Origin of the sequence: Petrimonas mucosa, assembly GCF_900095795.1 — a bacterium.
GTDB lineage: Bacteria > Bacteroidota > Bacteroidia > Bacteroidales > Dysgonomonadaceae > Petrimonas > Petrimonas mucosa.
The window spans coordinates 1,597,741-1,828,426 of record NZ_LT608328.1 but is presented as its reverse complement, the minus strand read 5'-3'; the positions used below and the strand labels follow the sequence as shown (position 1 = coordinate 1,828,426).

General features: G+C 48.4%; 185 protein-coding genes, 3 tRNA genes and 4 pseudogenes (1 of these 192 cut by a window edge). 77 read left to right on the top strand and 115 right to left on the bottom strand.

Annotation, left to right across the window (positions count from 1 at the left end):
* Positions 1-145: 145 nt before the first annotated feature.
* The 5 genes from ING2E5A_RS07305 to ING2E5A_RS07285 all read left to right on the top strand — a co-directional run bounded on the left by ING2E5A_RS07305 (position 146) and on the right by ING2E5A_RS07285 (position 6,388).
* Positions 146-1,114, top strand: a complete 969-nt coding sequence (locus tag ING2E5A_RS07305; protein WP_071136849.1) for an IS110 family RNA-guided transposase — start codon at positions 146-148, stop codon at positions 1,112-1,114.
* Between the two features lie 95 nt (positions 1,115-1,209).
* Positions 1,210-1,407 (top strand): hypothetical protein, encoded by a 198-nt coding sequence (locus ING2E5A_RS15310; RefSeq protein WP_154670055.1) that lies wholly within the window; start codon positions 1,210-1,212, stop codon positions 1,405-1,407.
* Between the two features lie 302 nt (positions 1,408-1,709).
* On the top strand, positions 1,710-4,514 hold the full coding sequence (locus tag ING2E5A_RS07295; RefSeq protein WP_071136847.1) for a TonB-dependent receptor: 2,805 nt from the start codon (positions 1,710-1,712) through the stop codon (positions 4,512-4,514).
* Positions 4,515-4,552: 38 nt separating this feature from the next.
* Positions 4,553-5,671, top strand: coding sequence for a sensor histidine kinase (locus tag ING2E5A_RS07290; protein ID WP_071136846.1), 1,119 nt, complete (start codon positions 4,553-4,555; stop codon positions 5,669-5,671).
* Between the two features lie 6 nt (positions 5,672-5,677).
* A complete protein-coding gene (locus tag ING2E5A_RS07285; RefSeq protein ID WP_071136845.1) occupies positions 5,678-6,388 on the top strand; it encodes a LytR/AlgR family response regulator transcription factor in 711 nt (236 codons plus the stop codon).
* On the opposite strand, the gene ING2E5A_RS07280 is transcribed toward ING2E5A_RS07285, so the two are convergent.
* From ING2E5A_RS07280 to ING2E5A_RS07180, 22 genes are all read right to left on the bottom strand, one after another.
* Positions 6,375-6,872: an O-acetyl-ADP-ribose deacetylase gene (locus ING2E5A_RS07280; RefSeq protein ID WP_071136844.1), complete on the bottom strand. Its 498-nt coding sequence runs from the start codon at positions 6,870-6,872 to the stop codon at positions 6,375-6,377. The genes ING2E5A_RS07285 and ING2E5A_RS07280 overlap by 14 nt on opposite strands.
* Positions 6,873-6,883: 11 nt before the next feature.
* A complete protein-coding gene (corA, locus tag ING2E5A_RS07275) occupies positions 6,884-7,948 on the bottom strand; it encodes a magnesium/cobalt transporter CorA (RefSeq protein ID WP_071136843.1) in 1,065 nt (354 codons plus the stop codon).
* A 138-nt stretch (positions 7,949-8,086) separates the two neighbouring features.
* Positions 8,087-10,237 carry a methylmalonyl-CoA mutase gene (scpA, locus tag ING2E5A_RS07270; RefSeq protein WP_071138253.1) on the bottom strand — a complete coding sequence of 717 codons (2,151 nt, stop codon included), beginning with the start codon at positions 10,235-10,237 and terminating at the stop codon, positions 8,087-8,089.
* A gap of 93 nt (positions 10,238-10,330) precedes the next feature.
* The gene (locus ING2E5A_RS07265; protein ID WP_071136842.1) at positions 10,331-10,966 is read right to left on the bottom strand and encodes a UbiA prenyltransferase family protein; all 636 of its coding nucleotides are present in this window, start codon (positions 10,964-10,966) and stop codon (positions 10,331-10,333) included.
* 2 nt (positions 10,967-10,968) lie between these two features.
* A complete protein-coding gene (gene mutA, locus ING2E5A_RS07260) occupies positions 10,969-12,867 on the bottom strand; it encodes a methylmalonyl-CoA mutase small subunit (protein ID WP_071136841.1) in 1,899 nt (632 codons plus the stop codon).
* Between the two features lie 164 nt (positions 12,868-13,031).
* Complete coding sequence (gene ltrA, locus ING2E5A_RS07255) at positions 13,032-14,444, bottom strand: group II intron reverse transcriptase/maturase (protein WP_197678527.1); 1,413 nt, start codon at positions 14,442-14,444, stop codon at positions 13,032-13,034.
* Between the two features lie 563 nt (positions 14,445-15,007).
* Complete coding sequence (locus ING2E5A_RS07250) at positions 15,008-15,754, bottom strand: creatininase family protein (protein WP_071136840.1); 747 nt, start codon at positions 15,752-15,754, stop codon at positions 15,008-15,010.
* A gap of 42 nt (positions 15,755-15,796) precedes the next feature.
* On the bottom strand, positions 15,797-16,675 hold the full coding sequence (locus ING2E5A_RS07245; RefSeq protein WP_071138252.1) for a LuxR C-terminal-related transcriptional regulator: 879 nt from the start codon (positions 16,673-16,675) through the stop codon (positions 15,797-15,799).
* A complete protein-coding gene (locus tag ING2E5A_RS15020; protein ID WP_083373240.1) occupies positions 16,662-17,012 on the bottom strand; it encodes a nitrous oxide-stimulated promoter family protein in 351 nt (116 codons plus the stop codon). Before ING2E5A_RS15020 ends, ING2E5A_RS07245 begins: the two co-directional genes overlap by 14 nt.
* A 100-nt stretch (positions 17,013-17,112) precedes the next feature.
* A complete protein-coding gene (mtgA, locus tag ING2E5A_RS07240; protein WP_071136839.1) occupies positions 17,113-17,802 on the bottom strand; it encodes a monofunctional biosynthetic peptidoglycan transglycosylase in 690 nt (229 codons plus the stop codon).
* A 12-nt stretch (positions 17,803-17,814) separates the two neighbouring features.
* A complete protein-coding gene (locus ING2E5A_RS07235) occupies positions 17,815-18,270 on the bottom strand; it encodes an alanyl-tRNA editing protein (protein ID WP_071136838.1) in 456 nt (151 codons plus the stop codon).
* Between the two features lie 31 nt (positions 18,271-18,301).
* Positions 18,302-19,606 (bottom strand): hypothetical protein, encoded by a 1,305-nt coding sequence (locus ING2E5A_RS07230; protein ID WP_071136837.1) that lies wholly within the window; start codon positions 19,604-19,606, stop codon positions 18,302-18,304.
* A gap of 114 nt (positions 19,607-19,720) precedes the next feature.
* Complete coding sequence (locus ING2E5A_RS07225; protein ID WP_071136836.1) at positions 19,721-20,482, bottom strand: tRNA threonylcarbamoyladenosine dehydratase; 762 nt, start codon at positions 20,480-20,482, stop codon at positions 19,721-19,723.
* Positions 20,476-21,255, bottom strand: a complete 780-nt coding sequence (locus ING2E5A_RS07220; protein ID WP_071138251.1) for an SDR family NAD(P)-dependent oxidoreductase — start codon at positions 21,253-21,255, stop codon at positions 20,476-20,478. Before ING2E5A_RS07220 ends, ING2E5A_RS07225 begins: the two co-directional genes overlap by 7 nt.
* A 156-nt stretch (positions 21,256-21,411) precedes the next feature.
* Positions 21,412-22,869, bottom strand: a complete 1,458-nt coding sequence (gene rodA / locus ING2E5A_RS07215) for a rod shape-determining protein RodA (protein WP_071136835.1) — start codon at positions 22,867-22,869, stop codon at positions 21,412-21,414.
* Entirely contained in the window at positions 22,853-24,772 is a 1,920-nt protein-coding gene (gene mrdA / locus ING2E5A_RS07210; RefSeq protein ID WP_071136834.1) for a penicillin-binding protein 2, read from the bottom strand. The genes rodA and mrdA overlap by 17 nt, the downstream gene beginning before the upstream one ends.
* Positions 24,765-25,280 (bottom strand): rod shape-determining protein MreD, encoded by a 516-nt coding sequence (mreD, locus tag ING2E5A_RS07205; RefSeq protein WP_071136833.1) that lies wholly within the window; start codon positions 25,278-25,280, stop codon positions 24,765-24,767. The genes mrdA and mreD overlap by 8 nt, the downstream gene beginning before the upstream one ends.
* On the bottom strand, positions 25,280-26,122 hold the full coding sequence (mreC, locus tag ING2E5A_RS07200) for a rod shape-determining protein MreC (protein ID WP_071136832.1): 843 nt from the start codon (positions 26,120-26,122) through the stop codon (positions 25,280-25,282). Before mreC ends, mreD begins: the two co-directional genes overlap by 1 nt.
* A 1-nt stretch (position 26,123) precedes the next feature.
* On the bottom strand, positions 26,124-27,149 hold the full coding sequence (locus tag ING2E5A_RS07195; protein WP_071136831.1) for a rod shape-determining protein: 1,026 nt from the start codon (positions 27,147-27,149) through the stop codon (positions 26,124-26,126).
* A 43-nt stretch (positions 27,150-27,192) separates the two neighbouring features.
* A complete protein-coding gene (locus ING2E5A_RS07190) occupies positions 27,193-28,146 on the bottom strand; it encodes an IS1595 family transposase (protein WP_071136336.1) in 954 nt (317 codons plus the stop codon).
* A 161-nt stretch (positions 28,147-28,307) separates the two neighbouring features.
* On the bottom strand, positions 28,308-29,831 hold the full coding sequence (gene purH, locus ING2E5A_RS07185; protein ID WP_071136830.1) for a bifunctional phosphoribosylaminoimidazolecarboxamide formyltransferase/IMP cyclohydrolase: 1,524 nt from the start codon (positions 29,829-29,831) through the stop codon (positions 28,308-28,310).
* 181 nt (positions 29,832-30,012) lie between these two features.
* On the bottom strand, positions 30,013-30,975 hold the full coding sequence (locus ING2E5A_RS07180) for an ROK family protein (protein WP_071136829.1): 963 nt from the start codon (positions 30,973-30,975) through the stop codon (positions 30,013-30,015).
* Between the two features lie 254 nt (positions 30,976-31,229).
* Between ING2E5A_RS07180 and ING2E5A_RS07175 the strand changes: the two genes are divergently transcribed.
* Positions 31,230-32,678, top strand: coding sequence for a tryptophanase (locus tag ING2E5A_RS07175; RefSeq protein ID WP_071136828.1), 1,449 nt, complete (start codon positions 31,230-31,232; stop codon positions 32,676-32,678).
* 99 nt (positions 32,679-32,777) lie between these two features.
* On the opposite strand, the gene ltrA (ING2E5A_RS07170) is transcribed toward ING2E5A_RS07175, so the two are convergent.
* The 5 genes from ltrA (ING2E5A_RS07170) to ING2E5A_RS07150 form a co-directional block, all read right to left on the bottom strand.
* Entirely contained in the window at positions 32,778-34,172 is a 1,395-nt protein-coding gene (gene ltrA, locus ING2E5A_RS07170; RefSeq protein WP_154669989.1) for a group II intron reverse transcriptase/maturase, read from the bottom strand.
* Between the two features lie 460 nt (positions 34,173-34,632).
* On the bottom strand, positions 34,633-36,336 hold the full coding sequence (gene lpdA, locus ING2E5A_RS07165; protein ID WP_071136827.1) for a dihydrolipoyl dehydrogenase: 1,704 nt from the start codon (positions 36,334-36,336) through the stop codon (positions 34,633-34,635).
* 41 nt (positions 36,337-36,377) lie between these two features.
* A complete protein-coding gene (locus ING2E5A_RS07160; RefSeq protein ID WP_071136826.1) occupies positions 36,378-37,487 on the bottom strand; it encodes a dihydrolipoamide acetyltransferase in 1,110 nt (369 codons plus the stop codon).
* A gap of 45 nt (positions 37,488-37,532) precedes the next feature.
* The gene (locus ING2E5A_RS07155) at positions 37,533-38,534 is read right to left on the bottom strand and encodes an alpha-ketoacid dehydrogenase subunit beta (protein WP_071136825.1); all 1,002 of its coding nucleotides are present in this window, start codon (positions 38,532-38,534) and stop codon (positions 37,533-37,535) included.
* A 107-nt stretch (positions 38,535-38,641) separates the two neighbouring features.
* Positions 38,642-39,637, bottom strand: a complete 996-nt coding sequence (locus ING2E5A_RS07150; RefSeq protein WP_071138250.1) for a thiamine pyrophosphate-dependent dehydrogenase E1 component subunit alpha — start codon at positions 39,635-39,637, stop codon at positions 38,642-38,644.
* Positions 39,638-40,355: 718 nt separating this feature from the next.
* Here ING2E5A_RS07150 and ING2E5A_RS07145 point away from each other — a divergent pair.
* Positions 40,356-41,018, top strand: coding sequence for a YiiX/YebB-like N1pC/P60 family cysteine hydrolase (locus tag ING2E5A_RS07145; protein WP_143102503.1), 663 nt, complete (start codon positions 40,356-40,358; stop codon positions 41,016-41,018).
* Between the two features lie 88 nt (positions 41,019-41,106).
* Positions 41,107-42,039 carry a DUF368 domain-containing protein gene (locus tag ING2E5A_RS07140; RefSeq protein ID WP_231960458.1) on the top strand — a complete coding sequence of 311 codons (933 nt, stop codon included), beginning with the start codon at positions 41,107-41,109 and terminating at the stop codon, positions 42,037-42,039.
* 10 nt (positions 42,040-42,049) lie between these two features.
* Here ING2E5A_RS07140 and ING2E5A_RS07135 read toward each other — a convergent pair whose 3' ends face one another.
* A complete protein-coding gene (locus ING2E5A_RS07135) occupies positions 42,050-43,027 on the bottom strand; it encodes a glycoside hydrolase family 43 protein (protein ID WP_083373238.1) in 978 nt (325 codons plus the stop codon).
* Positions 43,028-43,355: 328 nt separating this feature from the next.
* Between ING2E5A_RS07135 and ING2E5A_RS07130 the strand changes: the two genes are divergently transcribed.
* Positions 43,356-43,790: a hypothetical protein gene (locus tag ING2E5A_RS07130; protein WP_071136824.1), complete on the top strand. Its 435-nt coding sequence runs from the start codon at positions 43,356-43,358 to the stop codon at positions 43,788-43,790.
* A gap of 74 nt (positions 43,791-43,864) precedes the next feature.
* Here ING2E5A_RS07130 and ING2E5A_RS07125 read toward each other — a convergent pair whose 3' ends face one another.
* A complete protein-coding gene (locus tag ING2E5A_RS07125) occupies positions 43,865-45,046 on the bottom strand; it encodes a lactonase family protein (protein WP_071136823.1) in 1,182 nt (393 codons plus the stop codon).
* A 217-nt stretch (positions 45,047-45,263) separates the two neighbouring features.
* Between ING2E5A_RS07125 and ING2E5A_RS07120 the strand changes: the two genes are divergently transcribed.
* The 3 genes from ING2E5A_RS07120 (at position 45,264) to ING2E5A_RS07110 (ending at position 46,844) form a co-directional block, all read left to right on the top strand.
* Entirely contained in the window at positions 45,264-45,704 is a 441-nt protein-coding gene (locus ING2E5A_RS07120; protein ID WP_071136822.1) for a DUF5606 family protein, read from the top strand.
* Positions 45,705-45,710: 6 nt separating this feature from the next.
* Complete coding sequence (locus ING2E5A_RS07115) at positions 45,711-46,544, top strand: phosphatidate cytidylyltransferase (protein ID WP_071136821.1); 834 nt, start codon at positions 45,711-45,713, stop codon at positions 46,542-46,544.
* 81 nt (positions 46,545-46,625) lie between these two features.
* Positions 46,626-46,844: a winged helix-turn-helix domain-containing protein gene (locus ING2E5A_RS07110; protein WP_071136820.1), complete on the top strand. Its 219-nt coding sequence runs from the start codon at positions 46,626-46,628 to the stop codon at positions 46,842-46,844.
* A 99-nt stretch (positions 46,845-46,943) separates the two neighbouring features.
* Here ING2E5A_RS07110 and galE read toward each other — a convergent pair whose 3' ends face one another.
* A complete protein-coding gene (gene galE / locus ING2E5A_RS07105) occupies positions 46,944-47,978 on the bottom strand; it encodes a UDP-glucose 4-epimerase GalE (RefSeq protein WP_071136819.1) in 1,035 nt (344 codons plus the stop codon).
* A 222-nt stretch (positions 47,979-48,200) separates the two neighbouring features.
* Here galE and ING2E5A_RS07100 point away from each other — a divergent pair, with 222 nt between their 5' ends.
* Positions 48,201-49,184 (top strand): GNAT family N-acetyltransferase, encoded by a 984-nt coding sequence (locus ING2E5A_RS07100; protein ID WP_071136818.1) that lies wholly within the window; start codon positions 48,201-48,203, stop codon positions 49,182-49,184.
* Between the two features lie 227 nt (positions 49,185-49,411).
* On the opposite strand, the gene ING2E5A_RS07095 is transcribed toward ING2E5A_RS07100, so the two are convergent.
* On the bottom strand, positions 49,412-50,152 hold the full coding sequence (locus ING2E5A_RS07095; RefSeq protein WP_071136817.1) for a lysophospholipid acyltransferase family protein: 741 nt from the start codon (positions 50,150-50,152) through the stop codon (positions 49,412-49,414).
* Positions 50,153-50,341: 189 nt separating this feature from the next.
* Here ING2E5A_RS07095 and ING2E5A_RS07090 point away from each other — a divergent pair, with 189 nt between their 5' ends.
* Positions 50,342-50,626, top strand: a complete 285-nt coding sequence (locus ING2E5A_RS07090; protein ID WP_071136816.1) for a hypothetical protein — start codon at positions 50,342-50,344, stop codon at positions 50,624-50,626.
* Positions 50,627-50,695: 69 nt separating this feature from the next.
* Here ING2E5A_RS07090 and ING2E5A_RS07085 read toward each other — a convergent pair whose 3' ends face one another.
* From ING2E5A_RS07085 to ING2E5A_RS07060, 6 genes are all read right to left on the bottom strand, one after another.
* The gene (locus tag ING2E5A_RS07085) at positions 50,696-51,778 is read right to left on the bottom strand and encodes a 3-oxoacyl-ACP synthase III family protein (RefSeq protein WP_071136815.1); all 1,083 of its coding nucleotides are present in this window, start codon (positions 51,776-51,778) and stop codon (positions 50,696-50,698) included.
* A gap of 144 nt (positions 51,779-51,922) precedes the next feature.
* On the bottom strand, positions 51,923-52,657 hold the full coding sequence (locus tag ING2E5A_RS07080; protein WP_071136814.1) for a DUF3307 domain-containing protein: 735 nt from the start codon (positions 52,655-52,657) through the stop codon (positions 51,923-51,925).
* A complete protein-coding gene (locus ING2E5A_RS07075; RefSeq protein ID WP_071136813.1) occupies positions 52,654-53,289 on the bottom strand; it encodes a hypothetical protein in 636 nt (211 codons plus the stop codon). Before ING2E5A_RS07075 ends, ING2E5A_RS07080 begins: the two co-directional genes overlap by 4 nt.
* A 121-nt stretch (positions 53,290-53,410) precedes the next feature.
* Entirely contained in the window at positions 53,411-55,075 is a 1,665-nt protein-coding gene (locus ING2E5A_RS07070; RefSeq protein ID WP_071136812.1) for a formate--tetrahydrofolate ligase, read from the bottom strand.
* Positions 55,076-55,089: 14 nt separating this feature from the next.
* On the bottom strand, positions 55,090-57,114 hold the full coding sequence (gene uvrB, locus ING2E5A_RS07065; protein ID WP_071136811.1) for an excinuclease ABC subunit UvrB: 2,025 nt from the start codon (positions 57,112-57,114) through the stop codon (positions 55,090-55,092).
* Positions 57,115-57,184: 70 nt separating this feature from the next.
* A complete protein-coding gene (locus ING2E5A_RS07060) occupies positions 57,185-58,597 on the bottom strand; it encodes an MFS transporter (protein ID WP_071136810.1) in 1,413 nt (470 codons plus the stop codon).
* Positions 58,598-58,848: 251 nt separating this feature from the next.
* On the opposite strand from ING2E5A_RS07060, the gene ING2E5A_RS07055 reads away from it, so the two are divergent.
* Both ING2E5A_RS07055 and ING2E5A_RS07050 read left to right on the top strand, forming a co-directional pair.
* Complete coding sequence (locus ING2E5A_RS07055) at positions 58,849-59,604, top strand: copper homeostasis protein CutC (protein WP_071136809.1); 756 nt, start codon at positions 58,849-58,851, stop codon at positions 59,602-59,604.
* A gap of 11 nt (positions 59,605-59,615) precedes the next feature.
* The gene (locus ING2E5A_RS07050) at positions 59,616-61,952 is read left to right on the top strand and encodes a glycoside hydrolase family 20 protein (RefSeq protein WP_071136808.1); all 2,337 of its coding nucleotides are present in this window, start codon (positions 59,616-59,618) and stop codon (positions 61,950-61,952) included.
* Between the two features lie 6 nt (positions 61,953-61,958).
* Here ING2E5A_RS07050 and nhaD (ING2E5A_RS07045) read toward each other — a convergent pair whose 3' ends face one another.
* Complete coding sequence (gene nhaD / locus ING2E5A_RS07045) at positions 61,959-63,365, bottom strand: sodium:proton antiporter NhaD (RefSeq protein ID WP_071136807.1); 1,407 nt, start codon at positions 63,363-63,365, stop codon at positions 61,959-61,961.
* A 14-nt stretch (positions 63,366-63,379) separates the two neighbouring features.
* Positions 63,380-64,231, bottom strand: coding sequence for a deoxyribonuclease IV (gene nfo, locus ING2E5A_RS07040; RefSeq protein WP_071136806.1), 852 nt, complete (start codon positions 64,229-64,231; stop codon positions 63,380-63,382).
* A 163-nt stretch (positions 64,232-64,394) separates the two neighbouring features.
* On the opposite strand from nfo, the gene ING2E5A_RS07035 reads away from it, so the two are divergent.
* The 8 genes and pseudogenes from ING2E5A_RS07035 to ING2E5A_RS07000 form a co-directional block, all read left to right on the top strand.
* Positions 64,395-64,715: a heavy metal-binding domain-containing protein gene (locus ING2E5A_RS07035; RefSeq protein WP_071136805.1), complete on the top strand. Its 321-nt coding sequence runs from the start codon at positions 64,395-64,397 to the stop codon at positions 64,713-64,715.
* Between the two features lie 137 nt (positions 64,716-64,852).
* On the top strand, positions 64,853-65,569 hold the full coding sequence (locus tag ING2E5A_RS07030) for an SGNH/GDSL hydrolase family protein (RefSeq protein WP_071136804.1): 717 nt from the start codon (positions 64,853-64,855) through the stop codon (positions 65,567-65,569).
* Between the two features lie 31 nt (positions 65,570-65,600).
* On the top strand, positions 65,601-66,746 hold the full coding sequence (gene pdxB / locus ING2E5A_RS07025) for a 4-phosphoerythronate dehydrogenase PdxB (RefSeq protein WP_071136803.1): 1,146 nt from the start codon (positions 65,601-65,603) through the stop codon (positions 66,744-66,746).
* Positions 66,747-66,903: 157 nt separating this feature from the next.
* The gene (locus ING2E5A_RS07020) at positions 66,904-68,595 is read left to right on the top strand and encodes a tetratricopeptide repeat protein (RefSeq protein ID WP_071136802.1); all 1,692 of its coding nucleotides are present in this window, start codon (positions 66,904-66,906) and stop codon (positions 68,593-68,595) included.
* A 311-nt stretch (positions 68,596-68,906) separates the two neighbouring features.
* Entirely contained in the window at positions 68,907-70,199 is a 1,293-nt protein-coding gene (tyrS, locus tag ING2E5A_RS07015; protein WP_071138246.1) for a tyrosine--tRNA ligase, read from the top strand.
* Between the two features lie 6 nt (positions 70,200-70,205).
* Positions 70,206-70,952: an acyl-[acyl-carrier-protein] thioesterase gene (locus tag ING2E5A_RS07010; RefSeq protein WP_071136801.1), complete on the top strand. Its 747-nt coding sequence runs from the start codon at positions 70,206-70,208 to the stop codon at positions 70,950-70,952.
* A gap of 89 nt (positions 70,953-71,041) precedes the next feature.
* Positions 71,042-71,112, top strand: a tRNA-Gln gene (locus ING2E5A_RS07005).
* Between the two features lie 430 nt (positions 71,113-71,542).
* Positions 71,543-72,868 (top strand): annotated as a pseudogene (locus tag ING2E5A_RS07000) (IS1634 family transposase); the annotation flags it as partial.
* A gap of 6 nt (positions 72,869-72,874) precedes the next feature.
* Here ING2E5A_RS07000 and ING2E5A_RS15015 read toward each other — a convergent pair.
* The 9 genes from ING2E5A_RS15015 to ING2E5A_RS06960 form a co-directional block, all read right to left on the bottom strand.
* Positions 72,875-74,431, bottom strand: a complete 1,557-nt coding sequence (locus tag ING2E5A_RS15015) for an IS1634 family transposase (RefSeq protein ID WP_083373236.1) — start codon at positions 74,429-74,431, stop codon at positions 72,875-72,877.
* Between the two features lie 89 nt (positions 74,432-74,520).
* On the bottom strand, positions 74,521-75,735 hold the full coding sequence (locus ING2E5A_RS06990; protein WP_071136798.1) for an IS4 family transposase: 1,215 nt from the start codon (positions 75,733-75,735) through the stop codon (positions 74,521-74,523).
* A gap of 471 nt (positions 75,736-76,206) precedes the next feature.
* Positions 76,207-77,964, bottom strand: coding sequence for an AIPR family protein (locus ING2E5A_RS06985; protein ID WP_071136797.1), 1,758 nt, complete (start codon positions 77,962-77,964; stop codon positions 76,207-76,209).
* A 127-nt stretch (positions 77,965-78,091) separates the two neighbouring features.
* Positions 78,092-78,721 (bottom strand): hypothetical protein, encoded by a 630-nt coding sequence (locus ING2E5A_RS06980; RefSeq protein WP_071136796.1) that lies wholly within the window; start codon positions 78,719-78,721, stop codon positions 78,092-78,094.
* A gap of 451 nt (positions 78,722-79,172) precedes the next feature.
* Positions 79,173-79,868, bottom strand: a complete 696-nt coding sequence (locus ING2E5A_RS06975) for a M48 family metallopeptidase (RefSeq protein WP_071136795.1) — start codon at positions 79,866-79,868, stop codon at positions 79,173-79,175.
* The gene (locus tag ING2E5A_RS06970) at positions 79,868-83,095 is read right to left on the bottom strand and encodes a type I restriction endonuclease subunit R (RefSeq protein ID WP_071136794.1); all 3,228 of its coding nucleotides are present in this window, start codon (positions 83,093-83,095) and stop codon (positions 79,868-79,870) included. The genes ING2E5A_RS06975 and ING2E5A_RS06970 overlap by 1 nt, the downstream gene beginning before the upstream one ends.
* 116 nt (positions 83,096-83,211) lie before the next feature.
* On the bottom strand, positions 83,212-83,340 hold the full coding sequence (locus ING2E5A_RS15830; protein WP_256469212.1) for a hypothetical protein: 129 nt from the start codon (positions 83,338-83,340) through the stop codon (positions 83,212-83,214).
* Positions 83,341-83,399: 59 nt separating this feature from the next.
* Entirely contained in the window at positions 83,400-83,639 is a 240-nt protein-coding gene (locus ING2E5A_RS06965; protein WP_071138245.1) for a DUF2188 domain-containing protein, read from the bottom strand.
* Positions 83,640-83,658: 19 nt separating this feature from the next.
* Positions 83,659-85,353, bottom strand: coding sequence for an ATP-dependent nuclease (locus ING2E5A_RS06960; RefSeq protein WP_071136793.1), 1,695 nt, complete (start codon positions 85,351-85,353; stop codon positions 83,659-83,661).
* Positions 85,354-85,412: 59 nt separating this feature from the next.
* Here ING2E5A_RS06960 and ING2E5A_RS06955 point away from each other — a divergent pair, with 59 nt between their 5' ends.
* On the top strand, positions 85,413-86,741 hold the full coding sequence (locus ING2E5A_RS06955) for an IS1380 family transposase (protein WP_071136792.1): 1,329 nt from the start codon (positions 85,413-85,415) through the stop codon (positions 86,739-86,741).
* Between the two features lie 216 nt (positions 86,742-86,957).
* Here the strand turns inward: ING2E5A_RS06955 and ING2E5A_RS06950 are convergent, their stop codons facing one another.
* From ING2E5A_RS06950 to ING2E5A_RS15950, 9 genes and pseudogenes are all read right to left on the bottom strand, one after another.
* On the bottom strand, positions 86,958-87,479 hold the full coding sequence (locus tag ING2E5A_RS06950) for an AAA family ATPase (protein ID WP_071136791.1): 522 nt from the start codon (positions 87,477-87,479) through the stop codon (positions 86,958-86,960).
* 153 nt (positions 87,480-87,632) lie between these two features.
* On the bottom strand, positions 87,633-88,484 hold the full coding sequence (locus ING2E5A_RS06945) for an HAD family hydrolase (protein ID WP_071136790.1): 852 nt from the start codon (positions 88,482-88,484) through the stop codon (positions 87,633-87,635).
* Positions 88,485-88,503: 19 nt separating this feature from the next.
* A complete protein-coding gene (locus ING2E5A_RS06940) occupies positions 88,504-89,736 on the bottom strand; it encodes a restriction endonuclease subunit S (protein WP_083373234.1) in 1,233 nt (410 codons plus the stop codon).
* Positions 89,737-89,743: 7 nt separating this feature from the next.
* Positions 89,744-90,733, bottom strand: a pseudogene (gene rhuM, locus ING2E5A_RS06935) (RhuM family protein); the annotation flags it as partial.
* 13 nt (positions 90,734-90,746) lie between these two features.
* Complete coding sequence (locus ING2E5A_RS06930; RefSeq protein WP_071136788.1) at positions 90,747-92,306, bottom strand: type I restriction-modification system subunit M; 1,560 nt, start codon at positions 92,304-92,306, stop codon at positions 90,747-90,749.
* Positions 92,307-92,311: 5 nt separating this feature from the next.
* A complete protein-coding gene (locus tag ING2E5A_RS06925; protein WP_161941964.1) occupies positions 92,312-92,869 on the bottom strand; it encodes a restriction endonuclease subunit S in 558 nt (185 codons plus the stop codon).
* A gap of 748 nt (positions 92,870-93,617) precedes the next feature.
* Positions 93,618-94,724: a RelA/SpoT domain-containing protein gene (locus ING2E5A_RS06920; RefSeq protein ID WP_071136787.1), complete on the bottom strand. Its 1,107-nt coding sequence runs from the start codon at positions 94,722-94,724 to the stop codon at positions 93,618-93,620.
* 540 nt (positions 94,725-95,264) lie between these two features.
* On the bottom strand, positions 95,265-95,834 hold the full coding sequence (locus ING2E5A_RS06915; protein WP_071136786.1) for a hypothetical protein: 570 nt from the start codon (positions 95,832-95,834) through the stop codon (positions 95,265-95,267).
* Positions 95,835-96,005: 171 nt separating this feature from the next.
* Positions 96,006-96,077 (bottom strand): annotated as a pseudogene (locus ING2E5A_RS15950) (competence protein CoiA family protein); the annotation flags it as partial.
* A gap of 174 nt (positions 96,078-96,251) precedes the next feature.
* Here ING2E5A_RS15950 and ING2E5A_RS06910 point away from each other — a divergent pair.
* Positions 96,252-97,205, top strand: a complete 954-nt coding sequence (locus ING2E5A_RS06910; protein ID WP_071135936.1) for an IS1595 family transposase — start codon at positions 96,252-96,254, stop codon at positions 97,203-97,205.
* Positions 97,206-97,316: 111 nt separating this feature from the next.
* Here ING2E5A_RS06910 and ING2E5A_RS06905 read toward each other — a convergent pair whose 3' ends face one another.
* The 3 genes from ING2E5A_RS06905 to ING2E5A_RS06895 form a co-directional block, all read right to left on the bottom strand.
* Positions 97,317-97,718, bottom strand: coding sequence for a hypothetical protein (locus ING2E5A_RS06905; RefSeq protein WP_154670053.1), 402 nt, complete (start codon positions 97,716-97,718; stop codon positions 97,317-97,319).
* 640 nt (positions 97,719-98,358) lie between these two features.
* The gene (locus tag ING2E5A_RS06900) at positions 98,359-99,402 is read right to left on the bottom strand and encodes a DUF3871 family protein (RefSeq protein WP_071138242.1); all 1,044 of its coding nucleotides are present in this window, start codon (positions 99,400-99,402) and stop codon (positions 98,359-98,361) included.
* 29 nt (positions 99,403-99,431) lie between these two features.
* Positions 99,432-101,039, bottom strand: a complete 1,608-nt coding sequence (locus ING2E5A_RS06895) for an IS1634 family transposase (RefSeq protein WP_071136568.1) — start codon at positions 101,037-101,039, stop codon at positions 99,432-99,434.
* A 246-nt stretch (positions 101,040-101,285) separates the two neighbouring features.
* Between ING2E5A_RS06895 and ING2E5A_RS06890 the strand changes: the two genes are divergently transcribed.
* Entirely contained in the window at positions 101,286-101,594 is a 309-nt protein-coding gene (locus ING2E5A_RS06890) for a glycosylhydrolase-like jelly roll fold domain-containing protein (RefSeq protein WP_071136784.1), read from the top strand.
* A gap of 101 nt (positions 101,595-101,695) precedes the next feature.
* Here ING2E5A_RS06890 and ING2E5A_RS06885 read toward each other — a convergent pair whose 3' ends face one another.
* Together ING2E5A_RS06885 and ING2E5A_RS06880 are read right to left on the bottom strand one after the other, a co-directional pair.
* Positions 101,696-103,213 carry a BACON domain-containing protein gene (locus ING2E5A_RS06885; RefSeq protein WP_071136783.1) on the bottom strand — a complete coding sequence of 506 codons (1,518 nt, stop codon included), beginning with the start codon at positions 103,211-103,213 and terminating at the stop codon, positions 101,696-101,698.
* Between the two features lie 18 nt (positions 103,214-103,231).
* Complete coding sequence (locus tag ING2E5A_RS06880) at positions 103,232-106,540, bottom strand: TonB-dependent receptor (protein WP_071136782.1); 3,309 nt, start codon at positions 106,538-106,540, stop codon at positions 103,232-103,234.
* Positions 106,541-106,915: 375 nt separating this feature from the next.
* Here ING2E5A_RS06880 and ING2E5A_RS06875 point away from each other — a divergent pair, with 375 nt between their 5' ends.
* On the top strand, positions 106,916-107,131 hold the full coding sequence (locus tag ING2E5A_RS06875) for a hypothetical protein (protein ID WP_071136781.1): 216 nt from the start codon (positions 106,916-106,918) through the stop codon (positions 107,129-107,131).
* Positions 107,132-107,141: 10 nt separating this feature from the next.
* Here the strand turns inward: ING2E5A_RS06875 and ING2E5A_RS06870 are convergent, their stop codons facing one another.
* The 9 genes from ING2E5A_RS06870 to ettA form a co-directional block, all read right to left on the bottom strand.
* On the bottom strand, positions 107,142-108,035 hold the full coding sequence (locus ING2E5A_RS06870; RefSeq protein WP_071136780.1) for a sugar phosphate isomerase/epimerase family protein: 894 nt from the start codon (positions 108,033-108,035) through the stop codon (positions 107,142-107,144).
* 88 nt (positions 108,036-108,123) lie between these two features.
* Complete coding sequence (locus ING2E5A_RS06865) at positions 108,124-108,996, bottom strand: 3-keto-disaccharide hydrolase (protein WP_071136779.1); 873 nt, start codon at positions 108,994-108,996, stop codon at positions 108,124-108,126.
* A 118-nt stretch (positions 108,997-109,114) separates the two neighbouring features.
* Positions 109,115-110,584 carry a Gfo/Idh/MocA family protein gene (locus ING2E5A_RS06860; RefSeq protein WP_173652380.1) on the bottom strand — a complete coding sequence of 490 codons (1,470 nt, stop codon included), beginning with the start codon at positions 110,582-110,584 and terminating at the stop codon, positions 109,115-109,117.
* Positions 110,585-110,777: 193 nt separating this feature from the next.
* Entirely contained in the window at positions 110,778-111,914 is a 1,137-nt protein-coding gene (locus tag ING2E5A_RS06855; protein ID WP_071136777.1) for an acyltransferase family protein, read from the bottom strand.
* A 4-nt stretch (positions 111,915-111,918) separates the two neighbouring features.
* On the bottom strand, positions 111,919-113,349 hold the full coding sequence (locus ING2E5A_RS06850; protein ID WP_071136776.1) for a tetratricopeptide repeat protein: 1,431 nt from the start codon (positions 113,347-113,349) through the stop codon (positions 111,919-111,921).
* A 36-nt stretch (positions 113,350-113,385) separates the two neighbouring features.
* On the bottom strand, positions 113,386-115,083 hold the full coding sequence (locus ING2E5A_RS06845; protein WP_071136775.1) for a glutamine--tRNA ligase/YqeY domain fusion protein: 1,698 nt from the start codon (positions 115,081-115,083) through the stop codon (positions 113,386-113,388).
* A gap of 32 nt (positions 115,084-115,115) precedes the next feature.
* Positions 115,116-116,132: a tRNA (adenosine(37)-N6)-threonylcarbamoyltransferase complex transferase subunit TsaD gene (tsaD, locus tag ING2E5A_RS06840; protein WP_071136774.1), complete on the bottom strand. Its 1,017-nt coding sequence runs from the start codon at positions 116,130-116,132 to the stop codon at positions 115,116-115,118.
* A gap of 156 nt (positions 116,133-116,288) precedes the next feature.
* Complete coding sequence (locus tag ING2E5A_RS06835; RefSeq protein ID WP_071136773.1) at positions 116,289-117,881, bottom strand: DUF5686 family protein; 1,593 nt, start codon at positions 117,879-117,881, stop codon at positions 116,289-116,291.
* 24 nt (positions 117,882-117,905) lie between these two features.
* The gene (gene ettA, locus ING2E5A_RS06830; RefSeq protein ID WP_071136772.1) at positions 117,906-119,585 is read right to left on the bottom strand and encodes an energy-dependent translational throttle protein EttA; all 1,680 of its coding nucleotides are present in this window, start codon (positions 119,583-119,585) and stop codon (positions 117,906-117,908) included.
* 220 nt (positions 119,586-119,805) lie between these two features.
* Here ettA and gap point away from each other — a divergent pair, with 220 nt between their 5' ends.
* Positions 119,806-120,810, top strand: a complete 1,005-nt coding sequence (gap, locus tag ING2E5A_RS06825) for a type I glyceraldehyde-3-phosphate dehydrogenase (protein WP_071136771.1) — start codon at positions 119,806-119,808, stop codon at positions 120,808-120,810.
* Positions 120,811-120,947: 137 nt separating this feature from the next.
* On the opposite strand, the gene ING2E5A_RS06820 is transcribed toward gap, so the two are convergent.
* The 15 genes and pseudogenes from ING2E5A_RS06820 to ING2E5A_RS06750 form a co-directional block, all read right to left on the bottom strand.
* On the bottom strand, positions 120,948-122,165 hold the full coding sequence (locus ING2E5A_RS06820; protein ID WP_071136770.1) for an MFS transporter: 1,218 nt from the start codon (positions 122,163-122,165) through the stop codon (positions 120,948-120,950).
* A 59-nt stretch (positions 122,166-122,224) separates the two neighbouring features.
* Entirely contained in the window at positions 122,225-123,298 is a 1,074-nt protein-coding gene (locus ING2E5A_RS06815; protein WP_161941963.1) for an FN3 domain-containing metallophosphoesterase family protein, read from the bottom strand.
* 264 nt (positions 123,299-123,562) lie between these two features.
* Positions 123,563-124,411, bottom strand: a complete 849-nt coding sequence (locus tag ING2E5A_RS06810) for an endonuclease/exonuclease/phosphatase family protein (RefSeq protein ID WP_071136768.1) — start codon at positions 124,409-124,411, stop codon at positions 123,563-123,565.
* An 11-nt stretch (positions 124,412-124,422) separates the two neighbouring features.
* Complete coding sequence (locus tag ING2E5A_RS06805; RefSeq protein WP_083373231.1) at positions 124,423-125,682, bottom strand: DUF4998 domain-containing protein; 1,260 nt, start codon at positions 125,680-125,682, stop codon at positions 124,423-124,425.
* Positions 125,683-125,724: 42 nt separating this feature from the next.
* Positions 125,725-126,924 carry a DUF5000 domain-containing lipoprotein gene (locus ING2E5A_RS06800; RefSeq protein ID WP_071138241.1) on the bottom strand — a complete coding sequence of 400 codons (1,200 nt, stop codon included), beginning with the start codon at positions 126,922-126,924 and terminating at the stop codon, positions 125,725-125,727.
* Positions 126,925-126,984: 60 nt separating this feature from the next.
* Positions 126,985-128,898, bottom strand: coding sequence for a RagB/SusD family nutrient uptake outer membrane protein (locus ING2E5A_RS06795; RefSeq protein WP_231960457.1), 1,914 nt, complete (start codon positions 128,896-128,898; stop codon positions 126,985-126,987).
* A gap of 77 nt (positions 128,899-128,975) precedes the next feature.
* Entirely contained in the window at positions 128,976-132,449 is a 3,474-nt protein-coding gene (locus ING2E5A_RS06790) for a SusC/RagA family TonB-linked outer membrane protein (protein WP_071136766.1), read from the bottom strand.
* A gap of 145 nt (positions 132,450-132,594) precedes the next feature.
* Positions 132,595-133,635 carry a FecR family protein gene (locus ING2E5A_RS06785; protein WP_161941962.1) on the bottom strand — a complete coding sequence of 347 codons (1,041 nt, stop codon included), beginning with the start codon at positions 133,633-133,635 and terminating at the stop codon, positions 132,595-132,597.
* Positions 133,636-133,962: 327 nt separating this feature from the next.
* Positions 133,963-134,517 carry an RNA polymerase sigma factor gene (locus ING2E5A_RS06780; RefSeq protein WP_071136765.1) on the bottom strand — a complete coding sequence of 185 codons (555 nt, stop codon included), beginning with the start codon at positions 134,515-134,517 and terminating at the stop codon, positions 133,963-133,965.
* Between the two features lie 137 nt (positions 134,518-134,654).
* The gene (locus ING2E5A_RS06775) at positions 134,655-135,704 is read right to left on the bottom strand and encodes an integrase core domain-containing protein (protein ID WP_071136395.1); all 1,050 of its coding nucleotides are present in this window, start codon (positions 135,702-135,704) and stop codon (positions 134,655-134,657) included.
* 5 nt (positions 135,705-135,709) lie between these two features.
* A complete protein-coding gene (locus ING2E5A_RS06770) occupies positions 135,710-135,934 on the bottom strand; it encodes a hypothetical protein (protein ID WP_154670030.1) in 225 nt (74 codons plus the stop codon).
* A gap of 187 nt (positions 135,935-136,121) precedes the next feature.
* A pseudogene (locus ING2E5A_RS06765) lies at positions 136,122-136,535 on the bottom strand (IS30 family transposase); the annotation flags it as partial.
* 386 nt (positions 136,536-136,921) lie between these two features.
* A complete protein-coding gene (locus ING2E5A_RS06760) occupies positions 136,922-137,173 on the bottom strand; it encodes a GlsB/YeaQ/YmgE family stress response membrane protein (RefSeq protein ID WP_071136763.1) in 252 nt (83 codons plus the stop codon).
* Between the two features lie 132 nt (positions 137,174-137,305).
* Positions 137,306-138,808: a succinate CoA transferase gene (locus ING2E5A_RS06755; protein ID WP_071136762.1), complete on the bottom strand. Its 1,503-nt coding sequence runs from the start codon at positions 138,806-138,808 to the stop codon at positions 137,306-137,308.
* A 98-nt stretch (positions 138,809-138,906) separates the two neighbouring features.
* Positions 138,907-139,380 carry a hypothetical protein gene (locus tag ING2E5A_RS06750; protein WP_071136761.1) on the bottom strand — a complete coding sequence of 158 codons (474 nt, stop codon included), beginning with the start codon at positions 139,378-139,380 and terminating at the stop codon, positions 138,907-138,909.
* A gap of 251 nt (positions 139,381-139,631) precedes the next feature.
* Here ING2E5A_RS06750 and miaB point away from each other — a divergent pair, with 251 nt between their 5' ends.
* From miaB to ING2E5A_RS06730, 4 genes are all read left to right on the top strand, one after another.
* Positions 139,632-140,987: a tRNA (N6-isopentenyl adenosine(37)-C2)-methylthiotransferase MiaB gene (miaB, locus tag ING2E5A_RS06745; RefSeq protein WP_071136760.1), complete on the top strand. Its 1,356-nt coding sequence runs from the start codon at positions 139,632-139,634 to the stop codon at positions 140,985-140,987.
* 122 nt (positions 140,988-141,109) lie between these two features.
* The gene (locus tag ING2E5A_RS06740; protein ID WP_071136759.1) at positions 141,110-141,352 is read left to right on the top strand and encodes a YtxH domain-containing protein; all 243 of its coding nucleotides are present in this window, start codon (positions 141,110-141,112) and stop codon (positions 141,350-141,352) included.
* Between the two features lie 43 nt (positions 141,353-141,395).
* Complete coding sequence (locus ING2E5A_RS06735; protein WP_071136758.1) at positions 141,396-141,776, top strand: phage holin family protein; 381 nt, start codon at positions 141,396-141,398, stop codon at positions 141,774-141,776.
* A complete protein-coding gene (locus ING2E5A_RS06730; RefSeq protein ID WP_071136757.1) occupies positions 141,776-142,156 on the top strand; it encodes a hypothetical protein in 381 nt (126 codons plus the stop codon). Before ING2E5A_RS06735 ends, ING2E5A_RS06730 begins: the two co-directional genes overlap by 1 nt.
* 16 nt (positions 142,157-142,172) lie before the next feature.
* Here ING2E5A_RS06730 and ING2E5A_RS06725 read toward each other — a convergent pair whose 3' ends face one another.
* On the bottom strand, positions 142,173-144,449 hold the full coding sequence (locus ING2E5A_RS06725) for a RelA/SpoT family protein (protein ID WP_071136756.1): 2,277 nt from the start codon (positions 144,447-144,449) through the stop codon (positions 142,173-142,175).
* Between the two features lie 432 nt (positions 144,450-144,881).
* On the opposite strand from ING2E5A_RS06725, the gene ING2E5A_RS06720 reads away from it, so the two are divergent.
* Together ING2E5A_RS06720 and pnuC are read left to right on the top strand one after the other, a co-directional pair.
* On the top strand, positions 144,882-147,134 hold the full coding sequence (locus ING2E5A_RS06720) for a TonB-dependent receptor (protein ID WP_071136755.1): 2,253 nt from the start codon (positions 144,882-144,884) through the stop codon (positions 147,132-147,134).
* Between the two features lies 1 nt (position 147,135).
* A complete protein-coding gene (gene pnuC / locus ING2E5A_RS06715) occupies positions 147,136-147,702 on the top strand; it encodes a nicotinamide riboside transporter PnuC (RefSeq protein ID WP_071136754.1) in 567 nt (188 codons plus the stop codon).
* Between the two features lie 16 nt (positions 147,703-147,718).
* On the opposite strand, the gene ING2E5A_RS15000 is transcribed toward pnuC, so the two are convergent.
* Positions 147,719-147,883, bottom strand: a complete 165-nt coding sequence (locus ING2E5A_RS15000; protein ID WP_083373229.1) for a 2-oxo acid dehydrogenase subunit E2 — start codon at positions 147,881-147,883, stop codon at positions 147,719-147,721.
* A 265-nt stretch (positions 147,884-148,148) separates the two neighbouring features.
* Positions 148,149-148,222 (bottom strand) — tRNA-Met (locus ING2E5A_RS06710).
* Between the two features lie 242 nt (positions 148,223-148,464).
* Here ING2E5A_RS06710 and ING2E5A_RS06705 point away from each other — a divergent pair.
* From ING2E5A_RS06705 to ING2E5A_RS06695, 3 genes are all read left to right on the top strand, one after another.
* Complete coding sequence (locus tag ING2E5A_RS06705) at positions 148,465-150,897, top strand: endonuclease MutS2 (RefSeq protein ID WP_071136753.1); 2,433 nt, start codon at positions 148,465-148,467, stop codon at positions 150,895-150,897.
* 64 nt (positions 150,898-150,961) lie between these two features.
* Complete coding sequence (locus ING2E5A_RS06700; RefSeq protein ID WP_071136752.1) at positions 150,962-152,344, top strand: MFS transporter; 1,383 nt, start codon at positions 150,962-150,964, stop codon at positions 152,342-152,344.
* Positions 152,345-152,449: 105 nt separating this feature from the next.
* Positions 152,450-154,450 (top strand): glucosamine-6-phosphate deaminase, encoded by a 2,001-nt coding sequence (locus ING2E5A_RS06695; RefSeq protein ID WP_071136751.1) that lies wholly within the window; start codon positions 152,450-152,452, stop codon positions 154,448-154,450.
* An 8-nt stretch (positions 154,451-154,458) separates the two neighbouring features.
* On the opposite strand, the gene ING2E5A_RS06690 is transcribed toward ING2E5A_RS06695, so the two are convergent.
* Both ING2E5A_RS06690 and ING2E5A_RS06685 read right to left on the bottom strand, forming a co-directional pair.
* Positions 154,459-155,070: a response regulator gene (locus ING2E5A_RS06690; RefSeq protein WP_045089132.1), complete on the bottom strand. Its 612-nt coding sequence runs from the start codon at positions 155,068-155,070 to the stop codon at positions 154,459-154,461.
* A 1-nt stretch (position 155,071) separates the two neighbouring features.
* Entirely contained in the window at positions 155,072-156,997 is a 1,926-nt protein-coding gene (locus ING2E5A_RS06685) for a tetratricopeptide repeat-containing sensor histidine kinase (RefSeq protein ID WP_161941960.1), read from the bottom strand.
* Positions 156,998-157,213: 216 nt separating this feature from the next.
* On the opposite strand from ING2E5A_RS06685, the gene ING2E5A_RS06680 reads away from it, so the two are divergent.
* The 10 genes from ING2E5A_RS06680 to tdh all read left to right on the top strand — a co-directional run bounded on the left by ING2E5A_RS06680 (position 157,214) and on the right by tdh (position 168,244).
* Positions 157,214-157,798, top strand: a complete 585-nt coding sequence (locus tag ING2E5A_RS06680; RefSeq protein WP_071136749.1) for a Yip1 family protein — start codon at positions 157,214-157,216, stop codon at positions 157,796-157,798.
* A gap of 14 nt (positions 157,799-157,812) precedes the next feature.
* On the top strand, positions 157,813-159,090 hold the full coding sequence (locus ING2E5A_RS15685) for an OmpA family protein (RefSeq protein ID WP_071136748.1): 1,278 nt from the start codon (positions 157,813-157,815) through the stop codon (positions 159,088-159,090).
* Positions 159,091-159,101: 11 nt separating this feature from the next.
* The gene (locus tag ING2E5A_RS06670) at positions 159,102-159,866 is read left to right on the top strand and encodes a hypothetical protein (RefSeq protein ID WP_071136747.1); all 765 of its coding nucleotides are present in this window, start codon (positions 159,102-159,104) and stop codon (positions 159,864-159,866) included.
* Positions 159,867-159,871: 5 nt separating this feature from the next.
* Positions 159,872-160,531: a hypothetical protein gene (locus ING2E5A_RS06665; protein WP_071136746.1), complete on the top strand. Its 660-nt coding sequence runs from the start codon at positions 159,872-159,874 to the stop codon at positions 160,529-160,531.
* Positions 160,532-160,688: 157 nt separating this feature from the next.
* The gene (locus tag ING2E5A_RS06660) at positions 160,689-161,126 is read left to right on the top strand and encodes an START-like domain-containing protein (protein ID WP_231960456.1); all 438 of its coding nucleotides are present in this window, start codon (positions 160,689-160,691) and stop codon (positions 161,124-161,126) included.
* Between the two features lie 146 nt (positions 161,127-161,272).
* Positions 161,273-163,213, top strand: a complete 1,941-nt coding sequence (locus ING2E5A_RS06655; RefSeq protein ID WP_071136744.1) for an LptF/LptG family permease — start codon at positions 161,273-161,275, stop codon at positions 163,211-163,213.
* A gap of 10 nt (positions 163,214-163,223) precedes the next feature.
* Positions 163,224-164,444 carry a bifunctional 3,4-dihydroxy-2-butanone-4-phosphate synthase/GTP cyclohydrolase II gene (locus tag ING2E5A_RS06650; protein WP_071136743.1) on the top strand — a complete coding sequence of 407 codons (1,221 nt, stop codon included), beginning with the start codon at positions 163,224-163,226 and terminating at the stop codon, positions 164,442-164,444.
* Between the two features lie 6 nt (positions 164,445-164,450).
* Positions 164,451-165,947, top strand: coding sequence for a DNA recombination protein RmuC (rmuC, locus tag ING2E5A_RS06645; RefSeq protein WP_071136742.1), 1,497 nt, complete (start codon positions 164,451-164,453; stop codon positions 165,945-165,947).
* Between the two features lie 41 nt (positions 165,948-165,988).
* The gene (gene kbl, locus ING2E5A_RS06640) at positions 165,989-167,179 is read left to right on the top strand and encodes a glycine C-acetyltransferase (RefSeq protein ID WP_071136741.1); all 1,191 of its coding nucleotides are present in this window, start codon (positions 165,989-165,991) and stop codon (positions 167,177-167,179) included.
* 39 nt (positions 167,180-167,218) lie between these two features.
* Positions 167,219-168,244: an L-threonine 3-dehydrogenase gene (gene tdh, locus ING2E5A_RS06635; protein ID WP_071136740.1), complete on the top strand. Its 1,026-nt coding sequence runs from the start codon at positions 167,219-167,221 to the stop codon at positions 168,242-168,244.
* A gap of 5 nt (positions 168,245-168,249) precedes the next feature.
* Here the strand turns inward: tdh and ING2E5A_RS06630 are convergent, their stop codons facing one another.
* A complete protein-coding gene (locus ING2E5A_RS06630; RefSeq protein WP_071136739.1) occupies positions 168,250-169,377 on the bottom strand; it encodes a hypothetical protein in 1,128 nt (375 codons plus the stop codon).
* Between the two features lie 150 nt (positions 169,378-169,527).
* On the opposite strand from ING2E5A_RS06630, the gene ING2E5A_RS06625 reads away from it, so the two are divergent.
* From ING2E5A_RS06625 to ING2E5A_RS06605, 5 genes are all read left to right on the top strand, one after another.
* Positions 169,528-169,902 (top strand): diacylglycerol kinase family protein, encoded by a 375-nt coding sequence (locus tag ING2E5A_RS06625; RefSeq protein WP_071136738.1) that lies wholly within the window; start codon positions 169,528-169,530, stop codon positions 169,900-169,902.
* Positions 169,902-173,222: an AAA domain-containing protein gene (locus ING2E5A_RS06620; protein WP_071138238.1), complete on the top strand. Its 3,321-nt coding sequence runs from the start codon at positions 169,902-169,904 to the stop codon at positions 173,220-173,222. Before ING2E5A_RS06625 ends, ING2E5A_RS06620 begins: the two co-directional genes overlap by 1 nt.
* 188 nt (positions 173,223-173,410) lie before the next feature.
* The gene (locus tag ING2E5A_RS06615; RefSeq protein ID WP_071136737.1) at positions 173,411-174,361 is read left to right on the top strand and encodes an IS30 family transposase; all 951 of its coding nucleotides are present in this window, start codon (positions 173,411-173,413) and stop codon (positions 174,359-174,361) included.
* A 91-nt stretch (positions 174,362-174,452) separates the two neighbouring features.
* Positions 174,453-174,523, top strand: a tRNA-Gln gene (locus ING2E5A_RS06610).
* A 49-nt stretch (positions 174,524-174,572) separates the two neighbouring features.
* A complete protein-coding gene (locus ING2E5A_RS06605) occupies positions 174,573-175,796 on the top strand; it encodes an HD domain-containing protein (RefSeq protein WP_071136736.1) in 1,224 nt (407 codons plus the stop codon).
* Here the strand turns inward: ING2E5A_RS06605 and ING2E5A_RS06600 are convergent.
* Entirely contained in the window at positions 175,793-176,260 is a 468-nt protein-coding gene (locus tag ING2E5A_RS06600) for a YbaN family protein (protein WP_083373227.1), read from the bottom strand. The genes ING2E5A_RS06605 and ING2E5A_RS06600 overlap by 4 nt on opposite strands.
* Before the next feature lie 87 nt (positions 176,261-176,347).
* Here ING2E5A_RS06600 and ING2E5A_RS06595 point away from each other — a divergent pair, with 87 nt between their 5' ends.
* From ING2E5A_RS06595 to ING2E5A_RS06580, 4 genes are all read left to right on the top strand, one after another.
* Positions 176,348-176,851, top strand: a complete 504-nt coding sequence (locus ING2E5A_RS06595) for a low molecular weight protein-tyrosine-phosphatase (RefSeq protein ID WP_071136735.1) — start codon at positions 176,348-176,350, stop codon at positions 176,849-176,851.
* A gap of 102 nt (positions 176,852-176,953) precedes the next feature.
* Positions 176,954-178,435, top strand: a complete 1,482-nt coding sequence (gene proS, locus ING2E5A_RS06590; RefSeq protein WP_071136734.1) for a proline--tRNA ligase — start codon at positions 176,954-176,956, stop codon at positions 178,433-178,435.
* A gap of 42 nt (positions 178,436-178,477) precedes the next feature.
* Entirely contained in the window at positions 178,478-179,383 is a 906-nt protein-coding gene (menA, locus tag ING2E5A_RS06585) for a 1,4-dihydroxy-2-naphthoate octaprenyltransferase (RefSeq protein WP_071136733.1), read from the top strand.
* A gap of 21 nt (positions 179,384-179,404) precedes the next feature.
* Positions 179,405-179,905, top strand: a complete 501-nt coding sequence (locus ING2E5A_RS06580) for a GtrA family protein (RefSeq protein ID WP_071136732.1) — start codon at positions 179,405-179,407, stop codon at positions 179,903-179,905.
* Between the two features lies 1 nt (position 179,906).
* On the opposite strand, the gene ING2E5A_RS06575 is transcribed toward ING2E5A_RS06580, so the two are convergent.
* From ING2E5A_RS06575 to ING2E5A_RS06560, 4 genes are all read right to left on the bottom strand, one after another.
* Positions 179,907-180,506, bottom strand: coding sequence for a thioredoxin family protein (locus ING2E5A_RS06575; RefSeq protein ID WP_071136731.1), 600 nt, complete (start codon positions 180,504-180,506; stop codon positions 179,907-179,909).
* A gap of 25 nt (positions 180,507-180,531) precedes the next feature.
* Positions 180,532-181,041: a TlpA disulfide reductase family protein gene (locus ING2E5A_RS06570; protein WP_071136730.1), complete on the bottom strand. Its 510-nt coding sequence runs from the start codon at positions 181,039-181,041 to the stop codon at positions 180,532-180,534.
* Positions 181,042-181,140: 99 nt separating this feature from the next.
* Positions 181,141-182,442 carry an alpha-L-fucosidase gene (locus ING2E5A_RS06565; protein WP_071136729.1) on the bottom strand — a complete coding sequence of 434 codons (1,302 nt, stop codon included), beginning with the start codon at positions 182,440-182,442 and terminating at the stop codon, positions 181,141-181,143.
* 15 nt (positions 182,443-182,457) lie between these two features.
* The gene (locus ING2E5A_RS06560; RefSeq protein WP_071136728.1) at positions 182,458-183,111 is read right to left on the bottom strand and encodes a hypothetical protein; all 654 of its coding nucleotides are present in this window, start codon (positions 183,109-183,111) and stop codon (positions 182,458-182,460) included.
* Positions 183,112-183,345: 234 nt separating this feature from the next.
* Here ING2E5A_RS06560 and ING2E5A_RS06555 point away from each other — a divergent pair, with 234 nt between their 5' ends.
* The 4 genes from ING2E5A_RS06555 to ING2E5A_RS15295 all read left to right on the top strand — a co-directional run bounded on the left by ING2E5A_RS06555 (position 183,346) and on the right by ING2E5A_RS15295 (position 187,129).
* Positions 183,346-185,658, top strand: a complete 2,313-nt coding sequence (locus ING2E5A_RS06555) for an outer membrane beta-barrel family protein (RefSeq protein WP_071136727.1) — start codon at positions 183,346-183,348, stop codon at positions 185,656-185,658.
* A 347-nt stretch (positions 185,659-186,005) separates the two neighbouring features.
* Complete coding sequence (locus tag ING2E5A_RS06550; protein ID WP_071136726.1) at positions 186,006-186,506, top strand: hypothetical protein; 501 nt, start codon at positions 186,006-186,008, stop codon at positions 186,504-186,506.
* A 141-nt stretch (positions 186,507-186,647) separates the two neighbouring features.
* A complete protein-coding gene (locus ING2E5A_RS15300) occupies positions 186,648-186,818 on the top strand; it encodes a hypothetical protein (RefSeq protein ID WP_154670051.1) in 171 nt (56 codons plus the stop codon).
* Between the two features lie 137 nt (positions 186,819-186,955).
* Positions 186,956-187,129, top strand: a complete 174-nt coding sequence (locus ING2E5A_RS15295; RefSeq protein WP_154670050.1) for a hypothetical protein — start codon at positions 186,956-186,958, stop codon at positions 187,127-187,129.
* A gap of 94 nt (positions 187,130-187,223) precedes the next feature.
* Here the strand turns inward: ING2E5A_RS15295 and ING2E5A_RS06540 are convergent, their stop codons facing one another.
* The 7 genes from ING2E5A_RS06540 to ING2E5A_RS06510 form a co-directional block, all read right to left on the bottom strand.
* The gene (locus ING2E5A_RS06540) at positions 187,224-188,963 is read right to left on the bottom strand and encodes a RagB/SusD family nutrient uptake outer membrane protein (RefSeq protein ID WP_071138236.1); all 1,740 of its coding nucleotides are present in this window, start codon (positions 188,961-188,963) and stop codon (positions 187,224-187,226) included.
* 38 nt (positions 188,964-189,001) lie between these two features.
* The gene (locus tag ING2E5A_RS06535; protein ID WP_071136724.1) at positions 189,002-192,538 is read right to left on the bottom strand and encodes a TonB-dependent receptor; all 3,537 of its coding nucleotides are present in this window, start codon (positions 192,536-192,538) and stop codon (positions 189,002-189,004) included.
* 17 nt (positions 192,539-192,555) lie between these two features.
* Complete coding sequence (locus tag ING2E5A_RS06530; protein WP_071136723.1) at positions 192,556-193,542, bottom strand: FecR family protein; 987 nt, start codon at positions 193,540-193,542, stop codon at positions 192,556-192,558.
* A gap of 141 nt (positions 193,543-193,683) precedes the next feature.
* A complete protein-coding gene (locus ING2E5A_RS06525; RefSeq protein WP_071136722.1) occupies positions 193,684-194,616 on the bottom strand; it encodes a glycerophosphodiester phosphodiesterase family protein in 933 nt (310 codons plus the stop codon).
* Between the two features lie 10 nt (positions 194,617-194,626).
* Positions 194,627-195,502 carry a PL29 family lyase N-terminal domain-containing protein gene (locus tag ING2E5A_RS06520; RefSeq protein WP_071136721.1) on the bottom strand — a complete coding sequence of 292 codons (876 nt, stop codon included), beginning with the start codon at positions 195,500-195,502 and terminating at the stop codon, positions 194,627-194,629.
* Between the two features lie 12 nt (positions 195,503-195,514).
* Positions 195,515-197,938, bottom strand: a complete 2,424-nt coding sequence (locus ING2E5A_RS06515; RefSeq protein ID WP_071136720.1) for a PL29 family lyase N-terminal domain-containing protein — start codon at positions 197,936-197,938, stop codon at positions 195,515-195,517.
* A 24-nt stretch (positions 197,939-197,962) separates the two neighbouring features.
* Complete coding sequence (locus ING2E5A_RS06510) at positions 197,963-201,283, bottom strand: PL29 family lyase N-terminal domain-containing protein (protein WP_231960455.1); 3,321 nt, start codon at positions 201,281-201,283, stop codon at positions 197,963-197,965.
* Positions 201,284-201,651: 368 nt separating this feature from the next.
* On the opposite strand from ING2E5A_RS06510, the gene ING2E5A_RS06505 reads away from it, so the two are divergent.
* From ING2E5A_RS06505 to ING2E5A_RS06485, 5 genes are all read left to right on the top strand, one after another.
* Positions 201,652-202,251, top strand: coding sequence for an RNA polymerase sigma-70 factor (locus ING2E5A_RS06505; RefSeq protein WP_071136718.1), 600 nt, complete (start codon positions 201,652-201,654; stop codon positions 202,249-202,251).
* Between the two features lie 172 nt (positions 202,252-202,423).
* Entirely contained in the window at positions 202,424-203,224 is an 801-nt protein-coding gene (locus tag ING2E5A_RS06500; RefSeq protein ID WP_197678529.1) for a class I SAM-dependent methyltransferase, read from the top strand.
* Between the two features lie 89 nt (positions 203,225-203,313).
* Positions 203,314-204,849, top strand: coding sequence for a helicase HerA-like domain-containing protein (locus ING2E5A_RS06495; RefSeq protein ID WP_071136717.1), 1,536 nt, complete (start codon positions 203,314-203,316; stop codon positions 204,847-204,849).
* A gap of 19 nt (positions 204,850-204,868) precedes the next feature.
* Positions 204,869-206,353, top strand: coding sequence for a DUF5687 family protein (locus ING2E5A_RS06490; protein ID WP_071136716.1), 1,485 nt, complete (start codon positions 204,869-204,871; stop codon positions 206,351-206,353).
* 11 nt (positions 206,354-206,364) lie between these two features.
* Positions 206,365-207,060: an ABC transporter ATP-binding protein gene (locus ING2E5A_RS06485; RefSeq protein ID WP_071136715.1), complete on the top strand. Its 696-nt coding sequence runs from the start codon at positions 206,365-206,367 to the stop codon at positions 207,058-207,060.
* A 51-nt stretch (positions 207,061-207,111) separates the two neighbouring features.
* Here the strand turns inward: ING2E5A_RS06485 and ING2E5A_RS06480 are convergent, their stop codons facing one another.
* Entirely contained in the window at positions 207,112-207,852 is a 741-nt protein-coding gene (locus ING2E5A_RS06480) for a 3-keto-disaccharide hydrolase (RefSeq protein ID WP_071136714.1), read from the bottom strand.
* Between the two features lie 78 nt (positions 207,853-207,930).
* A complete protein-coding gene (locus tag ING2E5A_RS06475) occupies positions 207,931-208,761 on the bottom strand; it encodes a tetratricopeptide repeat protein (RefSeq protein ID WP_071136713.1) in 831 nt (276 codons plus the stop codon).
* An 82-nt stretch (positions 208,762-208,843) separates the two neighbouring features.
* Here ING2E5A_RS06475 and ING2E5A_RS06470 point away from each other — a divergent pair, with 82 nt between their 5' ends.
* Together ING2E5A_RS06470 and ING2E5A_RS06465 are read left to right on the top strand one after the other, a co-directional pair.
* Positions 208,844-209,752 carry a mechanosensitive ion channel family protein gene (locus tag ING2E5A_RS06470; protein ID WP_071136712.1) on the top strand — a complete coding sequence of 303 codons (909 nt, stop codon included), beginning with the start codon at positions 208,844-208,846 and terminating at the stop codon, positions 209,750-209,752.
* Entirely contained in the window at positions 209,752-211,551 is a 1,800-nt protein-coding gene (locus ING2E5A_RS06465; protein ID WP_071136711.1) for a MutS-related protein, read from the top strand. The genes ING2E5A_RS06470 and ING2E5A_RS06465 overlap by 1 nt, the downstream gene beginning before the upstream one ends.
* A 19-nt stretch (positions 211,552-211,570) precedes the next feature.
* On the opposite strand, the gene ING2E5A_RS06460 is transcribed toward ING2E5A_RS06465, so the two are convergent.
* Entirely contained in the window at positions 211,571-213,145 is a 1,575-nt protein-coding gene (locus ING2E5A_RS06460) for a peptide chain release factor 3 (RefSeq protein WP_071138233.1), read from the bottom strand.
* On the bottom strand, positions 213,142-214,080 hold the full coding sequence (gene rfbD / locus ING2E5A_RS06455) for a dTDP-4-dehydrorhamnose reductase (protein WP_083373225.1): 939 nt from the start codon (positions 214,078-214,080) through the stop codon (positions 213,142-213,144). The genes ING2E5A_RS06460 and rfbD overlap by 4 nt, the downstream gene beginning before the upstream one ends.
* 87 nt (positions 214,081-214,167) lie before the next feature.
* Here rfbD and ING2E5A_RS06450 point away from each other — a divergent pair, with 87 nt between their 5' ends.
* Positions 214,168-214,956: an MBL fold metallo-hydrolase gene (locus tag ING2E5A_RS06450; RefSeq protein ID WP_071136710.1), complete on the top strand. Its 789-nt coding sequence runs from the start codon at positions 214,168-214,170 to the stop codon at positions 214,954-214,956.
* Here the strand turns inward: ING2E5A_RS06450 and ING2E5A_RS06445 are convergent.
* Positions 214,907-215,770 carry an alpha/beta hydrolase gene (locus tag ING2E5A_RS06445; RefSeq protein WP_071136709.1) on the bottom strand — a complete coding sequence of 288 codons (864 nt, stop codon included), beginning with the start codon at positions 215,768-215,770 and terminating at the stop codon, positions 214,907-214,909. The two genes, ING2E5A_RS06450 and ING2E5A_RS06445, sit on opposite strands and share 50 nt — an antisense overlap.
* A gap of 124 nt (positions 215,771-215,894) precedes the next feature.
* Here ING2E5A_RS06445 and ING2E5A_RS06440 point away from each other — a divergent pair, with 124 nt between their 5' ends.
* Together ING2E5A_RS06440 and ING2E5A_RS06435 are read left to right on the top strand one after the other, a co-directional pair.
* Positions 215,895-216,233 (top strand): GNAT family N-acetyltransferase, encoded by a 339-nt coding sequence (locus ING2E5A_RS06440; RefSeq protein WP_071136708.1) that lies wholly within the window; start codon positions 215,895-215,897, stop codon positions 216,231-216,233.
* Positions 216,230-216,772: a DUF4126 domain-containing protein gene (locus ING2E5A_RS06435; RefSeq protein ID WP_071136707.1), complete on the top strand. Its 543-nt coding sequence runs from the start codon at positions 216,230-216,232 to the stop codon at positions 216,770-216,772. Before ING2E5A_RS06440 ends, ING2E5A_RS06435 begins: the two co-directional genes overlap by 4 nt.
* Before the next feature lie 4 nt (positions 216,773-216,776).
* On the opposite strand, the gene ING2E5A_RS06430 is transcribed toward ING2E5A_RS06435, so the two are convergent.
* From ING2E5A_RS06430 to ING2E5A_RS06410, 5 genes are read right to left on the bottom strand one after another with little or no spacing between them, the layout of a single operon-like run.
* On the bottom strand, positions 216,777-217,928 hold the full coding sequence (locus ING2E5A_RS06430; RefSeq protein WP_071136706.1) for an alkaline phosphatase: 1,152 nt from the start codon (positions 217,926-217,928) through the stop codon (positions 216,777-216,779).
* 11 nt (positions 217,929-217,939) lie between these two features.
* Positions 217,940-218,749 carry a glucosamine-6-phosphate deaminase gene (nagB, locus tag ING2E5A_RS06425; protein ID WP_071136705.1) on the bottom strand — a complete coding sequence of 270 codons (810 nt, stop codon included), beginning with the start codon at positions 218,747-218,749 and terminating at the stop codon, positions 217,940-217,942.
* A gap of 53 nt (positions 218,750-218,802) precedes the next feature.
* Positions 218,803-220,035, bottom strand: coding sequence for an FprA family A-type flavoprotein (locus ING2E5A_RS06420; RefSeq protein WP_071136704.1), 1,233 nt, complete (start codon positions 220,033-220,035; stop codon positions 218,803-218,805).
* A 33-nt stretch (positions 220,036-220,068) separates the two neighbouring features.
* Positions 220,069-220,962 carry a prolipoprotein diacylglyceryl transferase gene (gene lgt, locus ING2E5A_RS06415; protein ID WP_071136703.1) on the bottom strand — a complete coding sequence of 298 codons (894 nt, stop codon included), beginning with the start codon at positions 220,960-220,962 and terminating at the stop codon, positions 220,069-220,071.
* Between the two features lie 31 nt (positions 220,963-220,993).
* Positions 220,994-221,890, bottom strand: coding sequence for a diaminopimelate dehydrogenase (locus ING2E5A_RS06410; protein WP_071136702.1), 897 nt, complete (start codon positions 221,888-221,890; stop codon positions 220,994-220,996).
* 251 nt (positions 221,891-222,141) lie between these two features.
* Here ING2E5A_RS06410 and ING2E5A_RS06405 point away from each other — a divergent pair, with 251 nt between their 5' ends.
* A complete protein-coding gene (locus ING2E5A_RS06405) occupies positions 222,142-223,155 on the top strand; it encodes a nucleoside hydrolase (RefSeq protein WP_071136701.1) in 1,014 nt (337 codons plus the stop codon).
* Here ING2E5A_RS06405 and ING2E5A_RS06400 read toward each other — a convergent pair.
* Positions 223,147-223,833 carry a rhomboid family intramembrane serine protease gene (locus tag ING2E5A_RS06400; RefSeq protein ID WP_231960454.1) on the bottom strand — a complete coding sequence of 229 codons (687 nt, stop codon included), beginning with the start codon at positions 223,831-223,833 and terminating at the stop codon, positions 223,147-223,149. The genes ING2E5A_RS06405 and ING2E5A_RS06400 overlap by 9 nt on opposite strands.
* Before the next feature lie 134 nt (positions 223,834-223,967).
* Between ING2E5A_RS06400 and ING2E5A_RS06395 the strand changes: the two genes are divergently transcribed.
* The 5 genes from ING2E5A_RS06395 to ING2E5A_RS06375 form a co-directional block, all read left to right on the top strand.
* Positions 223,968-225,908 carry a glycogen debranching enzyme N-terminal domain-containing protein gene (locus ING2E5A_RS06395; RefSeq protein WP_071136700.1) on the top strand — a complete coding sequence of 647 codons (1,941 nt, stop codon included), beginning with the start codon at positions 223,968-223,970 and terminating at the stop codon, positions 225,906-225,908.
* Positions 225,909-225,982: 74 nt separating this feature from the next.
* Positions 225,983-227,239, top strand: coding sequence for a glycosyltransferase (locus tag ING2E5A_RS06390; RefSeq protein ID WP_071138231.1), 1,257 nt, complete (start codon positions 225,983-225,985; stop codon positions 227,237-227,239).
* Between the two features lie 34 nt (positions 227,240-227,273).
* Positions 227,274-228,608 carry a glycoside hydrolase family 57 protein gene (locus ING2E5A_RS06385; protein WP_071136699.1) on the top strand — a complete coding sequence of 445 codons (1,335 nt, stop codon included), beginning with the start codon at positions 227,274-227,276 and terminating at the stop codon, positions 228,606-228,608.
* Between the two features lie 129 nt (positions 228,609-228,737).
* A complete protein-coding gene (gene nhaD / locus ING2E5A_RS06380) occupies positions 228,738-230,168 on the top strand; it encodes a sodium:proton antiporter NhaD (RefSeq protein WP_071136698.1) in 1,431 nt (476 codons plus the stop codon).
* Positions 230,169-230,274: 106 nt separating this feature from the next.
* On the top strand, positions 230,275-230,686 hold the 5' portion of the coding sequence (locus ING2E5A_RS06375; RefSeq protein ID WP_071136697.1) for an RrF2 family transcriptional regulator. It continues 20 nt past the right edge of the window; 412 of the gene's 432 nt are visible here — the first part of the coding sequence; the start codon lies at positions 230,275-230,277; its stop codon lies off the right edge, out of view.

The window sequence follows — 230,686 nt, the reverse complement described above, 5'->3', positions numbered from 1 at the left end:
GGGGCAACTGTTTCAATGCCTGCTAACCAAAACAGTATTATTGCAATTTATATATGAAACATCCATGTTGAGAATTTAAAACATCCAAGGGAATGAAAATGGAAGATTTCCGTACATTTGCCGTACTCATTGAACGGAATAATTTATGGAATCACAAGTGTCATTCAACCAGGTCGTCTCCCGGGGATGCGGGATTGACGTCCACAAGAAGATGTTAGTGGCCACCATAAGTGGCGAAGGACTTAATACGGAAACCCGTGAATTCGGGACCGTGACGCGCTCTTTGACAGAATTGAAAGACTGGTTATTGGAAAACAGGGTAACCCACGTTGTAATGGAGAGTACGGGAGTCTACTGGAAGCCTGTCTATCATGTCCTCGAGCCCTCGGGATTGACGGTCTGGATAGTCAATGCCCGCCACGTGAAGAACGTCCCGGGGCATAAGACGGACAAGCAGGACAGCAGGTGGCTGTGCAAGTTATTGCTTGCCGGCTTGCTAAAACCCAGTTATATTCCCCCTCGTGAACAACGGGAGTTACGGGATTTGACGCGTTACCGGAGCAAACTGGTACAGGATATCTCCTCGAACAAGAACCGTATCATCCGCATCCTGGAAGACTGCAATGTGAAACTTTCGAGCGTGTTAAGCGATACCTCGGGAGTAACGGCAACCAGACTGATCGACAAGTTGTGTCAGGGGAAAGAAGTTACCATGGGCGATATTGAAGAGGTATACCACAAAAAGATAGAAGCCACCAAAGAGGAGCTTTTTGAAGCCTGTAACGGTTACATCACCGACCACCACATCTACCTGCTGGGCACTATCCGGGGGGACAACCACCACCTGGAGTCTCTCATACGGGATTTGGATGAAAAGATCAAACATGCCCTTGCCCCTTATGAGAATGCCCTGGAACGCCTGCGGGAGATCCCGGGATTGAACCGCAAGAGCGTGGAGGATCTTATCGCCGAGATCGGGCTGGATATGGATGTCTTCCCCAATGAGAATCATCTAAGCAGTTGGGTGGGCGTTTCACCGGGTAACAACGAGAGTGCCGGTAAAAAAAAAACGGACGCACCACCCACGGGAACAAGCAGGCCAAATCCATCCTGAGCCAATCGGCATGGGCGGCGTCGCGGACAAAAGGCACGTTCTACCACGCCCGGTACCATCGCCTGGCAGCCCGACGCGGCAAGAAAAGGGCCATTGTGGCCGTGGCCCACTCCATCCTCAAATCGGTGTATCATGTCTTGAAAGACGAGGTCCCTTACGATGAACTGGGAGCCGATTATTTGAACAGCCGGGTGGAAGCAAGGCGCAAAAGGTATCTGAAGGCAGAGCTGGAAAAGATGGGATATTGCGTCGAGCTTGTCCCGCATAATCCCGTCAGTCCTGCCGGAAGTTGAAAGTCTCCAACCCTGACATAAACGGGAAACAAGAGCCAAAGGTCGATTTTTACTGGCGCACGGCGCGACAAAGCGTCCAAGTCGAATATGAAACTGACCTCAACAGGTAAGCACCCAAGGTTGTTGCCCAAGAGCACGCATATGAAATTTTAAACCCTTCTTACCTGTTTGTCTTTCCGATAACCGGTGCATTTGTCCAAAAGATGAGTGCTGTCTTTTGTTTTGTCAAAACGAAGAAATATAATTTTTAAAATGAATTAAATCATTAATTAATAGATATTTATATATCGAACAATTTATATATGAAAAGATCTGTTTTTTTTATCGGTTTACTGCTTATCGGTTTCAATATTTTCGCTCAAAACAACGGAAGAATTACTGGAAAAATTGTCGAACAGGATACAAAGGAACCTGTTCCACAGGCTAATATTCGCATTTTACAACAGAAAGACAGTCTCTATGTCAACGGAGTAGCCAGTGGCCTGGAGGGCGATTTCGCCATTTCGGTCCCCTTTGGAAGCTATATTGTACAGATCACCTACGTGGGGCACCACGACTTGTTCCGCAATGTAACTGTAAACAATGCAAACCGGACGGCCAACTTAGGCACCGTTGAACTTGCAACGGACAACATCCTGCTTGACGCGGCAGTGGTCACAGCCAAAGCTGCCGAGATAGTTGTAAAGGGAGATACGGTAGAATATAATGCCGATTCGTATAAGGTGACCGAAAGTGCTGTTCTGGAAGAGCTGCTGAAAAAGATGCCGGGGGTTGAAGTTGATTCCGATGGTAAGATTACCGTGAACGGAAGGGAGATCAAGAAGATCATGGTGGATGGTGAGGAGTTCTTCAGCACCGATCCGAAAGTGGCATCGAAAAACCTCCCCGCCAAGATGGTTGAGAAACTGCAGGTGCTCGACCGGAAAACCGATATGGCGCGAATGACCGGCTTTGACGATGGTGAGGAAGAGACGATCATCAACCTGATGGTGAGACCCGGAATGAAAGAGGGTCTGTTCGGGAACGCTTTCCTTGGGTACGGTACAAAAGAGCGGTACGAAGGCAATGCGATGGTCAACTACATGAAAGATAAAAACCAGTATACAGCCATCGGCGGATTTAACAACACCAACAACGCCGGTTTTTCAGATCTGGCCTCCTCGATGTTCGGTGGCGGCGGTGGCGGAAGAAGAATGTTCTTTGGCGGTCAAAGCGGTATCACCACGTCGGGAAATGCAGGTTTCAACTTCAGTCAGCAGTTCACCCAAAAACTGAAACTTGGAGGAAATCTCCGTTATGGAAGTACAGACAACAATACGATCTCGAAGACACATACCCAGAACATCCTCAGCAGCGGGAACACCATCGAGGATGAGAGCAACTCGAACAACAACTACAGCCAGAATTTCAATATGGACATGAGGCTGGAGTGGACGCCAGACACGCTGACGAAGATCATTTTCAATCCGGAGGGATCGGTCTACAACAATCGTAGAACGGAGCTTAGCGACTTTCTGACGACCACCGAGAACATGGAGGATTCCATCAATTACGGGGACTCAAGGTATCATTCCGAAGGAGATGGAAAGAATCTCGCCGCCCGCCTGGATGTGAGCCGCACACTTGGCAAGCCTGGCCGTACAGTGAGTGTACAATTGCGGGGAGGAATCTCCGATTCGGAAAACAGGGGTACAAACCTCTCCAGTACATTCTACAACATTACCCAGCAAGATAGCCTGATCGATCAGCGGTTTGTCAATACCAGCGATTCCAGAAACTGGCAGACCTATCTCTCCTATGTTGAACCGCTGGGTAACAATTACGCCATCCAGTTTGCCTACCAGTACCGGCAAAACATATCGGAGTCGGACAAGGATACCCGCAAAAAGGATGAGGCAGGAAACTACACCATATTGGACGAACAGTACAGCAAGCGGCTGGAGAATAACTTCACCAATCAGGAGATCGAGCTCAATTTCCAGTCGGTCCGCCAACAGTACGACTATACGGTAGGGTTCTCCATTCAGCCGTCAAGCTCACAGAGCAAGACCTTTGTGGGTGAAAACATGATCAGCGATATCACTCGCGACGTGGTCAATTACGCCCCCACCGCACAGTTTAACTATAGATGGTCGCGCCAGCACAACTTGAGGCTCCGCTATTTCGGCAATACCGAACAGCCTTCGGTTACGCAACTCTCACCGGTTGTAGATGTTTCAAATCCGCTTAACATAACATACGGTAATCCCGATCTGAAGCCCTCTTTCACGCACAGGCTCAACCTGCGCTACCAGAACTTTATTCCCGAGAAGAACAGTTCAATGGGTTTCTTCGGTGATTTCCGATACCTGACCAACGATATCGTTTCATCCACCTTTACGGACAGGGAAACCGGACGCAGGGAGACTACCTACGAGAATGTTGCAGGCAACTGGAACGCCAACGGCCGTATGATGTTGAATGTGCCGCTGAAGAATATCCGATTCTCGATCTTCTCCATGACGTTTGCCAGCTACAACCATGCAAACGGATTCTCAAACCTGGAGAAAAACCTGAGCCGCAGGCTCAATTTGGGCGAAACGCTCGGATTGAACTACCGGTCGGACCTGATCGACTTCGGAATCCGTGGCAATATCAACCACAATAAGGTGAAGAACAGCCTGGAGGGGCAACGCGACCAGGAATATCTCAATTATGGTGGAAATGCCAATACCACCCTCTATCTCCCCTGGGATATCTCCATCGAGAGCGACATCAACTACAGCACCAATTCCGGTTACTCCGATGGTTTTACGCAGGATGAATGGTTGTGGAACGCCTCCATCCAGAAACAGCTCTTCAGTCAGAAGAACGGCACCATCCGCCTCAAGATATACGATATCCTGCAGCAGCGCAGCAATATCAGCAGATCGGTCACCTCCAACTATATTCGTGACACGACCACCAACACGTTGACGACATATTTCATGGTACATTTTGTCTACCGTTTCAATATCTTTAAAAATGGTGCAACGCAGGAAGACATGATGCCGATGCGCGGACCAGGAAATCCTCAGGGCAGAGGTTTCGGCCCCGGTTCCGGTCGTGGCCGAGGTCCCTCTGAATGATGAGAAAACAATTCATTCTAACATAAAAACCGAAAGAGATGGAAGATCGGATCAGGAATAATTCAACCAACACGTATGCCGTAGTTCTCGTACATATCTTGTTGTGGAGCATGATTGTGGTGGCCCCCTACTTTTTTATCGACCGGGTAAGGATTTTCAGGTGGGATCTCTTTATCCGCTCCACTCCCGACACATTGGGATTATTGCTGGTCTTCTATGTCAACTATTTCCTGCTGATAAAACAGTTTCTGTTCAAGGGAAAAACCAGGGAATTCATCATTTACAATCTGCTATTGATTATAGGAGCTGCAGTACTTATGCATTTTGGGAACGATCTGCTGAGGCTGATCGATCCCGTACGTGCCATGCGTCGCGGAAGCCGCCGTTTCAGGCCTTCGCCATGGCTTTTCGTTATCAGGAACCTCACCACACTGGCAACCATGATGGGGTTAAGCGTTGCCCTGAAAATGACATTCCGCTGGTTTGAAGTCGAGAGCGAACGGAAGGAGCTGGAAAAGGCAAAATCGGAAGCTGAACTGCAAAACATGAAAAATCAGATCAGTCCCCACTTTCTGCTGAACACCCTCAACAACATCTATGCCCTGGTAGTGTTCAACCCGTCCAAGGCGCAGCAGGCGATACTCGACTTGAGCAAACTGCTTCGCCACATTCTCTACGATAACGACAAGACGCTTGTACCATTACGTCAGGAGGTAGATTTTATCCGGAATTATGTCGACCTGATGCGGATCAGATTGGCCGATAACGTAAAACTGAATACCCGGCTCTCCATAAAAACGGCAAGCGATACGCCCATAGCTCCATTAATTTTTATATCTTTGATTGAAAATGCATTTAAGCATGGGATCAGCGGCAATAAACCTTCCTTCATCGACATCTCGCTGTCTGAGACTCCTGACGGGAAAGTTGAATTTGTCTCCCGAAACAGCTACTATCCAAAATCGGTAGCAGACAAGAGCGGAAGCGGGATCGGACTGGAACTGGTCAAAAAAAGGCTGGAGATGGCATACCCGGGAAGGTATAAATGGAATTCCGAAATAACCGACGACACCTATTCCACCACCTTGATCATCGACACAAAAGAGGGAGGCCGGGCTGCGATCCCCGACAACGGTGAGAAGTCTAAAGAGAAATAAATAACGATGAAACTGACTTGCTGGATAGTCGATGATGAACCGCTGGCGCTTGAACTGCTCGACTCCTACGTGCAGAAGACTCCGTTCTTAAAGTTGACCGGCAAGTTCTCCAGTGCCATACAGGCGATGAACAACATGAGCGGCGAACGCGTAGATGTGATCTTTCTCGATATCCAGATGCCCGAAGTGAGCGGCATGGAGTTTGCCCGTTTTATCGACAAGGATACGCGGATCATTTTCACAACCGCATTCAGCGAGTATGCCCTGGACGGATATAGGGTAAACGCCCTGGATTACCTGTTGAAACCTTTCTCCTACACCGAATTTCTAAGTGCCTCGAAAAGGGCGCTGGAGTGGTTTGAAATAAAAGCGGCTTCAGTTGAAAAAGGCGAAGCCGGAGTTACCGGAATCTTCGTCCGCTCGGACTACAAGCTGGTGCATGTCCTCTTCGATGAGATCCTGTTGATTGAGGGACTGAAGGATTATGTAAAGATTTATACCAACAAGGATCAGAGACCGATCCTGACGTTGATGAGCATGAAATCGATGGAGGACGAACTGCCTCAATCCCGTTTCATACGCGTGCACCGGTCGTTCATCGTACACCGCAACAAGATCGACCGGGTGGAGAAAAACCGAATCATCATCGGCAAGCACGAGATTCCCATCGGGGAGACCTACCGCAAATCATTCATGGAGGAGATCAACGGGAGATGATCCGTTCGTAGATGGCACAATTCTCTTCGTCAAAACAGACAAAGATCACCTCTTCCACCGATACGGCCGGAAAATGTTTCACTGCATCCACCGCAATTTCGGCCGCCCGCTCTTTTGGAAACCGATATACTCCTGTGCTGATGTTGGGAAAGGCTACCGTTTTTAAACCGCGCTCCTCGGCAAGTCTGAGCGAATTGAGATAACAATCCCTCAACAGACTCTCCTCGTTCCGGTTTCCACCGTACCAGACCGGACCCACCGTATGGATGACATACTTTGCCGGCAACCGGTATCCCCGCGTTATTTTGGCTTTACCGGTCTCGCAACCGTTCAGTTTCCGGCACTCCTCGAGCAATGCGGGACCTGCCGCCCGGTGAATGGCTCCGTCAACACCGCCTCCGCCCAATAGCGAATTGTTTGCAGCATTTACAATTGCATCTGTATCAAGCCGTGTAATATCGGCTTTTATCCAACTGATCTTCATATCTTGTCACCTTAAAACCATCTTTTTCTCCTGAAATAGACGATCATCACCACCACAATGAGCACCATTATTCCCCAGACAATGAAATAACCGTAATGCCAATGCAGTTCGGGAAGGTTATCGAAGTTCATCCCGTAAACACCCACAATAAAGGTGAGCGGGATAAAAATGACCGAGAAGATGGTGAGCAGGGTCATGGTATCGTTTAACTTTGTACTCATCGATGAGTGGTAGATGTTCAGGTCGTCATAGAGAACCTCGCGATAGTAGTCCAGCAGATCCACCGCCTGATTGATATTGTCCAGCAGCTCCTTGTAATGCCTCCTGTTCTCCTCCTGGATAAAGTCGGTATCGAGCTTCACCAGTCCCATCACCATCTCTTTTGCCGGTTTTATATCCACACGCAGATTACTGAGTTCACGCCTGAACTTGTCAATGATCCGAAGCATCTCCCTGTTGGTTTCCAATATCAGCCTCTCTTCCAGGGATTCCACTTTTTCGCCATATGCATCCAAGATGTAGATATAATTATCGATAACTACATCCATCAGGGTAAATGCCAGATAATCTGATCCGGAAATGCGGATCTTTGTTTTATGATTGCGGATCCTCTCCCTGACAGGATCAAACAGGTCGCCTTTCTCCTCCTGAAAAGAGATAAGCAGCCTGTTCATCACGACAAGGCTCAGGTTATTTACCGACACCGTCCTCTTATTCTCGCTGACTCTCATCATTTTCATTGAGACGAAGAATCCATTGTTGAATACCTCCACCTGGGGACGGGACGACGGATCCATCACGTCGGAGAGAATGTCGCCGGGGATGGCAAAGATTTCCGACAGATCACGGATGAGTTGACTGTTATGCAGCCCGTCAACGTTTATCCAGGTGATGGAGTCGGAGTTGAGATATCGCCTCAGCTCCTCCGTCTCTTTCACCTCGGTTTCGCGCACCGACTCCAGGTCGAAATCGATAACCCGGATACGGACAGCTTCCGCCTTTCTCTTCCCCCTGAACTTCAATTCATACGGGGAGAGACCGATATCTTCTCTCTTTTTGTGTGTAATGTAAGCCATAGTAAATGCCCACTTCCGGTTTTAAAGATTATTCGGGCTTCAGGCCCACGGCAAAGATAACCATTTCTCTGAAACAGTCGCGGGCTACGAAATATTTCGTAACCCGCAACAGAAAGAAGAGGTTTTAAGCGAATCGTATTACTCCTCGCCCAACAGGATCTTTACAATCAGGATGGCCGATTTCGCAACGGGGGAACCCGGTCCGAAAATGGCGGCAACTCCCGCTTTGTAGAGGAAATCGTAATCCTGGGCCGGTATTACACCCCCGGCGATTACAACAATGTCGGGACGGCCCAATTTGGCCAGCTCCTCAATAACCTGGGGAATCAGGGTCTTGTGACCGGCAGCCAGCGACGACACACCCAATACGTGAACGTCGTTCTCCACTGCCTGACGGGCAGCCTCGGCCGGTGTCTGGAACAGCGGCCCCATATCCACGTCGAAACCACAATCGGCATACCCCGTGGCCACCACCTTGGCACCACGATCGTGTCCGTCCTGTCCCATCTTCGCAATCATGATTCTCGGCTGACGGCCCTCTTTCTTAGCAAACTTTTCGGTCATTGCACGCGCTTCCTCGAGCGTGGCATCCGATTTAGATTCTGATGAATACACTCCTGAAATTGTTCTGATTACTGCATTATAACGTCCTACAACTTTTTCGCAGGCATCGGAAATTTCGCCAAGCGTGGCGCGAACCCGGGCTGCTTCGATCGACAGTTCCAACAGATTTCCCTCTTTTGTCTCCACACATCTGGTGATGGCATCAAGCGCCTTGCGTACCGCCTCATTGTCGCGGTTAGCCTTGAGTTGCTCCAGGCGGGCAATCTGCTGCTTGCGAACCTCGGTGTTATCCACTTCAAGAATATCAATAGGATCTTCTTTTTCGAGACGGCAGACATTTACACCGATGATCTTCTGAATTCCTGAATCGATGCGGGCCTGTGTACGTGCAGCAGCCTCTTCGATACGCATCTTCGGAACTCCCGTCTCGATGGCTTTTGCCATTCCGCCCAGTTTTTCAATCTCCTGAATAAGATTCCAGGCTTTGTCCACCAGCTCCTGCGTAAGCGATTCCACGTAATAGGAACCGGCCCATGGATCTACATGTCTGGTGATTTGCGTCTCTTCCTGAATGTAGATCTGCGTATTGCGCGCAATACGTGCAGAGAAGTCGGTCGGCAAGGCAATGGCTTCATCCAGTGCGTTGGTGTGCAACGACTGCGTATGACCCAGCGCAGCAGCCATCGCTTCAATACAGGTACGTCCCACATTGTTGAACGGATCCTGTTCGGTTAACGACCAGCCCGACGTCTGCGAGTGGGTTCTGAGTGCCATCGACTTCGGATTCTTTGCCCCCATGCTTTTTACGATCTTAGCCCAAAGCAGTCGCGCCGCCCGCATCTTGGCAATCTCCATGAAGTGATTCATGCCGATGGCCCAGAAGAAGGACAAACGGGGAGCAAAAGCATCGATATCGATACCGGCATTGATTCCGGCCCGCAGATATTCGATACCGTCGGCCAGGGTATAGGCCAGTTCGATATCGGCAGTGGCTCCCGCCTCCTGCATGTGGTATCCAGAAATGGAGATGGAGTTGAACTTCGGCATCTTCTGCGAGGTGAACTCAAAGATGTCGGCAATGATCTTCATTGAGAATTCGGGTGGATAGATGTAGGTATTCCGCACCATGAACTCCTTCAGGATGTCGTTCTGAATGGTTCCTGCCATCTCCTCAAGCTTGGCACCCTGCTCCTGGGCAGCCACGATATAGAAGGCCATGATTGGCAATACGGCTCCGTTCATGGTCATGGAGACAGACATCTTGTTGAGGGGAATACCGTCGAAGAGCACTTTCATGTCCTCAACCGAGCAGATCGAAACCCCTGCCTTTCCAACATCACCAACCACACGCTCGTTATCGGCATCGTATCCGCGGTGCGTGGGCAGGTCGAATGCCACCGACAATCCCTTCTGGCCAGAAGCCAGGTTACGGCGATAGAAGGCATTTGACTCTTCGGCAGTGGAAAATCCGGCATACTGGCGGATGGTCCACGGACGCATTACATACATGGTTGAGTAGGGTCCTCTCAGGAAAGGGGGCACACCGGCTGCATATCCCAGATGTTCCATTCCTTCAAGGTCTTCCTTCGTATATACAGGTTTCACCGGAATCTGCTCCGGCGTAAGCCAGTCGGCTTTTATCTCATTCTTTTCGGCCCACTCGGCAACATTTGTCGCTTCGAAGCCGGCAGATTTAATATCGATACTTTTGAAATCTGGTTTCATATTTTGTTTGTTTTGAGTCAGGACTTCCGAATCTGGAGTCAAGACTTACAGGTTTAATTTTTCTTTGCGTTAAATATAAGCGTACTGAATCGTCTATAGAAACGGTGAGATGAAATTTGCCGCTGAGAGCAGGAGATTGAACATCAACACCAGTTTTGCAGTGCGGGCAACCAGTGACGGGTCACCTTCGGTAGAAGCTTTCATCAGCCGGATGCTTGTTATGGCCGATGGAAAGGCAACCAACACCAGGAAAACCAGCGGGTGCAAAAGATGCAACGTCACGGCAATAGCTACCAGAAGATAGGCTGCCAGCAACATTGTCTGATAGTGAAGTTGTGCGCCCTCATCCTGAACCACATATGCGGTATCGGATGCATGAAGAAGGGCAGCCAACAACAACCCCGAAGGGGCACCTACCAGCAATACCGGCCAGACGAGCCGACCTGTCATGACATAAACAACGCCCCATCCGATAGACAATCCATAGCAGAGAAATAGCAACACTCCACTCAGACCGACATGCCTGAACTTTTGGTACAACATGCAACCGGCAGCATAAAGCGAAAGCGCGCCGATTATGGCAACCATGCCATTGGAACAGTACAATTCGGCAACAACACCGGTTCTATAGAGATAAAACAGGTAAGAGAAGACCACCAGCACTGTTGATCCGGAGATGGACCAGAGCCAGGGGGAATTAACTGTCAACCGGTGTCTGAGTGTGGACATGGCTATAGAAGTTTCCCGTTGAACGCCTTCAACGTCTCATATACGTTGCTGCGAACGTGAATGAAATGTTCAATTCCATGAGCTTTCAACTCATCCATACAAGCGGGAGCCCCTGCAACGACAAAGATCTCTTTTCCTCCTTTCAGCAGATCGAAAGCCTTGGGAGCATACTCCACATACTCATCATCGCTCGAACAGAGTACAACCACATCGGCACCGGCATTACGGGCAGCGGCAACACCCTCCTCCACAGTCGGGAAACCGTTGTTGTCGATAATCCGGTATCCGGCACACGCGAAGAAGTTGCTCGAGAATTGAGAACGGGCCAGACGCATCGCCAGGTTTCCGATAGTGAGCATAAAGACCTTAGGAGTCTTGCCACTTTTTTCGGTAGCCAGTCTGAGCGCATCGAACTGCTCCGACAATCTCCTTATCACCAATGGTTTGAGTTCGGTTTTATCTACGCTGCCACAACCGCATGAGTGATCTTTTGGATCAGTAATCTTCTCAGCCATGGTTTCCGTAAAGTTTGGATACTGGTTGGTGCCCAGCAGTATCTCTTTTCTGTTGGCAACTGCATTGAAACGGGCTTGCGACGAAGCTGCAACGGCATCCTGCACAAAACCGGCCTTGAGGGCTTCATAGAACCCTTTCTCCTCTGTCTCCAGGAAGAGTTTCCAGGCCTGTTCGGCGAGTGAAACCGTCAGCGTCTCGATGTAATATGAACCCGAAGCCGGATCGGTCACCTTATCGAAATGGGCCTCCTCTTTCAGCAACAGCTGCTGGTTTACGGCAATCCGTTCCGCAAACTCGGTAGGTGTCTCGAATGCTTCGTCGAAAGGACGTACCGTGAGCGAATCTACTGCACCGATAGTGGCAGACATAGCTTCGGTCTGTGTACGGAGCATGTTGACATACGGGTCGTAAAGCGACTGGTTAAAGCGCGATGTAGAGGCATGAATATTCATTTTGGCAGCGCAGCGGCAAGTACCGTCTTCCGCTGTATTGTCGCATGTGATATGGGGAGGGCATGGTGGATTGTATGCATTCACGATCTCGGCCCATAACCACCGTGCAGCACGGAACTTGGCAATCTCCATGAAATAGTTTGAGCCTACGCCAAACTCAAATTTAATTTTCTTTGCAGCCAGCGACGGGGCAACTCCCTTTTCGATAAGCGCACCCAACAGCTGATTTCCGTAGGAGAGGCTGAAACCCAGCTCCTGATAACTGTATGCACCGGCATCGTTCAGCAGGTTACCTGTTACGGAGAGACTTCTGTAACGGGGAAGCGGAGCCGTGATTTTAACCATTTCAACAGCATCGTCAATCCAGTTGGGCACATCCACCCCCTTCTTCAGTATCTTCCTGAAAGGATCATATTCGATGGAGCCGTAACAATTAAGGAGATCGAGGTTTTGTGATGTAAGGTAGGCTACTACCAGCCGTGCCAGTTCGTCGGTTTTGGAGATGCAGGTCCTGAAATTCAACTCCACCTTTTCTGGAGCAATACCGTTGAGAAGGAGTGCGAGGTTTTCTGCCGAAAGGTTATTCTTCGGAAGATGGAAACCAAGCGACGTAACCCCCTTTTCCAACAGCATCAGTGCTTTCTTGTTGGCCTCGGCATAGTCTTTCACGTCGATATCCTGACGTACATACCAGACATTCTCCTTTCTCGTGCTTCGTACATAAGGGAATTGTCCCGGCAGGTTTGTGACCTGTGCGAGTCCTTCGATATTTTCTGCCCTGTAGAAAGGATTCACATTAAAACCTTCGTTTGTTTTCCACACCAGTTTTTTTTGGAAGTCAGCCCCTTTCAGGTCTTTGGTAATGACTTCCATCCACTCTTCGGTGGAAACCGGAGGGAAATCTGTAAAAAGTTTTTCTTTCTGATTACTCATAATTTATTCATATTAAATATATTGGTTTTTCCAAATTTCAGATTTTTCAACTGTTGATATCGCTTAAATTCTTATCGTCAACAAGTTCGCAATCGAGTAGGTAGGGGGATTACTCCCCCGCCCTCTCACACCACCGTGCATGCTTTCGCACACGGCGGTTTCTTTTAATTGTTTAACCTGTCGTAATTTAATGTGAGGTTGTAAAGACCTGCTGCATCAAACCATTTGTTGTTGAGAGCCTGGTGGGCTTGTGGGCATCCTGACTTGCGCCAGTGTCCTTTACCGGAGAGGGCTAATATCCAGCTTTGCCAGCTTTCAACGCCCTGTCTTTCAAGAAAACGTTGCAAGGTAATGACCCTCTTGCACTGCTTTAATCTATAGCACCGAAGTTTCCTGCGTATCCATGAATCAAGATTCTTTAATACTCTTTTACATCGGGCGTAGCGAAAGTAGTTAAGCCAACCGCGCATCACGGGTACGAGTTCTGCAATTACTTGTTCGAACTTCACTCCCCTGTTTCGCTTGGTTATACTGCGTACTTTCTCCTTGAAGCGTTCAATGCTCTTCTCTGCTATGGTCAGGTTCCCATCCTTTTGGATGGTGTAGCCTAAGAATTTGGTTTGATTTACCTCGCAAACCTGACTTTTGTCTTTGTTGACAAGTAGTTTCAGTTTGCTTTCAATAAAGCCTGTTATCGATTCCATTACTCTCTCGCCTGCCGTTTGGCTGCGTACGTAGATGTTGCAATCGTCCGCATATCGAACAAATTTGTGTCCCCTGCGTTCTAACTCCTTGTCCAGTTCGTCTAAAACTATGTTGGATAAGAGTGGGGACAGGGGGCTCCCCTGGGGGGTGCCTTCGGTACGTTGACTTACAACGCCATCAACCAGTATTCCACTTTGAAGGTATTTGCGTATCAGTCTCAATAGCGTTTTATCGCCAATGGTCTCTGACAGCCGATACATTAACCGGTCATGATTGACGACATCGAAGAACGTTTTCAAGTCCATGTCTACAACGATATTTCTTCCTTCCTCCACATATTCGCTCCCTTTCTTTAACGCTTGATGGGCGCTCCGGTTGGGACGAAATCCGTAGCTGTTTTCGGAAAATTTCTGCTCGTAAATTGGACTTAGTACCTGTGCTATCGCCTGCTGGATGATCCTGTCGGTTACCGTGGGGATACCCAGTTTGCGTTTACCTCCGCCCGGCTTGGGTATTTCGACCTGCTTGACCCCTTGGGGTTGGTAAGTGCCGTTGTATAGTTTGTCCAGTAGACTTTTTCCATCTCCTGCGTACCATACGGCAAATCCTCCTACCGCCATTTGATCGATTCCCGCTACTCCTTTGTTCTGCCTTACCTGTTTGTAGGCTTGTTTGATATTGCTGTGACACAATATCGCTCCCATTAAATCCGGGGCTAAGGCTCGTCCCTGTTCGCCTGCTTCTTTTACTTGCAACGCCTTTGCTGACTGAGCTCCACGTACGGCTTCACTCTTGTCATAAGGGCGATCAACCTCCTGACCCGTTTCAGAAAACAGATCGTACTGGTAAGTTTTTGCTTGCTGTTGCGCCATAAAACAAATTTTGAACTGACTGCTCCTTAAATTAAAAGATTCAGACCTTCTTCCGTGCTGTTCCTGCTCCGGAATACTATGTCCTCTGCTGACTTCTTGTAAGACATGAACTTGCATCACTGCCCGTCCTGCACTGTTGGTGCATCCTACAAGATCTCTCGGGATAAGATATTAAACTTTCTCTGCGTTCTGCCTGATTTACTCCACTTGAGTTACGGTTGAATTTTGGGCGTTCCCAATCCATTGCTCGGTTGCCCTCTCTTGTGAGCCTTATATCAGGTTTCTGTGCGTCAGAACTTCAGATTTGCTGATGGCTTCTTTCAGATTTGCAGTTACCCGCAACACCCTTGCCAGTCGCTAATGTTTCCTATCAACTCGGCACATACAGGAACTTGCATCCTGTCAGCTTAATACCATGCCCGACATACAAATTACGCTTTTTTGCTTAGTTAAAAAAGCGTTTTACCCATTTGTTTTATAAGATGTCAACGGGAGATCGAGCCCCTTTCAGGCTGCTGCAGGGGGGCTAAATGGCTGAAGGTTTCGGAAGCAGTGTTCTTGGCTCAGAACGTTTTCAACTCCGACAACAGGCCGGCTATCTTTTCCACGACGGCTCGGGAATATCTTTTACCCTTTTCTGCTGTCGATTTTTTGGGATTACCGATTCCAGTATCGCTGGTAACCTGTTGCCAGTGACGGGGCATCCATCCCACTTTCTGGTTGATCGACTCCATCGGAAGTGGCGCAGGCTTACCATCGCCAGCCTGTTCCAGCTTCACCAGATCTGGTCGGTAATGGAGCAACACCGAGGTCTCCTGTTCTCCACCGTGCTCATCGACCCTCTCCTCAAAGTAGTCGCCAGTAGGCACGATCGTCCACCAGTCCACCGCAATGATGGTAAAACCGGGCTGTCGTTTTGCCAGATCACGGATATATGGCTTGAAGGTGTTGCCACCGTGTCCGTTCAGAATAACCAGTTTTGAGAACCCCTGAACCTGTAACGACTCCACCACATCACTCAGGATCGCTTTCTGTGTTTCACTGTTCGTGTGGATACAGAGCGGCAGATCCCACTGTCCCGGGTTTTGTGATCCAAAATAGACCGGTGGCAGGACAGCGCAAAGCACACCCGATCTTTCATAGGCAAGCGATGCGCTCTCCAGGGCGATATGGTGCGACAAAAAACAGTCGGTAAGGTAGGGCAGGTGGTAATTGTGCGGCTCACATGCGCCCCAGGGCAGTATCACCGCATCGTATCGCGTCTCTTTTACATCTTTCCAGTTGGCGGAGCTGATATCAATTGCATTCATAATCACTTGTTGATTTATTGTTCATCTCAATCAATAAAACGGCTAGATAATCTCGTCGCCTGGCGAGACCAGTCCATTCGATATGGAGTAGAAGGTCAACCCTGAAACAGTCTTGATACCGGTTTTTGCCATGATGTTTTTCCGGTGTGAAAGAACGGTATTCAGGCTGATGTTCAGTTTTTCCGCAATCTCCTTGTTTAACCGTCCCTGAACGATAAGTTTCAGCACCTCGATCTCCCGGTTAGTCAACTGCCTGTCTCCGGCCGGCGACTTGGAATCATCTGAAAATGTGTGGCTCAGGTGTTCGATATGACCCGAATCGAGCTCTCTCAGTTTGGGACGCAGCACTTTTTCCAGTAACCGGTTATGAATATGCAGCTCCCTCTCGAGGGCAGTAATGGAAAAGATCACTGCATAAGCCAGGTTCTGGTTATAGTTTCCGGAAATATGCCTGATTATGATGTTCTTCAGGTCATGCAGCAACTCGTTCGGGTAGTCGCCCGGCTGATCGAGACCCTGTTGAAGGTGGTCGGCAAGTTCCGACTTGAACTGGTAGAATATCTTGTGCAGCAGCTTCAACTCTTCATTCTCCCCGTTATTCATCGCGACAAAAGGGGTGAAGTGCTTCTCCAGGTTAGGTACGGATGCCTGCAGGTAATTCTCGACGGTACGTTTGAGGTAGTCCACAATGAGGGAGACATCAAATTTATCCAGATCCTTTCCCGGATCGTAGCTCTCGTCCATGTAGACATTCAGGATAGCCAGTATGAAGTCGGGATTCAACTCATTCTCCTGGCAGATTTTCTCGATTGTCTTCTCTCCCACCCCAAGCTTGATGCCGAACCTGTTCACGACCGGAATCAGCTCGCTGTGCTCGGTCAGCAGGTCAGATAGAATCACGTTCTTGTTAATGTCTGCCATTTCTACGGGAAGTTCCTTCAGCAACCGATCGGGGTTGATTCCGCCTCAGTTTTTTGAAAAAATGGATGATTGCATCAATGGGATTATGGTATATCATCCTTGGGCCTGAAAACCGCATGACCTCTTTAATTTTCAACCGCATCTCATTCTTGTAACAGTGGATGGAACATGCAGCGCAAGTAGGTTTATCTTCGCCGAAAGGACAGTTCTCAAGCCGCCTGCTCGCATAATCTCTAAGGTTGATGCACTCTTCGCACAACTGCGAAGCCTGATTGTGATTCGCCCTGCAATAGATAGCGATCATTCTGCTCACCACTTTTTTTTCGCTTTCGTTCATACCAAGTAAAAGAAGTCACGGTTTTTTTACAGTGCCGTAAAAGTAACCTTTTTATTCCTCTTCTCAAAATCGGGAGAACCAGAATTGAAAAAAAGTCCACTCACCCTTTTTCCGCGACAGGAGGCAACTTCACGGTCCGCATCTGTTTAAGTATCTGCGATTGCCGCCGCTTCATATATGAGGATGGATTTTTTGAGCTGTATTTCAACGGATTGGGCAGCGTTGCGGCGATCAGGGCCGACTGTGAAGCCGTAAGCTTGTCGGCTGTCGTATCGAAATGTTCCCGGGCTACCGCCTCAACGCCATAGATGCCGTCACCTGTCTCAATACAGTTCAGATAAACCGTCAAGATCCGTTCTTTCGACCAGAAGAGCTCGATCAGAACGGTGAAATAGGCCTCCAACCCCTTTCTCAGCCAAGACGACCTGGGCCAGAGGAAGAGATTTTTGGCCGTCTGCTGGCTGATGGTGCTTGCTCCACGGGGACGCTTACGGGTCTTGTTCTCCTTGAGTGCCTTTTTAATCTCAACCATGTCAAAACCGTTGTGATTGAAGAAACGCTGATCCTCCGAAGCAAGCACCGCACGCTTCATGTTGTCGGAGATCTGCGAGTAAGGGACCCACCTGTGGCTTACCTTCGGCTTTTCACCATCAACGAGCTGTTCCATCACCCTTATACCCATCAACGGGGTGAAATGGACTGGAAGAAACCGGTATCCCAATACCGACGCAATGCTCCACAGAACAAAATAGAGCACAATCTTACCAATAAACCGGGATATCTTTCTCATGATGCTACTTCACTACCTCAATTTGAACCTTACCCGCCACCTTCCGTCGGCAAAATCGTGGCTGATAATCTCAAAATGACCGATTTCCGACGTATTCTCTACGTGTGAACCGATACAGGCACAGACATCGTAGTCGCCCACCCTCACTATGCGCAATGTTTCCGACACATTTTCAGGCAGTTTAGACAGGTCGACAATTTCAGCCGCCTCTTTCATCGGCATGAACTCTTCCAAAACCGGAAGATGACGGCCAATCACTTCGTTAACTTTTGCTTCGATGGCCTTTACCTCTTCATCGGTAGGCGGATTGGGGAGCAAATAATCGGCTTTGCTCTTCTTGCGCTCGATATGTGTATTTTTTGAGCGTTCACAACCGAACATCCTCACCATGGTCTGGTTGAGAATATGCTCAGCTGTATGCATTGGCGGGTACTCCTGTTTGTTGTGTTCGTTGAGTTGAAATTCCATAACCTGTTTTGATATGCAAAGATAAGAAAAATCACCTCTCCTTTTTCTTTGTCATCAAATAATTCCCCTGGCTGTTCTTCTCGAGGTGATACCCCTCGTTCAACTCGATATGCCACCCCTCGCCGATGATTTCGGTCTCCCCGATCTCGATCGGTTCGGAGAGCACCACCCAGATATGGCCGGGAGAGAGCAGTGCCCCACCACCGTTCACGGTCAGTATTCCCCAGTTGTCGCTGATACGGAGTGTGGGATAAACCATCCCTTCATCAACGTCAAGGGCGATCGGATTGGTGAGGTCGAACGACATGTTCATCTTTTCCAGTTTGATCTCCAGACGGGCCCTTTCCATGAATTTTTCGCGCAACTCCTCCAACCGCAACCTCTGTTTTTCCTCTCTCAAAACCTCCTGATCGAGGATCTCCCTGCCGTGATACTCTTCGGCAAGCTGACTGATATAGGAGGGTAAGACGATTCGCATCTCCAACTCAAAAGCCTCCTCAAACAGATCTGTAAGATCGGTTGAGGAACTGATTCCCTTGTTCCAGTCGCTATTTTTCTGGTAGAGGAAGAAAGCATATACCGGAACCGTCTCATAGGCGAATGAGCGGACAAAAGAGGGGATCCTGGCATAATTTTCCAACCTTTCGATAAGATACTGCCGCAGTTGCAACTTGCTACGCCCACTCATCATCTGTCCCGTATAGGTAGCAAGCCCTTCGAGCAGCTCAAGCCTGTTTTCGGAGGTTTGCGAACCGCTGTATACCAGGTGCCTGTACCTCCTGAAGAGAAGCGCATTCCTCAAATGCTCCTCTGCCTGATAGAGCCTGCGGGCCTTCAGTGCTTTCTTGAGCGCTTCAATCTCGAGCCGGAGCAACACCCTGCCATCCTTCTCATCCAGGTGATGGTTGTCCGATACACGCATGTCGAATCCCAGTGATGGTTGTGCGCAGTGAAACAGCTCATGAGTAATGAGATCGAGCCGCGGATGCTTGTCGGAAGAGAGCGGCAGAACAACAGTCGCCCATGTTTTTCCGTTCCATTCGAGTGAGGTGTTGTGAAAACTGATCGTCTTGGGCAGAACCCCCGTATAGTAGCCGTCCGTTTCCACCAGCTGATTGCCGTTGTCCGGTTCATTTGCAAATACCGTACGGGTATGCTCATCGATCAACATGATGGGACCGTAAATATCCTTCTCCCATATCCTCACATTCTCACGCGTAGCCTGTCTTACCTGCCCGAAATAGTGCAGTATGCTATCCCTGTCGATCACGGGGTTTTGTCCTGCCGCCACAGGGATAAAGAGGGAGATCAAAACCACACAGACAATGCTCTTCATTCCTTTCAGTCATCTGATGGCGAAAGATACAAAAAAGATTCTCTTTTAGGGAGAAGCGGCTAAAATCTTTTCATTCTGCCCCTTAAAAATTGAAGATAAGGGTTATGAGGGAGGCTATTGCGAGCGGGCATCAATCTCCTTCACCACCAGTGAGGCTAGCGTCATACCGAAGATTGCAGGGAGGTACGACATTGTACCGTTAATTCGTGCTTTTTTTGTATCCCACTGGGAAACAGCCCTGTTCTCTCCTTCAAGAAATGATTTCTCTCCTCTGTTTTCACGCACCTCATTGCTATAGACGCAAAGTACCTTCTTCTCCAATCCGCCCAGTTTCTTTATCCTCGAACGGAGTGCAGCTCCCAACGGACAACCCTTCACTTTCCAGAACTCATCAACCCTGATTGCCGATGGGTCGATCTTCAATGCAGCTCCCATAGAGGAAAAGAGGGTTCCCGGCATCTTTGACGCAGTACGCAGCAGGTGCACTTTATTGGAAAGGCTGTCGATGGCATCAATGATGAAATCGTAGCTATCCAGTTCAAAGGAGTCGGCCGTATCGGGACTGTACACCGCCTGCATGGGACGTATCCGGGCATTGGGATTTATCTCCAGCAGTCGCTCTCTCAATAGGTCCACTTTTACCTCTCCAATGGTCTTCACCGTAGCCATCAGCTGCCGGTTGATATTGGAGAGAGCCACCCGGTCTGAATCGACTAGCGTAAGATTGCCGATTCCGCTTCTGATCAACATCTCGGCGCACCAGCTGCCTACTCCGCCCACACCGAAGATGATTACCCGCTGTTGTGCCGCAAGCTCCATATAGCGGTCCCCCATCAGGAGTGCGGTTCGTTGGAAGATCTCTTTCTCGTTTACCATGATATCACTTTTGCAGAAAGATAGAGTTGCCAGCTGCGGGGAATAAACCTGACGATATTGGCCACAATCCGGTTCAATCTCCCGTGAATGGCCAACGTGCGACCCTTCATCATCGCACGGTATCCGAAAGCTACCACCTCAGCGGGCGAGGGAGTATTCATCCCTTTCACAAAACCATTGGGATGCTTCATGCGGGCCGCCTTGCCGAAGTTGGTCTTGACGGGACCGGGACAGAGGGCAGTAACTGTAATGCCATGTTTCCGGCATTCGTAGGCGATCGCCTGCGAGAAACTGGCCACATATGCCTTGGAGGCAAAATAGACCGACATTCCGGGTCCCGGCTGGAAGGCTGCCGTGGAGGCCACGTTCAGAATCTTTCCCCGGCCGCGCGAAATCCAATCCTGAAGAAAAAGATAACAAAACTGGGTTAATGCAGTCATATTCAGATTTATCATCTGCTCATGTCTCTCCCATTCGGTATCTGAAAAATCACCAAAATCGCCAAATCCGGCGTTGTTCACCAGATAATCCACTTCGATCCGGTCCGCCTTTATCTCGTCGTAAACCGACCGGACATTTTCCGGCAGGCTAAGATCACTTACAATCGTCCGAACCGATATGTTAAATCGATTTTCCAACTCACTCTTTATCTCCTTCAACTCGTTTTCGCTGCGGGCAACGAGGATCAGGTCTACCTGCTTCGAAGCGAACAAGCGGGCAAATTCGGCACCCAACCCCTTCGATGCACCTGTTATTAATGCGGTACTCTTCATATCTATTGTTTTGGCAACACAATTAAACTTTTTTTCCTCTACTGCGGTCAAAGCATCTGAATCAAACAATCAGCGCGAAAAGAGCTGTGAATGATTTATAATTGGGTTCTAATTGATATGGTGCACGCCGGTTGTGAAACTGGCGTGCATTCAATTTCAGGCTTTTTTCCGCCCTTTATCTATCCGGAGGAAGATAAAAAGCAGGATGGTGAACCCCCACAACGACGACCCGCCGTAACTGAAAAAGGGTAACGGGATACCGATTACCGGCATGATGCCGATCACCATCCCGATATTCACCAGCAGATGGAACAGGAAGATACTTACCACCCCATAGCCGTATACGCGTCCGAAGGTTGTGGTCTGACGCTCCGCCAGGTAGATCAGTCTCAGGATAAAAAGGCCGAACAGCATCAGGATAACTGTCGAACCGATAAATCCCCACTCCTCACCGATGGTGCAGAAAATAAAGTCGGTGTCCTGTTCGGGAACATACTTCAGCTTGGTCTGTGTACCGTTCAGAAAGCCTTTCCCCGACAAACCGCCCGATCCGATGGCAATCTTCGATTGACCCACATGATACCCCGATCCGCGCAGATCCTGCTCAATCCCCAGTGTAACTTTGATCCGCATCTGCTGGTGCGGCTGCAGCACATCGCTGAATACATATTCGCTGGACTCGACAAATGCAAAGGAGCCTATCACAAAGAGGAAGATATAGAGATAGACCCTCTTCCAGAAACGGAGTGAGAGAAAGATCAGATAGAGCAACACTAACCCTGAGGCGATTAGAGCCAGCAGACCGGGATCGACCGGGAGATGAAGGAGGTGCAAGACCCATCCTGCAATTAGCGCCAGAAGGCCAAACCCGATAATCATAAAGGCGGCACCCATTTTTTTCGCATAACTCCAGACAAGACCTGCCGTAAAGAGAATAATCAGCACCAGCGAAATGAACTCGCCGACTGACAACATGCCGAGCTGGCTTTCGGAGAAACGGATGGTCAGTACAAAGTAGAGAATTGCAGCTACCCCCATGAAAAGGATGCCACCGGGCAACCCTTCACGATACAAGACGAATATCAGACTCAGATAGACCAGCGCCGTACCTGTTTCACTCTGCAGGATCACCAGTATCAACGGAAGGAGCAGGATTGCAGAGACCACAAGCAGGTTCTTCCTTTCCATCAGCTGGAAATTATAGACATTAAATATCTTCGCCAAGGTGAGTGCCAGGATAAATTTCATGAACTCGGCAGGCTGCAAGCGGACCGGACCGATCACCAGCCAGGAGCGTGATCCCTTGATCTCTGGTGCAACTGCAAAAGTGATTACCAGGAGTGCGATCCCGGCAATATAAGCTACGAAGGCATATGTCTCATAAAAGGAGGTATCGATCTTGAGCAGGGCAAAAGCAAGCAACAAGGATGTTCCCATCCATACCAGCTGCATGCCGGCACGGCCAGAAAGGTCGAAAAGGCCGACCGCGTTCTCTAGGTCGAAGCTGGCTGCATAGATATTGAGCCAGCCCAGCACGATACAGATCAGGTAGATGATTACCATGAACCAGTCCACCCGTCCATTCTCCTCAATATCGTTAATCCCTTTGTACATCTCTCTCTTTTATTGCAGTTGTATCCACACGTTGTACGGGAGTAGTCTTCCTATAGGCAAAAGGCAATATTACCCGGTTCGCAATGGTCTCTTCCAACACTTTATCCTGCGGCATGATTTCACCCATCAGGTACTTCTGCATCATCAATCTTCCGATGGGGACGGCATTTGTAGCCCCGAATCCCCCGTTCTCCACAATGACGGCGATGGCCACCTGCGGATCATCCTTCGGGGCGAAACCGATAAAAAGCGAGTGATCTTCGCCGTGCGGGTTTTCAGCGGTACCGGTTTTGCCACAAACGGTAAAGTAGGGTTCCATGTTTGCCCTGCGGCAAGTTCCGTGTCTGACGGCATCCGCCATTCCCTCTATTGTCAGTTCAAAATGTTCGGGGAGGATGTTCGACTCCCTCCTCTTGCTGTAAAGCGTGTCCGGGGGTGCACCTTTCCGTGCTTTTACCACGTGTGGCTTGTAGTAGTACCCCCGATTGGCTATGATGGCCGTATAATTGGCAAGCTGAAGGGGAGTAGCCAGTATCTCTCCCTGACCGATGGCAATGGAGATGATGTTGTGCGCCACCCACCTGTCGGTCTTGAACGCGTTTGAATAGTATTTGCTGTTTGGAATAAAGCCCCTCTTCTCCGATGGCAGATCTACATCTGTCTTGTAGCCAAAACCCAAATCAACCATATGCTCTTTCCACACTTCGAAAGCTTCAATGGTACTGCCGTACTTGGTCCGGTCATTCAGCATGGCGTTAAGGCCATAGCAGAAAAAGGAGTTACAGGAGGTGGCCAGTGCGGGCTGCAGGTTGAGCGGTGATGCGTGACCGTGACAGGCAGGTCGCCCGCCCAAGGGCGGATACCCGCCGAAGCAGCTGTACCTGGTGTCGGCGGTAATTATCCCCTCTTGCAGAAAAACCAATCCCTGTGAGGGCTTGAAGGTTGACCCGGGTGGGTATAGTCCCGAAATGGCCCGGTTGATAAGCGGCTTATAGGGATCCCGTTCAAGTTTGAGGTAGTTCTGACTGAAATTCTTTCCGGTAAGTATGGAGGGATCGTATGAGGGTGCAGCCACCATGCAGAGAATCTCGCCCGTTTTGGGTTCGATCATGATGATGGAGCCGATCTTGTTTTGCATCAGATATTCTCCGTATGCCTGCAGATTGACGTCGATGGAGAGCGTCAGATCACGCCCTGAAACAGGCATTTTGTCGAACTCCCCGTCGCGGTATTTTCCCTGCACGCGACCATGCGCATCGCGCAGAAGCACCTCCACTCCCTTTTCCCCTCGCAAATCCTCCTCGTGCGAGAGTTCCACGCCAGATTTACCGACATAGTCACCACGCACGTAGTAGGGGTCGGCAGCCATCTTGTTTTTATCCACCTCGGCCACATAGCCCAGGATCAACCCCATGTAGGGATACTTGTATTGTCGTTCCGTCCGGTTCTGGATGTAAATGCCGGGAAATTTGTACAACTTTTCCTGCAGCAGTCCATACTCCTCCACGTCGAGCTGCGACATGAAGAGTTGAGGGGTATATGAAGAGTATCCGGGATTCTTGCGTGGATCCTTCATATCGGCTTCCAACTGCTTGAAAGTTGCCTTGTCGATATTCAACGTATTGCAAAAATCGAGCGTGTCGAAGGCTTTCATTTCACGCACAACCATCATGACATCGTAGGTTGGCTGATTGTAGACCAGCAATTCGCCATTCCGGTCGTAAATCGCTCCGCGGGCAGGATAGAGTGTTCTTCTGAAAAAGGCGTTGCTGTCGGCAAAATTACGGTATTCTGGACTCAATATCTGCAGGTTAAACAGCTGGGCAATATATACCAGCAATGTTATGACGACAACAGATGCGATGACATACCGTCTCCCCTCGTATTTCTTTTTGTTAACCACCTTTCTCCCTCCTGATTGATAAGGAATCCAGCGCCAGTATCAGAAAGATTGTCAATATCGAAGAGGTGGCTATCCTGATAAGGGTACTGGTGAGATTAAACAACGTAAAGGCTTCGATGAAAAAGAGCAACGTTTGATGCAGCAGCACCATGGTAACCGTATACTTTACAAAGGCCGCCGCAGAAGTATGGATACCGGGAATCAGTTCCTCATACTCGTTTTTGGGATAATAGAGGTTCAGCACAACCCCTCTCATCGCAGCAACCATCGTGGTCGCTGCAGCATTCATTCCGGGAGTGTTTAAAAAGATATCAATAATCAGCCCCAGCAGGAAGCCCGATATGATGACGTAAAAGGGGCTTCTTCCATAGGGCAGCTTGATGAGAAAATAGATATAGAGAATGGGCACAGCCAGTCCGAAAACAGCGATACGGTTAAGCAGCAATACCTGCAGCAATACCAGTATCAGAAACCATAGAAACTCATAGAACAAGGAAACTGCTTTCATTACTGAATCGAGTTTTCTAATTGCTTTTGCTCATCATAACTTTTGTCATCTATAATGAGAATATCCCTTACGGAGTGGAAATCCGTGGCTATTCGCACGTCTAATGTATTGAAACTGTCATCTTTAGATGGAATCTGTCCAATGACATATCCGATGACGATATCTCTCGGAAAGATACGCGAGAAACTGGTCAACACCGTATCGCCCGGTTGAAAGACTTCATGTTTGGGCAACTCTCCAAGCTGAGCCACTCCCAACTCCTTGCCGTTCCATGAAACCGAACCGGTATTGCTGGAGTTCTTCAGCCTGGCACTTAGCCTGAATTTAGGATTCACGATGGGGATAATCACCGAGAAAGATGAAGAGCTCTTCAACACCACCCCTACCACGCCGTTTTGTGATACTACCCCCATGTCGGGCCTGACTCCATGATCAGAACCCTTGTTCACCGTTATGAAATTATTGGGACCCGAGAAACTGACGTTAATCACCTCCGCCGGAATAAACGAAAAGCGTGATGCCGGTACGGAGTCCCCCTGAAAAGCATTCGTTGTCAACGAATCCATCTGCAGATCTGCAAGATGGGTTTTCAATGCATGCAATTCGGCAGCAAGTTGTGCATTCCGTTCCAACAGGAGCTTGTTGCTCTTGTTGAGATGAATAAAAGCGGTCGTCTTACCGGACAGATCATAGATCCAGCCGGTTACCCGATTTGCCGATGTAAGAAAGACACTTCTCTGGTATGAATTATAAGAAAAAACCAAGTAGAAGCTGATAACAACCAAGACAATTGCTACCAGCCACGAGCTATTTCTGATAATAAACGCGAGAAGGTTCTTCATCCTATCTCATCAGGAATGTAAACTTGTCGATATTCCTCAAGGCAATAGCAGTTCCTTTGGCTACCACATGCAACGGATCATCCACTACTTTGAACGGGATACCGATCTTGTCGGTCAACCGCTTATCCAGACCGCGCAGCAAGGCACCACCACCTGTCAGATAGATTCCGTTCCGCACGATATCTGCATACAACTCAGGAGGAGTCTGTTCCAAGGCACTCAATACTGCCGAATCAACTTTGGAAATAGATTTTTCCAGACAGTGAGCAATCTCCTGGTAAGAGACTGGCACATCCATGGGCAGGAAGGTCATGCGGTTGGGACCGTGAACAATAAAATCTTCTGGTGGATCCTGCAGTTCGGTCAGCACGGAACCTACATTAATCTTGATCTGCTCTGCCGTTCTCTCCCCTACCTTCATGTTATGCTGGCGACCCATATAATCCATGATATCTTCGGTCAGATCGTCACCTGCAATCTTGATCGATTTGTTCGATACGATTCCGCCGAGCGAGATAACGGCAATCTCCGTCGTTCCACCGCCGATATCCACAATCATGTTTCCCTCCGGCAGTTCCACATCAAGTCCAATACCCAGTGCCGCCGCCATCGGTTCGAAAATCATATAGACATCCCGGCCCCCGGCATGTTCGGCAGAGTCGCGTACGGCACGGATCTCCACTTCGGTACTTCCGGATGGGATACAAATGACCACGCGGAGCGAAGGGGAGAAGAGGCCACCCTTGTTTTTCGTAGCCATTTTTATCATGCCGCGAATCATCTGTTCGGCAGCGTTGAAGTCGGCGATCACCCCATCTCTTAAAGGTCTTACTGTATGTATGTTCTCGTGCGTTTTTCCGTGCATTTGGCGGGCTTTCTCACCCAGCGCAATCATCCTGTCGGTCTTGCGGTCCAAAGCAACGATGGAGGGCTCGTCCAGCAGAATTTTCCCGGCGTTGTTTACAATAATGGAATTGGCCGTTCCCAGGTCCATTGCCAACTCCTGTGTGAATGAAAATAATCCCATATTAATTATGCTTGTTTTAAGTTTGCTTCAATTTATTTAATGATTATCCGCAATAGTTCCTATTGTAAATTCTTGACTTGAAATCAGGAGCATACGTTACAGCGGCTATCAACAGTCTTTCAAACTGGTTTTCCCCGAAGTAACGCCTGTTGAATTTATAACAGAACTGGTTGAGGTAATATTGCAAGTATTCTGGTTTTATCTTGTAATACACGCCCAGGAGCTGTCGTTTGGCATTGCTGATCGCGGTATGCACCCAGGGCAGCACCTTGGAAAGATCCTGGTGTGGAATAACAGATGCCGTATGTGAATGAACATGCTCTTTCAATTTAGTGTAAGATGTTGAGTCATCGGTGGTCAGATCCGCCGTGCTTTCAACGTGCTCTTTGACATTCCTTGTAATTGTACCGGACTTCAAGTCACTGATCACTTTCATTTTCAGGTATCTAACCTTCTTGGGTTTCTTACCCGGCTTGGGGTTTTCAACCGTTTTGCTTTCAGCCATTACCAGCACTTTGGTCTTTTTTTGGCTCCCGCGGCCGCGCTTCAACGGTTTGTCCCTCTCTTCAAGGGATATTTCGGTGGAAAAGAAGGCGTCGTCCAACTCGATGGCTCCCTCGAGGGTGTACTCATCATCGCGTTTGCCCATCACGTCACGCAGTTTATTGACCATTTCCCATATGGGCTGGTAACGCTTGTGCCCCAGCTGGCGCTGCAGCTCCGCCGCGGAAAAGGAGCCCTTGGTCGCCGTGAGCAGGTGCATGGCCACGAACCAGTAACGGTAAGGCAGGTTGGAGTGCTGCATGACGGTGCCTGAACGCAAGGTTTGGCGTGCGCGACAACGCTTGCATTCATAGGCCTGCTTGTTTTCCAGCCAATAATGTTCTTTACAATTACAATGACGACAGGTTACTCCCATTTGGTCTCTTTGTTCTTTGAATTTTTTCCGACAGGATTCCTCATCGGGGTAATTTATAGCAAAATCCAGGATATTCATAGTTTGAATCTTTATATCGTTAGCGATGTAAATATAATGAATATCAGTGAATTGTGCAAGTGTTTTTGAAACTTATTTATAACTTTTTCCCGTTAAATTCTTTAGGAATAACTGCGGATAATCATTATTTATTTTAAGGAGGTCTACGTGCATGGACCCAGTTAATGTTTGAAATGTCTGATTCCAGTCGTCACCATCGCCAGGCCATGCTTGTTGCAGTATGCAACCGACTCGGCATCCTTGATGGAACCCCCAGGCTGAATCACAGCTGTTATCCCTGCCTTATGCGCAATCTCCACACAGTCGGGAAATGGGAAGAAAGCATCCGATGCCATAACGGCTCCCTGAAGGTCGAACTTGAATGTTCTGGCCTTCTCGATAGCCTGGTTCAATGCATCCACCCGTGATGTCTGTCCGGTTCCGCTGGCAATCAACTGTTTGTTTTTTGCCAGCACGATGGCATTCGACTTGGTATGTTTCACCAGTATATTGGCAAAGAGCAGATCTTCCGTCTCCTTTTCAGTGGGAAATTTCTCGGTTACAACCGTCAGGTCCTGCCTGGTCTGTACAGCCGTATCCCTGTCCTGTACCAGAAAACCATTCAGTGCCGAACGGATCATGAGGTTGTTTACCTCTCCGGCAATCAATTTCTGTTTCAGAATGATCCTGTTCTTCTTCTGTGAGAGTATGGCAAGTGCGTCAGGCAGGAAGTCGGGTGCGATGATCACCTCAAAGAAAATTTCGTTGATAGCCTTTGCCGCCTCTGCATCTACCGGCCGGTTGGTAACCACGATCCCACCGAAAGCAGAGATCGGATCGGCGGCCAATGCTGCCTCCCAAGCCTCTTTGACCGTATCTCGGCATGCCATGCCGCAGGCGTTGTTGTGCTTCAGGATGGCCAGGGCAGTCTCGTCAAAATCGGCAATCAATGAAACAGCAGCATCAATGTCGAGCAAGTTGTTGTAGGAGATCTCCTTGCCGTGCAACTGCTCAAATGCCTCACTGAAATTTCCATAGAAGATTCCCTTCTGGTGCGGGTTCTCACCATATCTCAGTGTTTTACCGCTACCTGCAGTCACCCTTAGTGCCGAATTCACGCCGGTATCGAAATAGCTGAAGATGGCGGAATCATATGCCGACGAAACTGCAAAAGCCTCTTTGGCAAACCAGCGGCGATCTTCAATATCGCTGTTGCCGTTCTTCTCCTTCAACAGATCGAGCAGAGGTTTATACTGCTGCTTCGATGCCACCACAATCACATCTTTATAATTCTTGGCTGCACCGCGGATCAGGGAGATACCTCCGATATCAATTTTCTCGATGATTTCTTCTTCGGTTGCATTGGCTGCAACTGTTTTCTCAAACGGATAGAGATCAACAATCACCAGGTCGATAGATGGAATATCGTATGACTTGATAATCTTCCGGTCCTGTTCCTCGTCACGCCGATAAAGGATTCCACCAAAAATCTTGGGATGCAGCGTCTTTACACGTCCGCCCAGAATTGACGGATAGCCGGTAATATCTTCCACAGATTCGCACTCATATCCCAACGACTGGATAAAATCACGGGTTCCTCCCGTGGATATGAACTTCACATTTAGGCTGTTCAGCAGTTTCAATATTTCTTCCAAACCATCTTTATGAAACACTGAAATCAGCGCTGAATTGATCTTCTTTGACATTAGTGATTCCTTTTTTTAAAGAGTACAAAGGTATAAAATCTATCGTAATTTTAATAAATAAAAAATGTTAGATTCAACAAGGTACGAAAAAATTCTTATCCCGGTGACAGACAACAATCCTTAAACAGAAAAACCGCCCCGGATACGAGGCGGTTTTTGTCTTTTCTAGTCAACTGGATGGTTATCTCACCTCCCAACCGAGTGCACTTGCTCCGAGTACGGCTGCATCGCTCTCCTTGAGTTCGGAGAAGAGCAGTTTTACCTTGTTCTTGAAAATGGGCAACAGGTTCCGTTCCATCGATTCGCGGACTGGATTCATGATGAGATCACCCGCTTTGGCCAATCCTCCGAAAAGGATGATGGCTTCGGGACTCGAGAACGCCACGAAGTCGGCAAAAGCTTCACCCAGCATCTCGCCTGTGAAACGGAATATCTCCTTTGCCATCTCATCGCCGGCCATAGCTGCATCGAAAACATCCTTCGAGGTAATCTCGTCGATGGGAATATTGCGCAACTGGCTCTTTGCGTCGTGCTGAAGCTCGAGGTATTCGCGTGCAGTACGTGCCACACCCGTTGCCGAAGTGTAAGCCTCCAAACATCCCGATCTTCCGCAACCGCACACCCGTCCGTTTGAACGACGCATAATGACATGGCCAAGTTCACCGGCAAAGCCGTCATGACCGTACACCAGCTGGCCGTTGACCACAATTCCGCTTCCGACACCAGTACCGAGCGTGATCACAATGAAGTCTTTCATACCACGGGCTGCTCCGTAAGTCATCTCCCCGATTGCCGCCGCATTGGCGTCGTTGGTCAGTGCTACGGGAATACCCACCCTCTCTTCCAGCATTTGAGCAAACGGAATAATACCCTTCCAGCGGAGGTTGGGCGCAAACTCAATGCTACCGGTGAAATAGTTGCCGTTTGGCGTTCCGGCTCCGATTCCCTTGATCTGTTCTTTGGTGGCGATGTCCTTGATCACATCTTCAATCACCTCAGCCAACTCATCGAGATAGTCTTCCACATTGGCATGTTTGGCAGTTTTAAGGCTTCCGCTACGCAAAATCTGTCCTCTCTTGTCGACGATACCAACTACTGTATTTGTACCGCCCACGTCAATACCTATTACATAAGGTTTATCCATGAGTTTATTTTTAAATGTTATTCAATGAGATTAATTCTTCTCGCAAATATACGATTTATTTGTCATCATGCCTTTATATTGTTAAAAAAAATGGTTGATGCTCATTTTTTCAATTTAAACTTGAATTTAGGTTTGAAATGTTATATTTTGACATATCTTTGCAAATCGTCATAACAAAACGACATGTTTTTCTCTAATATTTTGACCGAATAAAGCAATAGAGACTTTTAACTTTACAAACAATAACAAGAATTATGCAGGAGATTAAATTTTACAGCGGTGAAGAGATACCGTTGGAATTGCACAAAGTACGTGTTGTACAAAAACTACATTTAGTACCTATCGAGCGCCGGTTGGAAGCATTGCAGGAGGGAGGATTTAACACATTCAGACTAAACACGAAAGATGTATTTCTGGACATGCTTACCGACAGCGGAACCAATGCCATGAGCGACAACCAGATGGCTGCCATGATGCAGGCCGACGATGCATATGCCGGTTCTCAGAGTTTTTACCGGCTGCAGAAAGCCGTAGAGGAGGTGTTGGGTAAAAAGTACTACCTGCCGGTCCATCAGGGACGTGCAGCCGAGAATATCCTGTCGAAAGCCTATATCAAGCAGGGCAGCCTGGTTCCGATGAACTACCATTTCACTACCACACTGGCACATATCACCGAGTGCGGGGGGCGTATCGTGGAACTGCTTTACGATGAGGGGTATGTGATGAATTCAGATCATCCGTTCAAGGGCAATATGAACATCGAGAAGCTGGAAGAGAACATCAAGCGTCACGGTGCAAAAAACATCCCCTTTATCCGGATGGAGGCATCCACCAACCTGATTGGCGGACAACCCTTCTCGATCCAGAATCTGCGCGATGTGCGAGCCATTGCCGACAAATACAATATCCGCCTGGTGCTCGATGCCAGCCTGTTGGGTGAAAATGCTTATCTGGTGAAATTACGCGAAAAGGAGTTCAACGACTCCTCCATGGAGACCATCATCAAAACAATGACCGACATGGCTGATATCGTTTACTTTTCGGCCCGGAAACTCAGCTCTTCCCGAGGTGGAGGTATCTGCACCAACAACGAGGCGATTTACAAGGAGCTGGAAGCACTCGTTCCGCTCTATGAGGGATTCTTGACCTATGGAGGCATTTCGGTCCGCGAGATCGAGTCGATGGCGGTGGGACTCTATGAGACACTCGACGAGACCATGATCTGCCAAAGTCCCGAATTTATCCGCTACCTCGTAAATGAGCTGGACAAAAACGGGGTTCCAATGCTGAAGCCGGCCGGTGTACTCGGCGCCCATCTGGATGCCATGGACATCTGTTCACATATCCCCCAAACCCAATATCCTGCCGGGGCACTTGCTGCAGCCCTCTTCCTGATTTCCGGTATCCGGGGTATGGAGCGTGGCTCGGTCTCCAATCAGCGCGACGAGTATGGAAACGAGACCTATGCCGACATGGAGCTGGTACGGCTGGCCGTTCCACGGCGCGTCTTCACCCTCTCGCAGATCAAATATGTGATCGACCGTGTCAGCTGGCTCAATCAGAATCGCACCCTTATCGGCGGGCTGAAATTTGTCTATGAGCCTCCTGTACTCCGTTTCTTCATGGGAGGACTGGAACCGGTTGACGACTGGCCACAGAAGCTGATAGCCAAGTTCAAGGAAGATTTCGGTGAGAGCCTGTAGCAATCGAGTAGGATGCAAAGATAGGTAATTACTCCTAACTCTGCTATCCTCTCACACCACCCAACGTACGTCTCTCGTATTAGGCGGTTTCTTCAATGTTTAACCGTAATTGGCCGTTAAACTGTAAAGTCCCGTTTTCTTGAACCATTCAAGGTTCATTCCCTCGTGTGCAGCGTGGGTCATTGACAGTCTAAACCATCCCTTAGAACTTCCCGCCGTTGTCCAGCTCCGGTTCCAAGGAACGCCCAACTTGGTCAAGAACCTGGCTATGCCCAACGCCCGTTTGCATTGTTTTAAACGATAGCATCTTAATCTACGACGAAGCCAAGCTTCAAGGTTGCGAAGACGACTTTTCATCTTTGCGTGCTTGAAGTAGTTTAGCCAGCCTCGTAGAACGGGATTTAGCTCGCTTATTAACTGATCGAAGCTAATGCCCCTGTTGCGTTTGGTAAGCGATTTTAGTTTCGCCTTGAAGCGTTGTTCGCTCTTTCGGCTTAATCCTAAACTCCCGCCTTTTAAGATAGTATGACCGAGATAATTGAGTTGATGAGGACGGACGATATGGCTCTTTTCCTTGTTTATTCTTAATCGCATCCGATTTTCGATAAACTTGGAGAGGCTTTGCATCGATCGCTCCGCGGCTGGTTCGCTTCCGACCATTATGATAATATCATCGGCGTAGCGTACAAAGCAGTGTCCTCTCCGCTCTAACTCCTTGTCCAGTTCGTCTAAGACGATATTCGACAACAGGGGTGATAGTGGGCTGCCTTGCGGTGTCCCTTTCACCCGTTGATTGGCCATCCCCCCGATTAGCATTCCTGCTCGAAGAAATTTACCTATCAACTTAAGTACGCGCTTGTCACCAACGCGAGTACTTAACTGCCAAAGCAATCGGTCGTGATTCACCTCGTCAAAGAATTTTGCCAAGTCTATGTCGATAACCCAATCCTTTCCTTCGGCCACGTATTCGCCCGCTTTACGTAATGCTTGATGAGCGTTACGCCGTGGACGAAAACCGTAGCTGTATTCGGAGAATATAGGGTCATAACGTTTCGACAGTACTTGGCTTATCGCTTGTTGTACCAAGCGATCTTTGACCGTGGGAATACCCAGTTGGCGTTTCCCGCCATCAGGCTTCGGGATTAATACCTCTTTAACTGCCGTAACTTGGTATGTGCCTGTCATTAACTGGCGTTGAAGTTCTCGGTGGTGGCTGTTAAGCCAATCTCTAAGTTCGTCAACGGTCATCCCGTCAATGCCCGCACTTCCCCTGTTACTGATTACTTGCCGCAATGCGGCATCAAGATTCTTTAAGTCCGTTATATCACTCATTAAATCTTGGGTTAAGGCTCGTTCCTCTTTGCAACCTGACAACCACTCGTCCCGTACCAAACCGCTTCCTGAACTGAATACGTCAGTCCCCTTCACCTTTTGGCCACGCTCCCATTCGTCAAAAAGACTCATCTGTAAGTTCCCGTGTTTACCTGGGTTCATAATGGTCGTTACAATTTACAAAATAACTGCTCCTTAATTGAAAATTCAGCCCTTCCCTGTATTGACGTTACTCAATATTTATAGCGGTACTATGGCCTCTGCTGACTTCTCTGCCCCTTTCGGGTTAGAGACCTCCTACGTTAAGTGCATTATCTTCCTGTTAATACTACTGCATTTACTACCCCGGGTTACGGACGGCTTTAGGGCGTCTGTGTTTATTGCCACATTACCCCCCGGGTAAGCCTTAGTATGCAGTTTCTGTTCGTTAGTACCAACTTTTGTTTTAGGCTTCTTTCAGGTTATACCTCGCGGTAACACCCTTGCCATCAACTAACGGTTCTCGCCAAAATAAGCCCGCTCGGGACTTTAACCCTATAGATAATGAACATGCATAGCAAACAAAAAAAGGAGTTCCGATTTTACCGGAACTCCTTTTCATTTATGCCGTTAACGGCACAATCTATTTCTGCTTCTTTACATTGTGTATGGCTTCACCCAATACATCGGCGCAAGCTTCGAAGAGTGCTTCGGAATAGGTGGGGTGACCGTAAATGGTTTTGACCACTTCATCCACGGTAATCTCCATCTCCATCAGCAACGATGCCTGGTTGATGATTTCGGCTGCTGCCGGACCCACGATGTGAATGCCAAGGATCTCACCATACTTGTTGTCGGCAATCACCTTTACAAACCCAACGTTATCGCCGGAGGCCATAGCCCGTCCGTTAGCTGCAAAGTCGAACCGGCCTACACGGATATCGTACCGTTCTCGGGCCTCCTCTTCAGTCAGACCAACCATAGCCACTTCGGGATGGGTGTAGACAACTGATGGAGCTGAATGCAATTTCAATTCACGGTGATTCCCTTTTACAGCGTTATCGGCAGCCACCTCGCCCATACGGAAAGCTACGTGAGCCAACATCTTGATGGCGTTGATATCGCCCGGCGCGTAAATTCCCTTCACGCTGGTCTCCATATATTTGTCGACCTTGATCCGGCCCCGCTCCATTTCGAACTGGATTTCACCCATTCCTTCGATATCGGGCAGACGTCCGATGGAAACCAGCGCCTTCTCAGCTACTACCGATTCGCCACCTTCGGTCCGGACCTCCACCTTGCCTTTCTTGTCGACAATCTCCGTAATCTTGGTAGAGGTCATGATCTTCACATTCCTCTTCTTCAGCAGTTTGGTAAGCAGAGCCGAAGCTTCTACATCTACCGACGGGATGATCCGGTCCATCATCTCGATGACGGTTACCTTCGTTCCCAGTGCACTGAAGGCCTGTGCCATCTCGATCCCGATCACGCCACCACCAATCACCGCCAGGCTTTCGGGCAGCTCCTCCAGGGAGAGCAGATCATCGCTGGAGAGCACACCGGGATGATCCACACCCGGGATGTTGATTCTTGAAACCTTGGATCCACCTGCCAGAATGATCTTGTCACCCTTTATCACGGTAGAACCGTTCACTACCACATCCTTGTTTTTGTTGATCCGGGCAACACCCTTGAAGATCTCCACCTTGTTGCTTCTGAGCAGTGCCTCCACACCGCTGGTCAATTTCTTCACCACCGAGTTCTTGTGTTGCACTACCTTCTTCATATCTACCTTGTAGTGGGTGCTGTCGAAGAGGATTCCCCGCGAAGCGGCCATCTCTACCTCCTCGATGATCTCTCCGCTCTTCAGGTATGCTTTCGTCGGAATACAGCCCTGGTTGAGACAGGTTCCGCCAAACTCCTTCTTTTCCACGATGGCCACCTTTGCGCCGAGCTGGGCTGCACGGATTGCCGCCACATAGCCGGCCGGGCCACCGCCGATAACGATCACGTTGTAGGAATCCTCAAGCCGGGTCAGCGATCCGTCTGTGGTCTCTTCCTCCACTGCCGGTTTCTCTTCCTCCTGGTCGCTCGTGACAATCTCCTCGCCCTCTTGGCCGATATAACCGATAACTTCGGTTACCGGAACCGTTTCGCCATCGTGACGAAGAATCTTGAGGAGCACGCCCGAAGCCTCCGCTTCGAGTTCCATGCTGGTTTTATCGGTCATGATCTCGAGGATAATCTCTCCCTCTGTTACGGGATCACCTTCTTTCTTCAACCATTTTACAATTTGCCCCTCGGTCATGTCGATCCCGGCTTTGGGCATTATAATTTCGTATGCCATGTTCTGAGTTGTGAGTTATAAGTTTTGAGTAGACATCAACTTTATATTAATAGTGAGAGCGGATTCTCAAGCAATTGCTTCAGATCGGTCATGAATTTGGCTGCCGTCAGTCCGTCGATGATCCGGTGATCGCTTGTGAGGCTTACCTTCATTATCGGGCGGATTACCGCTTCCCCGTTACGTACCACTAGCGTCTCCTTTGTAGATGAAACACTCAAGATAGCAGCATTGGGCTGATTGATGATCGCCGTGAAATGCTCCACACCATACATGCCCAGATTACTGATGGTAAAGGTGCTGCCGGTCTGCTCGTCGGGCAACAGTTTCTTGTTGAGAGTCCGTTCGGTGAGATCCTTCAGCGAGACGACCAGTTCACTGAGCGACATTTTGTCGGCATTCTTCACTACCGGTACCAGCAATCCCTCATCCATCCCTACGGCCATTCCCAGGTTCACGTAGTTGTGGAAAGTGATTTCCGTAACCTCGCTATTCAAACTCGCATTGATATACTTGTGCTTCATCAGTGTCTTCACCACGGCAAACGAGATCAGATCGGTGACGGTCAGTTTCTTGCCGGTTTTCTCCTTTATCGGTTCCAATAGCCGTTTGCGCAGATCAAGCAGTTCGGTCATATCGATTTCCCAAGTCTGGATAAACGAAGGGATCGAGAAATAGCTTTCCGACATCCGCTTGGCTATCACTTTACGCATCATGGTCAAGGGAACGGTCTCCGAGGCTGTGGCCTCTTCAACCCTGGCCGGCTGACCAGGCTTCGGTTCGGTCTGTACTATCTGTAGCTGCTTGCTGATTCCAGTCTGGATTTTCGGCGCTGCCGTAGCCTCGGCAAAAGAATCACGCGTAAGCCGTGCTTTCAGTACGGGATCGGAGATCAGTAACAGCACATCATCCTTCATGATTTTACCGTTGTGTCCGGTGCCCCTGACACCCTTCAGGTCGATGTTGTGTTCCTCGGCAATTCTACGTGCAAGCGGCGAAACATGAGTCTTGCCCTGGAAATTCCATCCGGCAACATCCTCTTTATGAATCCGTCCCTTGTAACCTGTCCCGGTCACATTCGTCAGCAACACATTCATCCGTCTGGCCAGCAATCTCGCCGCAGGGGTTGCCCTTACTAATTGTCTTTCTTCCATAAACTTAAGCAGTAGTTCGTTGGCAATTCGAAACGCAACGCCGAACTACCTTTTATTAACCAATTTGAGGATGTATTTTTTAATCCTTTCAACACTGGGCAGCATAGCTGCTTCGAGTTTAGCGTTGTAAGGAACAGGAACGTCTTCTGCCGCCAATCGCAGAATGCGGTTGTCCAGAAAGTCAAAGGCATCGCTTTCAGCAATCATGGCGGCAATTTCACCGATGAATCCACCGGTCTTGTGTGCATCGTTGACGAGCAGCACGCGACCGGTTTTCTTCACCGAATTAAGAATGGCCTCTTTGTCAAGTGGCATCAATGTTCTCAAATCAACCACTTCAACGCTTACGCCTTCAGCCTCCAGCACTTCATCGGCTGCCTGCAATACGCGTTCGAGCATTCTTCCATACGTAACAACAGTTACGTCTTTTCCCTCCCGTTTAAGGTCAGCCTTACCCAACGGAATGGTAAATTCCGGGTCGAGAGGTACTTCTCCTTTCATGTTGAATTGCGCTTTATACTCAAGGAAAATAACAGTGTTATTGTCCCTGATAGCGGATTTAAGTATTCCCTTAACATCGGCAGGTGTACCCGGAGCAACAACCTTTAGCCCCGGAATATGAGTAAACCAGGCCTCGAGCGACTGCGAGTGCTGCGCAGCGGCGCCCACACCCGATCCTGCCGCACAGCGGAACACGACAGGAACCTGTCCTTTTCCGCCAAACATATATCGGGCTTTAGCCGCCTGATTCACTATATTGTCCATCATATAAACAATAAAGTCCATAAAAGTCACGTCAACGATAGGTCGCAGGCCCGTCATCGCTGCACCGATGGCGCAACCGGAGATAGCATTTTCAGAGATCGGTGTGTCGCGAACACGCTCCTTGCCGAACTCCTCAAGCATTCCAACCGATGTTCCAAAATCGCCACCGAAAATACCCACGTCTTCGCCCATAAGAAACACGTTTTCGTCTCGTCGCATCTCTTCGGACATTGCCAAAATAATGGCGTCTCTTACAGACATTACTTTTGTTTCGCTACTCATTGTATGTTGTATTGTATGTTTTCTGTTTGTAATAGGATTTGCACCGGGCTTTGTGTCGGCAACACGAGGTCTGGTATGATACCACGGCAGTTGCCCGCTGCCTTTAATTAATCTGCAAAAATATCTTCAAATGCCGATTCCAGGGTTGGTTCAGGGCTCTCCAGCGCAAATTTCACTGAAGCCTCAACCGACTCAAGCGATTTGCGGTCGATCTCGTTGAGTTCCTCTTCGGTTGCCAGGTTGTTATCGATCAGATACCTCTTCTGTTTCAGTATCGGATCCTTTTTCTTCCACTCGTCAACTTCCTGTTTGGTACGGTATTTACCTGGATCGGAGGTAGAGTGTCCGTACCAGCGATAGGTAAGTGATTCAACCAGAACCGGTCCGTTTCCATTACGTACATAATCCACCAACTCAACAAATTTGTTATAGACAGCCATCAGGTCGTTCCCATCTTCGATAAAATGACCAGGTACGCCGTAGGCAGAAGCGCGCTGATAATTGTAATCGACGTTGATTACACTCGAGATCGGGGTACTGATCCCATAGAAGTTATTGATGGAATAGAAGATTACCGGCAACTTCCAGATAGAAGCCATATTCATTGTTTCGTGGAAAGTGCCTTCGTTCACGGCGCCGTCACCGAAACAGCACATCACGATCTTTCCGGTCTTCTTCATCTGTTGTGTAAGGGCCGCGCCAATCGCCATGCCCATTCCGCCACCCACGATTCCGTTGGCTCCCAGATTCCCCTTGTCCAAGTCAGCAATATGCATCGAACCACCTTTACCTTTGCAGGTACCTGTAGCCTTGCCCATAATTTCTGCCATCATCTCGTTCAGGTCTATCTCCATGGCGATGGCCTGTCCATGTCCGCGATGATTTGAAGTAATCAGATCACCCTCCGTCAGGGCCGCAATAGCTCCCACGTTGGCAGCTTCCTCCCCCACCGAAAAATGGGTCATCCCGGGAACCATGCCCCGCTTGACCATGTAATTGACCTTCTCATCGAAGTTACGGATATCGCACATCAACTTGTACATGTGCAGCAATTTCTCCTTGGGAATCTCTTGTTTAGCTGTTGATTTTTTTGTTTTTGCCATAATATATATGTTCTGTTGTGTTGTTGGATCAACCCACACTGTAAAACCAATACAGATCAGTTACAATAACATCTCTTGATTGACAATTGTTTATCATATCTCTTTTTTTTATCGTCAATAAAGCGAGTTGATCGTAAACAGGAAGCTGTGATTTTGCCGCAAAGTTATTTAGAATTGGTTTAAATTACAAAACAGTTTTGTTTATTTAACTTTTGCAGCCCGTCTGAAGAGATAGAGACAAGAGCGCCTCTTCCGCCGAATTGGCAAGATCCACCTCACACCCCTCATTCTCCAGATTGAACTGCAATATGTCGCAAATATCCTTTTCGTCGTCAACAACCAGAATTCTGCCCCTTTATATTGCCGGTCAGTCCGTATATTTTGCGGTTTGAGTCACAAAGTTACGATTCTAAAACCAAGAAAGTGATCATTCCAGGTTACAAAAAAATTAAGATTTATAAAGTTGATGAAAGTTCTTTTTTGCAAAAACAACAAAAAAAGAGAATACTAATAAACTAATGTTCAACATTTTAATCGGTTGACCCCTTCCGTCTTTTTGAAATATTTGCTTTAATCCCAGCCATCTGTTTTGTGTAAAGACGACATTCCCCTATATTTGCACCCTGATTTTTTCATCTCTCGCAACCATCCCTTGTCGCAGTCGCACCGTGTACTGCAACAACAAGATATCATTGCGAGACTTAATTCATTCATAAAGATGCTTTCAACGAGATCAATTATTCTATTTTTCTGCTCTCTGGCTCTACTGTCCCACTCATGTAATACCTCAAGCAACTTCTCGGAACTGAAAGAGGGTGATCTGCTTTTTGTAGTTGGTAAAAGCCAATCGGAGCAGACCAAGGCCATCAAGGGCAGCACATCGAAAAAAGGCGACATACCCTACTCTCACGTTGGGATTGTAAGATTTGTAGAAAAAGATGTTTACGTTATTGAGGCTACCCCTTCGGGAGGAGTTATCCAGACACTTTTATACGAATTTATGCAGAAGGCAGAAAAAGTGGAAGGGAAACCACTGATCGCAGTGGGGAGGTTAAAGCCCGAATATCAATACCTTGTACCTCGCGCCGTTGAGCGGGCCGCAAATCAACTGGGCAGACCATATGACTATGCATTTGATGAGGAAAACGATGACTATTACTGCTCGGAACTTGTGCGCTTTTCATATCTCGATTCCCTTGAGAATCCGATTTTCCCCCCAATTGCAATGACATTCAAAAACAGGGAGACCGGAGAGACGGAGGCATACTGGAAACGACATTTTGCCGGGTTGCAACTGGAGATTCCTGAGGGAAAACCCGGGACCAATCCCGCGGACTTGTCTAAATCGCCGGCAATCGATATCGTTCACCGCTATTATTAGTATCCGAATGCTGTTGCAATGTCTGAAAGTCTACTGTAACCGACAATTCTCATAAAAAATAGTTGTAATTTTGCCCTTCAGAAAAAAGATGAATATGGAGAATAACAGGAACAAGGAGATGAAATCAGGGGATATGGAGACCCGCCGACTGAACCCATTAACCGATTGGCTTATAAGGCTAATCAAAGGAATCATAGTGGGGATAGGGTTTATCCTGCCCGGGTTATCGGGCGGCGTGTTGGCTGTTATTGTCGGCATGTACGATCCGCTGATCAGGTTCCTTGCCAACCTGAAGGAGAGGTTCCTGAAAAATCTGCTTTTTTTCCTCCCGTTTGCAATCGGAGCCGCGATTGGTATCGTACTTTTTGCGGTAGTGGTGGAAAAGGCATTCGGGAAATATGCTGCACAGTTTGTCTGCCTCTTTGTGGGATTTGTAGCAGGAACATTTCCGTCACTCTATAGAACCGCCGGAAAAGAGGGTCGCAAGAGTCGCGATTTTATCGTACTGATACTCTCTGCAGTTGGAATCTTTGCCCTAATGCTCGCCGGAGGCAAACAGTTGACTGAGGTCGATCCCAACATTCTCTCCTGGCTTGCATCGGGATTGCTGATGGGACTGGGGTTGATTGTTCCCGGACTAAGCCCCTCCAATTTCCTGATCTACTTCGGGATGTACGACAAAATGGCCACCGGGATCAAAGATTTCGATTTTGCGGTAATCATTCCCCTGATAGTTGGATTTGCTCTCTGCGTGATTCTCTTCTCGAAACTGGCGGCACACCTTTTCAAGAAATACTACTCGGGGATGTATCACTTTATCCTCGGCCTGGTTATCGGCTCATCATTGGCAATCTTTCCCACCGTTGTCATGCCCGCATTTCAGCCCGACCAGCTGAGTGTGGCAGGGTTAAGCACAGCAGGTGCATTGCTCTTCTGCCTGGTACTCTTTGTTGCAGGAACCATCGCCTCTTACCTTTTCAGCAAACTCGAAGAGAAGTATCCGAGAGAGGAGATCTTTTAACGCTGTATGTTCACCGTTTTAAAGGTCGTGCCTCCACACCCTCGTGTGTCATTACAACAGGTACGATTTTTCCCTCATCGTCGAACTCCAGTTTCTCGATGCAGGTCATGCGGGAATTCCCATCTCTTTCGGTCAACGGGCGACGATGGTATACAATGTACCACTCGTCGGTACCCGGTACATTTATAACCGAATTGTGGCCGGCTCCGTTTGCAATACGGCCGTCCTGCTGCAATACGGTACCCAGCCGCTCGAATGGTCCCAGTGGTGAGTCGGCTATACCATAGGCCACCCGGTAATCGGGTCCGGTCCATCCCCCTTCCGACCACATAAAATAGTATTTCCCGTTGCGGATAAACATTACGGAACCCTCAACATACCCTTCCGGGGTTATCTCCTTGAAGAGGGTACCGTCGTCAAACGGGACGAATCCGGTAAAGTCATCATTGAGTTTCACTACGTTACAGTGACGCCATCCGCCATAATACATATAATATTGTCCATCAATATCCCTGAATACAAATTGATCGATCGGCTGTGCCCCGTTATGAAACTTATCGATCAACGGCTTTCCCAAATAATCGCGGAAAGGACCTTCGGGCCGATCAGATACGGCCACTCCAATACCACCGGTAGTTTCGTTGTTCTGAATATCGTTGGCTGCGAAAAAGAGGTAATATGATCCCTCCTTCTCCACGATGGCGGGTGCCCACATGGCCATTTTTGCCCACTTGACTGCAGTTGTATCTACAACACGGGGATGTTTGGTCCAGTTTACCAGGTCGGGCGAGGAGAATGCGTCCAGAAAGACCTGTTGGTTGTAGGGAGCCGAATAGGTAGGATAGATCCAGTATCTGTCGCCAAAAACCGTTGCCTCAGGATCGGCATACCACCCCGGGAAAAGAGGATTACCCGATTTTTGTGCATTGATTGTTATACAAAAGATCAACGACAGAGAAAAGAACAGCGTAAATTTTCTGATTTGCATGAATACTATTTTGATTAATTATTGACTGGTTCCGTTTTTTGCCGCTAAATTAAAGCGGTTGATTCCATATAGCAACTCTATATTGCAAAAAAAACTTAAATTCGCAAAATTGTCGAGTGTGTAGACAAATCGGTAGATTTTATCGACGAACATCCGAATGGATCGCACAAACAACCTATTTTTTTGATAATATATTGATATAATACCGATTATCACAGTAAAATTATCGTTAATCGACAATTTTCCTATTAAACATTTTACTATCTTTAAGCGTCAAACCGGCGAAGGATATACAAATTTATTACACTTTTTAAAAATAGTTTGAAGTATGAAAAAGTATGCGATGATTATGTTGGTTGCCATGTTGGCGATCGGGTTACAGGCTTCGGCACAGAACAGACCCAGAAATCAGAGGAGTAACGACAATGGCCGTCAACGGCAGGAGATGAGAATGAGTGCCAAGGAACGGGCCGATCAGATGGCCAAGCAGTTGGAGCTGACAGCCGATCAAACGGCAAAGGTGAAAGCATTACTGGAGAAACAGGATGCAAAACGGGCCGAACAGATGGCCAAATTCCGCGAGCAGCGTAGCCAAGTGGCTCAAAACAGGGAGAAACAGCGTGAAGAGATGCGTGCCCTGCGTGAGAAGGAGATGAAGGAGCAACGTGCAGAGCTGGAACGGATCATAGGGAAGGAGAAGATGAAAAAGCTCGACTCTTTACGTGAACAGCAGCAACGGCAGAGACCACGCCGCAACAACTAGGCTGGAAAAACTTGCAATGATAAACCCTGAAAGTCGCTACTGAACTTTCAGGGTTTATCTCTTTAACACAGCCGTTACCTGGCAGCAAATTTCAGACAGACCGGCCGGCCCACATATATATCCTGCCGGGTATCTGAGAGCAGTCCGGTCTCTGGGTCGATGGCAAAGACCTGAATCCTGTTTTCATCACGGCTGGCGGCCAGCAGAAATTTTCCATTCGGAGTAATTACAAAATTCCTGGGGTGTTTACCGGTTAATTGATAACCGATGCGGGTAAGTGTTCCGTTCTCCCGGTCAATCGAAAAGATGGCAATACCGTCCGCCATGAGCCGGTTGGAAGCATAGAGGAATCTCCCGTCCGGCGAAACATGTATATCGGCACTTCCCCGGGGCCCTTCCACCGAATCGGTTGCAATGACCTGCTTCTCATTGAGCTCACCACCATCGTAATCGTAAACAACCACATCGCCAGACATCTCGCCCAGTAGATAAAGATAGTTGCCGGAAGGATGAAAATCAAAATGTCTCGGTCCCGATCCGGCGGGAGCAGAAAACTCTTTCAGGCTCGACTGCGAGATCACCGGCTGACCTTCGAAAACCGAACCGATGGCGTTATAGCGATAAATCTTATCGGTACCCAGATCCGTTGCGAACAGGAATCTTCCATCAGGCGAATAGCGGACGCTATGCAGGTGAGGGGCCTTCTGGCGAACCGTATCGGGCCCGGAGCCCTTAAACTGGATTACCGCATCGGCAGCCGATAGTGATCCGTCCTCATTTACCCGGAACAAGGAGATGCTCCCACCGGTGTAATTTGCTGTCAGTACGCTTTTACCTGCCTCGTCAATCTCAATGTAGCAGGGGCCGGGACTTCCCGTTTGGCTCGCATTCAGGTAGCGGAGTACCCCACTCCTCTTGTCAAGGGCAAATGCAACCGCAGCGCTGTTACTCTCCTCATTCTCCCCGACAGCATAAACAAACTTCTCGTCAGGACTCAATGTGAGGTAGGATGGATTATCTGTACCGGCAACGCTCAGTGAATCTGATTTCCCGGTAGCTGCATCAAAACTGTAGAGATAGATTCCCTTACTGCTTCCATCGGAGGTGTAGGTACCCACCAGCAATAACAGGTCGGTTGTTAATGGCGATAAAACTGTACCTTCAACACCATCCGTTTTCTCTGCTCTACTCTTTCCGCCGTTACAGGCCACAAAAGAAAGAGCGCAGAGGCATGCAACAACTATTTTACTCTTCATTTGTATCGCGTTTGTTTGTCAGTTAAATCGGGTCAATCACCTCCCCACACAGCAAATTACATTCTGCCGCTTGCCTGAGTGAAGAGCCGGCCAATTGCGAAATTACATCTTTTTTTGTGAATATGACCACCCCTTCTATAAAACAATTGCAGGTATCTGTTGTAAAATTGATGGAGACTCTGTATTTTTGCATACTGTTTGAACAAAAATATTACGTATGCTAACAAAGGTATTATCGATTTCCGGAAAACCGGGTTTATATAAACTAATCTCCACCACTAAAAATCTTAACATTGTTGAGTCGCTACTCGACGGAAAAAGGGTTCCAGTCTATCTTACCGAAAAGGTAGTTGCTCTCAGCGATGTCTCCATCTACACCACCGAAGAGGATGTACCTTTGCGCGAAGTTTTCCGTAAGATCAAGGAAAAAGAGAACGGGGAAAAAACGACGCTTGGCTCAAAATCATCCAACGCAGAGGTCTTCCGTTATTTTGGGGAGGTTTTGCCCAACTACGATACGGAGAAGGTCTACGCTTCAGATATAAAGAAGATACTCAGCTGGTACAATATCCTTATCGGCAACGGAATCGATTTCGAGAAAGTGGAAGCAAAAACCGAAGAACCGGCCGGGAACGAACCGGAAAACAACGAAAAATAGAGTACATTGAACCCAAAAAACCTGTTCACTCGAATAATAGCGGGAATTATCTATATTACCGTTATTTTGATGGGTATCCTGGGAGGTAAATATTCCTTTATTGCTGTATTTGGTCTATTTCTGGTTATCGGTCTGTATGAGTTTTACCGGATGACCGAAAAAAATACGTCTCATGCCATCAGTAAAGCAATCAATATTGCCTCCGGCTTCTCTATTTTTCTCTCTGCCTATCTTTATCTGGAAAATATTTGCAGAATTGCCCTGCCCCTAAGCTCCATCATATATCTGCTTATCCTTTTTGTGTCGGCAATATTTATAAACCGGAAGGATATACTTCATGCCATAATCTACTCCTTTTTCGGACAGATATACATCACACTGCCTCTTTCCATCCTGATGCTCCTGTCGTACCAGCATCAATCCCTCTCCAACGATTACCATTTTGCTTTTGTACTAGCTATCTTCATCTTTATCTGGGTCAATGATACTGCAGCCTTTGTGGTAGGTTCACTCCTCGGGAAACATAAGTTTATCGAAAGGATTTCACCCCGGAAAACAGTGGAAGGCTTTATTGGCGGGATACTGTTTTCGGTCCTGGCCTCCTTTGCCCTATCTACTTTCTTCACCAACTATACCCTGCTGTTCTGGATCGGGTTCGGTATTGTTTCGGCACTTTTCGGCAGCCTGGGCGACCTGTTCGAATCACTTATCAAACGGACCTACGAGGTAAAGGATTCCGGCACCCTCATTCCCGGACACGGCGGAATTCTCGACCGTATCGACAGCCTGCTTATTGCCATTCCCGCAGTCTATATCTACCTGGCTGTCGTATTTGCCTGATCGCCTTTTTTGAAAAGTGGTTGTTCCCGTTGAACATTTGCGGCCTGTTACTGTTTCAATTGAAATGGGTGATATCGCAATATGAACAAGAGATCAATCGGAACAAATGCCGGAATCATCTGGAACCTATTAAACAACAATGAGAAATGGGATCTGTCTCAACTGATGAAAAGATCTGGACTGACTGAGATGGAAGTGTACACGGCTATAGGCTGGCTGGCCCGTGAGAACAAGATAGAGATTGAAGAGAGGCCCGACAGGCAACACTACTATTACCTCATTACAGATTACTATTTCTAGGTAGATGCATGATCTAACGGCAGAAATGCCGCATACTCCTCCCGAAACGGGAAGAATATGCGGAGTTGATCCATTGCGTTCGCAGGTTGCGCACAGAGACTACATCACACCTCTTTCACGCAACCGTTGTTGCCATCTCCATGCCGAAGCCACTGTATCCTCGATTGTCTCCTTGGCTGTCCAGCCCAGTACCTTGTTCGCTTTTTCCGGATTGGCCCATATCTGTTCTATATCGCCTTCTCTACGGCCGACAATCTTGTAGTTCAATTTCTGTCCGGACACTCTCTCGAATACCTCGATCAGTTCCAGGACAGAGACTCCTCTTCCGGTACCCAGATTGAAAATCTCAACCTTCTCTTCAGATTTACCGGCAAGCATACGCTCCACGGCCGTCACGTGTGCCTTTGCCAGATCCACCACGTTGATAAAATCACGGATACAGGAACCGTCGGGGGTATTGTAGTCGTTGCCAAAAACACTCAATTGTTGGCGGATACCTATACCGGTCTGGGTAATATAGGGTACCAGGTTCTGTGGCACACCGATGGGCAGTTCGCCGATCTCTGCCGACGGATGGGCTCCGATCGGGTTGAAATAGCGCAGGATAATACTTTTTACCGGGGCACCGGAATGGATGAAGTCGCGGATAATCTCTTCGTTGATCTGTTTGGTATTTCCATAGGGCGATTCGGCGGGCTTTATAGGTGCGCTCTCGTCAATGGGATTGTGATCGGGTTCTCCATATACCGTACAGGATGATGAGAAAACAATGCCTTTTACATCGTACCGAGGCATCAGCTCCAACAGATTAATGAGCGAGACCAGGTTGTTCCGGTAATAGAGCAACGGTTTTTGCACCGATTCGCCTACCGCCTTGCTGGCTGCAAAGTGGATAATGCCGTCAATGCCGGGGTACTTTTCAAACAACGTTTGCAAGGCCGGCAGATCAATACAGTCCAACTCCTCAAAAGCGGGCCGTATACCTGTAATTCTTACTATCCCTTCGATGACGTCTGCATTCGAATTGGAGAGATTATCGATAATAATCACCTCGTAGCCGGCCTGTTGAAGCTCGACTACCGTGTGAGAACCAATATAGCCGGTTCCACCCGTAACAAGAATTCTTTTTGACATACAGAATATTTTCAATCTTTTTATTATAAGCTACAAAGTTAATAAAATAGTAGCTTATTCAACCCATTTTTTCCTGATTTCCTGCCGGAAAAACGGCTTCACTGGTGTGATATTCCAGCTGCCCCTCCCATAAGGAGGAAATAGGCAGTACAATCGCTCATTATTTGTGTTGCCGTATGCTTTTATCAAAGTTTTTTCCTATTTTTGTACTATTCACAGCCCATGAATTACCAGGTTAAAACATATTACCGCAAAGAAGAGATTCCCCCACTGAACGACGTGAAGTTTTTTCACTACGTCTCCTCGTTTGACTGGAACAGGAACATCTCGTTCTACCGCCCACTGATGCTTGTCGTGTTTTGCGGGGAGAAACCAGTAGCCGCCATGTTTGCGCTGATCATGCGCATCAACCGGCTGTTGTACGGCTCGATATTCAGAAGGTGTTACATCTCGCAACAGCCCAGTTTTTACGACGAAAAGGCGAACAAGATAGCCGTTTTTGACCTGTTGATCTCTTCTTTGGTAAAAGAGGTGGAAAACAAGGTGTTTTTTATCGAATACCGGAACCTGAACGATGCAGTTTTCGGGTATAAGGGATTTCGCGAGAATGGATTCTACTCCGTCAAATGGATCAACGTGAGAAACTCGTTGCAGCGGAAACGGAAAATTTGGGACCAGCTATCATCCACAAGAAAGAACCAGGTTAACAAAGCCAGGCGGAAAGGGGTGGTATTGGAGGAGTTAACCTCACACGACAATCTGCGGGAGATCTATAAATTGATCGACAAATCCAATAACTGGAAAATGTCTAACAAATTCCCCCCATACCAATACTTCGAAAATTTTTTCAACTGCTATGTTTTACACGGCAAAGGGAAGATCCTGCTCAGCCGTCACAACGAAAAGATTATTGGCGGAATCATCCTGGGGTTTGAACAGAAAACCGTCTACGTGCTCTATTTCTGGGGGAAGGAAAAAAGATACAAAACCTATCATCCAACCGTCTTTACGATCTATTCGGCCATGGAACTGGCCGAGAAGGAGGGCTACGAGTATTTCGACTTCATGGACTCGGGTTACCTGAACATCAATGCGGGCAAGCCCCGTTTCCTGCTCCAATTTGGAGGAAAACCCAAATCAACCAGGCGGTGGTACCGTTTCAACTGGGGTCTGCTCAACTTTCTGGCCAAGAAAATTTACGATTAGAGAGAGGGAAAAAACTCCTGATTTTTTTTGCAAAATTGTGTAAACAATCCTATATATAGGGGATTATGTCACCCTATTTAGATTAAATAAAGTTAAGTATGCTTACTTTTCCACCTATTCATTTGGTCACAAATAGAAAACACGCTATATTTGCATCGTGTTTTTCATGGTATTAGATTTAAGGTTAACAATGGAGATTGGTTGTCGGGATGACAACCATTTTCTTTTTATTTAAACCGCTCCCACAAGTCGGCATGGATAATCTCTCTCGTCTCTTCGATCAACGCCGGAATATCCTCTTCACTCAGATTTTCAGTAGATATGGGCTTGTGGATGATCAGCTCCAGCCTGTTGGGGTTTAAACGCAAAGAACCCCGTTTCATCACGTCGAAGGGACCATTGAGCGTCAACGGAACGATAGGCAGTTTCAGGTCGTACGCAATCTGATAGGCTCCCCGTTTGAAACGGCCCATCTTACCGGTACGAGTCCTGGCTCCTTCGGGAAAGAGCATGATAGAGACGCCATTAATTATCTTTTTTTCGGCCTCTTTAATGGTGTTTACCCGCGCGGCCGCACTTGAATTATCCACGAAAACATGTCCCGCCATCTCCGATGCCAGACCCACCAACGGAATCTTCCTCAAACTTGCCTTCTGTACCCACTTGATATTCTGGTTCAGGAAGCCATAGATCAAAAATATGTCGAAAGCGCCCTGATGATTGGCTACGAAAACATATGACTGGCGGGGATCAAGATGTTCGTGTCCATGGCTTTTTATCCTGCAAAGGGCTAGCCAGCAGGTCAGCCTCGACCACCATCTCGGTGGCACATACCCCCAGAACCGGCTTCCAAAAAGGGGCGCAAAAGCCATTACCGTCAATGCGGTCAGCATGGTGATAACAATAAAAATGGGCGCAAAGATAAGCCACTGATATAAAAAGAGAATTACACGTTTAACCAACTTCATAAAACTAGACAAATAGGCTTTAGCAAAAATAGTTATTTTTTACAAATTCCTGATTATAAATCGAGACAGAATATCGTCGGGATTGAAGTTTTTGGGGTCTGGTCTAATTTTTAATCCAAATAATTTTATTATTTGTAGAATTTTGTGTTTATTTGCGCTACGAAATAAAAACATAATATTATAACACACATGAAAGAATTAGCAAGGTATTCAGGCGTTATCGTAATGATTGTTGGCGTGCTGACTTTGGCGATTCCTTTTTTTAACGGAACGACCAACAACACAAACCTCCTGATCGGGTTAATATTGGTAATAGAGGGTTTTTTGGGGTACCTCTATGTAAACAACATGAAAAAGGGATCGATTGTAAGTAATATTGTTTGGGCCGTTATCCTTTTGGTTATTCCCTATTTTCTTTTCACCGCATTGAAAAATATGGCGTACAGCAAAGATGAATTTGCGCTCTACAATTAATTACAATAACCGGACAAGACAAAAAAAGGGGGACTTTTGGTCCCCTTTTTTTATTCCTTCCTTATGCGGTTACGGCATCCTGTAGATAACGCTGTTAATATTCATCCCCGCTCCTACCGACGCGAGCACCAAGTTATCGCCAGAGGTGATGCTATGACCTTTCATCTCCCCTTTCATCACCATATCCAGTAGTGTCGGAACTGTGGCAACCGAAGAATTTCCCAGCCACGAAATCGTCATGGGCATCACCGACTCCGGAATATCATGGACACCATAAAGATTGAAGAGTCGCTTCAGGATAGCGTCATCCATCTTCCCATTCGCCTGATGAATCAACACCTTCTTAACATCGTTCACATGCAGTTTCAGCTTGTCAAGGGCCGACTTGATCGCCTTGGGCACATTCTCCAGTGCATACTGGTAGAGACGGCGACCGTTCATTTTCAAGTAGAGATCCTTTTTTTCGGCCAGTTCCCTGTTATAGGAATACCCCATATGGAGCAGGTTTACATACCCGATCGCATCACTCTGTGAATTATGTCCGATAATTCCCACAGGTGTATCGCTCTCCACAGCCTCGACTATCGCAGCACCTGCACCATCAGCATATATCATGCTGTCTCGGTCGTGCGGATCTGCAATTCTCGACAGGATATCTGCACCGATAACCAGCACCTTTTTTGCGTCACCCGAACGGATATAGTAATCTGACTGAATCAGGGCCTGTACCCAACCAGGACATCCATAGAGAATATCGTATGCAATGGCATGGGGGCTCTTGATGCCCAGTTTTGCTTTTACACGCGAAGCAAGCGTGGGCAATATATCGATACGGGTATCGTTTGGCAGGGTTTCTCCGAAATTGTGTGCAAAAATCAGATAATCCAGCTCCTCTTTGTCAATTCCTGCAGACTTGATGGCCTGCTCAGCAGCAATCAGGGCCAAATCGGACGTCACCTGGTGATCTTCGGCATACCTCCGTTCGGAAATGGTAGTGATCTCTTCAAATTTATCCACTATTTCACGGTTTGCCCTGTCGATTTTTTCACCCGTCGATTCCAGGAAATTATAGTTCAGAAAATCGTCGTTTTTTACAATTTTGGACGGAACATAACTTCCGGTTCCGGTAATCAGACTGTAAATCTTTTTCATATGATCAAATTATATTTTTTATTGAAGAGGAGTGCATGAATTTTAATTGCATGCCTTTCATGTTTGCATCTTTGACTATTCAAGTACTCAATAACCTAACACTCAGGCAAAGGTAACAATTAAACATCAATGCCGTATATTTTTTTAGCAATTTTTCAACATTACAATATCAGAAGTGAGATACAATACAAGGATGCCCGTAACTATGGCTATGCCAAAACTCAGCAACGTTCCGATAAGAATATATTCAGTCAGTTTCCGGTTTCGCGAGTCCCTCAGATCACCAAAGCGAAAGACCGATTTTGCAGCTATCAGAAAGCCTATCGCCTCCCAATGCCCCAAAACGACAAACAAAAAAACCAGCAATCTCTCCAGCATGCCGATATAACGTCCGGCATTAGGCAACGATTTCTCATTATCGAGATTTATCACTTCCGCCCAGTTGGCCAACATCATCTGAATTCCTATGCCACAAACCGTAGTGAGAAAAAAGAGTGCAGTCAGGTAGATCCAGAAATCGGGGTTCTCTCCCCATGTGCCGACTGGAAGTACCGGTCTGAAAAAGAGACACCACAAGATGGCTATACTTAGCAGATGCAGCAACTGATCTGTCAGAAACCAGACGGACCTGTTCTTCTCCTTCTGAAGTGAGGACTTCACAACATCTATCCCGACATGGAGAACGGCGATTGAAAGTGCCACAATCCATCCGCGAAAATCCCACAACACCAGCCAGGTCAACAGAGCATGTACAAGGCCATGCAGGTATAACTTGGGAGATGCCGGGCCCCTACTCTCCTTTTCCTTAACCCACGATTTTGGCTGAAGGAGAAAATCGCCGACCATATGGGCCAGTATCAGTTTGACAAACAAGATCATAATAAACGCCCCAGTTTACGCCGGTATATCTGCTCCAGAGCCAATACCTCATCGATATTGGCCCTCTTCCATCTTCCGCTCACGGAATTCTGTCTTATGCCGAGCTGTTTTCCTACCTCTAGCTGGGTGAAGCCGGGGTTCTTCAGCACAATTCCGACCAACTCTGCCGAGGCGACCGACCACTTATCCATAAAAACGGATGCCAAACGGATAAGGAGGTTCATCTCCACGTCAAATTCTGACCAGGGACTCTTGATCTGCAATCTCGATTTTTCTTTTTCCAGCTCTTCAAACCTTTCTCCGGCATTTATAAACGCCTCTCCGTTACTTTCAGTTATCCGTTCGGCCGAATAACTCTTCCGGCCTATACCTATCGCCATCCTTACATCGATAGGACCCTTATTTGTCTCTCCAGAGCCAATCTTCTTGATCAGCGCTTTCACCTGCAATGCCCTTTTCAGTGCCTCTTCCGGCCGTTCGATTTCGAGCTGAAAGGTATCCCCCCATACCAGCTCCCACTGACCGGGCGATGCACCCCATTCATTGAAGAGTGCCTTCAACGGTAGCAGCCACTTCTCTGGATCTGCTATCTTGCGGGATGATACAATGTCGCCTTTTATTACTGCTATCATGAGACAAATATCATGAAAAAAAATGATATGTGAAAATATCTCTTAAAATAATGATATATTAAATTATCGCTTAAAAAGGTGATATTCTTGCTCAATGCTCAACTTTCGAAAAGATCCGTTATCAGCTCAACCCCTCCACCTTTCCATCCACGAGATCGATCCGGCGGGCTTGCGGATCAGCCGGTAGTCCCGGCATACGCATCATCTCGCCGGCTATGGCTACAATAAATTCCGCTCCCTGGTTGATGACGATATCGTTGATCTTGAAGCGAAAATCCCTGGCTACACCATATTCATTGGGATCTGCAGAGAAGGAGAATTGTGTTTTTGCAATGCAAACCGGAAAAGCACTCAACGGTGACTGCTCTATCCGATTCAACCGGCGCAATGCCTTTTCACTGAAAACCACATCCCTTGCCCCATATACATTGAGTGCAACCTTCTCAATCTTCGTGCGTATGGAATCATCATCCGGATAAGTAAACCGTAACGGTTGTGACGGTTCGTTCTCAATGGCATCGACCACAGCATTTGCCAGTTCAACTGCCCCTTTTCCTCCTTCAGTAAAAGCGTTGTTGACGGCAAAGCGGATACCGCGTTGACGGCAAAACTCAGCAACGGTGCCAATTTCATCATCTGTATCAAAACCATATCTGTTAAATGCCACCACAACGGTCTGACCGAAAGCGGCCAGATTCTCCAGATGTTTCGACAGGTTCTCCAGCCCCTTCACCAAACCGGCCATATCGGGCTGTCTGATCGCTTTTTCGGGTGTACCGCCATGCATCTTGAGCCCCTGTGCAGTAACGACGATTACCGTCAATTTCGGCTGCAGTCCACTTTTCCGGCACTTGATATTGAAAAATTTTTCAGCTCCGAGGTCGGCTCCAAAGCCGGCCTCAGTGATAACATAATCACCGTACGACATCGCCATCTTGGTCGCAGATACGGAGTTGCAACCATGAGCAATATTGGCGAACGGACCGCCATGTACGAAGGCGGCCGTATTCTCAGTAGTCTGCACCAGGTTGGGATGGATCGCATCCTTCATCAGCACGGTGATAGCTCCGGCAACACCCAGATCCTTAACTGTAAATGGCTTATCTTCCCGGGTATAACCCAACAGGATGTTATCGATACGGCGGCGCAGATCCTGTTCATCTTCCGCCAGACAGAGGATGGCCATCAACTCCGATGCAGCGGTAATATCGAATCCGCTCTCCAGGGGTACGCCATTTCCCGGACCAAGTCCGGTAACAATATAGCGCAAACTGCGATCATTCACATCCAAAACCCGTTTCCAGAGGACCTCCTTGATTTCGCGAGGTGTGCCCTGGACCCGATAGATGTAGTTGTCCAACAGGGCAGATATGGTGTTGTGTGCCGATGTGACTGCATGAAAATCACCGGTAAAATGGAGATTGATGTTCTCCATCGGAAGCACCTGGGCATACCCGCCGCCGGCTGCTCCGCCTTTCATCCCAAAGACCGGACCCAACGAAGGTTCACGTAGTGCGACAATGGCCTTCTTTCCTATCCTGTTCAGTCCCAGCGCCAGCCCGATAGAGACGGTGGTCTTGCCTATACCTGCCTTGGTGGGTGTAATGGCCGTGACCAGAACCAGGTTGCTCCGATCTATCTTCTCCTCTTTTTTAAGCCTCAACGGCACTTTGGCCATATAGGGACCATAGTTGTGTATTGCATCCCTTTCAATGCCGATGCGTTCTGCAATCTCCTTTACCTTCTTGAGTGGTGTTTCTCTTGCAATCTGAATGTCTGACTTCATTATTATTTTGGACGTTAGTTTTTCGATTTGGCAGCAAGTTCATCTTCCAGCCTGATCAACTCATCGCGTAACCTAGCCGCCTCGAGGAATTCCAGTTTCTTGGCGGCAGAAAGCATCGCTTTGCGGGTCTGCTCGATCCTTGTCCTCAGATCTTCGGCAGAAGCATATGCCGGCAGCGGCTCCGAGGCCACCGGATAGTAATCGGGCTCGACATATGCCTTGGCTTCGGCAGTAGCCGCATGCTCCCTGCTCAGTACCGACGAGCGGGACTTGATGATCTGTTGCGGGGTTATGCCATGCTGCTCGTTGTATCTTATCTGTTTCTCCCGCCGACGGTTGGTCTCATCAATGGTCATCTGCATGCTCTCGGTTATTTTGTCGGCGTAAAAGATAACCTTTCCATTAACATTTCTGGCGGCACGGCCAGCAGTCTGTGTCAGCGAACGATGCGACCGCAGAAAACCCTCCTTGTCGGCATCAAGCACAGCAACAAGCGATACTTCGGGAAGATCCAATCCCTCCCGCAGCAGGTTAACTCCGATTAACACGTCATAGATTCCGCTTCTCAGATCATCCATAATCTTCACCCGTTCTAGTGTCTCCACGTCGGAGTGGATGTAGTTGCAACGGATATTGTGTTGTGCCAGATAATCGGTCAGCTCTTCAGCCATCCGTTTGGTGAGTGTGGTTACCAGCACCCGCTCGTTTTGTTCGACCCGCTGCTGGATCTCCTCCATCAAATCATCCACCTGGTTCAGGCTGGGGCGCACCTCGATGGGCGGATCGAGCAGGCCAGTAGGTCGTATCAGCTGATCCACCACAATCCCTTCCGATTTTTCCAGTTCATAATCGGCAGGTGTGGCACTCACAAAGATAATCTCGGGTGTAAGCGACTCAAACTCCTCAAAGGTAAGCGGGCGATTGTCGATAGCTGCAGGCAGGCGGAAACCGTACTCCACCAGGTTTAGCTTCCTGGAACGGTCGCCACCGTACATCGCCCGGATCTGGGGAACGGTTACATGGCTTTCATCAATAACGGTAAGATAGTCATCGGGAAAGAAATCGAGCAGGCAGAATGGACGGGTTCCGGGTGAACGTCCGTCGAAATAGCGTGAATAGTTCTCAATTCCGGAACAATAACCAATCTCCTTGATCATCTCCACATCATAGGTTACACGCTCATAGAGGCGTTTAGCTTCGAGATGTTTTCCGATGGAGCGGAAAAATTCCACCTGTTTTCCCAGATCGATCTGAATCTCATCGATGGCACGAAAAATCCGTTCCTTGGTAGTTACAAAGAGATTGGCCGGAAAGATCCGGTATGAGCCGAGCCGTTCGATGGTGACACCGGTAAGTGGATCTATCGTTTCGATACTTTCGATCTCGTCTCCCCAGAAAATCACTCGAACAATATGGTCGTGATATGCCAGAAAGACATCCACCGTATCCCCTTTCACACGAAAATTTCCCCGTCCGAACTCGACGGTTTCATTTCGTGAATAAAGACAGTTCACCAGAAGCCGCAGGAAATGGTCCCGCTCTAGCGATTGCCCCTCAGCAATATCGATGGTGGTCTTGTTGAAATCTTCCGGGTTCCCGATACCGTAGAGGCAGGAGACGGACGATACAACAATCACGTCGTTACGTCCCGACAAGAGGGATGAGGTGGCCGCCAGGCGCAATTTCTCAATCTCGTCGTTGATGGAGAGGTCCTTCTCGATGTAGGTATCGGTCGTCGGGATATAGGCCTCCGGCTGATAGTAATCGTAATAGGAGACAAAATACTCCACCGCATTGTTCGGGAAAAAACTCTTGAACTCACTGTATAGCTGTGCCGCCAATGTCTTGTTATGGCTCAGCACCAGCGTAGGCTTGTTCATTTGAGCAATCACGTTGGCAATAGTAAAGGTCTTTCCCGAACCGGTAACACCCAACAGCGTCTGATAAGGGATCTTCTGTCGAAGTCCCTCAGTCAGCGCCTTTATCGCTTCCGGTTGATCACCTGTCGGCTTGTATTCGGATGTAAGTTGAAATTGCATAGTTTTTATAAAACAACTTAATCCGCCATTTGTTTGCTACTGCCCGTCTTAATGGGGTCTAGCAAGAATTCTACTTGACAATATTGGGTAGTTCCAGACCAAATCCCTTCTTCTTGTCCAGGGCTTTCAGGTAGAATGCAAGCAGAAGGGCTGCAACACCAAATCCGGCAAAGATCAGCATCGGAACTGTATAGTTATACTTGACAGCTTCACCGGCCGCAATCTGTTCGGCAATACCCGGATTGCTGCTCTTCAATGCCCATCCGATCAATATCGGCGTCAACATCAGTCCGATATTCTGGATCCAGAATATGATGGAGTAGGCAGACCCAAGTACCTTGTTGTCTACCAGCTTGGGAACTGAAGGCCAAAGAGATGCCGGAACCAGGGAGAACGAGACTCCAAGCACGATGATGGCAGTCAAAGCAATCGCGAATGTAAAGCTTTCCGTCGGCGTAAGGGCAAAGATCAGATGGCAGACAATCATCAACAGCGACCCTAGCATCAACATCGAAGCAGCCTTACCCTTGTTGTCGATAAACCATCCCAGCAGTGGGGTCAAGATCATTGCCCCGATAGGGAAGTAGGAGAAGAGGCTGCTCGCCTCGGAGGTAGTCATCCCCAGACGGCTTTCGAGCATTCCGGTAGCAAATTTCTGAAACGGGAAGATGGCCGAATAGAAGAGTACGCACAAACCGGCCACCACCATAAAGGTCTTCGAGGTAAAGATGGTCTTGAGATCGCTGATCCTGAACTCCTCTTCCTGAGAAGTTTCGTCACCTGCTGCCCTGAGTGCCTCTGTCTGTGCATCCAGTTTCTTGTCGAAGAAGAAATATACACCGAAAGTCAGCAGACCTATCAGCAACAACAACGTCCCTACTCCAACCGAAAGCGTAACACCACCCTTCTCAGCCAGGAAAGGAGACAAGCGAAACACGGCAAAGACACCCAGCCTCGCAATGGCCATCTCAAGACCCATCGCCAAGGCCAGCTCTTTTCCTGCAAACCATTTTACAATCCCCTTGGAGACAGTAACACCTGCCATCTCCACACCGCAACCAAAAATAGCGAAGCCAATGCATGCCACTTTTGCCGATCCGGGGAAACCGGTCCAGAACGAATTAAAAAAGTCATATCCGAAACCGCCGGCATTGAAATAATCGCTGATGCCGTACAGTTTTATCGATGCACCTATCACCATCAGAAAACCGGATACAAGAGCTGCTCTGCGAACTCCTATCCGGTCCAGAATGATTCCTGCGAAAATCAGGAAGAATGCAAACACATTCAAAAAGTACTCGGATCCGGCAACCGCACCAAAGGTGTCGGGGGTCCATTTCAGCGAAGTTTCGAGCATGGTACTCAGGGGGGCCAGTACATCGATAAACATGTACGCAACAAACATTGTAGAGGCCAGCAGAATCAGTGCCGTCCATCTTGCCACGGAAGAATCACGAAGCGTTGTGTGAATTTTTTCAACCATCTATCTTTAATTTATTTAATTTAACTGTCTAAACCTGCAAAGATAAAAAACTCACTCTAATTTCGCAATGCATACAGCTGTTACCGATTCAAAAAAGAGCATTTTTCCACTACTTGGCTAAGGGGTTGATTTTCTGGCTACCCCTCCGGACAACAGGGGTAAAGTTTGCCTGGAAATTTCATAACAGGAGAAACAATCGCTATCTTTGCATTCACGTAACGTAGATTTTTATAATAATACTTTCCGATTGAATGGTGAAAAAGGAATACAGACTCGAGATATGTGCCAACTCCGTTACAAGCTGCATTGAGGCCCAAAAAGGCGGAGCCTTCAGGGTAGAACTTTGTGCAGCGATTCCGGAAGGGGGAACTACTCCTTCATATGGTGAGATTGCGATCGCCAGGGAGCTGCTCAGCATCAAGCTGAACGTAATCATCCGTCCAAGAAGCGGTGATTTCCTCTATTCCCGGCTTGAACACGAGATTATGCTCAAGGATATCGAAATGTGCCGCAAGCTGGGTGTCGACGGGATCGTAATCGGTTGTCTCACGGCTGAGGGGGATGTGGATATTGAACGGTGCCGTGAACTGGTAGCCGCAGCAGGAGGGATGGATATCACGTTTCATCGGGCATTCGACAAGTGCCGCGATCCGTTTGCCAGTCTAGAGCAGATTATCGCGCTGGGTTGCAGCAGGATTCTTACATCCGGACAACAGCCCAAGGCGGTACAGGGTATCGAGTTGCTGAAAAAACTGGTTCGACAGGCCGGAGATCGCATCATCATCATGCCAGGAAGCGGCATCAATGAAAACAATATTGCCACGATTGCCAGGGAGACCGGTGCGGTGGAGTTCCACCTTTCAGCCCGCGAACCGGTACAGAGTGGAATGAAATACAGGGAGTCAACCGTTTCGATGGGAGGAACAAACATCACGATTGACGAGTTCGAACAACTGATTACCAGTGCTCGGAAGGTAAAGGATACATTGACCGTTCTTAATTCTTAACGCAAACTAAAATGAAAAAAATCAAGGTTCTTGCCGCAATGGGTGCGGTGATGGCTATTCTGTTATCCTGTTCACCCAGTGGAAACGGAGAGATAGTCCCGGCCAACTACGAAGTTATTCCACTACCATCGGAGATCGTCACATCCGAAGGAGATCCGTTTATATTGTCCCGATCGGTAAAGATCATAATTCCGGAAGGCAACGAGAAGATGAGACGCAACGCGGAATTTCTGGCAGAATTCCTGGAAATATCCACGGGCATCAAACCGGGCATATCTACCGGTACACAGGAAAATGGCGCCATCGTACTGGCCACCGGCCTGCAACATCCCAATGCCGAAGCGTATGAAATGAGAGTTGACGGAAAGAGCATAACCATTACTGGAGCAAGCGAGGCCGCCGTCTTCTACGGGATCCAGACGTTACGCAAGTCGATCCCGGCCGATGGCGGACAGGTAATTTTCCAGCCCGTCACCATCAAGGATGAGCCCAGATTCTCACACCGCGGCATGATGCTGGATGTAGCCCGTCACTTCCAGCCGGCAGAATTTGTGAAGAGATATATCGATATCCTGGCATTGCACAATCTCAACCGGTTCCACTGGCACTTGACAGACGACCAGGGATGGCGGATAGAGATCAAGGCATACCCGAAGCTTACAGAGGTGGGATCGCAACGTAAACATACCGTGATCGGCAGAAACTCCGGGGAGTTCGACGGGAAACCTCACGGTGGGTTCTACACCCAGGATGAGATCCGGGAGATCGTTCAGTATGCCCGGGAGCGCTATATCACAGTTATCCCTGAAATTGACCTGCCGGGCCATATGCTCTCGGCCCTGGCAGCCTATCCCGAGCTGGGCTGCACCGGCGGCCCCTACGAAGTAGAGGCTACCTGGGGAGTTTTCGACGATGTCCTCTGCCCAGGCAAAGAGGAGACCTTCACCTTCCTGGAGAGGGTTCTCTCGGAAGTGATCGACCTTTTCCCCTCCGAATATATTCATATCGGCGGTGACGAGTGCCCCAAGGTACGTTGGGAGAAGTGTCCCCACTGCCAGGCAAGAATAAGGGAGCTCAAGCTTAAGGACAGCAATGGACATACCGCCGAACATTACCTGCAGAGTTATGTGACCGCCCGCATCGAGAAGTTCCTGAACGAAAAGGGGAGACGCATCATCGGCTGGGACGAGATTCTGGAAGGGGAACTTGCACCGAATGCCACTGTCATGTCCTGGCGAGGCATGGAGGGTGGCATCCAGGCTGCCCAAATGGGACACGACGTGATCATGACTCCGACTGCCTATTGCTATTTCGACTACTACCAGACTCAATATACCGACGAGGAGCCACTGGCCATCGGTGGATATGTTCCGATCGAAAAGGTTTACAGCTTTGAACCTGCCCCCGGCATCCTGACAGAAGAACAGAAAGCCCATATCCTGGGGGTCCAGGCCAATCTGTGGACCGAATATATTGAAACAGCAGAGCATGTGGACTACATGGTTATGCCCCGTATCGCGGCACTTGCCGAAGTGCAGTGGGTTGAACCGGAAAAGCGGGAGTATGAGGCCTTCCTGACCCGGTTGCCGAGGCTGGTCGGTCTCTACGACAAACTGGGATATAACTATGCCAAGCACATTTTCGACGTACAGGCCAACATGACCCCCAGTTTTGAGACCAATTCGCTCGAGGTGGAACTCTCAACCATTGACCAGGCTCCCATATACTATACGCTCGACGGATCAGCCCCTACTGCTTCATCAACCCGGTACGACGGCAGGATCTCCATCAGGGAGAATGTTGAACTACGTGCGGTTGCCATCCGCGAAAACGGCCACAACAGCAGAATCCTCTCGGAACAGATCAAAGCAAGCAAATCCAGTTACAAACCGGTCTCGCTGCTTACAACAGCCGACCCGACCTACCGCTTTACAGGTGAAGGAATGCTGGTTGACGGTCTTTACGGCAGCAATACAAACTACAAATCGGGTAAATGGATCGGGTTTGGCGGCAAGGAGGTGGTGGCCGTTATCGATATGCTGGAACCTACAGAGATCACCACAGCCGAGATCCGTAACTGCGTGGTGACGGGAGACTGGATCTTTGATGCCTCGGAGATCATCCTCGAGGCTTCATCAGACAATGAACGCTTCACCGAGGTCAAGCGACAGCAACTGGTCGACACCAACAGCACCCACTGGTCGGATATTGCCGTCCACACGCTCTCCTTTGATCCCGTGACTGCCCGCTATTACAGGGTGACGGTGAAACCGACCGTCATGCCGGCCTGGCATCCGGGAAAAGGAAGAAAGGCTTACCTCTTTATCGATGAAATAGCATTGAACTGATCAACCTTATCCCATCAACATAAACAAGAGGATGCCGACAACATATCCCACGATTGCAAGCGGTGTAAATCGTTTCAGATAGTACCCGAAACTGATTTTTTCCAGCCCCATGACTGCCACTCCGGTTGCCGATCCAATAATCAGGATGCTGCCCCCGGTTACGGCACAGTAGGTCAGCAGGGTCCAGAATCCACCATCGGCAACAAAATAGTTCATGTAGGGTGTTGTTGCCGCAACAGTCTCTGCTACCGGAAACATTCCCATAGTAGCGGCTACCAATGCCACGTTGTCTACGACAGAGGAGATGGCCCCGACAATTATAGTGATGGCATAGGGTTCTCTTATATTTGACGAGAGGAGATCGGCAAAAAGCGAGAGCTGCCCTCCCACTTTCAGGGCTGCAACCGACATCAGTATGCCGAAGAAAAAGAAGATTGTGGGTAGATCTACCGAACGGGCCAATGTAGGAATGCGCAACTTGTCCGACTCACGGATATCACCCAAATGACTATACATCAAGTCGGTATAAATCCAGAGGAAGACCAGTCCTATCAAGACGCACATAAAAGCAGGCAGATGGGTAATCGACTGAAATACGGGAACAAAAGCAAGTGATAAGATTCCAATCCAAAAAATAACGATCCGCGAACTGTTCGGAATCCGTTCGATATAGATATCATCGGCCATCACGTTGCAGGTTTGACGCAATCTTGCCCCTTTCCGGAACAACCATATATCGGCAATTATCAATGTGACCAGCAGGTTGCCCAGTGCCGGCAGGAAGAGATGTGATATCTGATGCCAGGCTGTGATATTGCCTCCCGTCCAAAGCAGCAAGGTTGTCACGTCGCCGATTGGTGACCAGGAGCCACCTGCATTTGCTGTCAGCACAATGATGCTGGCATATTTCATGCGGTCGGTATGATCGGGGACCAGCTTGCGGAGTACAGCAATAAGCACGATGGCTGCAGCCAGGTTATCGAGCAGGGCTGAAAAGAAAAAAGAGGAGAGTCCGATCATCCATAATAACTTTCTCTTATTGTCGGTATGCAGCGAACGCGAGATTGCCAGAAATCCCCCATGCCTGTCCACAATATTCACAATCAGCAACGAACACATTACAAAAAAGAGTGTCTGTGCCACATCTCCCAAATGGGAGACAAACGTGTTTTCGGTCAGATAATGGACAATCTGCTCTTTAACGGGAGCATCTTCCAGTTCAGTCTGTTTGAGAAAGTGTAGAAAATCGGGGTTCTGACGTTCCACCAGAATATCGCCCGAACCGAAGACCAGCATCAACCAGAGTGTGATGCAAACAAACAGCGCAGTAGCAGATTTATTTATCTTTATTTTATCCTCGAGTGCAATCGCAATAATCCCCAGGACAAAAACAACCGGCATGAGATAGTACATAGCTTCAATCCATTTTATTCGCCTTGCGATACCAGCGAGTAGAGCAGCCTTATCTCTTCTGCCCACAATGTCTCGTCAGGGGTTTCGAGTATCAATGGGATATTGTCGAAACGGGAATCATTCATTATGGAAACGAAAACGTCCATGGTCATCAAGCCCTTGCCCAAGCTGTCGTGGCGATCTACACGCGACGACAACTCCTTCTTGGAGTCGTTCAAATGCATACCTTTCAGGTAATTGAACCCGATAATCTCGTCAAACTGACGGAAAGTCTCTTCAAATCCTTCCCGGGTCCTGATTTCGTAACCGGCCGCCAGGGTATGGGCGGTATCAAGACAGACCCCCACCCTGTTCTTGTCTTCAACCTTATCGATAATATGGGCAATCTGTTCGAAGGTATGACCCAGGTTGGTCCCCTGCCCAGCGGTATTCTCGATGACGGCAGTCACTCCGTTCGTCTTCTCCAACGCCAGGTTGATCGATTCGGCAATCCGGTCAAGACAATCGTCAATCGACAATTGGTTCAAATGGCTGCCGGGATGAAAATTGAGCCGGTTCAATCCCAACTGTTCACAACGTTTCATCTCGTCAAAAAAAGCGGAACGTGATTTTTTCAGGCCCTCTTCCTCCGGATGTCCCAAATTGATCAGGTAACTGTCGTGCGGCAGAATCTGGTCGGGCGAGAAACCATATTCTTCACACCTCGATTTGAACAGATCGATATTCTGCTGTGTAAAGGGTGCCGCCACCCACTGACGCTGGTTCTTGGTGAAAAAGGCAAATGCCTTGGCTCCTATTGCATGTGCATTGACCGGTGCATTCTCTACACCACCGGATGCGCTGATGTGTGCTCCTACGAATTTCATCTCTTCATTTTTTTAGCAGTAAACTTCTCTCTTGCAACAAAGATAAGCGATAATGGCGGAAAGAATGAAATCGGCACCATTTTTTTTGGAAGATAATTGGCAACGAAAGAATAAAAAGTATTATCTTTCGACAAAAAATCGGTGAACAGCACCATAGTTTTATATGATAATTACTACAACAAACAGTATCGAAGGTAAGCGGATTGTTGCCTATCACGGAATTGTCAGCGGTGAGACCATTATCGGCGCAAATATCGTGAGGGATTTCTTTGCTTCTATCACGGATGTAATCGGCGGCAGATCAGGCAGCTACGAGAAAGTTTTGCGTGAAGCGAAGGAGATTGCGTTGGAGGAGATGAGCGAACAGGCCCGGAAGATGGGTGCGAACGCCATCCTGGCTGTAGATCTCGATTATGAAACAATAGGCAACAATGGCAGCATGCTGATGGTTTCAGCATCCGGTACAGCTGTAAGCGTCGAGTAAGTGAAAACCACCTGACAATTTACGACAACATGCGGGATATGCCGGAATGACCGGCACCTCACGTATGAGTATAACGCCCTCATGGAGTGGAGATATCACTTTCCAGTAACAACAGTAACACAACACAATATAGCAAAATGAGAACAGCAGTAAAATTATTACTTTCAGTTATTATTACCCTGGGATTCATATCATATTCAGGTGCCCAGGACTGGGCAAACTTAAATCGTTTCAAGGAAGAGAATGCAAAATTGGGTATGCCGAGAACCTGTGATGACCGGGTGGTTTTCATGGGGAATTCCATTACTCAGGGTTGGATCGAGAAAGTTCCGAAGTTCTTTGAAAACCGTCCGTACATCAATCGCGGCATAAGCGGGCAAACCACACCTCAGATGTTGCTCCGCTTCCGACAGGACGTGATTAACCTTTACCCGAAGGTTGTAGTAATTCTTGCAGGAACAAACGACATTGCAGGAAATACGGGGCCATCAACCCTGGAGATGATCGAGGACAATATCCATTCGATGACCGAGCTGGCTCAGGCCAACGGAATCCAGGTGGTGCTCTGTTCAGTTCTTCCAGCATATGACTATAAGTGGAAACCGGGACTTGAGCCTGCCGGGAAGATCGTAGAGCTGAACCGCAGGATAAAAAAGTATGCGGAAACGCACGGTGCAGTTTACTGCGACTACCACTCCGCCATGGCAGATGAGCGGAACGGGCTCCCCGAAAGCTTGTCGGCAGACGGAGTGCACCCTAACGCCGAAGGATATGCCATCATGGCGCCAATCGTTGAGCAGGCAATTGCCAGAGCGCTGCTGATGTGGAAGGAGGATCCTAGAAGAAAATATTGATCCCTCATTAATCTGGAAATATGAACTTGAAATGAAAATTCTTGCAGATGCACATATTCCCTATTTAAAAGGGGTTGCCGAACAGTTCGGCGAAGTGGAATACTTGCCCGGAAACCAGTTTACCAAACAGGCCATCAGCGGCAAGGATGCATTGATCGTCCGTACGGTCACCCACTTTGGGAAGGAGATTCTGGAGGGGACCAACGTGAAACTGATCTGCTCGGCAACCATCGGCTTTGACCATATCGACACCGCGTATTGTGATGCAAACGGGATTGCGTGGCGCACGGCACCGGGCTGTAATGCCAATTCGGTGGAACAATACATTACCGCCTCATTGCTCTATCTGGCCGACAAGTACCGTTTTAGGCTGGAAGACAAGACGATCGGAATTATCGGTGTGGGGAACGTAGGCAGTAAAGTAGAAGCTGCATGCAGAAAACTGGGGATGCGGGTGTTGCTTAACGACCCCCCACGTGAAGAGAAGGAGTACGGCCAAAATGAGGGGGATCGCGAGAAATCTATTTTCGTGGATCTGGAAACGGTAAAAGAGCAGGCCGATATCATCACCCTGCATACTCCATTAACGAAGAGTGGAAAATACAAGACTTATCATCTGGCGGACACCAATTTCTTCAACACATTGAGAAAAAGGCCCTTCATCATCAATTCGTGCCGTGGGAGCGTAGTAGACAACCCTGCAATGAAAGCGGCGTTGAAAACGGGAAGGATCGCCGGAGCTGTGATCGACTGCTGGGAGAACGAGCCTGAGATCGACCGGGAGCTATTACAGATGGCAGACATCGCTACTCCTCACATCGCCGGCTATTCGGCAGACGGTAAATGGACTGCAACCCGCATGTCGCTTGAGAACCTGAACTCATTCTTCGCAGCAGGCATCTACCCGATACGATTGATGCCACTTCCCGAACCACATGACCCGGTTATCGACCTTACGGAGATTGAACCGGACAAACAGCTGGCTTATGCGGTCTGGCATAGCTACAACCCAATGGAGGAGACAGCGAATCTGAAGGCAGATCCCGACAAATTCTACTGGTTTCGGTCCAATTACCCGTTACGAAGGGAGTATGGTGCATATTATCTGAAAAATGCTAACCCGAAGATCGCCCCTCTTCTGGAACAACTGGGGTTTTGTTTTCTAAAAAATAGCTAAATGTACCTGCTATATTTTCTGATATCGGGGAAAAAAAGTATTTTTGTTGTGTTGTCCTCTCCGATTATCCGGACAATGAAAGAAGTAGAACAGGATAACTCGATTGGCCATATTGGAAAACTCGATTTAACTTAAAAAATAAACATCAATCAAAGAAATGAGAAAGAATTCTTTTTATGCTCTGCTCGTCGGGCTTGCCGTTGTAGCTACATCGTGCAGCAACTTAAAGCCCCTCTCGCAATCTAATTTCAACGCGACTCCTTCGCCATTGGAAACAGTCGGCAATAACGTGCCTGTGACCGTTAACGGAACTTTCCCCGAAAAATGGTTCAACAAAAAGGCAACCGTAAAAATTACACCGGTTCTGAAATATGCCGGAACCAAGGAGTCTTACGGATCTACCCAGACCTATCAAGGTGAAAAGGTTTCTGGAAACGGAATCGAGATTCCCTACAACCGCGGAGGAAACTTTAACATGAGTTTCAACTTTCCCTATCAGCCCGACATGCTGACTTCGGAACTCTTCATGCGCTTCGATGCCAAAATCAAAAATAAAACGGTAAAACTTCCGGAAGTAAAGGTAGCCGACGGTATCATTGCCACATCGGCGTTGGCCAGTGCCCAGAACACTGCCCCCTCTGTTGCTCCCGACGGTTTCCAGCGTATCATTAAACAGACACAGGAAGCCAATATCCACTTCATCATCCAACAGGCCAATATCCGCTCATCTGAAACAAACAAGCAGGATATGCGCACTTGGCAGCAACGCGTTCAGGATGCATTCAACGATCCACGCCAGAATGTTGACGTTGAAATCTCCGCTTACGCTTCGCCTGACGGTGGTGTTTCCCTCAATGAGAGACTGGCTGCCCAACGTGAAAAGAACACGACCCAATACCTGGAAAGTGAACTAAAAAAACGGAATGTCAATGTTGATGTAAATGCCCGCTATACGGCTCAGGACTGGGAGGGTTTCCGTCAGTTGCTCGAAGCATCTGACCTGCAGGACAAAGAACTTGTCTTAAGAGTTTTGTCCATGTATCCCGATCCTGAAACCCGTGAACGTGAAATCAAGAACATCTCATTCGTTTACAGCGACTTGGCATCCACTATTCTTCCGCAACTTCGTCGTTCACGCATCACGGCCAACATCGAGATCATCGGTAAATCTGATGAAGAGATCATGGATTTCTGGCGCACCAACCCCAAGAAACTTTCGGTAGAGGAACTCCTGTACGCTTCGACACTCACCGATAACGATGCCGACAGGGAAAAAATCTATCAATATGTTACTGTAAACTTCCCGCAAGATTACAGGGGATGGAACAATATGGCCACCGCTTATTATCAGCGCGGCGAATACAATAATGCCAGACAGGCACTGGATCGTGCGGCCCTCGTTTCGCCCAATGCTCCTGAAGTGAATGTAAACAAGGCACTGTTCGCCATGATGGACGGCAATACTAGCCTGGCCAAGGAATTGCTGGGTAAATCATCTGGTGCAAACAATCTCGATGCTGCAATGGGATTGCTTTACCTGATGGAGGGGGACTACAATCAGGCTGTTGATGCCTTTGGTGATACCAAATCTAACAATGCCGCACTGGCACAGATCCTGACCAAAAACTACAACGCTGCCGATTTCACACTGAAAGCCATCAAGACTCCCGATGCACTCACCTACTACCTGATGGCCATCGTAGGTGCAAGAACCAACAACTTCAGCGATGTGATGAGCAACCTGCGCTCTGCCATAACCATGGACAAAGCAATGGCAGTCAGAGCATTGAACGATCTTGAATTCGCAAAATACAAGAGCAATGTCGACTTCATCAACCTGTTGAAATAAGATCCAGTCGACAGATACCGGAAAAGGGGTGCAGACAAAAGCACCCCTTTTTAATTCCCAAAAACCATATTGCCGCCTCTTTCTCCTTCGACCCAAAGTTGTCCACTTTCCCTCCTTTACGTAGTTCACGACGTTAACCGGTAAAAATAACCGTTTTCTGAGAAGAAAAAGTTATCTTTGCACTTCATTACGACAGCGATTCTTTTCGCGCAATTCACCGGAAACACCCTTACTCTCTGGTAGTGCCGGGAAATAGTCGGAAATGGAACGACAAAGCTTTTGAACAACTACCGAATAACGATCAGATGAATATGAATTTTGTAGAAGAACTTCGTTGGCGAGGCATGATCCATGATATGATGCCCGGTACGGAAGAGCAATTATTGAAAGAACGGACTGCAGGATACCTGGGAATTGATCCTACAGCCGACTCGCTTCATATTGGGCACCTGGTGGGTGTGATGATGCTCAAGCACCTGCAGCGTGCGGGCCACACACCGATAGCGCTTGTAGGAGGTGCTACGGGAATGATAGGAGACCCATCCATGAAGTCGGCAGAACGCAACCTGCTGGATGAGCAGACCCTGAGACATAACCAGGAAGCGATCAAAAAGCAACTGGCAAAATTCCTCGACTTTGAAAGTGATATTCCCAACCGGGCAATCTTGGTGAACAATTACGACTGGATGAAAGAGTTCTCCTTCCTTTCGTTTATTCGCGATATCGGCAAGCATATTACCGTCAACTACATGATGGCTAAAGATTCCGTCAAAAAACGGTTGAGCGGCGAGGCCAGCGAAGGGATGTCCTTCACCGAATTCTCCTACCAGCTGCTGCAGGGATACGATTTCCTGCACCTCTACCGTGAATTTGGATGCCGCCTGCAGATGGGAGGGAGTGACCAGTGGGGCAACATCACCACAGGTACCGAGCTTATCAGGCGAATTGCCGGCGGAGAAGCATACGCATTGGTTTGTCCCCTTATCACCAAAGCCGATGGAGGAAAGTTCGGAAAAACGGAAAGTGGCAATGTCTGGCTGGATAGCCGCTACACTTCACCCTACCAGTTTTATCAGTTCTGGATGAACGTAAGCGATGCCGATGCCGAAAAATACATCAAGATCTTCACCTCCTTGTCGAAAGAAGAGATTGAAGCGCTGGTGGCAGAACAACAGGCTGCTCCGCATATGCGGCCGCTACAGAAGAGGCTGGCGGAGGAGATCACTGTCATGGTTCATAGCCGGGAGGAGTATGAGATGGCGGTGACTGCCTCGGAGATCCTCTTTGGAAAATCCACATCCCAGGCCCTCCGTTCTATCAACGAAACCACTTTCCTTCAGGTTTTCGACGGTGTTCCTCAATTCAATGTTTCGAGGGATCTGCTTGCCGGAGGAGTCAAGGCGGTGGAGTTGCTGACCGAGACAGCCGCAGTTTTTCCTTCCAAGGGTGAAATGCGCAAAACCGTACAGGCCGGTGGCGTATCGATCAACAAAGACAAGCTGGAAGATGCCGAAACGGTCATTGATACCTCATACCTGATTGCCGATAAATATATACTGGCGCAGCGGGGCAAGAAGAACTACTACCTGCTGATTGCAATCTAACTGATCATGGAGAAAAAGCGAAAGTATCAGTTCCAGATCTCCGCCCAGTATATCGATTTCCGGAAAAAGGTATCGTTATCGTCGTTGTTCGACATGATCCTGAAAACTGCAGGACAGGATGCCGACAACAACGGGTTTGGCGTACTGAAGTTGCAGTCGCTAGACTACACATGGGTTCTTTCCCGCTTCATCCTTGATGTGGAGAGGTTGCCACTTGAAAACGAAACGATTACCATCGAGACATGGATTCAGGATGTGGAAACGCTGTTCACCACGCGTAATTTCAGGATTACCAATGGTGACGACCGGCTGATCGGTTATGCCTCATCCTCGTGGGCTGTAATCGATATGAGAACACGCAGGAGCGTCCAGCTCGACACGCTGCCCTCACTCAACGAATTCATACTGCCGGAGAGTACCCCGATCGGCACACCAGGGCGGATTGCCAACGTAAACGGCAAGATAGCCAACCGGTTTGAGGTGAAGTATAGCCACATCGATGTGAACCGCCATGCAAGCAGTCCGTTTTACATCCAATGGATAGCCGACTGCTTCTCGCTCGATTTCTACCTGCAGCAACGCCTGAAAAGGTTCGAGATAAATTTTCTCAAGGAGATCACATTTGGGGATACCGGAGTTGTCTACCGGGAGCAGAAGAGCATTAACGATTACCTCTTCCAGCTGGTAACTGCCGAAAAAGGGGTGGCCTGTCGCGCACGGATGCTCTTTGAAGAGGTCGAACCCGGGAGTTGATGAGGTAATCCAAAAAACATCATCCCAAATTTGGCCGTTTCCAAATAATGTTATACTTTTGCACTGCTTTTCACGAAGCAACAGAGGATTGTCCCATGGTGTAATGGTAGCACTCCTGATTTTGGTTCAGTCAGTCTAGGTTCGAATCCTGGTGGGACAACAACACTAACGGCGTATTTAGCATATTATCAGCTATTTGCGCCGTTGCTATTTCTAAAAAAGTAAGAATTTTGGTAACCCACATTGCAGCACGATTATAAATAGAAGTTAAACTTACCCTCTATTTACGTTAAATCCGCTTGTTCTCCCGACATCGCCTTCGGCTCGTCGGGAGAACGGACGGAGGATTACATCCTGCATTCTACTCCTCGCCTAACGGCGACATCGTAGAACACAGGATTTGCGAGATTACAAGGGATAGTGGATATCCCCCCCCGCAACCTCGCAAATCCTCCGTCCGTTTTACGTCTGTTTGATGACCATGAATTTTTGTATCAGGCTGATATTCAATGTCGATTTGTTTTAAAACACGAATGTAGTCCCCCATTTGATGTTGAAAAAACCGTTACCCTTGATTACTTTTGCGTTGTATGTTTTTCAAGACAAGCATAAAGCAAAAGGATGGGGGCCATGAGTATACCCATTACCGGTTGTGCGAGAGCTACCGGGAAGGCCGCTTCATCCGTAACCGCACGCTGCTCTCTTTGGGTGACCTGGAATCAGTTCTTCCACCTGAAAAGATTCCCTTTCTCTGTCAACGCATCAACCAGGTTTACCTCGAGGGCAAAACATTCATCATCTCTTCACTTCGCGATGACAAGGTGGAAGCCCTGTGCACGAAATACGTGGGACTACTCCATGAAGCGCAGAAAATAGAAAAGGCAAAAAAGAAGGCAGCCGGTATCGAGCAGGTGTACATTGACAGGACAACGAACAGCGATATTCGGGAGGTTGGTGGCGAATGGCTCTGCCTTCAAGCTTGCCGCCAATTGCTCCTGCCAGAGTATTTTGAGACTTTCGGCTGGGAGAAACAAGATATCGCCCTTGCTTTAACACAGATCATCGCCCGGGCTGTTTACCCCGCATCGGAGTTTAAAACCAGCCGTTGGTTGCAGGAGAACTCGGCGCTTTGTGAACTAACCGGTGTTGATCCTTCGGCCATCACCAAGGATAAGCTTTACCAGATGGCTCACCGGCTTTATGATGAGAAGGATGGCCTGGAACGTCATTTTTCCAACCGTACGAACGATCTTTTTTCCTTGGATGACAAGATCATTATCTATGATTTGACAAATACCTACTTCGAGGGAGCTATGCGAGAGAGCCGGATAGCGAAGTTCGGGCGCAGCAAGGAAAAGCGTAACGATGCCAGACAGGTGGTGTTGGCTGTGGTGGTCAACCCGGAAGGTTTCCTGAAGGAGTCACAAATCTTTGAAGGCAACATGACTGATCCTGAAAGCCTGCGACATGTTCTTGACAAGATGAAATCCCATCGGGGGAGATCCGATAAAAAGCAGGTGGTGGTCATGGATGCCGGCATCGCCACGAATGATAACCTGAAGATATTGAAAGAGGAATCCTTCGACTACATCTGTGTCTCACGGGGTAAACTCAAAGAATACCGTGCAACAAGCCTTTCCCCTGTGGAAATACGGGATAAATCCAACCAGCTCATCGAGATCAGTCAGGTAGAAGTGGATGGCGAAAGTGACAGCTTCTACAAGGTGAAGAGCTATAGCAAGGGTCTCAAGGAAGCGTCCATGGAAAACCGTTTCACGCGGGCCTTTGAATGTGGACTGAGCCAGGCAGCCGAAGCCCTGAAAAAGAAAGGAGGCACCAAAAAGCTTGAAAAGGTGTGGGAACGCATCGGCCGGCTAAAGGAAAAATACCCTTCGGTACACCGCCTGTATCACCTGACTTCGTCATTGCGTCACCCAAAAATCTTCATCAAAGAGTTTGGCGATTTTCTGATGCCTTGCCATCAACATTGTCTGAGTGTATACATCCTTGTTCAGAGGTAGCTTAATTTGTATGGTTGTGATGGTCTTAGCCAATGCAAGCACCTTGTCTACGCTCATTTTAATCTCTGAGACTTTCAGCATGCGCTCCAATTCCTTGTATACTTTCAAAGCCACAAAGCAGATGCATATATGAGCCTCGATGCGTTTGCGTGTAAAATGAAACATAGGACGTATCTCTATCTTTGATTTGGCTATACGGAAGGCCCGTTCTACATGCCAAAGGTTGTGGTATGCAGCATAAACGTCTTGTATTGGTATATCCGTATTGGTGAGATATCCCTTTAGACCATCCCATTTGGAGTCGTCGGCAACACGGTCATAGTTGATGGCTACCTTCACTTCACCATCCATGGATAAAAACTTATTGTAACCTCTTTTGTTGATGTTACCTTTAGTGAGCGCACCATGCTTATATGCCTTTTCCAATCTGCGTATTCCCTTCTCTCGGTTATAGGCATCTTTCTTTGCACGGTCATCTGTATAGCCGACCAAGAGCCGACGGCCACCTCCTTTGTCATATTCAACCATCTGGCAGTCGCGCTTTGGCTGTTCCAATATCCAGTTCTTGACTTCCTGACTTTCATTCTTTATCTTCGCACCTATTATATACTTGTAGCCATGAGCCTCAAGTTCCGCTATATTTGCATTGTTCATCAGACCAGAGTCGGCTACCACAACGAAGTTTTCCAAACCGTATTTGCTTACAAACTCGTTTATCGTCGGCAGCATCGTGTGGCCTTCATATTTGTTGCCCTCATGGATGCAATAGGCAAGCGGATAGCCGCCAAGGCTAACAAGCAGGCCGAGTATGATCTGAGGATTACTGTGACGTCCCTCCTTTGAGAAGCCTGTCTTGCGCAAGTCGTCCTCATAATCCGCTTCAAAGTAAAGTGTGGTGACATCATAGAACAACACACCGATATTGCCACCGAACAGTTTTGCAGTATGGCGCACGCTGATGTCCTGTACGATTTCGTGCTGATGGTCGCTAAGCTTGTCAAGATAGCGATAGATTTTTGAGAGATCCACATCTTCGTCAAAGTGGTTTTTCAGATATTCCACCGTAGCAGCCTTGCTCGTTGGATATGCCAAACGGGCTTTCACTAGCTTACGGAACACTTCATCGTCAATACGATTGAAACCAATCCTATCAAAAGTGCGGTCCAATATCAAGTCGTAACCATTGAGAAGTATATTACTCACCTGTGACAATACACGACGTACTTCTTCTCGCTCACGATCACACGCTTTACGCTCCTCACCATATAAATCGAGTTGGGGATGACGCCGGGATTCTTCTTTTGAAATCCATTCTTTTGCTTCATTGACAAGATTTTCGACCTCATCTTCATTATATGCAACACCAATTGTGGCAAGTTCTTTCATCTTGCCACCGATTTTCTCAACAACAATAACTCCGATATTGCCAGAACGATGTCTTTTCTTTCTGATAAACATACATTGCCGTCCGATAAAAACCGATTTTGATTCTTCGCTACTTTTAACCGGCTTATTATCAGTCGTTTCTTTTTATAATTTTTCTATTTTCAAAAGTAAGCCCCCCTGAAAAGGGTAAGCATCTCTAAATCCTGGTCATCTCGTTGCCAATCTCGTTCCGGGTTTTCTAAAAATTTTATCAAGTGCAGGTAATTAAACAGGTGTATCCTGCAAAATGACACCAGGTTGGAGAATGCCCAAGGCCGTTTCAACCGCTTCTGTATAACCGTGAGCAAGAGGTTCACGATCAAAGCGCAATATACCTGTATTTTTATCGCGTTCTCGTTATCCCCGAGGAAGTACTTCAGGGGGAAGTTTGATTTTAACTGCTTGAATAACAGCTCTATTTGCCATCTTATTTTATACAAGGCCGCTATCATGTCGGGCCGCATCTCGAACAGGTTGGTGAGGAACTCGAACTTCCTTTTCAACACCCTGTCGTAGAACACCACCTTGCGCAACTTCAGCTTGCTCCCGCCATCATCTTCCTTCACGGTCACCTCGATGATAGTGTCTTCCAGCACGCCGCTGTGGATGCATTCATCGATGTAAAGTTCTTGCTCCACCTTGTAAACGGCGTTCTCCTTGATGCGGGTAACGAATCCGGCTCCCTTTTCACAAAACAGCTTGAAGGCTTTATAATCGTTGTATCCCTTGTCGAAGACGTAAATAGTGTTGTCATCCGGTTCCAGTTTCCTCAACAGCAGGTGATCGTTCGTGGCAGCGGATGAGAACCATATCATCTTGGGAACGGGCTCGTCGACATTGATAACGGTGTGCACCTTGATCCCCCCTTTGCGTTTACCGTTCGAGGGTGTTCTGCCGACGCACTTCAAGATGTCCTGGAACAAACTGATAACCGTGCTGTCGAAGATCTCGACCTGCTTGTTCAACACATCTTTAAAGCGGGTGTCCGAGATCACGTGTTGGTACTCGCGAAGCAGGTCGTGGTACACGCCCGAGAAGAAATCAACGCTCCTGCGCTTGTTGGCGTCCGACAAGGTGCTCCGGTAGGGTATGTGGCCGAGCTGGAAATGCCTGGTCTTGCCTGAAAGACCGAGCATTGCACCCGCCACCTCGCGCAGGGAGGAGCATTTGGCGAAGACGCAATACAACATGCTTATAAGGTGATCCTTAGCCGTGAAACGTTTCACGTAATGATCGGCCTTGTACCGTTTGCTGTTTCGGGCGATAATCCTTGTATCTACCATAGATATGAGCTGTCCGAATACCGATTGTCCAAAAAAATAAGTACTTTTGTTCATTGTAGACTTGTTTTGTGATGAATACAAAGCTACAATTATTAGTACGACGGGCAAAACTCAAATTTGCCCGCGTACTTTTTCTAAAAAGTTTTTATCGGACAACAGTGTTTCAATATGTACATTATTGTAAATATATTCTTAGTCAATAAAAGTAATCACATTTTTCCGGCGAAACTGCGTTTTTCAGTAATTTGAAAAAACGGGGTTTTCAGAGCGGACTCAGTTCTCAAAGTATAATTTACCAAAATACATATTTCTGTCGGTGCGTTTGCAAAAAAGTGGATCTTTTGGCTTTGCGAAAGGTCGGCTTGTGTGTCGGCTTACGGTTTCGGGCTTTGCGTTCGGGCGGGTTTCGGAGCACAAAACTGTCAACCAGCACTGAACTTAAATAGAAGCACAAAGCTCCAAGTTTGCACGTCACCCCGCCTGACGCAAAACCCGTGTTGGCGGTTCGTGCTTCTTCTTTGTATGTTAGTCTGCTGCCCATCTATATTCAAAATCTTCTGGATTTAATTCAAGAGTTGTTGTCAGTCGGTTTTTTATTTCTTGTCCACCCGGCATAAGAGGAAGCATACTGAAATAGTTTCTTATCGCACCATTTATACCTGCTAAACAACTTTTTGCCTTAATCCAATTGTGAGGGCTGAAAACTCTGTTTTGGGGTTGCGGTTCATTGGCTGCTGCTTCAAGTGCCATATTTAGACTCACACCAGCAATTTTAATTATTTCTCCAATCATGCCTGCTTCTTTTGCTTTTTCGTAGCACTTAATTGGAAATGGAACTCTTTCAGCTTGGTTATTTGATATTGAAAAGCACATTGATACCGCATATAAATGGTGATAGGGTGCATATGCTTTCATTGCTAAAAGAGTTTCATTAAGTCCAAGTGGATTTTCTTTTCCCCATGTTTTCAGTATTTCTTGATAGAAGAAATTAAGCGCCTGAGCATTTTCAGGTTTGTATTCTCTTTTAAAAAGCTGCTCAAAGTATTTGTCAAATATTTTTGTTTCACTGTATGAAATATTTGGTCTTTGTGAATGCCAAGCGATTAAGAACTTACCCAAGTCTGAAAAGTCAAGAACATAAGATTTGTCTTTGTCGGCTGGTGGAACTTCACCACGTTTAGTAATAAAGTAACCTTGTGGATATTTCTGCTCAAATTGTTTTTTGATATTTAAAACACGCTTGTCATTACTTCTTAAATCTCTTGGTTTTACAGCGCTTTGAGAGTTTGTGTTAATGCTTATTCTATCGGCTCTGTCTCGCTGCGGAATTTCATAGAAACGGAAAAGAACGTAAGTGTCTTCAAGTGTTTTGACTTTTTCACTGCAACTCAAAATCGTGTTTAAAGATTGACAACCGTTTACAACACTAAGTCCGTGTAGTTTCAATTGATTATCTTTCTTTTCCATTCTGTTACATATGGCAGTAATACCATTATGGAAAAAGAAAAAGTCTTTGTGTTTGTCACTATAAATGGTTTGCCTAATACCCTTATTTACTGTGTTGCTTAGTCCTAAACTCTGCCTAACGTTTTTTTGAAAGAGAGTTCCATCTTTTATACCTGGTATCTTTATGCACTCTTTTAACGGTAGTGCGCCAATAGCAACTTTTGTGTTTGCTAATGTTTCATACATAAAGTGTCCTGCCGAAAGGTCTATTACATGGTTTATAGAAGGATTTTCCTTTTCAAGTGCAAGGTCATAACGTCTTTTAATTTCGTCACTGTCTATGACGGAAATAGAACAGATTAAATCGTCTTTCTCAGATAAGTCCGCAAGCTGTTGTTGAAAGGTCGCTAGGTCATTTTTAGCTGCTGCCGTTAAATCCCCTGTGGTTATTAATTCAAAGGCAATTTCATAGTCGTCTTCTAATGCTCTTGCAACGTCTGATAATTTTCTTTTCAGTTTGTTGTTACCAACTTCTTGAAGTCTAACAAGGTCACGTAGTTGTATCCATGAGGATAATACTTCTCTCAAAGGTTCAGCGTCAACCACTGTCCCACCAATGAACTTTCCTTGAAGAATGAAAATTGTGTTTTTATCATCATCAATTACTATCGCATCTATTTGTTTGTCGTCTGCACCATCTGTAATGTCGTCTCTGGTTTCTACCATGTCTCGCAGGTGAACATTACGCAAATACCAAGCAATAAATCTTTGTCCGTTGTTGGGGAAATTGTCCTGATAGTAGGGTGTTTTTATTTCTTCGTTAATCTGTTCAAACATATATTATGTCGTTGTTAATTGTTTACTGTGTCGTTTTTTAGCATGACCGCCAACGTTCCGCGTGTATGTGCCGTTGCGAAGCAATGGCATGTACACGCTGTTGTAAGATGTTTTGGGGTCGTCTTTCTTAATCATTTCCCCAAATCCTCAGAGCTTTTGAAAATTCCATCTCAAATTCAGTGTTGGGATATTTTTCGCTTAACCAATTGGAAAACCATTTGAAATCTATGCATCTTTCATCTTCATTATGCGTTTTAGGCTGGAAGTAAATTATTTCAATCTTCTTTTCTATTCCAATGAATTTTCCATTCAAATCAATCTTCTGAAATTCATTCAATTTCTTGATTAAATGTTCGTACTTCCTTTTATAGGAACTAGCTTGATAAATTTTGAAAATTCCTTCAATTACTTTTTTAATTCCAACTTGTTGGGCTTCGCGTAAGTAATCATCTTGTTTTATTCTTCTGGAACCAGAGTCAGTTTTAAACTCAATCAAATAGTCTTTTGAGTTTTCATCAACCGCATAGAAATCAACTTTATAGGATCGATCAGCATAATTCGTAGATTCGTGCTGAGGCTTAACTGTGGCTAAACGAATTGGGAGCTCCGGAATTATTCCAATTATTTCTACTCCTAAGAAATCTGTAAGAGCATCCTTTAAATAAAACCCAACCAAACTATCAATTCTTGGTTCAGCTTTGTAGGCTGGCAATTTCTTCCAGTCTTTCATCATTTCAAAGTATTCATTCCAATTCATATCTTGCCTTTATCATTCTTGTATTATCGACCCCAAAATGTCTTACAACGGTTTGCGTGTATGTGCAGTAGCGGATTAGAAGTACTTTCCTTTCCGTTTAGCACAAAGTTTTTTAAAAGCACAGACCTTCGATTTACCACTTCACCCGCTATTGCCACATACACGCTGTTACAAGCTGGCCTTCTGTCCTCCGTCATTGTCAAGCCTTGTCCAGTATGGGTTTTCGCTGTTTCTGTCCAACTGTTTTTGTGTCGGTTGTGGGTGGCGAAAAAATAAAACACCGAAGGGAGGGAAGAAAAAAATGAATTTACTCGCATATTGCTGGTTTTCATAGGTGCTCGTGATTGCTTCGCAATTCTTTTGGGGTTGGCGAAAAGCACACTCTTTTGCAAGATTTGGTCTGTGCTTGGTCTTGCGCGGCTTGCAAATGTGTGTGCTTTTGCGTGTAGGCTCATGCTAATAGTTTTTCTAATTTCATTTTCCACTTTTCCCAGTCTTTCATTTCCTTTGTCTGTAAATCTATAAATTTCTGTGTATGGCCATGATGAATTAAATGACAAAGTTCGTGTATGATTACATATTCGATGCAGCCTTTTGGTGCTTTAATCAATTCAGGATTTAAGATGATTTTTCCTTTCGGAGTGCAGCTTCCCCAACGTGTAGGCATGTCACGCAACACAATTGAACTTGGTTCTACTTTATGCTTCTTGAATTTTTCAATAAGTGGTGTTGCGATGGCATGAAACTTTGCCCTTGCATGTTGCAAGTACCAGTCATGCAATAAATCTTTAGCTCTTGATTTTTCGCTTGCTGTAACTAAAATGAATTTCCCTTTTAGTTTTACTGATTCTTCTTTACCAATTTGAATTTGTAAACGGTACTGTCTGCCTAAATATAGATGGGTTTCTCCGCTAATGTATTTTCGGCTTGGTGTCTTTGGCTGAAAGGAAAGAAAGAAGCTTTGCTGCTTAATTATCCAAGGTGCTTTTTTTCTAATTTTCTCTTTCACTTTTTCTAAGCTTGTATCAGCTGGAGCTTTTACTAACACTTCCATTTCGGGCGTTACAGTAATGCCAAGTGATTTTCTGTCTGAATACTCCAAACGAAAATCTATTGTTCTACTTCCATATTGTATAGCTGCTGTCATTACTTGTAACGGATTTTAGCCACTTCAATACAATCTTCGGCAATCTTGTCCATGTCTTTAAATGACAAGTCCACATTGTATTTGTCCCGTACTTCATCAATTAAATAATCGCCAATTTCAATGATCAACTTTCCGGTGATATTCGTTTTGTATTGCCAGTCAACAATCGGTTTGCCATTTTCCAATACTGAAGCTTGAATCAGGTCGTCAATTTGTAAAGCTGCTTGCGTTGCGATTTCTTTACATACCGCATCATCTTGAATCTTTTCAGATAGTGCCTCAAATGTCAATCCATAAAAGGCTTTGGCCACATCTCTCTCATTCAATTGTTCAGGAATATCATTGTCGGTATGAGCCAAAACATTGTTCATGATGTCTTGAACTCTGCTCAGGTATTGTGCTTCGCTGATGCGTTTGGCTTCATAGTCAGCAATGGTTTCTTTCAGCATTTGCGAAAACTTCTTGTAAAAAGCAGGGTCTTCATCCATTTTCTCGGTGATGTGCTTGGCTGTTCTGCTGGCAATCTTGTCCGCTTTTGCTGCTTTTCCGGTTGTGTTTTCTACTTCCTGCTGAAATTTATCCTTGTCAAATATGTTTACCAGTTCTGTGATGGTTTCAATTTTCTCTGTGGTAATGTGTGTGTCAATCAGTTTTTGAATTTGACCTTCATATTGTTTGTAGTCAATTTCATCACTGTATCTTTCCACTACTGCCAAACGTAGTTTCAAGAACATGGTCAAATCTTCTTTGTAACGGTTGATGGTTTTTTCCTCAACGTCTTTGTGAAATTGAATAGAAGACAAAGCAAGCTTTAAACTCTTGGCAAAGGCAGCCAATTTATCGTAAAATAAAACTCGTATTGCTTCATCTTTTAATAATTGCTGATATGCTTCTGCATCCCGTTTGTTGGCTATCGTTTTGAAAATATCCCAAAGGTCTGAATGCTTTTGCGGTAGTTTTTTAATTTCTTCCGAAATATTGGTAAGTGTTCCTACCAAATCCTCTTCATCAAAATCTTCAAATGAAGAGTACATCTGCAAAGCATCATCCAAATTTTCAATCACACCATAATAGTCAATGATGTAACCGAAATCTTTATCCGGATAAATCCGATTAACCCTGGCAATAGCCTGCAGGAGTTTGTGACCCAGTAAATTGCGTGTGAGGTACAGAACGGTGTTTTTGGGCTCATCAAATCCCGTTAGCAACTTATCCACCACGATGATAATCTCGGGGTCCTTTTGGTTCTTGAAACGATTGATGATATTCTTTTCATAACTCCGGGCATTACCATGTTCGTCCATCATTCGTTTCCAAAACTGATTTACCTTTTCCGATGATTTTTCATACGCACTTTCTTCTCCTTCTCGTTCGTCAATAGGTGAAATCAATACCTCGCTTGTTACAATACCGATTTCATCGAGGTACTCTTTATATTTTATCGCATTTATTTTTTTATCACAAACCAACTGACCTTTAAAAGGAGTTTTGCCTTGCCAGTTGTTCCGGAAATGATAGCTGATGTCCCAGGCAATCATCCGCATCTTTTGTTCGGCTGAATTCAGGTGATCATAACGAGCAAATTTCTTTTTAATGTCCGCTTTTTGATATTCCGTCAGGGGCTCAGAAACCATTTCGAAGAATGTATCTATGGGACTTGCGTTTACTTCCTGTATGGCCAGGCGTCCTTCATAAAGTAGCGGTACAACTGCCTGGTCACTAACAGCCTGTTCCACTGTGTAAGCATCAATGATTCCCCCAAATTTGGCAGCCGTGCTTTTATCTTTTTTGAAAAGCGGAGTTCCGGTCATCGCAATGTAGCATGCATTGGGCAAGGTTTTCTGCATGTCAAGGTTAAAGATGCCGTACTGACTCCGGTGCCCCTCATCTACCAATACAAAGATGTCATGGCTTTCGAGTGGCTTTTTAATTTTCTTGACAGCTGCATTAAACTTATTGATGATGGTGGTAACAACCGCATCGCTTTTACTTTCCAGTAGTTCCACCAATCGCTGTCCTGTGGTAGCATTATCTACGAACTTGCCACACTTTCTAAAAGTTTTGGTAATCTGATCATCCAAATCGGTTCTGTCGGTTACCAGAACAATTTTTGGATTGCGGATGCTGGGCTCCATGGCAATAGCCTGTGCCAGCATCACCATGGTTAATGATTTACCGCTCCCCTGGGTGTGCCAGATTACGCCGCCCTTTCTCTTGCCATTTTCTATTTGCCTGATGCGATGCATGGATTTTTTGATGGCAAAAAACTGTTGATAGCGGGCAATTTTTTTCTCCCCATTGTCAAACAAAATGAAATTGAAAACCAGATCCATTAATCGTTCGGGGCGGCACAATCCAAAGAGGTATTTGTCTTGCTCTGTGGGAAGAATTTCTTCCTGCTCCAAAGCATCAAAATATTGCCGAACGTATTTGAACCGGTCAGAAAACAAATGTTCCTTTATAGAAATCGGAAGTGGTTTGTTTTTGAGTATCTTCAACTTTTCATTGTACTCTTTTAACTTTTCACTTTCTTCAAATTTCTCTTGCCATTTCGCCCAGAATTTTTCGGGTGTTGCATTGGTAGCGTAGGCAGCATCCTGTGTGGCAATGCTTAAGATCAGTTGCGCATATACATATAAGCTTCTAATCCCATCTTCCTGTTGGCTACGTAAATGCTGACTAATCGCCTGCTTGAGCGGTTCTCTCATATCCGGACGCTTGCACTCAATGATGCAAAACGGAATACCGTTCACAAACAACACCAGATCCGGTCGGTAATGGTCTTTGCTGGTGCTGCGCATGACGCTGAACTCTTCGGTAACATGAAAAACATTGTTGTGGATGTTTTTCCAGTCGATATATAGGAGTGTAAAACTCTTTTTGTCCCCGTCAATGCTCTGCTCCAGGGGCTGGCCTAAAGTGAGCAAGTTGTAGGCCTTTTCACAGGCAGCTATATACCCTTCATTCATGGGCAGATTTTTCAGCGCTAGGATGCCCCGTTCAATATTTTCATCGGTGAACAGGCTCGTCTTGGTAGCGCTAAGCCGAATGCTGTTGATTTCTTTCAGCTGTTTGCGTAGCACATCTTCCAGCAGCACGTTGGTTGTTTTGCCACCTCTGAGCCGCTCGGCCTCAGCCGGGCTGAGATAGGTATAGCCCAGGTTTACCAGCATTTGCAATGCCGGAATCTGACTGATATGGTCTTCTTTAAAACTGGGTGTGTCCATTTTATTCAGTGATAAGTGATAAGTTAAAATGATATGTATAGAAATGAGCGATTTTCTTTACATGTTACATTTGTCATATATCGGTTTTGAACTTTTTTTTACACATGACGCCATAATTATATCGGAATGCTCAGGGCAGCACCTTTCATCTCGGCCAATGCACTGCGAGCAGCAGCCGTTTTTTTTAGAATGGCCTTGGTTTCTAAATCGAAATCCAACGGAAGTTGTGGTATTTGATATGCCATGATTCAATCTTTGTTTTGCACAATAAAGCAATCACCTATATCATGCAGATTTTACTTTATTATCTTTTTTTATCCTTTGGCGGATTAGGGTCTTTCCCATAACTGTTTGGGTTCTGAATCTTTCCGTCTTTTCCATGTGGTATCAATTCAGATTTTTCCTGTTTTGCTTTTTCACGGCTCCAATCCATTGCTTCCTTTTTGGTGTCAAAATGCTTGGAAGCTCTTTCTGCATTTTCTCTTTTTGAATCCCAACCACCTTTTTCGGAGTTTGGAACTACATGTCTTTCTTTACGTGGCATATATATTGAGTTTTTGGTTTCATGAAGTAACCTTTTCAATAAGTTTGAGCCATCTTTCTTTAACATCATCTCCACATCGGGTAACAATTCTCTCAAAATTTCTCTGAAATTCTTTTGCCAAATCTACCTTCCAACCTTCAGTGAGTGTATAACCATTATTTTTTGCAAACGCCTCCATCTGATTAACGATCGGTGCATTTTTATCATACAAATAGTCAAATTCATCTTCACTATTTACCCTGCGATATTGCTTGGCAAATATCCTTGCTAATTCATCTAATGGCATTAAGTCCTCTATTTCAAATTCTCCCTCTCCGATAAATTCCGAAACAGGAATCACTTTTTCTTTTTCCTCTGCATATAAGCCGTTATGCAATTGTTTGATCTTATCTTTACCAGGTTTATCGGAATCCATAATGACATAAGGCAAATTGTCTTCTCTACCTAACAGAATTTTAACGACTGGTGACATCCCTTTTACTCCTCCTGTAGGGATAAATACAACTTCTTTATCATTTTTATATTTTCCTTCTGCCAATACATATTTTTTGATTTGCTGAAGATATATTTGATCTGAAACCCCTTCCACTAAAACAGGCTGACAACCAATGAGTAAAGTGTCAGACACAGTAATTCCAATTGCAGCATGTATCGGATATATAGATTTTTCCGAAATTTTCTTGTTGGCTCTTAAATCGCTTGACACAACAGATTCCCCATTGTCCCCAATATACATAGCGTGAACGCCACTCAAATTATTGGTACTTACTAAAAACGGTGAGTGTGTTGTATAAATCAGTTGGTTTTCATTCGCCAATGAATTGAAAAAAGCTATTAAATCCATCTGAGCAACTGGGTGTAACGAAATACCAGGTTCATCCAATAACAATATACAGTTGGAATGAGAATCTTTACTTTCTACCAAAAAGACCAAAAAGAAGCTAAAGAACCATTGTAAACCTTTGCTTCTTCCTTCCAACTCAATTCTTTCAGGTCGTTTATCATCGCTTACCCATATTCTAAAATGATTTCCATCGGCCTGAAAATCAAAAATGTATTTTCCTTGCTTCCACCATGAAGCAAAATCTTGGGTTAGAGTTGTGGATGCAGACTGCAAAAGAATTCCTCTTTCTTTTTTATTTCTGCTCTCTTCTTCAATATCTTTATCTTTTGCCTCCTCAATGTGTTCTCCTGTCTTGGTTTTTCGTCCGTAGTGATCTGTTGTATGTTCAATAACTCTAATTGGCAAAGCTTCTTTTCCTAGTTCTAATATTTGTTCGGGAGATAGCTTTACGAACTCAAATAGCACTTTTAAACTTCTCGCTTTAGCTCTTTCTTTTTCTCCTAAATCTGTTCGGTTAAAATTATCAATTACATGTGGTAAATAAATTTCAGAATCCAGATTACCATAGTCAGAATAATAAACAAATGTGGGAAGATTGTCTTTTATGATATCAATACATTCTGTGGTAATTTTAATTCCGTTATCATCAAACGCCTTTATTACCTTTTTTACTTCTTTAAAGAAATTATCGGTGAAGAAAGCGTTTATGTTTACCTTCCTTTTATAGTTAGTTTCCAAAAACTGCTCAAAGGAGTTTTTAATCTGAATAATATCAGATTGTGAATAATTTTTATCTGAAACAATTTTACTTTTCTCCGATTCAATAAAACTATTAATTTTATCCCTAAAAGTCTCAAATAAAAGTTGCATATGTCAGGTAAAGTATTTATCTTTAAAGTGTTATACAAAAACAAACATTCACCCGACACATGCAAGACAAAAATAGTAAAAAAATCTCATTTACTGCCTGTTCAGTAAAGAAAAAGTTCAGTTCAGAACAATTAACATCATATTCAGGGTTAAGCGTAACCTCTGATTTTATCAACCATTGCGGTATTTATGGCAAGCTGGAACATCTTTTTCCAACCATCCGCCACAATGCAAGCCGTTTCAGCACAGCCCAAATACTCTCAAGTATCCTGTTGGCATCGTTGTGCGGTGTTCACCGTTTGAAGCGGATTGAAAACTTCACCTTTGACGCCTTGGTTGCCCGCTTGTTGAAGTTACCCAAGAACATTGACGAGGACACCATACGCCGCCATTTGACAGGTTTGGGTGAAAGGGGCGCCCGTTCGCTTCACGAGTTGTTATTGGATTTTACCGGCTTGCAAGTTTCCCGTTGCGGGTTAAAACGCGTGACGCTTGATTGCGACTCAAGCACATTTACCGTTTACGGCAACCAACAAGGGGCTGAGGTGGGTTATAACTCGCATAAGAAGGGTTCGAAAAGCTATCACCCCATCTTATGTTTTGTCACGGAGATGAAACTGCTTGTCAATTCATGGCTCCGCCCGGGTTCAGCTTACACCTCAAACGGGGTTTGTGAGTTTGTCAAAGAAACCTTGGCCGCTCTTCCCCAAAAGGTGGAGAAGGTGTTTTTCAGGGCCGACAGCGGTTTTTTCAATGGTGGATTATTTAATTTGTTAGAAGACGGTAAACATGAATATTTGGTGAAAGTAAAGCTGAAAAACCTGAAAGATTTACTTGCCGGGCAGACTTGGCAGCCGATTGGCCCACGGACGGCGACCTGTCAGTTTACACATCAATGTAGCGGTTGGAGGAATCCCCGCATGTTTTATGCCGTGCGCATCATAAAGCAAATGGTTGAAGTCGATTATTTTGGCGAAAAACAATTTGTACCCGAGTATGAGTACTTTTGCTATTGCTCGAACCTGAAAGGATTGGATGCCTTGCAGCTCCATACCCTTTATGGATCCCGATCAGAGAGTGAGAATTGGATCGAGCAAACCAAAAACTCGCTTTGTGCGGGAAAAACCATCACGCATGATTTTTGGGTAAACGATATTCTTTGGCAACTTTCGTCATTTGCCTACAGTTTATCGGTGCTCATGCGATACCGGGGCGACTTTTGGGTTTGGCGTCAAGAGCACTCTACCTTCCGAGAATGGTTTATCCGAGTGCCGGGAAAAGTGGTGAAATCCGGCAGGCAGGTCACGGTAAAAATGCCAAAGGAGTATTACCGAAAAGCGGGGTGGCGTGATTTTGAGCAGCGAATAACGACAACGATGACCGGATGACGGATTTTCACTTAATCGTCCATCGCCATCTTTCGTGTCGTAAAAGGGTTTATGACAAGGAATTGCCATGCCTTGGAAGAGTGATAATGTTAATATATATAAAAATGCCACCATAAAAAGTAAATCAACACGTTAAACGTGCAAGAAACAGTGAAGATGAAAAGAAAATAAAACGGTATCTCTCGAAAAAAAAGAGAAATTCCGCTTTGAAAACTATTAACTTGAGTTGGGAATTTTAAATGAGATTTTTAAGTTATCTAAATCTGTTTTTTCCTCTTTTGACTGCAATTCAGAATCGTTAAATTTATCAAGCAGCAACTCAAATACCCTCAATAAATCCTTACCATCAAAAGAAGATAGTTTATTCTGTGAATACTGGTATTCATAATCCCCATTGTATTTTCGGCTTACAACGATTTCCTTAACCAAACTTTGGTGCCACCCAGTTGTTTGAGACAATTTCTCAGCTACTGAACTATCAAAATCAAATTGTGCACTAATGAAGATTTCTTCGCCCTTAGTGCTACTATAATTGTGATATTTCTTTCTCGGATAGTCTATTAATGGGGCTATTGGTTCATTATTAGCAGGGTTTAACTTCCAAAGAGCAAGTAATAAATTGGTTTTCCCTGATTCGTTAGTACCTACAAGGCAGGTAACATTTTCTGCATCTATCCAACCCGAATCTTCAATTGAGCGGAAGTTTTGCACTCTGAATTTTGTAAGTTTCGCTTTCATATTTTTAGTTATTTATTATTCAACATTTTTCAACCTCAATTTCCCCGTCAACAACTACTACATCAACCTCTGTCTTATTTTTTATGTATTTCTTTGTATTAAACAATCATCCGCTGATTGGCGAAACACATAAATTCATTTGGGGGATATGGACTACTTTTTATAATTCTGTAATTCAATTTCTGCCGCAATCGAGTCTATGCAAAGCTGGATGATTTTAAAAAGTGTACTTCCTTCAGAATAGTCAGCTGGAGCAACATAATTTGCTCTGCCTTGGGAAACAAGTTCTTTTGTAATATTCTTTGCTTTCTGCCCTGCTCTTGATTTTGTGTTTGGATTGTAAACTGCTATTGATTTACCACCTTGAAAATTTATCATTTTCATAGCAGGTATATCTGTTTCTCCATCACCTATATATATCATCCGATTAAATGGCATAGGTCTTTCATCTTCGGGCATAAACTTATTTATACTCTCATTGTCCCATGCATTCATAATTCCCTTATTTATTCTAAAAAGAAACTGAGTCTTATTTGTATAATCAATGGCCAATGCCGGCCATTCAGCAACTTCATTAACATCATATTTGTACGCAGAAGCAAATACAACTTTGAATTCTTTATAGATTGTAGTTCCTTTTAGTATATCTCTTAGCCCGGATGAGATGATATAGTGCTCAATGACCAAGCCTTTCGAACGAGCATAGTCATTAATTTTCTTAAAATACTCCTCTACTCCAGTGAATAATGGCATGCCCTTTCCGTGGTCAATAAAGGCTTTTTTAGTTATCTGAATATCTTTTTCTTTGGCTCTTTTTAACATGTGGTGCATGTATGCCAAAATTTCATTCATATCATTTTCTCGAGCGATAGTTTTAACTTCTTTCCAAAATTCTCCACTATCGATCCCTAGTTTGGGTATGAATGAATGTTGTTGCATATTACCAGGGGCCAGTGTCCCATCAAAGTCATATGCAATAGCGATTCTTTGTAGCTTTCTTGCCATAATTGATATTGTTTATTACTTACACTTTGATTTCATTTTTCAACCTCAATTTCCCCGTCAACAACTGCTGCATCAACCCCTTCTTCTGCTCTTTCAACTGCTCTGCTTTGGCTTTGAGCAACTCGATTTCTTTATCGGCGGTTTGCAGGACCTCTGCAATGGCGGTTTGTTCTTCGATAGTTGGGTAAGGAATTTTTACAGTGCAAAAATCATCGTAGCTAATTTGCTTTCCATCTCTAATTCCAATCACAGCAATTGCTAAATGCCCGATAAAATCATAGCTTTTAAAATACTGTTTGTAAAATTCTTCACTAATCGGCTTCTTTGGTTTTAGAACTGTATATGCGGGACTCACTAAACCTCTGTAATATGAATATTCCAAACCGCCTTGAAATGAACGAAGGCTAATCACAAAATCCCCAACTTCAACGAGTTTAAAACCTTCTGTTCCTGTTGTTGGCATTGTAACCCTTCCTTCTAGCATTGTTCTTGGAATCATTCCCTTATCTTGTGTTGCGGAGAGTAATTCTTCATCTGCATATCCCTTTTTTGCCACACTTTTAAAAACTTCACCTGCACCTATTTTTTTCCACTCCCCACTAAACCCTTTCAATCTCATTTTACCGGTGAGGAGGTTTTGCATCAGCCATTTTTTGCGTTGTTCTTTTTGGCGGATGAGTTGTTCGGTAAGTTGGATGGCTTGGTCCCAAGTGCTGAGCACTTCGGCAATGCGCTTCTGCTCGGGAAGGGGTGGAAGGGGGATTTTGAGTTTTTTTACATCAGATGAGTTGATAGCAGGATAATTAGAGCCAACAAGTAGTTGATAAAACTGCTTTTGTATTGAATTTCCAAACAAGAACTGAAACAAATATTCATTGTAGATATTTTTACATGATATAACAGCAAAACCTGTAGATGCTATTAAATCTTTTACTTCATCCCTAATAATTGAAAATCCTTGTAGGTTGGGACGTACAGTAGATAGTAAAATATCATCTTTTCGCACAATCCTTCTTGCTCTGGAAGGTGCGGTTTCAAATATTTGTTTGGTTGTTTGAATATTAAAGTCTTCAGAATCTACATCTGATAATGATATGTAGTCAAATTTATAATCTTTAGGAGTATTACTACTTAAACTTTCTTTGTCAATATCGGCAACCTCCCCCAATTTCTTCACCTCCCAATCGGCAGGGATTTTTCCGATGGGTGTGTCTTTGTAGGCAGTTTGTGTATGTGGTGTTGTGGTGCTCATGGTTTTATTATCCTTTTTTAAGTTTTTTTATTGCTTTATCAAAGTCCGATTCAAAATTTCGGTCTTGTATAGGAGCAAACTTTTCGTATTCCTTTTCGGCTAATTTCTTAGCTACTTCGGCAGACATTTTTCCGGCATCTTTCAAAATTTGATAGTCGTTGAAATTCAGAAAAGCATCCAATTTGTCCACCCAGTCCTGCATCTTCATAGCGATCTGTCGCTTGGCTTGATTTTCAGCGTAATCCAAATACATAGAAACAATACGCTCCAGCTCTTTCAGCTCCTGCTCATTCAGGTAGTTTTTTGCCACCGAAACATCTGATTTCATAATCTTACCATGCGGTGCTGCTTTCCAGGTTTGCAGACCCATATTTGGCTTGGTGGCGTCTACACGTTGGGCAATGAGTTCTGCAGCGGTATGTCCGGTTATAGCCCAATGCAATTTGTTTTGTACCGTTTTGTAAAACTTCTGGGTAATGGGCGATTTGGGGTCATAATCAATACTGGCTTCCGCATAGATATCCGTAATCTTTTGGTAAAAACGGCGTTCAGAGGCTCTTATAGAACGTATGCGCTCTAAGAGTTCGTCAAAGTAGTCCTTTCCGAACTTTTTACCTTGTTTCAGGCGCTCGTCATCCAGCACAAAACCTTTAATGATGAACTCTTTGAGAGTATTGGTAGCCCAGATACGGAATTGAGTGGCATTGTAGCTATTCACTCGATAACCTACTGCTATGATGGCGTCCAGGTTGTAGAAGTCCAGCTCCCTGCTCACTTGTCGATTACCTTCTTGTTGAACTATCCGGATTTTCCGGATAGTTGCCTCCCGTTGCAGTTCTCCCGATTCAAAGATATTCTTCAAGTGCTCATTAACCGTCCTTACGTCCACACCGAAGAGTTCCGCAATTTTCTTTTGCGTAAGCCAGAAAGTTTCATCTTCAAAGCGGATTTCCACTTTGACATCGCCCTTTGGGGTGGTGTATAATATGATTTGAGATTCTTGCATAACACTATTTCAATAGCTCCTTCAGGTATTTATCCATTTCCTGCTGCACCATTTTTAGTTCAGCCACAAGGGAATCAATCTCCTTTTGCACCGCAGCAATATCCACTTCGGCTTCTTCTTCAAAGGTGTCCACATAGCGAGGGATGTTCAGGTTAAAATCGTTTTCCTGTATTTCTTCAAAAGTGGCTACGTAGCTGTATTTTTCTTCTGCCACCCCCGGTTTTAGTTTACCTGCTGTAAAATCACGGTAGGTGTTTACTATGTGTTCAATATCGCTTGCACGAAGCTTGTTTTGGTTTTTAGCACTTTCGTAATGTTTGCTGGCATCAATAAACAACACATGTTTGCTGCTCTTTTGCTTGTTAAACACCATAATGGCTGCAGGAATGCCGGTACCAAAAAACAAGTTGGCAGGTAGGCCAATTACGGCTTCCAGTAAATTTTCTTCAATGGTTTTCTGTCTTATTTTTCCTTCGCTGCTGCCACGGAACAACACACCATGCGGCACAACTACACCTGCTTTGCCCTGTTCATTCAGCGTTTCTATCATGTGACTGATAAAAGCCCAGTCGCCTTTGCTTTTTGGCGGCACCCCTCTCCAAAAGCGGTTGTATTTATCGCTTTCAGGGTCGTAGCTCACGGTTGTTTTTTCTCCATCCTTATCTTCTACTTTTCCCCATTTGTCTAATGAGAAAGGCGGGTTGGCTACCACGGTATCAAACTTCATCAAAGCATCGCCTTCTTTCAGTTTAGGATTACGAATGGTATCGCCCCAGCGGATGGTAGCATTGTCAAATCCATGCAAAAACATGTTCATCACCGCCAACGCCCAAGTGCTTCCATTGGCTTCCTGCCCGTATAGGGAGAAATTATCGGAACCCACTTCCATACCTGCTTTTATAAGCAATGAACCGGAACCGCAAGTCGGGTCACATATTCTGGATCCCGGTTTTGATTTGGTGAGTTTAGCCAGGAGGGTAGAAACTTCAGCCGGAGTAAAGAATTCTCCCGCCTTTTTTCCGGCATCACCGGCAAAGTTGGCTATCAGAAATTCGTAAGCGCCACCAATGATATCAGCCCCACCTAAATGGGAAGGACGCAAATCCAGTTTCTCAGAATTAAAATCAATGAGCAGGGTTTTCAGGCGTTGGTTTTTATCTTTAGGTTCGCCCAGCTTGCTGCTGTTAAAGTCTATATTTTGGAAAATGCCTGCACCGTCTTCGCTGTACAGTTTTTCACGGTTGGCTTCTTCCAAATCCGTCAAAGCAATATTGATGAGCTCTCCAATATTGGCTTCGTTGCGGTGGTCGTATAGATATTTAAAATGGCTATGCTCCGGCACAATAAAGCGTTCGTGTTGCATGGCACGTTTGGCACGTTCTACATTACCGTTGTATTTTTTCAGATAGCCTTCCATTTTATCGTCATGCACATCGCTGAGGTATTTTAGGAACAGCATGGTCAACACATAGTCTTTATAAACGCTTGGGTCAATGCTGCCTCTAAAGGTGTCACAAGCTTTCCAAACGGCATCGTTGATGTCTTTCTGAGTTATTTTAGCCATGATGTTTATTTTATTGCGTTGATGATTTGTTGTTGAATTTGTCTTTCTCTTAGTGTTTCAATTTGCTGCTTCAAGAACTTTTCCCTGTTTCGGAGTTTTGAAATTTCTACGACTGCTTTTTGCGTTTTAATATCTGGAACTGGTATTTCCAGATTCTCTAAAACCTGTTTTGAAATAGAAGGAATAGAAGTACCAATGGCTTGTGCTTTTAAAAGTGTTTGTGTGGTAGGGTTATTAAGGAACCAGGCCAAAAACCGAGGCAACACTTTGTTGTCAGTTAGTCTGATAACAAAAAAGGAAGTGGAAGCCACAGAAGGTTCGTTGTGGTTTTCAAAAACGGCTGCAAAGTTTTTGGTTCCTTTAGCCGCAAAAAGCACATCACCGTCTCTCAGCAAGTGTTTTTCAGAGATCCCCTCAGCCAGCAAATCCGGGTGCAGATCTGAAAGTAAATGTCCGGATTCATCAAAATGTTTAGACTGTAAATACACCAACTCGCCAATGCCAGCAGGCTTAGCAAAGAGTCCGGTTTGGATGTTTGTGATATATTTTATTAGCGTTTTCAAATTTATTCCTTTGTAATGACGCTACAAAAGTAGGCAAAGTTTTCTAATTGCCAAACTTTTTGAGAAAAAATTTTGAGTAGGTGTTCTACAAAGTGCATTTGTCTTCTCTGTACTGTCTTTTGTGCGTAGGGAAAAAGTGGCTCTTTTGGCTTTGCAGAAGGGTCGGCTTGTGGGCAGGGCAAAGCCAAATGTGCCACTTGTGCGGTGGCAGAAATTCATTTTTTGTGCGGTGGGGTGTTTTATTTTTTCTTGGGTCGGCTTGTGTGTCGCCAAGTTGGTCTGCTCGTCTGTTAAGATACAGCGAAATTGTCTACCGTGTTAAGATCATCTGTGAAGTATGTTCAGTAGTCAAAGGTTGATGGCTGTTGTGTCGTCTTTTAGGCTTGCTTGTAACGGACGGAGGATTTGCGAGGTTGCGGGGGGGGGATATCCACTATCCCTTGTAATCTCGCAAATCCTGTGTTCTACGATGTCGCCGTTAGGCGAGGAGTAGAATGCAGGATGTAATCCTCCGTCCGTTCTCCCGACGAGCCGAAGGCGATGTCGGGAGAACGAGCAGGGCTTTGTGCAGGTTGGGAAATAGTATTCCGTCTGCCCGTAACCGAAGTTGATAGTTGCGATATAGTTGATGTTTTATTCATTTGCCAAATAGAATTTCGTCAAGCTGGAGCTGAAGCCAAATACTAGCACAAATGTTGAGTTGTTATTCCGTCTGCCCAACTTGCACAAAACCCAATGTTGTATGCCGTTATTCGTCATTGGGTTTTAATGGATTTTTGGGAATGTCAATTTTAGGGATATTTACTTTCTGGATGTCTTGAAGTTTGGAAATAGCACTTAATGTGTCTGTGTTTAATGAGGGCAAAACTATCGGTTTGCCAAGTTTTTCTATCCAATTAAGTGAATCGGTTAGCTTCGCCAAACTCTCAGATGTTTTAAAGACTTTGTCGTACTCTTTTTGAATGTCAAAGATGCTACTATCAAGAAAAGTTCCCCTAATTTTTTGCTCTTTAAGTTTTTTCAAATCTTTTTTAACTTCAACCAATTCCTGACCTTGTATATTGAGTTTTTCAATTTTAGATTCTAAATCCGAAATCAAAGTGTCTTTCTCTTGCATTTGTGTCTTAAACAATTTGTCTCTCACTTCAAGTTCAGCTTTTAGAAACTGTATAAACGACCCCATTTCGTCGGCACTACCTGATAAACGGTTTAAGATTAAAAGAAATTGGAAAAAAATAGGATTTTCAAGGTCATAAGGATAACGAATTGTATGGTCTATCTCTGCCCAAGCTTCTTCAAATATTGTTCTTACTTGAATTTCTCCATAGTGAACTTGTCTGCCTGGCTGGGTCTTAATGATGTAGTGAATTGAACGATAACCATACTTGTGTTCTTTAGGTTCACAACCTTTTTTCTTAAAGAACTCAATTATTTGCTCTGTGTCGCCCTTGCGATAATTTGCAACTGGATTTTGTTTCAAGTCCCAAGTTGTAGTAATAAAGTCGTTGACAAATTCCCAATCTTCCTTAAATAAATGCAAAGCTCTCAAGCCAATTAAATCAGTCAGTTCTTCTCGGTAATTTTCAAGTGTAAGATTTGAATTTTTATCTTCAATTTTCTTACGAATAATTTTTTCGATTAAATGTTCTGGGTCTTTAATTCTATAACGAACAGAATGAACTTTCTGCGACTTCATCAGTTTGTTGAAAAGCATTATTGCTGTGGGCTCTAGCTCTTCTTTAAACTTTAAGTAGTCCTCATAAATTTTTTCTAAATCTTCCCATTTAAGTTCTGTTGCTTGGAAAGCTGCTTCGTCTATATTGTATTTTACAAAAAAGTCTTTTTGATTTAGCATACTGTGTCAATTTATAATGGCATACAACGGACGGAGGATTTGCGAGGTTGCGGGGGGGGGGATATCCACTATCCCTTGTAATCTCGCAAATCCTGTGTTCTACGATGTCGCCGTTAGGCGAGGAGTAGAATGCAGGATGTAATCCTCCGTCCGTTCTCCCGACGAGCCGAAGGCGATGTCGGGAGAACGAGTGGGCGCTTGCCGAAGTGGCGGAATAGAAACCGCTGAACCTCGAATGGTCACAACTGTAAGCCTAAGCCGTTTTCATTTGCAAACTTAATCATTTTTTGCAAATTAGAAACGGCTTGGGCGGATAGAAAGCACAAAACTTCCAAAACCCATTATTTTCCCGCCATTTTGGCAAACGCGATGTTAAGCGGTCGGCAGAATGTCAAACCGCTTACTTTGTGTAAAGTTTTATAGTTATCCATTGCTTTCTGTTTGGTAATATTTCTGTTAATTTTATCAAAGTACGACAAACAAACAAGTGTACTTCAAAATTATCCGTTTTCAATGGATAATTCAATATTGATTATAGAGTTATCGTATGCCTTTGCGATAAGGTTTGTTTGAAGACAAAAGCCGTTTTTTGTATTCAGCGTAGCCACCAATGAGCGGGATACCTCTCCAAGTATATATTACATTATTTGACTTATGTAACACCATTTGTTGCTGTTGTTGTCGTTCTGTTTCATCTTGTCCTTTAATCTCTTCTACAAAACTTTGAACTCGCGAAATCCAATCTCCTTTTAATGTAGAATTTATAAATGCTTTGCGTGAAATTTCTGCAACTCTGGCGTATTTTCCGACCTGTGGAAATAAGCAATATAGGCTACTTCGTATGCCTTCTGGGTCGTCCATTGTTCCATCACCTCGAAAATCAAAGATAACAGGAACAGAACTTTCAAGCCAAGCAGACGGAAAACACCAATCTATAAGGTCAACTCGAAATATTTTCGGATTGTCTGTATTATAAAAGATTGTATTTTCAAAGTAGTTCTTTTTACCTTTAAGAAAACGAGAATAATCTCTTTTTAAGCGTGTACCATCAACCACCCAAACCATATTTTTATAAAATTTTTCTCGTGAGGTGCGTTCTTGCGGGTCCATATGCGAATGTTGAAACTCTATGACGAGATTATGAACCGTGCGAACATCTGCGATATGTTTTTCGCCTGTTTTTTCATCACGTAAAGATATTTCTTGCCAATCGTCCGGATAATTGTTTTTCCAATTGCGGTGCCACTCCGTTTCCGGTTCCCACCAATTATCACAATTTATTTTACTTCGGTGCGCCCAATGCCAAATTTTATGTGTACCGCATTTTGCAATAACAGGTTGTGAGCAACACAAACACAATCCTTGAAGTTGCGGTTGAGCCTCTACTCGATTATTATTTATTATGATTATCCGCAGTTATTCCTAAAGAATTTAGCGGGAAAAAGTTATAAATAAGTTTCAAAAACACTTGCACAATTCACTGATATTCATTATATTTACATCGCTAACGATATAAAGATTCAAACTATGAATATCCTGGATTTTGCTATAAATTACCCCGATGAGGAAACCTGTCGGAAAAAATTCAAAGAACAAAGAGACCAAATGGGAGTAACCTGTCGTCATTGTAATTGTAAAGAACATTATTGGCTGGAAAACAAGCAGGCCTATGAATGCAAGCGTTGTCGCGCACGCCAAACCTTGCGTTCAGGCACCGTCATGCAGCACTCCAACCTGCCTTACCGTTACTGGTTCGTGGCCATGCACCTGCTCACGGCGACCAAGGGCTCCTTTTCCGCGGCGGAGCTGCAGCGCCAGCTGGGGCACAAGCGTTACCAGCCCATATGGGAAATGGTCAATAAACTGCGTGACGTGATGGGCAAACGCGACGACGAGTACACCCTTGAGGGAGCCATCGAGTTGGACGACGCCTTCTTTTCCACCGAAATATCCCTTGAAGAGAGGGACAAACCGTTGAAGCGCGGCCGCGGGAGCCAAAAAAAGACCAAAGTGCTGGTAATGGCTGAAAGCAAAACCGTTGAAAACCCCAAGCCGGGTAAGAAACCCAAGAAGGTCAGATACCTGAAGATGAAAGTCATCAACGACTTGAAAGCCGGTACAATTACAAGGAATGTCAAAGAGCACGTTGAAAGCACGGCGGATCTGACCACCGATGACTCAACATCTTACACTAAATTGAAAGAGCATGTTCATTCACATACGGCATCTGTTATTCCACACCAGGATCTTTCCAAGGTGCTGCCCTGGGTGCATACCGCGATCAGCAATGCCAAACGACAGCTCCTGGGCGTGTATTACAAGATAAAACCAGAATACTTGCAATATTACCTCAACCAGTTCTGTTATAAATTCAACAGGCGTTACTTCGGGGAAAACCAGTTTGACAGGCTGTTGATAGCCGCCGTATCGTGTGCGCCTGATTTCAAGTCAAGAATTTACAATAGGAACTATTGCGGATAATCATTTTATTTATTAATGCAAAGTGCATAACTTTTAATGCTCGGTGATATCGTACAAATTAGTAAATTAACAATAATCGTCTATTGAATCGGCATTTGTCTAATCAAGATTTTAAAAATCTATAGTATATGATGCTGATTTACCTGTTTTAGTCGTTTTCAAAGCAAATGGTTCTTGATTTTTTGAAACATATATTTCAATGGTTGGTTCTCCGTTTCCAACTTGAACCTCACACTTAAATCCTTTTTTTACAGGACCGTATGTTTGTTCCCAATGTCTTATTTGATAACCATTTTTGGTGTATTCTCCTTGTGGTGTAGTAACTGACCAATTGCTAAAAATTTTAGGATAACTACAAGATATAACATACTTTACATAGTAATTGTCGTTTATAACTGTTTCATTATTATCCACTTCCTCTTTATTACAAGAAGAAAAGGTGAAAATAGTTAATGCACTAATTATCATTAGTGTGCTTACTAAAATACCTTGTTTTAGAAAATGTGATTTCATCTTGTTTTTATTTTGTGTCCTTTCGGACGGCTAATTTTCTGTCGCTGTTTCGCTGTGCGTGCGGTGTTGTCCACTGCTGTCGCTTAACGGACGGAGGATTTGCGAGGTTGCGGGGGGGGGGATATCCACTATCCCTTGTAATCTCGCAAATCCTGTGTTCTACGATGTCGCCGTTAGGCGAGGAGTAGAATGCAGGATGTAATCCTCCGTCCGTTCTCCCGACGAGCCGAAGGCGATGTCGGGAGAACGTGTTATTTACGTAATAAATAAACAACTTTCGTAAATACAAATTTAAAACATTCGTATAACCACCCATAATAGAGGTTGTTTACGAAAGTTCTTTTAATCCGGATTCAGCACTAGAAACCTTGCGTTTCAAAGCATCACTTTGGTCTAGATTAGACGCAAATATAACAAATATTTAGTTAACAGATACGTTATTATCAGGTTTTAATTTTTACACAAAGTGACAGGAAAAAATATCCGGAATGTTTATTATTGACAAACCCCAACCCGTTTTTATACGGATTGAGGCAGTCAACAACAAATAAAAGACAAATTTTTCAAGATGTCCCTTTACTATGCTTCTCTTCTAAATAGGTAAATACTGATTACGATATTATAACAATTTTCTTTGAAGCTAATTGATAAACCACGCATACTCCTCATCGCCATACAGAGCTTTATTGATGCCTTCAGTCAATTGGGCTGCATTAAGGCTTCTATCCAGAAAGTTGTCGATATAACTGCTTCTGTTGGCTCCGGTAAGTAAGTTATATACCTTCCACATACTGATTTCCTTACTATCCGTTAGTACTTTAAAGTTATTATCAAAATAATATGATTTGGCTACCATATTAATTTGTGAATCAGTAATAAGTATTTCAGGTATAAGCTTCTTCTTTTCAATCGGCAAATATTGATACAACCGTGATTTACCAAGAAGCTGGGCAAACTGGTGTTCCGTAAGGTAACTGTCCTTGTAGGCACTCATCATGTACAGGTGTTTTGCCATGTTGTACTGCTGGAACAGCTTCATTACATTTTTGGCCAGTTCGGATATGCTCATCACCCTTACCTCCGACAAGTAACCGTCCGTGCTGACACACAGGTTGGTGCAGAGCAGATTCTTGAATCCGATGAAGATCTTGAACTTCTCCATCCCCTTCTTGCTGTACAGGTTCTCATGATTGTATGCCCTTACTCCCCCTATGGTCAGATTCAACGGACTTCCGTCAATATCCTCGCTTATGGAGGGCACTTCAAGGCAGAATGCCATCCTTTCGTAGTACATGGTCTTGTCACCCTCCAGAAGCATGTCCACGGGCTTGTGGATGGCTTCGGGCACCCTGCCCTTGATGATGTGTGACACCCTTATTTCAGGGGTATCGATGGTTTCCCCCCGGAAGAAAGTATTGGCAGCCTCCCAGACCGTCTCGATGAATGCCTGATGGGAGATGGTGATTTCATTGTCCTTGCTGAAGACTGGCACCACACACTCATTCCTTAAATGGTGTATGTCCACCTGCCTGGTGTTGGCTTCTATGAAAGGATTTCTGCTTCTGGGCCTGGTTACATACATTGGAGGCTCAATGACTGCCTGATTTTCAACCCTGCTTGAAGGTTGATTAAATGGCAGGAGAAGCCTTGTCCTGACCGGGTTTAATTGCATTGCTGTTTCCATCCGAAAATCCCGTGCTTTTGTAACCATATTTACAGCTCTCTTCCCGATGTTCTTTCCTTACCCTTGAAGGTGTATGGTATCTCCAGGAGGTCGAAGACTAGTCGCTGAGCCGCGGTGGGTGTGGAGTACACATCCTTGTATTTTCCCTCGAAGTGAACCCTTGCATAAGTTTCCACCTTGCGCAACATATCTTGTTCAGACCAGTGTTTGCGTTTCTTCTTGTCAATCTGGCCCACCATTTTTCGTAACCTTGCAAGGATGATCAGAGAGATGAAGGTCACGAAAATTTTACCCTTGATCGTCTGCTCGCTATGGTTCTTCAGGCGTCTCAAGTCCAGGAGATTCTTCTCATCATCGAAGTACAATTCCACACCGTTTCTCTCCCGGTATTGTTCCAGTGCCTGAACCGCCGTTTTGGCTGAGGTAGAGATCAGTACCCAGTAACAACTGTCACTGTTGATGAACTCCTGTATCGCCTCATCGTTATAATTCACCGACCGGCCCCGAACGGGGGTCTCCTTGACGATGAAGTAACGCTCATACATCGTCCGGTGTGATTCTACAAGCTTGTCTGCTTCCAGCTCATCTTTCAAAGCCCTTAGCTTTTGCATGAAAGAGGCTATGATCTTGTCTTTTCTCGCGGGGTCAAAATACAGGTGATACCAGGTTCTGCCATGAGCAGGGGTAGTCTTGTAGATGGTCTTCCCGTACATGATACTCCCATTTTGCTCGATCAGGTTCCCCGGGCGCACAAGTGTGTCGCGATGTTCCGCGATCAATTTCTTTTGCCATGCGACATTGGACGGCACCGGGATGGTGAACTTGTAGCCCTCGCGTGACAACAGCTCAAGGTTGTAGTCACTATAAAAACCGCGATCACCCACGAAGGTAAACCTTGGGACTTCCATCTTCTTCATCATCGACAACACCTGATCCAGGATCACCTTGTCGGACATGCTCCCGGGGAGCACCTGGTACCACATAGGCAGCCCGCTCCCACACGAGGTCAGCAGTGCCAGGTTGATTTGCTCGAGGTTTTCCCTATCCCTGTTGTACCCGTACTCCGCGTAAGGGTTTCGTTTGCCGTAGGTACTCACGCTGGTCAAATCGAATAGCTGGCTCCCTTTTTCCGCGTGTTCCCCCGCCCAGAGTTGAAAGAACGTGTTCACCTTGTCTTGCTTCAATCTCTCGAGCAATTCGGATACCCTTTGTGAACTCAACCCCATATTCCCCAAACCGCGCTGCTCCAACCAGTCTTCCGCGTTGCTCAATGCCTTCCCCCGACATATCTGGTAGTAAGACAACGCGATGATCTTGCGGGCATCATTTTCCCCGAAGCTCTCGGTCAAAACGCGTGAAACACCAGTATCCCGGGTCACCTTGTCAAGTATCATCGTCTCTCCAACGAATGTGGTGTTGGATACCTCGTTGGGCTTCTTTACCTCTGCGGCTAGTTGATGCATCTTTTCCCGGTTCCTATAGTAAGTGTTGTAAATAGCCTCACCATCTGCCCCCTTCTTGCCAATACAGGTGCGCTTGTGCGTTGAGTAACCCTTTTCCCTGTCCCAGTATGACTCATCCTCGTAGAGATATACCGTTCCATTCTTCGCCTTGATCTCGATGACCCTTTTTCCCATGACAATGAATCTTCAATATGGTTACAAATGTAACCATATTGTTTGAGAAAAACAAGGGTTTTCCAAAATATTTTCACTATTTATCAGTAAATTACGTGTGATTGACAATAATCTGGTTAGAAAAAAGCGGGAATTTCAGCCATAATATTGACAAACTGACTGCATGGAAAGAATTGGATCTATCTCCAGAAGCTAAATCCTTCTCTGGTTCGGTAATCTATTCGACAACCTTATCATATTGGAGAGTTGGAGAATGGGGTAAATTACTTGATCGATCTTGGACCTGTTGAGGAGTTTGCCGTGACAAAATTGAACGGTACGGAGCTGGATAGATTGTGGACCCCACCCTATTGTTCAGATTTCACAAAACATTTGAAATCGGGAGAGAACAGGTTAGAAGTTGAGATCACAAGTACACGGTTCAATCGTCTGTTATATGATGCCAGGCAGCCGGAGGAGAAACGGAAGAGTTGGGTTATAACCAGACCGGACATCGAGCGGTCTTTTCAAGAAAAAGGGTTGCGGGGAGCTGTAACCATTTACAAAAAACGCTAAAAAAAGAAATCCACAAGTCTGAAATTAACCTTCAAACTTGTGGATTAAAATATCCAGTCTGGAAAAATCGTGTAAGGGTTTATCTAGACCCGGTCATCATATTATTCCGCCGCGCTGACGTGACTGAAATAGATACCGTTAGTGAGCTGAGCCACTCCTTTATAGGAACCCTTGGTTCCGATTACGGTGAGCGTATCTCCCACCTGGATGTTCTTGTCTGCCAGCAGATTCTTCCGGAAATCACCGGTAGCACCCCAGCCCGGATAGCAGCCGAAGACATAAAGCTCGTTCTCGCCATCGTTCAGGTAGAGGTTGCCATTGGTGGGGTTTGCAACTGATGTAATTTCACCGGTTACCATGAAGTAATCCACATTGGAATCGGGCTTTGCCAACACTTCAGCTATGGTCGCAGGAGTTACGGAGATCATGCTCTCCATGACACCAGAACCTACCTGAGCATCTCCATTGTACTCGGCCCGTTTACCTATGATGGTAAGCACATCGCCCACCTTCAGGCCCAGCGATTCAAAACCTTCTACACCGTACACGTAGGTCTCACCGGAGAAGTCCCTCAGGTAGAGATTGCCGTACTTGCTGCTCTTTATCTCAGTGATCACACCAGAGAGACGGTAAAGGGTGTTACCCACCGGTGCCGCCAGGAATTCAGCTACCGATGCATCGATGATGGCCCCTTTCTGGTACAGCGAAGTCTCTGAAGTGTACTCCTTCTTGCCGTCGGTGGTGCGGAAAGTGATGGTGGTACTGCGATCGCCGCCGGTGTTGGGGGCAGCCACAAATTTCACCACCGTGCTGGTTCCGGACGACTGGATCGACGAGATGGCAAGCCACGACTTGGCATCTTCCGGGATATCTACCGAAACGCCCTGACCCTTGCAGGTTATATAGGCGATAGCTTCACCACCTTCTTCAGGCAGTATTGAGTTTGCAAGGGAGTCTACCTTCACGAGCGACTTGTTGATTTTGATCACCGTTACATCCACCAGTTCAACGGTAGTCTGATAGGTGGTTTTGGGACCCTGGACGGTCACCTCGTCACCCACTTCCAGACCGAGGCTGAGGAAGTTCTTTTTACCGCCCTTGGCGTCGAGAGTACCATAAATGTAGAGCGTACCTGTCTCATCGGTCAGGTACCAGTTACCATATTCGGTATTTGAAATGGCGGTGCAGATACCTGTCACCTGGTAGGTTTTCCCGTCGGGACCTGCATTCACTTCACTCACCTTGGCTTCTTCAATCTGGGCCAGCCCCTGGATCACATTGATCCGTTGCGTCTTGCCTGCACATTTGATCAGCACCTCCGCCGTACGGCCATCGAGGGTCGACTCTGCCGAGAAGGTAAGCTGGCTTTCGCCGGCACTGCCGGATGTGGCGGAGAGCTTCAGCCACTTGACCGAATCTTTTGAAGTTACCACCTTTTCAGCAGTCCAGCTCTCCTTGGCCGTCACCGTAATGGTGGTACTACCGCCATCCTTGGGAATCGCAACGTAAGAGGAGGATACCTGGATCTCATCGAGCAAGGTCACCATATTCTCATCGTCGCAACCCACCATTAAGGCAATCACCGCGACGAACAGGGGGAATAGATATTTTATTTTCATGTTGTGTCGATCTTTAAATTAGTTGAAAATATACTTGATACCGATAGAGGCATACCAGCACTGACCCAACGAATAGCTCGGGGTGAAGGTCTTGGTGTTGCCGTTGATGGCAGAAGGCGTAGAGAATGTAGCCACACCGTCTGCATTTACCCCCTCATATTTGAGGATACGTGCCTCGGTTCCAATCTCAGGATTGAGATATTTTGCCACACCCCAGCTGGAGTTGAAGAGGTTCATCAGGTTCTTGATATCGAAACTCAGCTGCAGCTTGTGGCTGCTATTACCATACTTCACAGCAAAGTCGTGCTTATAGCTGAAGTCGATGCGATGTACCCAGGGCGAGTAAACGCTGTAGGCTTCGGCATACTTGCCTTGACGGTTCTTCAGGTAGCTGTCGGCATGTACAAAATCCATAAAGCGGGTCTTGTCATCTTCAGAAACAAAGACAAACTGGCCGTTTGCCACCTCTTCGTCGGTAGGCACGTAAATAGCATCGTAGTTGTAACCATCACCGTTGATATCGTTTACAGTCATGTAGGAGTAGTTGGCACCACCGCGCCATGTCTCATAGATCAGGCTGTAGTGGTTGCCACTCTTGTCGTGAGTCGTAAGCGAAGCTACAATACGGTCGGGTGTATTGTACTGGGAGTTGTGCAAACGGATAAAGTTCGGTCCTTCCACAGTGGGAACATAAGTAAACGCAGATTCAGCATTCGATCCCGGCATGCCGGTGATATCCTTGGCTACCGTATGGGTATAGGCGGCCATCAGGCTGAGTGCCTCGGTCGGTTGCGCATTGAGCGTAACGTTGGCTGACCATCCGTAACCTTTGTTGGTGTTCTCCAGCACAAATGCTTTTGTGCCTTCACGATATCCACTGGGATAGATGGGGCGGTTGTCCACGCCGTTGAAGCGGGCAAAACCACCTACCGAAGGAATACTCCAGTCGGAAATAGTTACACCGTTGATGGTCTTGTTGTAGATTCCTTCCACCGTTACCGAAGAGGGGAACGAGGTGGGCAGCGAGTAGTCTACGGCAAGCGACGATTTCCATACCTGCGGCATCTTGAAATCTGGATCTACTGCAGCAATGGCAGAGGGAACCGTTCCGTCCTCGGGCGAGATGGTGGTAGGATATCCCATTGCGGCCAGTTTATTATAGAGGGCTGCGATGGTAGCCTTGCCGTTGGCATCAGTTACCAGTCCGCCGGCAAATTGCGACATGTCAATATACCTGTCCCCTTTGCTATCTTCAATAAAAGCTCCCTTGTAACCATCAAAAACTTTGGTATTGCCGTTGATAAATGCTTGATACTGCACCATACCGCCGTTGGTAGGCATGTTGGTGAAGAATACCAGTGGCAGGTTTCCGGAGAACATACCGGTACCACCGCGCACTTTCAGGCTCTTATCCCCGAAGGTATCCCAAACAAATCCCACCCGGGGAGAGAAGATAATATTGGCAGATGGCCATTTGCCCGTATCGATATGGCGACCGGCATAGTCGATATCGTAGATCGCCTGGTTGGTCATCAGGTCGCTGTTGTTGAAGAAAAGCCCGTCGATGCGAAGACCGTAAGAGAGTTTGAACTTCTCAGTCATGCTCCAGTCATCCTGGACGTATGCGCCGATCTTGTTAGTCCTCACGCGTGCAGCAGGATTGCTTTCGCCATCGTATCCATAGGTGAGGTTAACGATTTCGGGAGCATTGCCATTGAGGAAGTCTTCAAGGCTGGAATAACGGTAGTATCCGGTACCGTTACGCATGTAGGCATTGTCGGCCATCTTGTATTCGTATGCGATACCTCCCACGATCTTGTGGTTACCCAAATAGTAAGTTGCCTCATCCTTGATGTTCAATACGTCGTTGTGAACACCGTTGTTCCAGGTGAAGAGTTCATATCCCAGCGACATGTAGGATTGGTCATCTTTAAGGATGTCGATAAAGGGGAACTCATCAGAGTTGGTTCCGCGGATATCGTCAAGCTTCGAGAAGGTGGCCAGGAACTGGTTGGATATCTTGTCCGACAACCGGCTGTTCAGGTCGAAAGAGAAGGAGTGAACCAGGTTGTCCTGTGAGTACATGGAGTTGGCAAAAGCCATGGAAGCTTTCGACATACGGGCTTCAGACATACGGGTACCTCCGTCCATAGAAGTGGCATTGGGAGATCTCCAGGAGACGTTCTTGGTGTAGTTGTAACGCAATGCCAGTCTGTGCTTGTTTGTAATGTTCCAGTCGATACGGGCCAGCAGCTTGTTGTTGCTTTCGTCTGCCGGAAAGTTGTTATAGGAACCGGTATCATATCCATACTTCTCCTTCACGAAATCCGAAACCCGCTGCATGTCGCTGATGGTAGTACGGGAGATGTACTGGTCGGGAACTGCCACACCATTTGTAGAAGCTCTCCAGCGGTTGACAACAGTCGGTATCTTCGACATCTCGCCGTTAACAAAGATGAACAGTTTATTTTTGATGATCGGACCACCGAAAGTGAAACCGTATGTGGTGTTACGATCTTTATCGCGGGCACCCGAGATCTGCATCCCTTTCACCGCATCACCCCTCATATTTTCATTCCGGTGGTATACATAGGCGCTAGCCTTGTAGTCGTTGGTTCCCGATTTGGTGATGGCGTTGACCCCTCCGCCGATAAAGTTGGTCTGGCGTACGTCGTAGGGGGCAATAACAACCTGCAACTCTTCGATAGCTTCGATAGATATGGGGTTGCCGCCACCCGGAAGAGCATCGCTCAATCCGAAGTTATTGTTGAAGTTAGCTCCGTCAACAGTAAAGTTTGCCGTACGACCGTCTGTACCGGCGAAACTCATGCCGTTACCGCCATAAGGAGAGAGACGGGTAACATCCATGATGCTCCGGCTTACAGTAGGAAGATTAACTATCTGGTTATTTGTGATGTTAGTTACAGCACCGGTTTTTTCGGTAGAGAATTTAGTGCGGGTTGCCGTAACCACAACCTCATCCAGTGTAGTCGTTTCTTCCGAGAGTACGACGTTCAATACGTAATTGTCCCCGAGGGCCAATGTAATGTTGTTTGTCGTACTTGTACCATACCCGATATAAGAAATCTCAACTGTGTAAGGTCCGCCAACACGCATACCGTTCAGATTGAAACGGCCCTCCATATTGGTTACGGTACCATAGGTAGTACCTGAAGGCGTGTGTGTGGCAATCACCGTTGCACCGATAACGGCTCCCTCGGCATCGGTAACCCTTCCGCTCATGCTGGAGGTGGTTACCTGTGCTTCCACTACAGTAGCAATCAGCAAGAGAAATGCCACTGTTAAAAAATTCATCTTCTTAATCATAAATCAATTTTTAATGTTTGGGATAATATATTTAAAAATCACCACAAAATTACAAAAAATTAGTGTAATAACGTTGCGTTTTCGACACATTTAACTAACCATTTAATATTTTAAATTTCAGTTATTTATATAACCATTTTTTAAAAAAACTGTAAGCAAGACAAGCTTAAAAAAAACAAATAGAAATCATTCCCTCACATATGACAACAAACCCACAACAACAGGCCTGCCGGTTGCCACAAGAAGTAATGAGTAGTCTTAAATATCGGTTACAGGTTTTTTGGAAAACCAGGTATTTTAGGGGGGGAGATTGCCGCAAATCTGCCAGTAACCGGATGTAACATATCAAACAGAGGCTGAGCATACTGAAGATCAATGGCATATAAACCACCCACGATTGTTCACAACCCGGAATCGGATTTCAAGACCTGGAGAGAGTGGCTTCATCTGGCCCTGAACAGGCAAAAGAAAATCAGATCCGAGAATGGGGGGAGCCGGTTTTGGAGAAAAAATGGATGGGGAGGAGAAAGGAAAGAGGCCATCTCATGTCTGGATCATGAGACAGCCTCCTTTCGGTTGCAGGTAAAATAAGGTTCAAAGATTACTTGTAGCTCTCTTTGACAAAGTCAGCATTCGCCAGATAGTCATAGCTTTCCTTTACACCTTCTTCGGGTGTTCCGGTATACCTCTCAACCTCTACAACCATGTATTTTGCACCTGAATTTTCGACGTTGTTGAAGATATTTTCAAAATTTACCTTCCCGCTCTTGCCCAGTTCGGTTTCATCCTTGATGTGAAGCACTTCAAACCTACCCGGATAGTTGTTGAAATATTCAACAGGGTCTTTACCACCTTCACCTACCCAGTAAACGTCCATCTGGAAGAAGACCTTGTCAGGATCTGTATTTTTCAACATATAGTCGTACATCAACTCTCCTTCAATTTCCTGGAATTCGAAGTTGTGGTTGTGATAACCGAAACGGATTCCGGCAGCATTGCACTTTTCACCGATCTGGTTGAAGTAGTCGCAATAAGCCTGAAGGTCGGCCAATGTCTTGGGTGTGGGGATCCAGGCAACTACCAGGTATTTCATACCGGCTTCCTTGTGGGCCTGAATGGCAGTATCCCACCATTGCCAGATCTCTTCCCAGTTGGTATCCTTGGTATTTTCAGCCAAGGGGCGACCTGCGTGTGAGGAGAGAACTTCCAAACCTGCATCCTCGATCGATTTTTTATACTCTGCAGGCGTTAATCCATAAAATTTACCGTCGTTATAACCAGCAGCTTCAACTCCGGTATAGCCCATTTCAGCCACTTTGGCAATTGTAGCTGCATAATCGGCCTTGATATCATCACGAAGCGAATAGAGCTGGAGATAGATATCCTTCTTTGCCTTCGCCTCTTCTGCCTCTTTTTTCTGCCCCTGGTTACAACCCGACAAGATAAACAGGCCGCCTAACAAAACTGCTGCAAATAAAGTTGAGATCTTTTTCATCTTAATGTTCAATATAAATGATAATACTGTTTAAAAAAAAGAGTATTTCCGAATATTTCAGAAACACTCTTTTTCAGGTTATGTATGCTTAATCCAAAATTTTGATTTTGATGTTGCGGAACCAGACATCATCGCCATGATCCTGGAAGCCGATGTAACCTTCCCTGTTGGGACCGCCGCAGTTGTTCAGCAATTCGAAAGCCAACGGCCATTTTTCCTGGCTGAACTTGCTAGCCTGAAGCATCTCGGTCCATTGGGGAGTCCACAAGTGGTATTCAACCACGTTCTCGTCGTTCTGTCCGTGAACAACAGTACCCTTGTAGACCATGATCTTAGCCTTGTTCCATTCGCCGAAAGGCTTCTGGTTTTGGGGAACAGCAGGAATCATATCGTAAAGTGAAGCAGATTGCCTGTTGTTGTCTTTACCCAGTTTGGCATCGGGGTGGTTGGCGTTGTCCAGCACCTGGTACTCGGGGGAAGAGATGTAGATCGGCTCCATCCTCACGTTGCCTTCATTATCGGTAGTAGTTACTTCCTGGGCGAGATAGAAGATACCGGAGTTGCCTCCCTTGGAAACCTTCCATTCCAGAACCAATTCGAAATTTTTAAATTTGTGGGCAAAGATAATATCGCCACCATCCTGCTCCTGAGCTTCGCCACCACCAGATCCGTTAAATTTGATGGCACCATCTTCGATGGTCCACTTTCCGGGAACCTCATCTTTACCATATCCACGCCAACCGGTAAAATCTTTTCCGTTGAACAATACAATGTAACCATCTTTATCGGTTTCAAACTGGGAAAGATCAACCTGCGGTTTTTCAACCACGGTGTATTGGGGTGTTTCTGCTTTCATTGAATCTGTGGTTTCTGTTTCTGCTGTTTTCTTTGCACCTCCGGTACAAGCTACGAAAGCTGTTGCAACCGCAACACTTAAGAGCACATTAAAAACTTTTTTCATACTTATTCTTTTTTAAAATTTAAACTTCTCCTGATAAACTGAAAACACCAGACATCAGGTCCTGACACTGCTTCTAAACAGTGCAGGAACCTGACATCCAATATCTGTTCTCGAAATATTACGGCATTGCCGGTAATTTCCAACCGTTTTGATAGGTATGGTTGATCAATTCCGCAGCAAATTCATTGGCATCAACCGGTTCAGTCCAGGTCTTGTTGAAGGTCGGATGGCCGTCGGTGATCTTGAATCCGTCTTCGATGATGGTTCTGATCTTGGCATCTGACGGGATGTTGGTAAACTTCATGTTTTCGCCGTCCCAGTGCAGCTCCTGGTTGAGACTCTGCAACCTTACAGCCAGAACACCCATTACCACCATTTCGTTGAAAGGTCCTGCTTCCGAGAAGGGAGATGCAGTTTCAACGCGATTTTCGGGGCTTTCTTTACATGCACGCACCCAATCCATTTCATGAGAAAGGGTTACTTCACGCTGTGTCTTTGGCGAATTGGGAGTCCTGCCGGATACCAACCACGGATTTACGCCATAGCAACCGCAAATCAGCGTATCTTTAGTTCCGTGGAAAATTACACAGCCACCCGAATCATTCAGGTCCTTGCCGGCGGGAACACCTTCGGGACGGAACGGCTGTAAACCGCCATCGTACCAGGTAACTTCTACTTCGGGCATGGCAACCTTCGGCATGTTGTCGCGGGCCGGGAAAACATATTTCACAACCTGTGCATTGGGTGCGCAGTCGTTCAGCAACATGGTGGAGGAACCCTGAACTTTGGTGGGATAGCCCAGGTTCAAGCCCTTGAAGACCGGGTGCAGGATGTGACAGGCCATATCGCCCAACGCTCCTGTACCGAAGTCCCACCATCCACGCCAGTTCCAGGGGTGATAGATGTTGTTGAAGGGACGATTCTTGGCCGGACCGATAAAGAGATCCCATTTCAAGGTTGAGGGAACTTTGTCTGCCTTTGTCGGGGTCATCAAACCTTGCGGCCAGATAGGTCTGTCGGTGAAAGTGTCAACGCGTGTAACTTCACCAATCTGTCCGTCTCTGATCCAGTCAATAACCTGACGTACGCCGGGACCGGAAGAACCCTGGTTGCCCATCTGGGTAGCCACTTTATATTTTTTTGCCAGTTTTGTCAGAAGACGCGACTCGTATACACTGTGAGTCAACGGTTTCTGTACATAAACATGTTTACCCATTGTCATCGCCTCTGCGGCAATAATTGCGTGGGTATGGTCGGCAGTAGCAACAACAACGCCATCAATCGATTTTCCCAACTCGTCATACATCTTGCGATAGTCGTAATATCTCTTCGCATTCGGGAAGTAATCGAAAACACGCTTGCTGTATTTCCAGTCTACATCACAAAGACCAATAATGTTTTGACTTTCAAGATTTTTCAGGTTAGCAAAACCCATTCCTCCGACTCCAACACCTACGATGTTGAGTTTATCACTCGGAGCCATGTGCCCCATACTTTTTCCAAGTACCGATGAAGGTACGACAGTTAATCCAACAGCAGCTGTTGCGCCTGCCTGGATAAACTTCCTTCTTGACATTTTTGATGACATAACGATTTGTTTTAGATAAAAAATTTCAAAAGTATTATATTATAACTTTCTGATAAAATAAGTCATACCCCATCTCTGTAGGGAAAACTGAACAGAATTATTGGCGTAAAAATAATGAAAAAAACCGAACAACTAAAATTTTCAATAAATAAATGAATAAAAAGTGTTTTCTTTGCCAAACTCGGGGTCAAGGCTAGATTTTAACAAAAATCTGCTGTTTGAACATCAGCCGAAGGATAAAAAAGAGTATCAAAAAATTGGCAAAAGTAAGTATGGCTGCGTAATAGTCACCCGTATATTGCTCCAGCCCCCAAAGCAGGGAGTGGGCCACACTCCTGAAATTGACCACCATGCCCAGCGTATAGGCCACTATCGAGTTCATCCCATATATTTTCAACCAGTTCAATCCTTTGGAGCACCCCTTATAATCGACAACATAGTAAAAGAGAGCCATCAGCAGGTAACAGAGTCCGCCCGACCAGAGTGTCATGCTGGCCGACCAGATCCTCTTGATGATGGGGGTCTGGAAACTCAGCAACCAGGCAAAGAGCAACAGCACCACCCCAATGACAAACAAGAGTTGGCAGTTTTTCTTCTTATCCTTTCCATACTTCATGATCTGGCCTGCAAAAACACCCATCATGGTGGTTACTCCAAACACCATGCTGGTGAGTACCCAGGTATACCGGTAGCTATCCGAGAAGCTCCAGGAACCATCCTCCGCATATGAGACACCGTCGCGGAATCTCCCCAATATGGCCCGGTCTACAGCTTCCGCAAAATTGCCGTCGGGAGTAAAATCACCCAGGAAGGTGAGCAACGCCCAATAACCTGCCAGCAACAGGAAAGTGACAACGAGCTGTCCTTTGCGGGAGAGATGGAGTAACAATATGGCAGAGATGAGATAACCGACCGCAATCGCCTGCAAAGTATTGGAGTAGAGGCGGAGCCGCAACGGGTCGAGACTCAGCAGATTTCCCTGAACCACAGCCCCGAGAATAAAGAGGATGACAAACCTTTTGGTGATTTTTCGATAAATTTCCCACTTGTCGGGATTGGCAAGGTATTTCTCAAATGAGAAGGGCATGGCAGTTCCCACCATGAAGAGGAATAGCGGCATCACCAGATCCCAGGCACTGAATCCCACCCATGGAATATGATTAAACTGTTTCAACAGGAACGAAAAAACCGGAGTTTCGCTCCAGTGGCGGGCAAAAGCAACAAAAACAGGCTGAAAGAAGACCAGCATGAAGAGATCGAAACCCCGCAGGATATCCAATGATGCAAGGCGACCAGAAGGGATAGAGGAAGGGATAGAACGTGCATTCATATCGTCAGTATTTTATATTTTTGAAGAGCACCCTGTTCTCACGGGCCTCATTGAGGCGGATCAGCAATTTGCGACGGTCATAATTTGAAAAGTCGGCATCCTCATTGCCGGAAATGATGTTGAGCAAGGCACGCAACTCATCATCGGAGAATTGTTCCATGATCTCGTCAAAAGGTTCCTTATTCCCGATCTCGAAGCGGATAAAGGCCAGGCGCGATTTGGCGGTCGGAAAATCGGGATCAAGCTTAAGCAGCTGCTCCAGATACCCGGCAGCCTGCTCATACTTCTCCTGCGCAACGCTCACGTTGGCCAGGCGGTCGATAATATCCTCGTTGTTTTCCGATACCAGTGCAGCCTTTATATAGGCTGCTTCCGCAGCCCTTAAATTGCCTTCGGTGAACATCAGCTCTCCCTCGAGCATGTAGTAATCGAGCGACTCCTTCTCTCCATCGGGAATCTTGGCATAGAGCTCCCTGGCTGCAGCAACATTGCCCTTCAACAACTCAACAAATGCCCGGCGGGTAGCAATCCCTTTTGGCCCGAAACGTTTCTCCCTGATATCGATAACGCGCGACATCTGGTCGTACTGTTCCAACGCCTCATAACCTTCCAGCAACGAATCATATAGCGACTCATCGTCGGGCGATATGCGTATACACTCTTCGAAAACATGGATCGCTTCCGGAGCATTGTCGTTCAGGTAGAGCGACAATGCTTTCATCTTCAGGGCCGAGACGTCGTTCTCATTGATAGTCAGGGCAAAGTCAAAGGCATCGATGGCCTTGTCGTACTGCTTGTTCATCGAGTATAGCTTGCCGATATTGACCCAACCCTCGAAGGAATAGGGGTCAAGATCGAGCAACCGGTTGTTATACTCGATGGCCCGGCCGAAATCTCCTTTCATCTCGTTGGCATAGGCCAGGTCGATCAGCACATCGGGGTTGGAATCATCAATTTTGAGACTCTCCTCGAGGTATGAGATGGCCCGGTCATAACTCTCCACATCGTTCAGGATATAGCCGACTTCGGTAATGAAAACGTAGAGATCATCGATCGACAACTCCCGGCTGATCGTCTCGTTGATCAGTATATTGGCCTCCTCCTTCTTCTCCAGGTGCAACAGGGTCTCGATCCGCAGCAGGGCAAGTTCCACATCGCCGTCCCCGGGGATGTTGTTCAAGTAGGAGAACGCCTCCTCATACTTCTCGGCATAGACCATTGTCTTGGCTTTCAAAACCATCAGATCCGGGCTGGCCGGGTGCATCCTGAGGCCCTCATCGATGACCTCCTGAGCCTGTTCGTTTTCACCCAGGCTGTTGTAATGATCAGCAAGCGCGGCAAACTCGTCGGCATCGAAATAGATCTTTCTGCCGAACGCAAGCATCTGCTCATATTTTTCCACCAAGGATGATATGTCGTCCAGTTCTTCCTCCATCTCCCGTGTCACGAGTTTACTGTTTTATGCAGATTTTCAGTTGCTCTGTTTCTTCCACGAATCCTTCAAGGCTACCGTCCGGTTGAAAACGAGCCGGCCATCCGTAGTGTCGGGATCCACATTAAAATATCCGATCCGTTGAAACTGGAAGCTATCCAACGGTTTGGCACTGGCTAGGTACTCCTCGACCTTGCAATTCCTCTTCACGATAAGCGAATCGGGATTCAACAGTTCACGGAAATCCTTTTCTTTCTCCGCTGCCGGATCTTCCACCAGGAATAGACGGTCGTAAAGCCGTACTTCGGCATCGATAGCATGCTGCACGGAAACCCAGTGGATGGTTCCCTTTACCTTCCGGTTGGCCTCGGGCATTCCGCTCCTGGTTTGAGGATCGTACTCGGCATATACCTCCGTGACATTTCCGTTCTCATCTTTCTTGCAACCGGTACACTTCACAATGTAGGCCCCTTTCAGCCTCACCTCGTTTCCCGGGGTGAGCCGGTAATATTTCTTGGGAGCCACCTCCATGAAGTCTTCACGTTCGATCCAGAGTTCACGGGTGAATTTGACCATCCGGCTGCCCATCGATTCATCCTCGGGGTTGTTCACCATCTCCACCTCCTCGGTCTTACCTTCGGGGTAGTTGGTCAGGATCAGCTTGACCGGATCGATCACACCCGAAACGCGGACCGCCTTCTTGTTGAGGTCATCGCGTACGGCATGCTCCAGCAGCGAGACGTCGATGATACCGTCATATTTGGTATAGCCGATGCTGTCGACAAAGTTGCGGATCGACTCCGGTGTATATCCACGACGTCGCAGGCCACAGAGTGTCGGCATGCGTGGATCGTCCCAGCCCGACACCAGTTTCTCCTGAACAAGCTGCAGCAGTTTCCGCTTGCTCATCATGGTGTAGGTCATGTTGAGCCGGTTGAACTCATACTGGCGGGGACGATAATCATCGGTTGCCAGCTGGTCGATGAACCAATCGTAAAGCGGGCGATGCACTTCAAACTCCAGCGTACAGATAGAGTGAGTGACGCCCTCAAAATAGTCGGACTGCCCATGTGCAAAATCGTACATCGGATAGGCCTTCCAGGTGGTACCGGTACGGTGGTGCGGGATATGGATTACCCGGTACATGATGGGATCGCGGAAATGCATGTTGGGCGACGCCATATCGATCTTGGCCCGCAACACCATCTTTCCTTCGGGTATCTCGCCACTGTTCATCTTGTAAAAGAGATCGAGCGACTCCTCAATGGGACGGTCGCGATAGGGACTGGGCGTTCCGGGTACGGTAGGCGTTCCCTTTTGCCGGGCAATCTCTTCGGCCGACTGCTCATCGACATAGGCCTTCCCCTCCTTGATCAGACGAACGGCAAAATCCCACAACTGCTGGAAATAGTCGGAAGCATAGAAGACATTTTTCCACTGGAATCCGAGCCACTGGATATCCTCCATGATGGAATCGACATACTCCACATCCTCCTTGACCGGGTTGGTATCATCGAAGCGAAGGTTGCAGATTCCACCATACCTTTCGGCAATACCGAAATCGATACAGACCGCCTTTGCATGACCGATATGAAGATAACCATTTGGTTCGGGCGGAAAACGGGTTTGTACGCGACCACCATTTTTCCCCTCTTTTAAATCCTTTTCAACGATCTGTTCGATAAAATTCAGGCTCTTCTTGTTCTCTTCCACAGCAGGAGTCTCTTTTTCTGACATCATATATCGGTTTTTAATTATTGTTCCATTGTTTATATCGATACCCTCGCATAGGGTGCAACATCTTTTCCACAGAACTGACCGTCGAGGTATCTGTAATATCCCGATATGGCCACCATGGCAGCATTATCGGTAGTGTAGGCAAACTTGGGTATATGGATTTTCCAACCGTACCGATTGCTGTACGCCTCAAAGGCGTTGCGCAGGCCAGAGTTGGCCGACACGCCACCGGCAACCGCCACCTCCTTAATTTTCAGATCTTTTGCCGCACGATACAACTTATCCATCAGGATGTCGATAATCGTCTTCTGTAGGGATGCGCAAAGATCCTCCTTGTTTTTCCCGATAAAATCGGGATCACTTTTCAGCTCATCTCGCAGGAAGTAGAGGAATGAGGTCTTCAATCCGCTGAAGCTGTAATCGTAGCCGGCAATATGGGGCTTGCTGAATGTAAACCGTCCTGGGTTCCCCTCTTTGGCCAACCTGTCTACTACCGGCCCGCCAGGATAACCCAACCCCATTACCTTGGCACATTTGTCGAACGCCTCACCGGCTGCATCGTCGATGGTCTGTCCGATAATCTCCATCTCATGGTGCGACTTTACCAGGATGATCTGCGAGTTGCCACCCGAAACCAACAGGCACAAGAACGGAAAACCGGGCTGGTCTGTATCATCTTCATCCTCCTTGATAAAGTGTGCCAGCACATGGGCCTGAAGGTGGTTGACCTCGATCATCGGGATGTTGAGCGCCGAGGAGAACCCTTTCGCAAAGGAGGTTCCCACCAGCAGCGAACCCAACAATCCGGGACCTCTTGTAAAGGCAACTGCCGAAATCTCCTCTTTCCGGATACCAGCCTGTTTCAAGGCGTCGTGAACCACCGGAATTATATTTTGTTGATGAGCGCGAGATGCCAGTTCCGGCACCACGCCACCATATCTTTCGTGTACAGCTTGCGACGAAATCACGTTCGACAGGATTACACCGTCGCGGATGACCGCTGCCGATGTATCGTCGCATGAAGATTCTATGCCTAAAATCGTAACCATACTGTCCGGTTGTAATTTACCTACTCTGTTTGTGCAATTTCTGAGTCGCTGTATGAACATTGCCAGACAGCACAATCAATATAAAATAAAATGCAAAGATAATGGAAAAACCAATGAATGAGATTAGGATCAAAGGATTTTCCATCGGGAGTAATCCTACAACGTCACATCGACCCGCACCCGGCCCAGCAGGGCATCCGGATGATCGCGGTAGGTGAAGCGGTGAACATACTCAATACGCAGCAAACCAAGGAGATTCGTCAATCCGACGGTTCCCTCCACATAAGGCACGGAACCGTACCGGAAAGATCTCTCAGGAATGTCGAATAGCGGGTAAGATGAGAGCAACGGATCATTTTTGTCGCTCAACCTTCCATAAGTAGCTCGCAAGGAGATCAGCTCCTTTGCCCTGAATGCCGCCATCAACGGAATTCTTGACAATAGCAGTTCGTCACCCACAAAGGTTGTCCGAACCGTATACTGCTCATCGGCCACAAACTCCAGGGCACGGTTCAGGAAGAAGGCGTTGTTCTCGATATGGTGGCGAAACCGTTGATTGGGGTAGACCAGTAACGGAAAAGGTACTGCATTCCACACCTTCGAAAATTCTCCCACAGCATCCAATCGTCCCGTACTTCCCAGATAGAAACGCTTCTGGGCTGAAAACTCCGTCCGGTGGTACGCCTCCTCGCCTTCGGGGAGATTGGTGTAACCGATAGAGTGCGAGAGAAAAAGGACGGGGCTTGATGTATCCACAGGAATCCGTTTACGCTTTTGCTGGATATAGGCCTCCTCGAAAGAGTAGCGGAACATCAGGCCGGCCTCGGAAGTGATCAGCTCATCAAACAAGTCAACCCGACTCTCGTTGCTTCGCCGGAATAGCAGTTCTCCTTGCGGAACCAGCCTCGACCTTCTTAACCAGAGGGTATGTGCCAGTCCGTTCTTATGTTCCCTTTCATGGCTGATCTCCGCAAAGTTGCGGTAGGTCGCCTCGTTGAGCGACCTGCGATAGGTGATCAGCAGAAGATCGTTCAACGCTCGTGGATGCATCTCGCCGGGAGAGAAAAGATCCTTCTCGTAGACCAGCCGGAGATTATTCTTCAGGAACTCATCCTCGTGATACACTCTCCTGTTGAGCGACCAGATGGCCTCCCCCCGGTACTTCAACTGCTGGTCTTTAAAACCGTATGCCATATATCCCCTTACGAAGAGATGGGGATTCAACCGTGCATTGGAAGCGACTCCCGCCCGCAGACGGACACCTTCGATGGGGTTATAGGTAGGGAGGGTTTGCACTCTCCCGAAGTCGAACTTGTTGCTCTGCGGATTTCCCAGGGGAATCCAGTCACTCATTACGAAGCGGGCCGCCTTGTCAAGCAGCAGTGCGGCCTTACCGCGCTCCCTGGCTGCTCCGTCGGAAGGGGAAAGCAGACCCTTTTCATTCTCCTGCGGTGTCAGGGCGATGCGAAGCGGAAGCTCTACCAGGTTCTCCGGTGAAATATAAGTCAGGCGATACCCCTCCCCTACACTCACCAGACGCTTATTACTCAACGAGTCGGGTATATGTAACGTAAACTCCCCCAAGTTGCCGGCCACTACCCCAACCTGTGTATGCTCCACAAAAACTGCGGCATAGGGAACGGGCGTACTGTAGTGCGCATCTACGACCACTCCGCTTATCTCCCTGTATTGAGCCGGAAGCTGCAGGCTCATGAGCACCAGAAAAAAGAGGATCTGCAATCTTTTCATTTCGGGAATATTTTGGATTTCAGTTTAGAGCTTTCTATATCGTACCCTTTTCGGCTCAACGTTACCGAGGCGCATCTTCTTGTTCTCTTCGTACTCACTGTAAGATCCTTCGAAATAGAATACTTCGGAGTTCCCCTCAAACGCCAGGATATGGGTACAGATCCTGTCCAGAAACCACCGGTCGTGCGAGATCACCACCGCACATCCGGCAAAGTTCTCCAACCCCTCTTCCAATGCGCGGAGGGTATTCACGTCGATATCGTTGGTCGGCTCGTCGAGCAACAGGACATTGGCGCCGGCCTTGAGTGTCAACGCAAGGTGCAGGCGGTTCCGTTCACCTCCGGAAAGGACTCCGCACAACTTTTCCTGGTCGGCTCCCGAGAAATTGAAGCGCGACAGGTAGGCCCGGGCATTTACATCCTTTCCACCAACGCGGACAAACTCCGAACCGCCGGAGACCACCTGGTAGACGGTCTTGTTCGGATCGATCGCCTCATGCGACTGGTCGACATAGGCCGTAACCACTGTCTCGCCCACCTCGAAGGAGCCTGCATCGGGAGTCTCCATCCCCTGAATCAGCCTGAAAAGTGTCGTTTTCCCGGCACCGTTAGGGCCGATTACACCGACAATCCCGTTGGGTGGAAGCGTGAAATTGAGGTTGTCAAACAGCAGCTTCTCGCCGTATGCCTTCCTCACATTCTTCGCCTCGATCACCTTGTTCCCCAGACGGGGACCGTTCGGGATAAATATCTCCAGCTTTTCCTCGCGCTCTTTCTGATCCTGGTTCAGCAGCTGCTCATACGAGTTCAGACGTGCCTTCCCTTTGGCATGTCGTGCCTTGGGGGCCATATTGATCCACTCCAGCTCTCGCTCAAGTGTTTTGCGACGCTTGCTTGCCTGCTTCTCCTCCATCTCCATCCGCTTGGTCTTCTGTTCCAGCCAGGAGGTGTAGTTCCCTTTCCAGGGGATACCTTCGCCCCTGTCCAGTTCTAGAATCCAGCCGGCCACATGGTCGAGGAAGTAACGGTCGTGCGTAATACAGATTACCGTTCCCTTGTACTGCTGCAGGTGCTGCTCCAGCCAGTCGATCGACTCGGCATCGAGGTGGTTGGTCGGCTCGTCGAGCAACAACACGTCCGGCTCCTGCAGCAAAAGGCGGCAGAGTGCCACACGGCGGCGTTCTCCACCCGAGAGTTCCCTTACGGGTTGCTCTTCCGGAGGGCAACGGAGGGCATCCATAGCGCGCTCCAGACGGTTGTCGATGTTCCAGGCGTCGGTAGCATCCAGTTTATCCTGCAGTTCAGCCTGACGCTCGAACAGTCTGTTCATCTTCTCCTCATCTTCATAATACTCAGGCAATCCGAACTTCTGGTTGATCTCCTCATATTCGGCCAGCAGATCCATGATCGGCTGTACGCCCTCACGAACAACCTCGATCACCGTCTTGTTGTCGTCCAGTTTAGGATCCTGCTCGAGGTATCCCACCGAGAAGCTCTTGTCGGAAACCACCTCGCCCTGGTACTCTTTTTCAATTCCTGCAATAATTTTCAGCAGGGTCGACTTACCGGAACCGTTCAACCCGATAATACCGATTTTTGCACCATAGAAAAATGAGAGGTAGATATCCTTTAACACCTGTTTGTGTGGTGGAAACGTTTTGCTTACCCCCACCATTGAAAAAATAATTTTCTTATCGTCAGACATACGTGCTTATTGTGTTATCAATTCTTTAAAGCTACAAAGATAATGTTTTTTGAGGAATACCGAACAGCAGTGCAAGATGGAGATGAACAGGAGAACGAGGTAACAATTCACACTTTTTCGCACTGATAATTTCGTCAAAATAAAAACATTTAGTAATTTTGCATTCTGATTCGAAGATGGTATTTAGGAACATTCTTAACAAATAAAAACTCAGAAAATTATGATTAAAGTAGGTATCAACGGATTCGGACGTATCGGACGTTTGGTTTTCCGGGCAGCTCAAACAAGAGATGACATTCAGGTAGTAGGAATCAATGATTTGCTCGATGTTAACTACATCGCCTATATGTTAAAATACGACACTATCCATGGCCAGTTTACCGGTTCAATCGAAGTAAAAGATGGCCAATTGGTAGTAAACGGAAAGACCATTCGCGTAACAGCTGAAAAGAACCCGGCTGATTTGAAGTGGGGAGAAATTGGTGCTGAATATGTAGTTGAATCTACCGGTTTATTCCTTACCAAAGAAAAAGCGCAAGGCCATATCGATGCCGGTGCTAAATATGTTGTCATGTCTGCTCCATCTAAAGATGACACCCGTATGTATGTTTGTGGTGTAAACGAAAAAACCTACACCAAGGGTGAACAGTTTGTTTCCAACGCTTCTTGCACCACCAACTGTCTTGCTCCCATCACCAAGGTGCTGCACGACAAATTTGGCGTTCTCGAAGGCTTGATGACTACCGTACACTCTACCACTGCCACCCAGAAGACTGTTGACGGTCCTTCTGCAAAGGACTGGAGAGGTGGTCGCGCCGCATCGGGCAACATTATTCCCTCTTCTACCGGAGCAGCAAAGGCTGTAGGTAAAGTTATTCCCGAACTGAACGGCAAACTGACCGGTATGTCGATGCGTGTTCCTACCTTGAACGTTTCGGTCGTTGACTTGACCGTTCGTCTGGCTAAGGAAACCACTTACGAAGAGATCTGCGCTGCCATGAAGGAGGCTTCCGAAGGCGAACTGAAAGGTATCCTCGGATACACCAGCGACGACGTTGTCTCTTCAGACTTCATCGGTGATGCACGCACCTCGATCTTTGACGAAAAGGCAGGTATCCAGCTCAGCCCGACTTTCGTAAAAGTTATCAGCTGGTATGACAACGAATGGGGTTACTCAAACAAGGTTCTGGACCTGATTGCTCACATGGCAAAAGTAAACGGATAATCCGTTATCAGATACAATTTGAAGAAAGGCCGTTACCGCTATCGCGGTTCGGCCTTTTTCATTTTACCGGTCCAGCTTTTCAGCAGTTCCGTTGTCAGTGCAGACTGACCTGCAGGTTCATCACCTGTAAATGCCGGTTAGTTCATAGTACCCTCCGGGCTCTCCCTTTTGGTTATATCCTCCTTGAACAGGAAGATGAATCCGAGCAGGAAGAGAACCGTCATTACGAATGGAACGCTCCATACATACATCCAGTTGTATCCACCCTCCGCTGTATGGAATTGCACCACGTTACCGGCAACCAGTGTGCCCATATATTTTCCAACCCCGTAAGTGGCGAAAGCGAGCAACCCTTGCGCCGAATTACGCAACGAAGATGGAGCCTTCTCGTCCACAAACAGCTGTCCGGCAACAAAGAAGAAAGTGAAGCAGAATCCATGCAACGGCAGCACGGCATAAATGAATCCGTTGTTGCCGGTGGCTGCACTCAGGGTGAACAGCCCGTACATCATCACCCAGGCCACGATGGCAGCCACAATACTCCCCTTGTAACGTAACTTGAGGAAAAAGAACGGAAACGTGAAGAGGAAAATCACCTCCGCCACCTGCCCGAGGCTCATTGCCGCAGCCGCATTCAAGATCCCCACGTCGGTGATGAAAAGATTGGTGAAAGAGTCGTAAAACGCCAGCGGTATGCAGATCAGCATCGAAAAGAGCAGCAGGATAAGGAACGACCTCTCCCGGGTCAACCTGAAGGCATCGAAGCCGAGCAATTGCCCAACTCCTGCTTTCCCGGCACTCTTCACCGGAGCATTGTATGGCAGGCTTAACGCATAGAACCCGGAAAGTAAAGAGACTCCTGCCCCGATCAGGAAAGGGGTGGAGAAAGATTCCAGCTTCAGTGCACTGATAAGAAGTCCCGCCCCAATCCAGCCAAGCGACCCGAACAGCCTGATCTTTGAGAACTCCTTCGCCGGGCTCTCCAGGTTGGCAAACGATATGGAATTGGTCAACGACATCGTGGGCATGAAACAGATGCTGTAAAGCAACAGCACGGGGAAAAAGAGGGAGAATGACCCGATTCTGGTCAACCAGAAAAGGAGAAAGGCTCCCGTGACGTTAAGAAATGCCAACACCCTGTTCGCCGAAAAGAAACGGTCGGCAATCATCCCCACTATCACAGGCGATATGATGGCTGCTATGGCTGCAGTGCTATAGGCCAGCCCTATTTGTACACCGGTAAAGTCGAGTGTCCTTCCCAGGTAAGTTCCCATGGTTACATACCATGAACCCTGGATAAAGAACTGAAAGAACATCATGGCCGACAGCCTAGTCTTAATTGCTTTTTTCTGCATATATTTATCGATTTAATGCCTGATTAAAATATATTGACAAAAAGAAAAATCTCCCTGCCTCAACGGAGACGTTTAAAATGATGCTGTTTCAGCGGATTTCCCGACATCTCCTTTTGAGTGATCCTTATTTCAGAATCAACCTCAACATCCAGCCAGGTCTCATCATCGTTGATCAGTATCGGGAAATTGATGCCCGGCTCCTCTCCCTTGCCGATAAACCGGTAATTATGGGTGTGGCCGCACAACATCACATCAATGTCGGAACCATTCAAAACCGGTATCAATTTTTCCATCACATCCCTGGTCCCGTGCCATGTAGATGCCGTGGGGGGAATATGCATGATGACAACACGAAATGGAGCCTGCCTGAACTCCTCCGAGGCCACCACCTTTTTCAGCCACTCCGCCTGCCGGGTGCGATAGTCATCGAAGTGGGCCAACTCTGAATATTCGATATCGGAGTCAGGCTTGTCTTCCCCCCCGTCGAGAACCAGGAAAAAGACCGGACCATCCTGAAAGCAGTAGTAGAACTGGCCACTCGTGGTTGGGAAGTAATTGTAGAGGTCAACACCCCCTTTTCCCCTCGTTTCATGGTTGCCCCGTGCCAAAAAGATGGGCACCTCTTTGGCAAAAATATTGACGGAAGTATCCATGAACCGGGTAAATATCTCTTCAGGATCATTCAACATCGACACCATGTCGCCGTTGAAGATGACCAGGTCGGTATTGCTCCTGCCGGTACCTTCAAGCATTTTGAGCAGATTCTCGTTTTTACCGTGGATATCATTTACCACCTTGAATCTCAACTGGGTTTTCTTTCTGTCCAATGTTCTGAAAGCAAAGGGAGCCTGCCGATAAACATCTGAAGCTGCAACATTTCCATAAAGCACCCGATGCCCCTGGTAACTGAGGACCTCCTTTGAAAAGATCCGGTAGCGATATTCTGTGCCCGGGTCCAATCCGTTGATAGTCACTCGGTGCAGCCTCCCCACCCTCTTGCTCCCGAAAGCCGTGTCATAATATCTGGGGCGCTCATATGCATAAAAGCTGTCATCCCCTTTTGGAGCCAACTCCACCCAGGAGAGGGCATCCTTATTCGTGGTCCAGATGATGGTCACCTCATTCTCGCCCATCTTTTGCAGATATGGACCGTGTGAGATCTCAATTTCCTGGCAAAAAAGGAGAAGAGGTAAACTCAAAAAAAGAAGGAAAAAAATTTTTCTCATGGGTTCAAATATTTTTTAGTGAATTACATTTCCCTGTTGATGATTTTCAACTCTCAACGCTGCCGCTGCAATGTTAAACCGGATCGTGTGAAAATATCAGCACGAGGGTAAACGGTGGTTCACCCTCGTACTGTTATTCACGAAAATGCCGCATGGTCAGGCAACCAGGCATCATTTAACCTTTTCAACTTCAAAGACCGCCCCAACCGGAAAATGGTCCGACTCCTTGTCGGCCCAGGAGTAGATCCCGTATGAGGAGAGAGTCAGCACGTTGTCGCTTCTGTATACCAGATAGTCAATGACATTCTTGCTACCCACGAAGGTCCCCAGACAGTCTCCGGTTTTACATGGTGAGGCAAGCACTTCATATAAGATTTTCATCGGCTCGCTCGAGGGGGTGCAGTTCAGATCTCCTCCCACAATGACGGGCATCTCAATCCCCTTGACGATCTCCACCAGCTCTTTCGCCTGCAAGATACGCCATTTTTCATTGCTGGTATGGTCGAAGTGGGTGCTGATAAAACAGATATCCCTTCCCCCAACCTCAACAGTAACACGGGCGACCGAACGGGTTTCTATCCGTTGTCCTTCCCAATCGCCAGTCAGGTTATAGGCCATGGTCTCCTTGAACGGAAGTTTCGATATGATGGCATCACCATACTCTCCATCATGAAAATCCATCGCTTTTGCAAAGAACCAGTGATCCATGCCACAAAGTGCCGCCAGGTCGCGGGCTAAATGGACATCTTTTCCGTTGCGGGTGGTAAATGCATCCACCTCCTGGATGGCTACAATGTCGGGATCGACCCTCTTGATCACTTCGGCCAGCCCCTCCAGGCTTCTCACGCCTGTGCTTGCAGCGGCACCTGCAATGTTGTAGGTCATCACTTTCAGAATGGCCGCATCAGTTGTCGGTGGGATGATTACTGTTGGAGGTTCTTCAGTTGACTCTTTTCCACATGCAGCCAACAGTACAATAATGCTTAACAAAAATATCCTGTTTATTTTCATTTTTCTCATACCTTTAAATATTATCGTCCATGAATAGCCACTTCGGCAAGCGATACGTTACCATTGCTTCGGGTATTTGGCAATATCAGTTTCACATATCTGCTCTTGATATTATGTGACGTAGCATCCACCTCCCTGAGGTTTTCTTCAGGGGTTGAAAAACTGGTACTGGGGAATTCCACCCTACCTAGCTCTTTCCAGTTCTCGTTTTCCACTCCGGGATAGAAGTAGTTTTTGAATATGCTATGGTTGGTGTATGATACGGGAACATTGCCCAGCCACTTGAAATCCTCGTCGGAAAGTTGATCGTCAGCTATCGCCGGGGCATAAACAATCACAGTTTGCGTGTTGTTGTTGCTCAACCTGCGGTAAATATCAACCTTCGCAATTTCAACAGGCTCACCCATGTCAATGACAGTGGTAAATGGTGGGGGATCCCGAGTGATTTCCGGATCGAGCGGATGTGTACCTAATGTATAATTGGCGTAGTTCGAATGCCAGAATGTGTTGAAATCTCCATCAAAAATGAAGTGTGGCATATTGGCAGTCCCCGTCAGTGAGGGTTGTCCGTGCCAGGAGTTGCAATATTTGATGCTCCACCCGGTGGTTGGAAGTTGATACACTGGCGTAACATGCTGCCAATCGGTATAGAAGGTGTCCATTGCATTGGCCTCCGGCAGGAAGAAAGAACGCACATCAAACCTGTTCACTCCCAAACCGGGACACAGCGTCTCGTTTTCACCTATGGGCACATCCACCAATTGCTCCTGCCCGTTGATATCGGTATATCGCACTTCGGTACGAATCAGGTTGGCCGCTGGAGGAAACCAGGTAATTTCGCCGTTGCTGTTGTTGTTGATCAATTGGAAACTTTTTACCGACCGGTTCAGGAGAGACTTCTGGAAATATTCACCGTAAGAGTTGGCAAAACCTGTATTCCAGAGTGAATGGTTCCCGAAGATGTCGGTGGTCCGGAATTTAAACGAGTAGGATCTCTCCTCCGGAGCAGGTATGGATACCATGCCCGATCCATGCGACGGCATCGGTATGATCAGCGAATCATCATCCCAATAGAGATCAACACTTTTGATATTTGTCGTATTGGCCATGTAATACTTGAAATAGACCTGGTTGTGCCCGGCATAAAAGCTTGACTGGTCCAACTTCAATGCATACACCTTCTCTCCGCCCTTGATAAACGGCTTGTGCACCTCCATCATGTCATCGCATGATGAAAATATGGCACAGATGGCTATTAATAATAAGATATATCTTTTCATATTCCTTTTTTTTCTCGTAGCTATTACTTCTCATTAAATGCGTTACTCTTCGTATACACCATGAATGGTTATCTCAGACGGGTGAACATACGGCCTGTTTTCCCACGAAGTCATAAACCTGAACCGGATATAACGGTACGCCTCCGAGGAGATGGGGAATGAGGCTTCATGGCCGTTTAAAGCCGCCTGCCGGTCCTCATCGGTATTTACCGTGTATTGATCATTGGTACCCGAGGGTTTGACGATGGTGTAGTCAATCAACTGCGTCCACTCATCCCAGCCACCCGTGGTTGGAGCCACCTTGCTACCATACACGATGATCCGCCGGGGATTTCCCCAACCGTAATAAACGCCCGACTGTAACCGTTGAAAGAAGGTCACACGGCTTAATATGGCCGGCTTGCCCAGATCGATCGTGATGCTTACCGGAAGTGATCCGGAGTAGCTGTGGCCGAAGGTGTTCAGATCGTCATCAAACATGTATTCATCGCGCCCCTCCCAGTTTGTAAAGGTAAAATCGCCTGGCAGGTAGCCACCATCAATTTTGTAGATCGACCAAAACTTCTTGTCGAGTGTTGTTTCATGCAAAGGAGTAATGGTCCCACCATCCGGATAGATCGTATCGGAAACATTGTCCCAGTTGTCTTTGAGCACCAGTCCAAACCTCCGGGGGACAGGTTCATACCCGCGAATCCTGAAAAAGGCGGTCTCAAGATTGGAAGTGGCAATCCTCGCTGTCTGCATGATACCGTTATCGTCCTCCACCAGCATCTCTGCCGTGAGAAGCACATTGTAGAGATTCTTCCAGGAGTAGTAGGCCCCACCAAAATCGCTGGCAATTTCGACCGACTTGATGGCCTTGCTGAGCGGTGACTCCTGTGGGGTAAACTTAACCAACACCGGGTCAGACAATACCTGTGACCGGCTTACAGTGTAAAGCAATGCTTCATGTTCATTGGTGTCATTATACCCCTCTATGAGAATATTGTCACCGTAAAACGAGGTGATTGCCTCCCGTTTCTGGCCATTGCTAAGCGTATAAACTGCCTTCACAGCCAACACATCGTCGTCTGCAGGCAATTTGAAAGAGATGATCGCTCCGCCCGGGGCATACATTACCACCACATCGCTTACCGGAGCCGGCTTCCCTTTTGATTCATTGATTGGTTCGAGCTGCTTCTCCTCGCAAGAGTAAAAAAAGAGCGCAACCAATACAGCCAATAATAAGTCAATTGCTTTCATATGGAATCGATCGTGAATCATATGTTGTTCATTCTTTATAGTTAAACAGTAAAATCCAACTTACCAGCCTGGGTTTTGTACCAGTTGGGGATTATTGATCAAATCACTCTCTGGAATCGGAGCAAAGTAATCACGCAGTGTAAACCGTTTCGTGTAAATGGTTGTCGGCACATAATAGGCACTGGGGCTTGGGTCTTCCGCGGTTACATTCCATCCCTGGATGTTCCGGTTCAACTCGATATGCGCCGTCTTCCACCGTTTCTGGTCCCAATAGTCCTGCCCCTCAAGAGACAACTCCACTTTTCTCTCGCGACGGATAATCTCCCTCATTCCGCCTTTGGTCATCGGTTTATTCTTCTTGTCGGCAATGGCATACTTCTGGTAGGTCTCCACTATGCCTTCAAGCCCGGCACGTTCCCTGACCATATCCACATAACTGTAGACCTCGGGATTGACCGCAACATTATCATCTCCGGGAGTTGACTCGTTGATGGTTTCTGCAGCCAGCAGCAACAGATCTGCAAAACGCATATCGGGATAGGGATAGCTCAGATAGGTCAGTTCATTGGCATCACGCCAGCGGGTATTCAGGTTTACCAGCTTTTTGGGCCAATATCCAGTGGGGTTATATTCGTTATTGGCCACCCGGTTCGAGAACTCTGAAAAGCGGGCCATCGGAAACATGGCTTCGGCATCATTGTTCGGTTCATTATTGTAGTGGTTGCCGTACCATTTGCCCCTGTCGAAACCAAGTGCGGCATAAAACCTCAACTCACGGTCGAAGTTGACCTGGGAAGTGACCTCTCCAGGCTGAATGACGTAACGGTGCATATCGTCACCTACACGGAGAGTTTCAAAACGGGTATTGTATTTGTCGTTCTCCAGCCAGCCTTGGTCATCCTCCAGCGGGAGTCCGTTGGATGAATAGAAAAGATCTACAATATGAAGGGGCACAGCCAGCCTGGAGGTTGCATTGGCAGCCGAACCTGCTTCAAAACGTGGCAGACAGTGCCTTTGGACATTTGAACCACAGGGATATCCAGTATTTCCAAAAATCAGTTCCACGTTGGTGTTCTGTTGATCACTTACGGCGCTTCTGAGCGTATTGATAAGCAGTGTGGTGTCAGACATCGGTTTTGTCTGCATATAGTCTTCCACCTGGTAGAGGCGGATATCGTTGGCCAGGCATACCTCAATGGCCTTCTTGCAGGCTTCTGCAGCCAAACTCCATCGGGATGGATCCTTCACCTGGTTGAAAAAGGGTTCGCCCTTATGGTCCCTGAAGGTGCTATAGTCGGTATTCCCATTGAAAAGGTCGCTCGCCCAATAGGTCAAAACCCTTGCTTTCAGCGCATAAGGCACCGCCTGTGTAAATCTGCCCAGTTCGGTGGTCCGGTTAGTGATACGGTCGGGCAACGCGTCAGATGCAATCACCTCTTCGAGCAGCTCCAGAACGTAGGCAAAACAGTCATCGATTTTTTCCCTGTAAACCCGGATGCCTGTTGTGGAGGTATTGATGGGTGTGCTCTCCCTTAACGGACATATGGGGCCGTAATAGGTAATCAGGTAAAAGTGCATCCACGCCTTGATGGTTTTCACTTCGGCTATCATCCGGTCCCGTTCGTCACTTTTCAGGTCCTGGACCCTCCCGATATTGTCGAGGAAAGTATTGCATTCACGGATACCTGCATAGAGTGAACGGATGGCTGTAGCTGTACTGCCCCAGTAATTGATAACAGGTGATGTAGGATTATCTTCTCCCAACGCATGTCTCATTCCTCCGCTGGTACGGAAATTGGGGTTCATGATGATCTCCATCGAACCCAGAAAAGCTGGATTCTGATCCCATCCCGCAGCTTTGGGAAGCCCCCAGTAACATGTGGCAAGATACTGCTCTGCCGTATATCTGTTTGCAAAGGCATCATCCAGTGTAGGAATATTATCCGGAATGATGTCCAGGTAGTTACAGGACATCACCAGTGAGGCAAATATTAAACAAATACTATATTTTATAATCGATTTCATATCCGAAATTTTATTTGGGTGATTCATTAAAAATTCAGGTTCAAACCTACGTTGATAACCCTCTGTAACGGGTATCCCAATCCATTTCCGGCCATTTCCGGATCCCACAATTTGAAACGGCTCCATGTCAGAAGATTGGTTCCACTCAGATAAAACCTGCAGTTGGTCATATATATTTTCTGAGTGAAACGTTTGGGCAGGGAGTAACCAAATTCAGCCGATTTAAGACGGATGAAAGTGGCGTCTTGCATCCACCAGGTGCTTGTCTGGTTGTTGTTGGTGATGGAGTAAGTGGAGAGTCGCGGCCAGAAGGCATAGGGGTTCCGATTACTTTCAGACCAGTAATTGTCGGCTATGGCCTGAAGCACGGCATTCTGACCAATCAGTCCATCATTTGCATCGCCATCCACAAACGGCTGGATATTTCCGATGTTCAGCCAGAACGATTGACGGCCAGATCCCTGGAAGAAGAATGAAAAATCAAATCCCTTGTAGCCAATTGTAGTTCCAAAGCCGTAGTTGATCTCCGGAACCGTAGGATAGCCAATGGGAACCTGGTCCAATGCGGAGATCACCCCATCCTCATTCACGTCGCGATACTTGATATCGCCTCCCATCACGTTTCCAAACTGGGTTGGCGAGTTGGCTACCTCCCGTTCATCCACAAATAGGCGTTCTGCAATATAGCCCCAGTTCTGGTTGATACTATACCCCACTCTTGATCTCCAGGGCGTGCTGGCATAGTCGGGCTCTTCCCACTCCATCACTTTGCTGGTGGCATAGGTGAATGTGCCCCGCCCTGTTATATAGAAGTCGTTTGTAATGAACTTCTCGTAATTCAACTCCATATCCACACCCTGGCCACTGGCGACACCCAGGTTGGCCTTGATGGCGGGTATGATACCCATCGTTTGCGGGATGACACGGGTCAGCAGAATGTTTTCGCGTCTTTCATGAAAAAGATCGATATTGGCCGATAGCCCTCCCTTGACTGAAAGTTCCGCACCCACATTGGTCTTGTAGGCAGTTTCCCATCCTATCATGTCGTTTGCATAACGGGAGACGCTGATTCCGGGCGGATTGTAGTTCATCATTGCCCCCCAGTTGACGTTTCTCGACGCATTCATGTCCACTTGCGACAGATAATAGAAACGGTCGTTGTTGCTCCCGATGGCGTCATTACCCACAAGTCCGTAGGTCCCTTTCAGTTTGAATTGCGGGAAGATACTGCTCAACCCATCGAAGAACGGTTCGTTGGAGACCATCCATGCTAGCCCCACCGACGGGAAGAAACCCCACCTGTTCTCCTTGGAAAAACGTTCCGACCCGTTATACCCAAAATTGAACTCACCGAAATAGCGGCTATCATAGTTATATGCCAGACGGCCAGACAGCCCGAGATTTCGGTTCGGCAATGAGAGCAGCAGATTGTCGGCTATACCGTTTTTCTCCTGCCTCATGATGTAGACCAGCAAGCTGTTGATCGAATGTTTTTCAGCAATCGTCTTATTATACTCCAAGGCCGATTCCAGATAGAATACAGTGTTGATATTCCTGGTTCCCGGGTTGTAACGGAGGAACGGATCTCCAGACTCTGGATTCAGATTCTTGAGCGTATAGGAGTTGCTGGCCAGGTCGTACATGTCGATGCTATAATAGAATGGTGTATACTCCCTGTTCACCGTAAACTCCGAAAAACGGTTCATGTTTACCATGGTGCGGAAAGTCAGCCCCTCTGTCAACATTCCCAGATTCTGCTTCAGTTCGAACTGTGTCATCGTCATGTTTTTGCTATAGTCCCGATAACCTCTCAAAGCTTGGGCGTACGGGTTGATATAGTCGGCTGTTGCATAGTTGCCAAAAAGGATATGATCAACATATTCGAACTGTTCGTCCGGCTCGTAGAAGGGTTTGAAGTAGACCGGGTTGGCCTGCATCACCTTGCGATACATGGCTGATCCCCCGTCAATGGGTCCCCTGTAATCGTCAAATGTGGAGCTCAGGCGCATGATCAGCTCTGTGGTTTTGGTAAGATTCACGTTCACATTGGAGCGTACCGTATATTTGGTCAGGTCAATGTTGGAGTTGAAATTGCTCCTCCTATCCACCTTTAAGTTTCCATTATCTTTTGCAATGCTAGCGGCTACATAGTAACGTGCAATTGCTCCACCACCACTTACGCTGATATTGGCCCGCTGGTTGATGGTGTGGTCGTTGAACATCGCCTTGTACCAGTCAGTGGCCGGGAAAATATCGGGATAGAGACCCCGTTCAGTCATTTCAATTTTCTCGGCGGAATATTCCCTGACACCGTTTGGGTTGCGTGTCAGAACCGCTTCGTTGTGCATTTTCATGTAGGTAATAGGATCGGCCAGCTTAACCATCTGTGTTGGGGAAGAGATTGAGTTCTCGATCCTGGCATTTACCTGAACTTTTCCTTCCCGTCCCTCCTTCGTGGTTACAAGGATCACCCCGTTAGCACCCCGTGCACCGTAGAGAGCGGTAGCAGTGGCATCTTTCATGATGGAGAAGCTGGCGATATCGTCTGTGTTTAGCCTGGCCAGGTCTTCGGATGTCAGCTCCACGCCATCAATCAGGATCAGGGGATCTTTTTTGGCATCAGCTCCAAAGGTGGTGATACCGCGGATAAAAAACTGTGCGTTATCACTTCCCGGTTCACCACTGGTCTGATATGAAATGAGCCCGGCAACGCGTCCGGCAAAAGCGGTAGTAAGGTTGCTGCTTGGCACTTTCAGCTCCTTCGCATTCACCGTTGTGATGGACGAGATCACACTCTCTTTTTTTTGCCGGCCAAAAGCAACGATGGTCACCTCCTCCAGCTCGTCCACTTTCTCGGTCAAGGTGACATTTATCGTAGTCTGGTTGCCCACCTGGATCGTCTGGCTCTCCATTCCCACGAATGAAAAAACGAGCTTATCTGATGAACCCGCGGCAATTGAATATGTTCCATCTATATCCGTGATTACACCTCTCGTTGTTCCCTCAATGGTGATGGTTACACCGGGGAGAGGTTCTCCTTTTTGGTCTACAACCTTTCCTCTCACCGTACCTTGTTGTTGTACGGCAAAATCAGGGATTCTCTTTCCGGTCTCCTTCGACGAGTTTTCCAGCTCATCCTGGTAAATAACCACTTGATCTTCCAGAATCCTGTATGAGAGTCCAGTGTCTGACAAGATACTTTTGAGAATCTCCTCTATATTTTCAGAATCGGCGGTGAGATTGACCCGCTTTTTGATGATCTTTTTCGCATTTCCTGCGAAAAGAAAACGGTAGTTGCTGTTGTTCTCCAGCTCTTCACAAATTTCTTTGATCGAGGTGGACTTGACACTGATTGTAAACTTTTTTTCCTGGGAATAGCTACCATCAGCATAAGAGAAGAGCACGCAGAAAAACAGTAATAACAAGGTTATTCGCATGATCTTTAGGGTCTGCTTCAAATTATTGAGGGGTTCTCTCCCTTCAATAGGAAATCTGTCCATACCTTTGTAATGATTTAATGATTAATAAACTAGTCAATTAGATTAGAGTTATTGAAACCGGACGACATTCGCACCATCGCCTGGCATTTTTCTCGACTTGTAATATGTAACCTGATTTGATCTATCTTTTCATACGCATAAAGATTTAATTGTTTGACTTTTTAAATATGTAAATCATGTTGTCGTCTCTTTTGTATTCGGTGTTTGAGATGACTGAAAGAGCGGTCATCACGTTATCGAGATTGGCAGAGAGTATGATCTTGCCGGTACAGGTCAGTCCACAGAACGAAACATTTTCATCCAGATTGAAAGAGAGGTTATAGTACCGTTCAATTTTCCTTAGAGCCTCGGTAACAGGGGTATCCTCAAACATCAGGTAGCCCTCTTTCCAGCTGATGTATGCATCAACATCAACCACACGTGTAGTAAATGTGCCAGTTGATCCGGAGTAGAGACCCTGTTCCCTGGGCGACAGGAGCAACTCCTCACCGTCCTTCAGATTCAGGCCAACTTTCCCTTCTACCAAAACCACCGAAGCGGAGGTCTCCCTGTATGCGGTCACGTTAAACCTCGTCCCATGGACCTTCACATCAAAATCGGCCGTGTGAACAACAAAAGATCTATCGGGGTCGGGCTCCACTTCAATATACATCTCTCCATGGAGGATCACTTCCCTTTTTTCACCGGAGAAGGTACATGGAAATTCAAGAACAGAACCTGAATTCAACCAGACGCGGGATCCATCGGAAAGGATGATTTTGGACCGTTTACCGTATGGCACAATCAGTTTATTCACCACATCCTGTTCAATGCTGATTTCGGCATCCTGGTTGTTTTCGCCCCTGACCCGTACCGTCTTCTCATTTTCAATCGTGAGGTCAACATTCCCCTGGAACGAGGAGGTCTGATTGCCTGCAACAAAAAGAATATCTTCCGATTCCAGCTTATTCCCCACAATGTAGTTGCCGCTCTCCGACAACATCTCTCCGGAAACCCGATTATAATAAAAGAGGGAAAGGATCAAAAGTGCAACAGATATCGCAGCAGCATAGGAGTAATGCCGAAGTCTCCGCTTGCGACCATAAGCGCTGAGAGACTGCTCCAGCTGTTTGATGGGTTCACTTCTCTTTTCTGGTAACACTCTATGTGAGGATATCCGGATGCTGCTGAATTTTTTTTCAGCCATTTGAAAATTTTCCCGCTCTTCAGGATATCGATCCAAAAAGTTACTCCAATAGGTATCCAACTCTTCTGATGGAAATAACTTCCATTCAATAAAAGCTTCGTCCTGGAGAAATTTTGTAAAACCGGCTTGTTTGAAATGATTCTGTTTCATGATGGTCGGAAAGGTGACTTTTTCACCCTCCTCTATATAATAGAGACGAAAGATGAGTTAAATCATCACCATATATTTAAAAAAATATATATGTTAACATATGCATCAACCTGACTGATGCAACTTCCAAGGCGCTCTTCTTGTCAAGAGAGAGCAGGGGCAAAAAAGAGAAAAGGGTTAGTGAACCATCAAAAAGATGGTAAAAGTGGCCAAAGAGGCTACACGAAGTTTGGCGATCGATCTGCTCACGAGATTGCGTGATCCTGCAACCGACATGCACATGATCTCCGAGATCTCCTCATAACTGCACCCCTGAAGATAACGCAGGTAGATCACTTCACGCTGACGAGGGGTAAGCCGGCTCAGCACATTTTCCACCTTTTCCCGAATCTTCTCTGCCTCCTCCTTATCGATCAACTCATCCTCGACGGTGACATTCAATTGAAAGGGCAGGTCAACACCCTCATGTTCTCCCATAAGGTGAAGGGACAAACATTCACGTTTCGTTCGGTGAAGGTCTACCAACCTGTTTCTCAGCGATCTGAACAGGTAAAACTTAAGGTTATCTATCTCTTTCAGGGAAGAGTGCTGCGTACACAACTTGTAGAATAGATCATGAATGGCATCCATCGCGGTGTGATCGTCAAAACCCAGGTGAAGAGCGTATGCGTAGAGAGTGTCCAAGTACTCGTTGTATGTAGATGCAATATCTGAAAACTTGATTGCAGGCATATTCCATTTAAGGATTTAATGATCGGACAAATTAACAATAAAGGCAAATGTATTAGCCCGTAATAACCGAGCACATTAATTGTATTTAATCTTTTTTATTACTTTTGTATCGGACAAGCTGATCCGATGGTGATATATTATACCGAAGGATTTATAGAAGGGGTGTTACTGTAAGTAATTGCCCCTTTTACCATTGCCTGAAGAGCTATTTCATTTCTTCGTGGCATTGAGCCACTTGAAATGAGGACAAGCTGAACCTCAGGATCCTTATTGCCCGATGGTATATCATCTTTTACTTTTCGCTGGCTTTCAGCGTACTTTTCCCTGTATTCTACAGGTGAACAGTATTCCAGTCTATGAAGTATCCAATCCGTGTTGTAGTCATTAATAAATTGATCAATACTGTTATAAGCTTCCTCAAAGGAAGAAAATGTTTCTGTTTGCAGCACCTGTTCTTCCAGGGTGCGGTGAAACCGCTCTATTATCCCGTTGCACTCTGGTGACCGTACAAACGCTTTGGACATCTCCAATCCCAGGAATTTCATTTCATTCATAAAATCAGCAGAGTCATACTGCGAGCCATGGTCGCTTCTTAATTGCAACTTCATTCCTTTACATACATCCTTACCTACCGAACCGAAAGTCTTTCGTACAGCGGCCCTAACAGGCTTAATGGCAGCAAAACGGTTGCCTTTCTTTGCAATATGCCACGATATAATCTCATCGTTAAAGTGATCGATCACACCAAAGAACCAATGCCAGCCTGACCCTTCAATCCAGAACTTCTTCCCGTCAGTGGCCCACATTACATTGGGTGCATCCGTGATTATAGTGCCATCATGTTCGCGCTTATTCCTCTTCCCTGGCCTTCTGTAGGGGCTCAGCAGGTTGTGTTCCCGCATGATGCGGTTCACACATGCCTTGCCGGCTACCAGAGCGTTTATCTTCCTTTTACCCATGCGCTTCTTCACTTTCAGATAACCTTCAGCGTTGAATGTACTTTTCATAATTTCAGTTTTAATCTCTTGTAAAACTTCTTCATCGCTATGCTTGGGTTTTCTGCCCCGTTTCCCTGTTTTGGGGGTAGGGTTTTCATACCAGGTGCTGCTGCTGTAGCCAACAACCTTGAATATCAAACGCTTCGGGTATGGCTTCCCGGTTAATGGATAATGCTCCTCTATCAGCATGGAGATTATTTCCTTCTTAGTTTTGCTGCCAATTCGTTCTTTTTTTTTGTGAGTTCAAGCTCCATCTGCAGTTGCCCGATCTTACGCTCGGCTGCACTCAGCTTCGAATCGTCGGGGTTACGCTTGAACCCGTCGGTACCACTCTCGATAAATTGATCCCGCCAAAGGTTGATATCAGCCAGAGTAACTCCGTATTCACGGCTAAGCAACTCAGGATCTTCTCCACGCAACAAGGATAAAACTATTTCAGCCTTGATTTTCGATGTAAAAATTCTTCCTCTTTTCCATAGCAGTTGTAAAAATAACTTTTATTTTTTACTGCTCGGTTTTTTTGAGGGCTAATATAACAATAAAGGCAAACAATAACAAAATTTTTTGAAAATTATTTTCCAAGCAGAGTCAAGCAGCAAGTGCAATTTACATTAATTGTTTGTAAAACTCAACTTTGGGTGTGTTAAAGTCCAATTTTTTCCTCGGTCTTTCATTCAGCCTGTGCTGTATCCGCTTCAATCTGTCGGGTGGATAGTTCTTGAAGGACGCCCCCTTGGGGATGTATTGCCGGATGAGCTTGTTCGCGTTTTCGATCGATCCTTTTTGCCATGCCGAATAGGGGTCGGTGAAGTACACCGGGGCTTCCAGCATCTCCGTGATCCGTTCGTGCGCCGCGAACTCCAAGCCGTTGTCCGTGGTGATCGTCCTTATCACGTCCTTGTAGGGTAGCAACATGCGGCACAGCACCTTGGCCAACCCTTTCGAGTCCCTTCCGCGGGGCAGTTCCCCGATCATCACGAGGTTCGTCTTCCTTTCCGTCACCGTCAGTATCGCCTCCGATGTTCTGAAGTTAACTGTTTGTATTTTTTCATAAGCAACATAATAGTTAATTTTAGGGAGACTTCGGTCTCCTTTTTCTTTTATGTTGCTGTCCGACTCTCTTCGGGGGCTTGCGCGCCCCCGGCCGTTAGGCAAACCCCCCCGGTGTTTTTCATGATTGTTGTGAAGAATCATTTCAAAAAACAACACGTGGATGTTGCACTTCTAAGTTGAACTTAGGCCAATGCATGCCTGAATCGGAGACGATCTTGTCCCCAGAATGTGGTTGCTAAATTCAGCCAGGCAGCTATCAAGGCCAGATACTGTTCCGGCTGAAAGGGATGGGCGTCGAAATAAAGAAGGGGTGACTATTCTCGTCACCCCTTACAATTATAGACTACTAAAAATCATCTCTTTTTCAACAGGGCATACAGCCACAGTATGATCAATGATCCCCCAACGGCTAACAGCAAGGTTCTGAAACTGAACCCATCAACTGTTCCCAGGCCCAGCAGGGAGCCAATCCAGCCGCCAACAACACCACCGGCAATGCCTATCAGAATGGTTACGATCCAGCCACCAGGGTCTGTTCCGGGGCGAATAGCTTTTGCTATCAATCCTGCTATCAGGCCTAATACGATCCAAGATAAAATTCCCATAAATTAAAATTTTAGTCAGTTAATGAACAGAGCACTGTATTATAACAGAATCTTTTGGAATTTTGTTCGGATCGTATTTCACCATTCTCTTCCCGACCGGTTATTTCCGGAAAGGGGAGAATGGCGTGAAGATCACTTCTTATATTTTGAGAAATCTGCATTAAGCATGCTGCCGGTTTCCAGAAATGCTTTGTGGAAATCGTAGCAGGCATACAGATTTTGCGGCGTGTGACCCTTTTTGGAGAGATTGAGGTAATCGCGCAACAACGGACGATAGTCGGGATGTGCACAATTTTCGATTATCTCCTCGGCACGGGCATAGGTTCCCTTACCGCGCAGGTCGGCAACCCCATACTCCGACACGATCACTTTCACCGAGTGCTCGCTGTGGTCCTCGTGTGCCACCTTCGGCACGATAGCACTGATCATTCCGTTTTTCGCGGTGGACGGCGTTACAAAGATCGAGATGTAGGCGCTGCGTGTAAAATCTCCCGAGCCACCGATACCGTTCATCATCATATTGCCCATCACGTGGGTGGAGTTGACATTTCCGAAGATGTCGGCTTCGAGAGCCGTATTGATGCCAATTACTCCCAAACGACGGACCAAACCGGGATTGTTCGAAATTTCAGAGGGACGGAGCACAAGCTTGTTCTTGAAAAAGTCCAGATCGCGGTAGAAACGGTCCATCGCTTCGTTGCTCAGGGTGAGTGAGCAACCGCTGGCAAAAGAGATATGCCCTTTCTGCATCATGTCGAGCACGGCATCCTGAATCACTTCGGTATAGACTTCAAAGCGGGGGATATCCTTGTTCTGCGCCATGGATGCGAGCACTGCATTGGCAATGTTGCCCACACCCGACTGGATAGGCAGGAAAGTAGGCGGAATGTTCCCCTTCTTCAGTTCGGAAACGAAAAAGTTAGCTACGTTCTCCCCTATCTTGGCGGTAATCTCGTCAACCGGAGCGAAACCGCTACCTTCGTTCTCTTCACTGGTCCTTACCACATATATTTTCGACGGATCAACCTTTACATACTCCAGCCCGATGCGGTTCTGTACCTCGAAGATGTTAATATGACGCCGTTTGGGAGGATCCTGCAGTTCATAGAGATCGTGAACGCCCCGCATTTTTGCGGGAACCTTGTCGTTCAGCTCCACAATAACTTTCTTGGCCAACCGGCAGATGGTGGGCATGATACCTACACCGCTGGTGGGTACGATCTCGCCCGATTCGGTAACTTCGCAGGCTTCCACCACGGCCACATCCACACCGCCCAGGAACCCGTAACGGATCTCCTGTGCCACTTGAGAGAGGTGCATGTCGAAATATTGGATCGGATCATGCTCAACAGCATTGATGGCGTTGCGCATATCCTTGTTGGTCTGGTATGGCGTACGGAACTTCACCGCATTGGCACGGGCCAGGCTACCATCGATGGAATCACCCGTAGAAGCGCCTGTAAACATACCAATCTTAAAAGGATTGCCTTTGGCGTGCTCCTCTTCGGCACGCTTGGCAATTTCTACCGGGACCACCTTGGGACACCCGGCATGAGTAAAGCCGCTAAAACCCACATTGTCGTTGTGGTTGACAAGGGCAGCAGCCTCTTTAGCTGTTACATAGGTAAGACTCATAAATTTTGTTTGATTTTATAATATAATGATTCTTTGCTTGCAGAAGTTGGAGTACTACAAGGAGTTGCCTGCATGAGAAAGCGATGATCTCTCTCTCCTCAGCAATATTTTCTTTCCAGTAGTTCACTGTAGATAACCGCCTTGCGAATTTCTGACACTCCCTCACCACCTCTCAGTTGCTCCAGTACGGGATGAACCTTTTCTACCGGTTTCAGCTCCTCACGATCGCTGAATAGTTGCGACATGAATGCAGACTCCTTTAATGAGGAGGCGCCCTCAAAATCGGTTACCAGTTCCATCGAGGATTGAAAAACCGGGCGACTGCCCTCTGATGAAGCAATTGTAGGTTTTACGGGTTGTTTTCTACTAACGGCCTTTGGTGTTGGGGGTGGAACCGGCTCCCTTTGTGGTCTTTGAAAAATTTCCCGAACCAATTCGCGAAAATCTTCCTCAGAATTTACAGGTTGAGTACTTTTGCTCACCTTCTTCTGCTTCTTTCCAGAATCTTTAAAAATTCCAAAAACTAAGAAGGCTAACATGAGTATTAAATAAATAATGTCGCCAAATTCCATAAATTGATTAATTTTGCAGTTCGACAAAAGTAATCAATTTTCACGAATTAAGGAAAGGTTATTCAAAAAATCAGGGGCGACTTCACAGCCACCCCTAATTGTTTAACCAAAACCTTAACTATGAAAAAATTTTATTTTTTCGTTGGTGGCAAAAGTAAAACAAGAATTTATATTTTACAAATTTTTTCGTGTAAAATATACAAAAAATTATAATTTCCTGGCGACAGGCCATAATTACAGCTGAACAAGAAATGAATAGAACAACAAACGATAATCAGAAAGATAAAAAGTTATTCATCGAAACATACGGTTGCCAGATGAACGTGGCAGACTCCGAAGTGGTCGCGGCCATCATGGAGATGGACGGATACACCATTACCGATGACGACCGGGCTGCCGATGCCATCTTCGTGAACACCTGTTCCATCCGCGAAAACGCAGAACAAAGGGTAATACAACGGCTTGACTACTTCAACTCGTTGAAGAAGAAAAAGAAAGGTGGGGTTGTTATCGGTGTGCTGGGTTGCATGGCCGAACGTGTAAAGGAGGAGTTGATCGACAACCATCATGCCGACCTGGTAATCGGACCTGATGCCTACCTCGATCTGCCCAACCTGATGGGGGCTGCTGAGCGTGGTGAAAAGGCGATCAACGTAGTACTCTCCAAAACCGAGACCTACAAAGATGTTATTCCACTGAAGATGAACGGAGTGAATATCTCCGGTTTTGTTTCGATAACACGCGGATGCGACAAGTTCTGCCACTACTGTATCGTCCCGTTCACACGCGGAAGGGAACGGAGCAGGGAACCGGAAAGCATCCTCAATGAGATTCGTGATCTCAAGGCGAAGGGTTACCGTGAAGCCACCCTGTTGGGACAAAATGTGAACTCCTACAAATTCATAGATGGCGAACAGGTTATCGATTTTGCAGATCTGCTGGCAATGGTTGCCGAGGAGGCACCCCAAATGCGCATCCGGTTTACCACATCACATCCCTGGGATATGAACGACAAAACGTTGGAGACGATTGCGCGATACAAAAACCTCTGTAACTATATCCACCTGCCGGTACAGTCGGGAAGTTCGCGCATGCTGAAGCTGATGAACCGGAGATACGACAGGCAGTGGTACCTGGAACGGATTGCCGCTATCAGGCGTATTATTTCCGATTGCGGAATATCGACCGACATCATGTGCGGTTTCCACAGTGAGACCGAAGAAGACCATCAGGAGACACTTTCACTGATGCGCGAGGTTGGCTTCGACTCGGCCTTCATGTTTAAATACTCCGAACGCCCGGGTACGTATGCCTCAAGGAAAATGGAGGACAATGTTCCTGAAGAGGTTAAGAGCCGCCGTCTGCAGGAGATCATCGACCTTCAGCTTGAGTTGTCGCAAAAGAGCAACGAACAGGATGTGGGTAAAGTATTTGAGGTTCTGGTGGAAGGCTTTTCAAAACGCTCCCGCGAACAGCTTTTTGGAAGAAATGAACAGAACAAGGTGATTGTTTTCGACAAACAGAGGCACCGGATAGGTGAATTCGTGAAGGTAAAGGTGACAGGCTTCACTGCAGCCACACTTTTCGGTGAACCTGTAGCGGAGTGATTATCCAACTTTCTCGGGCGGAGCTAAACATTTTCAAAAAAAAAACGTTTTACTAAAACAGGTCGACGACTTTGAAACAATATATCAAAAGAGGGACTATAAACATCTAAAAAAGAAACATTATGAAATCAGAAGCAAAATTATTACTCGGATTAGGAATCGGTATTGCTCTCGGAGCAGCTGTCGGCTATATTATGGGAAGCGACAGGCGGGAAGAGTGGCTCGACCAGGCCAATGCATTTGCCGATAAAGTACGTGCCAATGTAAAATCAGCTATTTATAAAGGAAAAAGCGAAGTTAGCGATTTGAAGGAAGATATTGACGACATTGCAGAGATTGCAAAAAAGGAACTGGCCAAACACTGAAACGCCAGAGAATAAACTATCACTATCCTAAAAGCAAACTTCGATGGAGGACAAAACGGTTACCGGCTTATTTGAGGAGATGAAAAGCGATGTTACGAGTTACGTGACCAACACGATTGAGATCGTAAAACTCGAGGCTTTCGAAAAGTTGAGCAAGGGAGCAGCATCAACTGCCATTACTCTTTTTCTGGCCGGCTTCACTTTTCTGATATTGTCTTTGGCGCTTCTCACTCTCGGATTTTATCTGGCTGACGTTTTTGAAAGTAACTGGAAAGGCTTTGGCATTGTTACTTTAGGTGCCATCGTCTTTACGTTGGTATTGTTGCTGATAAAAAAGCCGCTGAAGAACTCAATTATCAATTCTGTAATCAGGTTTCTGGTACGTAAGGAAGACGAAGAGGTTAAATTCACAACAAAAAACTGATGAAAAGTAATAAGCTTACTCCGCTCGACGAACTCCATCTGGAAAAGAAAAGATTGCGCGAAGAACGTGCAATATCGGGGCAACGACTGTCGTACCAGTTACAGTATCTGGCTGATAACTGGGGATCGATGCTTACCAAAGGCGTAACGGGCAGCCTCAAGAATAAGCTGGCCGAAACGATGGAAAACCTCTCATACGGTTCCCACTCTTCCGTTCAACCCTTCAAGACAAAAAGGCCCGGAAACCCGTTTTTGAACCTGGCACTCGCCAACCTGCCCTTGATCACGGGAATTGCCTGGAGAATTACAAAACCGGCCATTTTCGCCCTTGCAGCCAGAAAGATCACCGGCAGGATTTTTGGAGGGAAGAGACGAAGATAGAAAGAGACATATTTTTTTAAATCAAGGCTCTGTGGACGGTGGTTACGCCGTCCACTTTTGCTATCTTTGAAATCAACACATTCACATCTTCCACACTGTGAACATGGACATTGAATACCCCTTCGAAAATACCATCCTTTGAGGTGACATTCACACTTTTTATATTCACTACGATCTCCTCCGCCAACTTTGACAATATGGTATTCAGGATACCTATGCGGTCGATACCCGAAAAAACAATCGACGAAAGGAATGAGTATTGCTTGTAATCGCCCCATTCCGTTGCAACAATTCTTTCACCGAAGCGCGATTTCAGTTTGATACCTGTCTCGCAGGAGCGTTTGTGCACCTCCACCTCATTCTTGTCGGTGATAAAGCCGAAAACTTCGTCACCGGGCAAGGGATTACAGCAAGAGGCAACAATGAAGTTTTTCTTGAAGTTTACTTCCTTTAACTTATATACCGCCTTCCGATCTATCTCTCCCGGTTTAACCTGACTGACGGCAACTTCTGCATCAGCACCCTTGTTTTCCTCGGATGTCTTCTTGAATCCGCTCATTGCCTGCTTCATATACCTGACAAACAGGTTGTCTTGCTTAGGTTCGACCGACTCCCGCTGTTTAAGCAGTTTATCCATTGAATCGGGGAGTTTCAGTTCTCCGCTTCCCAAACCATAGTGCAGATCTTCCCTCTTTTCTACTTTATAGTAGTTCAGGGTTTTGTTGTAGAGGGTATTGTCCAGCTGCTCGGGGCTACCGACAAACTCTTCCAGCATCTTCTGGCCGCTCTCGCATATCCTGCGTCTCTGTCTGCGCAGGGCTGCCTCGATCTTTGTCCGGGCCTTGGCGGTAGTGACATAATTGAGCCATTCACGCTGCGGTTGTTGCGATTCGGAGGTGAGGATCTCCACCTGGTCGCCGCTCTTCAACTTTTCACTGAGCGGAACCAGCGTATGGTTCACCTTTGCCCCCAGGCAGTGGTCGCCCACCCTTGTATGGATGGTGTAGGCAAAATCTAGTGCTGTAGCTCCCAAGGGGAGTGTTTTAATCTCTCCTTTCGGTGTAAAGACAAAAATCTCCGAGGCAAAGAGGTTCATTTTTACGGTATCCAGAAAATCGATGGCGTTGGGATTGGGATTGGCCAATACCTCCTGTATGGTTTTCAGCCACTTGTCCAGTTCATTATCCTCTTCAATCCGGTTCTCCTTGTACTTCCAGTGGGCGGCAAACCCCTTTTCAGCAATGTCATCCATCCTCCTGCTGCGGATCTGGATTTCGATCCACTTTCCGTCAGGTCCCATCACCGTCAAGTGAAGTGCCTGATAACCGTTCGCCTTGGGATGGCTTACCCAGTCGCGAATCCTGTCGGGACGCAGTTTGTAGATATCGGTGATGGCCGAATAGATGTCCCAGCACTGTTTTTTCTCGTCCATGCCGGGATAGGTCTCAAAGATGATCCGTACCGCAAAGAGATCGTACACCTCACTGAAATCGATCCCCTTGGCCTGCATCTTCTTCCAGATGGAATAGAGCGATTTCACCCGGGCACGCATCTCATACTCGATGTTCATCTTGTCGAGCGCCTTGATCACCGGTTCGGCGAAGCTCCCGTAGATCTGGTCCCGCTCGCGGGCAGTCTCCTCCACCTTTTGCGAGAGTTCGGCGTAGACTTCCGGATGTTCATACTTGAAACAGAGCTCTTCCAGTTCGGTCTTGATGGCAAAGAGTCCCAGGCGGTGTGCAAGGGGGGCATAAATATATAACGTTTCGCCCGTTATCTTGAACTGTTTGGCTGGCGTCATCGACGACAATGTCCGCATGTTGTGAAGCCGGTCGGCAATCTTTATCAGGATTACCCGGATATCTTCCGACATTGTCAACAGGAGCTTACGGAAATTCTCCGCCTGCGCCGAGACATTCTCGCCAAACATGCCGTGTGAAATCTTGGTCAGCCCGTCGACAATATGCGCGATCTTTTCACCAAAAATCACCTGGATATCCTCCACCGTGTATTCAGTGTCCTCCACCACATCGTGGAGCAAAGCAGCAGAAATGGAAGTGGATCCCAGCCCCATCTCCCGCGAAACAATCCGGGCCACAGCCAACGGATGCATGATATATGGTTCTCCCGAACGACGGCGTGCTCCTTTGTGGGCTTCCTTCGCCATGTTAAAGGCTTTGGTAATCACTTCCACTTTACGCCGGTGGTTCGAGTTTAAATAATCGTTAATGAGAGCCTGAAACTCATTTTCAATCATCTGCTCTTCAGCTGCAAGTTTATCTTCTTCGCTCATAGATCTTCTCGAATCAAACCGCAACAGTACGGTGAAACTGGTAACGAAATTACAAATAAAACAGCTATCAACGTCAACTGCATCAAAAATTTTACAGCAGCAATGTTAAAAAATGCTGTTTATATTGTCCGGTGAACAAAAATAGAGTAACTTTGTTCTCTAAAGACAGGGGTGCCACATAACAACGGGCTGAGATCATACCCAAATACCTGATCCGGGTAATGCCGGCGTAGGGAAGTAAAAAGATCACAACAACATACAGTCAGATTCAGCGGCTAGTAGCACGGCATTCGCCATACGTGCAGTCGAACAGTAATTGTTGCTTCGTGATTTTGTTTTAGGTAAGTCTTTCAAAATCCCCTTTTTTAATTTACTGAACCGACGTGTAAAACAGTTTACGGCTGTTTCAGCGTCATAAGAACTTTATTGTAAATGAAAAAGGCAGTTTTACTTGCAGGGCTGCTGGCCCTGAACCTTTCATTGTTTGCCGATGCAAACGAACCGACCGACAGTCTGAAGATCATTCATCTTGAGGAGGTGGTCGTCTCCTCCACCAGGGCGGGGAAAGCGACACCAATGGCCTACAGCAACATCTCCCGTTCAGAAATCCGGAAAGAGAATGCCGCACGAAACATACCGGCTATCCTGCAGAGTATTCCATCGCTGGTCTTTTTCAGCGAGGATGGACTGGGTGTCGGCAATAGCTCCATGCGCATACGGGGAACTGATGCTACCCGAATCAACGTCACGCTAAACGGAATGCCTTTGAACAATCCCGAAAGCCAGGAGGTCTACTGGGTGAACCTGCCCGATCTGGCATCCTCCCTCCAGAGCATCCAGGTGCAACGGGGCGTTGGAACCTCAACCAACGGTGCTGCCGCATTCGGGGCAAGCATCTCACTAAAAAGCATGGGAGCCCAGCCAGAACCGTACGGTGAGGCATCCACGGCAGTGGGAAGTTACCAGACCTTCTCCTCTACCATTGCTGCCGGAAGCGGTATGATGAAAAACGGACTTTCGATTGATGCCCGCTATTCGCGAAACACGGGCAAAGGATATATCCGCAACGGCTTTGTCGACCACAACAACCTCTATGTGGCACTCTCCCACTACAGCCACAATCAGCTGATCAGGCTGGGCTATATCAACGGGCGGCAAAGAACCGGCATCACCTGGGAAGGTATCTCGCCCGAAGATCTCGAAAAGGAGGGAAGAAGATACAACCCGGCAGGCAAGTATCTCGACGAGGCGGATAATGTCCACTATTACGACAATGAAACCGACAACTATTTCTCGCATATCCTGCAGCTGCTATTTTCACGAAATATCAGCAACCATCTGTCGCTGAATGCCAACCTGAGTTACAACAACGGGTTTGGCTATTATGAAAATTACCGTTCAGATCCATATGGCGGCTTCAAGCGGGGCGACAAGTTCTCCAGTTACGGGCTGCCCGATCAGACGGTAAACGGAATAACCTACTCACGTTCACCGATGATCCGTCAGAAACTGATGCGCAACGATTTTTACGTGGGCAACATGGCCCTCACCTACACCGCCAACAGGCTTACCTGGACCCTGGGAGGGATGTATAGCTACTACGATGGCGATCACTACGGCAAGCTGCCCTGGATAAAATTCAACCAGAATATCCCCGACAATTACGAATGGTACCGGAATGTTGGCCAAAAAAGTGAATTCAACCTGTTTACGAAAGTTGAGTACTGGCTCAGCGAAAGAATCACGGCTTTCGGCGACCTCCAGTACAGGCATATCGATTACGACCTGAACGGAATAGATGACGACCTGGAAGAGCTCAACGGCCAATTTAACTACTCCTTTTTAAATCCCAAGGCGGGGATCTCCTACCGGGCCGACAAACAGAACACGCTCTACGCATCAGTGGCGGTGGGGCAACGGGAACCGCTCCGGGCCGACCTGAAGGATGGCATAAAAGGGGGAGCCATAAACCCCATCAAGCCGGAGCGCATGGTAGATTATGAGATCGGCTACCGGTTCTCCAGCGACAATGGAGCCAGCCTGGGAGCAAACCTCTACTACATGGATTACAACAATCAGATGGTACAGACCGGGCGACTCAACGATGTGGGCTACAAGCTGATGGAAAATGTAAAGGAGAGTTACCGAACAGGTGTGGAACTGGAGACTTCGGTGCCGTTGGCCGGCGAGAAGGTTCGCGTAGATGCAAACATCACCCTGAGCCGGAACAGGATCAGCAACTATACCGCCTATTACGACCTGTACGATACAGCTGAGAACTATGAATGGGTGGGACAGACCACCCGGTCGATAAAAAGCACCACCATTTCGTTCTCGCCCGACGTGACTGGAATGGGCAGTGTCACCTATCAACCCTTGCCGGCGTTGTATATCAACCTGCTAGGAAGATATACAGGCAAACAGTACCTCGACAATACGTCGGACGAGTCAAAGGCCATCGACGGCTACTTTGTTAGTAATCTATCGGCCGGATACACATTTGGTAAAACGGCTGTCGGCAAGATTACCCTGCAGCTGTTCGTCAACAACCTCTTCAACAAGGAGTATATTGCCAACGGATGGGCAGCCACCGATGCGTTTCAGGATGGGAGCCTCCATCACTGGATCGGCTATTATCCACAGGCTACCCGGAATTATATGGCACGGCTAACGATCAATTTTTAAAATGGAAGCCCTGGAACTCTTTGGAGCCGTAATCGGACTCATCTATCTCTATCTCGAATACAAGGCCAACCGCTGGCTCTGGCTATTCGGCGTCATTATGCCGGTAGTCTATATTGTCATATTCTACCAGGCCAAGTTTTACGCCGACATGTGTATAAACATCTACTACTTTTTTGCAAGCATCTGGGGATGGATGGTCTGGACAACACGGAAAAAACAGGGGGGGGAGAGAAAGATTACCCATACTCCCCTCCGGTTGGCCTTGCCCCTGACCCTGGCTGGAACAGCAATCTTTGCACTGATCGCCTTTATCCTGGTCAATTATACAGACAGCCCGGTCCCCTACGGAGACTCATTTACTACAGCCTTAAGCATAATCGCCATGTGGATGCTGGCCTATAAATATATCGAGCAGTGGTGGTTATGGTTTCTGGTCAACATTGTCTCCTGCGGGCTTTACTTCTGGAAGGAGCTCGATTACACGGGAGGGCTCTTTGCCGTCTACTCCATTATCTCCATTTTCGGATATTTCAAATGGAGAGGGTTGATGAAAGTTGGAACGGCATAGCCGAACGGCTCATTCTTTACAGATTCAAACCACTCTCAATGTTCCTTGTGAGCTCGCTCAGGAACCTGGCCATAGGAGCACCGTCAATCACGTCGTGATCCAAAAGGAGCGACATGTTCAAGATCTCCCGGGCCTCTATCTTATCGTCTATGACAACCGGCTTCTTCACTATCGAACTCAACCCGAAACATCAAGCTCAATCAGACCGGTCACATGATGTTTTCTTTTGCCGATCTCGCAAATATCAATCGTTGCAATCCGGGACCTGGGAAAGCTCTTTGTTTTGTATCTCGCCATGACGGATGGTTGAGAAAGTTGGATTATTTATCTTGCTTCAAGGGAGTAAGCCCGATATCCACCCACGTGGGGTCCTGGCAAAAGTGTTATGTTTACCCATAATAGAAAAGGCACCTACAATTTTGTTTGTAAGTGCCTTATTTTCAGGGTAGCGAGACCGGGGCATGATCCCGGGACCTCATGATTATGAATCATGCGCTCTAACCAACTGAGCTATCTCGCCAACATGTCAAAGGGGAATTGAGTCCCGATTTCGAGGTGCAAAAGTAGCTCAAATATTTTAATTTTGCAACCCCAAAACGATAAAACCGTAAAAAAATCTCTTTTATTCTCTTCAATCTCCATAACAAATTCCGGCAGAGCGGCAAAAATCTGATTTCTCCCCGACAGGATAGTAGAGATATCGGCTAAAAAGCGTAATTTTGCACCAAATCTGAAATCGCAAAACCAATTTCAAGGCAAACAGTGATTTATCCCGATAATTTCGAACAAAAAATAGAGTTTTTCAAAATAAGGCAGTTGGTGGCAAACCACTGTCTCAGTCCACTGGGAAGAGAGAAGGTAGAGAAGATGCAATTCTCCTCCTCTTTCGAAGAGATCGATCTCCAGCTGTCACAAACCGATGAGTTTGTACATATCCTGCAGGAAGAGGAGAACTTTCCCGCCGACAACTTTTATGATGTACGTCCCGTTCTCCACCGCATACGCGTTGCAGGATCGTGGATGGACCAGAACGCATTGTCGGAACTCCACAAATCACTCCAGACGATCTCTTCCATCGTAACTTTCTTCAAGCGTGGAGAGGAGGAGACAAAGCGTTATCCTCACCTGACATCGCTGGCAAAGGATGTGTTCGTTTCGCCCGAGATAAACCGGAGGGCCGAACGGATCATCGATGAGTTCGGCCAGATCAGGGATCATGCTTCCCCACAACTGAGTACCATCCGCCGGGAGATCACCTCAACGCTGAACGGTATCTCGCGAAGCCTCAATTCGATATTGCGCAAGGCTCAAGCCGAAGGTTTTGTGGACAAGGACATCACTCCCAGCATGCGTGACGGCAGGTTGGTTATTCCTGTCAATCCCGCTTTCAAGAGAAAGATCAGGGGGATCGTCCACGACGAGTCGGCATCGGGAAGAACCGTCTATATTGAACCCTCGGAGGTGGTTGAAGCCAACAACCGTATTCGGGAGCTGGAAAGTGAAGAGCGCCGCGAAATCATCCGGATCCTTACCGAGTTTACCGAATACATCCGGCCACTTCTACCCGATCTGCTACGCTCCTACGATTTCCTGGCCCAGATCGATTTCATCCGTGCCAAAGCCAGGTTTGCCCTCCAGATAAATGGATTGAAACCCAATTTCGAGGATAGACTCGTTATCGATTGGGTTGAGGCGGTTCATCCGCTGCTGTTTCTGGCACTGCAAAAACAGAACCGCAAGGTGGTTCCGCTGGACATAACCCTGGAGGGGAACAACCGGATCCTGGTGATATCGGGACCCAATGCCGGGGGAAAATCGGTCTGCCTGAAAACCGTCGGCCTCCTGCAATACATGGTTCAATGTGGTTTGCTGGTTCCCTTACGTGAAAACTCCCGGATGGGACTCTTCAACGACATCTTTATCGATATCGGCGATGAGCAGTCGATCGAAAACGACCTCTCCACCTACAGCTCTCATCTTCAGAACATGAAGTTCTTTCTGAAGAACTGCACTCACCGCTCCTTGCTGCTTATCGACGAGTTTGGCAGCGGCACCGAGCCGCAGATCGGTGCCGCCCTTGCCGAATCGTTGCTCGACAGGTTCAACCGGAAGAACGCCTTTGGTGTCATCACCACCCACTACCAGAACCTGAAACATTTTGCCAACGAGAACGAGGGGGTCATCAACGGCGCCATGCTGTACGACCGGCACGAAATGCAACCCCTGTTCCAGCTCTCCATCGGAAACCCGGGGAGCTCCTTTGCCGTTGAGATTGCCCGGAAGATCGGACTGCCCGACGACGTGATTGCCCAAGCTTCAGAAATTGTGGGTAGCGACTATATCAACATGGACAAATACCTGCAGGATATTTCACGCGACCGGCGATACTGGGAGCGTAAACGTGAGGAGGTGAGGCGCGAGCGCAACCGGCTTAACGAGATCTCGGAAAAGTATCAATCGGAACTGGAGGAGATCGACCGGAAAAGGAAGGAGATATTGGCCCAGGCGAAATTGCAAGCCGAACAGTTGATAGCGGAAAGCAATGCAAAGATTGAAAGCACCATCCGCCAGATCAGGGAGGCTCAGGCCGACAAGGAGAGAACCAAGCTGGTCCGCAAGTCGCTCACCGAATTCAAGGAGAGCATAACCGATCTCTCCGAAGCGCATCATGACCTGAAACCGTTGCAAAAGAAGAGCAGACAAAAGCCAGTCACCCCACACCAGCCGGCCACTCCAAAGAGGGCGATTGCAGTAGGCGATACTGTCCGGATGAAGGGACAGACAGTCGCCGGGGAGGTCCTGGAGATACAGGGGAAAAGGGCCACGGTAGCTTTCGGAGTGATAAAGTCGACGGTCGACCTGGAAAAACTGGAGAGAGCAAAAGGGAGTCAGCAGGCCAGGGAGCAAAAGTCGTCCAACACCCGCGACCTGCTGCACGAACGCAAACTCTCATTCCGGCAGGATATCGACGTGCGCGGCATGCGCGGTGACGAAGCATTGCAGGCTGTAATGTACTTTATCGACGATGCTATCCAGTTGAATGTTTCACGGGTGCGCATCCTTCACGGTACAGGTACCGGTGCATTGCGGCAAATCATCCGGGACTACTTGAAAACCGTGCAGGGTGTCTCCCACTTCCAGGATGAGCATGTCCAATTTGGCGGCGCGGGCATCACGGTAGTTGATTTGGATTAAAATTGTAATATCTTTGCGCAAAAAAATTACTTTTGAGCATAAATAATCGGAAAACAAAAGCATCATGATAAAATTTTCAAAGCCTTTCTGGGTAGCCAACTTCGTAGAACTCCTCGAACGTCTGGCTTTCTACGCAGTATTTATTGTAATCACCCTCTACCTCTCCAATGTCTGGGGTTTCACCGACGTGCAGGCCGGTATCATTTCCGGTATCTATTCAGCCCTCCTCTATCTGCTTCCTACCTTTACCGGTGCCATTGCCGACAAGATGGGATTCCGCAACTCCATCATCCTGGCTTTCGCCCTGCTAACTATCGGGTACGGAGGACTGGGCCTGATCCCCACGATCCTGCAGAGTGCAGGTCTGGTGAATTACAGCATGACCACTACTTATACTGGATTGATCGGCAGCATTTACCAATGGTCGATAATCCCGATTCTTGTCTTTATAGTGATTGGCGGAGCCTTCATAAAAGCGGTGATATCTGGAACCGTAGCCCGCGAAACCACCACCGAGACCCGTGCCCGCGGATATGCCATATTCTACATGATGGTGAATATCGGAGCGTTCCTCGGTAAAACTGTTGTCGACCCGCTACGTAAAAGCATGGGAGATGAAGGTCTGGTCTACCTCAACTTCTTTTCCGCCACCATGACTTTCCTGGCCCTGATCGCCGTTTTCTTCTTCTACAGATCGGCCCACACCGAAGGGCAGGGGAAAAGGATGCAGGAGCTGTTGCTTTCGTTGGGAAAAGTGCTCACAAACGGGAGACTGATGATCCTGTTGCTGATCATCAGCGGCTTCTGGATGATCCAGAGCCAGATGTACTCCACCATGCCTAAATATGTCATCCGACTGGTGGGTGATGGCGCCACGCCAGGGTGGTACGCCAATGTGAATCCGCTGGTGGTATTTATCTGTGTCAACTTTATCACTTCGCTGATGAAGAAGAGGAGTGCCATCACCTCCATGATGATCGGGATGTTCATCATCCCGATCTCGGCCTTGGTCATGTCGTTCGGCAATCACATCGGTGAAGCGTACATCCTCAATTTGCATCCCGTGGCATTCATGATGATTATTGGAATCGCCATGCAGGCACTGGCCGAATGTTTCATCTCGCCCCGTTATCTGGAGTACTTCTCGCTGCAGGCACCTAAAGGGGAGGAGGGGCTCTATCTGGGCTTCAGCCATCTCCATTCCTTCTTCTCATACCTGTTTGCCTTCGGAATTTCAGGTTTCCTGCTGGAAAAATATTGTCCCGACCCGCGCCTATTTACCGACTCAGAGGGTCTACTCGACCAGGCTGCCTATACTGCGGCAACTGCTCATGCACACTACATCTGGTATGTTTTCGTGGGAATCGGAGCTGTATCGGCAATCGCCCTGCTGATCTACTCCAACGTGGTCAAATATTTGGACAGGAAGAGAGAACTGGGCAGTTGATAAATTTATTTTATTATTTATTGATCAATATTTATTAAATATTTTTCAATAATAACTCAAATATGGCTATTTTTGTACGAGAAACATTTTTTTAAAAATCATGTCATGCGATTAGATTTAAGCTCTTACATCACACTTGATCGAATACCTCAAAGGTATTACAGGCCTGAAAACGATTTTGAAGAATATACGCTCAGCCGCTTCGAAAAGATTCCGGTTCACATCTATGAAAAGTCGGATCGTGCAGCAAGAAAAATTGCAGCCAATATTGCGAAGCTGATGCTAAAACATCAGAAAGAGGGTAAGAAGTTTATCCTTGGCGTATCGGGTGGATCTTCTCCCATCCAGGTGTATGAGGAACTGATCAGGATGCACAAGGAGGAGGGTGTCAGTTTCAGTAATCTGGTCGTATTCAATATCTACGAGTTCTATCCGGTTACCGAACCCGCCCTGACCAATCTGCAGTTCATCAAGGATAGCTTCCTGAATCACATCGATATTGATCCCGACAACATCTACTCGATTGATGCCGATATCGAGAAGGATCTTATCGCTGAAAAATGTGAGGAGTATGAAGAGGCGCTGCATCAATTGGGAGGGTTGGACTACCTGCTGCTGGGACTGGGCAGCAAGGGAAATATCGGCTTTAACATGCCGGGGAGCAACCTTCACTCACAGACGCGCCTTGTGGTGCTCGACGGAGATTCACGCCGCGATATTGCATCCAGCTATGAATCGCTGGACAAGGTGCCTGTCAGTGCCATCACCATGGGTATAGCCGACATGATGCGTGCAAAACGGATCACACTAATTGCATGGGGCGAACAGAAGGCCGAAAGCATCAAGCAGATGGTAGAAGGAAGCGTCACTGAATCGGCTCCCGCATCGGTACTGCAGACACATCCCGATGCAGATGTCTATATCGACCTGGCAGCCGCAAGCAACCTGACGCGCATCAGCCAACCCTGGCTCGTCACCAACTGTGAATGGACCAGCAAGCTTATCCGCAGGGCAATCGTCTGGTTGTGCGGCATTGTGAACAAGCCTATACTGAAACTGACCAACAAGGACTACAACGATTACGGACTGAGCGAGCTCATTACCCTTTACGGTTCAGCATATAATGTCAATATCAAGATTTTCAACGACCTACAGCACACCATCACCGGATGGCCAGGCGGGAAACCAAATGCCGACGACTCCAACCGTCCCGAAAGGGCAAAACCCTATCCCAAGCGTGTAATCATCTTCAGCCCCCACCCCGACGACGACGTGATCTCCATGGGTGGCACCTTCCAACGCCTGGTGAACCAGGGACACGATGTGCATGTAGCCTATCAGACTTCAGGTAATATTGCCGTGGGCGACGAGGAGGTGATCCGTTACCTGTCGGTATTCAAACACCTCATCAGGGAGTACGACCCTGACAACAAGGCCGCCCTGGATAAATTATCCAGCATACTGCATCACCTTTTCCATGAAAAGGGTTCGGACGATGTGGATATTCCTGAAGTTCGATTCCTGAAGGGACGGATCCGCAGGGAAGAGGCCCGTTCGGCCGACAGATATGTGGGGCTGCCTCACAGCCATGTCCACTTCCTCGACCTGCCGTTCTACGAAACCGGAAAGGTGAAGAAAGATCCCATCTCGGAGAAGGATGTGGTGATTGTCAAGAACTTCATTGAAAGCATCAAACCCCACCAGATATACGTTGCTGGCGACCTCGCCGATCCGCACGGGACCCACAAAGTGTGTCTCGATGCCATCCTGGCCGCAATAGACCTGATGAAAGATGACGACTGGTTCAAGGATTGCCGTATCTGGATGTACCGTGGTGCCTGGATGGAATGGGAAATCGACCACATCGAAATGGCTGTACCGATCTCTCCCGAAGAGCTTCGTCAAAAGAGAAACGCCATCCTGCGTCACCAGTCACAAATGGAGAGCGCACCTTTCCTCGGTGATGATGAGCGGTTATTCTGGCAACGTTCCGAAGAGCGCAACCGGGCCACGGCCAACATGTACGACAAACTGGGACTGGCTTCATACGAAGCGATTGAGGCATTTGTAGAATACAAGCCATTACGCAACAACATCGAAGGGTAACGGGACAGTCACACCAGTTTCCGCTCCAGCGCTACACGTACCAGAACCGCCGTATTGCGGGCGTTGAGCTTGCACAGGAGCTTCTTGCGGTAATTGTTGATGGTTTCCACGGAGAGAAACATCTTTTCCGCAATCTCGGGATTGGTATATCCATCCACGATAAGTCTCAGTAGTGCTCTCTCACGCGGGGTCAGCCAGATCTGCTCAAGGGATCTTTTGCTCATCAGGCAGTCGATCTCCTCGCACAAGAAGGTCTTGTCGTCTGCAACGGTCTGGATACCCAACAGGATCTCTTCGGGCATGGCATTTTTAATGACATAGCCCGAAGCTCCGTTTTCAAGCATCTGCCTCACAATGGTGTATTCGGAATAACTGGTAAGTGCCACTATCTTCACCCCCGGGAATCTGTTTTTTATCGTTTTGCAGAGTTCAATGCCACTACAATCGGGCAGATTGATATCGAGCAGGAGCACCTGAGGCTGGTTAAATCCCAGTTTCCAGAGGCATTCAGCTCCGGTATAACTCAGATCAACAGTAGTGGCAAAGCCGGAACTGTCGATCAGTTTTTTCAATCCTTCCACCAGGATCTTGTGGTCATCAACGATATGAACGGTTATCATCTTACAAGATCTTTATTTCCACATCCACTTCGGTTCCTTCACCCGGTGCAGAGTGGATATTCATGGAGCCGTTTACTGCGGCCACACGAGTACGGATATTGTCCAGCCCCGCCCCGGATGTTTCGGCAGCAGTATCAAATCCCTTGCCGTCGTCCTGGACGTTGAGCGAAATCAGGTCGGGTCCGCACACCAACTGGACATTGACAGTTTCAGCACCGGAATGTTTCAATGCGTTGTTTATCAACTCCGTCGCAGCACGGTAAATCACCGTCTCTATCTTCTTTTCAAGCCGTTGCTCTGTTCCAAAGTAATGGAACTTCACATTTCTGAAGTTATTGCAGAAATCGTTCAGGGCACTCTTCAAACCGTAACGGGAAAGTGTTTCGGGCATCATGTTGTGTGCCACACGCCGAAGTTCCCTGATCGAAGCGTCCAACATCTCCATCACCTTATTGAACCGTGCCACATCCTCCTCTTCAATGATTACATTCTGTTTCATATCAAATAGGTTTAATTTCACAGCCGAGAGCATTCCACCCAGGCCATCGTGAAGGTCACGGGCAAGTCGTGTGCGCTCGGCAGTCTCACCACTCATCACAGCCTGGGCCGCAATGAGCTGCTTCTCCTGTTCCAGTTGAATAATCTTCTGCCGGTTCAACTCCTCGTTGGCCTTTATCGTCTTGGTACGCAAATAGAGTACCAGCAGGAAGAGAAAAAGACCAAAAGTACTCACCAGATAGATAATAAAATGGAGCCGCTTCTCCTTCTCCAGGTTCCGTATGCGGAGCTCCTTCTTTTCGGTTTGATACTTTTTCTCCAATTCAGCCATCGCCCGTTCGAACTCTGTCGAAGAGCGGATATCGATGAGCCTGCGGTACTTGTCGAAATACTCCAGCGTCTCCTGGTGATTGTTCAGAAATATGCCGGCCCGAACCATGTTTGCATAAAGATTGGTGGTCACGTTGGCATCCGTAGTGTCGGTGGCTATCGCCTCCCGTGCCGAATTCAAACAGTTTACATAATCTTTTTCGTTAAAATAGATATTCGACAAGATATTCAACGAACCGACAATATCGGCACCGTAACCGATCTCCTGTGTCAACTTCAACGCTTTCAGCGCATACTCCTTCGCCTTGGCATAATCCTTGAAATCGAGGTAGTAGACCATGGCTATCCCTTGAAGTGCAATCGCCTCCGATGACTTGTAACCTCCCTTGTGAAATATTTCGGCCGCCTTTTCCGAATATTCCAGCGAAGACCTAAAATCATTCCGCTTCAGCGCAATCTTGCTGAATCCCTCATATGCACGACCTATATTGTATAGATCGTTGGCCTCCTCGCTCGCCTTTTCGAGTTCCATATAATACTTCTCGGCCTGGTTCAGATTGATCAGGCTGAAGTAAAGGGTTGCAATGTTTCCAAGTAGCGACCGGATCCGGTCCTTGTTATTGTACCTCTCGAATATGGGGAGTGCCTTCAGGTAATAGGTCAGTGCCTCTTTGTAATCACCCGACACATTGTGCAGGTTACCGATGGCACTGTAAACAGCAGCCTCCAGCTGCTCATCATTGAGGTGGACCGCTTTCTCGAGCGACCGGTTCAGGTATGCCAGGGCCGTATCCATCTGGCTGTTCATGTAGTAGGCCACACCCAGATTCCGGTAAAGTCTTGCCTCCATGAGCGGATTCTTGTCCGATTTTGCCCGCTCGATACCCAACAGGGCATACTGTCTTGATTTTCCGAAATCGTGGTCGAGATAACCCCAACTCAAATCATCGCATACCGTCAGGTACTCCTCCGACGAGAGGCTGTTTCCACTCAACAGGTTCTCTAGGCTATCCAGACTCTGGGCTGTTCCGCAGAGAGATCGCATGAACAACCCGAGAAACAGGACGATCAAGCCTCTACTCCTAATGAAAGTCCCCATTTTACTTAACGTTATAATTATTAATATCACAGCGTTGCCCCGGCAAACCAGGATGGTCATTTCAGGACAAAGTTAAATTCATCCACAGCATTAAAAAACTCCCTTTTGGGTCTATTTTCACCCTTTTTCAACCCCTAATTTTGTATTCGATGAACCGGAAATAAAGATCTACTGGAAAAACAGTCAATGAACAAACAAAATTAAAATCAGTGTTTTATGGAAATCATAAGCAAAGTAAAAAACATTTTGTTGAATCCCAAAACAGAATGGGAAGTAATATCGGAGAAAAACGACACACACTCAAAAGTATTGGTCTCCTACCTGATCCCCCTGGCACTTATCCCGGCCATTGCGGGATTCATTGGATTCGGACTCTTCAGATTCAACCTGATGGGTCTTCACTCGAGTTTTATCGGATTGGGCATCCGGCACGCGGTAACATCGCTCGTCTCCACATTGGGCGGAGCTTACCTATCGGCCTGGATCATCGCTAACCTTGCCGATAAATTTGGTTCTACGAACAATTTCGACAGGTCATTCTCACTGGTAGCCTATTCCTACACGCCAATGTGCGTGGCCGGGATACTCCTGCTGCTACCCAACCTGTCGGTTGTTGCGGCATTGTGCGGACTTTACGGTCTATACCTGCTTTATCTGGGCCTTGTACCCATGATGAGTACGCCGGAAGAGAAAAAGAGCACCTATTTCATCGTGAGCCTGCTCTGTGTGATAGTGGTCTCGGCCATCCTCTCCACAGTCATGGGCGCATTGATCCTTTCAACTTCAGGACTCATTTTTTAATTAAACGTAGTAAGATGAAAAAGATCATTATCCTTTTAAGTTTTTGCCTGCTGTTCATTGCCGGGGCAGATGCGCAAAGTTGGCTGAACAAGCTGGGCAACGCGGCAAAAGAGGCTGCAAAGAATACAGTAGAGCGACGTGTGGAACAGAAAGCGGAAGAGGTGACCGAAAAAACGCTGAATAAAGCCGAGGAGTCAGTGACAAGAAGAGAGGTAACAGAGGAAGAGGCTGACATGGAGGAGGAAGCGAGCCGGGAGGAGACGACCGGGAAGGCAAGGCAGACAGCCTCGCAAAAGCTGGTCAGCACCAGCCAGTACGACTTCGTCCCGGGCGACAAGATCCTCTATTTCGAGGATTTCTCGCAGGACGCCATTGGTGATTTTCCGGCACTGTGGACGACAGACGGCAGTGGTGAAGTGAAGACGGTCAATATCGCTCCGGGAAAGTGGTTTCACTTGAACGGGGATAATGCCTGCTACTGTTACACCCGTCAGATCGATTTTCCCGACAATTTCATCGTGGAGTTCGACATCATTCCCGATGAGGAGTTTGGTCATGGAATCCAGTTCACGCTCTACCAGGATGAAGAGGGAAAACCGAAGGAGATGAACGATGGTCTATTTCCCGGTGTGGCGGGACTACACATCGTTGCCAGTCACGACCGGTGGGAGACGAATGGCTACAAGGATTCGGAGGATTGGATTACAGGCAGTGCAACCCGGAATCCGGTGATCCGCGAGCAGGAGAACCATGTAATCATCTGGATACAGAAACGGCGGGTACGTATCTATCACCAGAATGCAAAGGTACTGGACATGCCGACCAATATCTATCCCGACGTGAAGTTCAACCGTATCCGCTTCTCGGGATGGGACCGCCACAGCGCCCCTCTCGTGTCGAATATCAAGATCACCACGGCGTCGCCCGACACCCGCAGCAAGCTGATCACCGAAGGGAGACTGATTACCTACGGCATCACATTCGATGTGAACAAGGCCGAGGTGAAAGCCGAATCGTTCGGCACCCTGAAAAACATTGCCGAAGTACTGAAGGAGAATGAATCGGTAAGGGTAAAGATTGTGGGTCATACCGACAGTGATGGCGATGATGCCAAAAATCTGGAACTCTCTCAACGTCGTGCAGAATCGGTAAAGAATGAACTGGTAACCCGGTTCGGTATCGATGCATCTCGCATGGAGACCGATGGAGCGGGTGAAACCTCTCCCGTGGCACCTAATGATACTCCGGCCAACAAAGCGTTGAATCGCAGGGTAGAGTTTGTGAAACTGTAAAAAAAATCATCATGAGAAGATTTGTGATATTGACTCTCTGTCAGCTGATCCTCTCCTGTACGTTTGCAACGAATCTCCTGGATACAATCAGGGCTGTTGTCCCGGACGATTCCAAGCTGCCTCATCAGGATCTGAACACCCTGGAGGATCAGTTGAGCCAAGCCCAAATGGTGCAGCAGATGCTTGGCGGTGTTCGAGATGCAGTCAATCTGATTGAACAGCATAAGTTAGGGGATGGATCGGTTTTGGTATTCGAAGTGCCGTCGGAGTTACTGAATATTCTACCGGAAGGGTGTCGCACGGTAGGCAGGGCGAGCTGCATTCTCTATCCCCTTTTTGCCTCTATCAATTTTGATACGTTGACCGGTAGAAATGACGGCAAGGGGTACAACTTTACCGTCTCGCTCAATATCTATAATTCGGAAAGCGGCGACGAAGAGGTTAAAGCCCGGACAGAAATGGAGAGCATGGTATTGTCCATGAAGCTCGAAAAGATAAAAAAAAGGATCCATCCAAATCATGACGGGAAGCTGTCGGATATCAGGATCCGGGAGTGGGGTGCCGGCGGAAGCTACAGGTATACTGCGGAATGGGACGGAAAAGAGATGGTGCGTTACTCCAGCTACTACACGGGACGGGTGGAGGATATCTTCTTCACCCTGGAGGCGGAGGGCGATGACATTGCGGTTCCGCAGATGGTAGTCGAGAAGCTGGTCTCGCTTGCCAGAGAAAGCATGAAATATAAATCACTGAAAAGTAGAATTGTAAAAGAGTGACAATCATGAAAAAGGTAATATCCATTTTATTGTTGGCCCTGCTTCTGGGCGGCTGCTCAGGAGAGAAGAGGGGGCAAGATACCGAAGAAGAAAAGTTATCGGTAAAAGAGCTGCAAGCGGATGCTGGCAAGAGAAGATACCCCATCGAGCAGGGAATCATACGCTCCACTTCCAAGGCAATGGGCATGAAGATGGAGATCGTCACCTATTTCGATAAGTGGGGCGAGTGGGAGGCAATCGAGACAACAGTACCGATGGAGGTGATGGGAGAGGATTACTCCTCCCACACGCTGGAGATCATCAAAGGGGACGATCACTGGAAAATCGACCTGGACAAGAAGAGCGGTGAACATTATAAGCAGACCCGGGCAATCAATCCGCTGGGGGTGGATGTCGAGAGCTTGACAGACGAGTTGCTGGGAAAGATGAAGATGGAAGATCTCGGAGAGGTGGAATTTCTGGGCTATAAATGCCGCAAGATGCGCATAAGGAGCGATAAGGGAACGGAAGTGGAATATGTGATGTGGGGCAACGTGATGATGAAGATGGAGGGTGAGACGATGGGCATAGCCACCTCTTCGGAAGTTATATCGGTGGAAGAGGTGGCACCTCCGCAAGAGAAATTTGAAATACCGAGCGATATTGTCATTACTGAATCGGAATAATCTCCTGCCTCTCCCGGGAGCCGCAACTCCCGGGAGCGACCGGCAGAAGCAAAATGGATGACCTTGGATCCACCGTTCTGGAGACGGAAACAGTCTGTTTTTCGCACTGTAACGAGATGATTCGGAGGCACAAAAAACTGCCGCAATATGCCGCTGTATGGAAAAAAAGTTGTATATTGAGCCCAATTTATTGCGAGCAGTTATGCTTAAGGAGAAGTTTCATATTGAGTTTTTAATGGGAAGTGCCACACAAGCTAGTTTGTGGAGAATGATCAGCCATATCGACGGTTTATCTGAATGGTTCGCCGATGAAGTTTCGATAAGCGAGGAGGAGAACATTTACACCTTCGTCTGGGGTAAATCGCAAAACCAGGCCGAGATCATCAGTCAAAAACCCAACCAGAGTATCCGTTTCCGCTGGTTGGATGAAGAGCAGGAGAATGTATATTTTGAGTTTCAGCTCCATAAACTGGAATTATCTAATGAAATTGCCCTGCAGATCACCGACTTTGCCGAACCGGACGAGAAGGGCGACGCCATAACCTTGTGGGAAACGCAGATCGAAAACATGAAAAGACAGCTTGGAGTGTTGTAAAGGGTCTCGTGCAGGTAAAATAGGGAAGAACAGCCGAATGTGAAGCCGGTTGTTCTTTTTGTTTTCTTAAATCTTAAAACAGTTTTCGCCACAGGAATTTATTATATCTTTGTATCAAATTTTAGAAAAGGGATCTTTTTTAACGGATGAGAGGGAACTTCCACATAAAAAAACTTTACGGCTATCTATTAAAAACCTATATCCCCCTGTTTCTGATGACGTTTGCCATATGCCTCTTCCTGGTGTTGATGCAGTTCCTGTGGAGATACGTCGAAGATATGGTGGGCAAGGGACTGGGGTTGAACGTGCTCGGCGAGATGTTCCTTTACGCTGCGCTCCAGCTGATCCCCCTGGCACTGCCTCTTTCCATCTTGCTGGCTTCGCTGATGATGTTCGGGAACCTGGGAGAAAACCTGGAGCTGCTGGCCATTAAATCGGCCGGGATCTCCCTTATCAAGGCTATGGTCCCGCTCATTGTCCTGATCGTCATGATCTGCATAGGCACCTTCTTCTTCCAGAATAACGCCATGCCGAAGATCCAGCCCAAATTTTACTCGCTCTTGATCTCCATCCGGCAGAAGTCACCCGAACTCGATATTCCCGAAGGAGTTTTCTACAAGGAGATAGGAGGCTACAACCTCTATGTGGAAAAGAAAGACAGGAAAACCGGAATGCTTCACGGTGTCTCCATCTACGATGTCAGCAACGGATTCCAGAATATGGCTGTCATCATCTGCGATTCGGCCGAGATGCGCATGTCGCAGGACAAGCTGTCGTTGGTCTTCACGATGCATCACGGGCAGCAGTTTCAAAACTTTACCCAGGGAACAGAGAACATGAACTTCTCCCAGGAGTTTATTCCCTACGCCCGCGAAAGTTTTGTCACCAAGACAATGACCATTCCGTACGACGACAATTTCAACCGTCTGGAGGAGAGTGTCCTGCAGGAGAGTTCGTCGAGCAACTATGTATCGAAGAACATTACCCAGCTGAGGGCCTCGATCGATTCCATGGAGCAGTTTATCGACAGTGTGAATATTGCGGACCGGAAGGTGATGAAACAATACACCTATCTCTCTTTCCGAAACAGCTATCCGCCAAACAAACGCGACTCCATCATCCAGCATGCGGCTCTTCCCGAGAAAACCGATCTGGATACCCTGCTCGCATCAAAAGATATTCAGACCAGGACATCCATCCTGCAAAGTGCATACGCGAAGGCCGAGAATAACGGGAACGATTACATGTTCCGATCGATGACCAAGACTACCACACAACGCAACATCAACCGGCAATGGATCGAGTGGCATACCAAGTTTACAGTATCGTTCGCCTGCTTCATCTTCTTCTTTATCGGGGCACCGCTGGGTTCCATCGTGCGCAAGGGGGGGCTGGGAACTCCCATCGTGATCTCGGTAATTCTCTTTATCATCTACTACATCCTCAACAACGTCGGGTACAAGATGGCACGTGACGGGGTGTGGGATCACTGGATCGGCATGTGGTTCAGTTCGATGATCCTGCTCCCGCTGGGGATATTCCTGACCTACAAGGCAATGACCGACTCGGTAATCATGAGCACCGATACCTATACGAACTTCTTCAGAAAGCTTTTCTTCATTCGCGAGAAAAGAAACTACACGATAAAGGAGGTTGTCATCGAGGAGCCGGATTACGATGCGATATATCGGTCGATCGGCGAACTGACCGAAGAGGTGACCCTTCATCTGCAACGATACGGCAGACTGGGATACAAGAGCTACTGGACCGACAACGGCTATGATCTGGGATTGGCCTCGATCAGAAACAGGATGGAGCACATTCTCAACCAGTTATCCAACTCGCGCAACCCAATGGTCATTGAGAAGGCAAAAGAGTACCCAGTGCTGATCAAGTATGTCCGGCCATTCCATGCGGGATCGACACCGGCGAAACTCTGCATGTATCTCTTCCCCCTTGGAGTGATAGTGAAGCTGATCTCCGGGCCTTTCGAGAGGCGGATCAACAGGGATCTGAACGCCATATTGAAGTTAAACAACGATTATAATGAAATCCTGAATAGCCTGAAACAAAAAATGGCTATATAAATAAGATAAAATGAAAGAATTCAAGCTAAACACGATAGAGGAAGCTATCGAGGAGATTAAAAAAGGAAACTTTGTAATCGTGGTCGACGATGAAGACCGCGAGAACGAAGGGGATCTGGTCATCGCTGCCGAATGCATTACTCCGGAGAAGGTGAACTTCATGGAGACGCATGCCCGGGGACTCATCTGTGCGCCAATTACCAAGGAACGTGCCGAAGAGCTGGAGCTACCGATGATGGTCACCCACAACACATCCATCCACTCCACACCGTTCACGGTCTCCATCGATCTGCTCACCCACGGCTGCACGACAGGAATTTCAGCCTACGACCGGGCACAAACCATCCTGGCGCTGACACGCAGTGAGACCAAGCCCGAAGATTTCGGACGGCCTGGTCACATTTTTCCGTTGCGAGCCATGAGCAAAGGGGTTATCCGCCGGGCAGGGCACACGGAAGCTACAATCGACCTGGCCCGTCTGGCAGGTCTCTATCCCGCCGGCGCGCTGGCCGAGATAAAAAAGGAGGATGGTGAGATGGCCCGGCTGCCTGAACTGATGAAGATGGCTGAGGAGTTCAACCTGAAGATCATATCGGTGGCCGACCTGATCAAGTACCGCCTGAAAACGGAGTCGCTCGTCGACCGGGGCGAGGAGGTTCACCTGCCCACCCTCTATGGCGATTTCCATATGGTGCCTTTCCGGCAGAAGTCGAACGGACTGGACCATGTGGCAATTATCAAGGGAGAATGGCAGAAGGACGAACCGATTCTGGTCCGCGTACACTCCTCCTGTGCAACTGGCGACATTTTCGGCTCCATGCGCTGCGAATGTGGAGAGCAACTCCATAAGGCATTGCAGATGATCGAACAGGAGGGCAAGGGTGTGTTGGTATACCTCAACCAGGAAGGGCGCGGAATCGGACTCATGGCCAAAGCCTCGGCATACAAGCTGCAGGAGGAGGGACTCGATACGGTCGACGCCAACCTCCATCTGGGATATAAGGCAGATGAACGGGATTACGGCGTAGGAGCACAAATACTCCGGAACCTGGGTGTCACCAAGATGCGATTGATGACCAACAATCCGGTCAAACGGATCGGACTGGAATCATATGGACTGGAGGTGGTGGAGAATGTGCCGATTGAAATCACCCCCAACAAGTATAACCATTTCTACATGGAGACCAAGAAAAAGAAGATGGGACATATCCTTCGAAATCCCGAACTGTAACAACAAATGGAGATAACCGGTCTGCTCATAGGTTTTGTCGTCGGCGGAACAGTTGCCTGGATAATGGCCACCCTCTCCGTCAGATCGAAAACGGTTTCAAGAAAGGAACTGGAAACCGTGAATGAGAGGAATGCCTCTCTGCTCACCGAACTGGTGGTTGCCCAGGAGAAACTGAGAACAGTGCAGGAGAACGAGGCAAATTTGAGAAGTGAGATCTCTACCCATCTGGAGAAAACGACGCAACTGCAAAATGAAATCCAGAATCTTGAGCGAGAGCTCACCGGCACCGTTGCCCGTCTCGACGTGGCCCACCAGACCATACAGAAGCAGCTGGAGGAGATCGACAACTACAAGCAGGAATTGAAATCGACAAACGAGCGGTATAACGAGGCCAATCGCTTGCTGGCCGCCTCGACGGCCGACCTCAACGCACTGAAGGAGAAGCTGGAGACGCAAAAGAGCGAGATGGAGAACCTGCGCAAGCAGTTCAACCTGGAGTTTGAGAACATCGCGGAGAAAATCCTGGATGAAAAGACACACAAGTTCACCAAGATCAACCAGGAGAACCTCGATCTCATCCTGAAGCCGTTGGGCGAGAATATCGAATCGTTCCGGAAGAAGGTGGAGGAGGTCTACATCACCGAGGCCAAGGAGCGGTTCTCACTGGGAGAGGAGGTAAAGAAGCTGAAGGAGCTGAACACGAAACTGAGCGAGGAGGCGGTGAACCTGACCAACGCACTGAAGGGAAGCTCCAAGACGCAGGGCGACTGGGGACAGATGATCCTGGAGAATATCCTCGAAAAATCGGGCCTGGTACGCGACCGGGAGTATTTTGTGCAGGAGTTCCTGAAAGACGGCGACGGCACCTACCTCGTCAACGAGGAGGGAAACAGGATGCAACCCGACGTGATCATCGCCTATCCCGACAACCGCAAGGTGATTATCGACTCGAAGGTGTCACTGTCGGCCTACGTACGGTATACAGAGGCCGAGGGGCCGGAAGAACAGCAGAACCATATCAAGGAACACCTCCGTTCGGTTCGCCGTCATATCGACGAACTGAGCCGAAAGAGCTATCAGGATTACGCTGTCACGCTCGATTTCGTCATGATGTTCGTTCCCAACGAGCCGGCATACATGTTGGCCCTGCAGCAGGATCCCGACATCTGGCAATATGCATACGATAAGAAAATCCTACTGATCAGCCCCACCAACCTGATAGCAGCGTTGAAGCTCATCGTCGATCTCTGGAAACGGGAATATCAAAACCGCAATGCGATAGAGATTGCCGAACGGGGGGCAAAACTTTACGACAAGTTTGTAGGCTTTATCAACAACCTCGAAAAGATCGGGAAGAATCTGGAGCAGGCACAAAACGCATATAACGATGCCTACAAGCAACTCTCCACCGGAAACGATAACCTGGTACTACAGACTCAGAAATTAAAAGATTTGGGGGTAAAGGCAAAAAAGAGTTTACCGCAGTCGCTGATTGGCGAGTAAAACGGCTTTCACACTCCCGCAACATATAACAGAACAACACTATGTACGAAAAAATGCAACAACACCTGCAGCGCGAACTCGCCGCTATACAAGAAGCAGGGCTCTACAAGAACGAACGGGTTATCGTGACGCCCCAACGGGCAGAGATCAAAGTGAAATCGGGTCAGGAGGTATTGAACTTCTGTGCCAACAACTACCTCGGCTTATCAGATAACAGCCAGCTGATCGAAGCAGCCAAGAAGGCGCTCGATGAACGCGGGTATGGCATGTCGTCGGTACGCTTCATCTGCGGTACGCAAGATCTTCACAAAGAGCTGGAAGCTACCATCAGCAAATTCTTCAAGACGGAAGAGACCATCCTCTATGCTGCCTGCTTCGACGCCAACGGTGGACTGTTCGAACCCCTCTTCACCGAAGAGGATGCCATCATCTCCGACGCCCTCAACCACGCCTCCATCATCGACGGGGTACGGCTCTGCAAGGCGAAACGATATCGTTACGCCAATGCCGATATGGTCGACCTGGAAGCCAAACTGCAGGAGGCACAGGCTCAACGGTTCCGCATCATCGCCACCGACGGGGTTTTCTCCATGGACGGCAACGTAGCCCCCATCGACAAGATCCTGGAGCTGGCCGAAAAGTACGACGCCATGGTGATGATCGATGAAAGCCACTCGGCCGGCGTAGTCGGCAAGAGCGGACGCGGCGTTACCGAACAGTACAACTGCATGGGCAAGGCCGAAGTGATCACCGGAACGCTCGGCAAGGCATTCGGCGGAGCCATCGGCGGTTTCACCACAGGGCGCAAGGAGATTATCGAGATGCTCCGTCAACGTTCACGTCCCTACCTCTTCTCCAACTCTATTCCCCCGCTGGTGGCCGCTGCAGCCATCAAGGCGTTCGAACTTTTACAGGAAACGAACGAGATGCAGGACAGGCTTCATGAGAATGTCGACTACTTTGTGGCCAAGATGAAAGAGGCCAACTTCGATATCAAACCTACCCAATCGGCCATCTGTGCAGTGATGCTCTACGACGCCAAGCTGTCGCAGGAGTTTGCATCGGCACTGCTCGATGAAGGCATCTACGTTACCGGATTCTACTATCCCGTGGTTCCGAAAGGCGAGGCGCGCATCCGGGTACAGCTCTCTGCCGGTCACACGCGCGAGCACCTCGACAAGGCGATTGCCGCATTCATCAAGGTAGGGAAAAAACTGGGCGTCATTGCATGAGGCCAAAACCAAGATTATTACTTATAAACCGCACATATTATGAAAGCTTTAGTAAAACTCCGTCCCGAAAAGGGAATCTGGATGCAGGAAGTATCCGTTCCTGAAATCGGCGTAAACGACGTTCTCATCAAGATAAAAAAGACCTCAATCTGCGGAACCGATTTGCACATCTATAAATGGGATGACTGGTCACAGAAAACGATCAAGACCCCCATGACCATCGGCCACGAATATGTGGGCGAGATTGTGGATATGGGTAGCGGGGTGAAGAACCTGAAGGTTGGCGACCGGGTCACCGGCGAAGGACATATCGCCTGCGGACACTGTCGCAACTGCCGCCGCGGGAAACTTCACGTTTGTGAAAACACCGTCGGTGTAGGTGTAAACCGTGACGGAGCCTTTGCCGAATACCTCTCGCTCCCGGCAGAGAATGTTGTCAAACTCGATCCGCGGATTCCCGACGAGATAGCATCCATCATGGATCCATTCGGCAATGCCACGCACACGGCCCTGTCGTTCCCGCTTATCGGGGAGGATGTCCTGATCACCGGGGCCGGACTGATCGGGAGCATGGCAACCGCCATCTGCCGCTTTGCAGGTGCCCGTTACATCGTGGTAAGCGACCTGAGCGACTACCGGTTGGAGATCGCCAAGAAGATGGGAGCCACACTGACAGTCAATCCTACAAAAGGAGAATCGGTCCGTCAGGCAGTTGAAAAACTGGGGATGCGCGGCTTCGACGTGGGATTGGAGATGTCGGGTTCTCCCGCCGCATTCCGCGAAATGATAGAGAACATGTACAACGGGTCAAAAATATCGTTGCTGGGTATCCTGCCCAACAACACCACGGTCGACTGGAACGAGATCATCTTCAAGGCTCTTACCCTGAAGGGAATCTATGGCCGCGAAATGTGGGAGACCTGGTATCAGATGGAGCAGATGCTGATTTCCGGAATCGACCTGACTCCCGTCATCACGCACCGTTACCATATCGACGAATTCCAGAAAGGGTTCGACGTGATGGAGAGCGGACAGTGCGGCAAGGTTGTCCTTAGCTGGGATTAACGGTTTCAGACCGCATCGGGAAACGGTTTCCTCTCGGTTACGGTAAGTATCCGGAACTCCCTGTCCAGCTCCAGCTGAACGATATATCCCGATATGGTCCGTTGCTTCCCGCCCTCCAGATAGTTTTTCTGAAGGGGAACATTTACCTTGTAATGTTCGATCACCGTCTTTTCGTATGCTATTGCGGCCACATTAGGCAGAAATTGAATGGTTGGAGCCTCTGTTCTCGCCCCCGAGACAAGCAGGTCTCCAACTATTTTTTCCCGCTCCCCGCCGGCGGAGTTGAAAAACCGGAAAACGGTAGGTGCCAGACAGTTGACTATCCCCGCGGCATCAAGTGCGGACAAGGCGGCAAAGAAGCGGCCCACATTGGCCCGGATGGTATCCAGCTCGCCGGGTGCGACCGGATAAGACTGGAAAAGGAGTTCAAACCGCTTCTGTGCATCCGCGAAATAGTCGCCCGGCAACTCTCCGCTCTGTGATGCAACCATATAATCGGAATAACCCTCGGCTGTATTGTCATTCAGTACTGCCACCCAGGTCAACGAATCGAGCCTCTTTTTCACCAACGGAATATAGGGACTTTGCGGATAGCTGGCCACGAAATCTTGCAACTCGGTCCTGTTATCCGAGCTCTGTAACCTGTTCCAGGTTTCGGCCTCGTCTCCCTTGAGACGCATCAAATTCTCCTCGGCAAGGGCATAGTGTTTTCCCTTGGGAAAAGCCTGCATGTAGGCCAGATAGCCGCTTACACTATTCTCCTTCAGCGCCATCTCCCACTGAAACCGCTCCAGGTTACCCTTTCTCACCCGATCTCCATAATAGAAGAAGCCGGCAACCAGCAACAGGCCCAACAGTAAAAGAGCGCCCCAGACCAGGCCTCTACCGCCCCGGCTGCCGCTTACCGCATCCACCCGGGCTTCAGCCATCTCCTCTTGCTCCAATTCGACAACACCTTGCCGGCGGGGCCTTTCCGCAACGTCGCCGGTTCCGGTAACATCTTTACCTTCCGGTTCCGGCCGTATCCCGGGCACATCCACCTCATACTCCTTCTCGATCTTCTCCTTGCAATGGGTGCAGAACAACCACTTTTCCGGTTTACTCTTTCCGCAGAGCGGGCAATATTGAGACATAGCAGTTTCGTTTATTATAAACAAAGATAAAAAATGGAAGGCAATAAAGAGAAAAAATGGGACTGTTTTTGCAGTGAGCATCAAAGTTCGTATATTTGATAACAAATAAACAGGACCCGTTGCGGGCAACGGCTTTTAACAGGACCGGTCATGAACAGTTTCTGCAAAAAGAGGATAGAGAGTTTTAAATATGCTTTTCAAGGTGTTGCGGCACTATTCGGTGGCACTCCCAATGCGGTTGTCCACCTGATACTTGCCGTCGCGGCTATCGCCATGGGGCTAATCTTCTCCATCTCCACTGCAGAATGGTTGGCTGTCACCATCGTCATCGGACTGGTACTGGCCCTGGAAGCGGTGAACTCCTCCATCGAGGCGCTTGCCAACCATGTTTCGAAGGATCGCAGCGATGCGATCAGGAGAGTGAAGGACCTGGCTGCCGCAGCTGTATTGCTGGCCGCTTCCGCAGCATTGGCCGTAGGGCTCCTGATCTTCTTGCCCAAAATCATTGAACTGTTTCAATGCTGATGCCGGATTTCACAGCCTACTTGGCAGACATACAGGAGATCTCAACCTCAGGCTTCACTTTCAGCAACAGACTCTTCGAACTGAAACGGGTGATGGAGCGACTCTCAAGGGAGTTGACCTCAGACGAGCCGGTCCAGTTCCCCACCCTATTCTCGCGATTGGTATTTCTGGCTCGGAAGCACCGGCTCCCTGAACGGCTGGAGTGGCAGCTGCAGCATCTGCGTGTCCGCTCACGCGAGGTGAGGGAGAGTAACAGTGAGCTGACAGAAGCCGAATACCGGCAGCACGAGCAGGCTCTGGTCACTTTTCTGAAACAGCTCAGCGGCGAAACCACAGGTTGGGATCAGGAGCCCATACCGGCACCTGAACCGGCAGGCTCAGATCAGACACTACGGGTCCAGCTTCTATCCATCGACAGGGAGAAGGGTGAGATGCTTACCCTTGCCGAAAGGTATCCGGGATTGAGGTTGACTGTCAGGTACGATACAGAGCCAGGTATTGCCGACCAGCTTTGGGAAGGGGCACAACTCAACCTGGTCGACTTCAAGATGGACGAATGTGGCCGGCTGGTTCCCCGACTGATCGTCCTGGAGCCGGACTACCTGATCGATGCCTCGGCCATCGCTGAATGTTTCCACGACTATTGCATCACACCGTTACACTACTTCAGAAACAGGTTCGAAACACCGGAGAACCGCTCCTACCTCCTGCTGGGTAACTTGGCCAACTTCTTCCTCGACGAACTGCTCTTTGCCCACGATCCCGAGGAGGTCTCCTTCGACGAGACCTTCCTGAAATCGTTCAGGCAATCCCCTTTCGAGTACACCAGTTGCCGGGATATCGCGTCGGATGAGAACTTCCGGGAATTCATGCGACAAGCCCGAGCGCAGTTTGAAAACATCAAGCGGGTGATTACCCGTGATTTTCCCCGGAGTGGGATCGATCTTCGCAAATGCACGCTCGAACCGTCATTCTTCAGCGAAAGATATGGGTTTCAGGGGCGTCTCGACCTGTTGCATACCGACCGGGAGAGATACAGTATCGTGGAATTGAAATCGGGGAAGCTTCCCTTTCCTGCAAGCAACACCGGAAAGATCGCACTCAACCACGAAGTGCAGACAAGCATCTACCGGATGATGATCGCAAGTCTGTTTGACGTGCCGTCGCGCAGGGTGGAAGCGGCGATCCTCTACTCATCGGGCAACAATCCCGGTACAAATCTCCGTTTCGCGGCGGAGTTCCGGCAGCTGGAGAAAGAGATCATCGCAGTCAGGAATCAGATTGTTGCCAATGAACATGCCATCGTGAACGGCGACAACGACAGGGTGGCGCAGCTGTTTCAGGATCTCTTCGATACCGTCGGGTTTGCCCAGAGATCCGCAACATTCTATACAGATCGGATCAATCAATTCAAATCGGTACTGCAACAATGTTCTCCAACGGAGTTGAGTTACTTTTACCGCTTTATCCGTTTTGTATCGAGGGAGCTCTACCTGCAGAAGATCGGCGATGTGGAGTATGAGTCGCCAACCGGTGTGGCTTCGTTGTGGAACAGCGACTTTGCCGAACGTGCCGAGGCACTGGATCTGTTGTACGACCTGACCATCGACTCGATCGACGATTCGGGTAACGATATGCGGGTCGTCTTTCGGAGGAATCAAGCCGGGAACGGTGTGGTGAACTTCCGGGAGGGAGAGATCTGTATCGTCTACCCGCGTCATGACGAGCGGGATACGGTCCTTAACCGCCAGATACTGAAGGGAACCTTGGCGGCCATCACCCGCGACTATGTCGAAATCCGTTTCCGCCACAAGCAGCGGAACCGCACATTGTTCAACGAGAACCGCTTCTGGGCAGTCGAACACGATGCGCTCGACACCACCTACAACAGCATGTACCGGAGTCTCTTCGCTTTCTTGAACGCCGGAAGGCAAAAAAGGGAGCTGCTGTTGGGAGTGAAGCCTCCCCAACCACCGACAACCACCACAGAGCAGTTTCCCTACCCCGAGGATATTATCCGGAAAGCTACGGCAGTCAACGACTATTTCCTGATCATCGGCCCGCCCGGGACCGGAAAAACCTCCATATTTGCCCGCCGGCTGATCGAAATCTACCACAAAAACAACAGCAACATCCTGGTGCTGGCCTACACCAACCGCGCGGTGGATGAACTCTGTGAGGCGATCAATGCGGCATTTGGCTGCAAGGGGGAGAACTCCCGCAAATATATCCGCGTAGGCACCGAGCTCTCCTGCGCCGAGACATATCGCGACCGGCTTCTGCAGAACATCTCCGATAAGGCCAGGAGCCGCGAGGCGTTGCGTCAGGAGATCGAGTCAACCCGGATCTTCGTCTCCACGCTGGCATCGATTAACGGACGGCCGGAGCTTTTCAGCCTGAAGCAGTTCGATCTGGCCATCATCGACGAGGCATCGCAGATTCTGGAACCCCAGATCATCGGGTTGTTACCCCGTTTCAACAAGTTCATCATGATAGGCGACCATCACCAGTTGCCGGCCATTGTCCTGCAGAAAAAGCAGGCTGCAGCCATCCGTGAACCGGAACTCGTTGCAGCCGGCATCACCAGCTGTGCCCACTCTCTCTTTGAGCGTCTGCTGCGCACCTGCATCCGCAATAACTGGTCGCACGCCTACGCCCAGCTCACCGTTCAGGGCCGGATGCACGAACAGATTGCCGCATTTCCCTCCACCTATTTCTATCCGCAGGCAATACTCCCTGCTGCAGAGTGGCAGCTCCAACCGTGGGTGTCGTCCTTTCCCGAAACAGATAATCTATTTCTAGAGCAGGTTTCGAAGAAGCGGATCGCCTTCTTCTCTACCGAACAGCTGCCACTGCCGGGTACCACCTCGAAAACAAACATCCATGAGGCAGAGATCATAACCGAGATCATCCGCTCCATTGCCACGGTATATGCCCATGACGGTCGCCATTTCGACACCGGGAAGATCGGTATCATCGCCCCCTACCGCAACCAGATCGCCCTTATCCGTCACAAGTTAGCCGAAGCGGATATCCCCGGATATGAAAGGATCATGGTAGATACGGTGGAGCGCTTCCAGGGCAGCCAACGCGACGTGATCATCCTCTCGTTCTGTGTGAACAGGCCGCAACAGTTAAACTTTCTCTGCAACCTGAACGACGAGGGCACGGTGGACAGGAAACTGAATGTATCGCTCACCCGGGCACGCCAGCAACTCTTTATGGTGGGAAACCGGCAGATCCTTATCAAGCACCCCGTCTACGCCACACTGATGGAATTCCTGAAAGAGAACACGGTAGTTGTGACAGATTCAAAGTGACCTAAGTTCAACTTAGAAGTGCAACATCCACGTGTTGTTTTTTGAAATGATTCTTCACAACAATCATGAAAAACACCGGGGGGGGTTGCCTAACGGCCGGGGGCGCGCAAGCCCCCGAAGAGAGTCGGACAGCAACATAAAAGAAAAAGGAGACCGAAGTCTCCCTAAAATTAACTATTATGTTGCTTATGAAAAAATACAAACAGTTAACTTCAGAACAAAGGTACGCGATTTATTTAAGTTTAGAAAACGGTGACACCCAGCGGACGATCGCGAGCTTGATAGGTGTCAGTCCTTCAGCGGTGTCCAGGGAGTTGCAGCGCAACAAGGACAAGCGCGGGGGCTACTCGTGGCGACTGGCCCACGAGATGGCGATGGAGAGAAGGGAACGCCTGCCCGGCAACCGGGCCACCCCGGAATGGATCAAACAAAAGGTGATCCGGCTCGTGCGCAAGGACTGGTCGCCCGGGCAAATCAGCGGACACCTGAGAAAGAAGGAGAATATCCGGGTCTCCCACGAGACCATCTACAAGTGGATCCGGGAGGACAAGAAGGCCGGGGGCGACCTTTACAAGCATTGCCGTCACAGGCTCAAGCACCGCAAGAGACCGGTGGGCTCCGTTAGAGGCATCCCCAACCGCAGGAGCATCCGGGAAAGGCCCGTGGAGGCCGACGGGAAGCGCTTCGGCGACTTCGAGATGGACACGATGATAGGGGCCGACCAGTCGGAGGCGATACTGACGGTGACGGAAAGGAAGACGAACCTCGTGATGATCGGGGAACTGCCCCGCGGAAGGGACTCGAAAGGGTTGGCCAAGGTGCTGTGCCGCATGTTGCTACCCTACAAGGGCGTGATAAGGACGATCACCACGGACAACGGCTTGGAGTTCGCGGCGCACGAACGGATCACGGAGATGCTGGAAGCCCCGGTGTACTTCACCGACCCCTATTCGGCATGGCAAAAAGGATCGATCGAAAACGCGAACAAGCTCATCCGGCAATACATCCCCAAGGGGGCGTCCTTCAAGAACTATCCACCCGACAGATTGAAGCGGATACAGCACAGGCTGAATGAAAGACCGAGGAAAAAATTGGACTTTAACACACCCAAAGTTGAGTTTTACAAACAATTAATGTAAATTGCACTTGCTGCTTGACTCTGCCAGACGTTTTTTTTTCGTAATATTTTTTTGTTTATCACTTTTTTTTTGTACTTTTGCACTCACAAATTGTCTTATGGTGTAATGGTAGCACAACAGATTCTGGTCCTGTTTGTCTAGGTTCGAATCCTAGTAAGACAACTAAATGAAAATCAGACCGTTGGGCAACCAATGGTCTTTTTTGATTTATATGCAGCCGAAGCGAAAAATAATCAACGATCCGGTCTTTGGATTTGTAAACATTCCCGACGAGTTTATTTACGAACTGATTCAGCATCCCTGCCTGCAGCGGTTGAACCGGATCAGGCAGCTCGGCATGGCATCATATGTCTACCCCGGAGCACAGCATACCCGCTTCCACCACACTATCGGGGCCATGTACCTGATGGAGGTGGCGCTGCTCAACCTGCGCGACAAGGGACACGAGATCACCCGGGATGAGTACCGAGGGGCGCTGGCTGCCATCCTGATGCACGATATCGGACACACCCCCTTCTCTCATGTCCTGGAGGATGTACTTGTCAACCACGTCCCGCACGAAGCGATCTCACTGCTGCTGATGGAGCGGATCAACGAAGAGAAGCAGGGTGCGCTCCAGACAGCCATAGATATTTTCAGGGACAGGTATCCCAAGCGGTTCCTGCATCAATTGGTCAGCGGACAGCTGGATGTCGACCGGCTGGATTATCTGCAGCGAGACAGCTTTTTTACCGGTGTAAGCGAAGGGAGTATCGGCGCGGCGCGCATCATGAAGATGCTGGATGTGATTGACGACAAGCTGGTGGTTGAATCGAAGGGGATCTACTCGATCGAGAATTTCCTGATGTCGCGCCGCTTCATGTACTGGCAGGTCTACCTGCACAAAACGGCAGTAGCATCTGAAAAGATGCTGATCAACACCATCAACCGGGCAAAACATCTGTCGCGAAACGGCGAGGAGCTGTTTGCGTCACCGTCACTGGCATTTTTCCTGAAGAACGACATCACGTTAAACGATTTCAGGGATCGTCCGGAAGTGCTGGAACATTTTACAAACCTTGACGATAACGATATCTGGACATCACTGAAGGTATGGAAATCCCATCGCGACAAGGTCTTGTCGCTGCTGAGCAGCGGGATGGTCAACCGGAAACTGTTTAAGATCCAGATCTCCAACGAACCGCATCCGGCGGAAAGGCGGCATGAACTGATCCGGAAGTTCAGCCGGCAATACGGGATATCGGAGAGCGAGGCAACCTATTTCGTCTCTTCCGACTCGCTGGTCACCGACATGTACAACAAATATGACGAGAGTATCATGATTCTCTATCGCGACGGATCCATCAAGGATATCTCATCGGCCTCCGACATGTTCAACATCGAGGTATTATCTAAAAAGGTGGAGAAGTACTACCTGGCCTATATGCGGGATTAATCCTCGGGATATTCTCTCCCCTCGGGTACAAGAAACCATACCACGATGGCTCCCACAAGACCGGAGACAAGAATCACCATCCTCAGTAGCGGCAGCGAAACGATCAGGAAAGAGGAGATCAGCACCATGATCATCATCAACACGATCACCTTCACCTTTCCACTTTTGGTGACACCTCTTCTGCGTTGGTAATCGCGGATGCGCGGGCCCAATATCCGGTTCTTCAACAGCCAGTTGTAGAGCCTGTCGGAGCTTTTGGCAAAAAGGGCAGCCGACAACAGGGCAAAGGGGGTACAGGGTAAACCGGGAACAAAAAAGCCCAATATGGCCAGGATCAATGCAACTGATCCGCCTGTGGCAAACAAGATCCTCTTGATTTTGTTCTTCTCCAGTTCTCTTTTGGCTTCAACAACGGTAATCTCCTTGGAGACGGATTGTGATGCTCTCTCTTGCGGTATGTTCATCCCGAGACAATTATGGGTTTGAAGTGCAAATATAAATAAAAATGCTATCTTTGCCGCATTGTTTTAGATTATAATCAATTAAGCACTATGCAAAATCCTCCCTCCAAGCTTCAACAGGTAAACGTACTCTTTGTCTGTCTCGGAAATATCTGCCGTTCACCGGCTGCTGAAGGGATCCTGAAAAAGATGGTTGCCGACAATCACCTCGAGGAGAGCATCATTGTCGATTCTGCCGGAACCTCCGGCTGGCACGAAGGCGAATTGCCCGACGACCGGATGCGTATGCACGGCCAGCGTCGCGGCTACAATTTCTCCTCCCTTGCACGCAAGTTCGAGAGGAGCGACTTCGACCGGTTCGACTATATCGTGGTGATGGACGACGACAACTACCGTAACGTCAGGAAACTGGCCAGGACAGAAGAGGATGTTGCCAAGATCCACCGGATGATCGATTACTCCAAGAAATATTCACACCACCAGAAGGTGCCCGATCCCTATTACGGAGGGTCGTCAGGCTTTGAACTGGTGATGGATCTGCTGGAAGATGCCTGCGAAAACCTGCTGGAAGAGATCAAAAGCTGCCTGATGTAGACAAGCTTTGGGGATTTCAATCGAAATCCCCGTTTCCGGTTTCACATTTCTGCGAATATTCGTATCTTTGCAGCCTTAAATATTCAGAATTTTGTAAACGATATGGCAAAGGAATTGAAAGAACTGACTCCCCGCAGCGAAGATTATTCGCAGTGGTACCTCGACCTGGTGATCAAGGCCGAAATGGCGGAAAATTCAGCCGTACGCGGCTGTATGGTAATCAAACCGTACGGTTACGCCATTTGGGAGAAGATGCAACGCCAGCTGGACGACATGTTCAAGGAAACCGGACACGTAAATGCCTATTTCCCGATGTTTATCCCCAAATCGTATCTCAGCCGCGAAGCCGATCATGTGGAAGGTTTTGCCAAGGAGTGCGCTGTGGTGACCCATTACCGGCTCAAGAACTCTCCCGACGGTAACGGCGTGGTGGTAGACCCTGCTGCCCGGCTGGAAGAGGAACTGATTGTCCGACCCACTTCCGAAACCATTATCTGGAGCACATACAAAAACTGGATCCAATCCTATCGCGACCTGCCACTGCTCATCAACCAATGGGCCAACGTGGTTCGCTGGGAGATGCGTACCCGCCTTTTCCTCCGTACGGCCGAATTCCTCTGGCAGGAAGGGCACACCGCCCACGCCACTGAAAAAGAGGCGATTGAGGAGACCGAAAGGATGATCAATGTCTATGCCGAGTTTGCCGAAAAGTATATGGCCCTGCCGGTGATCAAAGGAAAAAAATCGGCTTCGGAGAGGTTTGCCGGAGCAGTCGACACCTACACCATCGAAGCCTTGATGCAGGACGGCAAGGCGCTGCAATCGGGGACCTCCCACTTTCTGGGTCAGAACTTCGCCAAGGCGTTCGATGTGATGTTTGCCGACAAGGATGGAAAGCGCGACTATGTCTGGGCCACCTCCTGGGGTGTTTCCACCCGTCTGATCGGCGCCCTCATCATGGCTCACAGCGACGACAACGGTCTGGTGCTTCCTCCCAAGTTGGCACCCTATCAGGTGGTCATCGTGCCTATCTACAAGAATGGCGAACAGCTGGCACAGATCGACGAGAAGGTTGCCGGTATCATTTCCGAACTGAAATCGCTTGGAATAAGCGTAAAATACGATAATTCCGACAACAAGAAGCCGGGATGGAAGTTTGCCGAATATGAACTGAAAGGCGTTCCCGTCCGTCTGGCCATGGGAGGCAGGGATCTGGAGAACAACACCATCGAGGTAGCACGCCGCGATACGCTGACCAAGGAGACCGTCTCCTGCGACAATATCGGGCAACATGTCAAGAGCCTGCTCAATGATATCCAGGCAAACATCTATAAAAAGGCACTCGATTACCGTACCTCGGCAACCCGCGAGGTGAACTCCTATGAAGAGTTCAAAGTGGAGATCGAGAAAGGGGGCTTCCTGCTTTGTCACTGGGACGGCACTCCTGAGACCGAAGAGCTTATCAAGAACGAAACCAAGGCTACCATCCGCTGCATACCTCTGGAAGGCGACAAAACACCCGGGAAATGTATGGTCACAGGCAAACCTTCTGCCCAGCGGGTAATCTTCGCCAGGGCATATTAAGGGAAGTCGGTTCAGACCGACCCGGAAACTCAACCAGGAAACATGGCGAAAATCAGCAATTGGATATCGGCCTTCAGGCTCCGCACACTCTATCTGGCGGTGGCCGGGGTGACGTTGGGCAGTGGGGTGGCCCTGCAGGAGGGAAACTTCTCCGCAACCACCTTTGTTCTGGCTCTTCTCCTGGCCGTTTCCATCCAGATCCTGTCGAACCTGGCAAACGATCTGGGGGATTACCTGAAAGGGACCGATATTACCGGCAAGCGACAGGGACCTGCCCGCGCGGTACAGAGCGGTAGCATCTCACCAGGAGAGATGAGGGCGGCAATCGCGATCAACGTTGCTATCGTTGCGGTTACAGGAGTAATAGTGGTAGTGGATGCCGTAAAAGGTCTTCCGTTATCTTCTCTCCTCATCCTGCTTGGCATCGGCATCGTCTGCATCCTGTCTGCCCTCTTTTACACACTCGGCAAGCATGCCTACGGTTATATTGGATTGGGCGATCTCTTTGCATTTCTTTTCTTCGGACCGGTGGCGGTTATCGGCACCTACTTTCTGCAGACCCGGTCGCTTGCGTTTCAACCGGTACTGCCGGCCGTGGGACTGGGATTCATCAGCACGATGATCCTCAACATCAACAACATGCGCGACATGGATAACGACAGGAGCGCCGGAAAAACAACCGTTGCCCTGCTGCTTGGAGAGAAGAACGCCAAAATCTACCACACACTGCTCACTTTCGGCATGTTCGCCTGCTTCCTGCAGTACAACTTCATGTTCGCCCCATCACCCGGATACCGCTATCTTTACGCTACCATATTCCTGTTTCAGTTTTATATCCTGACTCAGTTGCGCCGGAAAAGCGGACGGGAACTGGATCCTTACCTCAAACATACCTCGATGGCAGGATTTCTGCTGGCCGTCGTTTTCACTATCTGCATTAACATCTAAAACGACGGAGAAAAGAAGAGGATGAGACAATTTTTAGTGTGTGCAGGAAAATTCATCGGCGAGATAATCGACATCTTCTATCCACCCTTCAGCCGCTATTTCAGCCGCCAGTTCTTCCGTTACGGGGTAAGTGGCGCTGCCAATGTAGGTTTCGACTGGCTGCTCTATTTCATTGTCTACAACTACATTCTGCAGAAACAGTTTGTGCCGTTGGGTTTTGTGACCATCAGTCCCCACATCGCGGCGTTGTTCGTCACCTTCCCCATCACCCTCTTCACCGGGTTCCTGCTTCAGAAATATGTCACCTTCACCGCTTCCGACCTGCGGGGCAGGGAGCAGCTGATCCGATACATTGCGGTTGTAGGGGTCAATCTCCTTATCAACTATTTCGGACTGAAGCTACTGGTGGAGCTGTTGCACTTCTACGCCACACCCTCCAAGATGGTGGTGACGGTGATCTGTACCATCTTCAGCTATTTCTCCCAAAAGACATTCACCTTCAAGGTGAAGAAGAGCATATAGCTCATCTCAGCTTGATGCCGCAGCCGACAGCCCTGGTGGTTGCCGGTTCGGGACTCTTATCGGCCAACAAGGCATTTACAGCGTTGGCCACATAGCTCTCCTTCACGGCACCTGCATCACCCGAGTTGTCGTCGATGGTTCCGGTATAGGCTACGACGAAACCGCTATCCGACCTCTTCAGCACAAATACCTCGGGAGTCCGGCTTGCACCGTATGCCGGCGAGACCGTCTGCTGCTCATCAAAGAGGTAGGGAAACGGGAACGATTTCTCCTTGGCCCGCACCTTCATCGCCTCAAACGAGTCGCCTTCCGATTTACCCGGATCGTTGGGATTGATGGCAACCACCGGATATCCTTTAGGGGCAAATTGGTTGTGCAAGGCAATAATCCTATCCTGATAGGCTACTGCATAGGGACAGGTATTGCAGGTAAAGATGAGGATAACACCTTTCTCGTTGTTGTAATCCTTCAGCGAGACGGTTTTTCCGTCCACACCTTTCAATGAGAACGCCGGTGCGCTCTCCCCTATCTTCAACGGCTGTGCGGCAGACAGTGTCAGCGCCACCATCGCCATGGTCCAGATAAAAAATACTCTTTTCATTGCTGTGATTTTTAAATATTGATAATTAACGAGTTACCGACTCTTCAATCAGGCGATCCAGCTCTTCATAGGTAAATGGTTTCTGGTAAAAGTACCTGAAGTTCTGCCCGTAGATCAGCGTTGCTGGAAGTGCCCCGGTCCAATCCTCGTCCACCTGCGGAATCCAGTCGTTCTGGCGCGGATCGTCGAGCAGGATAACCTCGTTCCTCATATCGTGCTTATGGATAAACGGCACAAGACGGCTCTCGAGCTGTTTGGGAAAATCCAAGCTCACCATCAGCACCTTCACCTTCTCTCCCTTGAATTTCCGTCCAATCTGCTCGAAGTAGGGTATCTCCTCAATACAGGGAGCACACCAGGTTGCCCAGAAATTCACGATGTAAAGCGTATCGCTCTGTTGATGCAGTAGCGGTTTCAACTGTTCAAAGTCCATCACCTTCACGGCTCTCGTCTCTTGAGAAAAGAGCGGAAGAGCGAGAACGGGCAACAGTAACGACAGGGCAATAAAAATCCCTTGCACCTTGCTGGTTATCATAGATGTGATTTTTAAAATGTTCAATCATCGACTACAATACCCGTAACAAGGAGCAAAGGAGTAAAGTTCGTTAACTGAAGAAAATTAACTAAACTACGGCTACTTCAACTCAAGTTCCACCACGTAATCGAGTTCGTCGGGAACCTTGTCGAGTTTCAGCAGTACACCGTCGGCATCTTGTGTGAATTTCACCGGTCTCTTGTCGAGGAATAGACGGGCCGACTTCACCTTCTTGCCGTTCAACGGCAGATAGAGCGAACTATCTTTGAGGTTGAGGATATGGACGAAGAGCCTGTTCTCCTTTTGTGTGGTCACGCCCCAGTCGCGCGGTGTGACAAACCCGCCACGAGTGCCGTAGATACTTTCGCCATACACCTTCAGCCAATCTCCCATGGCCTTGTACCGCTGGATGGCAATGTCGGGGAAGGTCCCGTCGGGACGGGGCCCCACGTTCATCAGCAGATTGGCGTTATTGCCTGCCGCTTTCACCAGGTAATGGATCAGCTCCTTTTCCGACTTGTATTTCAGGTCGGTAATATTGTAACCCCACGAGTTGTTCATCGTTTCGCAGGTTTCCAGCGGGAGTTCGCCTATTGCGGCGTTGCCGGAGAAGCCGGTGGTATTTTGTCCCGGCAGATCCTTCTCGAAAGTCTGTGCATCCTCCCCCTCCTGCGGTGCAAGGTGGTGGTTGCTGATGATCAGACAGCCCGGCTGGATGCTGTGGATATGGTCGTAGATCTCACGCAGGCGCCAGTCGAAATCGGCCGGCTGATCCCACTGCCCGTCAAACCAGATCGCTCCGATCTCACCGTAATTGGTCAACAGTTCGGTCAACTGGTTCAACATAAACCGGTGGTAAGAGTCCCAATTACCCTGTTCGGTTCGACCGACGCCGCGGCCGGTCCTTCCAAGCGGGAAATAGTCGGCCCGTCTCCAGTCGAGCTGGGAGTAGTAGAAATGGAGCTTGATTCCCTCCTTGTGGCACTCATCGGCAAGCTCCTTGATGATATCGCGCTTGAATGGCGTACCGTCAACAATGTTGTATGACGATTGCCGGGTATGGAACATGGAGAAGCCGTCGTGATGGCGGGAGGTGATACAGATGTACTTTGCGCCGGCAGCTTTCACATCGGCTACCCATTTCTTCGCGTCGAACTTGGAAGGGTAAAAGCCGTCGGCCAGCTTGGCATACTCCTGCCAGTTGATGTTCTTGTTGTTCATGATCCACTCGCCATCGGCCATCATGCTATAGATTCCCCAATGGATGAATACCCCGAACTTCATGTCCTGGAACTCGGCCCTGTTTTTCAGGTTTTCAGGTGCAGGCACATAGTTTTGTTGTGCCGAAACGGTGCCGGCCATGGTAATTGCCAGCAACAACAATAATAGTGATCGTCTCATCGTCAACTCGTTTTATTAATTGTTTTTCAGATATAATATGGCTGCTTTCACGCTCTCCACATCGCTCATATTCACTTCGTTAGCCTTCAGGTAATCATTAACCAGCCTCTTCTTGTCGCGGAAGATCCTTTTCAGTTGACCGATGTTGGAGAAACTCTGCAACTTCCCATCCAGGTTAATCCAGAAAACGTTGTAGGGAAGAATCTTGAAGTCGTCGGGCAGCTTCAGGTTATAGACCATGCCACTGGAGGCATAAGTGGAATAGGATGTTGCGGATGAGGTTTGTGAGGAACCTCCGTATGCTGAGGGTTTCCCGGGCGGTACAACCTTGCATTTGTGTTCAACAAACAGGCCGGTTTCAGCCTCATCGATCACGATTTTCACAAACTTCTTGTTCAACTGGATAAACTTTTCATTTGCGATAAAGAGTGTATCGATCTGAGGCAGCATTGCATCAGCAATAGCCAGGACCGTACCGTTATTATCGAAGACCATCTCTTCCGATGCGGCATTGTAATTGAGCTTCGCACTGTTTCTCGTGCCATTTTTCATCAAGACCGTTCCAGGTTGAAATTCAGGAAACAGATAGTGCGACAGGACCACCGGTTCTTGCGCATTGAGGCAGAATATCGTCGCCAGGGGAAAAAGCATCAGGTATTTAATTTTCATATCAGTCTCTAGATTTATTTCATTCAGTGGTACCGTTTCATCGCATGGGGTATGGATTTACTTTACAATTGACAGATGTAAAGATAGATGATATTCCTATTCGCTGCAAAAAAAATCACCATTTTAAGCGAAGTTTTTTGTCAGTCATCCTGTTAGTTAATAAAAAAATGGTTCGGGGATGTAACCAAATGAAAAGAGCTCTCGTCTTATTGTCGGATTAAACAAAACAATACAATGATTCAGAAAATTCTCTTCACGCTATCTCTCTGCAGCCTGCTGCTGCCCCTGAACGGACAGATTAAAGGGACGGTTATCGATACCGAAAGCAATCCCATACCTTTTGCCAACGTGGCCATCTATACACTTCCCGACACTACACTGATTACCGGAACCACTACCAATGAGCAGGGCTCTTTCATGCTGAACACAGACAACATCAGTTCCGATGCACTTTTACGGATATCGTTCATCGGTTATGAAACCCGAACGGCTCCAGCCCTCCCCGAACAGACCATCTCACTGCAGCCCGACACCACCATGCTGGAGGAGGTGGTGGTGGAAGGCGACCTGCCCCGCATCAGGCTCCGTAACGACGCCGTGGTCGCCACCGTGCAGAATACCGTGCTGAGCAGGGCCGGCACGGCCAACGACGTGCTGAAGCGGCTGCCTGCCATCACGGGCGATAATGGCGAGTTCACCATCTTCGGAAAAGGCAAGGCGAAGATCTACGTCAACAACCGCGAGCTGCGCGACGCCTCCGAGCTCGACCTGCTCTCGTCGGCCGACATCAAAGAGGTTGAGATCATTCATAACCCAGGATCGGGCTATGACGCCTCGGTCAAGGCGGTGATCCGTATTCACACGGTCAAGAAGAGCGGTGAAGGGTTCAGTTTCGATGTACGGTCGACCTACTTCCAGTCGGAAAATACCGACCTGCGCGAGCAGCTCAACCTCAACTACAGGTACAAGGGATTGGATATCTTCGGAACGGTACGCTATGAAAGGTATGCCCATTACCAGAGGAGCAAGATCGCTCAGGAAGCTTTCGTCGACACCCTCTGGACACAGAAGAACGATCTTTATGCGGACGGGGTAAATACTCCGCTGACCACCATAGGTGGAATTAACTACGAAATCACTCCCAGCCATAACGTGGGGATAAAATATACCGTAACCAGCTTTCCGTGGGAAGAGGGAAGAAAATCGACCACGCTGAGCGATGTTTTTGCAGACGGCACCTTTTACGACCGGTGGGAGAGCAACGAAAACCAGACCCAAGACAACCGTCCCCGTCACCGGTTGAACGTCTACTACAACGGCAAGATCGGAGAATTGAAGGTCGATTTCAACAGCGACCTCTACAGAAGCAGTCTCTCGACGGCATCCTCCATCACCGAGAAGAGCCAGGAGTATGACAACCGGATCATCACCTCCGACAACCAGATCAGGAACCGTCTCTTCGCCACCCGGCTGGTACTCTCCTACCCCCTCTGGGACGGTCAACTCCAGGCAGGGAACGAGTACACCCGTACCCGGCGTGACGATGACTACGTTACCGACATCCAGGAGATCGCCTCCACTTTTACATCGATCCACGACGATAACAACGCCTTTTTTGCAGAGTACTCCCGCAACACGCCCATTGGTCAGTTGTCTGCCGGTCTCCGGTTTGAGAAGGTCTCCTCCGACTATTTCGACGACGGTGTGAAGATGGAGGAGCAGAGTCGGGACTATACCCACTGGTTTCCCAGCTTCTCCTACGGCAACTCACTGGGCAACGTGCAGCTGCAGCTGAGCTACACAACAAAGACGATACGTCCCGCCTACTGGCAACTGGGAAGCAGCATCTTCTACGCCAACCGCTTCACCATGCAGACCGGCAATCCGTTCCTGAAACCGACCATCGTTCACGATGCCACACTCTCCGGCTCCTGGAGGTTCCTGCAGCTTATGGTAAGCTACAAGCAGGAACGGGATGTGATCATGCAGTGGGCTACCCAGATGGAGGAGAACCCTGCCGTGACCCTGCTCTCGACACGAAACGTGGATAAACTGCCCGGCCTGACCGCCTTCCTGACCGCCTCGCCTAAATTTGGCATCTGGTCGCCACAAGCCACCGTAGGCATCTATAAGCAGTGGCTCACCATCACCAGTATTGGCAAGCAGGTACGACTGAACAGCCCCATTCCCGTCGCGTCGCTGAACAACTCATTCTCGTTGCCCCGGGGATACCTGCTGACCCTCGACGCCAGCTTCCAGGGCAAAGGAGATGACCAGAACGTGGAACTGCTCGACAATCAATATAGGCTCGACCTGGGAGTGACCAGATCCTTCCTCGACGACCGGTTGTCGGTAATAGTGAAAGGACACGACCTCTTCCACGGCCTTACCACCAACATCAAGGCATACAACGACCGGCTCAACATCTACCAGTTCAACCGGTGGGATTCACGCCAGCTTGAGTTGACGGTACGTTACAAGTTCAACACCGTCAAAAACCGCTACAAGGGTACCGGTGCCGGTGAGGGCGAAATCAGCCGGATGTAGAGGACCACACCCTCTATCCACTATAGGGTTTTAATCGGGTTTGGCTGTTGTTTTTGCCAGACCCGATTTTATTTCCTGCAACTGGATATTTACAGAACAAAACATTCTTTTGCAATCAGACAGGATCTGAAGATAAAAAATTATCTTTGCTTTCGAGATATCCCGGCAACAGCCAGTCGATATCGGAACATCATATTTTTGCTCTCTCTTCCCGGCCAACGGTATAAGAAGAGTTCTTTATATATTAATGGATTTTACCATGAATCAACCTCTCATCATTATAGCTCTGCCGCCGGTATCCACTTCTTCATTCCCGCAACTTTCCACCGGGTATAAGTCTGGTAGAATTGAGTTGCAAAGTCCATATTTTTCCGTTTCCGGCAGATGGTGTAGTCAACCACTCTTCGGATGTAAATAACCCTCAAGAGCAGTTTATCAATAAATCGGAGAGAGATGAGGGGTTTACAATAAAATTATGGGTGAATTCTCCTCAATTGGATCAAGATGACGAGATCGCGATTCTCGATATTCCTGATGTGATCAATCTATATTTCAGGAAAGCAGATCCAGTGTATAGAGATAGTGAGAATCATCCGGTATTTACTGCAAAAGATGGTTCGCTGGTTGTTCTGGAATCGGATTTCGTCTCGAATATCTCATATGAAAAGCCCTTTCAAAGAGTGATGACGATCGGATTGCCACTCAATATGACAGCATCATTGAAAGGTGATCAGGAAGTGATGTTGAACGTTACGAAAGCATACTTTACGATCTATGCCGATGGGAGAATTGTAGATAACAATTTTCCTGTCCGATTCCCTGGGTGGTGGCTGGCAATGCATCAATAAGGCTTTTCCCGATGGCAGAACCAAGATTGTCACTGCAGAAGTTCACAGGTTAAAGTGGGTATGAAGCATGGAATAATTTGATTTCAAACATCACTAACAAACTGAACGAATATGCAAAACAGATGAGAATTTCTAAAAAAGGTGGCCGTTGGCTCAGTAGCCATCAGTTCGGCCCCTGCACTATTCTCCACCACCGGTGGTAGATTGACCCAGAATGCGAGAAAGGCGGTCTCCTCCAACTCTTTCATCCAGATTGCCCTGATCGGCAAGGGGGAATGGGAACAGCCAACGTATCCACCGTATTGTCGGTAGAGGGAGTAAGATTGGTGGCGGTTTGTGACCTGTATTAGCGCACCATTTTATTTTATGAAATCAGAAATTTAAAAGATCAGTGGGCACTCCTGATTGAAAAACGTTCTTGAAAATTATTGCATAGCAAGGCATCTCTTTTGAGCGTGACAACTCGAATTGAAAACAGCATGCGGGACCTGATGGTTAGCCTGGAGGTTCATGACAAGAAGAACTACCATCTTCGATTGGGTAAAAGCGTTGCCCGTACCAGTCCAGGTAGAGCTAACCGTGAGAGGGATTACAAGATTTATGAAGAGTCTCATACATCCTGATAGAAGAAGCTGGCGGTGTGGCATAAAAAAACCGGGAAGGTGAATTACCCTCCCGGTCTCCTTTCCAGATGGCTATTCCGGATAACTCCGCCGATTAATAGCTGAGGCCATCCTGCCATCCCGGGTTCTGGCTCAGCGCGCCCTGTGTCAGCACCCGCTGGTCTGCCGGTATGGGCCAGAGATAATCCCGGTCGTTGTTCCAGTCGGTACCGTAGGTCACCTTCGGGAATCCCACAATATATCCCGATGTGCCGTTCGATAGGAAGATATCCCTTTCAATCCTGACCTTGATGTCGAGCTGAGTTACCGATGTAGTTTCATACACCTCCAGGTCGGGGGTACCATCACCATTCATGTCGTAGCTGCCTACACCGGGAATATAGAGACCGTGATAGGGCACATAATGGTTCAACATCTGCTCGGCCTCCTTCCAACGGAAGAGGTCCCACTGCCTCAATCCCTCCATCACCATCTCGATGGTCCGTTCACGACGGATCTCCAGGATCACGCCCTTGTTGCCGCCTTTATTCACATTGGGGTAGCAACTCTCGAGGTATGGATCGGGGTTGCTGTTGGCGGCTGCCATCTCCAGGTTGGGCATGTTGGCACGGGCTCTCAACCTGTTGACCGAGATGTTCAGATCCTGCTGTGTCAGTGTCCCCAGCTCGGCCTTGGCCTCGGCATAGTTGAGGAATACCTCGGCACTGCGCATCAGTGGCCAGTCTGAAGTACCCTTGGAGGCACCGTCGTGATCCTTGTTGCTGATAAACTTGATCGGCTTGTAGCCGCAATAGGCGGTCAGGTCGTTCAAGGTGGGCTGGGTCTCGCCAACCTGCACATAGTTCAGCCCCAGGACGGTCTGCTCCAGACGGGGATCGCGGTTCTTCATCTCATCGGTGAAGAACATGGTCTCATAACCCGGCTGGTCGGTAAAGCGGGAACCATCCTCCATCAGGTAATGGTTGATGAAGCGGCGGGTAAAACCCTGCTGGTTGTTTGAGATGCTGAACTGCACACTGTGCGACAACTGCAATCCGGCAAAGTTGTAGCTCCGGGCCAATACCACCTCTTCGGTCTTGGCATTGTCTGAATAGAAGAGTTCACGATAGGGCTGACTGCCTCCCTTGTAGAGGTCGAACCCGCTGTTGTCGATAAATTCGCGGGCAAATTCGGCGGCAGCCTGCAGGTATCTCTCGGCACCCTCCATATTTCTGTACTTTCGGAATGTCCCTTCATAGAGAGCTGCCCGGCTGGCAAATGCCAACGCCACCCATTTCGTGACCCGGGTGTTCTTCGTGTTGGGATACTCGGTGGGGAGCAGATTGGCGGCATCCCTGAAATCCTTCAGCACATTGTCCATCACAAATCCCCGGTCATCCCTGGGCTTGTTGAGCAGCTCCACATCGGTTGAGCCGATGGTCCGGTCATACCAGGGCACATCGCCATACCGTCTAACCTTGTCGAAGTAGAAGTAGGCCCTGAAGAAGAGGGCAACCCCGTTGAACTCATTTCTGGCAGCCTCATCTTCGCAATTGGAGGAGTACTCCAGGAGATAGTTGATATTGCGCAGCTGGGTCCATGACCACGATTCGCTGGCTGGCGAGCGGGTTCCTTCAATAACGGCACCCATCGATTTATCGATCATGTCGTCGGCATTCACGCCGGCATCCGTATTCGGATTGCTCAACATGGTGTAGAACTGGTTGGTCCAAAGTTCCAGATCGGCCCTGGTTTTGAAGAATTGCAGCGGCGTCACGGAGTCTTCTGGCAACAGTGACAGGTCACAGCTTGAGAAGCCTATCAGGATCAGTCCCGCGAGAAGGATTCTTGTCATCAGTTTTTTTCTGTATATAGTATGCATGTCATCTGGTTTTAAAAAGTGATATCAACACCAACTGTATAAACTTGGGGATAGGCATATCCCGAACCCGTATTGCTGGAATAGGTACTCGAAGAGATGGCCAGTTCCGGATCAATGGTCTTGTTGTACTTCTTGAGCGGAGACCAGTAGTAGAGGTTCTCTCCCGAAAGATATACCCGGATCCTCTCCACCAGGTTCTTGTTCACCGGCACGGTATAACCCAGCGACAAGTTCTTGAACCTCAGGTAAGAGATCCGCTGCAGATAGCGATCATTCACCATTCCGAGCGATCCGCCGGAATAGGACTGGTATCCGCGGATACGGGGGAAATAGGCGTTCCGGTTGTCCTCGGTCCAGACATGTTCCGGGAAGGAGACATGGACAAACGAGGTGGAGGGGAATGAGTAGGGCCCCCAGAAGGAGTTGGCACCTTGCGAGCTGGCACTGTATGCCGGGTACCAGTCTCTCTTTCCGATGCCCTGGAAGAAGAGGGAGGCATCAAAGTTGTTCCAGTTGGCACCCAGGCGGAACGAGTAGGCATAGCGGGGAGTGGTATTTCCGATCACCCTCCTATCACCGGGATCATCCACTGTTCCCGAACCGGCTCCAATGATGTTGTCGCCGTTGAGGTCGGCGAAACGGACATCACCGGCCTTGAGGAAGCCATCCACCTTGCTGTTGTAGACACGGCCATTGACCGTCCGGTCATCAATGCGGGCCTGATATTCAGCAGCCTCCTTGTCGGTCTTGAAGAGACCCTCTACATGGTAACCCCAGATCTCGCCCATCTTTTTGCCCACGTAGGGGTCGGAGATCAGCTTGTTGGGGTTCTCGTATTTGGTGATGGTCCGCTGATAGTCACCCAACGTTGCCTGGATTTCATAGGAGAAACGGTCACTCCCCAGGTTGAACGAGTCGTTCCAGGAGGTGACAACCTCCCACCCGTTCGTCAGCATGTCGGCGCTGTTCTCCCTCGGGGTGTTGGCACCATATACATCGGGAAGCGTCAACGACTGGATCAGCATGTCTCTGGTATACCTGACATAGAAGTCGGTGGTCACGTTCAGGCGGTTGCGTAGGAAGGTCATGTCGAGACCCACGTTATAGGTGGTCACCGTTTCCCAGGTCAAACCCGAAGATACCGGGTCGGAAATGCGGGCATAGGAGACCTTGTTGTTGCCATCAAAGGTGTAGTTGAGCAGGTTGTCGGTGGTGATGGTCTGCAAGTAGGCATAGTAGTCCACCTGCTGGTTGCCCAGGCTACCTATGGAGGCGCGCAGCTTCAGATTCTCAATCCAATCCTTGGCCGACGTGAAAAAATCCTCTTCAGAGATCCGCCATCCGGCAGACATGGAGGGGAAGAAGCCCCAGCGGCTATCCTTCTGGAAGCGGGATGAGCCATCGGCACGGGCTGAGAACTCAACCAAGTACTTGCTCAGGTAGTCGTAGTTGACGCGTCCAAAGTAACCGAGCGTCTTATAGGCATTGATGGATTGCGAGAGCGAGATCACGCTTTCAGGGGTCACAGCCGCGAATGAATCGAGATCATCGTTGGAGAGATTGGTCATCGAGATATCCGTGCTGGTGGTCCGGTAGGTCTCATACTGGCTTCCGCCCACCACCTTCAGGTTGTGCTTTCCATCCCAGTTCTTGCTGTAGGTCAGGTAGTAATCCAGCAGATGCCTTATCGGGGCTCCATGAACCTCCCGGTAGTAATCATAGATACTGCCCGATGTGAACTCCTGGATAACACCCTCTTTTCTGGAATAATCAAACGAGTTGCCCCGGTAGCGGTAGAGGTTCTTGTTCTGCGTGTAGCCATAGCTCATATTGAAGCGCAGATCCTTCATCAGGTTCACCTCCAGTCCATTCACCACCGAAAGCATGTTGCGCCCCTTGTTGTTGCGCCCTTTACCCGAGGTCAGATAGCCTCCGTCACCTGCACCCAGAGGTGAGTTGGCATAGAGCTGGTTGGTATACTGCACCACGGTGCCATCAGGGTTACGGGGAACAAATGAGGGGCTGATGTTCGACTCCAGGCGGGCAATGGTCATCTCGTAGTTTGAGACGCCGCTGTATGAATAGCTGTTGTTGTTTAGGCTCACATTGGTTGACCACTTCAACCAGTTATTCAACCTGGCGTCGAACTTTGCCCGGAAGGAGTAATCCCGGTACTTGTCCTTGACCACCCTGAAAATACCATCCTGGTCATAGTAACGTCCGCTGACATAATAGTTGATCTTCTCGGTACCCCCTGTGATGGAGAGGTTATGCTCCATCTGCGGTCGGACCCTGTTATAGAAATAGCCATACCAGTCAGTATTGCCATAGTATTTATAATCTCCGTTGGGAGCCACCTCCACCCACGGGCGATCGGGGTGTTCGGTCATGTCGTTGCGGCGATCATACAGTTTCTGTAACTCTTCATCCTCGTAGAGATACATGTTGACGCCGTTATATGCGTAGTAAAAACTGTTGGCAAAGGTGACATAGTCATAGCCAGTCCGGATAAAGTCGGTGGAGGTTGTGTTCTGCGTCCACCCCATGCGGCCGTTGTAGCTGATCTTTGCCTTCTCCTTGGCTCCCCCCGACTTGGTGGTGATCAGTACGACTCCGGCAGAGGCCTTGGCACCGTAGATCGCACTGGCAGAAGCATCCTTCAGGATCGACACGGACTCGATATCGTTGGCATTGATCATGTTGAGCGGCATCTCCACCCCATCGCAGAGGATTAGCGGTGAACCGCCGTTGATGGAGATTGTACCCCTGATGTTGATGCTGTAGCCCGATTCGGGAGATCCGGTACCAAATGCCAGGTTGACCGAAGGATCGGCACCCTGTAGCGCATTGGCGGCAGAAACCACCGGACGCATGTTCAGATCCTTGCTGGTGATGGTGGAGACGGCACCGGTGAGGTTACTCTTGCGCTGCGTTCCGTAACCCACCACCACAATCTCATCGATGGCCGTAATTGAGGGGGTCAGATGGATCGTCTTGGGGCGATCGTCGTTATAGGTAACCCTTACCGGTTCATAACCGATATAGGAGATGTTCAACGTGACCGGCAAAGTGGCCTCCAGTTCAAACTCCCCATTGATGTCACTGACTACCCCCACATTGTCTGAAAGGACAACCGTGGCACCAATGACAGGCTCACCCGTCTCGTCAAGCAGAAGCCCTGAGATCTTCTCTTTCCGCTGTGCCTGTTGCGACACCTGTTGCGGGGCAGGACCACCCTTGCTGACGATGATGCTGCGGCCGGTGATCTTGTAGCTCACATCCTGCCCTGCAAATATCTGTTCCAATACCTTTTCCAGCGAAAGGTTGTCGGCATCGACAGAGATCACCTTTCTCACATCGATGTCGGTAGAATTGATCACTACTGAATATTTCTGTGCATCAGAGAGCACATCAATGGCCTCCTTTACCGTCACATTGGACAGTTTCATGGTGATATCCTGTGCCTGGAGAGGTTGTGACAACATCCCCAGCAGACAGGAAAACCATATCATCAATACATGCTTATATAAAAAATTTCCTTGCTTCATCTTTTTGTTGTTAAGTATTAATGCCGTTTGTCTATGAAAATCATATTCTGGCTCTGTTTGATCATCATTTTCCCATCAACGTTGAGATCGGAAAGAATCTCGTCAAGGGTCTCATTGTTGGTGAAATATGCCACATAGCGGTTACTGTTCAACTCATCATCCAATATGACAATATCGGTATCAAAGTAGTATTCCAACTCTTTGGCAATATCACCGAGTGTGAGGTTGCTGAAATAGAATCCTTCGTTTTTGGATGGAGACTTATACTGGTGCGTGAGGAACAATTCCCGGTTGATCTGCCGGGTAGTGCGATTATATTGAACCATTTCGCCCGCCTTCAATCTCTCCTGTTGGCTGTTTTCCGTTTCAAACAGGACGGCACCTTCCACCAGCGCCACCTCGACAGTCTCCAGGTTGTTGTATGCCCTGAAATTGAATTGTGTGCCCAGTACCTCTACTTGGATATCGCCGGCCGAGATGATGAAAGGTTTATCCGGATCCTTTGCCACGTCGGCAAACACCTCCCCGTTGATAAATATCTCCCTTTTGTCACCGGTGAATTGGGCAGGATAGATCACCCTGGTTCCGGCATTCAGGTGCAGCACCGTACCGTCAGAGAGGGTCAGGGCCTGTTGAGTCCCGTTGGGTATGGTGATGTCGTTCCACTCCATCTGCTGTGGATTATCTTTCAGAAACAGATATCCAGAAAGAGCCAGAAGCGGGATGAACAGGAGAGCTGCCACCCGTTGCAGCAACCTGGCGGTTCTCCTCAGCCTTTCTGCCGATGATGAGCTCCTTGCCGATCCGATTCGCTGCCTGAACTTTTCAAAGCCCTCCCGTGCCAGGGTGGCATCATCTACCCTGATCTCCGACAGGATCTTCTGGAAAGCCTCATCCACTTCGTCACCGCCGTTTTCGGCCAACCACTTCTCGATCGCTATTTCATCTTCCCGGGAACAATTATCGTGGAAATAATCGCTCAATAAATCTGTCATCTTCTTCATCGCACACTCTTTTTAGGGTTCAAAATTGCACCTTTTTTTTAATTTTTCCTCTCTGATTGCCTCTTTTCATAACGTCCCCAGGTTTACGCTCCCCTGTTCGGATCCACTCTTCATCAACAGCCGCATTCCAGATCAAACCGGTCAGTCATGCCGCCCAATCTTCCGCAGATACTGAATCAGCAGCTCTGGCCTGTCGGTCTGGATCATGGATGCACCCAGGTCGAGAACCTTCTGATAGGTCTCCATCCCATTTTCAAAGGCGTAGTCGTCATACATGCCGGCCTCCTTGCCACCACAGAGGGATGGCCACAACGTATTGACCCAGATCCTGGAGGGTTGGGCACTGATGGCAGCCAGGCACTCGTGCAACTCGGGGCTCTCCTGGTCCCAGCAGACCTCATAGGCCACAGGGACGGTACCGCTCTCCACATATTGCCTGAAGAGCTCCTGTCCGGATATTCTGTTGATGTCGATGATGGGCATATACATCATGGCATTGGGATATTTCCCCATCCGTTCATTCACCACATCGATCGCCCTCTTTCCCTTGATCAACACCTGATCGGTGACTCCCAGCTCTTCGGTGATGGCAATCACCAGGTCGTAATACTCAAATCCCTTGTCAATGTTGACGATGATCCTGTCCTTGCACACCTCCAACGCCTTTCTCAAAGTGGGTATCTTGTGATCTGTGGGGTGGTTGTGTCCGGCCCGCAGGAAGCAGGAATCTATGTAGGCATAGGTGACTTCGCTCACCAGCCCCTTGCCGGTGGTAGTCCGGTCAATGGTCCGGTCATGGCATAGCACCAGCACACTGTCGGCCGTCAGCATCACATCCAGTTCCACCACATCCACCCCCATCCTGATGACCGACTCGATGGCGGGAATGGAGTTTTCGGGATAGTTACGCCAATCTCCCCTGTGGGCGATCACCACCACATAGTCTGACTTGGGATTGTGAATCTCTTCAAGAATCCGTTCAGCACGGTTGACTGGCTGCGTTGCCTTTGGTACATGTGTACATGCACCAAAGAGCAGCAGCATGAAAAGTCCGCTAAAAATGATTTTTCTCATAATCGATTATTTACTTGCTTTTAAACAGGATGGGTCTCAAAACCAGATGTTCGAGATTATAGGCCGACACGATGATATGGCCCTCTTCAAACCCATTTTCAAAATTTACCGTAATTGTCTTGTTGACCGTATCGATGGCTGCAGAAACAGCTTCTACCTGGCTGATGGCAACAATCGCCTTGTCGGCATCGGCCCCTTCCACCGAATAGGGAATGGCAATGGCGCTGGTACCCCTCTCCACCAGGGTAACCGTTTCGGTCTGGAGGAGCAGGTTGAACGCGTTGAAGATGGGAAGGCTAAGCTCTTCACCATTTCCCAGTTTAATTCTGAGATAGCCATCGTCGCTCCTGCTGATCTCCCTGAAGATGGCCGTCTCGTCGGTGGTCACCTCGATGGGGTTGCCATATTGATCTGTCAACACTGCACCATCCACAACCCAGTACCCGTTGGCATCAACGCTGACCTCGGGTGTATGTCCGTAAACCGGAACCTTGCCGCCGTCGGCATCTTCTAGCCAGGTTGTCTCATCATCAACCGTGACGGTCCAGTAATAGAGATTGTCATCGGTAGAGAGGCGCACCCCCAGGATGGGAGCTTCAATCACATCCTCCTGAGTGGCCACCACCACGGCTTTCTCCTGATTGGACGAGTCGAGATAGGTGATCACATATTTGCCATCCGAGTTTTTGGTGACAGAGGTGATCACATTCCCGTTGGTGAGATAGCTCAGGTTGTCAATATCCCTGTTCAGGGCCGACACCTTTTCCTGAAGCATCTCGATCCGCTGTTTGAAATCATCTATCTTGTCCTTGATGGGGGTGTCGTCATAATCACTACAGGCACCCAGCAGGAAAACAAGGAGAATCGAATAATAAATATATTTCATCTGTTTATTGATTTAGAAGTTTATACTGCTATCAAAACGCTCGTTGGCATGACAGAAGGCATTCTCATTGGTGGCCTCGGGAGCTGAAGTGGGATCATCCTTGTATTGATACCCCCCAACATATCCTCCCCTGGCACATCCGCGGCAGTTGGTCCAGGTTGCCGTACTGGCCCCTGCAAAACCGCAAGCCCATCCCGGGCCATGCCGGTTGACACCGTTGCCTTCGGTGAATACATCCCCGATGATAGCCCCCCTGTTGACACATCCGATGATCTGGATGTTGGAGTGTCCGATGAAACCTCCGGTACGGGCACTGAGATGGGTGATGACGTTGCCGTAATTGGTGCAATACTCTACGGTGAACTGGGGCTTGCCTGTCAGGTTATCGGTTCCGCCCACCAGGCCACCCATACGCTTCAGGTTGTAGGTCTGGCTGGGTTCTTTCCCGGCATACTGACCCACCTTGTCATCCTCGATGGTTCCCCGGTTCTCACTGTTCTTGATATTGCCCTGCATAAGTGTGGCAACCAGACCGCCCGTACGGCCCGAAGGACTGCTGATGTCTCCGTAGTTGACACAATAGTTGATCAGACATCCCTCCGCTTTGGCCATGAAAGCACAGATACCTGCAGTCTGCATTCCGGTACCGCCGTTTGCCGTATTGCTGATGGCTCCGGTACGGACAAATCCCCTGTTGGTACAGCCCAATGCCTTGGAGTCTCCTCCGATGCGGGTCTCCACAATGGCTCCCACCAATCCCGAAACCAATACCAGTTCGCCGTTCTTATTATCTGCAGCAAAGTCGACGTTGTAATAGTTGGTACAGTTCTCGATGACTGAACCCTTCGCATAGCCCACCAGCGGAGCAATGAGTGTGTATTTGGCTGCTGTTCCGGTGAATTTCCAGGTAACCGGTTCACCTGCCGATCCCAGTGTCAGGTTCTTGATGGTGGCATTGGAGATTGAACCGAAGAGGCCGTACGCAAGCTTGTCGCCCGACAATTCAGTGCTGCAATCCAGATTTTTGATCGCAAAGCCCTGACCGTTGAAGGTGCCGGTGAAGGGATTTACTCCCACATAGGGTTCAGCCGTTGAATAGGCGGAGGCATCCACGTCGCCGATGGGTGTCCATGAGCTGACGGATGACATGTCGATATCATTCAGCAGCACAATTTCACCCGCCTCGTTCTGCCAACGTGCGGTGCTTGCGCCGCTGTTGACCGCCTTGGCAAAGGCAACCAGGTCGGCTGCAGTGCTGATGCCGCCTTTGCTTTCCGCCTCCTTCGGATCCTGCAGGAGATCGATGCTGGCGGAGATATTGTAGAGGGTATTGGCAAAGAGGATCCTGCCGGTACGCTCATCCCCGGTCTCGTTGGCCAGGATGGTGAAGGAGTGAGTGGTGGTGGTCAATGCCCTGGTTCCCCCATGGAGAATCCAGTCACTCTCAGTTTTGGTCTCATAGGAGATGCTGGATGAGACCTGGATCTCGATATCGGTCCTGTTCCCCGACAGTTGAATTCTGTTGGTTGAACCCTGATAGGTGGGATCCTCGATAATCGCCTCACCATAGGTAAAATAGAGCGGTTTCAGGATCGTATTGCTGCCTGCGCTGGCAAGCAGGAGAATATTTCCCTCCGTTGCCCCGCTTTTCAGGGTGGCAGTCAGGGTAGATGCGATTCTGTCTACCGTCACCTCCATGTTGTAAGCGGTAAAGAGATCCACATGGGCATTCTCCGCGAGTGTCCCATACAGTTCATACCGGATGGTAACCGGGGTATCGTAATCGGCAACTCCATTGAACAGGGGGAGATCAAACCTCACCCCCAGGGCTTCCCGCATCTGCAGTCTCAGCTCCTGGTTGTTGGAAAGGATGAAGACCGCCTCCTGATTTTCCTCATCGATATAGGCCTCCCTGAAGAGGGTGTTGCTCATATCTTTGGCCAGGACTCCGGTGTTGACCCCGTTGATGATCCAATATCCCTTGTTATCGATCCCGATCTCCGGTTTTCTCCCGGCAATGGGATATTTCTCCCCATCTTCATCGAGGATGAAGGAGTAGCTTTTCCCCTTGTCAAGCGTCTGTGCCCAGTAATATTTCCCGTCACTGTCCAGCTTGGCCGTTACGATGGGCAGGTCGACCACATCTGACTGTCTGGCAATGGTGATGCTATGGGTGTCACCCCCATTGTTGGTATAGGAGATGACATAATTGCCTGCAGCATCCTGTGTGATCAATGAAATAAATGAGCTGTTCATCAGGCTGGTGAGGGAATTCATCTCATCCAGCAGTGTCTGGACACGCGCTTCGTAGTCACGGATGATCTTCTCGATCTCATCCAGGTCTTGCCATATTCTGGTGTCGTCGTACGAATCCTTGCAACTGAAAAGCATGCAGAATGCGGCAACCAGCAGATATGCTTTAATAATGTTCTTCATATATATACATTTATCGTTGATTGATTATTCAAGTACTCTCACATGCAGGTAGTTCATGCAACTCCTCTCTCCCTTGCTGTCAGACACGGTGTTGACCACCTTGCCTGTTCCGCCGGAGTAGGCCCACATAGTGGTTGAACCACCCCCGTCGAAGCGGATCACATCATGCAGCCCCAACTTCTTGGCAACACGGTAGGCTTCGTAAAAATTGAGTCCCCGGTCTTTGCTGCTCCTGCCATCCACGCAGAAGATGACCATCCTGGTCCTCTCCTGGTTGACCCCCAGATTGGTTGTAGGGTCTATCACCTCTGCAACGCTGGCACTCGGGGCGGCATATACTCCGTTGTATAGATAGCGGTACATGCTGGAGTTGTGAACCTTGATCCTGTCGGTAGAGTTGCCTATCCTCAGTTCAGCCATAATCTCCACACTCTTACCCGCATGTAGCTTGCCGGCCAGCTCCTCGGCCTTGGCACCAGTAACCTGCAGGACCCATTCATCCTTGCCGGTGACATAGGGGACTTCAACCGAAGCTGTCCGGCCATCAATGATCTGTGTGATGGTGGCTTCCATATATCCATGGTTCATCTTCAACGGGGAACTGTTGTGCCCTACAATGAAGAGGGCCTTTTCCCCTACCGGGTTGTTGATTCCCGGGTGCGGCTCCCTGACAAACCGGTGGGTATAGAGGTTGGCATCGTAGGAGTGGCTGCCGTTGAGCCGAACGATGGTGTCGTTGATGGAGTAGTATTCATACTCCACACCATCCACTTTCAGGTTTCCCCTGAAGTATCTGTACTCGAAACTGATGGTGCGGTCTTCGAAGAAGGTGAATCCAGGGCGGTGGTTCACCAGCGACTCACGCACGTCAGGGTTGTTTACAAAAACCGGTTCTCCCTCCTCGATATGCATTCCGCGGGGAAATCCGTCATGCGAGTTGAAGAAGCCGGTATTGATGCCAGCCACAATATTCCTGCCCTCGCTCCGCCTTCTCTCTGCTGTTTCCGAGAGGGTCTCCCTCAGGTTCTTCCCGTTGTTTGAGTTGTTGTTGGCATTGGGATTGGGGCAGATCTCATCGGCCATCACCGTCTCGAAAGTCACCTTGGGATTGGTCAGGTCAATTTCGAGCGCATAGATGTTCTGGCTGAAGTTGGTGAAGGAGAAGTGCTTCAGAACAACTCCCGTGGCCAGTTCGGTCTCTTCCACCACTTTCCAGTCATAAAAAGCCTCATCCTGATTGGAGAAGTTGTTCTTCTCGGGAGAGAATGCCCCATGACATACCGCATTGGAATATAATGCACTGGGTGTAGCTTCGATATTGTCTTTATAGAGGCTGTAATCCCCTACCTTGCCACCAATGTGGCAATCGGTCACAAACTCGTCAGAGGAGCCGCTGTAGCCGCATGCCCATCCGGCACCATGCCTGGCCGAACCCACTTCGATATAGTCAGAGAGGATGATGCCGTTGTTGGTGCAGGATTGCACATATCCGCCATTGTGACCAACAAATCCGCCGGTCCTGCAACCGTTCTGGGAGAAGAGACTACCGTTGTTGGTACAATGGTTGACATAGGTATTTGAGTTGGATCCTCCCACGATTCCACCCATACGTTTGATGTTGTAGCGCGACGGGTGCGAGGCGAAAATGTTGTTGACGTCATCCTGGATGGTTCCATCATTCACACAGTACTCAATCTTTCCATGGTTCATGGTACCGGCAATGCCGCCGCTACGACCCGACGGGGCACTCAAGTCGCCCCGGTTGATAGCGTGGGAGACCAGGGCACCCTCCCCCTGCATGAAGGCGACAATACCCGCCTGATGGAAGGCACCGTTGGCTCCCGACCCCTCATTGGCAATGGTTCCACAGGTAAGATTACCCTCGTTGACACAGCCATTGGCCGGCGTACCGTCGCCAATGCTGCCCATGTTGAGCACACCAACCAGTCCGCCAATCCGCACCGTGATATTGTTGGCATCACTACCCTCAAAGGCAATATCCAACCGGTTGGTACAGGCCAGGAGCGTACCTTCGCTATAGCCAACCAGTCCGCCAACGGCAGCCCCTTGAGGAGCAACACCCGTTACCGTAACCTTGCCGGCAACCGTCAGATTTTTAACGACACCTGCGGCGCCCAACGCATTGAACAGGCCATGGGCCTTGTTGCCATCGGCCACGTCGTAGCTGCAGACCAGGTTGTAGATGCGGTGGCCCTGTCCGTCAAAGAGACCATTGAAGGTGTTGGCACCCATCGTATATACCACATTGGAGTTGGCGCTGGTGGTATTCACCGTAACTGGATCCCCAATGCCGCTTGTGAGGGGATATCCGCTCATGTCGATATCCTGAAGCAACACCACGTCGCCGCTGCTGTTCCTGAATTTCCGGAGACTGCCACCGGTGTTGACCGCATTTATGAACTCCATGAAATCGGCGGCGCTGGATATGCCTCCCTCACCGGCTATGGGAACGATGAAGCGCAACGGCTTGACAAGGAGATTCGATTCCGTGTCGTAGAGCAGCAGCATGACGCTCCCCACTTCAAAATCATCCGGGAAGCTGATCTGCAACTCCTTCTCATTTGAGTTCAGCGAGGCGGTCAAACCGTTGCTCCTGGTTACGATCAGGATGGCCTGGTCGGCCTTCGTTCCAACAATCTGATACCCCAGTTTCATGGAAGTTGTCCCCTCCTCCACCTCAACGGAGCCGGCAACGGGAATTCCATTCAGACTGAACTGGACATTGAAGAGGTTGAATGCGCTCACTTTCACCATTTCACCGTTGCTCAGCGTGATGGATGCGGTACCGTCGCTGTTCACCACCACGTCGTTGATCAGCGAGGTGCTGGTTCCTCCTCCTGCCTTTACCGGTTTCTGGTTGCTGTCGAGGATCCGATTCCCGTTGATCACCCAATAGCCCTCGGCATCCACCCTGATTTGCGGAATTTTTCCTGTGATGGGAATCCTGTTGTTGTTCTCATCCAGGAGGAATTCGGTCTTACCCCCGGCCATGGTGGTCCAGTAAAAGATATTGTCTACCTTCTCGATGCTGATGATGGGCAGTGTTGTCATCTGATCCTGGGTTGCAATGACAAAACTTTGTTCCACATTGTCTAATCCCTTGTAGTAGACCCTGTAGCCCCCACCCTCGAGTTCTGTAATGGAGGTGATGGCTCCGCCGTTGATAATCTGGCTCAAAGCATTGACCTGCACCTGCAGCCCATCCAGCTTCTCCTTCAACTGATCCAGCTCCTTGTAGATATTGTCAATATCCTTCCAGGCCTGTGAATCATCATAAATTTCCGTACAACTGATTGATAAGGAAATGAATAATAGTGTTAGCAAAACGTTACGCATATTTTTATAGTATTAATTAACAATTGGCACTCCAAGTAAAAAACTTCGTCGCTATATATAGAGAACACCGCACCCGTTAAGAATACGTAATCGATTTTGATTTTTATTAATGAAAAAATGGTTGTGAAATGATAAAAATGGAGGGGCTATTGTAATTATTCACGATAATTCTATAACTTTATCACCTCTCCGGTTATTCCGTTCATTGAATCAGGCCAATTTTCCCCAGCTATCGCATCTGCATTCAATGATATGTAAGAGATCCGAAAAAAGAGCTTGTGAAATGGGAATAGCCCGGCTATGCACCTAATCTTTGAAGAGCGGGTGAATGATCGAAGAGAGTTTGAATTGAATTTATGGAGGAGTATAGAGGAGACTCTTCGGGGCCGACCGAAGAACAGATATTGATCCGCCAATTGAAGCGAGGTGAGATGGGCAGCTATGAAATTATCTTTCATCGCTACTACTCCCTTTACTTCCAATTTGCGAAAGGGATGCTGAAGGATGAGCAGGCCGCCGAAGACATACTTCAGAATGTCTTCATGAAGATATGGATGAAGAGGGAGAGGCTCAATGAAAACCAATCGATCAGGAACTACATCTATGTACTTACCAAAAGGGAGATTCTGAACCACTTCAGGCTGAAATACCATTCACAGGTCATTTTGACCGAAGAGATCCGGCAGTTTGACATGGCAGACAAGCATAAAATCCAGGAGCTGGATTACCATGAATTGAGAGAGACCGTGCAGCAGGTTATCGACTGCATGCCACCGCGCAGACGGGACATCTATTGCATGAGCCGCCTGAAATCAATTCCCAACAAGGAGATTGCACAGCAGTTGGGCATATCGATACGGACAGTCGAAAAACACCTGGAGCTGGCCCTTCAGACTTTCCGCAAACAGCTGGGCGATTTCCTGTTTATCTTGGTCTATCTGGGATTCAAATTCTAATGGGATATAACGATAAAGCATGAGACCAATCTATTTATCCGGACTGATCTTCATCTGCCTGACCATGACAGGCTGTCTATCGGGACAGAAAGTGGAAAACCGGCACGCCGGCAGGAGGCCCTCTACAATGTGATGGAGAAGAGGGCGGTGATGCCCCGCACGGCATTGTACGATGCCATTGAAAAATGGCGGAGGAGATGCGGCGGCAGGCTATGAAAAAGGGTTGATGCCTATGAGAACGCTGGAAGAGACAATAGCGGCTGCGATGGATGTTTCCGATATGGAACTGCTGCCATTTCTGCCCTATATCCTGCAGGATTTCTGGGAGATCGGGGCGGATCCCGGGACCATCGTCGCACTGATCCGGAAACATGGCAACAACAGGGAGAGGCTCCGGGTACTCGACCTCGGTTGTGGCAAGGGGGCGGTCTCGGTCAGGATTGCCGCCGAACTGGGTCATGCCTGTTACGGGATCGATGCCATTCCCCAGTTTGTTGAGGATGCCATCCAGAAGGCGGAGCAATGCGGCGTTGGCCATCTCTGCAGGTTTGAGGTAGGCGACATCCGTGAAAGGATCAGGGAGTGTGGCGGTCATGACATCATCATTCTCGGTGCGGTGGGGGATCTCCTGGGCAACTCTCTTGAGACATTGACAGCATTGCAGGAGTGCCTGGCAACCGAAGGCATGATTGTGATCGACGATGGGTATACCGATGATAGCGACAACTATCGCTCGCAGGCATCCCGCGCCGGAATGGTGCTGGTCGACGAGGTGGTTTTCGGTGGCGAAAGTGCGATGAAAAAGTATGACGAAGAGTATTTTACCCTCGAGAGACGGTGCCTGGAACTGATCGGCCGGTATCCGGAAAAGCAGAATCTGTTTGCCGGTTATATCAGGAAACAGCAGCTGGAATATGACAAAATGAGATCGGAAATCGTCTGCTCCACCATGGTATTCAAACGGACAACATGACGCCAGACACATTCTTTCCATGGCTGTTGCGTCAGTTTTAAATATTTCATTAACTTTGTCCATCTTACCGACTAAAACATTACAGACCTATGTTTGACAACAGCAAACGGGCTTTTATTGCGATCAATGATGAGACCGAAGTGTGTCTTATACCCAAGATGGCTAACCGCCACGGATTGATCACCGGAGCCACCGGAACCGGAAAAACAGTTACCCTGCAAACCCTCTCGGAGACATTCAGCGAAATGGGAGTAGCTGTCTTTGCAGCCGACATGAAAGGCGACCTTTCGGGCGTGGCAAAAACGGGTGGCAACAAGGAGAGCGTTGTCAGCCGCGTGGAAGGGTACCGATTAGGAGAGAAAGGGTTCCAGTTCAAGGAGTTCCCGGTCCGTTTCTGGGACATTTTCGGCGAACAGGGACATCCGATACGGACCACCGTTACCGAGATGGGACCGATGCTGCTTGAACGGCTGCTGCAGCTGAACGAGACGCAAGGGGCCGTGTTGACCATGATCTTCAAGATAGCCGACGACAACAACCTGCTGCTCCTCGACCTGAAAGACCTGCAGAAGATGGTCCAGTACGTGGGCGACAACCGAGCAGCCTTCACCACCGAATATGGCAACATCTCGCCCGCAACCATAGGAGCCATCCAACGCGCACTGCTGCGCCTGGAACATGAGGGGGCCGACAGGTTCTTCGGCGAACCGGAACTGGTGATCACCGATTTTCTGCAGACGGAACAGGGGAGAGGGGTAATCAATATCCTGGCGGCCGACAAGCTGATGAACTCTCCCAGGGTCTATACCACCTTCCTGCTCTGGTTGCTTGACGACCTGTTCAGCAACCTGCCAGAAGTGGGCGACATGGATAAGCCTAAACTGGTCTTCTTCTTCGATGAGGCACATATGCTCTTCAACGATATGCCCAAGCCGCTGCTCGAAAAGGTGGAACAGATTGTCCGCCTGATCCGCTCCAAAGGGGTGGGTATCTACTTCTGCACACAAAATCCGGCCGATATACCGCCAGTCATCCTCGGACAGCTCGGCAACCGAGTGCAGCATGCACTCCGGGCCTATACACCTAACGACCAGAAGGCGGTCAAGGTGGCGGCCAACAGTTTCCGCCCCAACCCGAAGTTCAATACCGAACAGGCCATCACCGAGCTGAATACCGGCGAGGCACTGGTGTCGTTCCTCGACGAGAAAGGGGCACCACAAATGGTACAACGCGCCAACATCCTGCCGCCGCAAGGACAGATCGGACCGATCACGGCGGGCGAGAGAGACCAGATCATGAGGCAGTCGCTCATTTATGGGGTGTATGAAAAACTGGTCGACCGGGAATCCGCTTTCGAGATACTTTCAAAAAAGCAGGAGTTGCTTGCCGAAGAGCGTGAACGGGCAGAAGCCGAAAAGGAGCGTATCAAAAAGGAGAAAGAGGAGCGTCGCCTGCAGACCGAGGCCGAACGGCAGAAAAGGGCCGAGATTCGCAGGAAAAAGGAGGAACGGGGCATCGTGGGCGACCTGCTGGAGCAGGTGGGCAAGAGTGCCACCCGGCAGATCAGTTCACAGCTGGGCAGAACCATCACCCGGAGTATCCTCGGCGCATTCTTTGGAAAGTAATAGCAATGCCATAACTGATATGTACACACAACTCCTCAAGCACTACTGGCTGAAGAGCGTACGCGCTCCCGGATACTACAAAAACCTGATAGTAAATATCTTTGTCGGAATTACCATGCTCTATTTCCTGGTATTCTTCGTCTTCCTGGGTTTTATCTTACCAAGAATCCTGGAAGAGGTAGTGCCGGGGGTAGATCCATCCGAAACTTTCAACGGCCTGCTGATCTACATGGTCATCCTGGTACTGCTGATGCGATTCCTGTTTCAGCCGTTGAGCACCATCAACCTGCAAAGCTACCAGGTGTTGCCGGTAAAGAGAAGCTATCTGGTAAACTACCTGCTGATCAGACCGCTGTTTAATCCGGCAAACTACCTTTCACTCTGCTTCGCCATACCCTTCTCCATCAGTGGAATCGGTCCGGTCTACGGCCCGTCAGGCGCCTTCCGGTTCATCCTGATCATCATCTTCCTGGTATGGTTCGATACGCTGCTCGCCTCCTACCTGAAACGGCGGTTTGGTTCTTCTATTGCAGGAATCCTCCTCTTTCTGGCGGTGATGGCTGGCGTGGGCGTGCTGGAATATTTCGGTATCTTCTCCGTTTTCGGGCAGTCGCAACAGTTTTTCGGCCTGCTCATCGGACAGCCGCTAGGATGGACGGTCATCCTGCTTTTTGCTGTAGCCGCATTTCTGATCAACAAGGGTTTCTTCGCCCGGAACTACTATCCCGAGGAGTTCGACAGGAAGGTGACCCGGAAACAGCAGGCAGGGAGACAAAACTTCACCTTCATGCAGCGATTCGGCAAGATCGGGGAGATGATCGCACTGATAATGAAACTGGTATTGAGACACAAACGCACCAAGAACGTGCTCTATAGCAGTCTGATTTTCCTGTTTTACGGATTGTTGTTCTATCCCAATGAGATCTACAAGGAGAATGATGCCATGCTGATTTTCATCGCAATCTTCGTGACAGGTATCGGCATGATCCTGTTCGGACAGTGGATCATCAACTGGGAGGGATCCTATTTCGATTTTCTGATGACACGAGACATCGACACCCGGTCATACATCAGGGCAAACTATCTCCTGCTGATGTCGCTCTGCATCGGCTCATTTATACTGACCACCCCCTACTTCCTGTTCGGAAAGGAGATCGCCATCAACCATATTGTCGCCTTCCTCTACAACGCGGGAGTAAACATCCACGTCTATCTCTTCGGTGCCACCTACAACTCCAAACGGTTGGAACTGTCAAAAGGCTCAGCCATGAACATGCAGGGGGTAACCTACAAGAATTTCATCGTCGTGATCCCCCTGCTGGCCGTTCCGATGGGTCTGGTCGGCATCTTCTCGCTCTTCTCCGCTCAACACATCGCACTCCTCATCCTGGCAACAGTAGGGCTGGCCGGCATCATTTTCCGGAAACAGCTGCTCGAAATTACCGAAAAACAGTTTTTAAATCGAAAGTACATCCTTTGTGAGGGGTTCAGAAAAATTGAATAGAGTCAAGCATCATGATACAAGCTGAAAATTTAACTAAACTATACGGCGGAATAGCCGTACTCAACATTCCCGCCATCACCATTACGGAGGGGGAAAGTTTTGGCCTGGTTGGCAACAATGGAGCTGGCAAGACAACCTTTTTCAGGTTGATACTCGATCTGATTGAGGCAAGCTCGGGTGAGGTCTGTATCGACGGCGAAAAGGTTGCCCGTCGCGACAGCTGGAAATCGAAAGTCGGATCGTTTCTCGACGAGAGCTTCCTGATCGATTTCCTCACCCCGGACGAGTATTTTGCGTTTACAGGAAAGGTGTATGGAAAATCAGAAGGGGATGTTGCAGCCTTCCTGGAGTCGATGAAGGAGTTCTTCAACGGTGAGATCCTGGGATCGAAGAAACTGATCCGCGATCTGTCGAAAGGGAACCAGAAGAAGACCGGCATCGCTGCCGCCCTCCTGAGCGATCCCCAGATACTGATTCTCGATGAACCTTTCACCGCGCTCGACCCATCATCGCAGATCCGGCTGAAACGGATGCTCAATGAGTTGAAAGGCAGCCGGAAGATGACCATGCTCATCTCGAGCCACGACCTCAACCATGTGACGGAGGTTTGCGACCGCATCGTCGTATTGGAGAAAGGAGTTGTGGTAAGAGATACCCACACCACTCCAGATACCTTGAAGGAGCTGGAGCAATACTTTGCCGTATAAGACAGCTATTCCCGACCGGGATCGTTGAACATGCCGCCGGTCAAGGAAATGTTAGAGTGGCTTGAGCTTTACGTTGCGGAACCAGATGGTATAACCGTGATCTTGCAGACCGATATGTCCACTTTTCGGGATCCCTTTCCGGAAGCCGGGGAAATCCTTGAACTTGCTGTTCTTGACCATCTCGTTCCACTCTTTCGTCCAAAGGCGATACTCCACCACCTTCACCCCGTTTTGAACGTGGGTAACTTTTCCACGGTTCACCCGGATGACGATCCTGTTCCACTCGCCATAGGGGTTGACACTCTTGGGATCGGCCGGCAACATGTCGTACAAAGATCCGGCCAGGTGGCTGTCGATCCTGTTGTCGCTCGCATGTTCGTTGTCCAGGATCTGGACTTCAGGAGCAGCGCTGTAGATCGGTTTATCCTTCTCTTCAAGGACATTGTAGAAGATACCGGAATTGGCTCCTTTCTCAACCTTCCAGTCGATTGACAATTCAAAATTCCGGAATTTCCGGGGAAAGTAGATCAGGTCGCCACCCGCTCCCCGGCCAGCCTTTACATCCGGATGACAGAACACCTTCATGGTGCCATCTTCTACAACCCAGTTGTCGGGCACGCTGTTGCCGTTGTACTGACGCCAACCGGTAAAATCTTTCCCGTTAAACAGGAGTATCCATCCATCCTTTTTCTCTTTGCTGGTCAGTTCGTTCACACCTCCTGCCATATCTCGTGACACCCCGCACGAGACAAGGAGCAGAACCGACAAGAGGGAAATGCAAATTGTTTTCATCGTTTCGGTTTTAGTTATTACTCATTTTGCTGTTTATCACTACAAATTACAAATATAAAATAAAAATCAATCCGGAGATTACCGGGTCTTCCCGATCCACTTGTCGGCCAGTTCAGCATCATATCCCAGCTGCTTTGCCTTTTCGAAATCGGCCCGTGCTGCAAATTTATCAAACTGGTCCAACCTGAGTCGACCGCGCAGGATGTAGAAGTAGGGATTCTCCCTCTCCTCCCCCTCGATGGCGTGAAGGTCTGCTGCAGCTCTCGAAAAACGGTCGGTATTCACATAACATTCGGCCCGGTTGAGGTAGTAGGATGAGTTGGGCGTGGCACTTGTGTTGATGATATCGGTATAGATCTGCTCGGCCTCCTCCCAATTGTCATCCAGCTTGAAGATCAATGCCTTGCTGAGCTTGGTAAAGAGATTGTCGGGATCGGTGTCTTCACAAAGCCTGAAATCGGCCTCGGCACTTTGACGGTCGTTCTTTTCCAGGAAAAGCAGTCCCCTGCGATAATAGGCCTCCACATCTGTGGGGTCCTTCCCGATAATAGCGTTATAATCCTCCATCGCCTCATCGAATCGGCCGAGGTCGCACAGGAGCGAAGCCCGGTTATGGAGCACCAGTACAGGATCGGGGTTGTTGCCAAGTGATGCGGTAAACGAGATATAGGCATCGTCGGTCAGCCCGAGCTGACGTTGCAGAATACCCAAGTTCAGCAGCAGCAGGGCATTGTTCTCGTTGGCCGGATCCAGCCGCATGGCTTGCTGCAAGGCAATGGCAGCACTGTCGAGCCGGTTGTTTTCAATATACTTTACCGACTTGTCGATCCACCCGTTATAGGTGCCGTTCTGCGCCGACAGCGAAAAAATGCAGAGCGGGAGCAAGAGAGAAATTAAAAGATACTTCATTGTACTACCTGATCAAATGAATGACAAAATTAGCTCAATTTTTGTAACTTTGCGCCTCTCATCATATCAAAAGCAATAATCTATGTTACTGACTACTTTTATTTCTGTCGATTCAACGGTGGTAAAGACCGGAGGAAAAGTTGCCGAAATGATCAGGGATGGCCGATTTGAAGAGCTGGGCGAACGGTCGATCACCTGGGGAATAGAATTCCTAGGGAAACTGGCCATCGCGCTCCTGATCTTCTTCGTGGGGAAATGGATTATCGGAAAGATCAGAAAGTTTGCCGATCGGATCATGTCGAGACGACAAATGGATATCGCCCTGAAAGGGTTTCTGAAAAACCTGATCGAAATCTTTCTCTTCACCCTGCTCATCATCCTGATCATCAACATCGTCGGTTCGCAGACCGTGTCGCTGGCCGCGTTGATCGCTTCGGTAGGTCTGGCGGTAGGTCTGGCTGTCAAGGATAATCTGGCGAACTTTGCAGGAGGAGTGATGCTCCTTTTCAACAAACCGTTCAAGGGCGGAGACTACATCGAAGCGCAGAACTTGGCCGGAACGGTACAAAGTGTCGGTATCCTCTATACCACGCTGACCACCGCTGACAACAAAACCATCTATATTCCCAATGGTCCGTTGTCGACCGGAAATATCCTCAATTACAGCACGCAGACCACCCGCCGCGTAGAAGTTACCACCAGCATTGAATATGGAACCGATGCGGAGGTGGTAAAAAAGATGTTACTGGAAATTGCCGATAGACATCCGAAGGTGCTGAAAAATCCAGCACCATTTGCCCGGATGACGAAAATGAACGACGATGCCATCGATTTCACATTGAGGGTCTGGGTCGAATCGTCCGATTACTGGAACGTTACCTACGACCTGAACGAGGAGATATACAAGGAGGTGAATGCGCGCGGGCTGGTAATCCCATACCGTCAGATGACCGTCCATTTGGCCAACTCAACTGAACAAACAGCCAACTGATGTCCCTCGCAGAACGAATCGCCCGATACCGTCAGCTTGCAGGAGAGCAGGGTAACGCCGCCATAAAATATAAAAATCAGCTCAATGCAAACAGCCTCTTCCGTCTCCTGCTCTTTCTGACCGGATCGCTGTTTTGCTACTTCCTCTACCCGGCCACCGTGCCGGTGCTTGTTGTTGCCGCCGCCACCACGATCGGCTTCCTCGCCTTGTTGAAAAGACATGGGGAGCTTCAGCAAAGAATGGCCCGATCGGAGGTACTGGCAAAAATAGCCAAGAACGAACTACGTGCTTTCGAACACGACTTTACCCCCTTCGATGGTGCGGCGGAGCATGTGGATCCGTCGCATCCATTCAGTTTCGACCTCGATATTTTTGGGGAGGGATCGCTGTTCCAGATGCTTAACCGGACCTCCCTGGAGATGGGAAAGGGTGAGCTCGCCTCCATGTTGAAAATGCCGCTGAGGGAGGGAGGAGAGATCCGCAAACGGCAGGGTGCGGTAAGGGAACTGTCGGAAAAGGAGGATTTCTGTCTCGACTTCAGGACTATCGGGATGTTGTCAGAGGGCCAGCAGTTAGAGAGCCGGCCGGCAAACTGGCCTGGTAGGGAACAACAACTGTTTCGCCGGCCGTCGCTCTGGAGAGCCATTACCCATATTGTCCCCCTCCTCTACCTGCTGACCATCGCACTGGTATTGGCCGGAGCAACGGGGGGACAGGCAATCACCCTCCTCTATTTCATCACATTGTCGATTTCGGTGATTCCCACGAAGAGTGTGAAGCGGATCGGCCTGCTGTTCGATAAAAGGGCGAAACAGCTGGAGTCGTATGCCGGCCTGCTGAAGCTGGTTGAGTCGACCTCCTTCGACAGCGAACTGCTGCAGACTCTTCAGCAATCGCTGCAGAACGACAAAAAGATGGCTTCAACCTCCATCCGGCAACTGGCTCGCTATTGCCGCAATCTTGACCTGGCTTTTGCCGTGCCGATCTTCCTGATCCTCAACCCGCTCCTCCTGTGGAATGTTCTCTACGCGCTGAAAATTGAGCAGTGGATGCAGCGCAATGCTACGGAGATCGGAAAATGGTTCTCCACCCTGGCACAGTTTGATGCATTGGTTTCCATGGGCACCTTCACCTCAAACAACCCCGATTATGTTTTTCCCGTCTGCGAAGAGTCGGAGCCCTTCCGGGCGGAGAAACTGGGCCATCCGCTTATCCCGCGAAACAAGTGTGTAAAAAACGATATCGCTCTTCTCCGGAAACCCTATTTCATGATTGTTACCGGAGCCAATATGGCCGGGAAGAGCACCTACCTGCGAACGGTAGGTGTCAATTATCTGCTGGCGGGAAGCGGCTTGCCGGTCTGTGCCGAATCGATGAGCTACCGTCCGGGGGAGTTGCTGACCAACTTGCGTACGGCCGACTCGCTGGTGAACAACGAATCCTACTTCTTTGCCGAACTGAAGCGGCTGAAGATGATTATCGAACGGCTGGAGTCGAATGAGCACGACCTCTTCATCATACTGGACGAGATACTGAAGGGAACGAACTCGGTGGATAAGCAGTGGGGCTCCTACCAACTGATGAAACGGCTGGTACACTTGGGCGGAAACGGCATCATCGCCACGCACGATTTGAGTCTGGGAGAGCTGGAGAAGGAGTTCCCGCAGGAGATTGGCAACTTCCATTTCGATGCAAGGATCGAGGAGGATCAACTCTCTTTCGACTACAAGCTTCAGCATGGGATCGCCCGCACCATGAACGCCTCATACCTGATGAGGAGCATGGGGATAACCACTTGATCCGCAAAGGAGTTACTCCTCAAAACTCGGAACTGAAATGGAACCGGATGTTCTTGAAATCCTGCTGTGCCATCATCAGCAGGTAGTTGGATTCTGCCAAAAAGACATCCCTGCCCTCCTTGTCTTTTGCCATGTACTGGTACTTGCGCCTCTTGAAATCTTCAAGCTGTGCCAGGTCATCGCTCTCGATCCAGCACGCCTTGTAGAGGTTGACCGGCTCCCAGCGGCATTGTGCACCATACTCGTGCAGGAGACGGTATTGAATCACCTCAAACTGGAGTTGCCCTACGGTTCCGATGATTTTGCGGCCGTTGAACTGGTTGACAAAGAGCTGTGCCACCCCTTCGTCCATCAACTGTTCCACCCCTCTCTGCAACTGTTTTGCCTTCATCGGGTCGGCATTCTCGATATATTTGAACATTTCGGGCGAGAAGCTGGGTAATCCCTTGAAATGGAGCTCCTCTCCAGAGGTAAGGGTGTCACCGATCTTGAAGTTTCCATTGTCGGGCAAACCCACAATATCTCCCGCATAGGCTTCGTCGAGAAGCTCCTTTTTTTGAGCCATGAACGCCGTGGGCGACGAGAACTTCATCATCCGGTTAAACCGGACATGCTTGTAATTGACGTTACGCTCGAACCTGCCCGAACAGACCTTCACGAATGCGATACAGGAGCGGTGGTTGGGATCCATGTTGGCATGTATCTTGAAGACGAATCCCGAAAAGCTCTCCTCGTAAGGATTCACCTCACGCTCTTCTGCCTGGATGGCCCGCGGTGATGGCGCAATCTCCACAAAGCAGTCGAGGAGCTCCTTTATCCCGAAATTGTTAAGCGCCGAACCGAAAAAGACGGGTGCCAGCCTCCCAGCCAGATACTCCGCGCAGTCAAAGGCGGGATAGACCTCGGAGATCAGTTCAACGTCACTCTGCAACTTTTCGGCCAGCTTCTCTCCAATATGTTTTTTCAGGTCGGGCGACTGGATATCGAGGTGTACCGACTCAGTGACCTTCTGCTTGCTCGGCTGGTAGAGGTCGAGACTGTTCCGGTAGAGGTTATAGACCCCCTTGAATCGCTCACCCATATCGATGGGCCAGCTCAGCGGCCTGACGGCTACCTTCAGCTCCTCTTCCAGCTCATCCAGGATTTCAAACGGATCTTTCCCCTCACGGTCGAGCTTGTTCACAAAGATCATTACCGGTGTATGCCGCATCCGGCACACCTCCATCAGTTTACGGGTCTGCGCCTCCACTCCCTTGGCGATATCCACCACCACAATAACGCTATCCACGGCAGTCAGCGTCCGGTAGGTATCCTCTGCAAAATCCTGGTGGCCGGGCGTATCGAGGATATTGATCTTGTAGTTCCCGTAATCGAAACCCATCACTGAGGTGGCGACCGAAATTCCGCGTTGCCGCTCGATCTCCATCCAGTCGGAGGTAGCGGTCTTCTTTATCTTGTTCGACTTGACGGCTCCCGCCACATGAATGGCGCCGCCAAAAAGCAACAGTTTCTCTGTTAATGTGGTTTTTCCCGCATCGGGGTGACTGATGATGGCGAACGTGCGCCGGCGTTGAATCTCTTGTTGTAATGTCATCTGCTTTTGAGTTTTCCGATACATCTCTCCAGTCCGTTCTCCCAAGAAGGAATAACTACATGGAAAGCTGATTGAATTTTCGACGTATCCAATACGCTATATGCGGGTCGGGTGGCAACCGTCCTGTATTCGCTTGTGGTAACAGGATTGAGCCGGCAGCCGGTAATCCCGGCAAGGTCCCTTATCTTTCCGGCAAACTGGAACCAGGAGGTTTCTCCCCGATTGGCGAAGTGGTAAATACCCGATTTCCACTCCTCACACTCCAGGATGACCAGGATCATCTCTGCCAGATCGGCAGCATAGGTGGGCGACCCAAACTGGTCTGCCACAATCTCCAACTCATCACGTTCGCTCATCAGGCGGAGCATCGTCTTCACAAAGTTGTGTCCATATTCGGAGTAGAGCCATGAAGTACGGATGATCATCCATTCTGCAGCCAACGCCCTGATCGCCTCCTCACCCTTCAGTTTGGACCGACCGTAGACCGACAGCGGGTTGGCGGGGGCATCTTCCCTGTAGGGAGTGCTTGCCTTACCGTCGAAGACATAATCGGTAGAGATCTGGATAATCTTCGCTCCCGTCCGGGCAAGGTTCTCCGCTCCGGTCAGGTTGACCAGACAAGCGGCCGCCTCGTCGGTTTCGGCCTTATCCACAGCTGTATAGGCTGCACAGTTGATGATATAGTCGACATGGTTTTCCGCGACGAAACGGTGGACTGCTCCGGCATCGGTGATGTCCAGCTCATCGGTATCGGTATAGAGAAACCTGAAAGGAGTGTTTATCCGGCTCTCCAGTTGTAGCAACTGCTGTCCCAACTGGCCTTTTGCTCCGGTTACCAACACGTTCTTCTGAACCAGTCCATAGAAGACGGTCTGCCTCTGTGCAACGGTCTCTGCCCCCCCAAGATGCCTGTTCGAGCCTGTATAAATAGCCATTGTTTGTCTATGTCAACGCGGAAGGATCACCCGGTAATCCCTTACATTGAACTTTTCTTTCTATTTTTGTGCAAAAGTACTACGAAAATGGCAAACTTCCATATAATTGAGACAGGTTATTTCCTCGCCGACGGAGGAGCGATGTTTGGTCCGATACCGAAGAAATACTGGCAGAAGCGGTATCCATGCGACAACAATAACATGTGCCTGATGGCGATGCGTTGTCTCTTTATCGAAACCGGCGAGCGCCGTATCCTGGTCGACTGTGGTGCTGGCGACAAACAGCTGGCCAAACTGAAGTATTACCGTCCGCACAACCTGAAGGAGCTGCGGAGCGAAATCGGAAAGATCGGTTATTCGCCGGAGGAGGTGACCGACGTGGTGCTTACCCACCTCCACTTCGATCACTGCGGCGGCGGTACGGTCTTTAACGAAGCAGGCAACATTGTTCCGGCCTTTCCTCGCGCCACCTACTGGTTGAGCCGGGCACAGTGGGACAATTACAGGAACCCGATGCTCTATGAGGCCTCCTCCTTCTTTCCGGAAAATATCGAACCGGTATACGAGGCGGGGCTGCTCCGGTTGATTGAATCGGACCGGCAGCTCGGCGACAGCGCAACCCTTAAACTGTACTACGGGCATACGCCCGGACAGATCGTCCTCTTTCTTGATGACGACGGGGAACAGATCATCTTTCCGGCCGATGTGGTGCCCACTTCGGCACACCTCTCTCTCGGCTGGCTGTCGGCATACGACAACAATGCCGCACTGGCGATGGAGGAGAAAAAACGTTTTCTGGACGAGGCTAAAGTCCGTAATGCCACGCTTATCTTCTTTCACGATGCCTACTCCCGGATGGAGCAGGTGAAGCCTTGACCGCATCGAAGTAGTTGCTGAAGAAGAGTGCCTGATACTTGACAGCATTCTTCCAATAGTCCCAGTTGTGTGCACCGGGACGGGTGATAAAATCGTGCGGAATATTCCGGTAAAGCAACTCCTGATGTAACCGGAGATTCACATCGTAGAAGAAGTCATCGGTACCGCAGTCGATAATGATCCGGGTAGAATTTGGGGCAAGCAGATGGAGCTGGTTCATCACCGTATATTTTTCCCAGTTTTCGGGATTTTCCCGCTGCGACCCCAACCGTTTTGCCAGATCCCAGTTGTTGGGGAAGGGACGGATATCCACTCCGCCGCTCATGCTGCCGCAGACACCGAAGATATCCTGATGGCGGAATCCCAGGAAAAGGCCACCGTGGCCGCCCATGCTCAATCCCGTAATGGCACGCCCTTCACGTTTTGCAATGGTCATGTAGTTGCGGTCTACCCACTCCACCAACTCTTTCGAAACGAAAGTTTCAAACCTGAAGGAGGGGTCGACCGGACTGTCGAAATACCAGCTTCCGAACGCTCCGTCGGGACAGATGATGATCATGCCGTGCTGATCGGCCAGCTCCTTTACGGCAGGAACTTTCGTAACCCACCCGCTGTAGTTGTCGCTGTAACCGTGCAACAGGTAAAGGACGGGAAATCTTGTTTCCTGCGAATAGGTGTCGGGAAGAATCACCACTGTCTTGATCCCTTTCTGCATCGAGGGGCTGAATACCGAGACTGTATCTACTTTAGATGCGTAAAGCGCAATGGAGAAGCCTATCAGGAAGAGGCTTCCCAGTGTAAAACGTTTTATCATGACTGATTATAATTATTTTTCCGCAAAGATAGCCATTTAACAGGAATTTCCACCCTTCCGGTTGAACCCATTGGTGAAGCGATTGTTATAGGGTTATGGTTTCGACCTTACAACGACTGGAGATATGGAGATACAATTCAAAACCAACGGTAGCGACAAGGGGTGTTTCTTTATTGAAAAGGAGGGCAGACAGGTTGCCGAACTCCTCTTCGAGATTGAGAACGGCCTGCTGAATGCCTACCATACCGGTGTACGCCCCGAACTGGAGGGGCAGGGAATTGCCGGAAGACTGTTTGACGAAATGGTGAAGTATGCCAGGGAGCAAAATTACAAGGTAATTCCCAGCTGCTCATATATTCTGGCAAAGTTCAGGAGGAATCCCGACGGTTTTGCCGACATCTGGCACCGGACACCCGACGAGCCCACCGGCGACGCCTGTGGAATCAAACCTACGGGAAAATGAACCTGGAAACGATCAGTGCAGTAGCCCTCGGCATAGGGTTGAGCGCCAGTACCGGATTCCGGGTCTTCATTCCGCTTCTGGTTGCCGGCCTGGCATCGCATGTGGGACTGCTTCCACTGGGGGAAAACTTCTCCTGGATGGGTTCGACACCGGCATTGATCTGTTTTGGAGTAGCCGCCATTGTTGAAGTGTTGGCCTACTATATTCCTTTTGTCGACAATCTGCTCGACACTCTCGCCACACCGCTGTCGGTAGTGGCCGGAACATTGTTGATGACCTCTGTTTTTCCGTCCGACAGTGAATGGATGAAATGGATCATCGGATTTGTCGTTGGAGGTGGTGCAGCTGCAACCATACAGAGCGGCAGTGTCGTCGCCCGTCTTCTGTCGTCCAAATTTACAGCCGGAGCCGGAAATCCAGTCGTTTCAACGGGAGAAGGCATTGCCGCTACCGGTTTCTCGATATTGTCGCTTTTCATCCCCATCCTGGTAGCCATCCTGCTGGCCCTCTTTGTGGTGATGATATGGAAAAAAACCTGATACGCTATTTCCCCAGTAACAGTTTCCTGATTTTAACAGGTATATCAATATTCTCCATGATTCCCATAAATTCCGATGCACCTGGGCCATAAGCGAAGATTGGCACCATGACACCCGTATGTCCACCGGTCGAGAAACCACCCTTCACCATTCCGGTCTCGTAAGATCCGTCGAGGATAGCCATACCGCCGGTTTCATGATCGGCAGTAACCACCACCAATGTTTCGCCGTTGCTTGCGGCAAACTCGAGCGCCTTGCCCACCGCCTGGTCAAAGTCGAGCATCTCTTCAACCACCTTTATCGTATTGTTGCCATGTCCGCCCGAATCGATAAAGGAGCCTTCCACCATCAGGAAGAAACCCTCTTTATTCTGTTGCAGCACGCGAATGGCCGTCTGGGTGGATACTGGAAGCATGTTGCCCCGTTCCGCCACCCCTCCGTTTCCTTTCGGTGCGGTCAGTCCGGCCAGTTTCTTTCCCTCAAAGCTTTCAATCCTGCTCACTTCCCGTTCAACCGTGTATCCCTTGCGAATCAGCTCGTTCACCAGGTTGCGGCCATCGGCCCTCTTGGTAAAGAAGTCGTATCCACCCCCGATAAAGACATCAATATCGGTTTTGAGAAAGTCTACTGCAATATCCTCCTCCTGACTTCTGCTAAGTTGATGTGCGATAAAGGATGCCGGTGTAGCATGGGTTATGGAAGAGGTAGAGACCAGTCCCGTAGCCTTTCCCGATTTCGACGCCTCCTCGAGAATTGTCTGGATCGGGTTTTTGTCGGGTCCCACACCTATTGCACCATTGTAGGTTTTGGTACCGGTGGAGAGTGCTGTTGCCCCTGCTGCCGAATCGGTCACGTAGCGGTCTGACGAATAGGTCTTGGAGAATCCCACATGTTTGCAGTTTTCGATAAAGAGCTTGCCCCCGTTAGCGGTAAGCCCGGCATAGAGTTGCGCAACCCCCATGCCATCTCCAATAAGAAGAATGACATTCTTGGGTGCCTTGTCCGAAAATATCGTCGGATAGGATTTCACGGCATACGCTTCCCCACCCGGGTACAACCTAACGTCATCTTTCGGTTTGCCCTGTGCCGCGATGTTGATGCTGAAAGAGAGCATCAATGCAGCTGCAGAGAGGATTGTTAAAGCTTTCTTTTTCATAAATTGCCTTGTTATAATAATGATTCAGGGTCGAGATTATCGTGTTCGATATCCAGGAAATATTTGTAGGTCCCTACTTTCAGTTCGCTACAGGCATCGTAGTCGCAAACGATAATACCTTTCGGATGTAACTGCAGCGCACTGATCGTCCACATCTGGGTGACAGGGCCCTCAACCGCCTGGTAAAGCGCCCGCGCCTTGTGGTGGCCGTTGACCAGAATCAGCACCTCCCTGGCATCAAGAACAGTACCTACACCTACCGTCAGGGCAGTCTTGGGTACCTTATTGACATCGTTATCGAAGAAGCGTGAGTTGGCGATCACGGTATCGGTCGTCAATGTCTTGACCCTCGTACGCGAGGCGAGTGACGACCCCGGCTCATTGAAGGCAATATGTCCATCGGGACCGATGCCGCCAAGGAACAGCTCCACTCCGCCGGCCGCCTTGATTGCCTCCTCGTATGCCATGCATTCGGCTTCAAGATCCTCCGCCATTCCATTCAGGATATGGACATTCTCCTTTTTGATATCGATGTGGCCGAAAAAGTTGTCCCACATAAAAGTATGGTAGCTCTGCGGATGGTCCTTGGGCAAACCGATGTATTCATCCATATTGAAGGTTACCACGTTCTCGAACGAAACCACACCCTCCCTGTTCAGCTTGATCAAGGCCTTGTAGGTGAGAAGCGGCGAGGAGCCTGTGGGTAGGCCAAGCACGAAAGGCTTCTCTGATGTAGGTTTTGCGTTGTTGATCTTGGCAGCGATGTAATTCGCTGCCCACTGGGCCATCTGATTGGCATCGGGTTGAATAATAAGTCGCATATCTATTATAAAAAATTTGATGTTAATAATCCAGGGTATGAAACTTCCAGTTGTCAATGACAGGTAAGTTTATTGGGCATCACCGCTTCGCCCGAACAAAGTTTTTCCGCCATCGCCTTGCCCAACGCATAGGCGTGTTCCATAATGTCGTTGTTGAGGGATTGTTTCATCTCAACCGATTCACCCACCGTTTCAAACTCCATTGACTCGGCAAATGCCTTCAATTCACGTTTGGCTCCGTCGGCCCATGTATGACCGGTGAAATAGCTGAAGAAGCGGTTCCTGACATTCCGGTTCTGGATGGCAGACAGCAGGCCCTCCACCGGAGGATACAACTTGTTGTTATACGTGGGGGAACCGATTATAAGTCCCCGATAGGTAAAGATATCACGCAACACTTCCGACTCGTGGCTTTTGGAAAGGTTGTGCATGACGATGTTCCTTACGCCGTTCCCGGCTGCTGCTGCGGCAATGACCTCCGCCAGCTGTTCCGTATTGCCGTACATGCTTCCGTATGCGATAACCAGTCCCCTTTCGGCCTCATATCTGCTCAGCCTGTCGTAAAGCGCCACGACCCTGCTTATGGTATCGGGCTGTGTCCAGACGGGACCGTGGGTGGAACAGATGGTCTCGATCCCCATCCCACTCAGTTTTTTCAGGGCTGCCTGCACCGGTGAGCCAAACTTGCCCACGATATTGGAGTAGTAACGTATCATCTCATCCCAATAACGGTCCGGATCGAGCTGGGTATCGGTTACCCCTCCGTCGAGCGTGCCGAACGTACCGAAAGCATCGGCAGAAAACAGCGTTCCCGACTCCTTCACGTAGGTCATCATCGTCTCCGGCCAATGAACCATGGGGGTGAGGTAGAACTGAAGGCTATTCTTTCCAAGTTTCAGTTCGGCCTTATCCTCCACAACCAGTACATTATCGGAAATGCCGTAGTAGCCCCTGAGCATCTCCGCCGTGCGGCTGTTACCCACTATCTGTATGTCGGGATAACGGGTTTTGAGCAATCTCACTGAACCGGAGTGATCGGGCTCCATATGATTCACCACCAGGTAGTCGATCGGCTTATCTCCTAATACGGAGCCAATCTTATTGAAAAAAACATCTGCATAGCAGATATCGACGGTATCTATCAAAGCCACCTTCTCATCGTCAATGATGTAAGAGTTGTAGGATACTCCCTTCGGCAAGGGCCAAAGGTTCTCGAAAAGATGTTTTGTCCGGTCGTTTACTCCGACGTAGAACAGGTTCTCCTTAATTTCAAAAGGTTTGTACATAATTCAACTTTGGGTGTGAAAACCCCGCTCTTCCTATTTTTTGGGTTTGACGTTTTGATTATAATCGAGACTCTTTTTTTGTGTAACCGGTTCAGGCTTTCTTCTCAATGCCTGCCAGATCAGCCATATTCCCCAGACAATGAACGGTATGCTGAGCCACTGGCCGAGAATCAATCCTGTATTCTCACGCATCGCTTCTTCTGAATCGACCTGTACGTTTTTAACAAATTCAATGAAGAACCTGGCGATGAAGATCAGCGCGATACCTACTCCCAGGATCAGTCCCTGACGCTCCCTGGCATTCGTCTTCCAGTACATGTGCATGGTTATGGCAAAAACGACCAGATAAAAGAGGGCCTCGTATATCTGTGTTGGGTGCGAAGGTTCAGTATAGATCGGCTCCGCTCCGCGCATCCATAAGCCTACATTGTCGATAAAACGGAATCCCCATGGCAGGTTGGTGGGACCACCATAGATTTCATGGTTCATCAGGTTACCGAAACGTATCATGGCAGCGGTAAATCCCGTGGGAACCATTACCCGGTCGAACGTCCAGAGCATGCTCTTCCTGGTCACTCTTCTCGAGTAGAGCCATACTGCGATAATAATGCCGATAACACCTCCGTGGCTTGCCAGTCCCCCTTCCCAGATCTTCACTATCTCCAACGGATTGGCGAGGTAATATTGCGGTTCGTAAAAGAGACAGTGTCCCAGCCGGGCACCGAGGATGATTCCGAGCATCATGTAGCCGAAAAGCGAATCGAACCACTTCTCGGGAAGTTTCTCGTTCTTGAAGATTCGTTGGACGATATAGACGGCCACGATAAGCCCAATCACCCAAAGCAGTCCGTACCAGCGGATTTCACGGCCAAAGAGTGTAAAGATGGTAGGATCAACTTGCCAAGTTACCGATAATAGTGTCTTCATCTTTATTGAATTTGAAACAAAGATAGGTAAATTAAACCAATTTCTTGATCCATTTTTCCCTGTCGCCCGGAAGCAGGTCGATAACGGGAATTTCAACCAGCGTGTATGCACCGGGCTTCTGCTTTACCGCAGCCCTGGCACAACCCACCATCACCTGCGCCGTCAGTGCAGGGTTATTAATCCGCATATCGAACTTGAAGAGCTGGTTTTGTGTATTTCCCGAGACACCCTTGCGCTCCATCAGCACTCCATGTCCCATATCTTTCAATGCCTCCACGCTCTCCACCTGAAAAACATGGGTCTCATCATGGGCAAAGTAGTCGTCCGCCTTGATCGCTTGCGCCACCTGCTCAAAATCATAGCCATCTTTCAGCTCGATATAGACCATCCTGCGGTGCACGCCTGTTCCGGTGGGGATCGTCATCGAAAGGGCCGACTTTACCCCGTCGATTGCCTTGACGGCCACCGTGTGCCCCATGCTCATTCCGGGTCCGAAGTTGGTATAGGTTATCCCCTTGGGTGCCATCGCTTCCATCAGTGCACGGATTACCGAGTCACTCCCGGGATCCCAGCCGGCGGATATGATCGACACGGCATGGTGCCTTTTTGCCGCCTCGTCGAGCGAACGGCGCAATGCGACAATCCCGCCGTGAATATCGTAACTGTCCACCGTACTGATTCCGAGGGAAAGACACTCCATGGCAAACTGCTCGACACTCCGCGTAGGGGTGCATAGCAATGCCACATCCGTATCCTTCAGTTGCGATACTGAGTTTACCACATTGAAACCCTTCAGCCTGGAAGGTATTTCCGTGGTGTTGCGACGGACTATTCCGGTGATCTCGAAATCGGGTGCGTCGATCAACGACTCCACCACATATTTGCCGATATTGCCGTAACCGACAACGGCAGCCCTGATTTTATCCATTTTACAATAGTTTAGATGCACAAAAATAGTAAAAAATGCGGATTTTTGCTCGAATGCCCTATCCTATCTTTAGGGCGGGCAGCAAATCGGTGGACAAACGTTCATTCTTTCCATTTTTTTTGTACTTTTACGTTCCGGACCGACGGGGCACTCCTGCTTTCCCGGCTACAGAGTGACGGAAGAGTGTTGTACCTTGCAATGAAATCTCCTATATACAAACATATTTATTTTGGAATTAACTTTTTGAAATTATGAAAACATTACCCCTTTACCTCCTGCTGATAACTTTGACGGTTCTCAATTCCTGCAATTCCACTCCGAAAGAAGAGGCTCTCCCCGAAACTGTAAAAATCATCTTCGACACCGATATGGGTCCCGACTACGACGATGTGGGCGCAATTGCCGTACTGCATGCATTGGCCGACCGGGGAGAGTGCGAAATTTTAGCAACGGTGTCCAGCGACGGTCATCCCGCCATAGCTCCCACCATTGAGCTCTTCAACCGGTACTATGGCAAGGGAGAGATCCCGGTAGGCATCCCCGCCAACCCGGCGGCAAACTTCACCGCACCCAACAACTGGAACGACTCCCTGTTGGCAAGATTTGCACCCGACCTGCAGTCAAAGACGGACTATCCTAAAGCGCATGAGATCTACAGAAAAACACTGGCCGCCCAGCCGGATAAAAGCGTGACCATCGTAACGGTGGGTTTTGCAACCAACCTGGCCGAACTGCTGAAAACCGGGGGCGACGACTACTCGCCCTTATCGGGTATGGAATTGGTGAAAAAGAAGGTAAAGAGATGGGTCGCCATGGCCGGCAGGTTTCCCGAAGGCCGGGAATTCAACCTATTTGTCGATTCGGTATCCTCGGCCTATGCCTTTGAACATTGGCCAACACCAATCCTTTTCAGCGGATTTGAAATCGGAAACCAGATCATGACGGGGAACAGGCTGGCCACTCTGGATGGCGGAACAAATCCGGCCGCATGGGCATACCAGTACAATCTGGCCACTTACGACAGCAGGCCCATGAGCCATCGGATGTCGTGGGACCACACTGCAGTGCTCTGCGCCGTCCGCAACCCCGAAGACTACTTTTACCTCTGCGGCCCCGGAACAATCATCATTCACTCCTCAGGGGACAACAGTTGGAATCCTGATGTAAATAGGGAGCACTACTTCCTGGTACACAAATATCCTTACCAAAAAATTGCCGACGTGCTGGAAGAGTTGATGTTGCATGAACCGGGGCAATTAAGGTAGCCCGCTATCATCCTCTTCCTCTTCCTCCTCATCGCTGAAGCTCGGAGGTTTTTGTGGTCCCCTCTTCCGCAAAGAGAAAGCGACAATGAGTCCCACCGCCGCTCCCGACAGGTGTGCCTCCCAAGAGAGGGAGATGTCGATATATTCAGCAATCGGGAAAATGCTCCATAGGGAGCTCCCATATATGAACGTCACAACCATGGATACGGCAATCAGCGGGACATGTTTCCGGAACAGTCCGCTGAAAAACAGGAAGAAGAGAAGTGCAAAGATCAGGCCGCTTGCCCCGATATGAAACGCCTCCCTCCCGGTCAGCCAGGTGAACAGACCGCTCAATGACCAGAGGGAGGCGAATGTCATGGGCGCTATCTGACTGTAGAAATAGAACAACAACGATATCAAAACCAACAGTGGAAGGGTATTGGAGATCAGGTGAGAGAATGATCCATGCACAAAAGGCGACAAAAAGATACCCGGCACTCCCCTCAATTGGCGGGGATATATCCCCAGAAGTGAGAAATTGAAAGAGGCGATGCGGGTATGGTCGACCAGAAACGCCATCCATACCAGTACAACCATCACCAGGGCAGGGATCACCGCAAGGCGGATTCTTCTTATCTGCCACCTTTCCGTACTCGCTCTATCCTCCATCAGCACAAAACTAATAAAAAGAACCATTTTTTTACAGAAATTGACAAAAAAAGGGAGAAAACCGAAAAGAAAATCGAGTCGATTATTTGTCGAATCAACGGCAATTGACTATCTTTCGAACATCAAAACGAACGTGGTATTTACTAATTCCTTAATTGACTATGAGCTATCTTAAATTCGATAAGGACCTGATGATCAACCTGGAATACTCCCTATACCGCAACGTGCTGAGAACCAACAGAAAGGGAGCTTATCAAAACACCTCGATATCGGGTTGCAACACATCTAAATATCAGGGGCTTCTGGTAATGCCGGTACCCTTTCTGGACGACGATAACCACCTGATATTGTCCTCCATCGACGAAACAGTGATACAGCACGGCGCACATTTCAATCTGGGAATACACAAGTACAACGATGACAACTACAGCCCGAAAGGGCACAAATATATCCGCGAGTTCACCATCGACAGTGTTCCAAAAACCATCTACCGGGTGGGGGGTGTGATCCTCTCGAAGGAGATCATGTTCTCGTCGAAGGAGAACCGGCTGATGATCCGCTACAAGTTGATGGATGCCCACTCACCCACCATCATGCGGTTCAAACCCTGCATGGCTTTCAGGAACATTTCACAGCTAACCATGCAGAACGACCAGGTAGACCGCTCATACCGCAAGGTGGAGAACGGCATCAGCACCAGCATGTATTACGGTTATCCCGAGTTCTTCATGCAGTTCAACAAGCAGGTGGACTTTGTCTATCAACCTTACTGGAACAAGGGAGTGGAGTACATCCAGGATATGCAGAACGGCGACACCTTCAAGGAGGATCTCTACGTGCCAGGTTATTTTGAATTGCCGATATCGAAAGGTGAAGAGGTGATCTTTTCCGCGGGGGATATCCTGGTAGACACCACGACGCTTGCCGACGAGTTTAATGCGGAGCTTCAGAAACGCACGCCCAGGTCGAGCTTCTACAACTGCCTGAAAAACTCGGCCCACCAATTCTACTATATCCCCAAAACGGACGAGGTATACCTGCTGGCAGGCTATCCATGGTTCAAGGTACGTGCCCGCGACCAGTTCATATCGTTGCCGGGATGCACCTTGTCGGTAGGCAGGAGGGACGATTTTGTAGCCATCATGAATTCATCCATACCCCATATCCATGATTTCATGAATAACAGACCGCGCAGGAACATCATCAAGCAGATCGAGGACCCCGATCTCCTGTTGTGGGTGATCTGGTCGCTGCAACAGTACTGGAAAGAGGATCGTGAGGGGTTCAAGGAGCGGTATGCAGATTTCGTTTTTTCCATTGTAGACTATATCTTATCGAACAAGCATCCCAACTTAATCGTTGACAAGGAGAATGGCTTGCTGTTGACAGACGGACGTAATGTGGCGGTAAGCTGGATGAATGCGATGCAAAACGGCAAGCCGGTGATCCCCCGTTCTGGATATCTGGTGGAGTTCAATGCTCTCTGGTACAACGCGCTGAAATTTTCGGAAGAGGTGGCCGATGCGGTAAAACAGGAGGGGAAGGCTACCAGATATGGAGAAAGAGCATCGATCGTGCGGCAATCATTTGTAGAGACATTTCTCAACAATGCAGGCTATCTGTATGATTACGTCGATGGCACATATACCGACTGGAACGTCCGTCCCAACATGATCTTTGCCGTCTCTGCCGATTACTCGCCACTGGAGAGGCATCAGCGGAAGTCGGTCATCGATTATGTCACCAAGGAGCTGCTTACCCCGGTAGGCATACGCTCACTGAGCCCGAAAGGATACAACTATCATCCCCGGTACGCCGGAACGACAGAAGAGAAAGAGTACGCCTATTTCAACGGATGTGCCTTTCCATGGCTAATCGGCCCATATATCGAGGCATACCTCAAAGTGTTCGGCAAGAGCGGACTATCCCTTGCAGACCGGATCATGATTGAACTGGAAGACCAGATGCAGAACGACTGTATCGGCACCTTGTCCGAGTTCTACGATTCCAGTCCCCCATTCTATGCCCATGGCGGATTCTCCTTTGCCATGAGCGTTTCCGAGACTTTGCGTGCAAAGAGGCTCATCAGGTCATTCGAATGACCCCGATATTGCGGACAACCGAATAATCAGAGTTGCCGTAGGGTAACTGCAACAGAACATAAATGAGAGGAAGAATGAAAGCGCTGATGTTAGGGTGGGAGTTTCCACCTCACATATTAGGGGGACTCGGAACAGCAAGTTACGGTCTGACCAAGGGAATGGCCAAGCAGGAAGATATGGAGATACTGTTTGTTGTTCCCAAGCCCTGGGGCGACGAAGATCAAAGTTTTCTGAAGATAATCGGCTGCAACAATACGCCCATCGTGTGGCGGGATGTCAGCAGGGAAACGGTAAAGGCGAGACTCGAAAAGTTCATGAATCCAGAGGAGTATTTCTGGATGCGTGACAACATATATGCCAACTTCAACTACATGAATACCAACGATCTTGGTTGTCTGGAGTTCTCTGGCAGGTACCCGAGCAATATCCTGGAGGAGACCAACAACTACTCCATCGTAACCGGTGTTATTGCGCGGACTTATCAGTACGACATCATTCACGCCCACGACTGGCTCACCTACTCTGCCGGTCTGCATGCCAAGAACGTAAGTGGAAAACCGTTGGTTATCCACGTACATGCTACGGAATACGACCGCAGCCGGGGTAAGCCAAACCCGATCGTCTACGGGATCGAGAAGAACGGTATGGATCACTGTAACCACATCATCTGTGTAAGCAACCTCACCCGCAAAACCGTTATCGAGAATTACCACCAGCCCGAATGGAAGGTATCTACCGTACACAATGCCGTGGAACCGCTCAGTCCTGAAATTGAGGCGATTGAACGGCTGTCGGGAGTAAAGGAGAAGGTGATCACCTTCCTGGGAAGAATCACCATGCAAAAGGGACCGGAATTTTTTGTCGACGCAGCCACCCAGGTGTTGAAGCGGACCAAGCATATCCGGTTCGTGATGGCCGGCAGCGGCGATATGATGAACCAGATGATACGATTAGTGGCCGACCGGGGAATAGCCGACCGGTTCCACTTCACCGGATTCCTGCGGGGCAAACAGGTTTATGAGATGCTGAAATCGAGCGATGTGTTTGTGATGCCTTCGGTATCGGAACCTTTCGGCATCTCACCGCTGGAAGCCATGCAGTGCGGCGTGCCCAGCATTATCTCCAACCAGTCGGGATGTGCCGAGATCCTGAACAACGTCATCAAGACCGACTACTGGGATGTTGACGCCATGGCAGATGCCATGTACTCGATCTGCACCTATCCGGGCATGGCCGAATACCTGAAAGAGGAGGGAAAACGCGAAGTCGACGGCATCGTATGGGAAGATGCAGGAAAGAAGGTCCGGGCCATCTACGACCGTCTGGTGTAAAGATCGAATAGAAATTCCAACACGCACACAACATATGAAGACAATTTGCTTTTATTTTCAGATTCACCAGCCTTATCGGCTCAAAAGATACCGTTTCTTCAACATCGGCAGGGATCACTATTATTACGACGACTACTCCAACGAGGATATCATGCAGCAGATTGCTGCCCGCTCGTTTGTTCCGGCCAACCGCATGCTGCTCGACCTGATCAGGTCGAGCAAGGGAAAGTTCAGGGTTGCCATCTCGGTCTCGGGAGTAGCCCTCGACCAGATGGAGGTCTATGCACCCGAGGTGATCGACGGACTGAAGGAGTTGAGTAAAACGGGGGCCGTGGAGTTTCTGGCCGAGACCTACTCGCACTCCCTCGCAAGTCTGGCCGATTCAGTGGAGTTTCAGAACCAGGTGCAGATGCAGACCCAAAAGGTGAAATTGCTGTTCGACCAGAAACCGACAGTGTTGAGAAATACCGAAATGATCTTCTCCGACGATATCGCCGAGATGGCATATAACATGGGTTACTCGAAGATGATATCGGAAGGGGCCAAGCTGATCCTCTCATGGCGGAGCCCCAACTACGTCTACACTTCCGAGGTACAGCCCAACATGAAGTTGCTGCTGCGCAACTCGCAGTTCAGCGACGACATCTCCTTGCGTTTTTCCGACTGTACCTGGAAGGAGTATCCGCTGACGGCCGACAAATATATCTCGTGGATCGACGCAACCTCGCCGCAGGAGGAGGTATTCAACATCTTCATGAACTACGAGACCTTCGGCAATCTGCAGCCCTCCCATTCGGGCATATTCGAATTCATGAGGGCGCTTCCCCAGTTTGCCTTCGACAGGGGAATCTCCTTCGCCACACCCAGCGAGATCATGGAGAGTCACGAACCGGTTGGCACGGTATCGGTGCCCAACACCATCTCCTGGTCTGATGAAGAGCGCGACTTGAGTCGCTGGTTGGGAAACAAGCTCCAGAAAAGTGCATTCAAGACCCTCTACGAAATCAGTGAAAGGGTCAGGCTGACCAACGACCGGCGACTGAAGATGGACTGGCAATACCTGCAGTCGAGCGACCATTTCTACTACATGTCGACCAAGCACTTCTACGACGGGTCGATGCACAACAAGTTCAGCCCCTACCAATCCCCCTACGATGCGTTCAACAACTACATGAATGTGCTGAGCGATTTTATCGACAGGGTAAAGGCTCAATATCCCGACTCGGTGGATAATGAAGAGTTGAACTCCCTTCTTACCACCATCCATAACCAGGAGCGTGAAATCAAAAAACTACAGGCGGAACTGAAGAAGGTGCTTACCGGAAATGAGGAGAAACTGGTGGAAAAGAGACAGCGAAAGCGGAACTGATTAAACTCTTTACATCAAAATCGTGCTGTAAATAACCATTGTGTCACGGTAATCCTTTAATTTTTGTAAAAAGAACCCCGCTCTTTTTCGATTAAATGGTTAACTTTGGACCATTTTTCAGACTGCAGCATGATCTATGCAATGATTCTCCTTTTCATCGCAGGGTATATCTTTATTGCGATGGAACATACCGTAAAGGTTAACAAGGCGGGCGTGGCCTTGCTGATCGGTACGCTATTGTGGGTACTATACGTCTATCTGGCACCCGATACCGTCCTCATCGTCTCACCCGATGCCTTTAATCATTTTGTCCAGACGCATCCCGAGCTCCAGCTTCACGATTTCAACACCCAGGTGAGACACTTCGTGATCGATCACCAGATACTGGAGAGTATCGGCGATATTGCCGAAATGTTGTTCTTCCTGCTGGCCGCAATGACCATAGTAGAGTTTATCGATGTTCATGGCGGATTCACATACATCACCGAGAAGATAACCACCCGGAAAAAACGACAGTTGCTTTGGCTCATTGCCTTGATCACTTTCTTCATGTCCGCCGTCCTTGACAACCTTACCACAACTATCGTGATGATCATGCTTACCCGCCGCATTATAAGCGAAACACGTGAACGATGGCTTTTCGGGAGCATTATTGTCATTGCTGCCAATAGCGGTGGTGCCTGGTCTCCGATAGGCGACGTCACCACCATCATGTTGTGGGTGAAGGGTAACGTTACCACAGCAATTATTCCGCAACTCTTTTTCCCCAGTCTTGTCTCTACCGTAGTTCCATTGCTGGTGGCCCAGTTCCTATTGAAGGGGAGCGTGGTTGAGGCGGAGATGTCGCTGTCGGAAGAGCGGGAGAACGCTGAACTGTTACGTCACATGCAGAAAAATGATCGCCTGGGAATACTCGTTTTCGGCGTCTCCATCCTGATTCTATCACCTGTATTCAAAGCAGTTACCCACTTGCCGCCATTCATTGGTCTATTGTTGGGGGTAAGCCTGTTGTGGATCTACACCGAAATCCTCTACAACCGCAAGAACCAGTTGAACGAGAATCTGAAGCTCCGCGTATCAAAAGTGCTGGGCCGCATCGACTTCTCCACGCTGATGTTTTTCCTGGGAATTTTGCTGGCGGTGGATGCGCTTCAGAGCGCGGGGATCCTTCAGCAGGCATCGCGATTCATGGCCCAGCACCTCCCCAATGTCTTTGCCCAGGGTTATACCATCGGACTGTTGTCGGCCATTGTAGACAACGTACCGTTGGTAGCAGCCGCCATAGGTATGTATCCGGTACTCGACCCGGCTGCAGTAAGTACTATGGCCGATCCCCTATTCATGCAGAACTTTATTGAGGATGGCGTTTTCTGGCATTTCCTGGCTTACTGTGCAGGGGTGGGCGGAAGCATCCTCATCATCGGCTCGGCTGCCGGAGTGGTTTTCATGGGGCTGGAGAAGGTGCCGTTTGGCTGGTACCTGAAACGGATCTCCCTCATCGCACTGTTGGGATACACCTTTGGAGCAGGGGCCTATATCCTGCAACAGGCCATCTTCTGACAATTTTCATCGGGAGAGTTGAAAAGGATAAAAAAGCGTCAGAATTTGTACAAAACAGTTTCCGGAATAAAAAATTGCATTATATTTGTGGAGTTTTTCATAGGGAATGAAAATCAACACAAAAATACGGTACGGACTGAGGACAATGATTGAGATTGCCTGTTGTAAAGAACCAACAGGCATATTGCAGAAAGATATTGCTAAAAATCAGAACATCTCTGTAAAATATCTCGATTACATCATAAGTGCTCTCAAGCTGAAAGGATTGATAATAAATTCTAAGGGACGGGGAAGTGGATATATGTTGACCAGGCCGGCTGATCAGATCACGATGCTGGATATCTACACCGCGTTCGAACAGATTGTCATCATCGAATGTGTGAAAAACCGAAGTTTCTGCGAAAGGGCCACACATCACTGTACGGCAAATAATTACTGGAAACAATTTCATCACCAGATAATTGAGATTCTTTCATCTAAAACACTTGAACAGATTATAAAGGAGACCAGTTACGATT

What these genes read in the sequence shown, in the direction of transcription:
- ING2E5A_RS07305 (WP_071136849.1), top strand. Translation starts at nt 146, where the DNA reads ATGGAATCACAAGTGTCATTCAACCAGGTCGTCTCCCGGGGATGCGGG.
- ING2E5A_RS07295 (WP_071136847.1), top strand. Translation starts at nt 1,710, where the DNA reads ATGAAAAGATCTGTTTTTTTTATCGGTTTACTGCTTATCGGTTTCAAT.
- ING2E5A_RS07290 (WP_071136846.1), top strand. Translation starts at nt 4,553, where the DNA reads ATGGAAGATCGGATCAGGAATAATTCAACCAACACGTATGCCGTAGTT.
- ING2E5A_RS07285 (WP_071136845.1), top strand. Translation starts at nt 5,678, where the DNA reads ATGAAACTGACTTGCTGGATAGTCGATGATGAACCGCTGGCGCTTGAA.
- ING2E5A_RS07280 (WP_071136844.1), bottom strand. Translation starts at nt 6,872, where the DNA reads ATGAAGATCAGTTGGATAAAAGCCGATATTACACGGCTTGATACAGAT.
- corA (WP_071136843.1), bottom strand. Translation starts at nt 7,948, where the DNA reads ATGGCTTACATTACACACAAAAAGAGAGAAGATATCGGTCTCTCCCCG.
- scpA (WP_071138253.1), bottom strand. Translation starts at nt 10,237, where the DNA reads ATGAAACCAGATTTCAAAAGTATCGATATTAAATCTGCCGGCTTCGAA.
- ING2E5A_RS07265 (WP_071136842.1), bottom strand. Translation starts at nt 10,966, where the DNA reads ATGTCCACACTCAGACACCGGTTGACAGTTAATTCCCCCTGGCTCTGG.
- mutA (WP_071136841.1), bottom strand. Translation starts at nt 12,867, where the DNA reads ATGAGTAATCAGAAAGAAAAACTTTTTACAGATTTCCCTCCGGTTTCC.
- ltrA (WP_197678527.1), bottom strand. Translation starts at nt 14,444, where the DNA reads ATGGCGCAACAGCAAGCAAAAACTTACCAGTACGATCTGTTTTCTGAA.
- ING2E5A_RS07250 (WP_071136840.1), bottom strand. Translation starts at nt 15,754, where the DNA reads ATGAATGCAATTGATATCAGCTCCGCCAACTGGAAAGATGTAAAAGAG.
- ING2E5A_RS07245 (WP_071138252.1), bottom strand. Translation starts at nt 16,675, where the DNA reads ATGGCAGACATTAACAAGAACGTGATTCTATCTGACCTGCTGACCGAG.
- ING2E5A_RS15020 (WP_083373240.1), bottom strand. Translation starts at nt 17,012, where the DNA reads ATGAACGAAAGCGAAAAAAAAGTGGTGAGCAGAATGATCGCTATCTAT.
- mtgA (WP_071136839.1), bottom strand. Translation starts at nt 17,802, where the DNA reads ATGAGAAAGATATCCCGGTTTATTGGTAAGATTGTGCTCTATTTTGTT.
- ING2E5A_RS07235 (WP_071136838.1), bottom strand. Translation starts at nt 18,270, where the DNA reads ATGGAATTTCAACTCAACGAACACAACAAACAGGAGTACCCGCCAATG.
- ING2E5A_RS07230 (WP_071136837.1), bottom strand. Translation starts at nt 19,606, where the DNA reads ATGAAGAGCATTGTCTGTGTGGTTTTGATCTCCCTCTTTATCCCTGTG.
- ING2E5A_RS07225 (WP_071136836.1), bottom strand. Translation starts at nt 20,482, where the DNA reads ATGGTAAACGAGAAAGAGATCTTCCAACGAACCGCACTCCTGATGGGG.
- ING2E5A_RS07220 (WP_071138251.1), bottom strand. Translation starts at nt 21,255, where the DNA reads ATGAAGAGTACCGCATTAATAACAGGTGCATCGAAGGGGTTGGGTGCC.
- rodA (WP_071136835.1), bottom strand. Translation starts at nt 22,869, where the DNA reads ATGTACAAAGGGATTAACGATATTGAGGAGAATGGACGGGTGGACTGG.
- mreD (WP_071136833.1), bottom strand. Translation starts at nt 25,280, where the DNA reads ATGAAAGCAGTTTCCTTGTTCTATGAGTTTCTATGGTTTCTGATACTG.
- mreC (WP_071136832.1), bottom strand. Translation starts at nt 26,122, where the DNA reads ATGAAGAACCTTCTCGCGTTTATTATCAGAAATAGCTCGTGGCTGGTA.
- ING2E5A_RS07195 (WP_071136831.1), bottom strand. Translation starts at nt 27,149, where the DNA reads ATGGGATTATTTTCATTCACACAGGAGTTGGCAATGGACCTGGGAACG.
- ING2E5A_RS07190 (WP_071136336.1), bottom strand. Translation starts at nt 28,146, where the DNA reads ATGAATATCCTGGATTTTGCTATAAATTACCCCGATGAGGAATCCTGT.
- purH (WP_071136830.1), bottom strand. Translation starts at nt 29,831, where the DNA reads ATGTCAAAGAAGATCAATTCAGCGCTGATTTCAGTGTTTCATAAAGAT.
- ING2E5A_RS07180 (WP_071136829.1), bottom strand. Translation starts at nt 30,975, where the DNA reads ATGGATAAACCTTATGTAATAGGTATTGACGTGGGCGGTACAAATACA.
- ING2E5A_RS07175 (WP_071136828.1), top strand. Translation starts at nt 31,230, where the DNA reads ATGCAGGAGATTAAATTTTACAGCGGTGAAGAGATACCGTTGGAATTG.
- ltrA (WP_154669989.1), bottom strand. Translation starts at nt 34,172, where the DNA reads ATGAACCCAGGTAAACACGGGAACTTACAGATGAGTCTTTTTGACGAA.
- lpdA (WP_071136827.1), bottom strand. Translation starts at nt 36,336, where the DNA reads ATGGCATACGAAATTATAATGCCCAAAGCCGGGATCGACATGACCGAG.
- ING2E5A_RS07160 (WP_071136826.1), bottom strand. Translation starts at nt 37,487, where the DNA reads ATGGAAGAAAGACAATTAGTAAGGGCAACCCCTGCGGCGAGATTGCTG.
- ING2E5A_RS07155 (WP_071136825.1), bottom strand. Translation starts at nt 38,534, where the DNA reads ATGAGTAGCGAAACAAAAGTAATGTCTGTAAGAGACGCCATTATTTTG.
- ING2E5A_RS07150 (WP_071138250.1), bottom strand. Translation starts at nt 39,637, where the DNA reads ATGGCAAAAACAAAAAAATCAACAGCTAAACAAGAGATTCCCAAGGAG.
- ING2E5A_RS07145 (WP_143102503.1), top strand. Translation starts at nt 40,356, where the DNA reads ATGCTTTCAACGAGATCAATTATTCTATTTTTCTGCTCTCTGGCTCTA.
- ING2E5A_RS07140 (WP_231960458.1), top strand. Translation starts at nt 41,107, where the DNA reads ATGAATATGGAGAATAACAGGAACAAGGAGATGAAATCAGGGGATATG.
- ING2E5A_RS07135 (WP_083373238.1), bottom strand. Translation starts at nt 43,027, where the DNA reads ATGCAAATCAGAAAATTTACGCTGTTCTTTTCTCTGTCGTTGATCTTT.
- ING2E5A_RS07130 (WP_071136824.1), top strand. Translation starts at nt 43,356, where the DNA reads ATGAAAAAGTATGCGATGATTATGTTGGTTGCCATGTTGGCGATCGGG.
- ING2E5A_RS07125 (WP_071136823.1), bottom strand. Translation starts at nt 45,046, where the DNA reads ATGAAGAGTAAAATAGTTGTTGCATGCCTCTGCGCTCTTTCTTTTGTG.
- ING2E5A_RS07120 (WP_071136822.1), top strand. Translation starts at nt 45,264, where the DNA reads ATGCTAACAAAGGTATTATCGATTTCCGGAAAACCGGGTTTATATAAA.
- ING2E5A_RS07110 (WP_071136820.1), top strand. Translation starts at nt 46,626, where the DNA reads ATGAACAAGAGATCAATCGGAACAAATGCCGGAATCATCTGGAACCTA.
- galE (WP_071136819.1), bottom strand. Translation starts at nt 47,978, where the DNA reads ATGTCAAAAAGAATTCTTGTTACGGGTGGAACCGGCTATATTGGTTCT.
- ING2E5A_RS07100 (WP_071136818.1), top strand. Translation starts at nt 48,201, where the DNA reads ATGAATTACCAGGTTAAAACATATTACCGCAAAGAAGAGATTCCCCCA.
- ING2E5A_RS07095 (WP_071136817.1), bottom strand. Translation starts at nt 50,152, where the DNA reads ATGAAGTTGGTTAAACGTGTAATTCTCTTTTTATATCAGTGGCTTATC.
- ING2E5A_RS07090 (WP_071136816.1), top strand. Translation starts at nt 50,342, where the DNA reads ATGAAAGAATTAGCAAGGTATTCAGGCGTTATCGTAATGATTGTTGGC.
- ING2E5A_RS07085 (WP_071136815.1), bottom strand. Translation starts at nt 51,778, where the DNA reads ATGAAAAAGATTTACAGTCTGATTACCGGAACCGGAAGTTATGTTCCG.
- ING2E5A_RS07080 (WP_071136814.1), bottom strand. Translation starts at nt 52,657, where the DNA reads ATGATCTTGTTTGTCAAACTGATACTGGCCCATATGGTCGGCGATTTT.
- ING2E5A_RS07075 (WP_071136813.1), bottom strand. Translation starts at nt 53,289, where the DNA reads ATGATAGCAGTAATAAAAGGCGACATTGTATCATCCCGCAAGATAGCA.
- ING2E5A_RS07070 (WP_071136812.1), bottom strand. Translation starts at nt 55,075, where the DNA reads ATGAAGTCAGACATTCAGATTGCAAGAGAAACACCACTCAAGAAGGTA.
- uvrB (WP_071136811.1), bottom strand. Translation starts at nt 57,114, where the DNA reads ATGCAATTTCAACTTACATCCGAATACAAGCCGACAGGTGATCAACCG.
- ING2E5A_RS07060 (WP_071136810.1), bottom strand. Translation starts at nt 58,597, where the DNA reads ATGGTTGAAAAAATTCACACAACGCTTCGTGATTCTTCCGTGGCAAGA.
- ING2E5A_RS07055 (WP_071136809.1), top strand. Translation starts at nt 58,849, where the DNA reads ATGGTGAAAAAGGAATACAGACTCGAGATATGTGCCAACTCCGTTACA.
- ING2E5A_RS07050 (WP_071136808.1), top strand. Translation starts at nt 59,616, where the DNA reads ATGAAAAAAATCAAGGTTCTTGCCGCAATGGGTGCGGTGATGGCTATT.
- nhaD (WP_071136807.1), bottom strand. Translation starts at nt 63,365, where the DNA reads ATGTACTATCTCATGCCGGTTGTTTTTGTCCTGGGGATTATTGCGATT.
- nfo (WP_071136806.1), bottom strand. Translation starts at nt 64,231, where the DNA reads ATGAAATTCGTAGGAGCACACATCAGCGCATCCGGTGGTGTAGAGAAT.
- ING2E5A_RS07035 (WP_071136805.1), top strand. Translation starts at nt 64,395, where the DNA reads ATGATAATTACTACAACAAACAGTATCGAAGGTAAGCGGATTGTTGCC.
- ING2E5A_RS07030 (WP_071136804.1), top strand. Translation starts at nt 64,853, where the DNA reads ATGAGAACAGCAGTAAAATTATTACTTTCAGTTATTATTACCCTGGGA.
- pdxB (WP_071136803.1), top strand. Translation starts at nt 65,601, where the DNA reads ATGAAAATTCTTGCAGATGCACATATTCCCTATTTAAAAGGGGTTGCC.
- ING2E5A_RS07020 (WP_071136802.1), top strand. Translation starts at nt 66,904, where the DNA reads ATGAGAAAGAATTCTTTTTATGCTCTGCTCGTCGGGCTTGCCGTTGTA.
- tyrS (WP_071138246.1), top strand. Translation starts at nt 68,907, where the DNA reads ATGAATTTTGTAGAAGAACTTCGTTGGCGAGGCATGATCCATGATATG.
- ING2E5A_RS07010 (WP_071136801.1), top strand. Translation starts at nt 70,206, where the DNA reads ATGGAGAAAAAGCGAAAGTATCAGTTCCAGATCTCCGCCCAGTATATC.
- ING2E5A_RS15015 (WP_083373236.1), bottom strand. Translation starts at nt 74,431, where the DNA reads ATGTTTATCAGAAAGAAAAGACATCGTTCTGGCAATATCGGAGTTATT.
- ING2E5A_RS06990 (WP_071136798.1), bottom strand. Translation starts at nt 75,735, where the DNA reads ATGAACAAAAGTACTTATTTTTTTGGACAATCGGTATTCGGACAGCTC.
- ING2E5A_RS06985 (WP_071136797.1), bottom strand. Translation starts at nt 77,964, where the DNA reads ATGTTTGAACAGATTAACGAAGAAATAAAAACACCCTACTATCAGGAC.
- ING2E5A_RS06980 (WP_071136796.1), bottom strand. Translation starts at nt 78,721, where the DNA reads ATGAATTGGAATGAATACTTTGAAATGATGAAAGACTGGAAGAAATTG.
- ING2E5A_RS06975 (WP_071136795.1), bottom strand. Translation starts at nt 79,868, where the DNA reads ATGACAGCAGCTATACAATATGGAAGTAGAACAATAGATTTTCGTTTG.
- ING2E5A_RS06970 (WP_071136794.1), bottom strand. Translation starts at nt 83,095, where the DNA reads ATGGACACACCCAGTTTTAAAGAAGACCATATCAGTCAGATTCCGGCA.
- ING2E5A_RS15830 (WP_256469212.1), bottom strand. Translation starts at nt 83,340, where the DNA reads ATGGCATATCAAATACCACAACTTCCGTTGGATTTCGATTTAGAAACC.
- ING2E5A_RS06965 (WP_071138245.1), bottom strand. Translation starts at nt 83,639, where the DNA reads ATGCCACGTAAAGAAAGACATGTAGTTCCAAACTCCGAAAAAGGTGGT.
- ING2E5A_RS06960 (WP_071136793.1), bottom strand. Translation starts at nt 85,353, where the DNA reads ATGCAACTTTTATTTGAGACTTTTAGGGATAAAATTAATAGTTTTATT.
- ING2E5A_RS06955 (WP_071136792.1), top strand. Translation starts at nt 85,413, where the DNA reads ATGCAAGACAAAAATAGTAAAAAAATCTCATTTACTGCCTGTTCAGTA.
- ING2E5A_RS06950 (WP_071136791.1), bottom strand. Translation starts at nt 87,479, where the DNA reads ATGAAAGCGAAACTTACAAAATTCAGAGTGCAAAACTTCCGCTCAATT.
- ING2E5A_RS06945 (WP_071136790.1), bottom strand. Translation starts at nt 88,484, where the DNA reads ATGGCAAGAAAGCTACAAAGAATCGCTATTGCATATGACTTTGATGGG.
- ING2E5A_RS06940 (WP_083373234.1), bottom strand. Translation starts at nt 89,736, where the DNA reads ATGAGCACCACAACACCACATACACAAACTGCCTACAAAGACACACCC.
- ING2E5A_RS06930 (WP_071136788.1), bottom strand. Translation starts at nt 92,306, where the DNA reads ATGGCTAAAATAACTCAGAAAGACATCAACGATGCCGTTTGGAAAGCT.
- ING2E5A_RS06920 (WP_071136787.1), bottom strand. Translation starts at nt 94,724, where the DNA reads ATGCTAAATCAAAAAGACTTTTTTGTAAAATACAATATAGACGAAGCA.
- ING2E5A_RS06915 (WP_071136786.1), bottom strand. Translation starts at nt 95,834, where the DNA reads ATGGACCCGCAAGAACGCACCTCACGAGAAAAATTTTATAAAAATATG.
- ING2E5A_RS06910 (WP_071135936.1), top strand. Translation starts at nt 96,252, where the DNA reads ATGAATATCCTGGATTTTGCTATAAATTACCCCGATGAGGAAACCTGT.
- ING2E5A_RS06905 (WP_154670053.1), bottom strand. Translation starts at nt 97,718, where the DNA reads ATGAAATCACATTTTCTAAAACAAGGTATTTTAGTAAGCACACTAATG.
- ING2E5A_RS06900 (WP_071138242.1), bottom strand. Translation starts at nt 99,402, where the DNA reads ATGGAAACAGCAATGCAATTAAACCCGGTCAGGACAAGGCTTCTCCTG.
- ING2E5A_RS06895 (WP_071136568.1), bottom strand. Translation starts at nt 101,039, where the DNA reads ATGGGAAAAAGGGTCATCGAGATCAAGGCGAAGAATGGAACGGTATAT.
- ING2E5A_RS06885 (WP_071136783.1), bottom strand. Translation starts at nt 103,213, where the DNA reads ATGAAAATAAAATATCTATTCCCCCTGTTCGTCGCGGTGATTGCCTTA.
- ING2E5A_RS06880 (WP_071136782.1), bottom strand. Translation starts at nt 106,540, where the DNA reads ATGATTAAGAAGATGAATTTTTTAACAGTGGCATTTCTCTTGCTGATT.
- ING2E5A_RS06875 (WP_071136781.1), top strand. Translation starts at nt 106,916, where the DNA reads ATGGCATATAAACCACCCACGATTGTTCACAACCCGGAATCGGATTTC.
- ING2E5A_RS06870 (WP_071136780.1), bottom strand. Translation starts at nt 108,035, where the DNA reads ATGAAAAAGATCTCAACTTTATTTGCAGCAGTTTTGTTAGGCGGCCTG.
- ING2E5A_RS06865 (WP_071136779.1), bottom strand. Translation starts at nt 108,996, where the DNA reads ATGAAAAAAGTTTTTAATGTGCTCTTAAGTGTTGCGGTTGCAACAGCT.
- ING2E5A_RS06860 (WP_173652380.1), bottom strand. Translation starts at nt 110,584, where the DNA reads ATGTCATCAAAAATGTCAAGAAGGAAGTTTATCCAGGCAGGCGCAACA.
- ING2E5A_RS06855 (WP_071136777.1), bottom strand. Translation starts at nt 111,914, where the DNA reads ATGAATGCACGTTCTATCCCTTCCTCTATCCCTTCTGGTCGCCTTGCA.
- ING2E5A_RS06850 (WP_071136776.1), bottom strand. Translation starts at nt 113,349, where the DNA reads ATGGAGGAAGAACTGGACGACATATCATCCTTGGTGGAAAAATATGAG.
- ING2E5A_RS06845 (WP_071136775.1), bottom strand. Translation starts at nt 115,083, where the DNA reads ATGTCAGAAAAAGAGACTCCTGCTGTGGAAGAGAACAAGAAGAGCCTG.
- tsaD (WP_071136774.1), bottom strand. Translation starts at nt 116,132, where the DNA reads ATGGTTACGATTTTAGGCATAGAATCTTCATGCGACGATACATCGGCA.
- ING2E5A_RS06835 (WP_071136773.1), bottom strand. Translation starts at nt 117,881, where the DNA reads ATGAAAAGATTGCAGATCCTCTTTTTTCTGGTGCTCATGAGCCTGCAG.
- ettA (WP_071136772.1), bottom strand. Translation starts at nt 119,585, where the DNA reads ATGTCTGACGATAAGAAAATTATTTTTTCAATGGTGGGGGTAAGCAAA.
- gap (WP_071136771.1), top strand. Translation starts at nt 119,806, where the DNA reads ATGATTAAAGTAGGTATCAACGGATTCGGACGTATCGGACGTTTGGTT.
- ING2E5A_RS06820 (WP_071136770.1), bottom strand. Translation starts at nt 122,165, where the DNA reads ATGCAGAAAAAAGCAATTAAGACTAGGCTGTCGGCCATGATGTTCTTT.
- ING2E5A_RS06815 (WP_161941963.1), bottom strand. Translation starts at nt 123,298, where the DNA reads ATGGGCGAGAATGAGGTGACCATCATCTGGACCACGAATAAGGATGCC.
- ING2E5A_RS06810 (WP_071136768.1), bottom strand. Translation starts at nt 124,411, where the DNA reads ATGAGAAAAATGAAAATAAACAGGATATTTTTGTTAAGCATTATTGTA.
- ING2E5A_RS06805 (WP_083373231.1), bottom strand. Translation starts at nt 125,682, where the DNA reads ATGAAAAGATATATCTTATTATTAATAGCCATCTGTGCCATATTTTCA.
- ING2E5A_RS06800 (WP_071138241.1), bottom strand. Translation starts at nt 126,924, where the DNA reads ATGAAAGCAATTGACTTATTATTGGCTGTATTGGTTGCGCTCTTTTTT.
- ING2E5A_RS06795 (WP_231960457.1), bottom strand. Translation starts at nt 128,898, where the DNA reads ATGTCCTGTAACTACCTGGACATCATTCCGGATAATATTCCTACACTG.
- ING2E5A_RS06790 (WP_071136766.1), bottom strand. Translation starts at nt 132,449, where the DNA reads ATGGACAGATTTCCTATTGAAGGGAGAGAACCCCTCAATAATTTGAAG.
- ING2E5A_RS06785 (WP_161941962.1), bottom strand. Translation starts at nt 133,635, where the DNA reads ATGGCTGAAAAAAAATTCAGCAGCATCCGGATATCCTCACATAGAGTG.
- ING2E5A_RS06780 (WP_071136765.1), bottom strand. Translation starts at nt 134,517, where the DNA reads ATGCCTGCAATCAAGTTTTCAGATATTGCATCTACATACAACGAGTAC.
- ING2E5A_RS06775 (WP_071136395.1), bottom strand. Translation starts at nt 135,704, where the DNA reads ATGCTGATAGAGGAGCATTATCCATTAACCGGGAAGCCATACCCGAAG.
- ING2E5A_RS06760 (WP_071136763.1), bottom strand. Translation starts at nt 137,173, where the DNA reads ATGGGAATTTTATCTTGGATCGTATTAGGCCTGATAGCAGGATTGATA.
- ING2E5A_RS06755 (WP_071136762.1), bottom strand. Translation starts at nt 138,808, where the DNA reads ATGAGTCTTACCTATGTAACAGCTAAAGAGGCTGCTGCCCTTGTCAAC.
- ING2E5A_RS06750 (WP_071136761.1), bottom strand. Translation starts at nt 139,380, where the DNA reads ATGGAATTTGGCGACATTATTTATTTAATACTCATGTTAGCCTTCTTA.
- miaB (WP_071136760.1), top strand. Translation starts at nt 139,632, where the DNA reads ATGAATAGAACAACAAACGATAATCAGAAAGATAAAAAGTTATTCATC.
- ING2E5A_RS06740 (WP_071136759.1), top strand. Translation starts at nt 141,110, where the DNA reads ATGAAATCAGAAGCAAAATTATTACTCGGATTAGGAATCGGTATTGCT.
- ING2E5A_RS06735 (WP_071136758.1), top strand. Translation starts at nt 141,396, where the DNA reads ATGGAGGACAAAACGGTTACCGGCTTATTTGAGGAGATGAAAAGCGAT.
- ING2E5A_RS06730 (WP_071136757.1), top strand. Translation starts at nt 141,776, where the DNA reads ATGAAAAGTAATAAGCTTACTCCGCTCGACGAACTCCATCTGGAAAAG.
- ING2E5A_RS06725 (WP_071136756.1), bottom strand. Translation starts at nt 144,449, where the DNA reads ATGAGCGAAGAAGATAAACTTGCAGCTGAAGAGCAGATGATTGAAAAT.
- ING2E5A_RS06720 (WP_071136755.1), top strand. Translation starts at nt 144,882, where the DNA reads ATGAAAAAGGCAGTTTTACTTGCAGGGCTGCTGGCCCTGAACCTTTCA.
- pnuC (WP_071136754.1), top strand. Translation starts at nt 147,136, where the DNA reads ATGGAAGCCCTGGAACTCTTTGGAGCCGTAATCGGACTCATCTATCTC.
- ING2E5A_RS06700 (WP_071136752.1), top strand. Translation starts at nt 150,962, where the DNA reads ATGATAAAATTTTCAAAGCCTTTCTGGGTAGCCAACTTCGTAGAACTC.
- ING2E5A_RS06695 (WP_071136751.1), top strand. Translation starts at nt 152,450, where the DNA reads ATGCGATTAGATTTAAGCTCTTACATCACACTTGATCGAATACCTCAA.
- ING2E5A_RS06690 (WP_045089132.1), bottom strand. Translation starts at nt 155,070, where the DNA reads ATGATAACCGTTCATATCGTTGATGACCACAAGATCCTGGTGGAAGGA.
- ING2E5A_RS06685 (WP_161941960.1), bottom strand. Translation starts at nt 156,997, where the DNA reads ATGGGGACTTTCATTAGGAGTAGAGGCTTGATCGTCCTGTTTCTCGGG.
- ING2E5A_RS06680 (WP_071136749.1), top strand. Translation starts at nt 157,214, where the DNA reads ATGGAAATCATAAGCAAAGTAAAAAACATTTTGTTGAATCCCAAAACA.
- ING2E5A_RS15685 (WP_071136748.1), top strand. Translation starts at nt 157,813, where the DNA reads ATGAAAAAGATCATTATCCTTTTAAGTTTTTGCCTGCTGTTCATTGCC.
- ING2E5A_RS06670 (WP_071136747.1), top strand. Translation starts at nt 159,102, where the DNA reads ATGAGAAGATTTGTGATATTGACTCTCTGTCAGCTGATCCTCTCCTGT.
- ING2E5A_RS06665 (WP_071136746.1), top strand. Translation starts at nt 159,872, where the DNA reads ATGAAAAAGGTAATATCCATTTTATTGTTGGCCCTGCTTCTGGGCGGC.
- ING2E5A_RS06660 (WP_231960456.1), top strand. Translation starts at nt 160,689, where the DNA reads ATGGAAAAAAAGTTGTATATTGAGCCCAATTTATTGCGAGCAGTTATG.
- ING2E5A_RS06655 (WP_071136744.1), top strand. Translation starts at nt 161,273, where the DNA reads ATGAGAGGGAACTTCCACATAAAAAAACTTTACGGCTATCTATTAAAA.
- ING2E5A_RS06650 (WP_071136743.1), top strand. Translation starts at nt 163,224, where the DNA reads ATGAAAGAATTCAAGCTAAACACGATAGAGGAAGCTATCGAGGAGATT.
- rmuC (WP_071136742.1), top strand. Translation starts at nt 164,451, where the DNA reads ATGGAGATAACCGGTCTGCTCATAGGTTTTGTCGTCGGCGGAACAGTT.
- kbl (WP_071136741.1), top strand. Translation starts at nt 165,989, where the DNA reads ATGTACGAAAAAATGCAACAACACCTGCAGCGCGAACTCGCCGCTATA.
- tdh (WP_071136740.1), top strand. Translation starts at nt 167,219, where the DNA reads ATGAAAGCTTTAGTAAAACTCCGTCCCGAAAAGGGAATCTGGATGCAG.
- ING2E5A_RS06630 (WP_071136739.1), bottom strand. Translation starts at nt 169,377, where the DNA reads ATGTCTCAATATTGCCCGCTCTGCGGAAAGAGTAAACCGGAAAAGTGG.
- ING2E5A_RS06625 (WP_071136738.1), top strand. Translation starts at nt 169,528, where the DNA reads ATGAACAGTTTCTGCAAAAAGAGGATAGAGAGTTTTAAATATGCTTTT.
- ING2E5A_RS06620 (WP_071138238.1), top strand. Translation starts at nt 169,902, where the DNA reads ATGCCGGATTTCACAGCCTACTTGGCAGACATACAGGAGATCTCAACC.
- ING2E5A_RS06615 (WP_071136737.1), top strand. Translation starts at nt 173,411, where the DNA reads ATGAAAAAATACAAACAGTTAACTTCAGAACAAAGGTACGCGATTTAT.
- ING2E5A_RS06605 (WP_071136736.1), top strand. Translation starts at nt 174,573, where the DNA reads ATGCAGCCGAAGCGAAAAATAATCAACGATCCGGTCTTTGGATTTGTA.
- ING2E5A_RS06600 (WP_083373227.1), bottom strand. Translation starts at nt 176,260, where the DNA reads ATGAACATACCGCAAGAGAGAGCATCACAATCCGTCTCCAAGGAGATT.
- ING2E5A_RS06595 (WP_071136735.1), top strand. Translation starts at nt 176,348, where the DNA reads ATGCAAAATCCTCCCTCCAAGCTTCAACAGGTAAACGTACTCTTTGTC.
- proS (WP_071136734.1), top strand. Translation starts at nt 176,954, where the DNA reads ATGGCAAAGGAATTGAAAGAACTGACTCCCCGCAGCGAAGATTATTCG.
- menA (WP_071136733.1), top strand. Translation starts at nt 178,478, where the DNA reads ATGGCGAAAATCAGCAATTGGATATCGGCCTTCAGGCTCCGCACACTC.
- ING2E5A_RS06580 (WP_071136732.1), top strand. Translation starts at nt 179,405, where the DNA reads ATGAGACAATTTTTAGTGTGTGCAGGAAAATTCATCGGCGAGATAATC.
- ING2E5A_RS06575 (WP_071136731.1), bottom strand. Translation starts at nt 180,506, where the DNA reads ATGAAAAGAGTATTTTTTATCTGGACCATGGCGATGGTGGCGCTGACA.
- ING2E5A_RS06570 (WP_071136730.1), bottom strand. Translation starts at nt 181,041, where the DNA reads ATGATAACCAGCAAGGTGCAAGGGATTTTTATTGCCCTGTCGTTACTG.
- ING2E5A_RS06565 (WP_071136729.1), bottom strand. Translation starts at nt 182,442, where the DNA reads ATGAGACGATCACTATTATTGTTGTTGCTGGCAATTACCATGGCCGGC.
- ING2E5A_RS06560 (WP_071136728.1), bottom strand. Translation starts at nt 183,111, where the DNA reads ATGAAAATTAAATACCTGATGCTTTTTCCCCTGGCGACGATATTCTGC.
- ING2E5A_RS06555 (WP_071136727.1), top strand. Translation starts at nt 183,346, where the DNA reads ATGATTCAGAAAATTCTCTTCACGCTATCTCTCTGCAGCCTGCTGCTG.
- ING2E5A_RS06540 (WP_071138236.1), bottom strand. Translation starts at nt 188,963, where the DNA reads ATGACAAGAATCCTTCTCGCGGGACTGATCCTGATAGGCTTCTCAAGC.
- ING2E5A_RS06535 (WP_071136724.1), bottom strand. Translation starts at nt 192,538, where the DNA reads ATGAAGCAAGGAAATTTTTTATATAAGCATGTATTGATGATATGGTTT.
- ING2E5A_RS06530 (WP_071136723.1), bottom strand. Translation starts at nt 193,542, where the DNA reads ATGAAGAAGATGACAGATTTATTGAGCGATTATTTCCACGATAATTGT.
- ING2E5A_RS06525 (WP_071136722.1), bottom strand. Translation starts at nt 194,616, where the DNA reads ATGAGAAAAATCATTTTTAGCGGACTTTTCATGCTGCTGCTCTTTGGT.
- ING2E5A_RS06520 (WP_071136721.1), bottom strand. Translation starts at nt 195,502, where the DNA reads ATGAAATATATTTATTATTCGATTCTCCTTGTTTTCCTGCTGGGTGCC.
- ING2E5A_RS06515 (WP_071136720.1), bottom strand. Translation starts at nt 197,938, where the DNA reads ATGAAGAACATTATTAAAGCATATCTGCTGGTTGCCGCATTCTGCATG.
- ING2E5A_RS06505 (WP_071136718.1), top strand. Translation starts at nt 201,652, where the DNA reads ATGGAGGAGTATAGAGGAGACTCTTCGGGGCCGACCGAAGAACAGATA.
- ING2E5A_RS06500 (WP_197678529.1), top strand. Translation starts at nt 202,424, where the DNA reads ATGCCATTGAAAAATGGCGGAGGAGATGCGGCGGCAGGCTATGAAAAA.
- ING2E5A_RS06495 (WP_071136717.1), top strand. Translation starts at nt 203,314, where the DNA reads ATGTTTGACAACAGCAAACGGGCTTTTATTGCGATCAATGATGAGACC.
- ING2E5A_RS06490 (WP_071136716.1), top strand. Translation starts at nt 204,869, where the DNA reads ATGTACACACAACTCCTCAAGCACTACTGGCTGAAGAGCGTACGCGCT.
- ING2E5A_RS06485 (WP_071136715.1), top strand. Translation starts at nt 206,365, where the DNA reads ATGATACAAGCTGAAAATTTAACTAAACTATACGGCGGAATAGCCGTA.
- ING2E5A_RS06480 (WP_071136714.1), bottom strand. Translation starts at nt 207,852, where the DNA reads ATGAAAACAATTTGCATTTCCCTCTTGTCGGTTCTGCTCCTTGTCTCG.
- ING2E5A_RS06475 (WP_071136713.1), bottom strand. Translation starts at nt 208,761, where the DNA reads ATGAAGTATCTTTTAATTTCTCTCTTGCTCCCGCTCTGCATTTTTTCG.
- ING2E5A_RS06470 (WP_071136712.1), top strand. Translation starts at nt 208,844, where the DNA reads ATGTTACTGACTACTTTTATTTCTGTCGATTCAACGGTGGTAAAGACC.
- ING2E5A_RS06465 (WP_071136711.1), top strand. Translation starts at nt 209,752, where the DNA reads ATGTCCCTCGCAGAACGAATCGCCCGATACCGTCAGCTTGCAGGAGAG.
- ING2E5A_RS06460 (WP_071138233.1), bottom strand. Translation starts at nt 213,145, where the DNA reads ATGACATTACAACAAGAGATTCAACGCCGGCGCACGTTCGCCATCATC.
- rfbD (WP_083373225.1), bottom strand. Translation starts at nt 214,080, where the DNA reads ATGGCTATTTATACAGGCTCGAACAGGCATCTTGGGGGGGCAGAGACC.
- ING2E5A_RS06450 (WP_071136710.1), top strand. Translation starts at nt 214,168, where the DNA reads ATGGCAAACTTCCATATAATTGAGACAGGTTATTTCCTCGCCGACGGA.
- ING2E5A_RS06445 (WP_071136709.1), bottom strand. Translation starts at nt 215,770, where the DNA reads ATGATAAAACGTTTTACACTGGGAAGCCTCTTCCTGATAGGCTTCTCC.
- ING2E5A_RS06440 (WP_071136708.1), top strand. Translation starts at nt 215,895, where the DNA reads ATGGAGATACAATTCAAAACCAACGGTAGCGACAAGGGGTGTTTCTTT.
- ING2E5A_RS06435 (WP_071136707.1), top strand. Translation starts at nt 216,230, where the DNA reads ATGAACCTGGAAACGATCAGTGCAGTAGCCCTCGGCATAGGGTTGAGC.
- ING2E5A_RS06430 (WP_071136706.1), bottom strand. Translation starts at nt 217,928, where the DNA reads ATGAAAAAGAAAGCTTTAACAATCCTCTCTGCAGCTGCATTGATGCTC.
- nagB (WP_071136705.1), bottom strand. Translation starts at nt 218,749, where the DNA reads ATGCGACTTATTATTCAACCCGATGCCAATCAGATGGCCCAGTGGGCA.
- ING2E5A_RS06420 (WP_071136704.1), bottom strand. Translation starts at nt 220,035, where the DNA reads ATGTACAAACCTTTTGAAATTAAGGAGAACCTGTTCTACGTCGGAGTA.
- lgt (WP_071136703.1), bottom strand. Translation starts at nt 220,962, where the DNA reads ATGAAGACACTATTATCGGTAACTTGGCAAGTTGATCCTACCATCTTT.
- ING2E5A_RS06410 (WP_071136702.1), bottom strand. Translation starts at nt 221,890, where the DNA reads ATGGATAAAATCAGGGCTGCCGTTGTCGGTTACGGCAATATCGGCAAA.
- ING2E5A_RS06405 (WP_071136701.1), top strand. Translation starts at nt 222,142, where the DNA reads ATGAAAACATTACCCCTTTACCTCCTGCTGATAACTTTGACGGTTCTC.
- ING2E5A_RS06400 (WP_231960454.1), bottom strand. Translation starts at nt 223,833, where the DNA reads ATGGTTCTTTTTATTAGTTTTGTGCTGATGGAGGATAGAGCGAGTACG.
- ING2E5A_RS06395 (WP_071136700.1), top strand. Translation starts at nt 223,968, where the DNA reads ATGAGCTATCTTAAATTCGATAAGGACCTGATGATCAACCTGGAATAC.
- ING2E5A_RS06390 (WP_071138231.1), top strand. Translation starts at nt 225,983, where the DNA reads ATGAAAGCGCTGATGTTAGGGTGGGAGTTTCCACCTCACATATTAGGG.
- ING2E5A_RS06385 (WP_071136699.1), top strand. Translation starts at nt 227,274, where the DNA reads ATGAAGACAATTTGCTTTTATTTTCAGATTCACCAGCCTTATCGGCTC.
- nhaD (WP_071136698.1), top strand. Translation starts at nt 228,738, where the DNA reads ATGATCTATGCAATGATTCTCCTTTTCATCGCAGGGTATATCTTTATT.